Source organism: Polynucleobacter sp. AM-26B4 (assembly GCF_018882285.1).
Classification (GTDB): domain Bacteria; phylum Pseudomonadota; class Gammaproteobacteria; order Burkholderiales; family Burkholderiaceae; genus Polynucleobacter.
In genome coordinates this window covers 1-230,686 of the sequence record NZ_JACVOT010000001.1, presented here as the reverse complement: position 1 = coordinate 230,686, position 230,686 = coordinate 1, and the positions used below count along the sequence as shown (strand labels likewise).

Here is a 230,686-nt window from a genome sequence, read left to right as displayed (position 1 = left end):
GGGTCAAGGTGGTAAACCTGGCCAAGGCAAGCCAGGTCAAGGCGGTCGCTCAGGAGGTTTTGGGCAACGTCGTGATGAGGATAGTCAAGCTGGCGTGCACCACGGTAGTGCATTTGGCAGTGGCGCTGATAAACCTCGTTCTGGTCAAAAATTCGGAAAAAAAGGTCCAGGTCAGGGCGGTTCTCGCTCTGGTCAGGGTCAAAATCGCTCTCCAGGTGGCAAACCTGGGGGTAAATTTGGTAAAAAATTCTCAAAACCCAGTTAAATTACAAGAAAAGCTAGGGGATATCCCTTGGCAGGGTAGGCAAGTTCTTATATAATTCAATTGTTTAGTAGTTCCGGCTAAAGTTGCGTTCAACGTAGGTCGGGCATGTTCTTTTTGTTTAGGAATATGGGCTATATGCCCATTTTTTTTTGGTGAAAGAAAACGTAATAGTCGATGGCGAACGAACAAGTTTTGATTGCTGATGCTCTGAAGAGCCTAGGTTACCTACTCGTTGATATTGAGCGAGAAGGTCGTGGCTTATTGCGCGTCACGATTGAAAATGTTGATTATGAGCGCCCAATCGATATTACTGATTGTGAAAAAGTGAGTCGTCATCTGAATTACAGCTTGCCTGTAGATAACGTTAACTACGATCGATTGGAAGTTTCTTCACCAGGCTTGGATCGACCTGTGAAAACAGTTGCTGACCATATCCGATTCATGGGTTTGGAAGCAAACGTTAAATTACGCGTCGCACATGCTGGCCGAAAGAATTATGTAGGTGTTTTGCATGGCTTGATCAGTGGTGACGCTGATTCTGTTGATGCCAAGTTGGGTCTGTTAATTAAAAACACAGATGGCAGCGAGGCAATGTTTGAATTTACTCTGGCCGAGGTTGAAAAAACTCGGTTGGTTCCCGTAGTTGATTTCAAAGGAAGAAAATCATGAGTCGTGAAGTCCTCATGCTAGCTGACGCTTTAGCACGCGAGAAAAACGTTGAACGAGATATCGTATTCGAAGCACTTGAGATGGCCTTGGCCTCTGCAAGTAAGAAACGTTACGAAGAAGATGTGGATATTCGCGTTGCCATTGATCGCAACACTGGCGAATATGAAACATATCGTCGTTGGTTAGTTGTGCCTGATGAAGCAGGTCTGCAAGAGCCAGACAAAGAGATTCTTTCATTTGAAGCGAAAGAACAAATTGCTGACATTGAAATCGGTGATTTCATTGAAGAGCAAGTTGAGTCCGTTGCTTTTGGACGTATTGGCGCACAAACAGCTAAGCAAGTGATCTTGCAGCGTATTCGTGATGCTGAGCGTGAGCAGATTTTGAATGACTATTTAGAGCGTGGCGAAAACGTCATGACCGGCACAGTGAAGCGTGCTGATAAGAATGGTTTGATCATTGAATCTGGTCGTGTAGAAGCTTTATTGCGTCGCGATCAAATGATTCCAAAAGAAAACTTGCGCAGCGGTGATCGCGTGCGTGGTTTCATTTTGAAAGTAGATCGTGAAGCTCGCGGTCCTCAGATTGAACTATCAAGAACAGCCCCTGATTTCTTGATCAAGTTGTTTGAGAATGAGGTTCCTGAAATGGAGCAAGGTTTATTGGAGATCAAGGGCGCCGCTCGTGATCCTGGTATCCGTGCAAAGATCGCTGTTGTTGCACACGACAAGCGCATTGACCCAATTGGTACATGTGTAGGTGTGCGTGGCACACGCGTGACAGCGGTTCGTAATGAAGTTGCTGGCGAAGCAGTTGATATTGTTTTGTGGTCTGAAGATCCAGCGCAATTTGTGATCGGTGCCTTAGCGCCTGCTCAAGTTCAATCAATCATGGTGGACGAAGAGAAGCATGCGATGGATGTGGTGGTTGATGAGGAAAACTTGGCAATCGCTATTGGCCGCAGTGGTCAAAACGTGCGTTTGGCGAGTGAATTGACTGGATGGCACATCAACATCATGACTCCTGAAGAGTCTGCTCAGAAGACTGAAGAAGAATCAGAAAAAGTACGCGCCTTGTTCATGGATAAGTTGGACGTGGACCAAGAAGTTGCGGACATTTTGATTGAAGAAGGCTTCAATAGTTTGGAAGAAGTTGCATACGTGCCTTTGTCAGAAATGCTAGAAATTGATGCATTTGATGAAGATACGGTGAATGAATTGCGTACTCGCGCACGTGACTCGTTGTTAACGATGGAGTTGGCAAAAGAAGAGCGTGTTGAAGAGGTATCGCAAGATCTACGTAGCTTAGAAGGTATGACTACGAATCTTGTTGCCAAATTGGCAGAAGGTAATGTCCATACCCGTGATGACCTAGCGGAATTGGCTGTTGATGAGTTAGTTGAAATGACTGGCATCAACGAAGAAGACGCAAAAGCTCTCATTATGAAAGCTCGTGCACACTGGTTTAACTGATTCATAAGGGGTTCGCATGGCGACCACGACCGTAGAAGATTTGGCAAAAGAACTGAAGCGCACTCCAGCAGCATTGCTGGAGCAGCTTCAGGCTGCCGGAATTAATAAAACAGCAGCGGAAGATAAGCTGACTGAAAAAGATAAAACGAAATTGCTTGAGCATTTGCAAGTGGCTCATGGTTCGGATACTGCTGCACGCAAAAAAATTACTTTAACCAAGCGTGAAACTACTGAGATTCGCCAGGCAGACTCTGCTGGCAAAACTCGCACTGTTCAAGTCGAGGTTCGTAAGAAGCGCGTACTGGTCAAGCGTGATGAATCTGCTGCTGCAGAGCCAGCACCAGAGATTGAAAAGCCGGCAAAGGTTTCAGCAGAAGCTGCACCAGCCAGCATTTTGGATGATGCTGAGTTAGCAAAGCGTGAAGCTGAAGCCAAGCGTCAAGCCGAATTATTAGCTCGTCAAGAAGCTGATATGCAAGCTGAGATGGATCGCAAAGCTCGCGAAGAATCTGAAAAAGCTGCAGCAAAAACAAAAGCTGCAAAAGGTGATAAGAAAGAAAAAACAAGCGCTGAAGAAGATAAAGCCAAGGCTGAGAGCGAAGAAAAAGAAAAGGTAGCGGCCACTGCAGCTGCCAAAGTTCGTGATGATGAATTGGAAAGCATTCGTGTGCGTCGCGCCAAGGCTGAAGCTGAAGCCTTAGCAATTCGTGACATGATGAATGCCCCAGCCAGAGTTCTTAAGGCTGCCAAACCACCGGAAGAAGAAAAGAAGGGCACTCTTCACAAGCCAGTTAAGGCTGAGGGTGCAGATGATAAGAAGAAAGATAAAGTTAAACCAGGTGCGAAGACCATTAAATCAACTGAGTCATCATCGACTTGGCAAGAAGATGGTAAGAAGCGTGCTGGTGGATTAAAAACTCGCGGTGACACAACCGGTGGATCAGGTAACTGGCGCACGGGTGGTGGCAGAAGAAAAAATCAACAGCAAGCTTCTGATGTTCCAACTAACTTCGTAGCACCTACTGAGCCAGTTGTGAGAGATGTTCATATTCCAGAAACAATCACTGTTTCAGAATTGGCTCACAAGATGTCAGTAAAAGCCGCAGAAGTGATCAAGTTGCTGATGGGTATGGGCCAGATGGTCACCATCAACCAAGTTTTAGACCAAGACACAGCGATGATCATCGTTGAAGAAATGGGTCATAAAGCTTTTGCTGCTAAGTTAGATGAGCCAGACACAGATCTATCAACCGAAGCGCATGATGCTGAGTTAATCACAAGACCACCAGTGGTCACTGTGATGGGCCACGTTGACCACGGTAAAACATCTTTATTGGATTCTATTCGCCGTGCCAAGGTGGCATCAGGTGAAGCGGGTGGTATTACCCAGCACATTGGTGCTTATCACGTAGAAACTCCACGTGGCATGATCACATTCTTGGATACACCGGGTCACGAAGCCTTTACGGCGATGCGTGCCCGTGGTGCTCAAGCGACTGACATTGTTATTTTGGTGGTGGCTGCCGATGACGGCGTGATGCCGCAAACGAAAGAGGCGATTGCCCATGCTAAGGCTGCGGGCGTTCCATTGGTTGTTGCAATCAACAAAATTGATAAGCCAGATGCCAATCCCGATCGTGTGAAACAAGAATTGGTTGCTGAAAGCGTTGTGCCTGAAGAGTACGGTGGTGATTCACCGTTCATTCATGTGTCAGCTAAAACTGGCGCGGGTATTGATGAGCTTTTAGAAAACGTTTTACTACAAGCTGAAGTTCTCGAACTTAAAGCTCCTAAGGATGCAGCTGCCAAAGGTCTAGTGATTGAAGCTCGCCTTGATAAAGGTAAGGGACCAGTTGCAACTATCTTGGTTCAATCAGGTACTTTGCGTCGTGGCGACATGATCTTGGCGGGTTCATCTTTTGGTCGTGTTCGCGCCATGTTGGATGAAAACGGTAAGCCTTGTAATGAGGCTGGCCCATCAATCCCAGTTGAGATTCAAGGTCTATCAGAAGTCCCGGCAGCCGGGGAAGAGGTCATTGCAGTTGCTGATGAGCGCAAAGCTCGTGAAATCGCTTTGTTCCGTCAAGGTAAATTCCGTGATGTGAAGTTGGCGAAACAGCAGGCTGTGAAACTTGAAAGCATGTTTGAAAACATGGGTGAAGGCAGCGTTGAAGCCAAGAACTTGCCAATCATTATCAAGGCAGACGTTCAAGGTTCTCAAGAAGCTTTGTCACAGTCATTACAAAAGCTTTCAACAGCCGAGGTCAAGGTTGTGATTGTTCACGCAGCGGTTGGTGGCATCACTGAAACTGATATCAACTTAGCCGTAGCTTCTAAAGCTGTGGTGATTGGATTCAATTCTCGTGCTGATGCATTGGCTCGCAAGTTGGCTGAAGCCAATGGCGTAGATATTCGTTACTACAACATCATCTACGATGCTGTTGATGAAGTGAAAGCTGCGATGAGCGGTATGTTGACGCCAGAGAAGAAAGAAGAAATCACAGGCTTGGTTGAAATCCGTCAAGTGATCCAAGTATCTAAAGTTGGTTCTGTTGCTGGTTGTATGGTTCTTGAAGGTATCGTCAAGCGATCATCACGCGCACGTTTATTGCGCAACAACGTGGTAGTTTGGACTGGCGAATTGGATTCATTGAAGCGCTTCAAAGATGACGTCAAAGAGGTGAAGGGTGGTTTTGAGTGCGGTTTATCTCTCAAAAATCACAACGACATCCATGAGGGCGATCAACTAGAAATATTTGAAGTTACAGAAGTGGCAAGAACGCTTTAATAGCTTTAAATAAAAAAACATGCCAGTTAAAAATCATCGTAATCAACGAGTGGCCGACCAAATCCAAAGGGATTTGGCCGAGCTCATTCCGCGCGAGATTCGTGATCCCAAAGTTGGGTTGATTACCTTGCAGGCTGTTGAGTTAACGACTGACATGGCGCACGCAAAAATATTCTTCACAGTTCTTGGAGCTGAGCCGGAGAATGCTTTGGCTGCTTTGCGTGAAAAAGCTGGTTATTTACATTCATTGCTGTTCAAGCGTTTACATATTCACACAGTCCCGACCTTGCATTTTCATCATGATGAATCTGTGGCTCGTGGCGTTGAAATGTCACGTTTAATAGATCAAGCGCTGCGCGACGATAAGGCTTAATCATGCCCCAAGGTATTCACGGGGTGGTTCTTCTGGATAAGCCAGAAGGAATCAGCTCACAAACTGCAGTCACGATTGTCAAACGAGCATTTGATGCAGACAAGGCTGGACATACGGGCACTTTGGATCCTATGGCCACTGGTTTATTGCCGGTATGTTTGGGTGAAGCAACAAAATATTCGCAAGATTTGTTGGATGCAGATAAAACTTATTTAGCAACCATCAAGTTTGGTGAGAAAACCTCTACAGGTGATGCAGAGGGTGAAGTGATTGAAGTTAAAGAAGCTAATTTTGATGTGACTGATGCCTATCTTTTGCAAGAAAAATTAGCTGAAGTGGCGTTGAAGTTCACAGGTGAAATTGCACAGATTCCTCCGATGTATTCAGCCTTAAAGCGTGATGGTAAGCCTTTGTATGAATATGCCCGCGCAGGTGAGACATTGGAGCGAGAAGCAAGAATGATCACGATTCATTCATTGAAATGGGTGGATGTGTCATGGCCAGTGGCTCAATTAGAAGTTTCATGCAGCAAAGGAACGTATGTCAGAACCTTGGCTGAGGATATTGGTGATTATTTAGGCGCTGGTGCTCATTTGATTGGCTTGCGCCGAGAAAAGGTGGGCCATTTGAGTTTAGGTCATGGCGTTACCTTAGAAACCGTTAAAAATAATCATCAAGACAACAATATCAAGCCTGAGTATTTGCTGCCAGTGGATGCTCTCGTACAAGACCTCAACTCATTGGGGCTTACAAATGAAGAGGCAGATCGCTTGCGTCTTGGGCAAAGAGTCCCAGTCAGTAAAGCGGGTAGTAATGAAGAGTTAATGAGGATTTATCGCGGCACGATTGAATCTTGTAATTTTATGGGTACCGCAGACTGGCGCAAGGGTGTATTACACCCACGTCGTTTGATTGCCCAAGCAGCAGCAGTAACGAATTTAACCAATTGAAAAAAGTGAAAGCAGAACCATGAGTAATATTCGCGCCTTAAGAAACATCGCCATCATTGCCCACGTTGACCACGGTAAAACAACCTTGGTGGATCAACTACTTCGTCAATCAGGCACATTCCGTGACAACCAACAGGTTGCTGAACGTGTGATGGACTCAAATGATATTGAAAAAGAACGTGGCATCACGATCTTGTCTAAAAACTGTGCGGTTGAATATGAAGGTACTCATATCAATATCGTTGACACTCCAGGACACGCAGACTTCGGTGGTGAAGTTGAGCGCGTTCTATCGATGGTTGATGGTGTGTTGCTATTGGTTGATGCTGTTGAAGGCCCAATGCCACAAACACGTTTTGTGACAAAGAAAGCTTTGGCACTTGGCTTGAAGCCAATCGTGGTGGTTAACAAAGTGGACCGTCCAGGTGCACGTATTGATTACGTTGTGAATGCAACATTTGAACTATTTGATAAATTAGGTGCGACTGAAGAGCAGTTGGATTTCCCAGTTGTTTACGCATCTGGTTTGGCTGGTTACGCAGGTTTGACACCTGAAGTACGCGAAGGAACCATGGCTCCTTTGTTTGAAACAGTCTTGAAATATGTACCGATTCGTGACGAAGATCCAGACGGTCCTTTGCAATTCCAAATTTCCTCAATTGATTACAACAGCTATGTTGGAAAAATTGGTGTGGGTCGTATCAGCCGCGGTACTGTTAAAGCTGGCCAATCAGTTGTTTGCCAAAATGGTCCAGATGGCACACCATTCAATGGTCGTGTTAACCAAGTGCTTAAGTTCCAAGGTCTTGAGCGCGTTCAAGTTGAGCAAGCCGCTTCTGGCGATATCGTTTTGATCAACGGTATCGAAGATTTAGCGATTGGTACAACAGTGTGTGCACCAGACAAAGTTGATCCATTGCCGATGTTGAAGGTGGATGAGCCAACTCTAACCATGAACTTCATGGTTAACACCAGCCCATTGGCTGGACGTGAAGGTAAATTCATTACCAGCCGTCAGATTCGTGATCGTTTGCAACGCGAGCTAAAGTCAAACATGGCTTTGCGCGTGAGTGATACAGATGATGACACTGTATTTGAAGTTTCAGGCCGTGGTGAATTGCATTTAACTATTTTGATTGAAAACATGCGTCGTGAAGGTTACGAGCTTGCAGTTTCTCGTCCTCGCGTGGTTTTCCATGAAGAGAATGGCGTTAAAACTGAGCCATATGAAAACTTAACGGTGGACGTTGAAGACACTACTCAGGGTGGTGTGATGGAAGAATTGGGCAAACGTAAGGGTGAGTTGCAAGACATGGTGTCAGACGGCAAAGGCCGTACACGTCTTGAGTACAGAATCCCAGCGCGTGGCTTGATTGGTTTCCAAGGCGACTTCTTAACAATGACTCGCGGAACTGGTTTGATGAGTCATACATTTGATGCTTATGGCCCAATGAAAGAGGGCATGGTTGGTGAGCGTCACAATGGTGTGTTGATTTCTCAAGACGATGGTGAAGCAGTTGCTTACGCTTTGTGGAAATTGCAAGATCGCGGCCGCATGTTTGTGGTTCCTGGTGATGCACTTTACGAAGGTATGGTGATTGGTATTCACAGCCGTGATAATGACTTAATTGTGAATCCGATCAAAGGTAAGCAATTAACCAACGTGCGTGCCTCAGGTACTGATGAAGCTGTGCGTCTGGTGCCAGCGATTCAAATGTCTTTGGAGTATGCGGTTGAATTCATTGCAGAAGACGAGTTGGTTGAAGTGACTCCGAAGAGCATCCGTATCCGTAAGCGCTACTTGAAAGAGCATGAGCGTAAGAAGGCAAGTCGCGAAACAGCGGCTTAATGGAACGTCATTGAACCTAGGTAAGATCAATAAAGCCGCAACCATCAAGTTGCGGCTTTATGGTTTCTGAAATAGCAAAAAATACCAACTATCATGGACATTAAAAACGGCGTTGGCCCTAGTAAAGTATTTATTAAAAATACTGAAAAAGCCCATGTCTATCTAATTGATTTTTTAGTTGAAAAATTCCCTCAAATCCCAAAAGAAGAATGGGTTAAGAGAATGGATCAAGGCCTCGTTCTAGACGAGGAGGGCATCCCTCAATCCGCGAGCGATCAGTGTCGAACCAATACATTTATCTACTACTACCGAAGTATTGAAATAGAGGAATCGATTCCGTTTCAAGAGTTGATTGTTTATGAGGATGAACATTTACTCATTGCTGATAAACCTCATTTCTTACCCGTTACTCCAGCGGGACATTACTTACAAGAAACGCTACTCGTACGCCTAAAAAATAAAACAGGCATTAAAGACTTAACTCCGTTACATAGAATCGATCGAGAGACTGCAGGCTTGGTAGCATTCTCAAAAAAGGCAGAGGATCGTAATCTCTATCAAGTTTTATTCAGAGAGCGTCAAATTAAAAAGACTTATGAAGCGATTGCGCCTTATCAAGAACATCTGAAAGATCAGTTCCCAATCGAGCGCATGAGCAGAATTGAAGAGTCTGATATTTTTATTCAGATGCAAGAAGTTTCTGGAGAACCTAATTCAGACACGGTCATTCAGTTATTAGAAGTGAGAAAGCCGTGGGCCAGATATCAGCTCGAACTTGGTACTGGTAAGAAGCATCAATTAAGGGTTCATATGAATGCTTTAGGGATGCCGATCAAACACGACAAGATTTACCCGAACATCGTTACACAAACCAAAATGGGTAAAGACTTCTCAGAGCCTTTGCAGCTTTTAGCCAAGCAACTGAGTTTTAAGGATCCTGTGACACAGTTGGAACATGAGTTTCAGAGCTCGTTTGTACTTTCTCTATAAAATCACGTGATGTCGAATAACACCAAACGCATAGCCGTTGCCCCGATGATGGATTGGACTGACCGTCAGTGCCGCACATTCCATCGAAGCCTCACCAAAGAAGCTGTTCTTTATAGCGAAATGGTGACAACTGGTGCTTTGATCCATGGGGATGTTCCAAGACACCTTGATTTTGATGAAGTTCAGCACCCAGTTGTTTTGCAGTTAGGTGGCAGTGAGCCACAAGACTTGGCAACTTCAGCAAAATTGGCTCAGCAGTGGGGCTATGATGAAGTTGATTTGAACTGTGGCTGTCCTTCGGAAAGAGTGCAGCGTGGATCATTTGGCGCTTGCTTGATGGCTGAGCCAGACTTGGTGGCGGATTGTGTGAAGGCCATGGTTGATGCTGTTGATATGCCCATCACTGTGAAGCACCGCATTGGCTTGAATGAAATGAACGTTCAAGACAATCAAGCAGACTATCAATTCACTTTGGATTTCATTTGTAAAGTGGCTCAGGCAGGGGCTAGTCAGGTCACAATTCATGCCCGCAATGCGATTTTGAAAGGCCTTTCTCCAAAGGAGAATCGGACCGTTCCTCCACTGCGTTATGAGATTGCTAAACAATTGCGCCTAGATGCGCAAAAGCACTTTCCTCATTTAAAAGTTTTGCTGAATGGCGGCCTAGAAAATAATGGAGATATTGCGCGCTATTGGAATGATTTTGATGGATTCATGATTGGTAGGGCTGCCTATCACACGCCTGGAATGATGTTGGATTGGGATGAGATGTTGTCAACCGAAGGTCAGGCTTTTGGCCACTTCTTTGGAGTAGATCAATGGAACCGCATCACTGAAGAATTAATTGGTCAATGTACTCGTTGGCTTAAGCATTGTGAAGCCACCAAGCAAGTCTTCCATATGGCGGCCATTACCCGGCATATTCTGGGCTTGGCCCATGGCAAGGGTGGTTCAAAGCAATGGCGCAGGAAGTTGTCGGACTATCGTTTGTTGGGCGCAGTCAAGACGGAGCAGGACATTCGTGCCTTTTTTGAGGATGCCAATCGGGAGCTCAGAATGTATGTTGAACATGACGATCAGGACAGGTTATAATCTTAATTCTCTACGGTGGCTGTAGCTCAGTTGGTAGAGTCCAGGATTGTGATTCCTGTTGTCGTGGGTTCGAGCCCCATCAGCCACCCCAAAATCAAAAGGCCTCTTCAATACTGAAGAGGCCTTTGTTCTTATGGATTTTGATGGAAGTAAACCATTAAGGTAATAACAACTGTTGCAATTGATATTTGGCTCACAATTGATCTGTAGCTTAATTTATGAATTATTCGACTTTCAAGTGTTGCCATATCTTGAGTCAACTCTTTTCGTAAATCACTTAAGCCTGTCCATAAATTTGTAATGTGATGACGTAAGTCTTTGATTTCTTCGCGAACATCTTTGATTTCATTGCGCACTTCTTTAATGTCCATCTTTAATTCATTACGAACCTGATGTAACTCATCTTTAGTAGCTAAGTCTCGTTTGTCTTTTGTTAAATCATTCATTGCATGGCTGAGACTACAGGCCTGAGCGTTGTTAAAGCCATTGGCTTCAAAAGTCTCTTTGAGTTTTAGGGTGTCGATCATAGGGTCTCCTTTGTTGCTAAGGTAATAATTTATGTTATTTATAAGCAAATGACAAATCAACAAAAATGATGGTGACTAAGTTGTGAGGTTATTAAACGCTGAATACTGTTGCGTTCATGAGAAAATCTCTTTGTGAAAACTTTTTTTAACATCTTGGCCCATGGCTTTTTATGGATCTTGACGATCGTTCCTTATCGTTGGACGGTTGCTATTGGTCATGCCTTAGGATCAATCGCGCCTTTATTCTCAAAGTCTCGTGTCAAGATTGTGAACGCCAATCTAAAAGCTTGCTTTCCTAACTTAACGCAAGAAGAGAGAGATGTCTTGGCGAAGAAGCACTGGCGTTTATTAGGAAGAAGTTTTGCTGAACGTGGCCGTCTTTGGTTGGGCAGTGCTGAATCAATCAATCAATTTGTGACTGTGTATCCCGAAGTCGATATGAACGATGGCAAGCCGCGTTTGTATGTCAGCATGCACATGGCAGGCATTGAAGCTGGTTTGATTGCCATCACGATGCACCTTAAAAAAATCAAAGCAGCACCGGGCATTACTTTGTACGTCTTTATGAAAAACGATTACTTTGAGCCACGCATAAAAAAATGGCGCGAACGTTTTGGTGCAAAGATGTTACTCAGAGAAAGTCATGGTCGTGAGTTGATCCGTGAGGCACGCAAGGGCACTTTTGTGTGTTTGTCTCCAGACATGGATTTGGGTAGAAGGGATTCTGAGTTTGTCCCATTTTTTGGCGTATCAACCAACACAGTTTTGTCTGTTTCGAAAATGGCTAAGCTAGCAGGTGCTGAAGTATGTCCAATCTTCACGACCTTGCGCGCAGATCAATCAGGTTATGACTGTCATGTCGGCAAGCCTTGGCCAAACTTTCCAAGTGATGATCCTGTGGCCGACACAGTTCGCATGAATCAATATTTTGAAGAAGTGATCAAGCCAAGAATCCCAGAGTACTACTGGATACACAAGCGCTTTAAAAATAGACCTGAGGGTGAACCGTCTATTTATTGAAATTATTTAATTTGTTTTTAATAAATAGTTTCAAGATCTGATCAAAGGCCGCCTGGTCTGATCAAACCAACAGCAAGACCTTCAATCGTGATTTCGTGACGACGTGGGTCAACAATGATATTTTCAAAATCAGGATTTTCGGCAATCAATTCAATTTTGATTCCGTGAGGACCTTTAGATTGTGACCAACGCTTCACAGTCACTTCGTCATCGAGACGCGCCACAACCACTTCACCGTTTCTGGCTTCAGTAGTTTTCTTAACAGCCAAATAGTCGCCATCCAAAATTCCTGCGTCTCGCATACTCATGCCGCGAACTTGCAAAAGATAATCTGCGCCTTTATCAAACAAAGAAGGGTCGCAAGGAATTTGTTTTTGAATATGTTCAACTGCCAAAATAGGGGAGCCCGCAGCAACTCGCCCAATCAATGGCAAAGTGAGTTGTTGTAATGCAGCCAGTGGCAAATTCAGTTGCTTAGGTAGTTTGATACCACGTGATGTGCCCGGTGTTAACTCGACGTATCCCTTGCGAGCAAGGGCACGTAAATGCTCTTCAGCAGCATTTGCTGAAGCAAAGCCCAATCGGGTCGCAATTTCAGCACGTGTGGGTGGAAGACCACTTTTAGAAATAGCATCGGTGATCAAGCCAAGAATTTCTTCTTGGCGGGCTGTTAACTTCGGTTTTGCTGTAATTGCATCCATGCTGTGATTCTATACAGTGATTTCATAACTTGCAATACCCATTGATAATGTTTTTTATGAGTACGCAATATTTATTACTTTTGGGCACAGGCGGGACCATCGCAGGTTTGGCCATGGACACTCAAAAACCTCTTAACTACGTGGCCGGCCAGTTGCCGGTTGAGGGGCTTTTGGAGCAAGTCCAAGAAAGCCTTGAGTTTGGTGAGGTGCGCACTGTTCAGGTAGCTAACATTGACAGCAGAAATATGACCGAAGAGCTTTTGGTAAAGCTAGGTTGGGCTGTTAAGGCTGGGTTGGAGAATGATGAGGTTTCTGGGATTGTGATCACCCATGGCACTGATACCATGGAAGAAACAGGTGTTTTTCTACATGCCACCCTGGGTAAGCTGGCCAGTCACTATAAAAAAGCAGTGGTTTTGACTGGCGCCATGCTGCCAGCCAATGCTGACCACTCCGATGGTCAAACCAATTTAAAGTCAGCCTTGTACCTGGCCAAAGAGGCTCGTGGCCTCCAACAGTTCGGAATTTTGGCCGTGATGGCAGGAAAACCTTGCTTGGCAAGAGATTTGTCTAAACAGCATACGCATGCCCTGGATGCCCTGGTGGTCAATGCCCGTGAGTTAGATGGCCCGATTCATAAAAGGCAGGCAGATCTTCAGTTACCTGCCCAAGCATCATGGCCCTGGGTGGAGATTGTGACCAGTCATGCCGGTGCATCAGGTAAGTTGGTCGATATGTTGGTTGCTCAAGGAGTGCAAGGCATCGTGGTGGCAGGAACCGGGCAGGGCAGCGTCAATAAAGTCTTAGCTGATCAACTGATCCAGGCAGCTTTGAACGGTGTAGCAGTCATCAGGTCCTCAAGGGTGGGTGCTGGCGCTGTATTTTCTGAGATTCCAGAGCCTGATACGGCCTGGAACTGGTTATCTGCCAGGGATTTGAACCCCGCTAAGTCCAGAATTGCCCTCCAACTGGCACTTTTAGAGGCAAATTCCCGTAAAACTGACGATTGGCAGAGTATTTTTGCTACAATCTAAGGCTGTAGTTTTTTTACCTTGTCACACTGGTCAATTACCTAAACAGAGGTAGTTGAGACGCCCAGGTGACTTTTATCCATAAGGAGTAATTAATGCGTCATTACGAAATCGTTTTTATCGTCCATCCGGACCAAAGCGAGCAAGTACCTGCCATGGTTGAAAAGTACACAAGTACTATTACAACTCAAGGTGGCAAAGTTCACCGCGTTGAAGACTGGGGTCGTCGTCAGATGGCTTACATGATCGACAAACTTGCTAAAGCTCACTACGTTTGCATGAACATCGAGTGCGGTCAAACGACTCTTGATGAACTAGAGCACGGCTTTAAGTTCAACGATGCTGTATTGCGTCACTTGGTTATCAAGACAAAGAAAGCTGAAACAGAGCCTTCAATCATGATGAAGCAAGTTGAACGTGAAGAAGCTCGTAAAGCTCTTCAAGCAACGGAGGCGCCTGCTGCCTAATAGGCACTGAGCGGGTTTGGGTTGAATCATTTCATCCTAACAGCCGCCCTTGTCGCTCGGGAAGCTCTTAGATATACCCCTGCTGGAGTCCCTGTGATTGAATGCCTACTAGAACATAGTGGCGAAGTTCAAGAAGCAGGACATGCAAGGTTAATCAAAATGAGTCTTGAAGCGATGGCCATCGGAACAGTGCATCAAAAACTGGATCAGATGGAGTTGGGGAGGTTGGCTAGATTTGAGGGATTTTTAGCTCATAAAAGCCTGCGCAGTCAGCGACTCGTCTTTCATATCACGCATATTGAATTGTAAAAAGGAAACATCATGGCATTTGTAAAAAAAGGTGATGACCGCAAGAACAAGCGTCCAGCACAAAACCCATTATTTAAACGTAAGCGTTTTTGCCGCTTCACAGCTGCAAACGTTGACCAAATTGATTACAAAGATGTAGACACACTACGTGACTTCATCGGTGAAAACGGCAAGATCACTCCTGCTCGTTTGACTGGTACAAAAGCTTTGTATCAACGCCAATTAGAGACAGCCATCAAGCGCGCTCGTTTTTTAGCCTTGATGCCTTTCACTGACCAACATAAGAAATAATCAGGAGTCACTATGCAAATTATTCTCCTAGAAAAAGTAGCTAACCTCGGTAACTTGGGCGACGTTGTTCGCGTTAAAGATGGTTTCGCACGTAACTTTTTAATCCCACAACGCATGGCTCGCCGTGCTACAGCTGCAGCGATTGCTGAGTTTGAAACTAAGCGCGCTGAATTAGAGAAGCTAGCTGCTGAGAAATTAGCTGCTGCTCAAGCTGTTGGTGCAAAGTTGGGTGGTCTTGTTCTTGAAATCAGACAAAAAGCTGGTGTTGATGGCCGTTTGTTTGGTTCAGTAACAAACCATGACGTTGCTGACGCTTTGAAAGCCAAAGGTTTCACGATTGAGAAAGCTTCAGTTCGTATGCCTACAGGCCCATTGAAGATTGTTGGTGACCACCCGTTATCAGTTGCTGTTCACACAGACGTAGTTGTTGAAATTACTGTCCAAGTGATTGGCGAGCAAGCTTAATTCATCTTTAATTGTTTGATATCTCTCTGATATCATCAGTTCATGGTTGATTTAGCTGTACAAGCTTTAAAAGTACCTCCGCATTCCGTCGAGGCCGAGCAATCGGTACTCGGCGGTTTGCTTTTGGACAACTCCGCCTGGGATCGGGTGGGGGATATCCTCACGGAAAAAGATTTCTATCGTCCTGATCATGGGCTGATTTATCGAGTCATTGGCAAGTTGGCCAGTGAGGGCATGCCAGCAGACGTGATCACGGTCGCAGAGGCCATGAAAACTCAGGGTGGTGGCGAGTCGATTGGCATTGATTACCTCAATGCTTTGGCTCAATCAACGCCCAGCGCTTCAAATATTCGTGGTTACGCTGAAATTGTTCGTGACCGCAGCGTTCTGCGTCGCTTGATTCAAACTTCAGACCAAATTGCTGGTACTGCATTCACTCCTGAAGGTCGTTCAGTCAGAACTATCTTGGATGAGGCTGAATCCAGAATCTTGGCGATTGGCGAAGAGGGTAATCGCGGTAAAACAGATTATTTTGAAATTGCCCCATTGTTGACTGAAGTGGTGAGCCGCATTGATGAGCTGTATCACCGTCAGGGTTCAACGGATGTCACAGGTGTGGCAACCAGCTTCGTGGATTTAGATCGCCAAACCAGTGGCCTACAAAAGGGTGACTTGATCATTGTGGCCGGTCGTCCATCGATGGGTAAAACCAGTTTCGCGGTCAATATTGCTGAGAACGTTGCGCTCAAAGAAGGTCTGCCTGTATTGATTTTCTCTATGGAGATGGGCGCCTCACAGTTGGCTTCCCGTATTTTGGGTTCTGTGGGTCGTATCGACCAATCGCGCATGAGAACCGGTAAGTTATCTGAAGATGAATGGCCAAAGATCACTGAAGCCATTTCTCGTTTGAATGAAGCCAGCATCATGATTGATGAGACTGGTGCATTGAGCAGTCTTGAGCTTCGTGCCCGAGCCAGACGCATTGCCCGCAAGTGCGGCACACTGGGTTTGATCGTGGTTGACTACCTTCAATTGATGAGTGGTAACAGTGGTGGCGGCAGTTCTGAAAACCGTGCCACCGAAATTTCAGAAATATCCAGATCTCTAAAATCATTGGCCAAAGAATTGCAATGCCCAGTGATTGCTTTATCTCAGTTAAATCGTGGCCTAGAACAGCGTCCAAACAAACGCCCAATCATGTCTGATTTGCGTGAATCTGGTGCTATTGAGCAAGATGCCGACGTTATTTTGTTTATTTATCGTGATGAGGTTTATCACGCTGATACAACAACGGATAAGGGTATTGCTGAGATCATTTGCGCCAAGCAGCGTAATGGTCCAATTGGCACCGTGAAGCTCAGCTGGCAGGGTCAATTTACCAAGTTTGATAACTTGGCATTGGGTCAAGGCCAGTCCTCTGGCGGATACGAACCCTTCTAACTCTTTTTCTGGTTCGCCGAATCAAATAGACTAAAATGATGACACTTTTGTGTCATGTCATATAAGGATGTCTATGCTCGGTCGATTCATGCCTAAAGAAGAGAATTTCTTCGAGTTATTCAACGAACACATTGCGCTATGCGTTCAAGGGTCGAAAGACCTTTATAAGCTCATCAATGACTTACCAAATGCCCCAGAACATGCTCGTGCTATTCAGGCATCTGAGAAAAAAGCCGACAAAATTACCCACGAAACCATTGATTTGCTTCATAAGACCTTCATTACTCCATTGGATCGGGATGAAATCCATAAGTTGATTACCACGATGGATGATATTTTGGACTTGATGGAAGATGTAGCTGAAGTTATTCAGCTATACGATGTAACTCAAGTTACTCCAGAGGCTGTTGAATTAGCCCGAATTTGTGAAGCCTGTTGCGAAAGAGTTAATGCTGCAGTAACCAAGCTGCATGACATGAAAAACGCCAAGGATATTTTGCGAATTTCGACTGAAATTGACATGCTTGAGTCTGATGCTGACCGCGTGATGCGTGCTGCTTTGTCTCAGTTGTTCCGTGATGAAAATGATTTCAAACGCTTGATGAAACTCAAGGCAGTTTACGAATTATTGGAAACCATCACTGATAAATGTGAGGATGTGGCGAACATCCTTGAAGGCATCGTTCTGGAAAACGCGTAATGACTCCAGTGGAAATGAGTATTTGGGTTGTGGCCTTATTGGTGGGCTTGGCCTTGCTATTCGATTTTATGAATGGCTTCCATGATGCAGCCAATTCAATTGCAACAGTTGTATCGACTGGGGTTTTAAAGCCACAGCATGCAGTTGCTATGGCCGCATTTTTTAACTTTATTGCTATCTTGGTATTTCAGCTTAAAGTGGCTGCCACGGTCGGCAAGGGCACAATTGACCCATCGATTGTTGATCACTATGTGATTTTTGGGGCTTTGGTTGGCGCAATTGCCTGGAACATTATCACTTGGTGGGGCGGTATTCCTTCAAGCTCATCTCACGCTTTGATTGGTGGCTTGGTCGGTGCAGCATTGGCAAAGTCTGGTCCAACAGCATTAATCACTGCTGGCGTGCTTAAAACGGTTGCATTTATCTTGGTTTCTCCTTTGATGGGTTTTATATTGGGATCCTTGTTGATGCTCTTGTTCTCTTGGCTTTGTTTCAGAATGTCACCAGCCCACGTTGATCGCTGGTTCAGGAGATTGCAATTGGTCTCTGCATCAATGTACAGCTTGGGTCATGGCGGCAATGATGCTCAAAAAACCATCGGTATTATTTGGTTGCTGTTGTTAACTGGTGGATACATGTCAACAACCGATTCATCACCTCCAACTTGGGTGATCGTTTCTTGTTATGTGGCGATTGGTTTAGGTACTTTGTTTGGTGGCTGGCGCATTGTTAAAACCATGGGTCAAAAAATCACCAAGTTAAAACCATTTGGTGGATTCTGTGCTGAAACTGGCGGTGCTATGACCTTGTTCATGGCTGGCGCTTTAGGTATTCCAGTATCAACCACGCATACGATCACTGGAGCAATTGTTGGCGTAGGCTCTGCGCGTCGTATGTCATCTGTCCGTTGGGGATTGGCTGGTAGCATTGTTTGGGCTTGGGTTTTGACAATTCCAGCATCAGGCTTGATGGCTGCTGCTGCATGGTGGGTTGGCAAACAAATTCTCTAAGATTAAAACGCAAAGAAAATATCTCAACAAAAAAGCCTGATCATCGATCAGGCTTTTTTTATGAATGATGCTAATTATCTTTGTACGACTCGTCTGGCCTCGGTGTATCTGTTGGACCAATAAGACGATGTGATTTTTTCTAAGCGCACAGTGCCACCTTTTGAAGGGGCATGCACAAAACGTCCTTTACCCACATAAATACCAACATGTGAATGTGGACCGCCTTGGGTATTAAAAAATACCAAGTCACCTGGGGCGGGAGTTTTATTGCCCAAGGATTGACCAATTTTGCCAATTTCATCGGTGGTGCGAGGCATTTGTTTGTTGGCAGCATTCTTATAAACATAGCCAATCAAACCGCTGCAATCAAAACCGCTTTTAGGGGTGTTGCCACCATAGCGATAAGGGATGCCTACCAAGCCAATCGCAGCAATTGAAATATCCTCAAGGCCAGCGCTGACCTCTTGATCAAAATCAGGCAGCGATGAAAATCTCGGCAAGCTGGCGCACGCAGTCAAAATGCTGCAGCCACCAAATATCAATAAGCTTCTTTTACTTTGTTCAAAGCTCAATGAAAAAGAAGGCGAGAACTTCCTCGCCTTCTTAAGCCATGATTGATTAAAGAGCGTCTGCTGCATGATCCGCAAGACGTGAACGTTCTCCGCGTGCCAGAGTCACGTGACCGCTGTGACGCCAACCTTTGAAACGATCCACAACATAAGTCAGGCCTGATGAACCCTCTGTGAGGTAAGGTGTATCAATCTGAGCGATGTTACCCAAGCAAACGATTTTGGTTCCAGGACCTGCACGAGTCACCAAAGTCTTCATCTGTTTAGGAGTTAAGTTTTGTGCTTCATCAATGATCAAAAACTTGCTCACAAACGTGCGGCCACGCATGAAGTTCATACTCTTCACTTTGATTCTGGAGCGGATCAATTCTTGCGTTGCTGCTCGACCCCATTCGCCAGCGCCATCTTCATTGCGATGAAGCACTTCCAAGTTGTCATCAAAAGCGCCCATCCATGGCTGCATCTTTTCTTCTTCAGTGCCTGGTAAGAATCCAATGTCTTCGCCAACCGGAACTGTGGCACGGGTGATGATGATTTCGTTGTAGCGCTTGCTATCCAACACTTGCTCAAGGGCTGCAGCCAGAGCCAATAGAGTTTTACCTGTACCAGCTTGACCCAATAAAGTAACAAAATCAATATCAGGATTCATGAGCAAGTTCATCGCAAAATTTTGTTCGCGATTGCGTGCTGTGATGCTCCAAACATTGTTCTTTTGATGAGAAAAATCTCGCAAAGTTTGAAGAAGTGCAGTTCGTCCTTGTACTTCTCTGACTTGAGCATAAAAGGGAGTTCCGCCATCAGAGTTTTCCTGATAGACAAACTGATTGACCATCATGTGAGCAACCGTTGGACCAGTGACTCGATAGAACATCGTGCCTGATTTTGCATCGCTCCAGCTTTCCATGTCTTTGCCATGTTTTGGCCAAAAATCCACTGGCAACTGAAGTATTCCTGCGTACATCAAGTCACGGTCTTCAAGCACTTGGTCGTTGAAGTAATCTTCTGCTGGCAAACCTAAGGCGCGGGCCTTGATGCGCATATTGATATCTTTTGATACCAACACCACTTGTCGATCTTTGCGACTTTGTTGAAGCTCTCGCACAACACCCAGAATCATGTTGTCAGCTTTACCGGTGGGTAGGCCATCGGGCAGGGTGATGCTGTTGAGCTCGATTTGGAAATACAAGCTACCTGTGGCGTCTTTATTGCCTAATTTATTCAGAGGAATGCCTTCCTCTAAAACGCCGCTGGTATTTGCTACTAACTGATCGAGCGAGCGGCTCACAGTTCGGGCATTGCGAGCAACTTCACTCATGCCCTTTTTGTGGTTATCTAATTCTTCAAGCGTCATCATTGGCAGATAAACATCGTGCTCTTCGAAGCGGAAGAGGGCTGAGGGATCATGCATCAACACGTTTGTATCAAGAACAAACAAGCGAATGATGCCGTCATCAGGTATTTTTCTAACACGTGTTGAGCTCTTCGCTGTTGGCGCTGATGTTTTCTTGCTGGACTTACTCGGCGCACGCATTTTTTCAATGGCAATGTCTGCCAATGATTGAGAGTCATCGGTCTCTAGATCTAGACTGACAGAACTCTCGACTAATTCTGTTACTTCATCTACTTCTTCAATTTCAATTCTTTTTGGACGTTTCTTTAACTCTGCTTTTGGTTGACGGCTGATGTTTACTTTATCTGCTGCTTGTGTGGGGATTGGTGGCAGAGGCATTCCGGAGGTCTCCTAAAAAAGAAAAAACCGCCTACCTGGTGGTTGGGCGGTTGATAAGGTAAATGTATTTTTGTGCATCTAAGTGATAACTTATCCTAGTTTTTGTGACATTGCAATCATAAATCGATGGCAGCTTTCAAAACATCTTGAACGTGTCCTGGAATCTTAAGGCCGCGCCATTCGTGACGTAAAACGCCTTCCTCATCAATCAGGAATGTGCTGCGTTCGATGCCGCGAACTTGCTTGCCATACATGTTCTTCATTTTCATAACGCCGAACATTTGGCAAAGGGTTTCTTCGGTATCAGCCAACAACTCAAAAGGCAGTTCAATCTTTCTCTTGAAGTTCTCGTGTGACTTAAGGTTATCTCTTGAGATTCCGACGATCAAAGTATTGGCTTTGGTGAAATCATCAATCGCATCTCTGAACTCCATGGATTCAACCGTGCAACCAGGGGTTGAGTCTTTGGGATAGAAATACATGACCACTTTGCGACCCTGACAAGCGGTTGGAGTGAAAACCAGACCGCTGGTTGCTGGAATCTCAAAGTAGGGGATTGGTTTACCAAGTACTACGCTCATTAAGTCTCCAGTTTTATTATTTATGCTGCTTTTAAGCATATTTATATCAGACTTATTTAAAAAGTCGATTTTTTTACTCACTTTTCAATCAATAAAGCTGCTACAACTTTCCTGCCCTCAGCCATGAGCACGTTATAAGTGCGACAGGCAGCCTGTAAATCCATGGTCTCTAGACCAATATTGCGGGCAATCAAGGGGGCAATCAGGGCTGGTTGAGGGAAGCGAATCCGCTGGCCACTACCGAAAATAACCACCGCGGGCTCTAGCTTGGCAATTTGTTCAAAATCCTCGGTTTTGATGTCCTCAAAACGGGTGCAAGACCATTCAATTACTGGGCTTTCTGGGGATAAAAGCAAAGAATTTGTGTAACGCTGAGCGTTGATTTCGATGTAATCGGGGCCGTAGGCTGAAACCGTGTTCAGAGAGGGCTGCTTATCCGGTTGTAGTTTCACGTTAAATCGCCTCAGGCTCTGTCATAATTACAAAATTATAGATAAATTAAGACTTTATAGTATTCCTATTGGTTTCTAAGTGATTATTGTGAAAGAAATTAAAAAATCCTCCAAATTAAATAACGTTTGTTACGACATACGTGGACCCGTTCTTGAGCTCGCTCAACAGATGGAGGAAGAAGGCCAGAAAATTATCAAGTTGAATATTGGTAATGTGGGTGTTTTTGGCTTTGACCCTCCTGAAGAGATTCAGTTGGACATGATTCGCAATCTACCTAATTCAGCTGCTTACTCAGATTCCAAGGGAATTTTTTCAGCACGCAAAGCCATCATGCATTACTGCCAAGAAAAAGGCATTCAAGGCGTGACCCTGGATGACATTTATACGGGCAATGGCGTTTCAGAACTAATCGTTTTAGCCATGAATGCTTTGTTGAACGTTGGCGATGAAGTTTTGGTGCCAGCACCTGACTATCCTCTATGGACAGCAGCGGTCAGTCTTTCAGGCGGAACACCTAAGCATTACTTGTGTGATGAGGCTCAAGAGTGGTCTCCAGACATTGCTGATATCAAAGCAAAAATCACGCCTAAGACCAAAGCGATTGTGGTGATCAACCCAAACAATCCAACAGGTGCTTTGTATGGTGATGACGTTCTAAAACAGATCATTGCTTTGGCCCGTGAACATGGCTTGATTATTTTTGCTGATGAGATTTACGATAAGACTTTGTTCGATGGTGAAAAGCACACATCGATTGGTGCTTTATCAACTGATGTTGTGACTGTGACATTCAATGGCTTGTCTAAAAATTACCGTGCCTGTGGCTATCGCTCTGGCTGGATGGTGGTGTCAGGCGATAAAAGCGGCGCTAAAGATTACATCGAAGGCTTGAATATGCTTTCATCCATGCGCTTGTGCGCTAACGTCCCTGGTCAAAACGCTATTCAGACGGCATTGGGCGGATATCAAAGCATTGATGACTTGGTTGCAGAGGGCGGACGTTTGCGCCGTCAACGAGATCTTGCTTGGGAATTGGTCACAAAAATACCGGGCGTGACTTGCGTTAAACCAAAAGCAGCTTTGTATTTGTTCCCTAAGTTGGATTTTGAGATGTATCCAATCGAGAATGATCAAGAATTCATTGCAAACTTATTGCGCGAAGAAAAAGTTTTATTGGTGCAGGGCAGTGGCTTTAATTGGCCCAAGCCAGATCACTTCAGAATTGTTTTCTTGCCGCATGAAGATGTCTTGCGTGAGGCAATTGCAAGGCTTGCCAAGTTCTTGGAGCGTTATCGCCAAAAGTACGGCAAAAAGTAAGCCATTCTTTTGCAGATATCAGCAGTAAAAAATAAGCAGCACTAAATTTTATTTTCACCTTTAATTAAGTAAGAGTTTTTAGTTATGAAACCTATTCAAGTTGGCCTTCTAGGCATCGGTACTGTTGGCGGTGGTGTGTTCAATGTGCTTGAACGCAACCAAGAGGAAATCACCCGCCGCGCTGGTCGTGGTATCAAGATCCACACAGTTGCCGACCTCGATACCAAGCGCGCTGAAGAGTTGGTCAAAGGCCGCGCCAAAGTGGTGGGAGATGCCAAGCAAGTTGTGAATGACCCTGAAATTGACGTGGTGGTTGAGTTGATTGGTGGTTATGGCATCGCTAAAGAATTGGTTTTGGCAGCTATCAATAACGGCAAGCACGTGGTGACAGCAAACAAAGCACTATTGGCTGTGCATGGAAATGAGATTTTTGCTGCCGCTCAAGCCAAGGGCGTGACCGTTAACTTTGAAGCTGCTGTTGCTGGTGGTATTCCAATCATCAAGGCTTTGCGTGAAGGTTTGACGGCCAACCGGATTGAATGGATTGCCGGCATCATCAATGGCACGACTAATTTCATTTTGTCTGAGATGCGTGACAAAGGTTTGGACTTTGATGTTGTTCTAAAAGAAGCTCAACGCTTAGGTTATGCCGAGGCAGATCCTACTTTTGATATTGAAGGTGTTGATGCTGCTCACAAGGCCACCATCATGAGTGCGATTGCGTTTGGTATTCCGATGCAATTTGATAAGGCTCACGTAGAAGGTATCACCAAACTTTCAGCAATAGATATTAAATATGCTGAGCAATTGGGTTATCGCATCAAGCTATTGGGTATCACCAAAAAAACCAAAGACGGCATTGAGTTGCGTGTTCATCCAACCTTGATTCCAACAAAACGTTTGATTGCCAACGTTGAAGGTGCCATGAATGCAGTTCAGGTGATGGGTGATGCTGTCGGAACAACGCTGTATTACGGTAAGGGTGCTGGCGCAGAGCCAACGGCCTCTGCAGTGATTGCCGACTTGGTCGATGTGGCCCGTTTACAAACAGCTGATCCAGAACACCGTGTGCCACATTTGGCATTCCAACCTGGTTCAATGGTCAATACGACCATCATGCCAATGGGTGAAATTACAACGAGCTACTACTTGCGTTTGCGTGTTGCAGACGTCACAGGAGTCTTGGCTGACATCACCCGTATTTTGGCGGACAACAGCATTTCAATTGATGCCATGTTGCAACGTGAAGCAGGCGATGGTGAAAACCAAACCGATCTCATCATGTTGACACATGAGACCAAAGAGAAAAATATTTTGGCTGCTATTGCCAAGGTTGAGGCTCTGAAAACTGTTGAAGGTTCAGTCACAAAAATTCGTTTAGAAAACTTAAGTTAATTAAATTACGCAATGCACTACATTTCAACCCGTGGTCATAACGCCCATCAAACATTTTCAGAAATCCTTCTAGGTGGCTTGGCTGCTGATGGAGGTTTGTATTTGCCTGTTAAATACCCTCAGGTCACACCGGCACAGCTGGATGCTTGGCGAGGATTGTCTTACGCTGATTTAGCATTTGAAGTGTTAAGCCTCTATTGCGATGACATCCCTCAGGAAGACCTCAGAGCTCTGGTTAGAAAAACTTACACAGCTGAGGTTTATTGCAATGGCCGTGCTGATGATTCGGCAAAAGACGTTACACCGATTCATTGGTTGGGTGATGAGCAGGGTACTCGCTTTGGTTTGTTGAGTTTGTCGAATGGTCCAACGCTTGCATTCAAAGACATGGCCATGCAGTTGTTGGGTAACTTATTTGAGTACACCTTGAATAAGCAAGGTCAAGAATTGAATATCTTGGGTGCCACTTCAGGTGACACTGGCAGTGCTGCTGAGTACGCGATGCGCGGTAAAAAAGGTGTGCGCGTTTTCATGCTCTCACCAAAAGGAAAGATGAGTGCTTTCCAAGTGGCCCAGATGTATTCCTTGCAAGATGAAAATATTTACAACATTGCCATTGATGGTGTTTTTGATGATGCTCAAGACATTGTTAAAGCGGTTAGCAATGATCATGAATTCAAAGCCCGTCAAAAAATTGGCACGGTTAATTCAATCAATTGGGCCCGAGTGGTAGCTCAAGTTGTTTATTACTTCCAAGGTTATTTATTGGCCACCAAAAACAGCACAGAGAAGGTTTCATTCTGCGTGCCTTCAGGTAACTTCGGTAACGTTTGCGCTGGTCATATCGCACGCATGATGGGCTTGCCAATCGAAAAATTGGTTGTGGCTACTAATGAGAATGATGTTTTAGATGAATTCTTTAAAACAGGTGTTTACAGAGCACGTAAATCTGCTGAGACCTTCCACACCACCAGCCCGTCAATGGATATTTCAAAGGCAAGTAATTTTGAACGCTTTATCTACGACTTGATGGGTCGTGATGCTGTAAAAACTGCGCAAATGTTCAAGGATGTTGAAACCAAGGGTGGTTTTGATTTATCACAAGACCCTGCTTATAAAAACATTGCTCAATATGGCTTTGTTTCTGGCAAGAGCACGCACCTCAATCGTCTAGACACGATCAGAGACATTCATGCCAAGTACAAGGTTTTAATCGATACACACACAGCGGATGGCGTCAAAGTTGCCCGTGAAAATCTACAAAGCAATGTTCCTATGCTGGTTTTGGAAACAGCGCTGCCGATCAAGTTTGCCGAAACCATCGAAGAAGCGATTGGCCGAACACCTGATCGCCCAGCATCGTTCATTGGTATTGAGAATAAGCCTCAGCGTGTTGTTGATATGCCGGCAGATGTTCATCAAGTGAAAGACTTCGTTGCTGCCCACACGGGTTTGTGATTGATGAGCCAAATTCAGAGTCAACAAAACACTTCAGTGAAGGCCAACCCTGTGCCTGTGGTTGGTTTTGTTGCTTACTCTGGGACTGGCAAAACAACCTTGATCGAGAAGTTGATCGCATTTTTGACTGAGCGAGCCTACAAGGTTTCAGTCATCAAGCACACACATCATCACTTTGATATTGATAAACCAGGCAAAGACTCTTATCGCCATCGCGAAGCTGGTGCATCTGAGGTTCTGATGGTATCTGATCAACGTTGGGTACTGATGCATGAGCTAAGACAATCTGCTGAGCCGACCATGGAAGAGCAGTTGAGCAAGTTATCTCCATGTGATTTGGTTATCGTTGAAGGTTTCAAGGATGCCAAAATCCCTAAAATTGAGTTGTGGCGTCATGAGCACGATGAGTGCGTAGCTAATTCAGTTAAAGCCAATCAAGATAACTTTATTCAAGCCATTGCTTATCCAGGTGGTATCGATGCGATCAATAAGCCAGATCTAACAAGAGATATCCCAGTACTTGATTTGAATAATATTGAAGAAGTGGCACAGCAAGTCCTTTCAATCGCTGGTGTTTTAGCAAAATAAGCCTAAAACCATTAGACTAAGCCGATGACGCAAGCCATGAACAAACCCCCGATGAAAACTGCTGCTGAAGCCCTTGAGCACCTCTTGGCTCAAGCAAAGCCGAGCGCAGAAGTTGAAGTGGTCAATACTCAAGATGCTTTGGGCAGAATCTTGGCCACGGATATCCTAAGTCAAGTCGATGTTCCACCGATGAACAATACTCAGATGGATGGTTATGCCGTTCGTGTGGCTGATATTGAATCAGCCGGACAAAGTTTTAACGTTTCTCAACGCATTCCAGCCGGGCATGTTGGTACAGAGCTCAAGTCTGGCACGATCGCCAGAATTTTCACGGGTGCCACGATTCCACCTGGCGCAGATGCCGTGGTGATGCAGGAAGACTGCGTTGTGAGCGGTGATCAAATCACTATTCAAGAAGTGCCTCAGCAAGGTCAATGGATTCGCTTGCAAGGTGAAGATTTAAAAGCAGGGGGCGTGGCCTTGAGTAAGGGCACTTATCTCAGGGCTCAGGAGTTAGGTGTTGCTGCCTCTGCTGGATACCATCAGTTACCAGTGACCAAGAAAATCAAAGTAGCTGCTTTTTTTACTGGGGATGAATTAACTCTTCCGGGTCAGCCACTAAAGCCTGGCGCTATTTACAACTCCAACAGAGACACTCTCTTGGCATGTATTCGCTCTCTGGGTTGTGAAGCCACTGATTTAGGCATCGTGCCTGATACTTTAGAAGCTACCAGAGATGCTTTGCGTCGCGCCAGTAAGGACTATGATCTGATCATCACCTCTGGTGGTGTGTCAGTGGGTGAAGAAGATCACATCAAGCCAGCTGTGACTGCTGAAGGTCGTCTAGATATGTGGCAAATTGCCATCAAGCCAGGCAAGCCATTGGCATTCGGCGCGGTTAAAAAGCAGGGTGCAAATCATTTGGAAACTTGGTTCATGGGATTGCCTGGCAATCCAGTTTCTAGTTTTGTCACTTTCTTATTATTTGTTCGCCCCTTCATTACTAAGTTGCAGGGAAGAGCTCATGCAAATGCTCCTACGATCATGATGCGTGCAGATTTTGATTGGTCAAAGCCTGATCGTCGCAATGAATTTTTGCGTGTCCGCATCAATGCCCAGGGTGGCTTAGATTTATTCCCTAATCAAAGCTCAGGTGTTTTAACCAGCGCTTCATGGGCGGATGGTTTGGTAGATAACCCACCACTTCAAGCCATCAAGCGTGGTGATATGGTGAAGTACATGCCTTTTGCAGGAATGATTTAAGCTATCACTATGAAAATAACGATTAAATTCTTTGCTTCTTTGCGCGAGACCTTGAAAACATCAGAAGAGCAGTTCGATGTTCCTACCTCGGTGAAGACTTTGACGCAGTTACGCCATCATTTGATGAGCAGGGGTGAGTCATGGTCTGAGGCATTGGCTGAAGGTAAAGCGGTGCGCATGGCTTTGAATCATCAAATGGTGGAAGGTGACACAGCACTGATTAATCAGGCTGAGGTGGCTTTCTTCCCTCCAGTGACGGGCGGATAAACATGCCAGTTCGTATTCAAACTGAAGATTTTGATCTGTCACAAGAGATCAAACAATTAAGAGCTGGTGATGCACGGGTTGGCGCAGTTGCCACTTTTGTCGGCACAGTTCGTGATCGCAATGACGGTTCCGAAGTGGCTGCGATGACCTTGGAGCACTACCCAGGCATGACCGAAAAGTCTCTTGAGGAAATTATTGAAAAAGCCAAAGCTCGTTGGGATATTTTTGATGTATTGATCATTCATCGAGTGGGTCCTTTGAACATTGAAGATCAAATCGTTTTAACGGCAGTCACCAGTGCTCACCGTGGCGAAGCTTTTGCTGCCTGTGAATATGTCATGGACTACCTAAAGACTTTGGCGCCATTTTGGAAAAAAGAAGATACGCCTGAAGGAGCTCGCTGGGTGGATGCACGCCTGAGCGATGATGAAGCTCTGAAGAAGTGGCAGTAATAGCAATTCTTCTAAATACTCAAACAAACTACATCAAACGTTTGAATGGCGGCAAGCCCGCCATTATTTTTTTGCCATAAGGTTTGGTTTTCAATCGTTTATCTAAAACGATGATGGTGGCGTGATCTGTTTCAGTTCTGATGCCACGTCCCACCCATTGTTGTAACTTCAAAGCCACCGCAGGAACGCTGATTTCGTAAAAAGGATTGCCTTGATTCTTTTCCAGCCATTCTGATTTGGCTTCCTCAACCGGTGAATCAGGCGGAGCAAATGGTAATTTGGTGATCAAGACGGTCTCACATAATTTTCCAGGAAGATCCAAGCCTTCACCAAAACTTTGCATGCCAAACAAAATGCTGCGATGACCATCCTGGATGCGTGATTCATGCTGGCTGATTAATTTATTGCGAGGCATATCACCCTGCATCAAGACGTCTTGTAAAAAATCATCCGGCAAGTCATCGTGAACCTGTTTCATTTGCTTTTTTGATGTGAACAAAACCAAGGCGCCATGCTTCAAATCTTTTAGTTGTTTTGGTATTTCAGCAGACAGTTCATCCGTGTGGCCTTGAGCATTGGCGCTGGGACAGTTGATCATTTCTGGAACGATGAATGTGCCTTGCTCCTCGTAATTGAATGGTGATTCAGCTTCAAGCGTATTTGTCTTTGGGAACCAGTTCAAGCCAGTTTGCCCTAAGAAGTATTGAAAATCACCCATGGTTCTGAGGGTTGCTGAGGTCAAGACGGCCGCAGAACTCGTGGACCAAAGAGTCTGAGCTAAATTTTGAGCAGCGCTGATGGGGGAGGCGTGAAGTTTGAAATCAAAGGTAGAACCTAGGTCTTGCCACTCCACCCATTTGGCGATTGGCGGGTTGGCATCTGCTTGCATCAAATGCCAAGTGTTGGATAGATTCTCAGTTTTAGACTGATAACTGCCGATTTCTAAAATCGCAGGGCTGAATGAATCTTTATCGATGCTGTTATTTCTTTGATCGTTGAGTTGCTGCAAAATTTTACTGACCCGATTATTTAGCGCGATTGCCAGCGGCCCAATGGTTTCAGCATAACTTAAAAACTCAGGACTTAGTTCGCCATTTTTAAAGCGGTGAATGGCTTGCTCATGGGTCACAAAGTTAGCCAATCTCAATGAATTGATCATTTGCTTGGTGTGCATGATCAAATCTTCAACATACCCATGAACCTCTTCCACAGTTTTTCCTGAAGAGTCTGGCAAAAGAGCGTCTGCCCGCAAAACCGCTGCCATGATTTTTTCTAACCAACGAGTGCTAGCAATCAAGCCAACGGATGAAGCGAAGTGCTTGATACCTACTTGAGGAAGATTGTGGGCTTCATCAAAGATATAAAGCGTTTCTGATGGATCCGGAAGAATCTTTGAACCCGAGGCAATTGTTGAAATCACCAAATCATGATTGGCGATGATCACGTCTGCTTTGACCAGGTCACGTCTGGCATTGAAATAAGGGCACACATTGAAGCGTTGGCAGTGCCTGCCCAAGCATGAGCTTCTTTCTGCAGCAATTCTGGGCCACATGCTGTCGGTGATTTCTGGAGGGGCGGTGTCTTTGTCACCATTCCATGAACCATCATTTAAGCTAAGTAGGGCATCTGCAAAACTATCTTTATCTTGTTCTTTTGGTGGACCGTCCCAGTTGGCGTCTTCAAAAAGAGCGGTTTGTTTGGTTTTCCCACTGACTTGTTCCAAGCGGATATTGCACACATAACGACTGCGGCCTTTGGCCAAGGCATATTCAAACGAGATGGGTGATAGATCTGCCAAATTAGGCAAATCTTTTTGCATGAGCTGTTCTTGCAGTGCCACGGTACCAGTGCTGATGATCACGCGCTTGTTTAGCAACTTACTGAACACAATCGCTGGAATAAGGTAACCAAGCGTTTTACCCACGCCAGTTTTACCTTCAACCACCAAGATATTGTCACCATCTCTGACGTCTTTAGGGCTTTTAGCTTGACTCAAGGTTTGAGCAATGTGAGCAAACATTTGTTCTTGGCCCACTCGAGTCTTAAAGCCTGGCCAATTAGCTTGGACAGCTTGGTAAAACTCTTCGATCTTTTCCTGGATGTCCTTGAGGTTCTCGTTACTCACGCAAAAAATCCTGGTTTGAGGTTTTTAGGGAGCTTTTTGATCTGGCTTTCAGCCTTGGAAGCCTCAGAGCGGTTTTCAAATGCCTGCTGGGCGATCAATTTGACGGGACTTCTACCGCGGGTGTACTTGGCGCCGGTGCCATTGTTATGAGCGTTGATACGGTTCTCCAGGTCATTGGTGATGCCAGCGTAGTAGCTTCCATCAGAACATTCCAAGAGATATAAACACCATGACATCCCTCTATGATAAAGCCAGCAATTTATTTGATCTAAATCACTTGAAATTTAGGCTTATGTACCCACATACTGAACATAAATAATGGGAGATATCCATGAGACTAGATAAATTAACCAGTAAATTCCAAGAAGCTCTGGGCGAAGCCCAAAGCTTGGCTTTGAACGCTGATAACCAATACATTGAGTCTGAACATGTCCTTTTAGCGATGTTGCAGCAAGCTGACAGCACCGCTAAATCATTGATTAATCGAACCGGTGGTAATGCGCTGGCTTTGGAAAAGGCATGCCAAGCCTTGCTTGCTAAGTTACCTCAAGTGCAGGGCACTGGTGGCGATGTGCAAATTGGACGTTCTTTGGCAGCCCACTTGAACTTAACTGAAAAAGAAGCAACCAAGCGAGGCGACGATTTCATCGCAGGCGAACTTTTTTTATTGGTCTTAAGTGACGATAAGGGTGACCTTGGTAAAGCGATCAAGGCTGCTGGTATTACCCGTAAAACTTTAGAAGCTGCCATTGAGGCAGTTCGTGGAGGACAGTCTGTGAATAGTGCTGATGCTGAAAATCAACGTGAAGCTTTAAAAAAATACACCCTCGATTTAACTGAGCGTGCGCGCTTGGGTAAATTAGATCCTGTCATTGGTCGCGATGATGAAATTCGTCGTGCGATTCAAATTTTGCAACGCCGCACCAAGAACAATCCTGTATTGATTGGTGAACCAGGTGTTGGTAAGACAGCGATTGTTGAGGGCTTAGCCCAGAGAATCATTGATGGGGAAGTTCCTGAAACTTTAAAAAATAAACGCGTTCTAGTTTTAGATATGGCCTTGCTATTGGCGGGTGCTAAATATCGCGGGGAATTTGAAGAGCGTCTCAAAGCCGTTTTGAGTGATGTTGCTAAAGATGAAGGTCAGACGATTGTTTTCATCGATGAAATACACACCATGGTCGGCGCAGGTAAATCTGAAGGTGCCATGGATGCAGGCAATATGCTCAAGCCAGCCTTGGCTCGTGGAGAGTTGCATTGCATTGGCGCCACAACATTGGATGAGTACCGCAAATACATTGAGAAAGACGCAGCGTTAGAGCGTCGCTTCCAAAAAGTCATGGTTGGTGAGCCAAGTGTTGAAGACACGATTGCTATCTTGCGTGGCTTACAAGAAAAATACGAACTGCATCACGGTGTAGAAATCACAGACCCAGCGATTGTGGCTGCTGCTGAGTTATCTCATCGATACATCACCGATCGCTTCTTGCCAGATAAAGCGATTGATTTGATTGATGAGGCTGCATCTCGCATCAGAATGGAAATTGATTCAAAGCCAGAGGTCATGGATAAGTTAGATCGTCGCTTGATTCAATTGAAGATTGAGCGCGAGGCAGTGAAGAAAGAAAAAGACGAAGCTTCACAAAAGCGTCTAGCGCTGATTGAAGAAGAGATCAAGCGTTTGGGTAAAGAGTATGCAGACCTTGAAGAAATCTGGAAAGCAGAAAAGGGTGCTGCTCAGGGTACGGCTTCAATCAAAGAAGAGATTGATAAAGTTAAATCTGAAATCGTCAAATTACAACGTGATGGCAAATTAGAAAAAGTTGCTGAACTACAGTATGGCAAGTTACCAGAACTAGAAGGTAAATTGAAATCAGCTGCCGTCGCTGAGGCCAAGGGTTCTACTTCTAAACATAAATTGTTGCGCACTCAAGTGGGTGCAGAGGAAATCGCTGAGGTGGTCTCAAGAGCCACAGGTATTCCTGTATCAAAAATGATGCAAGGTGAGCGTGACAAGTTATTGCAAATGGAAGACTACTTGCACAATCGAGTGATTGGTCAAGAGGAGGCTATTACAGCGGTCTCTGATGCGATTCGACGCTCACGTGCTGGTCTCTCTGATGAAGGCAAGCCTTATGGCTCATTCTTATTCTTGGGTCCAACAGGTGTTGGTAAAACAGAGCTTTGCAAAGCGCTGGCCGAGTTCTTATTTGACAGTGATGAGCACTTGATTCGCATTGACATGAGTGAATTCATGGAAAAGCACAGCGTGGCTCGTTTGATTGGTGCACCTCCAGGATATGTGGGCTACGAAGAGGGTGGTTATTTAACTGAGCTCGTTCGTCGCAAGCCTTATAGCGTCATCTTATTGGATGAGGTTGAGAAGGCTCACCCAGATGTATTCAACGTCTTGTTGCAGGTCTTGGACGATGGTCGCATGACGGATGGACAAGGTCGCACTGTGGACTTTAAAAATACTGTGATCGTGATGACCAGCAATTTAGGTTCGCAAATGATCCAGTCGATGAGTGGTCAGCCACAAGAGAAACTCAAAGAAGCTGTGATGGGGGATGTGAAAGAACATTTCCGCCCTGAGTTTTTAAATCGTATTGATGAGATGGTTGTGTTCCATGGCTTAGACCAAAAGAACATTGCTGCGATTGCCAAGATTCAGTTGCAACGCTTGCGTGATCGTTTGGCGAAGATGGACATGTTGCTGGAAGTCAGTGACGCTGCTCTTGCGCGTGTATCTGAGGCCGGTTATGACCCAGTCTTTGGGGCAAGACCTCTGAAGAGAGCGATTCAACAATACATTGAAAACCCAGTGGCTCGATTGATTCTGGAAGGCAAGTTTGGTCCTAAAGCCATTGTTCCAGTGGACGTTGATAAAAATGGGGCATTCATGTTTGATCGGGTTGTCCATTGAGCTAACTCCAGGCGCTAAGCAAAATCTAGCAGCCTGATTCAATCAGTAGTAACATCGGCCAATGACTATTCGCAGAGACGCGGAGGTTATTGGCCTTGTCAGTGTGGCCCATGGCACCTCCCATTTTTATCACTTAATTCTTGCGCCATTATTCCCATGGTTGAAAGTTGAATTCGGCCTCAGTTACGCTGAGCTTGGATTCTTGATGACCATGTTCTTCATCGTCTCAACCATCATGCAAGCCGCTGCTGGTTTTTGGGTGGATCATTCAGGTCCTTTAAAAGTCCTTTTCTTCGGTGTTGCCATGCTGGCTATTTCAGCCATTGTGTTGTCGTTTTCAAGTGGCTATTGGAGCTTGTTATTTGGCGCTTGCTTAGCGGGCCTTGGTAACGGCGTGTTCCATCCGGCTGATTACACCTTGATCAACCGACGAGTTTCACCAGAGCGTGTCGCTCATGCTTATTCAATGCATGGGGTTTCAGGGGCTCTTGGTTGGGCTGCTTCTCCAGCAGTGCTGGTGGCTGTGACTACTTTCGCTGGTTGGCGCCAAGCCCTATTGGTTGCGTCAGCGATTGCCTTGGTGATGTTGGCAGTTCTCTACTGGAGACGTCATGTCTTGATGGGTTCACAGGAACAGCGTGATCTTGAAGAGACTGCCAGAAAAAATTCATCGGCACTGTCTTTTGATTATTTGAAGTTGCCAATGGTGTGGATGTGTTGGGGCTTTTTCTTTTTAAGTGCTTTGGCTTTGAGTGGTGTACAAAGTTTCGCACCAACGGCCATGCAGTTACTTTACGATTTGCCAATTGCATTGACCACCACGGCGTATTCATCCTATATGTTGGCCAGTGCTGGCGGGATGTTCCTTGGGGGATTTGTTGCAACACGTGCACGTTTTCCAGAGAGAGTCATCGCGATTGGTTTCATTTTAGGTAGTTCGATTTCAGTTCTGATTGCAATGACTGTGGTCTCAGGTTCGACCATGATGAGTTTGTTCACCGTGATGGGTTTCTGCGTTGGTATTGCTGGACCATCCAGAGACTTGATGATTCGCTCAGCGACTCCGAAAGAGGCTTCTGGTCGAGTCTTTGGTACTGTTTATTCAGGTCTGGATTCAGGCTTGGCGATTGGACCACTGATGTTTGGTTTATTGATGGACTGGAAGATGGTTCCAGGAGTCTTTATCTTGATTGCTGTATTTTTAATGATGGCCTTGCTCACTGCCTATCGAGTCGGCGAAAATAACCGGTCTGTAGAATTAAAAAACGCTTAAAGATATTTTCTGGAGAGAGCCATGAGTTTTGCCACCACTGATCTATGTGATGCTAATGAAGATTTGATTGCAACTGGAGTGTTGCGTGTTTGTGCACCGGGTTTTCGGGCATATGGTGGTTTGTCAAAGTTCAAGGGTCCAGCAGTCACTCTCAAGGTGTTTGAAGACAATACCTGGGTCAGAACCATCCTAGATGAACCTGGTCAGGGCAGGGTATTGGTCATCGATGGTGGTGGCTCCATGCGTTGTGCCTTGGTGGGCGGTAATTTAGGTGTTTTGGCAGAAAAAAATAACTGGGCAGGCATTCTGGTCAATGGCTGCGTGCGTGACACATTGGAGCTGGCCCAAGCCAAAGTGGGCATCAATGCGTTGGCCGTTCATCCTCAGAAAAGCGTCAAACGCAATGTGGGTGAGCGTGACCTGACCATTGATATGGCAGGCACAACGGTAAAGCCTGGCGACATGATTTATGTTGATCAAGATGGGGTATTGGTTGCAGATCAACCCCTTGATTAACTGATTTATGTAAATTTTCTAAGTGTTGCATGTCATTGCAACTGATGATTTAGCATTCCACAATATAAAATTAAATCCATAAGCCATTAATTTAATTAGGATATATATTCTTTGTCCTAGTCAAATTAATCCTTGCAATCTCCTTCACAAGTACATACACTCTTATATAAGACATAAGACACATTAATTGATAGCCAAATGTCTTATGGGCACATATTTTTGTTATTTAACGGGAGAGAAACATGTCAACACGTCAACAAGAAATCGATGCATTGCAAAAAGATTGGGATACAAACCCACGTTGGAAAGGTATCAAGCGCGGTTACACAGCAGCCGATGTAGTTCGTCTACGCGGTTCATTCCAGATTGAGCACACATTGGCTCGTCGTGGTGCTGAAAAACTATGGAACTTGGTGAACAACGAGCCTTACGTTAACTGTTTAGGTGCTTTGACTGGTGGTCAAGCAATGCAACAGGTTAAAGCTGGCGTGAAGGCAATTTATTTGTCAGGCTGGCAAGTTGCTGCTGATAACAACACATACTCATCTATGTATCCTGATCAATCTTTGTACCCAGTTGATTCAGTACCTAAGGTTGTTGAGCGTATCAACAATACTTTCCGTCGTGCTGATGAAATCCAGTACTCAAAAGGTATTGAAAAAGGTGACAAGGGTCACATTGATTGTTTCGCTCCTATCGTTGCTGATGCTGAAGCTGGTTTCGGTGGTGTATTGAACGCTTTTGAATTGATGAAAGCCATGATCAAAGCCGGTGCTGCTGGCGTTCACTGGGAAGACCAATTGGCTTCAGTGAAGAAGTGTGGTCACATGGGCGGTAAAGTGTTGGTTCCAACACAAGAAGCTTGTCAAAAGTTGATCGCTGCTCGTATGGCTGCTGACGTTTGTGGCGTACCAACATTGGTGATTGCTCGTACAGATGCTGAAGCTGCTGACTTGTTGACATCAGACTACGATGAAAACGATAAGCCATTCTTGACTGGTGAGCGCACTGCAGAAGGTTTCTACAAGACTAAGAAGGGTATCGATCAAGCGATTTCACGTGCGATTGCTTATGCTGAATACGCTGACTTGGTATGGTGTGAGACTGGTACACCTGATCTTGAATTTGCTCGCAAGTTTGCTGAAGCAGTTCATGCTAAGCACCCAGGCAAGATGTTGGCATACAACTGCTCACCATCATTCAACTGGAAGAAAAACTTGGACGACGCAACAATTGCTAAGTTCCAACGTGAGCTTGGTGCGATGGGTTACAAATATCAATTCATCACATTGGCTGGCATTCACTCTATGTGGTACAACATGTTTGACTTGGCTCAAGACTACGTTGCACGCGGTATGTCTGCTTATGTTGAGAAAGTTCAAGAGCCTGAGTTCGCAGCTCGTGATCGTGGTTACACATTCGTATCACACCAACAAGAGGTTGGTACTGGTTACTTCGACGAAGTGACAACAGTGATTCAAGGTGGCGCATCATCTGTAACAGCCTTGACTGGTTCTACAGAAGAAGAGCAGTTCCACTAAGCAAGTCATTGATTTGGGCGTATCCCGCCTGAGTTGATAGCCCGGCCAAAAGCCGGGCTTTTTTACATCATCAATTCTTGAATCTAAACTCTTTAGAGATTTGGTTTTTATGATTTATTGGGGTAATCCACTTGAGACTCCCAAGATGCTTGAATGAACGCTGGTAATTTTATGCATTCATCAAATACTTGTTGAATCTTTGTGAAGTTACTTAGATCACAGTTGCTTGCTTTGGCGTTCATGATCTGCGGAATCAAGCACACATCTGCCATGCTGACTTCATCACCAAGACAGAATTTTCCTTGGCGTGCTTGTGTTGATAATGTTTTTTCTATGCCAGCCAATCCATTTTCAAGCCAATGTTTGGTCCATGAGCTTTTCTGATCGTCACTGAGCTTTAATTCTTTGTGCAAGTATTTCATCACCCGCAAATTATTCAAAGGATGAATATCACAAGCGATGTCCATGCTCAAGGCTCTGACCCAGGCTCGCTCCTCAATATTCTTTGGTAACAAGGCAGGTGTTGGATGAGCTTCCTCTAAGAACTCAATGATGGCCAGTGATTGGCGCAGAACATGAGAGCCATGCTCTAGAACGGGGACCAGATCCTGGGGGTTTTTGGCTGAGTAGCTTGGCAAGTGCTGTTCGCCGCCTTGCTTTAAAAGATCAACAGGAATGACCTCATGGCTGAGGTTTTTGAGGTTGAGCGCAATTCTGACTCTAAAAGCCGCTGAGCTTCGCCAATAGCTAAATAATTTGATGTCCATGAGTCATTCATTGTTCAAGTTTTACTCAGTTTATATCTAGAAAAGGTTTTCGTCTTTTTCTGAATTAAGCGAAAATACCCCCATGAATACAAATTGTCCTTTGTGCACCTCTGATGGTGGTGAGTTAATCTGGAAAAATCACGAGTTACGTGTCATTTTGGCCAATGAGCCAGATTTACCTGGCTTTTGTCGCGTGGTTTGGAATGAGCACGTCGCTGAGATGAGTGATTTGAGTCTGGATCAGCGTGGACGTTTATTGCACATCATGTTCTTAATTGAAAAGACTATGCGAGATGTCATGCAGCCTGACAAAGTGAACCTCGCTGCTTTGGGGAACATGGTGCCTCATCTTCATTGGCACATCATCCCTAGATTCAAAGAAGATGTGTTCTTTCCAGGATCTGCTTGGTCTGAGAAACAAAGAGAAAGTAATGCTGCGCATCTTCAAAAACAGTTGGTCAAGGTGCCTGTGATGGTCAAGCGTTTGCAAGATCTCTTGGGTCACGCTCAAAGGTAAAAGCTTGTGATGAATCCACAAAAACGATTGGCTTTTTTTGAAGCACTGAAAAGCAATAATCCCAAGCCGACCACGGAACTTGAGTACACCACGCCTTTTGAATTGTTGGCGGCTGTTTTATTGTCAGCGCAAGCAACAGATGTGTCAGTTAATAAAGGTACCAGAGTTCTTTTTCCAGTAGCCAATACCCCTGAAGCAATTCATGCTCTTGGTGTTGATGGCTTGATACCTTACATTCAGCACATTGGATTATTCAAAACCAAAGCCAAACATTTGATAGAAACCTGTCGTCTCTTGATCGAGCGCCACGGTGGAGTGGTTCCTGAAGATAGGGAAGCTCTAGAAGCACTGCCAGGAGTTGGTAGAAAAACAGCGAACGTGATTTTGAACACAGCCTTTGGTCATCCAACCATGGCAGTTGATACGCACATCTTCAGAGTATCGAACAGAACTGGATTAGCTCCAGGCAAAGATGTCTTAGCAGTTGAGATGGCATTGTTAAAGCGAGTGCCCAAGGATTATTTGATTGATGCTCATCATTGGTTGATTTTGCATGGTCGCTACACTTGCAAAGCCAGAAGCCCTGATTGTGCAAAATGCATTGTTGAGCCATTATGCTCATTCAAAGAAAAGAATTTCTCCATATGAGTTTGTTTAATCCTAGCAAAGAAGAAGTCAGGCAATTTTTTTGTGAGGCCTGGGCCAAGCAACAGCGCTCTGGCATTCTCACGCCCATGGAATCAATCGCGGCTAGATGGATGGTGGAGCATCCTGAGTATCACGGCATCTTGAGTGATCTTGAATCTGCCAAAGAAGCTGAGTACACGCCTGAAAAAGGACAAACCAATCCTTTCTTACACCTATCCATGCACATGTCGATTACTGAGCAGGTGCAAATTGATCAGCCACCGGGTATTCGTGAAGCCAGTAAGCAATTGTCAATCAAATTAGATTCTGAACATGAGGCGCAGCACAGAATTATGGAATGTTTGGGACAAGTTCTTTGGAATGCTCAAAGAGATGGAACTCCACCAGACATGGTGGCTTATGTTGAAGCCATTAAAAAATTAGCTTAGTGTTGCCTGTCTAGCAATCCAGGTATTTAGCTAGATGACTGAAGCTTTTCTTGAGCTCTGGCCATAGCTGCTGCAATGATGGCGCGCTTGCGTTCAATCTCAGATTTTTCATCTTCAGTTTTCGCGCTTTCAAGATCAAGAGCCTTGGCTTTATTTTTAGCCTTGAGAGCCAGACGGCGAACATTGTCTAGTTCTTCGCGTTCCAATCTCTTTTCACGAGACTCATAACGATTTCTAGCTAGGTCAGCTAGCTCTTGACTCCAGGCATCCCAGCCAGTTGCTTTTCCAGTGACAGGAACCATGGTGATGCAATCAACTGGGCAGGGTGGAATGCACAGATCACATCCCGTGCACCATTCATCAATCACCACATGCATTTGCTTTGATGCTCCGACGATGGCATCAACCGGGCAAGCCTGAATGCAAAGCGTACAACCAATGCATGCCTTTGATTCAATCAGAGCAACTGAGCGAGGGCGCTCTTCACCATTGTGAGGATTGAGTTTTAAAACTTCTTTCTTGAGTATTTTTGCTAGACGTGCAATGCCTTCTTGTCCGCCAGGAGGGCACTGATTATGTGGAGCTTCGCCATTGGATATGGCATTGGCATAAGCCCTGCAATCAGGGTAGCCACATTTGGTGCATTGAGTTTGAGGAAGTGCGGCTAATAGACGATCCGATAGGTCATCAAGACCGTCTATGGCTTTATGCATTCTTTGAGGCTGATTTTTTGGAAGCTACTTTTTTAACAGCAGGTTTTTTGACCGCTCTTTGAACAACTGCTTTACTTCCCTTGATAGCGTGTTTGCGAATGAATTGTCCAACTTCTGGATAAACCATTTCGCGCCAACGACGACCAGAGAAAATACCGTAGTGACCAGCACCTTTGACTTCGAAGTGCTGTTTTTTACTATCAGGAATGTTTTTACATAAACCGTGAGCAGCTTTTGTTTGGCCGCTTCCAGAAATATCATCTAACTCGCCTTCGATGGTTAAGAGGGCGGTGCCTTTGATATCTTGAGGCTTGACCAGTTTGCCACCCACTACCCACTTACCAGTTGGTAGAGCATGGTCTTGGAAAACAGTTTTGATGGTGTCTAGATAATAGGCTGCATCCATGTCTAATACTGCGTTGTATTCATCATAGAACTTGATATGAGCTTGAGCATCTTGCTTATCGCCCTTGACCAAGTCCTGGAAATAATCCCAATGAGATTGAACGTGGCGATCTGGGTTCATCGCAACAAAACCAGTGTGCTGAAGGAAGCCAGGGTAAACACGACGTCCTGCGCCAGGATGTGGAGGAGGTACTGTGAACACCACATTGTTTTCAAACCATTCAAATGATTTGTTGGTGGCAGTTGAGTTCACCATGGTCGGGCTCTTGCGAGCATCAATCGGACCACCCATCATCGTCATGGTTCTTGGAGTTACTTCACCATTCGAAGCCATCAATGAGATAGCGCCTAATACCGGTACCGTTGGCTGACAAACGGATAAAACGTTCAAATCTTTTGCGCCAATTTCACGAATAAAGTCTTGAACGTAATGAACGTAGTCATCCAAAGAGAAGCTGCCGTCCTCAAGAGGAACCAAGCGAGCATCCACCCAATCAGTGATGTAAACCTTGTGATTTTGTAGCAAGGTACGAACTGTGTCGCGCAAAAGGGTGGAGTGGTGGCCTGATAAAGGTGCCACGATCAAGACCACGGGATCTTCCTTGAGTTTCTTAATGACATTCACGTCATCAGAAAAGCGTTTAAAACGAACTAACTTACAAAATGGTTTATCAACAACCGTGAATTCGTTGATGGCAACATTCTTACCGTGGGCCATCACCGTTTTAATTTTGAACTCTGGCTTCTCGTATTCCTTACCTAGGCGGTATAGAAGCTCATATCCTGCAGCGATTCTGGTTGCTGAAGGAAGTAATGAAAGTGGGTTGCTGGGATTAACAAAGGTCTTTGCGGTTGCTTGAGCCCATGCTGTCAAAGGTTGAAGCAAGGCTTTCTGGAACTCTTGATATTGATAAAGCATTAGTTAATCTCCCGAAATCTAAAAATGTCCAAAACGGAGTTAAGGACTGATGTGCCATTAGGCACTTTTTACATTAGCTAGATTATCCCTAAAAATATCGATTTGTGCAATGCAACATTTTGATGCTCTGAGCACCAAAATGTTGTCTAAGACATTGATTTTATTAGCTTATAAAACTGAGGCCATCGCCTTAGCCACGCCATCAATATTTTTGCTATTGAGGGCTGCAACGCAGATACGACCGGTAGAAACAGCGTAAATGCCGTATTCCTCACGTAGACGATCCACCTGATCTGATGTCAAACCAGAATAGGAGAACATGCCTCTTTGGTCATTAACGAAGCCAAAATCACGTTTTGCACCAGCTTGAGCCAATTTAGTGACCAAAGAATTGCGCATTAATTTGATGCGATCGCGCATTTCTGCCAATTCTTGCTCCCACATGGCGCGCAATTCTGGGGTGTTTAGGACGGTTGCAACCACCGTACCACCATGAATCGCCGGATTTGAGTAATTTGTACGAATCACACGCTTTAACTGTGACATCACGCGGGTTGACTCATCTTTACTCTCAGTGACGATGGATAGGGCACCAACGCGCTCACCGTACAAAGAGAAAGACTTGGAAAATGAGCTAGAAACAAAGAAACAAAGGCCAGAGTCGGCAAACAAACGAACTGCTGCGCCGTCTTGATCAATGTTATCGGCAAAGCCTTGATAAGCCATGTCCAAGAAAGGAATCAATTGCTTGGCTTTACAAATTTGCACAATTTGCTTCCATTGATCCACGGACATGTCAGCACCGGTTGGGTTGTGGCAGCAAGCGTGTAACAAAACCACTGATTTGGCTGGAAGAGCCTCTAAAGACTTCACCATGCCTGTAAAGTTCACGCCACGGGTCTCAGGGTCGTAATACGTGTAGTTTTGAACTGGGAAGCCAGCATTTTCAAAAATACCGCGGTGGTTTTCCCAGCTAGGATCGCTGATAGCCACCACTGCATTAGGTTCTAAGCGTTTGATGAAGTCAGCACCAATCTTTAATGCACCTGTGCCACCAACTGCTTGGGCAGTCACAACACGGCCAGAGGCCAAAATTGCAGAGTCTTTGCCAAACAAAAGGTTCTGTACCCCCTGGTTGTAGGCTGCAATGCCTTCAATGGCCAGGTAGCCACGGGCAGCTGATTTTTCCATCATGATCTTTTCTGCAGCTTGTACAGCACGCAACAATGGGATCTTTCCATCATCGGTGAAATACACGCCAACCCCAAGATTTACCTTGGTTGCACGGCTATCAGAGTTGTAGGCTTCATTGAGGCCAAGAATAGGGTCACGGGGGGCAAGTTCGACGTTTGAAAAGAGGCTCATAGTATGAAATATGTCAGAAAGTTCAAGCAAGCCTAGAATGATAGCCGAGATGCCAAAAAAGACAGAAAAAAAATCAGAAATTGACGCTTCGAGCCCAGCAGAAAACATCATTCGTTTTCCGGGTTCACCGTTCCTGCTTCATCAGCCATTTCCGCCGGCCGGAGATCAGCCGGAGGCCATTGCTCAGTTGGTGGAGGGGATTGAAGATGGTTTGATTTATCAAACTCTTTTGGGTGTCACTGGTTCAGGTAAGACCTACACTATGGCTAATACGATTGCACGCTTGGGTCGCCCAGCCATCATTTTTGCCCCTAATAAAACACTCGCCGCACAGCTTTATAGTGAGTTCAGAGAATTCTTTCCGCAAAATGCCGTTGAGTATTTTGTGAGTTACTACGACTATTACCAGCCTGAAGCTTATGTGCCAACCAGAGATCTTTTCATTGAAAAAGATTCTTCGATCAATGAGCACATTGAGCAAATGAGACTGTCAGCCACCAAGAGTCTTTTAGAAAGACGTGACACGATCATCGTTTCAACTGTTTCTGCCATTTACGGTATTGGTAATCCGGGCGATTACCATCAGATGGTTTTAACTGTCCGTCAGGGGGATAAGTTAACCCAACGCGACATCGTGACACGCTTGATCGCCATGCAGTACGAGCGCAATGACGTAGATTTTTCAAGGGGTACTTTCCGAGTTCGAGGCGATACCATCGACGTGTTCCCAGCGGAACACAATGAGCTGGCCGTGCGCATTGATTTATTTGATGACACGGTGGACAGTCTCCAATTTTTTGATCCATTGACCGGCAGAATTCGTCAACGCATTCCACGTTTCACAATCTATCCAGGTTCGCACTACGTGACCCCTCGTGAAACTGTCTTGCGTGCGATTGAAACCATCAAAGCAGAATTGCGTGAACGTTTAGATTTCTACGTCAAAGAAGGTAAGCTGGTCGAAGCTCAGCGATTAGAGCAACGCACACGTTTTGATCTTGAAATGTTGTCAGAGTTAGGTTTCTGTAAAGGCATTGAAAACTATTCAAGACACTTGTCGGGCGCCAAACCAGGCGAAGCACCACCGACATTGGTTGATTACTTGCCACCTGATGCCTTGATGTTCTTGGATGAGAGTCACGTTCTGATAGGTCAATTGAACGGCATGTACAACGGCGATAAGGCTCGTAAATCAACCTTGGTTGATTATGGCTTCCGCTTGCCATCAGCGATGGACAACCGACCCCTGAAGTTTGAAGAGTTTGAAAAGAAGATGAGACAAGTTATTTTTGTCTCAGCCACTCCAGCGGCCTATGAAGCACAGCATGCCGACAAAGTGGTCGAGCAGGTGGTCAGGCCGACCGGTCTTGTGGATCCTTTGATTGATGTTAGACCGGCATCCACTCAAGTGGATGATGTACTGAGCGAAATTCATGCGCGCATCAAAGTGGGTGAGCGTGTGTTGATCACGACTTTAACGAAACGCATGTCAGAGCAGTTGACTGATTTCATGTCAGATAACGGCATCAAAGTGCGTTATCTGCACTCTGATATTGATACCGTTGAACGCGTCGAAATATTAAGAGATTTACGTTTGGGTGTTTTTGACGTATTGATTGGTATCAACCTCTTGCGCGAGGGCTTGGATATTCCAGAAGTTTCTTTGGTGGCGATTTTGGATGCTGACAAGGAAGGTTTCTTGCGCTCAGAGAGAAGCTTGATTCAGACGATTGGTCGCGCAGCCAGAAACGTCAACGGCAAAGCCATTTTGTACGCTGACAAAATGACTGACTCAATGAAGAAGGCCATTGGAGAGACAGAACGTCGCAGAACCAAGCAAACCGAGTTCAATAAACTTCATGGCATTACTCCTAAGGGGGTTGTGAAGCGCATTAAAGATATCATTGATGGCGTTTATGACGTTGATGAGAAACGTCAAGAGCTAAAATACGAACAAGAAAAAGCTCACTATGAAGATATGAGCGAAAAACAATTGGCCAAAGAAATTAAACAGCTGGAAAAACTGATGGTTGATCACGCTAAAAATCTTGAATTTGAAAAAGCAGCACAAACAAGAGATCAACTTCTGAAGTTAAAGGCCATGGTTTTTGGTGCTGAGTTACACGACACAATTCAATTGAATGGAAATTAGGCATGTTTGGTTTTAAAGATTTTCGCCGTTTGTGGGCGCGCTGGAAAGAATCAAGAGATGCCTCGCAAGCATTAGATACTTTGTTGCTCGTGCCAGATGACACTACCGACTTGGCTGACCGCAATCGCTGGGTGGTTGAGTTAGCGTATTGGTTGCGTCGCACGGAAAAATCAACAAAAAATAAACCGGCTCCTATTCCAGAGGGTCATCCAGAGCATGCGCGCTTAAGATCATTTTTAAAAATCCTTGAGCAAAGACCAGATGTCAAATTAAAGGTTGCCAAGTTAATCCGCAGTGTTTTGCGAGATAACGATGCACTTTCATTGCTTTGTGACACAGGGGTTGCTACAAAGCCTAGTTTTTGGGGAGAGATCACTGAGCGTTTGCGCAATCATTTGATTTCACCGCCACCGAACAAACCAGAACTCACAGTTTTATTTGCTCTTGGCTTTGTTGGCCCACATGATGCTTCTTGGGTTCATGATCTAGATGATGATTTGTTGCGCTCACTCCATGACTTGACTCATTACCAAGAAGATAACTCTGGCATCAACACCATGTTCAAAGACATGGCTGAAGCCATCATGATCTTGATCAGTTATATCAGTTCTGCTGGGTTGAGTTATTCAGTTAGATCAAGACTGCGTGGTGTGAGTGGTCAGGATTCACCTTTTTATCGCTTAGGTAAATTGGCTGAGAACATTCTTAAGGCTGAGCCTCGCTTAAGTGATGCTACATATCAAGCCACACTCAAAGAGTTCCAAGATGTATTGAATGCTTGTTACATTGCGTGCGATGATGTTTATGCTCATCTTGATGAGAATGGCGTTTCAGTGGAAACAGTTTTTCAAGTTGAGACCATGCGTTTGCGTCTCTCAAGAGTTGAAAAATTACTGGAGGCTTGGCTTCATCGTGATCAAGTGCAATTGTTTGCCAAGATAACGGCTGATTTGATCCTCACTGTTCAGGGCCATCGAAGCATCAAGCGCCTCGCAGAGCAAACATTTGCATTGCTATCAAGAAAAATGGTCGAGCGCAGTGCGGAAACGGGCGATCATTACATCGCTGGTAGTCGCAAAGAATATTTTTCAATGCTCAAAAAGTCACTGGGTGGTGGCGCCATTATTTCGGGCACAGTTTATTTGAAGTTTTTAATCACCAATCTTGGTTTGGTTCGTTTCTTTGAAAATATTCTTTTAACCGCTAACTACGCCATTAGCTTTTTATTGATTCAATTTGCTAACTTCACTTTGGCAACCAAGCAACCCGCTATGACGGCTCCAGCTTTGGCGCAGTTATTAGACGACGTCAAAAGTAAAGAAGGCCTAGATCGTTTTGTTGATCGAGCCATGGCTTTGATGAGATCTCAGGCAGCTTCTATTTTTGGTAACTTGGCCATGGTGGTTCCTGTGGTGATTGCTATCCAGGTGTGCATCATCTTATTGATGGGTCACCCAACCATGAACCCAAGCAAGGCCACTCATATTTTCGATACTGTTTCACCATTCAGTGCGGCATTTTTATTTGCCGCTTTCACGGGCGTGCTTTTATGGCTCTCCAGTGTGATTGCTGGTCTGATAGATAACTGGTTTGTTTTGCATCGTATACAAGATGTGATTCGTTACAACCGCAGAATCACCATGGTGTTTGGCGACATCAGAGCTGCAAGGTGGGGGCAGTGGTGGAGAGACAATATTTCAATTGTTGCGGCTAACGTTTCCTTGGGCTTTTTGCTGATTTACGGACCAACCTTTTTAGGTTTCTTAGGGATTGGCATGGAAATCCGACACATCACGCTTTCTGCTGGGCAGTTTGCAGCAGCTGCCACGGCTCTTGGGTGGAAAACATTCATGATGTCTGGCTTCTGGTTGGGTATTTTTGGTGTTTTATTGATTGGTGCCTTCAATGTCTTGGTCAGCTTCTCTTTGGCTTTCAATATGGCTTTGAGATCAAGAGATCTGCCTACTTTGGATAGAAGGCGCCTCTATGTGGCTGTTAGACGCCGAATCAAGTCTGACTTCAAGTCACTGCTTCTTCCGCCTAAGTAATTGATTTTTATTGTTTATTTATCAATAGGGTGGGCTTTATTTAGTACTTGAGCAGTTTAATTGGGTATCTGATAAACTTGAGCACAAGAGTCAGGTATTAAACGTTTCAACAACCCAATATTGATGAGGTAAGAGATGAGACTAACAACCAAAGGACGTTTCGCTGTCACTGCAATGATTGATTTAGCCCTGCGCGAATCTCATGGACCAGTAACACTTGCCGGTATTAGCCAAAGACAACATATTTCATTGTCTTATTTAGAGCAGTTATTTGGAAAATTAAGACGCTTTGACATTGTTGAAAGTACACGTGGACCAGGGGGCGGTTACACCTTGGCGCGCAGAGCTGATCAAGTCACAGTGGCTGACATCATCATTGCTGTTGATGAGCCATTGGATGCGACACAGTGTGGTGGCAAAGGTAATTGCCGTGGTGAAGATGCCGGTCATGGCCGTTGTATGACTCATGACTTGTGGACCAGTTTGAATCAAAAGATGGTTGAGTATTTGAGCTCAGTGTCATTGGCTGATTTGGTCAAGCAACAAGAAGGCAGAGTTCGCGTTGGTGAGATCCGTGAGAGCAAGATAAAAATTGAAGCTCCAAGAGCCTCTAAGACGTCTGCTGCAAGCGCCAAGAAAGAAGTTGAAGCCAAGAAAAAGCCTTTGGCAAATTCAGTGTTCACTTTTGCCCAGCAAATTAATTGATATTAGATGCAGTCACAGAATAAATAAAAAGATATTGAGATAAAAGGAAACAAACATGTCATCACCTAAACCAGTACCTATGTTTAGTCCAGAGCACTTCCCAATTTACATGGACTACTCAGCCACAACACCAATCGACCCAAGAGTGGTCGATGTGATGATTCCTTATCTTCGCGAACAGTTCGGTAACCCAGCATCACGCAGTCATGCTTATGGTTGGAGTGCTGAAGAAGCTGTTGAGAATGCTCGCGCAGAAGTTGCAAAATTGGTAGGTGCAGATCCGAGAGAAATCGTGTGGACCAGTGGCGCTACTGAAAGTAATAACTTGGCTATCAAGGGTGCAGCTCACTTCTACAAAGAAAAAGGCAAGCACATCATCACAGTTAAAACAGAACACAAGGCAGTGTTAGATACTTGTCGTGAGTTAGAGCGTGAAGGGTATGAAGTTACTTACCTTGATGTGTTGCCAAATGGTTTGATTGATTTTGAAAAATTCAAAGCGGCTGTTCGCCCTGACACCATCGTTGTTTCTGTGATGTTTGTAAATAATGAAATTGGTGTGATTCAAGACATTGCCAAGATCGGTGAGTTCTGTCGCGAGAAGGGCATTGTGTTTCACGTAGATGCAGCCCAGGCCACAGGCAAGGTTGCGATTGATTTGCAAACCCTCAAAGTTGACTTGATGAGCTTTTGTGCTCACAAAACATACGGACCAAAGGGCGTGGGTGCTTTATTTGTGCGCCGTAAACCACGTATTCGTATCGAAGCTCAAATGCATGGTGGTGGTCATGAGCGCGGCATGCGTTCAGGTACTTTACCTACGCATCAATTGGTTGGTATGGGCGAATGCTTCCGCATTGCTCGTGAAGAAATGGCCACTGAAAACGAACGCATTCGTATGCTAAGAGATCGTTTGTGGAATGGCTTGAACCAAATCGAAGAGGTGTACCTCAACGGTGACATGGATCAGCGCATTCCTCATAACTTGAACATCAGCTTTAACTATGTTGAAGGTGAGTCAATGATCATGGCCTTGAAAGACATCGCTGTGTCATCAGGCTCTGCATGTACTTCAGCATCATTGGAGCCATCTTATGTATTGAGATCATTGGGTCGCAATGATGAATTGGCGCACAGCTCAATTCGCTTCACGATCGGACGCTTTACAACAGTAGAAGATGTTGATTTCACCATTGAATTGGTCAAAGGCAAAATCGCAAAATTGAGAGATTTGTCACCGTTATGGGAAATGTACAAAGATGGCATTGATCTAAACACGATCCAATGGGCTGCACATTAATTTTTATTGATTAATTAATAGTATTTAAAAGATAACTGAGAAAGTAACTGAGGAAATAAAATGGCATACAGTGAAAAAGTAATTGAGCATTATGAAAACCCACGCAACGTTGGATCATTTGAAAAAGGTGATGATCACGTTGGTACAGGTATGGTTGGTGCGCCAGCTTGCGGCGACGTGATGAAACTACAAATCCGCGTGAATGACCAAGGCATCATTGAAGATGCTAAGTTCAAAACTTATGGTTGTGGTTCAGCGATTGCCTCATCTTCTTTGGTAACAGAGTGGGTGAAAGGTAAGACTTTGGATCAAGCGCTTGAAATCAAGAACGCTGCCATTGCTGAAGAGTTGGCTTTGCCACCAGTAAAAATTCACTGCTCTATCTTGGCTGAAGACGCCATCAAAGCAGCGGTGGCTGACTACAAAGAAAAGCACGCTAAATAATCATGGCCATTACTCTGACAGAGAAAGCTGCTAAGCACATCACGCGTTATATCGAGCGTCGTGGCAAAGGCGTTGGCTTGCGTCTTGGGGTGAGAACAACGGGTTGTTCAGGGCTGGCTTATCAACTTGAATATGTTGATGAAATCCTGCCTGAAGACACTATGTTTGAATCTCTAGGGGTCAAAGTGTATGTTGATCCTAAGAGTTTGGCTTATTTGGATGGCACAGAGCTTGATTATGTGCGCGAAGGCCTGAACGAGGGATTTAAGTTCCAAAATCCTAATGTAAAAGATGAGTGTGGTTGTGGCGAATCTTTCAGGGTTTGATGATTACTTTGTCTTATTTCAGCTAAAGCCACAATTTAAGATTGATAGGCAGGCTTTGGAGTCTGCTTATTTAACTGTGCAACAGAAGGTTCATCCTGATATGCACGCTCAGGCCAGTGATTCTGATAAACGCGTCTCGATGCAGTTATCAGCTTTGGCGAACTCAGCCTACCGAACGCTCATGAACCCCATTCAAAGGGGTTTGTACATGTGTTCAAGAAATGGGGTTGATCCTCAGTTAGAAACAAATACTGCGATGCCTGCTCAATTTTTGATGCAGCAGATGGAATGGCGAGAGACTTTGGATGATGTCAGAGATCAGCCCTCTAAATTGGATGAGTTGTACAAAGAAGTAGAACAAACAAGAGTGAATTTATTAAAAGAAGTAGAGCTTGCAATTGATGAGGCCAATGATTTTGACTTGGCAGCAAAGCAATTACGAGCTTTATTGTTCATTGATAAATTCGGTGCAGAACTAGAAGACGCAATATCAGCATAAAAAATAATTAAAAATATGGCCTTATTACAAATTGCCGAACCTGGTCAATCACTTGCTCCTCATCAGCGCCGCATCGCTGTTGGTATAGATTTAGGAACTACCAATTCTTTGGTCGCTGCCATGAAAAATGCTTTGCCTGAGGTTTTAGCTGATGAGCAGGGAAGAAAGTTGTTGCCTTCTGTGATTCGTTACTTGCCTGGCGGTACAACTCAAGCAGGGTATCAAGCTTTACAAAACGCCAATGGCGATCCAAAAAACACCATTATTTCTGTGAAGCGTTTCATGGGCAGGGGTCTTAGTGACATTCAGCATGCTCAAACCATGCCTTATGAGTTTGTTGATGCTCCTGGCATGCTCAAGATTAAAACAGTCTCTGGCGAAAAAAGCCCGGTTGAAGTTTCTGCAGAAATTCTAGCCAGATTACGTCAACGCGCTGAAGACTCTTTTGATGATGAAATCGTTGGTGCTGTGATCACGGTACCAGCTTACTTTGATGATGCTCAACGTCAAGCCACCAAAGATGCGGCTAAATTGGCGGGCATTGAGGTTTTGCGACTCTTGAATGAGCCAACAGCTGCTGCTATTGCATACGGCTTAGATAACGCCTCCGAAGGCTTGTATGCTGTGTATGACTTGGGTGGTGGAACATTTGATATTTCGATTTTGCGTTTAAGCAAAGGTGTTTTTGAGGTGCTATCCACAGGTGGAGATTCTGCCTTGGGTGGCGATGACTTCGATCATCGTTTGTATTGCTGGGTTTTAGAGCAGGCAAAGTTACAGTTACTGTCCGATAAGGACACTCGCTTATTACTCACGGCATCCAAAGAAGTTAAAGAGCAGTTGAGTAAAAATCCATTGGCGCGCGTGCATGCGACTCTGAGTGATGGCACAGCGATTAACGTTGGCATCAGTCAGGCTCAGTTCTTTGAGTTAACTCAACACTTGGTTAACAAAACTTTAATGGCTGCTAAGAAGGCTCTTAGAGACGCTGGCTTGACTGCAGAAGAAATCAAGGGTGTGGTCATGGTTGGTGGTGCCACTCGCATGCCTCATGTTCAAAGAGCAGTTGGTGAGTTATTTGGTCAGACACCATTGACTAATTTAGATCCCGATCAAGTGGTGGCCATGGGTGCTGCGATGCAGGCCGATTTATTGGCAGGCAATCAGCAAAAAGGCGATGAGTGGTTGCTCTTGGATGTGATTCCACTTTCTTTAGGTGTTGAAACTATGGGTGGTTTGGTTGAAAAAATCATTCCACGCAATACCCCGATTCCAGTAGCAAGAGCTCAAGATTTCACGACCTTCAGAGATGGTCAGACGGCATTGGCTGTTCACGTCTTACAGGGTGAGCGCGAGGTCGTTGATCACTGCCGATCATTGGCTAAATTTGAACTCAGAGATATTCCTCCGATGGCTGCAGGTGCTGTCAGAATTCGGGTCACGTATCAGGTGGATGCAGATGGCTTGTTATCTGTGACTGCCAGAGAGCAACATTCAGGCGTTGAGGCTAACATCAATGTGAAGCCTTCTTATGGTCTTTCTGATGTGGACATCACCACCATGCTTCAAGACGGCTTTAGTCATGCTGCTGATGATGTGCAAGACAGAGCCCTCAGAGAAGAGTTGGTCGATGCAAAGCGTTTAATTGAAGCGGTCGATGCAGCTTTGGCGGAAGATCAGCATTTGCTTGATGAAGATGAGCTAGACATTATCAACCGCAAGTTAAAAGCGCTTAAAGAGTTAATTGCTTCAGCAAAAGACACTCAGGTCTTGAGACGTTCAGTTGAATCATTGTCAAAAGCAACTGATGATTTTGCTGCTCGTAGAATGAATGAAAGTATCAAAAAAGCTTTGTCCGGTAAAAAGATAGAAGAAATTTAATAGGAATTAAAAATGCCACAAATTGTTGTTCTTCCTCATGCTGATTATTGTCCTGAAGGTGCTGTGCTTGAGGCTTCTCCTGGTGCCACTATTTGTGAGGCATTATTAGAAAATGATATTGAAATCGAGCATGCATGTGAGATGTCATGTGCTTGTACAACTTGTCATGTGATTGTGCGTGAAGGTATGGCCAGCTTGAACCCATCCGATGAGGCTGAAGATGATTTGCTCGATCGAGCCTGGGGCTTATGTCCTCAATCACGCTTATCTTGCCAAGCAGTGGTTGCTCAGCAAAACTTGGTCATTGAGATACCTAAGTACTCAATCAACCATGCCAAAGAAAATCATTGATCTTCCGTATAAGAGATTGAAGTAAAGATAAGTCGAAGCAACAGATGTAAAAAAAGGGACCCTTGGGTCCCTTTTTGATTTCGCATCTTTTATTTAATCTTCTTTTCTCAAGTGTGGGAAAAGAATCACGTCTCTGATGTTTGGCGAGTCAGTGATCAACATCATCAAGCGATCGATACCAATGCCACAGCCACCAGTTGGAGGCATACCGTACTCTAAGGCGCGAATGAAGTCCGCATCAAAGTACATCGCTTCTTCGTCACCAGCTTCTTTTTGAGCAACTTGCGCATGAAAACGAGCGGCTTGATCTTCTGCATCATTTAACTCAGAGAAGCCATTGGCAATCTCACGGCCAGTGATGAATAACTCAAAGCGCTCTGTGATGCCTGGTCTCGTGTCAGATTCTCTGGCCAATGGGCTGACTTCAATAGGGTAGTCAATGATGTACGTTGGTTCCCATAGATGTTCTTCAGCAGTTGCTTCAAACAAAGCCAATTGAAGAGCTCCAAGACCAGCATTTTTAAGAGTTGGTCCATTGATGTCTTCACCAGATTTTTTAAGTTCTTGACGGACAAATTCTTTATCTTCCAATTGAGCCGCGGTGTACTGTTTTTTCGATAAAGGAGCGTACTTAAGAATTGCTTCAGCAATGGTTAAGCGTTGGAATGGCTTTGATAAATCCAAGGGCTTACCTTGGTAAGTCAAATTCGCAGTGCCCTGAGCATCAATCGCTGCTGCTCTGATGAGTTCTTCGGTGAAGGTCATGAGCCATTTGTAATCTGTGTAGGCTGCATAGAACTCCATCATCGTGAATTCTGGGTTGTGTCGTGGGCTGACACCCTCATTGCGGAAGTTTCTGTTAACTTCAAAAACGCGTTCAAAACCACCAACCACCAAACGCTTCAAATAAAGCTCTGGAGCTATGCGCAGATACATTTCCATATCTAGGGCATTGTGATGGGTGATGAATGGTTTTGCAGCTGCGCCACCTGGGATTGGGTGAAGCATCGGTGTTTCAACTTCCATGAATCCCGCATCTTGCATGTGATGACGTATTGAAGACATCGCTTTGCTGCGAGCCAAGAAGGTTTGACGTGTTTCTGGAGAAACAATCAAATCAACATAGCGTTGACGGTATTTCATTTCCTGATCTGAAAGACCGTGGAATTTATCAGGAAGAGGGCGCAATGATTTTGATAAAAGACGTAAATCTTTTACTAGGATTGATAGTTCACCTTTGTTGGTTTTGAAGATGACGCCTTCAGCAGCGATGAAGTCACCCATGTCCCAATGCTTGAAGGCATTGTGCGCATCAGCACTTGCATCAGCATCATTGATGTAAAACTGAATTTGACCCGTGCGATCTTGAACGGTCGCAAAGCTTGCTTTACCCATCACACGCTTGAGCATCATTCGACCAGCCACTTTGACCGTGATGTTTTTTTCAGCAAGCTGCTCTTTGCTTATTTCACCATAGTGCTCGTGTAAGTCGGCAGCATGATGTGTGGGTACAAAATCGTTGGGGAATGCCACACCATTTTTGCGCAATTGAGCTAATTTTTCGCGACGTTCTGCAATGATGTGATTTTCATCGACGATGGGCGTTTGTTCTTCTTGACTCATGATGTTTTCGCTAACAATTGAATGGTGATTAAATAATGGTGATGGTTAAACGCCTTGCTTTAAGCTGGCTTCAATGAATGGATCTAAGTCGCCGTCTAAAACTTTTTGCGTATTGGATATTTCTACGTTGGTTCGAAGATCTTTGATACGACTTTGATCTAGAACATACGATCTGATCTGGTGACCCCAGCCCACATCGCTCTTGGTGGCTTCTAGCTTGTCTTGCTCTGCCTGGCGTTTACGTAACTCATGTTCGTAAAGGCGAGACTTCAACATAGACATGGCTTCAGCACGGTTTTTATGTTGGCTTCGATCGTTTTGACACTGCACCACAATGCCGGTTGGTACGTGAGTCAAGCGAACCGCTGAGTCTGTTTTGTTGATGTGCTGTCCACCAGCGCCAGAGGCACGGTAGGTATCCGTACGAATATCAGCTGGATTGATGTCAATCTCAATAGAGTCATCAACTTCAGGGTAAACGAACACACTCGTGAATGAAGTATGACGTCCATTAGCTGAGTCAAAAGGTGATTTGCGCACCAGGCGATGCACGCCAGTCTCTGTTCTTAAATGGCCGTAAGCGTATTCACCATCAATTTTGATTGTGGCGCTTTTAATACCAGCCACATCGCCGTCAGAAACTTCCAGGACTTCAGCTTTAAAGCCTTTGCGCTCACAGTAACGAAGGTATTGGCGCAATAACATGCTGGCCCAGTCGCAAGCCTCAGTTCCGCCAGCACCTGATTGAATATCAATGAAGCATGAGCTCGGATCCATTGGATTGCTGAACATGCGTCGGAACTCAAGTCCTTCGACTTGCTGGCGCATGCCATCGGTATCAGTTTGAATCGATAGGATTGTTTCGAAGTCACCTTCCTCTTTTGCCATTTCAAATAACTCTTGGCTTGAGGTGATGTTGTCCGTCAGAAAATTAATAGTGCCTACGACACCATCTAAAAGTTTTTTTTCTTTACCCAGGGCTTGGGCTTGCTTAGGATCATCCCAAATTTTGGGATCTTCAAGGGTTTGATTAACTTCGACTAAACGTTCTGCTTTGTTGTCGACGTCAAAGATACCTCCGAAGCTCAATCGTACGAGTACGCAGGTCTTCGAGGGTGTTACTGATGAGATTTAATTGTTCGGCTTCCATGGTCGGCAATTATAAAGGGTCATCGAGAGCTTCTATGTGTAATTGAGCTCTGGCAACACCCTGATAATGGTCCGTAACGACTCGATAGGCCAATTTGGCTGGGTTTGGCAGGGTCGCATTTCTGGAAAACCAAATGCCGTTGAAGGCTTTTGGATGGCTTGAACCATTGGAATTAATGGCTTTTAACTGAACTCTGAGGTGTTTTTCTTGAATCAGGGTTTGAGTCAATACTTCAAACTCGCCCACAAATACTGGGGCCGGGAATCCTTGACCCCAAACTTCATTAGCAAGAATGGTGCCAAGCTCTGGGTCAATGAATTCTGGATCGAGTCTGCCATCGTGAGCCAGTTGTCGTTGGAGTACTTCTGGGGTCATCAAGCTTTGAGCCACTTCTTCAAAGCAAGCTTTAAATTCCTCAAAAGAATCTTCTTCAATCGTCAATCCTGCAGCCATGGCATGGCCGCCAAACTTCAAAATAAGATTCGGATGCTTTTTAGAAACCAAATCCAAGGCATCTCTCAAATGAAATCCTTGTATCGATCTTCCTGAGCCTTTAAGAACTGCTTGTCCAGATTCTTCACCTGGAGCAAAAATCAGGGTGGGGCGGTGGAATTTTTCTTTTAATCTTGATGCAACGATGCCAATCACGCCTTGATGCCATGTTTCATTGGCCATGCATAAAGTGGCCTGGTCACCAACTTGTATATCTACTAAGCTGGCCAAAGCAGTTTCTTGCATACCCGCTTCAATGGTTCGACGTTCACGATTCATGCGATCAAGTTCGTGCGCTAATCTCAATGCATCCTCTGGCGAGTCTGAAAGCAAACATTGGATGCCCAATGACATGTCAGCCAATCTGCCAGCAGCATTCAGGCGAGGACCCAAGGTGAATCCAAGGTCAAATGAGCTCGCACGATTGGGATCTTTTCCGGCAGCTATATATAGAGCCCGAATACCTGCTTGCATTTGCCCACTTTTAATTCTCTTGATGCCGTTGGCAACCAAAATACGGTTATTTCTATCCAGAGATGCAACATCCGCAACAGTGCCAAGTGCTACTAAATCTAAAAGATTTTCTAGGCGTGGTTGAGTTTCTGCCGAGAACGCTCCTCGAGCACGAAACTCAGCGCGCAATGCAATCAATAAATAAAACATCACACCAACCCCGGCGAGTGCTTTACTAGGGAAAGTGCAATCAGGTTGATTGGGATTCACAATCCAAGCGGCTTTTGGTAATTGATCGGCAGGTAAGTGATGATCTGTGACCAATACTTCAATACCCAATTGCTGGGCTCTTTCAACGCCGGCAACGCTGGCGATGCCGTTATCAACGGTGATCAAAATGTCTGGTTTTTCAGAAAGGCTGGCAACTAGATCTACGACCTCTGGTGTCAAGCCATACCCCAAGGTGAAGCGATTAGGAACAAAGTAATCAATATTGATGTTCCAAGGTGCACCAAGAGCTTTTAAACCTTTGAGGCCGACGGCGCACGCAGTTGCTCCATCGCAATCATAGTCAGCCACAATCAGTAATTTTTTACCTGCCTCTATTGCATCAGCCAAGTATTTCGCTGCTGATTCACAATTTTTAAGCTGTGCAGGTGGGATCAGGTTTTTAAGTTCGAGTAAAAGTTCTTCTGGTTTTTCAACGCCTCGAGCAGCAAACAATTTTGCCAATACTGGATGAGTACCACTTTGCTCAAGCCAAGCGGCACTTTTTTCTGAATATTGGCGCTCTTTGAATTGAATGGTCATGAGCGAAGCATATCCTGAAGTGATCCGACGACTGGTTTTTTCCAAAGGGCAAAACCTTTTTTAGGCAGCTGTTCAATGGTGATCGTTCGAGATCTTTCTTGGCCTTCTGGAAAGTCAATCAATTCAATTGCTTTGATTTGATGATTGATCAAGGCTTCATTTGCCTTTTGCCAAACAGTGCTCAACTCCGGATCAGAGGCTGATAGCAATGAGATCGTGTCAGCCAAACTCAATTCATTCAGTGAAGTGGTGTGAGGCTTGTTCAGGTGAGATGCTAGCAAGTTCAGGCATCCATCAGAACTGTGCCAGTGCTTGGCCTGTAAGAGCCTCTCATTTGGTTCAATGTCAGCCAGTTTGCCATTGCCGCTGATCCACACAGAGTTGATGCTGAGCATGCCTTCAGCTTGTCTTGCTTCATTGACTGGGTGGTTGAACCAAATCATCTGAATCTCGTTTTGCCATTTGCGCCATTGTCGAGCGACACCTTCTTGGCTTGTATCGGATGGCATCCAATGATCAATGTTGCGACCCTCTGCTTGAGCAGTACTGACGGTTGATAAATTTTGAAGTGCAGGCGATTCAATGAACCATTTATGAGGCTTGCTTCGATGAGTGATAGAACTCATTTCCGCAAAAATATCTTTCACTGATTCAAATAGAGCATCAGCCTCTGATGCTTTGATATCTAATATTTGAGTGCTCGTTAAAACCAAGTGATCTCTGGCTGCATGAATATGAATAGGCTCAATGCGAGCAATGCATGTATTTGGGTTAACGGTTACGCCTTGCGATTGGAGTTCCAATGGCGCACTGGCAGTCTGCTTACCCAGTAAAAACTTCTCATAGGGCAGGCCACGATCAAAATATTCTTGATCTTGGCTGTCGGCAATAACGAGGGTGTATTTCATAACCTTGATTTTAGGTGGCATTTAGACCTTCTGTCCAAGAGCAAGCTAAACTCTTTCATATGAATATTTGGCCGATTGAACTCGAAATCGCATGGCGCTATACCAACGCCAGGAGAAAAGGCGGAAAAAACAAGGAAACAGGCTCTAAAGACGGGTTTTTGTCATTTATATCGTCTGTATCAATGTTGGGTATTGCCTTGGGAGTGGCGGCTCTGATTGTGGTTCTATCGGTTATGAACGGCTTCCAAAAGGAAGTTCGTGATCGGATGCTGTCTGTTTTATCTCATGTGGAGATCCATGCTCCGACAGGATTGGGTGACTGGCAGCCTTTATTGGCCAAAGTTCAAGAAAATAAACGCGTGACAGGTGCTGCACCGATGATCATGTCTCAAGCATTGATCAGTCGAAGTGATGTGATGCGCGGAGTGGCACTTCGAGGCATTGACCCTGAATTAGAGGGCAAGGTATCTGATATTCCAAAACACTTTATTCAAGGGCAAATCAGTGCTTTAAAGCCTGGTGAATTTGGTTTGGCCTTAGGTGCGGAGTTAGCTGGAATCTTAGGTGTGCAATTGGGTGACCGCATCACCATCATGGTTCCTGAAGGGGATATTAATCCCGCAGGTATGACACCTCGGATGAGGGCCTTTAAGTTGATTGGCATCATCGATAGCGGCCATTATGAATTTGATAGCACTTTGGCTGTGGTTCACTGGAAAGATGCTGCCGCATTATTGCGATTGGATGGCCCGTCAGGTTTGCGTCTGAAATTAGATGATATGCAGCAAGCCGCAAAGGTGGCAGACCAACTTTCTGTGCAGCTGCCTGGTTTGTGGGTCAAAGATTGGACAAGACAAAATAAAAATTGGTTTGCAGCTGTACAAACTGAAAAACGCATGATGTTCATCATTCTTACCTTGATCATTGCAGTGGCCGCGTTTAACTTGGTCTCTACACTGGTGATGACAGTGACTGATAAGCGTGGTGACATCGCCATTCTTCGCACCATGGGTGCCAGTGCTGGAATGATTCAAAGAATTTTCTTTGCTCAAGGCTTCATGATTGGTGCCATCGGCACTTTGGGTGGAATCATTTTGGGCTTGCTGATTTCATTGAACATCGATGTGATTGTGCCTAGCTTGGAAGCAATCTTCCGTGTTCAATTTTTACCTCGTGACATTTACTTTATTTCTAGTCTGCCTTCCGATGTGCGAAGCAGTGATGTGATCACCGTGGGTTTGATGGCATTCATCCTTTCTCTTTTGGCAACGCTTTATCCAAGTTGGAGAGCAGCCAAAATTCAACCGGCTCAGGCCTTGCGTTATGAGTGAGGGACTGAATATGAATATGTCTTTAGTTGCTAAAAACATTTCCAAAACTTATGGAGAGGGTGACTTGGCTGTGCAAGTCCTCCATGACATCAGTTTGGAGCTTGCGGTTGGCGAAAAGTTAGCCATTGTTGGAGCCTCGGGATCTGGCAAGAGTACTTTATTGCATCTTTTAGGTGGCTTGGACCATGCCAGTCAAGGTGAGGTCATCTTGGCAGGACAGTCTTTGACTCGTCTTTCTGAGGCTGAGCTGAATAAGTTGCGCAATCAACATTTGGGATTCATATACCAATTCCATCATCTTTTGGCTGAGTTCAGCGCTTTGGATAACGTGGCCATGCCATTGCGTATCAGAGGCATTGATAACGATGAAGCCAGAGCTGTGGCCAAAGAGATGCTCACAAAAGTAGGTTTGTCTCATCGGATGGATCACCGTCCAGCCGCTCTATCGGGTGGTGAGCGTCAGCGTGTAGCCGTTGCTAGAGCTTTGGTGACCAAGCCAAGCTGTGTTTTGGCAGATGAACCTACCGGAAACTTAGATGCTGAAACAGCTGACACTGTTTTTGATTTAATGTTAGATGTTGCCAAAAGTCAGGGCACAGCATTTGTGATTGTGACCCATGATCCATTGCGTGCAGCAAGATGTGATCGTGTTTTACGTTTGGATCATGGCGTATTGAAAGCTCATTAACGTGGCCTTGTGTTTAGATACCCATTGCCATCTTGATGCCGATGAGTTTGGTCATGATCGTGATGCAGTGATTCATCGTGCAGCGCAATCAGGAGTCAACGGCGTGTTGTTACCAGCCGTGCGCGCAAAAGATCATTTGTCTGTAAAAAATCTGACTCATCAAGCTGCTCAATTGATGCCTGCAAGCTGTTACACACTGGGCATTCATCCAATCTTCACACCCGAGGCAAAAGAATCAGATTTAGAAGTTTTAAGACACTCAGTGATTGAAGCGTTGGACGATCCTCGGTTTGTTGGAATCGGAGAAATTGGCTTGGATTATTTTTTGCCTGATTTAGATGCCAACCATCAGGCATTCTTTTTTGAGAAGCAACTCGATCTTGCTGAAGAATTTAATCTTCCAGTGATTTTGCATGTGCGCCGCTCTCAAGATGCCATTTTAAAAGCTTTGAAACCGAGAAAGATCATCGGTGGCATCGCGCATGCATTCAATGGCAGCTTTCAGCAAGCTGAGCATTTCATCAAGTTAAATTTTGTGGTGGGTTTTGGGGGAGCAATGACATTCCCCAGAGCTTTACAAATTCGACGCTTGGCTAAAGATTTGCCTTTTGAAAGTATCGTCCTCGAAACTGATGCGCCAGATATTCCGCCTGCTTGGTTGGCAAAACAAGTAAGCCATCGTAATGAGCCTGCAGAGTTGCCGCAAATTTCCTCAATTCTTGCAGAAATTCGTTCCACATCCATCAGTCAAACACAGACCATCTGTGCCAACAACGCCTTGCGCGTGATTCCTCGCTGGGCAACATTGCTTGCTCAGTTGCCTCTCTCTAAAGACTAGATAACTTGCGCTTTTTATTAACGGCATTCATTGCCGGGGAATCTCTTTTACTTTTTTTGCCGCAGTTGCCCAAAAGCGATGTGTGGATGAAGCTCGGTCTATTCATAGTTTGTTTACTGATCTCGATCTATCTGATCAGTTATTTAAAGATGACTGCTATGCCCAAACTAAGACTTTGTTTATGCGCGCTTGCTCTGTTTTTATTGGGATTTTCTTGGTCTGCTTATTTGACTCATACACGATTGAGCAATGATTTACCGCCAGAGTTAGAGGGTGTCCCATTGTTGGTGACTGGAGTGGTTGATGGCTTACCTCACCAAGGTGATCAGTCCTTGAGATTTTCATTAAAAGTGGAAGAGGCGATTCATGAAGATGAATCAATCAACATTGATCTAAAAGAATTTCCTAATCGACTCTCCTTGGGCTGGTATCCAGGTTGGCGGGGAGAGGGAGTCTTGCCAGATATTCAACCTGGCCAGCGCTGGCGTTTACCAGTCGTTCTTAAAAGAGCTCATGGCCTCATGAATCCGCATGGATTTGATTTTGAGCGTTGGATGTTTCAACAAGATTTAGGTGCCACTGGTTCTGTGAAGGCATCTGCAAAAGGTTTGCCAAGGTCCTGGAAGCCGAGTCTCTTAGATGACTTCCATTTGAGCTTTACAACATTTGTTGAATTAACTCGTTGGCATTTGCGTGAGCGTATCAAGCGATCAGCACCTGAAGAAGCTCCTTATGTTGGAGTATTAATTGCTCTGGTGATGGGTGAACAAAATGCAATTCCTCAAGATGATTGGCGTGTCTTCAATGCAACTGGCATTGGTCACTTGATTTCTATTTCTGGTTTACACGTCACGATGTTGGCTGGTATGGGTGCTGCCTTGGCCAATCGTTTGTGGCGTCGTCGCTCATTGCCCATGTTGTGCGCGACTCAAAAAGTATCAGCATTGAGTGGTTTCTTGGTTGCTCTGATTTATACCTGGCTGGCAGGTTTTCAGATTCCTGCTCAAAGAACCATGTACATGGTCGGGGTGGTGGCTGTCGCTTTGTGGACGGGCCGAATCACGCGAGCATTTGATATTTGGTGGTGGGCTTTATTCGTGGTTTTGTTCTTAGATCCTTGGGCGGCCTATACGCCGGGATTCTGGCTATCATTTGGCGCTGTGGCTGCGATTTTGTTTGCCATGCCTGGCCAAGACGGCATGTCTGAATATGGTTACAGCCGATCACAAAAATGGTGGCAGTCATTCAAAGAGGCTACTCGGGTGCAAGCCGTTGTCACGATTGCTTTATTACCTTTAACTCTTTATTGGTTTTCGCAGTTCTCTGTGGTTTCTCCTTTGGCGAATGCATTCGCTATTCCATTGGTGAGTTTTATTGTTACGCCGTTTGCCATGTTGGGTGCTGTATTGCCTTCGCCCATCAGTGATGGATGTTTATGGATCGCACATTCATGCATGGAATTGGTGGCTTGGTTTTTAAAACCAATGTCATCATGGTTTTGGTCTGTTGCTTATTTACCGCAACCAAGCCTTTTATTTTTTGTGATTTCTACAGCAGGAATCATTTATGCGATCAGGCCCGGTCCATTGGCATTGACTTATAAAAGTCGACTGATGGGGTTGTGCTGTTGCTTGCCTTTACTTTGGCCGAAGTTTCCCGATGTGGCTGTTGGAGACTTCAAGGTCACAGTTTTAGATATTGGACAGGGCACTGCTGTTTTAGTTGAAACGAACAGCAAACGTTTGCTTTATGACACTGGCCCAAAAACATCCCCTCAGTCAGATGCTGGAGAAAGAAACGTTTTGCCATTCTTGAGGGGTGAGGGTATTTCATTCATCGATCGAATGGTCATCAGTCATAAAGACACTGATCATGTTGGCGGCGCCTTGAGTCTGATGAAAAGCATCACCTTTGGTGATTTATTGGGAACCTTGCCGGAATGGCATTTCTTAGTTGATAAGGTCAAGAATTCTCAGATACCAGCTTTGCCATGCCAAGCGGGTCAAAGCTGGCGTTGGGATGGCGTCCTATTCAAGGTTTGGCATCCAGGCCCTGAGATGACATTTGCCAGCGTGCACCATTCTGGGAAGCCCAATGCACTAAGTTGTGTCATTGAGGTAAGCAATGGGCATTACTCATTTTGGTTAACGGGGGATGTTGAGCGAGGGGGTGAGGCAATCATCGCCAATGAATATAAGCCTTCCAATGGATTGGCATCTATTTTGCTTATACCGCACCATGGTAGTGCTACTTCTTCTTCTGAAATATTTCTTGATGCGATCAAGCCGCAATGGGCAGTTGCTCAGGCTGGATATCGGAATCGGTACCGCCACCCCAATAAGAAAGTGGTGGAGAGATACGTTGAGCGTGAAATTCCAATTCTTGAAACTGTTCACACAGGCGCTCAAATCTGGGAATTTAAAGGAAAGCACTGGTCTAGAAAGGATTGGCGTGAATCGCAACGTCGATCATGGCATCAATAGTGATTCATTTAGAAGTTGGAGTAAAGCAATATGGTGAAAGAAAAAGAACATAAATTACCTTTTGATGAAATGTCACTGGATGGTGTTCAAAGAAATTTTAAGGATGCTCAATTCTCCAGGACTCACTACCAGCAATTTTCACAATGGTTGAGTGGGCAGGGCGATCAATATCTGCAAGCCAGACGTGAAGAGGCAGATTTGATGTTTCGTCGTGTTGGTATCACTTTTGCAGTCTATGGCGAAAGTGCTGGCACTGAAAGAACCATTCCTTTTGATATTGTCCCTAGAATCTTTCCGGCTTCAGAGTGGAGTCGAATGGAAGCTGGTTTGCGTCAGCGCGTGACGGCTTTGAATATGTTTTTACATGATGTTTACCATGAGCAACACATTTTAAAAGCAGGGGTGATACCAAAAGAGCAGGTATTGAACAATGCTCAATACAGGCCAGAGATGGTGGGTGTGCATGTGCCCATGAATATTTATGCGCACATTGCTGGCATTGATATTGTGAGGGCCACTCATGGAGAAAATGTTGGTGAGCTTTTTGTTTTAGAAGATAACTTGCGAGTTCCTTCTGGTGTTTCTTACATGCTAGAAAACCGTAAGATGATGATGCGCCTGTTCCCTGAGTTATTTGCCCAGCATCGAGTAGCCCCAGTCGCTCACTATCCAGATTTACTATTGGACACCTTGCGTCAGGCAGCACCCGATCACAACAGCAACCCAACCGTGGTAGTGCTGACTCCAGGCATGTACAACTCAGCATATTTTGAGCATGCATTTTTGGCTCAGCAAATGGGCGTTGAATTGGTTGAAGGTAAGGATCTTTTTGTACAAAAAGAAATCCTCTACATGAGAACCACCCAAGGGCCTAAAAAAGTAGATGTGATCTATCGTCGAGTCGATGATGACTTTTTGGATCCAGAAGTCTTCAGAGCAGATTCTTCTTTGGGTGTCTATGGTTTATTAAGAGCCTATAAGGCGGGCAACGTTGCTATTTGTAATGCGATTGGCACGGGGGTTGCTGACGATAAATCTATCTACCCTTATGTGCCCGACATGATTCGCTTTTACTTGGACGAAGAACCCTTGCTTTCAAATGTCCCAACTTACATGTGTCGTAAACCATCTGAGCTGAGCTATGTATTGGAGAACATGGCAGATTTGGTTGTGAAGGAAGTTCATGGGGCAGGTGGTTATGGAATGCTGGTTGGACCTGCTTCAACAAAAGCTGAAATCGCTGACTTCAAAGACAAAGTAAAGGCAAATCCTCATGGATATATCGCTCAACCAACATTGGCGCTGTCGACATGTCCCACCTATGTTGAATCAGGTATAGCGCCTCGTCATATTGATTTAAGACCTTTTGTCTTGTCTGGAAAAGAAGTTCGGATGGCACCAGGTGGGTTGACCAGAGTAGCTCTTAAAGAAGGTTCATTGGTCGTCAATTCATCGCAAGGTGGCGGCACCAAAGACACCTGGGTTTTGGAACATTAAAAATAAAAAGGAGATAGTCAATGTTATCTAGAACAGCCGATCATCTTTATTGGATGTCACGTTACACAGAAAGAGCAGAAAACACTGCTCGGATGTTGGACGTCAACTATCAGATGTCTCTATTGCCTCAATCAGCCGAAGTTGCAGAACAAGCCTGGAGATCTTTATTGGAGATTTCAGAGTTGACCGCATCTTTTGATGCTAACTATGTATTGATGTCACCCAGCGATGTGATTCGCTTCATGGTGAGTGACATGAATAATCCATCCTCGATCATGTGCTGTCTGCAAGCTGCCCGTGAAAATGCAAGAGTGGTCAGAGGGTCGATGACCACTGAATTATGGGAAACAATCAATACCACGTGGTTGGATGCGCAAAAGATGATGCGTGAAGGCATTTTGGATAAAGCACCATCCGAGTTTTTTGAATGGGTGAAGTTTCGCTCCCACCAAACCAGGGGGGTTCAGCACGGCACGATGATTCGTGATGAGGTATTTCATTTCATTCGTTTGGGCACGTTCCTTGAGAGAGCAGACAACACCGCCCGTTTACTTGATGTGAAATCACTGACTGCTGAAAACATGCGCGACCAGGGTCATGACTCTGTCGATGACTTCTACTATTGGGCTGCGATATTGAGATCTGTGTCGGCATTTGAAATTTATCGAAAAGTTTATCGAGATGTCATCACGCCTGATCGCGTTGCTGAGCTATTGGTCCTGCGCTCTGATATGCCAAGATCTTTGTCAGCCTGTATGGGGGAGGTCGTGGACTTATTGACCAAGCTTAAAAATTCACAATCGAGCAAGACAATTACTCAAGCCAGAAATTTGATGGCGGAATTAAGAGACTCTCGGATTGATGAAATCTTAGATCAAGGCTTGCATTCATTTCTCACCAATTTCTTGGAGCGCGTGAACGCTGTTGGCAGCGGCATCAGTCGGGATTTTTTATTGCCAATGGACGAGTTGGCAGCTTAATGAGCGTGTCATTCTGAGATTTGATTTATTAAATTAATAACTAAAAGGTTTTATGACGTATTGCATTGCGATTAGATTGGACGAGGGGCTTGTTTTTTTATCTGACAGCAGGACGAACGCTGGAGTGGATGCGGTTTCTAGCTTTAGAAAAATGGCTATCTTCAAAAAAGATGGCGATCGTGTGATGGTCTTGATGTCTGCTGGCAATTTGGCCATTACTCAGGCAGTCAGACATTATCTGAATCACCCCGAAGATGATGGCCCCAGCATTTGGAATGCCTCAACGATGTTTGAAGCAGCACAGGTCTTGGGTGACATTGTTCGCAAGGTGCGGGACAGGGATGCTGAAGAGTTACAAAAATCAGGCATTGAATTTAATATTCATTTGATTTTTGGGGGTCAAATCAAGGGGCAGCCACATTCTATTTATCAGGTTTATGCCGCTGGAAACTTTATCGAAGCAACGGTTGAGACACCTTATTTCCAAATTGGCGAAGCGAAGTATGGCAAACCAATCCTGGATCGTGTAATCACTCAAGAAACACCTTTGAAGGAAGCTGCAAAGTGTGCATTGATTTCTATGGACTCAACCATCAAATCAAATATCTCTGTAGGATTGCCTCTGGATTTGCTTATTTATCCAAAAGACGATTTAAAAACCGACCACCTCTTGGTCATTGATGAAAAAAACGAATATTTCAAAATGATTCATGAAACTTGGGGAAAAAGACTGCGTCAAATCTTCTCGGAAATTGAAGACCCAGTCTGGTAAAGGCTCTCTGGCATAAAAATAACCTTCAGGATGAAATTTCGAGCATTCTTTCTGGGTATCGCTATAATTGCGTATTACCCACTAAGCATATTCGATGACTAAATTCATCTTTGTTACTGGTGGTGTGGTTTCTTCCCTCGGGAAGGGTATCGCAGCCGCCTCCTTAGCCGCCATTCTTGAATCGCGCGGCCTAAAAGTCACCCTCTTAAAATTAGATCCATATATCAACGTTGACCCTGGCACGATGAGTCCTTTCCAGCACGGAGAAGTATTCGTGACGGAAGATGGCGCTGAAACAGACCTTGATTTAGGCCACTATGAGAGATTTGTCTCTGCCAAGATGCGCAAGAGCAATAACTTCACAACTGGCCAGATTTACGAGTCTGTGATCCGTAAAGAGCGCCGTGGCGAATATCTAGGTAAGACTGTTCAGGTGATTCCGCACATCACTAATGAAATTCAAAGTTTTGTTGAGCGTGGCGCTAAAGCCAGCCATGATGGCCATGCAGATGTCGCTATTTGCGAAATTGGCGGCACGGTCGGCGACATTGAATCTTTACCATTCTTAGAGGCTGCTCGCCAAATGAGCTTGAGATTGCCTCAGGGTGATACTGCCTTTGTGCATTTGACCTTGGTACCTTACATTGCAAGTGCAGGAGAGTTGAAAACCAAGCCGACCCAGCACTCAGTTCAAAAGTTAAGAGAAATCGGCATCATGCCAACAGCATTGTTATGTCGTGCTGATCGCCCGATTCCTGAAGATGAGAGAGCCAAGATTTCTTTGTTTGCGAATATGCGCGAACAAGCAGTGATCTCAGTTTGGGATGTTGATACGATTTACAAAATTCCACAAATGCTGCATGAGCAGGGTTTGGACGAGTTGATTTGTCATGAATTACGCATCGATGCTAAGCCTGCTAATTTATCTGTTTGGAATGGTTTGGTTCACAGCCTAGAAAATCCAAAGCATGAAGTAACGATTGGCATGGTTGGTAAGTATGTGGACTTAACAGAGTCTTATAAGTCATTGATTGAGGCCTTGCGTCACGCTGGTATTCACAATGAAACCAAGGTCGGTATTCGTTATATCGACTCTGAGAATTTAGATGGTGGCGATGTTTCAAGCCTTGCTGGTTTAGATGCCATCTTGGTCCCTGGTGGTTTTGGTAAGAGGGGTACTGAAGGAAAGATTGCAGCCATCAAGCACGCTCGTGAGAACAAGATTCCTTACCTTGGCATTTGTTTAGGTATGCAGTTGGCCGTGATTGAGTTTGCTCGTCATGTGGCTGGCTTGAAGGGTGCTAACAGTACGGAATTTGAACCTAATGGACCTCATCCAGTCGTGGCATTGATCACAGAATGGATGGATCGCGAAGGTCGTGTTGAAAAGCGTGATGAAGCTTCAGATCTAGGCGGTACGATGCGCTTAGGATCACAGCGCTGCCCAGTTAAAGCAAATACCTTGGCTGAAAAGATTTATGGCTCAGAAGTTAATGAGCGTCATCGCCATCGTTTTGAAGTGAATAATGTGTACGTGCCTAAATTAGAGGCTGCCGGCATGATTATTTCTGCAAGAACTCCTAATGAGTCATTGCCAGAAATGATGGAATTGCCAAACAGCATGCACCCATGGTTCTTTGGTGTGCAGTTCCATCCTGAGTTCACATCGACTCCAAGAGATGGCCACCCATTGTTCTCTGCATTCATTAAAGCAGCCTTAAACCAAAAGGGTATTGCAGTTTGATCTGCACAGTATTAAGGAATTAAGGAGTTAGCCATGAAACTATGCGATTTTGAAATTGGTCTTGATAAGCGTTTCTTTTTAATCGCTGGCACTTGCGTGATTGAATCTGAGCAAATGGCGATGGACACAGCTGGTCAGTTAAAAGAAATCACAAGTGCTTTAGGCATTCCATTCATTTACAAATCATCTTTTGATAAAGCCAATCGATCTTCAGGAACTTCATTCCGTGGTCTTGGTATGGAAAAAGGTCTTGAGATTCTTGCCAAAGTTAAAAAAGAAATTGGCGTGAACATTTTGACTGATATTCATGAAGTTGATGAGATCAAACCTGTGGCTGCGGTTGTTGATGTATTGCAAACGCCAGCGTTTTTGTGTCGTCAGACTGATTTCATTCGTGCTTGCGCTCAAAGTGGCAAGCCAGTCAATATCAAAAAAGGCCAATTCTTGGCCCCAGGCGACATGAAGAACGTTATTGATAAAGCCAGAGCTGCTGCTAAAGAAGTTGGTTTGTCAGAAGATATGTTCATGGCATGCGAGCGCGGTGCGTCTTTTGGATATAACAATTTAGTGTCTGATATGCGCAGCCTTGCCATCATGCGCGAAACCAATGCTCCAATTGTTTTTGATGCCACTCACTCTGTACAGTTACCAGGCGGTCAAGGTACCAGCAGTGGTGGTCAACGTGAGATGGTTCCCGTATTGGCTAGAGCAGCTGTAGCAGTTGGTGTGAGCGGGTTGTTCATGGAAACTCACCCAAATCCTGCTAAAGCGCTATCAGATGGACCGAATGCAGTGCCATTGAACCGCATGAAAGAATTACTCGCCACTTTGGTGGCTTTGGATGACGTTGTTAAAAATGGCAACGTTTACTTAGAAAAAGATTTCAAATAATTTGTTAAGGGAAAAGTCATGAGTGCAATCGTTGACATCATTGGACGTGAAATATTAGATTCAAGAGGTAATCCTACTGTTGAGTGTGATGTATTGCTTGAGTCTGGAGTGATGGGCCGTGCTGCGGTACCTTCAGGAGCATCAACTGGTTCACGTGAAGCTGTTGAGTTGCGTGATGATGAGCCTGGTCGCTACCTTGGAAAGGGCGTTTTAAAAGCCGTTGAAAATATCAATACTGAAATCGCTGAAGCAGTGATGGGTCTTGATGCAAGTGAGCAGGCCTTCCTTGATCGCACTTTGATTGATTTGGACGGTACTGACAATAAATCACGTTTAGGCGCTAACGCAACGTTGGCTGTTTCTATGGCTGTTGCCCGTGCAGCGGCTGAAGAAGCAGGTTTGCCTTTGTACAGATATTTTGGTGGTTCAGGTGCTATGCAATTGCCAGTGCCAATGATGAACATTGTGAACGGTGGTTCACACGCTAACAACAGTTTAGATATTCAAGAATTCATGATCGTGCCTGTGAGTATGACGAGCTTTCGTGAAGCCGTGCGTTGTGGCGCAGAGGTCTTTCATGCTTTAAAGAAAATCATTCATGACCAAGGCATGTCTACATCTGTTGGTGATGAGGGTGGTTTTGCACCTAACTTCAAGAGCAATGAAGAGTGTTTGAACACGATTCTTCAGGCGATTGAAAAAGCTGGTTACAAACCAGGTGAAGATGTTTTGTTGGCTTTGGATTGTGCGGCCAGTGAATTCTATAAAGACGGTAAATACGACTTATCTGGTGAAGGTCTGCAACTGACTTCAGTAGAGTTTGCTAACTACCTTGCCAACTTGGTTGATAAATATCCTATTGTTTCAATTGAAGACGGTATGCACGAGGGTGACTGGGAAGGTTGGGCAATCTTGACTGAGAAGTTAGGCAAGAAGATCCAATTGGTGGGTGACGATCTATTTGTAACCAACACCAAGATCCTTAAAGAAGGTATTGAGAAGAACATTGCCAATTCAATTTTGATCAAAGTGAACCAAATTGGTACTTTGACAGAAACTTTTGCAGCGATTGAAATGGCTAAGCGTGCTGGTTACACAGCTGTGATCTCTCATCGTTCAGGTGAGACAGAAGACAGTACGATTGCTGATATCGCGGTTGGTACAAATGCAGGTCAAATCAAAACTGGTTCATTGTCACGTTCCGATCGTATTGCCAAGTACAACCAGTTAATTCGTATTGAAGAAGACTTGGGGGATATTGCAACGTATCCTGGTAAGTCAACTTTCTATAACTTGCGCAAGTAATTTTAGAAACCCACACCAGAAAAGAGAGACCAGATGCGCATCGTTGTTTACGGCATGTTGGCTCTCTTGGTGATCATTCAGTACCCATTGTGGTTAGGTAAGGGCGGTTGGCTAAGGGTTTATGAGCTTGACCGCCAAGTATCTAAACAAATGGAAAAGAATGATGCACTTGCAGCACGCAATGCCAAGCTGTCAGGTGAAGTCAAAGACCTCAAAGATGGAACCAAAGCGATTGAAGAGCGTGCTCGCGCAGAGCATGGCATGAGCAAAGAGGGTGAGGTCTTTGTGCAGGTCGTTCCTGGAAAGAAACCTGCCAATGATGCTACTTCTGATGAGGCTGCAAAAGCCAAGTAATTTTTGTTAATGCTTTGAACTTGGAGCTTGTTTCACTGCATCAACAATCGTGGGGCTGGCAAAGATCTGTTTGCAATCAACGGCGTCAAAAATATAAATCTGACCACAGAAATCACAATTGGTTTCAACGGCATCTTTTTCTAAAAGAATGCTGTTCACTTCTTCTTCACCAAGCATTTTGAGCATATCAGCGACCTTGATGCGAGAGCAGTGGCATCCAAACTTAATCGGTCTTTCATCAAAACTTCTCACTCCATGATGTGCTGATTCATCAAGGTACAGGCGATTCATCAATACCTTGGGTTCAAGACTCAAGAGTTCTTCATTGGTGACCGTGTCTGAGAGCATCTGAAGTCTCGACCAACCTTCAGCAGCCATCTCGTCATCCATTTTTAGTTGACCACCCATATTGGGTAATCTCTGGAGCAATAAGCCTCCACAAGAATCTTCATCGCTGGCTAGCCATAAACGGGTCTCTAACTGCTCAGAGTCGCGCATATAGAGAGTGATGGCTTGGGCAATACTTGTGACTGGTTCGCCATGATCGCTCAAAGCCACGATGCCTTGATAAGGATTCTGTCCTGGTTTGCGATCAGCGGGATCCAATGTGATCACCAGTCGACCTTGACCATCGGGATTAATCAAATCTGACAAGTTGGCATCATCAGGCAGGGTGGATAGATCAATGTCCTCGTTTAACTTCGCGGTTGCTCGAATCACCAAATGTTCATTGCACTCTAAAACCAATAAACGAACTGCGCCATTGCCTTGGGCTTGAATGATCATGCTGCCATTGAATTTGAGTGTTCCACATAACAGAACACCTGCTGCCACCAAGTCACCCAGAAGCTTTTTGACGGCTGGCGGGTAGTCTTTGCGGGCCAAAATGGCTTGCCAAGAATCTCTGATGTTGACGATTTCACCGCGCACAGGCGCACCATCAAAAACAAAGACTTGGAGAGAATCTGGGGAGTATTTATCTGTCATAACGTATATTGTAGAAACTTTATGAAATGACGCACTGTGTTTTCAAATAAACATCCATTTTTGACCGCTTTATCCCTTGCCTTGGGCTCTGCCATTGCCTTGGGTTTGGCGCGCTTCTCTTATGGGCTTCTATTGCCTGTGATGAGAGAGGATTTGGACTGGTCATACTTGGTCGCTGGCACCATGAACACAGCCAATGCCCTGGGTTACTTCATTGGAGCCCTCAGTTCTCCAGCCATGATGAGGCGCATGTCCGTGCATCATTTCTTCATATCCTCTGCAATCATCACTGGTGTCTTTTTGTTTCTTTCTGGCTGTACTGATCAAACCAGCTTACTTTTTATCTATCGCGTGATTGCTGGGATTGCCAGCGCCTGGATCTTTGTCGCAGGTGGCGTTCTGATTTCTCAATTAGGCACCATCCATGCCAATAAATCAGGTTTGATGTTGGGTATTTTCTATGCAGGACCTGGTCTTGGGATTGTTTTATCAAGTGTCATCCTGCCATTCTTTAATGATTGGGGCGTAAAAATATCCTGGGATCATTCTTGGCAGTTGTCTTGGTATGCCTTGGGTATTTTGTGTCTGATATTTACTCTGATATTGGTTAAACCAATCAGCTCGATCCCCGCGATTCCTCCAAAACCAAGTGGAGATTCTGGTACACCTCTTAAATCGTATGTCCCAGCATTGATGGGCTATTTTATGTTTGGCGTGGGCTATATTGGTTACATGACTTTTGTGGTCGCATTGCTCAAGCAATTGGGTCTAAGTAGTAGCACTCTCAATATCTTTTATGCCATCTTAGGATTTTCTGTCATGGCATCTTCTCGTTTGTGGGCTCAGATGTTGGATCGCTTCAAAGGTGGACAATCGCTGGCTATCTTAAACACGCTCCTTGGCATAGCCAGTTTGATTCCTGCTTTGATTGCGATCTATGAGATTCCTTTGAGCAATCTGATCTTATTGAGTATCTTTGGGTCAGGTGTTTTGTTCGGGGCAGTTTTTCTTTCTGCAGTTGCATCAACCACAGCCTTTGTGAAACACAATATGCCGTCCTCTGATTGGGTCGGTGGTATCACGGCTTTCACCAGTATCTTTGCTGCCGGCCAAATCATTGGCCCAACCATCGCAGGCTGGATTTCTGATGGGCAGGGTGGTTTGGCGCGAGGATTGCTTTTCTCCGGCTTGGCTCTTCTTCTTGGGGGATTGATCGCAACAAGACAGAAGCCATTGAGCAATTCTGCTGAAAAATAAGCCTTTTATCTCGCCAATGAGATAATCATGTTTATGACAGTTAGAACACGATTTGCACCAAGCCCAACGGGCTTTATTCACCTAGGTAACCTTCGAAGCGCTTTGTATCCGTGGGCTTTTGCTCGCAAGATGAAAGGCGACTTCATTTTGCGTATTGAAGATACAGATCAAGAGCGCTCAAGCCAAGAGGCTGTTGATGTGATCATCGAAGGCATGAGTTGGTTGGGTCTTGATATAGATGAAGGCCCCATTTATCAAATGCAACGCATGGAGCGCTATCGCGAAGTCATTGCGCAAATGCTCAAAGATGGTTTGGCTTACCCTTGCTATATGAGTGAGGAAGAACTCAATGCCTTGCGTGAGCAGCAAATGGCCAATAAAGAGAAGCCACGCTATAACGGTTTTTGGCGTCCTGATGCCGGCAAGCAATTGCCAACACCTCCAGCAGATATCAAACCGGTGATTCGTTTTAAAAACCCCATCGGTGGCAGCGTTGTTTGGGAGGATGCGGTCAAGGGTCGCATTGAAATCAGCAATGATGAGTTAGATGATTTGGTCATTGCCCGTCCTGATGGCACTCCAACTTATAACTTCTGCGTGGTTGTTGATGACTTAGATATGAAGATCACTCACGTAATTCGTGGTGATGATCACGTCAACAACACGCCAAGACAAATTAACATTCTTCAAGCGCTTGGCGGATCATTGCCAATCTATGCTCACTTGCCAACCGTGTTAAACGATCAAGGCGAGAAAATGAGTAAACGTAATGGCGCCATGAGCGTGCGTGATTACGAGCGTGATGGTTATATGCCTGAAGCTGTTCTTAATTATTTGGCACGTCTTGGTTGGTCTCATGGGGATGCAGAGGTATTCACCAAAGAACAGTTCGTTGAATGGTTTGATTTAGACCATTTGGGTAAATCACCAGCTCAACACAATCCTGAAAAATTACTTTGGTTGAATCATCAGTACATTCAGCAGGCTGATGCTGCTGATTTGGCCAAGCGAGCATTGCCGTTTGTTGAGAAATTAGGCATTAAAACCGACTCCGGCCCTGATTTTGTAGGTGTGGTCAATATCCTCAAAGATCGGGCAAACACCCTGATTGAGTTGGCTGAAGGCGCTAGGTTGTTCTATATGGACAGACCTGATCATTCCGCAGCTGATCGACAAGCCAATATCCCTGAATCTGTCCATCCAGTCATCAGCGATCTGATTGCTGAGCTAGAAGCAGGGGATGGCTCAAAAGCAGCCGTTTCTGGGGCATTTAAAGCCGTTTTGGCCAAGCATGGCCTAAAAATGCCAGCTTTGGCCATGCCAGTCCGTTACGCCATGTTTGCCACGACTCAAACCCCAGCTATTGATGCTGTTATCTCTTTGATTGGTATAGAAGAAACAAAACAGCGCTTGCAAAGCGGGATAAAAATAGGCTAGAATTACGGTCTTGATTGCTTGAGCTTACTTTTTTAAGATCATCTAATTAAGGGGCTATAGCTCAGCTGGGAGAGCGCTTGCATGGCATGCAAGAGGTCAGCGGTTCGATCCCGCTTAGCTCCACCAGTAAGCTTAGATCGAAATGTAGTTAAGTAGTGAAATTGCAGTACCGTAAGTCCAGGGTCCCCATCGTCTAGAGGCCTAGGACACCACCCTTTCACGGTGGGTACCGGGGTTCGAATCCCCGTGGGGACGCCAAGTTTTTGGAGCGGTAGTTCAGTTGGTTAGAATACCGGCCTGTCACGCCGGGGGTCGCGGGTTCGAGTCCCGTCCGCTCCGCCAACAAAAAAGCCCTTGTTTTTAAACAAGGGCTTTTTTTATTTCTTCCATCTATTAATTTCCTGTACTACTCAAACCGATTACTTGCCACTGCTACTTCTTCTGGCAAATTGACCTGGTTTTTGAGTATTCATCTTGCGATGAGTTTTCTTTGGGGCGGTGATGGTTGAGTCTGATAGTTTGACTTGACCACTGCGCTTGGTTTGATTGGCGCCTCTTGGAGAGGCAGCATTGTGTCTTGCTTGACCATGTCTTTGAGGAGCTTGCTGACTTCTTAGCTGGATAGGTTGAGCCACTGCGTTTGGATCTGGCTCAAAACCAGGAACAACTTCTCTTGGTAAACTTTGCTTGATCAAGCGCTCAATATCTTTGAGCATTTCAAATTCATCAACGCAAACCAGCGATACAGCAACACCATTAGAACCAGCTCTGCCAGTTCGACCAATTCGGTGAACATAATCTTCAGGCACATTCGGTAGGTCGTAATTGACCACGTGCGGCAATTGGTCAATATCAATGCCGCGCGCAGCAATGTCGGTTGCTACCAAAGTGATGATCTTGCCAGCTTTAAAGTCTGCCAATGCTTTGGTTCTTGCGGTTTGACTCTTATTGCCGTGGATGGCCATGGCGCTGATGCCATTATTTTCTAATTGCAGGACCAATTTGTTGGCGCCATGCTTGGTGCGCGTGAAAACCAAGACTTGCTTCCAGTCATTAGACTTGATGAGATGGGCTAGCAGTGGGTGCTTGTTGCCGCGATCCACTGGGTGCATCAATTGTGTGATGGCTTCATTGGTGCTGTTGCTTCTTGCTACTTCAATCAATGAAGGTGAGTTCAGTAAATCATTAGCAAGTGCTTTGATCTCCGTAGAGAAGGTGGCAGAAAACAATAAGTTCTGACGTTGCTTTGGAAGTGCAGCAAGGATCTTCTTGATGTCTCGTAAAAATCCCATATCCAACATTCTGTCGGCTTCATCCAGAATCAATATCTCCACGTGCTGTAAAGAAATGGCGCCTTGACCCATTAGGTCTAAAAGACGTCCTGGCGTTGCCACCAAAATATCTAAACCAGCTTGAATAGATTTGATTTGAGGATTTGCTCCAACGCCACCAAAAATAACAGCAGATTTGAGCTGCGTGTATTTGCCATAAGTCTGAACAGATGCATGCACTTGTGCAGCGAGTTCGCGAGTGGGTGTGAGTATCAAACCGCGCACCTGACGTCGACGACTGGTTTGATTAACTGGAGAAGTTAATAGGCGCTGTAATACTGGTAGCGTGAAGCCTGCAGTTTTACCGGTGCCAGTTTGAGCAGCTGCTAATAAATCTCCACCATTCAGAATGGCTGGGATTGATTGAGCTTGAATAGGAGTTGGCGTTGTATAGCCATGTTCGTTAATTGCTTTAAGGATAAGTTCAGATAAACCAAGATCTTTGAATTGCATAGGTACCAATAGAGTGATGACCTGTGCTCAGCAAAAAGTAATTTTTGGAAGGTCAATGAATGAACTGCTTGAGAAGAAATGTAGAGCGCAGTTATGAATGCTTACTGCTGGTATTTTAGTTCATTGCGCCTTGAATGTCCTATTTATCTTCACTTTGGGGTGATCTCATCAGTTAAAATGGCATATTCATTGGATATTCACTGATTATTTCTGGTGAACCATGAAAATCTCAATTAACAACCCAGCAGTAGCTGGTATGACTGCTGAAAAATGATCACCTTAAACAATGTATCACTGCGTCGTGGCGCCAAATTATTGCTTGATAAAGCAACGGTCACGCTCAATCCTGGGGAGAAAGTTGGTTTGGTAGGGCGCAATGGCGCTGGCAAATCAACTTTGTTTGCGCTCTTAAATGGTACCTTGCATGAGGATGGCGGCGACTTTTCTATTCCTAAAGTATGGCGCATGGCCCAGGTGGCTCAAAACATGCCAGAAACTGAAGAGTCTGCCACTGACTTTGTGATTGCTGGTGATACTCGCCTGATTGAATTAAGACAAGCGCTTGAGGCTGCAGAAGCAGCTGAAGATGGCATGGCCATGGCTCATGCTCACGTTGACTTGGCAGATGCTGGGGAACATGACGCAACATCGAGAGCGCAGGCCCTGATTCTTGGTTTGGGTTTCAAGGTCAGTGAACTTGATCAACCCGTTAATAGTTTTTCTGGTGGTTGGCGCATGCGCTTGCAATTGGCACGTGCATTGATGTGCCCATCCGACTTGTTGTTGCTTGATGAGCCAACCAATCACTTGGACTTAGATGCTTTGGTTTGGTTGGAAGCATGGTTAAAGCGTTATGCAGGCACGATGATTGTGATTTCTCATGACCGAGAGTTTTTAGATGCAGTGACCAATGTTACTTTACATATTGAGCATGCCAAACTGAACCGTTACGGTGGTAACTACAGTTCGTTTGAGCTCATGCGCGCTCAACAATTAGAGTTGCAGCAAGCATCCTTCTCAAAGCAACAAGAGAAAATTGCCCACCTACAAAAGTTCATCACACGTTTCAAAGCTAAAGCAAGTAAAGCCAAGCAAGCGCAGAGTAGAGTCAAAGCCCTTGAGCGCATGGAAAAAATTGCTCCTGTGTTGGCTGATGCAGAGTTCACTTTTGAATTCAAAGAGCCACAAAATTTACCGAACCCCATGTTGGCCATCAGCGATGCAAGCTTTGGTTACAAAGTGGATGGTGTCAATAAAGTCATTATTAAAGACGTTAATAAATCAGTTTTAGCTGGACAAAGGATTGGTATCTTGGGAGCAAACGGTCAAGGTAAATCCACCTTGGTTAAAACCATTGCCAGAACCATGCCTCAGCTTGCAGGCACAGTGACTGAAGGTAAGGGTTTGAACATTGGTTACTTTGCTCAGCAAGAGTTGGATGTTTTAAGGTCTGATGACAATCCTTTAGAGCACATGATTCGCTTAGCAAAAGATTTGGGTCCCAATTCAGCGGAATCAGGACGTGAGCAAGATTTACGTAATTTCTTAGGCACGTTTAACTTTGCTGGTGATATGGTCAAGCAAGCAGTAGGAACCATGAGTGGTGGTGAGAAAGCTCGATTGGTGTTGGCGATGATTGTTTGGCAGCGACCTAACTTACTTTTGCTGGATGAGCCAACCAATCACTTAGATCTTGCAACGCGTGAAGCTTTATCAATGGCTTTGAATGAATTTGAAGGCACCGTGATGTTGGTCAGCCATGATCGCGCTTTGCTAAGAGCTGTTTGTGATGAATTCTGGTTAGTTGGTCGCGGAGAAATCAAGCCATTTGATGGTGACTTGGATGACTACCAACGCTACTTGCTTGAAGAGTCTAAGAGGCTGAGAGAAGAAGCCAAGGTAGAAGAGGCCAAAATTGTTTCTGAAGTTGCTAAGCCAACTGTCAGTATTGAAGTCACACCAGAGAAAAAGCCGGTCGCACAAACCAGTGAGCAAAGAAAACTAGAATCTGCGAAACGACAAGAAATCAATGCTCGCACCAAGCCTTTGAAAAAACAAATCGATCAAGCTGAAAAATCAATGGCTCAGCTTCAGTCAGAAAAAACAGGATTAGAAGCAAAGCTACTAGAACCGATTTCTCCAAGTGAGATTGCAGAGATAGGTAAAAAGCTCAAAGTGATCAACGATGAGTTAACGAATCTTGAAGAAAAATGGTTAGGCTGGACTTCTGAGATTGAAGCCATCGAATCTCAAGTTTAGAAAAACTTGGTATACCTTAAAAAGACGCGATGTTTATCTTCAAGCGTGGCGTTATTATCGATGTCTTGACCGTACTGTAGTGTCAAGCGACCAAAAGAATACTGACCAATCGCACTTAATTGATAGCGATGTGACTTGATTGAATTATTTTGGGCAGCACCTTTAAAAACAGTTTCACCGCCTTCACTATAAAAATAGGCAGCAGAAAAACTGTGGTGCTTGTTCAAGTGATAAAGCAAACCTGTTTGAGCACTGTATAAGGCTTTTTGCTCCAAGTTACCCAATTGATTAGCTAAAGAGCGGCTCGCATCATTCTTTCCAAACCACAAGGTATCGAATGCACTCATCCAGTCCAGATCAGGAGCAACCCTGGTTTGATAGGCAATTTGACCGGCCCATCGGTAGCGATTCTCACCCATATTGATGGCTCGATCGCTTGAGTAGCTTCCAGTCGGGCTGATCAAATAACCAGCAGCCCCCACAAAAGTCTTAGATGCTCTATCAACATATGGCCAGTAGGCAAAGACCAGTGTGGTGTCAATCATGCCGTTATCAGCAGGATATGGAGCAAGAGCTCCTGTGGGTTCATTTTTACCGGTGCCCGTATGGAGATAAAACAAAGCGGGTTGGTGATTCAGTTCAAAGGCTTGGGTATAACGAAACTGAACTTGGTTTTGATCCATTTTTGCATTGCTCGCGCCAACCCGTTCTGCATTCATATAAGAAAGTTGAACACTGCGTAAACCAGGGGGTGGGGCAGTTGCATCGCCAGGCTGAAGATCGATTGCCCAAGAAGACATAGAAAAACCAGTTGCCACCAGAAATGTGGCAATTGAGGTGAGTTTTGGTTTTTTGTCTAATAAATTCATCTTGGCTGTAAATCTTCGTGATGACACATTTTATACTTTTTTGTAAGTAAGGCAGTCGATGTCATCCTATTCACTGATCAATCGTTAAAGGAAGAGAGGCATCGTTTATGATGACACTATTAGCGCCTGTTTTTGCGCCATTGCTTTGATAAAGGATTGATATGCATCGTGATTTTAAAAAAATTAGCATCATTGGTTTATTTGCCGCCACATTGGTGGGTTGCGCATCAACCCCGGTGGGCCCAAGTTTGGTCATCATGCCTGCTCCTGGCAAGCCATTTGAAATCTTCCAAAAAGATGATCAAGAGTGCCGTACCTATGCTCAGAATTCACTCAATACAACAGCAGATGAAATTGCCGCTAAAAATACTGCTAAAACAGCCATCATTGGTGCCGCAGTTGGTGCTGTTGCAGGCGCAATGGCCGATGGCGGTAGCTCTAGAAATGTGGGTACTGGTGCTGCTGTAGGTTTATTAGGTGGAGCAGCGATGGGTGCTACTGGTGGCAATGAGTCAGCCAAAGAAGTACAACGTCGTTATGACATCGCTTACCAACAGTGCATGTATTCAAAAGGTCATCAAGTGCCTGGTTACTCAATTCAAAAGCCTGTTGAAGCTACACCTAAAAAATAACATTTCATCAATATTTATTTAATAGGTAAATCGAGAGAGAGTTAAACCTCTACTGGAGGATGCTCTCTTTCAAATCTCTTGGCAGTTCTCTTGAACAAAGTGATTAAGAAGGTCGCAGCAATAGCCAAGCTCAAGCTATTCGCAAACCAAAAGCCTTGAGCTCCTTGAAGAATCTCAGGGACATTGCCAGTCAAGTTAAATCCTAAAATATATCCACCGCCAAGTCCAACGCCCCACAATGAGATTGCGTAAATCCACATTGGCCAAAAAGCCACGCGGTAGCCTCTCAGAATAAAAGCAGAAGTAACTTGAAGAGCATCAAAGATTTGATAGAAGGCGATGAACAAAAACAGTGGTATCGCCATTGATCGAACATCAGCAGATGGAGCGTACAAGTCAAGTAAGGGGTATCTAAAAATCCAAACCAACAAACCAACAAAGACACACAAAGTTGTTGTGAAGATCAATGATGACCAACCAATCTCTTTTGCCAGAGTTGGTTTATCGGCACCCAGTGATTGAGCTACCAAAGTAGATGTTGCAATCGACAGTGACAAAGGCAACATGTATAAAACCGTGCCCAAGTTGGCCACAATTTGATGGCCTGCCAATGGAACTGTTCCCAGTTTAGCGATGAACAAGGCCATGAAGGCAAATGATGTCACCTCAATCAAGTAACTTAAACCAATCGGTAAACCCAATTTGAGCAAAGTGGCAATTCTGTGTAAATTTGGTTGGCTGAACTTTTCATACACCCCGAATACTTGATAAAAATTTCCTCGATAAACAATCACCAGCATCATCAAGAACCAAAGCCAGTTGATGATCACAGTTGCCAGAGCGCAACCAGGACCACCCATGGCATCAACACCAAAGCCACCATAAATCAACCAAGCATTGAGAGGAATCTTTAAAAACAAACCACCGATCTGTAACCAGGTGACCACCGCTGGTTTGGAAATGGCATTGTGAAACGCCACCAGCACTCGCATCGCTAAACTGGCTGGTAAACCCCAGGCCACAATTTGCAAATACAAAATGGCTTTTGCTTCTACTTCTGGGCTGGCATTCGCAATAGATAAAAAAACACCAGGGTTCATCAAAATCAACATGCCAAAAATACTGAGACCAAGTGACAGCCACCAGCCTTGACGAACTTCTTCGCCAATCTCAGAGAATCTTTTGGCACCAAATAACTGACCAGCTATCGGAGCCAGCGCTGAAATAACACCTGTCAAACCAACATAAATACTGATAAAAATCGATCCTGCCATCGCCAGTGCAGCTAAGTCATCGGTAGAGTATCTGGCCACCATGGCGGTATCCATCACTCCAAAGGCGATTACTGCTAATTGGCCAACCAATAAAGGGCCAGCTAAAGAGAGTAAGCGGGGGATGTCTCGCTTGAGATTACTGAGCATGACTCAGTACTTTATAAAGCCTCAGTCTTTCATTTCGATCGCTCACTCGACGATCTTCCCAAATCAACTCAAGGCTCTTATCCAATTGTTTTGCTTTCTTTCTGGCTTCACCTGGTTGATTGCTGATCCATAGGTCACAATTGACATCATCCTTGAACTTCAGTTTTGTGAAATAAACAAATGAGGCTAACTGCCCATTACCAAGATGAGTTGAGTTGATGCAAACTGATTGAGATGGCACCACTTGCACTAAACGTTGCGCGACATCACGATATGTTTTTGCGTAATTGATTGTAGGTAGCCAGAGTGTCATCAGTAACACCCAAGTTAAAGTTGTACCAGCTGCAGATATGACCACTGCTCGCCAAATAACTTTTGGTGCTCTAGATGTTCGCCACTTAACAACGCTCACCCACAACCCTGTGACCACGATGGCTGCAAGCAATGCTAGCCAACTGAATTCTGGAACAAAGCCAGGGACTTTCTTAGCAATATTTCTTGCAAGACCTGCGGGCATGTTGGTTGTCATCGCAAACCACATGACCCAAATGAAGGCGCCAACTAATGTGAATGTGAGTAATGCAAACCAATCAATGAAACTGATCACGCTGCGTTTAATAATAGGAAGACTAAAACATGCCCAAATAACCAATGGAGGGATGATCAACAGCAAAGATTGTTCACTGAGAGCTTTGAGATGAGTTTGATAAACCAACACTGCGATCACAATGCCCAGCGGTAATGCCATGTTCGGATTGCGTATGCCACCCAATGGATTATTGGCACCTTTGCGCCAAAACCAAATACTCCATAAGGCTAAGGGCCAAATAGGCCAGGCATAGAGCGGTAAGTTTCTGGCTAAAAAGCCCGATGACTTGGCTGAAAGAAATGGTTGAATGGCGTCATTGCTCCACCAAGCTTGCCAAGCAGCTTGCATTTGACCGGTGCTTAAATCAGACATCCACCATAAGAGTGGCCAAACACTGATACCCAATAATGCTATCAACCAAGTGCTGGCAAGCCATTTTGGGTGCGGTTTGACTTCGCAAATAATCAAAGAAATAATCAAACCAATAAAAATTAAAACAAACAGCCAAAGTGATGCAGACAAGGCAATCACTGCCAAACCAAGGCCTGTCCATGCACCGCCTTGCAGAGGTTTATCTAAACCTCTGACCATGCCGTAAATAACTATCGAGATACCTAACAATTGAGCTAAGGCTGGGGTTGTCTCATGGGCGCGCATGGCTAAACCAATACAGGCCAAGAAAATCATGAGGGCGCTGTCAGCCAGGGTTCTGCCATAGTCTCTTGGTTCAGGTTGACCACCTAAAGCAAATGCCGTTGGTTGAACTTCAGGACGACGCCCTAATAAATAAGAAGCGTTCCAGATAGCCATGCAGCTCAAGAAAAAACATCCAGCAGAATAGAGCCCTGCAGCGTTTGTAGGCCCCATCACTGGGCCAAGTAAACCAATCAAGCTGGCGCCTAACCAATAGGGCAGTGGACCTGCCAGGATCTCAGTTCTGCCATCAATGTGAGGCAGTAGCCAATCTAGCCATGAACCATTGGCCAAAGTCCACATCGCCCCAAAACCAGCAGCATCATCATTTTTCCAAGGGTCACGACCAAAGATACCTAAAAATCCATAGATGGCCGTGATCAACACCAAAACAAAGCGAGGCAATGTTGATGTGGCAGCAGCGGTTAATCGAATGGATCTCATGAGGCTTAAATTTTGACCTGATTAGTCGAGAATGAAAAGCTTATATGTAAAAAAGGCAGCGTGAGCTGCCTTTTAAGATTTCTTTGGTAAAGCTGAAATTCTTAGGCAGTTGTTTTGCCTGTTGCTTTTGTACCAAATTTCTGACGGAACTTCTCAACACGACCAGCTGTGTCCATGATCTTCTGAGTGCCAGTGTAGAAAGGGTGTGACTCTGAAGAAGTCTCAATCTTAGCCAATGGATACTCTTTGCCATCTTCCCATTTGATTGTTTCTTTGGTGTTGATAGTAGAGCGTGTTTTGAAGCTGAAGTTGTTTGATACGTCTAGGAAAACAACTTCTTTGTAATCTGGGTGAATGCCTGGTTTCATTTAAATAGTCCTTTAGCCTGGTAGCCGCCCATCGAATAATGGGTACTTGCCTGAATTAAAACGAGAATTGTAGCAAAAAATACTAGATATGGGCTTGTTTTGGGTAAAACTGACTGGAAAACCATGATTTAAGCCAGTTTTTACCTCAATTTAGCCCCCGCGACGCATCAATTCAAAGAATTCAGCGTTATTTTTAGTGGATTTGAGTTTATCCACGATGAAGTTCATCGCTTCAATATCATCCATGTCAGAGATCAGCTTACGTAGAACCCAGATCTTCTGAAGAATTTCAGGCTTGATCAAGAGTTCTTCACGACGAGTACCTGACTTATTCAAGTTGATTGCTGGGTAAACGCGGCGTTCTGCAAGACGGCGTTCCAAATGAACTTCCATATTGCCAGTGCCTTTGAACTCTTCATAAATCAAGTCGTCCATGCGGCTGCCCGTTTCAATCAAGGCTGTTGCAATGATGGTCAAAGAACCGCCTTCTTCAATATTTCTGGCTGCACCAAAGAAACGCTTAGGTCTTTGTAGAGCATTCGCATCCACACCACCGGATAAAACTTTGCCTGATGAAGGCACAACCGTGTTGTAAGCGCGGGCCAAACGAGTGATTGAGTCTAATAGGATGATCACATCACGCTTCATTTCAACCAAGCGCTTGGCTTTTTCAATCACCATTTCTGCTACTTGTACGTGGCGCACGGCTGGTTCATCAAAAGTAGAGGCAACAACCTCACCTTTAACAGAACGTTGCATCTCAGTCACTTCCTCTGGACGCTCGTCGACCAATAAAACGATCAAAACTGCATCTGGGTGATTCGCTGAAATAGCGTGAGCAATGTGCTGCATCATCACTGTCTTACCAGACTTAGGTGAGGCAACTAATAAGGCACGTTGACCAAAACCAATCGGTGAAATCATGTCAATGATTCGACCTGTCAAATTCTCTTCAGCTTTGATGTCGCGCTCAAGCAACATCGGGCGATCTGGGTGAAGAGGAGTTAAGTTTTCGAACATGATGCGGTTTTTAAGCGCCTCAGGAACAATGCCATTGATCTTGTCTACTTTGACCAAAGCAAAGTAGCGTTCACCTTCCTTAGGTGTTCTAACTTCACCCTCTACAGCATCACCGGTGTGTAAGTTAAAGCGGCGAATCTGCGCTGGAGAGATATAAATATCATCTGTGGAAGCCATGTAAGAGGCTTCAGGCGAGCGAAGGAAGCCAAAGCCATCAGGTAGAACCTCTAAAACGCCATCACCGAAGATGGTCTCACCACCTTTGGCACGTTTTTTTAGAATTGCAAACATCAACTCTTGCTTGCGCATGCGCTGAGTGTTTTCAATTTCTAGGCCAGTGGCCATTTCAAGAAGGGCTGATACGTGTAGTGCTTTAAGTTCGGTGAGATGCATGTGTTTGGAGTTAGGCTAAGGCCTCAAAGAAAGAACAGGATTTTGGAATGTTTGATCAGAACAGGACGTTCTGTCAGTTGTTGGAAGGATTCTACACCCTAAATTCAAAAATGAGCAAATTAAGTGCTTAAAAGGAATGAGGAGCTCTTTAGGTGAGCCCCTCAGATATCAATATTTAGATATGGCTATCCAAAAATGCAGTCAACTGAGACTTAGACAAAGCGCCTACTTTTTGAGCAGCTACTGTGCCATTTTTGAACAAAATCAAAGTTGGGATGCCGCGGATACCAAACTGAGCTGGAATACCCTGGTTTTCATCAACGTTCATTTTTGCAATTTGAACCTTATCTCCATACTCTTTGGCAACTTCTTCAAGAATTGGGCCAATCATTTTGCAAGGACCGCACCATTCAGCCCAAAAGTCGAGCAATACTGGCTTATCAGACTTCATCACATCTTGATCAAAAGATGCATCACTTACGTATTTAATAGCGTCACTCATAAGAGTCCTTTGGAATTAATTGTTTTATTTATGATTGGTTGTAAAACTCGTTTTTTTGATAATTCACCAATAACAAGCAATATATTATCAATAAGTGCTTCTTTGTGCATACTTCTACTTCAATGCCATATTTCAAACACCACCTTTTGACTCCCGATGAGCAGGTATTAAATACCCTGGCTGATCTCGTTTGGACGGTGGCCAAGGAAGAGCAGCGCAGTCCAATGGTAATTTTGAGTACTTCTGGCCCTGCGTATTCCTTGAGACAAGCTCTTGAAAAGCGTCGACCATCTGGCTTGCCTTCAAATTTAGTCTTTCTACCCCGAGTGCTGGGTTTGGCTCAATGGTTAAAAGAAACACCTGGCTTAAAAAATGAAGGTGTGCAGAAAACAGATCTTGAGCGTTGGTATGAGGTCTACCGAGCGCTGAGCGATAGACCTCAATTGAGTTCACTCTTGATGGATAGCTCTGATTCGTCTAAGTGGTCTTTGGCCAAAAAAATCATCGAAGTGTGCGACTTACTATCCGATGCCACTTTGGAAGTTTTTGATGAAGTGCTGGAGTCTGCTCTGAGTGATGCTATTGCAGAGGTGTATCAAGGAGCATCCAAACAGGTGGTTGAGGTGGAGGCTCGGATTGTCTTGGCATTTTGGGAAAATTTAAGCAGCGCCCAAGATCCAGTCGTCAGACAGCGGCGAGCCATGGGCTTGAGGATTGCTGAAATAAAGAATTTAAATGGTGTTGCTCAGCAGACCAACAGCCACTCTCCAATCATTTTCATTCAAACAGCGCAAGCCAGTCCTGGATTTGAAAAAGCACTAGAGCAAGTTTGGCAAGCTCATGCATCAGTCACTGCATTTCACCATTGTTCTTTGGATTATTCAAAAGTTGCACTTTGGCCTGAGTGCCTGAGTGATATAGATGACTCCAAAGAAGTGATTGAATTAAATCGTCAAGATTTTTTTAAACCAAATCAAAAAACTTCCACAGGTGATCGCCATATTTTTAAAGCGCTTGGTTTCGAAGATGCCGCTTGGCAGGGCGCTGGTGCTATAGAGAAATTTTTACAAGATGGTTGCCAACACATCGCATTGATTGCGCAAGATCGTTTGGTTGCTCGTCGCATGAGAGCCTTGCTCGCAAGATTTGGTGATGGTTTATCGGTCCATGATGAAACCGGTTGGAAACTATCAACCACCAGGGCAGCCGCATCAGTGATGTCGTGGATGGACGTGGTTCGTCATCCAGCAGGCCCATCTTCTGTTGAGTTGATGGATTTTCTAAAAAATCCTTATATTGATTGGTCGGCTTTTGATATTGAGCATGATCAAGTGTCTGATTGCTTAACCTTCCTTGAGCAACGCTTGATTCAAGCTGATGTCAGAGGATCTTGGTCTGGATTTATCTTAGCGCTAGACTCTGATAATGATGAAACCAATGCTTTGATTAACATCATTCGGAAGCTTAAAAACCAAAGCAACCGCTGGCAAGCTGCATCTAACTCTTGTCTTGCTTGGCTAGATTTACTTGAACAAGATTTGATCGATTTGGGCATGTCTGCACGATTGGCCCAAGATATTGCTGGTCAGCAGTTGTTGGCGTCTTTATCTCCAATGAGACTGTTGCACCATCATCCGATGAAACAGGTGGAGTGGCTATCCTTATTAAGTTCAATGCTTGAAGATGCCAGTTACATTGAGAGTAATCCAAGGCAAAGTGCCAGCATCACCATCTTGCCTCTCAGTGCTACACGCTTAAGAAGATTTGACGCTTGGGTCATGGTGGGGTGTGATGACACTCAGTTACCTTCATTGTCAGATAGCCCAATGTTTTTATCGGCTCAATTGAGAAAGCTTCTCGGCTGTAAAACTCAAGAAGCTGAATTCATTCAGCAAGCGATGGATTTATCTCAACTGATGATCTCTCATCAACATTGGCGGATGATTTGGCAGTCGCTTGGAAGCACTGGTGAGCCAAGGCAGCCATCGCCATGGTTGCAAAGACTCTATGTCAACCATGCAGAGCTATTAAAAGATAGACTCGAAGTGTTGCCTACCTCTTATGAGGTAATGCCAATTGGCCAGCCAAAACCAAGTTTGCCCAATGACTTTGTCAAACCAGCAAGCATCAGCCCAAGTGCTTATCGAGCGTTAAGAGAATGTCCTTATCGTTATTACGTGACCAGGTTATTGGGTCTCAAAGAGAGAAGTGGATTAGATGCTGAGGTTGATCTAAGTCTGGTCGGAAAGACACTGCACGCAGCTTTGTATGATTTTTATCATGGTCTAAAAACTCAAGCACTTGAAACAGACAATATTTACGAGCGTACCAAGTTATTAAAGCAACGCTTATATGCCATCTCTCATAAACATTTCAAACCATTGCTTGAGGTTGATGGGCGATGGTTGGCTGCTTGGATCGAGTGGGAGACTTTGATTCCGTCTTGGATTGATTGGCATATTCAACGTGAGCAATCTGGATGGGTGTTCCATGATGGCGAAAAGCAGGTCGGTTTTGATTTACAGACACGTTTTGGTGACATTCGTGTTTCTGGATTTGTTGATCGTTTAGATATTCACCCGCAAGAAGGCGTTGAAGTCATTGATTACAAATTCAGTAGCAAGAATTCAATCACCAAAAAGAAAAACAACCTACAAGATGATCCTCAATTAGTCATTTATGCCAAAGCTGTGAATGGTCATGACATGGTGAATCGTCAGCCCGCAACAATTGCTTCGTGGGTTTCTGTCAAAGAAGATGAGGCACGGGTTGAGGTTGATGATTTGCAAAACCAAATGAATGAGCTCCCCGCACAAATGATTTCTGACATTGAGTCTCTGTGGGGTGGCTCACCCATGGCCGCAAGTGCTCCCGACAGTATCTGTCAGTATTGCCAAGCTCGAGGCATCTGTCGCAAGGGGATGTGGTCATGATTGATCAGTTGATTCTTGATTCATGCGATCCTGATCAATCGGTGGTTGTGGAAGCTTGCGCTGGCAGTGGCAAAACATGGCTATTGGTATCTCGCATCATTCGACTTTTACTCGCTGGCGCAAAGCCCAGTGAAATTCTTGCAATTACTTTCACCCGAAAAGCAGCACAAGAAATGCGCGGCCGTCTCGATCAAGTACTTTTGCAGTTTGCTAATTGCCCAGAGGATGAATTAATTCAAGAGTTGATGGCGCGAGGTTTATCTGCTGAAAACGCCAAATTGGCATTGCCCAAAGCAAGATCCTTGTTCGAAGATGTTTTATCCGATCCCCGTCCTTTGAATGTTGAAACATTCCATGGTTGGTTCAGCAGTCTTTTGCGTGGCTCACCACTGGGTTCTGGAGTTCCTCAGGGGCTGAAGCTTCGAGATGATTTTAAAAGGTTGCAAGACGAGTGCTTAGAGGATTGGTGGACGAATTTGCCATCGAGCAGCAATGTTGCTGTGCGCGCGTCATATGAGCTGCTCGTCAAAGAGCTGAAAGCCAATAATGCGAACGATCTGTTGATTGGCTCAAAAGGGTTCTTAACCGTTAAAGCAGAGTGGTGGAGTTATATAGAGCACTGCAAAAAGCAGGGCACAAATCCCATGCAAGCAATCAGTGATCACTCTGATTGGTTGGCAATCCAAGATCCTCTCAAAGTCATGTTGGATGATTCACAAGCGCTGATGAATTTGATGAGTTTGGCCAGTCATTTAAAAAATGGTGGATCGAATGATCAAAAATATGCCAAGGCTATTGATGAGGCTCTGAAAAAACAGGCGCATGGTTTTTCAGTAGAGGATGTGGCTGCAGCTTTAAGGCCGGCCTTCCTGACTGCTGAATATGCGCCGTTGGCAAAGTTATCGGCTTCTGATGCAGTGAAAAAATCCCTCAAGCAATTGACCGATGCCCAAAACATAGAACAACAAATCAATAGCACCCGGCAGAACTGGGCTCAAGCCATGTATGACCATTATTGTTGGGATGCCGATCGTCGAGCTCACTCAATTCATCAAGCGTGGATCACAATTGGTGTGGATATGTTGAAACACTATCAGGCTAAAAAAGAAGTCATGCGTGTGCAAGACTTTTCAGATTTGGAAGCCTACACCGCAAAATTAATGCTCAAATCAGATGTGGCTAATTATTTGCAAGCCAGACTCGATGCCAAGTACAAGCATTTGCTCGTTGATGAGTTTCAAGACACCAATCCCTTGCAATGGCAAATCCTCCTGTCTTGGTTGAATGCCTATGGTGAAGATGAGAACAGACCCTCTGTATTTTTAGTTGGTGATCCAAAGCAATCTATTTATCGTTTTAGGCGAGCAGACGTCCGTTTGTTTGGTGAAGCTAAAGATTATCTAAATAAACAGTTCAAGGCCAAAGTTCACTTCTTTAACAAGACCAGGCGCAATAGCCCAGCAGTGATCAATGTGGTGAATGCTGTTTTTGCTTTGCCAGATGTGCCCAAGAATTATCCATTTCAATCTCAAGAGCGAAACCCAAGTGCTAAAAATAGTTATGGCCCAGGGGAGGTTTGGTGTTTGCCTTTGATAGGTTCGCCCGAAATCAAGCAAGAGCAATCAAGAAATGCCCTTGAGCATCCGTTCATTGATGTCAGCAAGCAAACAAAAGTTCAGCAAAGTTTTGACGAAGCATTGCAAGTTGCTCAGTTAATTCAAAAAATCAAACAAGAAAAAAATGCCAACTGGGGAGACTTCCTGATTTTATTGAGGTCAAGAACTCATTTGGCTCAAATTGAAAAGGCTTTCAGAATTTCCGGCATTCCTTGTGACAGCCCAAGGCAAGGGGGGTTGCTCAAGACCCTTGAGGCTGAAGACATGGTGGCTTTGTTATCGGTTTTAATAACGCCGAGTGATGACCTGTCGTTGGCCCAGGTATTGCGTTCACCCATTTATGGCTTGTCTGATTCAGATTTGCTGGCTTTGATGGTTGCTAAACAGTCTCAAGAGATTCATTCTCTTTGGCAATTAATTTCATTGCCTGAGCATCCGCACCATCATATTTATTCAGATATAGCTGCCTGGGCGGAGTTGGCTAAAAAATTACCGGTTCATGATTTACTAGACCATATTTATAGTCAAGGCCAAATTCGTCTGAGATATGCGCGCTCAGCACCTATGTTGCAGCGAGATCAAGTGCTGTCAAACTTAGATGCCTTTTTATCTTTGGCGCTCAATCTCGATGGCGGTCGTTACCCAAGTTTGTCTCGGTTCATCAATGAGCTTAAAAAAATCAAACGTGGTGCTGAAGAAGAAAGCCCGGATGAGGGTGAGTCATCTGGTGAAGATGAGGCTGATGAGAGCTCAGAGACGTCTGAGAAGCGCGTCAAAATCTTGACCATACATGCTGCCAAGGGTCTCGAATCCCGCTTTGTATTTTTGATGAACACCAACACAAATAAGTCTGCCAGAGATAACGTAGGTGTCTTGATGAGTTGGTTGCCTGGTAACGATGCTCCTGATCACATCTCTCCAACTTTTTCAGCTAAGCCAAAAGATCCAGCACGAGAATTTCTACGTGAACAAGAAGAACAAATTTCTCAAATAGAAAATTGGAATCTTCTTTATGTTGCTTTGACCAGGGCAAAAGAGGCTGTTTACATATCAGGTTCTGCCAATAAAGGTGACTCTAAGAGTGAGACTGCGATTGCTAAAAATAGTTGGTATGACCGAATGGTTAGGGCGGACGTTCAAGAGTTGCCTGAAGCATCAGAGTTGCCCGTTAAAGTAGTTGATCAAACTTTGATGTCTGCAAAAACTGATATCGAGCCCTCATTTGCTGATTTCAATGTTTTATGGCGAGGCAAGCCAAATACCAATATCCGCTTTGATGAGGAATTGGTGAGTGTTGAGCAGCAAGACATGATTGATTTGGGTGTGGCTTTCCATGCTGTGATGGAGCATGTGATGCGTGCTGGCATCACAGATTCTTCTGGCATGCCAAGCACAGAAGAAATGGTTGCCTGGCTCAACCTCAGTCCTGAGGTTGCCGCTGAATCAAGGCGTTGTGCTTTGAATGTGTTGAATTCAGTTAAAACCAAACATTTTTTCTTTGATCCAGCGATTCAAGCTTCATGGGAAGAGTTGGATATTGCTGACTCAAATGGAAGATTACTCAGAATTGACCGCTTGATTGAGTTGCCAAACGAACTGATTATCTTGGACTACAAGTTATCGATTCCAGCGCCAACGAGCGAGTTGTTTGCTAAATACGATGCTCAAATGAGTACTTACAGAGAATGTGTGGCTCAATTGCGACCAGATAAGCCGGTAAAAAGTTATTTATTGGGAGCAAATGGCGATGTTTTGGAGATGAGTTCTACTCAATGAAAATATTTTTGACCCAAAAATCCTTGATTAAACAAGTTAGTAGGTGGACGAGCCTGACCCTCGGCACTGGCAGTACTTGGCTTTGGCTGCTTCGTTCCCGACCTGACCAGGTTACCAAGCCACCATGCGAGGAGGCCCGTCCTCTGACATTCTACTGCCTTCTACTTGTAGAATGACAATATGACTGCATTAGCTTTAGCCCGAAAGTGGCGCCCAAGAGATTTCTCAACCTTAGTTGGCCAAGAACACGTGGTCAAAGCTTTGACCCATGCGCTTGATCAGCAGCGTTTACACCATGCTTGGTTATTCACAGGCACAAGGGGAGTTGGTAAAACAACCATTTCTCGTATTTTGGCCAAGGCCCTGAATTGCACGGGAGCGGATGGTCAAGGTCAAATGACTTCTCAGCCTTGTGGCAAGTGTCCAGCTTGTACAGAAATTGATGCTGGACGTTATGTTGATTACATAGAAATGGACGCGGCGAGTAATCGTGGTGTTGATGATATGGCCCAATTACTTGAGAAGGCCATGTACGCTCCAAGCAGTGCACGTTTCAAGGTCTACATGATTGACGAGGTCCACATGCTCACCGGTCATGCATTCAATGCAATGCTTAAAACTTTGGAAGAGCCACCGCCTCACGTTAAATTCATCTTAGCAACCACTGATCCACAAAAGATTCCTGTGACAGTTTTATCGCGTTGCTTGCAATTCAATTTAAAACAAATGCCGGTCCCTTCAATTGTTGAGCATTTGGAAAAAATTCTAGAGTCTGAGCAGGTGAAGTCAGAGATTGGTGCATTGCGTATTTTGGCCAAAGCTGCTCAAGGATCGATGCGTGATGCTCTATCTTTGACTGATCAAGCGATTGCCTATGCAGCCGGACCAGTAAGTGAATCTGCGGTCCGTGCCATGTTAGGTACTTTGGACGAAACATACTTGATCCAAATTTTGGATGCATTGAGAACTGGTGACGGTGGTGCTTTGATCGCTATTGCGGATGAGATGGCTGCTAGAAGCTCATCCTTTTCTCTTGCTCTTCAAGATCTAGCCTCTTTGTTGCAGAAAATTGCCGTGGGTCAAACAGTTCCATCAGCAGTCTTGGACGACTGGCCAGAAGCAACTGAAGTTCGGCGTTTGGCATCACAATTTAATAAAGAAGATATTCAGTTGTACTACCAAATTGCTATTACCAGCCGCCCAGATCTTTCTTTGGCACCGGATGAGCAAACTGGTTTCACAATGACACTTCTTAGAATGCTTGCTTTTAAACCTGGTGACGGATCTGGCTCAGCTAAATCAAGTCAATCTAATCAAACACCAAGAGCAGGTGGCACTTCGATCAGTTCTGCTGCTAAAGCGGCTGCAGCACCTAAGGTGGTTGCAACATCAGTGACTCAAGCGCCATCAGCACAAGTTGCACCAGCAGCTCCAGTTGCCTCAGTACCTCAATCAACAGCTCCAAAATCATCTCCTGTGACTTACAACTCTGAAGATCCAGATTGGCAGTCATGGATGAAAGCTTTGCCAGTCAGAGGCTTGTTACAACAGTTGGCATTTCAAACAGAACTGCAAAGCTGGAATGAGCAGGGTGATTCAGTCAAAGCAACTGTGATCGTCGGAATGCCTCAGCTGGCGAGCAAAGAAAATGTCTTGCGTTTGCAAGAAGCCTTGTCTAGTCACCTCGGAAAATCAGTCACGATTTTGATTGAAGCAGGCAAAGCCAATCACTCAATCGCAGCGGTAGAGGCAAAGATCAAGCAAGAAAAACAAGAGGGGGCGGAAGAGTCGATTGCCAACGATGATTTTGTGAAAACGATTCAAGCTGAATTTGGTGCCACGGTTGTCCCTGGCAGCATTCGCCCCATTCAATAATTACTCATAAAACCAAATATTCATTCGGAGAAATAAAGCATGATGAAAGGTAATATTGCTGGCTTGATGAAGCAGGCTCAGCAGATGCAAGAAAACATGAAGCGCGCTCAAGCTGAGCTTGAGGCTCTTGAGGTGATTGGTCAGGCCGCTGGTGGTTCTGTCAAAGTAACAATGACAGGTAAGCATGCATTGAAGCGTGTTGAGATTGCTGACAGTGCCATGGATGACAAAGAGATGCTTGAAGATTTATTGGTGACTGCTTATGCAGATGCTTATCGTCAAATTGAGCAGATATCCAGTCAAAAAATGTCTGGTGCGACGGCTGGTATGCCAATGCCACCAGGCTTTAAGTTACCGTTTTGAGATTGTTAGCGAATAGTCACAATGTCAGAAAATAGATCTCCTGATCAAGCTCAAGACGCTCTGCAACGGATGGTGCAAGCTTTGAGAGCTTTGCCAGGTGTTGGCCCTAAGTCTGCCCAACGAATGGCCTTTCATTTGTTGCAGCATGATCGAAATGGCGCGGCAGTGTTAGGGCAAAGTTTGCTTGATGCAGTGAACCATATTCAGCATTGTTCATCGTGTAACACTTTTTCAGAGCTAAATATTTGTGGCACTTGCTCTGATGAGCGACGTGACCCAAGTATTTTGTGTGTGGTTGAAACACCCGCGGATCAATTGATGGTTGAACAAACCCTGACTTATAAAGGTTTGTATTTTGTTTTGATGGGAAGACTTTCTCCATTGGACGGCTTAGGCCCTAATGAAATTCATTTGGATCGCTTGATTGAGCGTGTAGAGAAAAGTCCAGTTCCTGTCAAAGAAGTTGTGTTGGCCACTAACTTCACCAGTGAAGGTGAGGCGACGGCCCACTACATCGGTGAAATCATGAAGGTGCGTGATATCAAAGTATCAAGAATTGCCAGAGGTGTTCCAGTGGGTGGTGAGCTTGAGTATGTTGATGCCAGCACCTTAGCAAGAGCGATGATGGATCGTCGCTCAGTCAGTTAATTTTTAGGATTTCATGCACATTCTGATCGCAAACGATGATGGTTATCTGGCTCCTGGTTTATTAGCCTTGGTGAATGCACTGCGCCCTTTGGGCAAGATCACGGTGATTGCTCCCGAGCAAAATCACAGTGGCGCATCTAATTCGCTGACATTGTCTCGACCGCTCACTGTTAATCGCATGGCTGGTGGCGATAGAGATAACTTTTTGTATGTGAACGGCACACCAACTGATTGTGTTCACATTGCACTCACTGGCTTATTAGATTCAAAACCTGATTTGGTGGTCTCCGGCATCAATCAAGGTGAGAACATGGGTGAAGATGTACTTTATTCAGGCACAGTGGCGGCTGCTATTGAAGGCGTGATGTTTGGTATTCCAGCGATAGCTTTTTCTCAAGTAGCCAAAGGTTGGGCAAGACTTGATGATGCTGCCCAAATAGCTAGAGATATCGTGATGCAACAGATCAACTCTCCCGTGGATGGTGTTTTGAATGCTGGTGAAAAGCCCACATTGCTGAACGTCAATATTCCTAACCTACCGTATGAATCTCTCAAGTCATGGCGAGTGACCAGATTGGGTAACAGACATCATTCGCAAAATGTCATCATGCAGAACAATCCGCGTGGCGAACCTATTTATTGGATCGGACCTCCTGGTGATGCAAGAGATGCCACTGAGGGAACCGATTTTCATGCTATCAATCAAGGACAGGTATCTATCACTCCTTTGCAGTTGGATTTATCCCATCTCAAAACTCGTGAAAAAATGATTCAGTCTCAGTGGCAAAAAAATTAATTTAATAGGGTGGCTGTGGTTAAAAAAGATCCCATGTTCGATAAGGCTCGCCTTCAGCTAGCAGAAAAAGTTGCTGCCAGTGGTGTGCGCAATCGTCAGGTATTGGAGGCGATTGCAACCGTGCCACGTCATGCATTCATTGACCATGCTCTTGATGCAAGAGCCTATGAAGATTCAGCATTGCCGATTGGCCATCAACAAACAATTTCTAAGCCATCGGTGGTAGCGCGCATGGTTGAGCTACTCTTGCGCCCTAAAAAAGACCTTGGTAAGGTCCTGGAAATTGGCACAGGTTGTGGCTACCAAGCTGCAATTTTAAGTTTGGTGGCCCAAGAGGTTTATTCGATTGAGCGAATCAAGCCCTTGCATGAGCAAGCCAGAGCAAAACTAAGACCTTTTAGAATTCCTAATTTACGCTTGGTCTATGGTGATGGCATCAGAGGCTTGCCGCAAGCCGCTCCATTTGATGGCATCATCCTGGCCGCGGCTGGTTTAGGCATCCCAGATCCATTATTAGATCAACTCGCCATTGGTGGCCGATTGGTGGCGCCAGTCGCTAAAAATGAAGAAGAACAGCAGTTGGTAGTGGTTGAACGAGTCAGTTCACAGCGTTACCAAAGAACAGTTCTTGAAGAAGTATTTTTTGTGCCTTTACAATCAGGTATTGTGTAATTTAATCGCTATTTAATTGCGTCATTGACTGCTGTGAGCTTATGAATTTTCCTCGTTTATTGATTGTTTCTTTGGCAATTTCGACTGTTGTATTTCAGTCTGGTTGCGCCACGCGTTCGACACCTGCGCCAGTTGTTGATCGTTCTGGTGGTAAGGGTGCCAGCCTCGAACCAGTTCAAGCAGGGTTTTATCGCATCAAACGTGGCGATACCTTATTGAGAATTGCCTTGGATCATGGTCAATCACACCGTGATATTGCAGAGTGGAACAACATTGCTGACATGAATCAAATTGAAGTTGATCAAGTCATTCGTGTGGCGCCATCTGCCAAAGCCATGACTTCTAAAGTAGAAGTGAAGCAAGAAAAGCCTAGTGCCGCTAAAGATGTTGTCAAGCCATCAGACAAAATGAAAGATGAGAAGCTTGCCAAGAACGAAGCCAAGGCAGATAAGTCAAATAACGAGCCTGCAGCTGATGCTGGCATCAAGCTTTCTTGGCCATCAAAAGGCAATGTCATCGATCGCTTTGATGAAGGCAAAAACAAAGGTATTGGCATTTCAGGCAAGTCAGGCGACCCGATTCAAGCTGCTGCAGATGGCAAAGTTGTTTATGCCGGTAACAGTTTGAGAGGCTACGGCAATTTATTGATTGTGAAGCATGACAACACTTATTTAACTGCCTATGCTCATAACAAAACCCTTCTTGTAAAAGAAGGTGACACCGTGAAGAAGGCTCAAAAAATTGCTGAGATGGGCAATACCGATGCTGATCAAGTGAAATTACATTTTGAAGTTCGCAAGCACGGCAAGCCTGTTGATCCAATGTCTTATCTTCCTTGAGTATGACCAAATCATTAGACTCAGATAACAGCTCATTCAATGACTTTTCTGAGCTAACTGATTTAAACAGTCAAGAGCTGGACGCGGATGAATTAAAAGAAGTTTTAGCCGCCGAATTGTCTGCGGACCTCGTGCAACGCTATTTGCAGCAAATCTCTAGCAAGCCTTTATTTACTCCCGAAGAAGAGCTCAAGGTGGCTACTCAGGCCAAGGCCGGTGATTTTTTAGCTAGACAAGCCATGATTGAGCATAACTTGCGTTTGGTGGTGAGCATTGCCAAAACGTATATGCACCGCGGTTTACCTTTACCTGATTTGATTGAGGAGGGTAATTTAGGGCTGATGCACGCTTTAGATAAGTTTGAGCCACAACGAGGCTTTAGATTTTCAACATACGCCACCTGGTGGATCAGGCAAAGTGTCGAAAAAGCTTTGATGAATCAGGTTAGGACTGTTCGTCTGCCGGTTCATGTCATTCGAGAAATCAATCAAGTACTAAGAGCCACCCGTTTTTTAGAGCAAGCTTTGGGGGCTGAAGGCAGAGCACCAGACCTTGAAGACATTGCCAGTTTGACGGGTAAATCAGTCGAAGATGTTGCGGATGCTCTGGCATTAGCTGAGCACACCACTTCTTTGGACGCTCCTCGAGATTTGGATCCGGGGTCTAGTTTGCTTGATTTTATTTCTGATGACCGCAGTGCAGCCCCTGATCAAGAAGTAGAGAAATCTCAACTCGAAGAGATGTTGAGAAATTGGCTTAAAAATTTAAAAGAAGATCAGCGCATGGTCATCATCAGACGTTATGGGCTGGATAATCAAGAGCCAGCGACTTTAGAAGGTCTTGCGAAAGAGTTGGGTTTATCCAAAGAGCGCATTCGTCAAATTCAGCAAGAATCTTTGATTAAACTCAAGAAACATTTATCGAGTCATGGCTTGGACAAGGGCTCGGTACTTGATGATTGATTTATCTATCTAACCAATAAAAAGAAAGATATTTTTCATGGCAGGCGTATTAGTTTTTGATATTGAAACCATTCCAGATGCTGCTGGCATCCGCCGTTTGGAAAATATTCCTGATTCCGTCTCGGATGAAGAGGTGGTGAATCAGGCGCTGGCTCTTCGAAAAGAAAAGACCGGCGGTGAATTCATGCCATTGCACTTGCATAAAGTGGTGGCGATTTCTTGTGTCATTCGCCGCACCACCAAAGATGGTGCACCTCAATTCAAGGTGGGCAGTCTTGGCGATGCTGGCAGCTCTGAAAAAGAAATCATCCAAGCCTTCTTCGATTTGATTGAAAAATACACACCTCAACTGGTTTCTTGGAACGGTAGTGGCTTTGACTTACCTGTGTTGCATTACCGCGCTCTATTGAATGGCGTGGTTTCTTCTAGGTATTGGGAGATGGGCGAGAGCGGCGATAGCGATAGCAGGGACTTTAAGTGGAATAACTACATCAGTCGCTATCACATGCGCCACATTGATTTGATGGATTTGCTGGCAAAGTTTTCTGGCCGTGCCAACGCACCTCTAGACGCTTTGGCGAAGCTCTGTGGTTTCCCTGGAAAGATGGGCATGGATGGTGGCCAGGTTTGGCAGGGATTTTTAGATGGCAAGATCAAAGAAATTCGCGATTATTGTGAAACTGATGTTGTGAATACTTATTTGGTCTATTGTCGTTTTCAAAGAATGCGTGGCGGTGTTTCTCCTGAGGAATACAACGAGGAGATTCAGTTTGTTAAAAATGAATTACTCAAAGAGTCTAAAACTCCCAATGGCGCTTTTTGGCAAGAGTACTTGAATAACTTTTCTACAGATTCAAAAGACAGCCTGTGACCAGAGTCATTGTTGAATCCTTGAACCTTGAAGCGCAAGGTGTTGCCAGACCATTGGATGAAAATGGCGCGCCTGGTAAGGTCGTGTTCATTGATGGAGCTTTGCCCAGAGAAGATGTTGAATTTCAATCTTATAAAGTAAAAAGTAAATTTGAGTTAGCCAAGCTCACCCATATTTATAAAACCTCATCAAGTCGTGTCATACCAAAGTGCCCCTCTTTTAATGAGTGCGGTGGTTGTTCGATGCAGCATTTGGATGCCAGAGCACAACTGGCGATGAAGCAAAGAGTTCTAGAAGATAACTTGAAGTATTTGGGTCGCGTGCGCCCAGAAGTTATTTTGCGACCGATATCTGGCCCCACTTGGGAGTATCGCTATCGTGGCCGTTTATCGATATTCAAGATTCCTAAAGGCCGAGTGCTGGTCGGCTTTCATCAGAAAAAAGGCAGTCGCATCACTGACATGTTGTCTTGCGATATTTTGCCGATTCATGTATCCAATTTATTACCTCGTTGGCGAGAGCTGATTGCTCAGCTATCAATTCCTGGAGACTTGGCGCAACTTGAGTTTGCGATTGGTGAAGGTAAGAGGCCGGGTTCTTTAACAACTGCTTTTGTTCTAAGGCACCTAGAACCATTGAGTGCTGAAGATCAGCAAATGCTAATTACTTTTGCGCAAATCCACGACATTGATATGTGGTTGCAACCAGCCGGCCTTGACAGTGCTCATCCACTGCATCCTGCAGATAGTTATCTTTGCTATAGGCTTCCAGAGTTTGATATTGAAATGCCCTTCAAGCCAACTGACTTCACTCAGGTGAATCATCAAGTGAACAGGGTGCTGGTCAGTAAAGCAATTCAATTGCTCGACCCTCAAGCACAAGAGAGAGTAATTGATTTATTTTGTGGCATTGGTAATTTCACATTACCCCTGGCCAGAAGAGCGGCTGAAGTTTTTGGTATTGAAGGTAGTGATGAGTTAACAAAACGAGCCAAAGAAAATGCCATCCACAATCATTTAGGTGAGCGAGTTAACTTTGCTTGTAGTAATTTATTTGAGGTGACTCCGGAAGTTATTGAGTCATGGGGTAAGGCTGATAAATGGTTGATTGATCCACCGCGAGACGGCGCAATGGCTTTGGCTACAGCACTGGCCATGATGGCTAATTCAGAAAATGCTGAAGTAAAAGATTATTTGCCTAAGAGGATTGTTTACGTTTCTTGTAATCCTGCCACTTTGGCCAGAGATGTCGGCATTTTGGTCGGGCAGGCAGGTTATCGATTGAAAGCGGCTGGTGTGATCAATATGTTCCCGCATACTTCTCACATTGAATCGATCGCTGTTTTTGAGCGTTAACTTGTTTGTTACAAATAACAAGTTATAAAAAAAGGCCAGCATTGCTGGCCTTTTCATTTGGTCGGGTGGGTTACTCGCGGTCACCACCAAAAATGCCCAACAACGCTAGCAAGTTGCTAAATACGTTGTAAACACTTAGGTAGATACTCAAAGTTGCCACCACATAGTTTGTCTCCCCACCATTGATCACGCGCTGAACATCCACCAAGATGAATGCTGAGAAGATCGCAATCGCTACCACGCTGATTGTGAGCATCAAAGCAGGCATTTGAAGCCAAATGTTAGCCACTGAAGCAAGAATCAACAAAATCACGCCAATGAACAACCATTTGCCAAGACCTTGTGACAAGTCTTTCTTGACGGTACCAGCCAAGCTTGCCATACCAGCAAAAATCACGGCTGTGCCACCAAAGGCTGTCATGATCAAGCTTGCGCCGTTGCTAAATCCTAGGATTGAGCCAATCAAGCGTGAGAGCATCAGACCCATGAAGAATGTAAAGCCTAGCAATAGAACGACGCCTAGACCAGAGTCTTTGTTCTTTTCAATTGCCCAGAAAAAACCGAATGCGATCGCAAAAAACGCGATCAAGCCAATAAAAGGGCTTCCAGCAAAGAGTGAAAATCCTGTCGCAACACCAATCCATGCGCCTAATACTGTAGGCACCATTGATAACGCTAAAAGTGCGTAGGTGTTACGTAACACCCGGTTGCGGACCTGAACGCTGGATGTAGCGCCGCTATTTCCAAAACCATAAGTGTTTAAATCGCTCATTGATACTCCTTTATGTATAAACATGACTCGTCCACCACTGGACTCGTGCAATAAGTATAGCCATTTCCCATGAAATTCAAGGGGGAATTCGATTGTTGATAGAGGAATAGGGGTGTTTTTGTGCTTTTTTGCTGTTTCAGCCCTATTTGTGCCACATGATTTCAGGACTTTTCCTTAAAAATCAACGCTTTTAGCTAATTCCCCTTCGGGAATTCCCTCATGAACACTGTATAATTTGGGGTTTTTAATCTATCTATCAATGGAGTTTATTCATGGCAATTGAGCGCACCCTATCTATTATCAAACCTGATGCAGTAGCGAAAAACGTTATTGGTCAAATTTACGCTCGTTTTGAGTCTGCTGGCTTGAAAGTTGTTGCTGCCAAGATGGCCCATCTTTCACGTCAAGAAGCTGAGCAGTTCTATGGTGTTCACAAAGAGCGTCCTTTCTTCAAAGACTTGGTTGATTTCATGATTTCAGGCCCAGTGATGATTCAAGCATTGCAAGGTGAAAACGCGATTGCTAAGAACCGTGAATTGATGGGTGCAACAGATCCTAAGAAGGCTGACAAAGGTACGATTCGTGCTGACTTTGCAGACAGCATTGATGCTAACGCGGTACACGGTTCAGACGCTCCTGAAACAGCTGCGGTTGAAATTGCATTTTTCTTCCCAGGCATGCAAGTTTTCTCACGTTAATTCATCCCATTGATTGACTCACGCATCAACTTACTGAACTTTGATCCTGAGGGAATGAGCGATTACATCGCGTCCCTCCAGGAGAAACCGTTTCGTGCTCAACAGTTGATGCGCTGGGTTCATCAGCGCGGTGAGGCTGATATTGCTCAAATGAGCGACTTGGCCAAAACCTTCAGAGCCACGCTCGCTGAAAAAGCTTGCGTTTCAGCTCTCCCAGTTATCAGCGATCAGCAAGCATCAGATGGCACCCGTAAATGGTTGCTAGACGTTGCTGATGGCAATGCAGTTGAAATGGTTTACATCCCTGAGGATGATCGAGGAACCTTGTGCATCTCTTCTCAGGCAGGCTGTGCGGTGAACTGTAGTTTTTGCTCTACAGGCAAGCAGGGCTTCTCAAGAAATCTCACACTCGGTGAAATCATTGGTCAGTTATGGATGGCCGAGCACACTTTGCGCAAAGAACCTGGCGCAATCAAACGGATTGATAGTTACGACGGTACGCCACTGGATGAACACGAAGGCCGGGTTATCTCCAACGTGGTGATGATGGGCATGGGCGAGCCTTTGCTCAACTATGAACCCGTGGTTGGTGCGATGCGTCTGATGTTAAGTGATAACGCTTATGGTTTATCTCGTCGCCGCGTGACTTTATCAACATCAGGTGTTGTTCCCATGATGGATCGATTGGCGAATGACTTGCCCGTGGCGCTGGCTGTTTCATTGCATGCGCCCAACGACGCACTGCGTGATGAGTTGGTGCCTATCAATAAAAAATATCCGTTAAAAGAACTGATGGCAGCTTGTATGCGCTACTTGCCATTTGCCCCGCGAGATTTTTTAACATTTGAATATTGCATGTTGGATGGTGTGAATGATTCTGATCAACATGCAAAAGAGTTGGTTGAGTTGCTCAAGAAGATTCCTTGCAAATTGAATTTGATTCCATTCAATCCTTTCCCTGATTCTGGCTTGAAGAAATCAAGTCCTGCACGAGTGCAAGATTTTGCCAAGCGCCTCATGGATGCTGGAATCATCACCACTGTGCGTAAAACGCGCGGTGACGATATTGCTGCGGCCTGCGGTCAATTGGCTGGCGATGTCAAAGACCGTACCAATGTAAAACAAAGAATGCAGGTGGTTAAGTTTGATAAGGGAGTCACTCGCTCATGAGTTCGAATCCGACTTCACCAATAAAAAGAAGAGTTAGTCAGCAGTCAATCATTGAATGGGCTGGTCAAGTTGTGACGGTGGGTGGGGATGCGCCTGTGCGTGTTCAATCAATGACGAATACCGACACTGCTGATGTTATTGCCACCGCGATTCAGGTGAAAGAGTTGGCCAGAGCTGGCTCTGAAATTGTTCGTATCACTGTCGATACTCCAGCAGCGGCTGCAGCTGTTCCTGCTATTCGTGAGCAACTCGACAAAATGGATGTTTATGTTCCGTTAGTGGGTGACTTTCATTACAACGGTCATACACTTTTAAAAGATTACCCTGACTGTGCGCAAGCTTTGTCAAAGTACCGAATCAATCCAGGTAATGTGGGGCAAGGTGCTAAGCGAGATGTGCAGTTCTCACAAATGATTGAAATGGCTTGTCAATACAACAAGCCGATCCGCATTGGAGTGAACTGGGGCAGTCTTGATCAAGACTTGTTGGCAAAGCTGTTGGATCAAAATGCGGCTAGTGCAACGCCTAAAGAGTTGAACCAAGTGATGGCTGAGGCTTTGATTCAGTCTGCTTTGCAATCTGCGCAAAGAGCCCAAGAATTAGGTTTACCAAGTAATCAAATCACTTTGTCTTGTAAGGTGAGCAATGTCCAGGATTTAATTTCTGTCTACCGAGACCTTGCTGTGCGCTGTGACTATCCATTGCATTTAGGTCTCACTGAGGCAGGTATTGGTAGCAAAGGAATCGTGGCTTCAACCGCTGCTCTTTCAGTGTTGTTACAAGAAGGCATTGGTGACACGATTCGCATTTCTTTAACGCCTGAGCCAGGAGCGCCTAGAGAGAATGAAGTGATTGTGGCTCAAGAGATTTTGCAAACGATGGGCTTGCGTCATTTCACGCCGATGGTGATTGCTTGCCCAGGGTGTGGCCGCACCACCAGTACTTATTTCCAAGAATTAGCCTCACGTATTCAATCGTACCTACGCCATCAAATGCCGATCTGGAAGAAAAATCATCCGGGTGTTGAGTCCATGAACGTGGCGGTGATGGGTTGTATCGTTAATGGCCCGGGCGAGAGTAAGCACGCCAACATCGGAATTTCATTGCCTGGTACTGGAGAGTCTCCAGCAGCCCCTGTGTTTGTTGATGGCGTCAAAGTTAAAACTTTGCGTGGTGACAAGATTGCGGAAGAGTTTCAATTGATTGTTGATGAATATGTCAAAAATACATATCAGAACAAAGTGAGTGGATAAGCATATGAGCCAAGAAAATAATCAAGAAAAAGGCCAAGAAAAACAAGTGAGCCAGAATAAACAAAACAAAATCACTGGTGTGCGTGGCATGAATGACATGCTTCCAGCCGAAGCACCACTCTGGGCTCATTTAGAGCAGTCCATCCAGAGTTTGGTGAGAGCTTATGGTTATCAACAAATTCGCACACCCATCGTTGAGCAAACAGCTCTCTTTAAACGTGGCATTGGTGAAGTCACTGACATTGTTGAAAAAGAAATGTACTCCTTTGAAGATGGTCTCAATGGTGAGCAGTTAACCCTTAGACCCGAAGGAACCGCGGCGGCTGTGCGAGCTGTGATTGAGCACAACATGCTTTATGAAGGTCCTAAGCGTCTTTGGTACACGGGCCCGATGTTCAGGCATGAGCGTCCACAGCGTGGCCGTTACAGACAGTTTCATCAGTTAGGAATCGAAGCCCTTGGTTTTACTGGTCCTGATATTGATGCTGAAATTATTTTGATGTGCCAGCGCTTATGGGATGACTTAGGTCTTTCAGGCATTAAGCTTGAGTTGAATTCTCTTGGACAGGCCAGTGAGCGTGCAGCGCACCGCGATGCTTTGGTTGAACATTTTAAAAAGCATGAATCTGAGCTCGATGAAGATTCAAAGCGACGCTTGGTTTCAAATCCGTTGCGCATTCTTGATAGCAAGAATCCTGCGATGAAAGCAATCGTTGAGTCAGCTCCGCAAATCTTGAATTATTTGGGTGAGGAATCTCTCAAGCATTTTGAGGGTGTGCAAAAGTTACTAAAAGCGAATAATTTACCGTTCAAGATTAATCCTCGTTTGGTCCGAGGTTTGGATTACTACAACTTGACTGTCTTTGAGTGGGTCACCACCGAGTTGGGTTCGCAAGGAACTGTGGCAGGTGGCGGTCGCTATGATCCCTTGATTGCTCAAATGGGTGGTAAAGCTGCTCCTGCATGTGGCTGGGCCATGGGCATGGAGCGCGTGATTGAATTAATGAAAGAGCAGGGCTTGACCAGTGATTTAGAAGCAGGATGCGATATCTATGTATTGCACCAGGCTGGTGAAACATTGGAACCAGCTTTTATCATGGCTGAACGTCTGCGCAGTGCTGGTCTAGAGGTCATCTTGCACTGCTCCCCAGATGGTGAGGCTGCGAGCTTTAAATCACAAATGAAAAAAGCAGATGCCAGCGGTGCTGCATATGCGATTATTATTGGACCTGATGAGTTGGCCGCCAATCAAGTTCAGTTAAAAGATTTGCGTCGCGATGGGCAACAAATCACGGTCTCAATGGATAATTTGGTTGATGAAGTCATCAATCAATTAGTCAGTACTTCAGAATAAGAGAGTAACTATGCATTTCAATCTAGAAGAACAAGAACAATTAGCCGAGTTAAAGGCTTGGTGGAAGCAATACGGCAAGTGGTTAATTGCAATACTCATCCTTATTTTGCTGACTTACACCTCATTCACAGCTTGGAATTGGTGGCAAAACCGGTCTTCTCTTGCTGCAAGCAAGCTTTACGACACTTTATTGGTCTCTGCTCAAAAGCAAGATGTGCCAGGAGTCCTAAGAGCTACCAAAGATTTACAAGATCAATATTCTTCAACCAGTTACGCCGGCATGGCTGGATTGGTTGCGGCTCAAATCGCTAATAGTTCAGGCGATATGGGTGCTGCTGAGCAACAGTTGCGTTGGACCATGTCTAAAGCTTCTTCAGATGCTCACCGTGATGTTGCCAGAGCGCGCTTGGTTTCTTTATTGATTGATAAGCCTGATTTTGCTGATGCTGAAAAAGTGGCCAGTGCGTCGGTATCAAAAGCTTTTGAGCCATTGTTGCTTGAGAGACGTGGTGATGTTCAGTTGGCTCAACAGAAAACGGTTGAAGCCCGTCAGTTTTATCAGCAAGCTTGGGACAAGTTGGCCAAGAACCCTGATACTGCAGATGAAGCAAAACGTTTATTGAAAGTTAAATTAGATGCTGTCGGAGGTCGTTAATGACTAAATCTTTATCTAAACTTGTATGGGCTTTTTTAGCCATCAGTTTTTTGGCCTCATGCTCTAGTGTTAAAAAGCGTGAGCCTGCTTCACTGACCAAAGTTGATGACAAAATTTCTGTTGCCTCTGTTTGGTCTGCAAGCGTTGGTAAATCTGATACGTTTGTGATGCGACCTGTTTTGGCTGGAGATTATTTGTATACCTCCGCTGGCAATGGCACTATTTCAAAGATTGAAGTTTTGACTGGTAAAGCTGCATGGCAGGTAAAAGCACCTTCAGATATTTCATCTGGTCCTGGCAGTGATGGCAATGTAGTTGTGGTTGGTTCTACTAAGGGCCTTGTATACGCCTATGACTCAACTGGTCAAAAAATTTGGGAAGAAAAAGTTGGTAGCGAAGTTTTAACCGAGCCGCTCGTATTGAGTGGTGTTGCGGTGATTCGTACCATTGATAATCGCTTCATTGGCTTGGATGCAAAAACAGGTAAGCGTCGCTGGTCTTATGTGCGCCCTCAAACAGCATTAGCACTCAGAAATAGTTTCCCTATGGTCCCAGTGGCGGCTGATGCATTTGTGACTGGTTTTTCTGGTGGCAAGATCGGTGTGATCGGTTTGTCTTCAGGTAGTCTTTTATGGGAAGCCTCTTTGTCTTATCCGAAGGGCTTCTCAGAGATCGAGCGCATGACGGATGTTTCAGCTAGACCAACTGTGTTGGGTCGTCGCATATGCGCAGTGGCCTTTCAGGGAAGAATCGCTTGTGGAGATATGAACACTGGCAATTTAACTTGGGCTAAAGATTTCTCAAGTCATACAGGCACTGCTCAATCACAAGAACTAGTTTTTGCTGCTGACGAAAAGTCTCATGTTGTTGCATACAGAGCCGCTGATGGTGTTGAAGTTTGGCGTAATGAGACCATGACTTGGCGTGATGTTGGTGAGCCTTTAGCAGTTGGCCGTGTGGTGGCGATGGGTGACAAGCAAGGTTACCTTCATTTCTTGGAACAAAGCAGTGGTCAGGCAATAGCCAGAGTAAGAGTGGATAGCAGTGGCATCAGTGCAGCTCCTATTGTTGCTAATGGATTGTTGATCATTCAAACTCGCGGCGGCACTTTATCTGCCTATCGCCCTAATTAAAAACAGATCTGTCTGAGTTGGGCTTTGATTAAAAATCAATCCTGACTCACTCAGAGACTTAAAGAACTTATGAAACCAGTTATTGCCATTGTTGGCAGACCAAACGTTGGTAAATCAACACTATTTAATCGCTTGACGCGTTCGCGTGATGCATTGGTAGCTGATTTTTCTGGCTTAACTCGAGATCGACATTACGGTAATGGTCGTGTGGGTGAGCGTGAGTTCATTTGTATCGACACTGGTGGTTTTGAGCCAGTTGCTAAGACAGGTATCTTAGCAGAGATGGCCAAACAAACCAAGCAAGCAGTGGTTGAAGCCGATGTGGTGATTTTTTTGGTGGATGCTCGTTTGGGTATGGCACCTCAAGACCGAGTCATTGCAGACTTTTTACGCAAGACGGGTCGCCCAGTCATTTTGGCGGTCAATAAAGCTGAGGGCATGGCTCACGCCACAGTCACAGCAGATTTCTATGAATTAGGTTTGGGCGAGCCTGTGGCTATTTCATCAGCGCATGGTGATGGTGTTCGCTACATGATTGACGATGCACTGGATGAATTGGGTTTGCCTGATGAGCCTGAAGAAGATGATCGAACTGATAAGCCGATGCGGATTGCCGTGGTGGGTCGACCAAACGTTGGTAAATCCACATTCATCAATACCTTGATTGGTGAAGAGCGTGTGATTGCATTTGATATGCCCGGTACAACCCGAGATGCGATTGATGTTCCGTTTACCCGCAACGGTAAACCTTACGTGATGATCGATACGGCTGGTCTTCGCAAACGCGGCAAAGTATTTGAAGCAATCGAAAAATTCTCAGTGGTTAAAACTTTGCAGGCGATTGCTGATGCCAATGTGGTGATTTTGATGTTGGATGCTCAACAAGATATTTCTGAGCAAGATGCTCATATCGCTGGCTTTATTGTTGATGCAGGCAGAGCATTGGTGTTGGCAGTGAATAAGTGGGATGGCATGGATGATTATCAAAAAGAACGTGCCAGAACAGACATTGCTAGAAAACTGCGTTTCTTAGACTTTGCCAACGTTCACCCAATTTCAGCCATCAAAGGTTTCGGTATCAAAGAATTGTTCAAAGACGTGGATGCTGCGTACGGGGCTGCGATGTCTAAATTGCCGACTCCAAAGCTGACCCGTATTTTGGAAGAAGCGGTTGAATTTCAGCAACCCAAGCGTGTTGGCATGTCTCGTCCGAAGATGCGCTATGCGCACCAAGGTGGTTCAAACCCTCCGATTGTGGTGATTCACGGTAATGCCTTAAGTGGTGTGACTGACAGCTATCGCCGTTATCTGGAAGGTCGCTTCAGGGAAGCCTTCAAGTTGCGCGGCACCCCTTTGAGGCTTGAGTTCAGAACCGGTCAAAACCCTTTTGTTGACTCGGATAAAGGTAAGAAAAAGAAGTGAAAAACACTTTTTATATAGCTTAGTTAAACTAAGGGCTAATCAACTAATAACCACGATTAACTGAGACTAGATTTTTAGAGTAAGACTCCAAACAACCAATAAGAAAGAAGGAGCAGGCATGAACAATAATAAAGGCCAACTTTTGCAAGACCCATTTTTAAACGCGCTGCGCAAAGAGCACATTCCCGTTTCTATTTACTTGGTAAATGGTATTAAATTGCAGGGAAATGTTGAATCATTTGACCAGTACGTCATCCTTTTGCGAAACACTGTGACTCAAATGGTATACAAACATGCCATTTCAACAGTGGTTCCTGCTAGAGCTGTGGAGTTCCGTGCGGATGAGGGCACTCCAGACGCTTAACTCCTTATGCAAGCAGTTAAAGCAGCCCTCATTGGGATAGATCCAGGCGGTAAACCTGACTTTGCAGACAGTATGGCGGAGTTGGGCCTGCTTGCATCCAGTGCAGGATCACAGCCTGTCATGACCATGATTGCCAAGCGCGCAAAACCAGACCCAGCCCTTTACATGGGTTCGGGCAAAGCCACAGAATTAAGAGAGCAAATGGAGGCCAATGAAGTTGAGTTGGCGATTTTCAATCACGCTCTTTCACCAGTTCAGCAGCGTAATTTAGAGCGTCATTTGCAATGCCATGTGATCGATCGAACTGGTTTGATCTTAGATATTTTTGCGCAAAGAGCTAAGAGTCATGTGGGTAAGACTCAGGTGCAGCTGGCCAATGTTCGTTATCAAGTTTCAAGACTGGTCAAGGCTTGGAGTCACTTGGAGCGCCAAAAGGGTGGTATTGGTATGCGCGGTGGCCCTGGTGAGACCCAGATGGAATTAGACCGAAGGATGCTTGAAAACAAAGCCAAGCGCTTACAAGCTGAATTGGAGAAATTGCAAAAGCAACAGGCCACTCAGCGACGCTCAAGAGAAAAGGGCGGTGTTTTTTCAGTTTCTTTGGTTGGATATACCAATGCTGGTAAATCAACTTTGTTCAATGCTTTGACCAAGGCCGGCACATATGCCGCAGACCAATTGTTCGCAACATTGGATACCACCTCAAGAAGGGTCTATTTGCCCGAGATTGGCAATGCGGTGATTTCTGATACGGTTGGGTTTATTCGTGATCTGCCCCATCAGTTGGTGGAGGCTTTCAGGGCTACTTTGGATGAAACTGTCAGGGCTGATTTGTTGCTCCACGTGGTCGATGCATCGAGCTTTGATCGCGAGCAACAAATGATTGAAGTCGATAAGGTTTTGACTGAAATTGGTGCCAACGAAACCCCTCAGCTGATTGTGGTTAATAAAATTGATCAAGTCCCTGCTTTAATGGAGCGAGGACCCGTTATTCGCTATGACAGAAGTGGCAAGGTGGCAGCCATTTATATATCTGCAAAAGAGGGTATTGGCCTAGATTTGATGCGTCAAACATTGGCTGATTTCGCAAGGAACACTGATAGAATGAAGGCTCCTGTAGATGAGGTTCCTTCAGTAGCAGAATTAAGTTCACAGGCCCCAGTTAAACGCTGGGAATCGTTAGATGTTTTTCATACTCGTACAGGAATGTATTCTCCCTTCGATGCGTAAATTACTACAAATATTCTCTGTTAATGATCCCGGTTGGGGCAATAACCATCAGTCAGGCCCAGATCGTGGCCGTGATGAAAAGGACGCGACACCTCCTCGTCAGGAGGAGAGACCTCGTCAACCTCAAAAACAAGATGGCCCACCAGATTTAGATCAATTGTGGACAGACTTTAATAATCGTTTGAATAATTTATTCAAAGGTAAAGGCCAAGGCGGCGGTAATAATCAGCCACCATCATCCAAAGGTACTGGCGGTGACGGCATGAAGTCAGGTATTGGCGCTGGAGTTGTGGTGTTGGTTGCTGTGGTGGTTTGGGTATTCAGTGGCTTTTTCATGATTCAAGAAGGTCAAACTGGTGTGGTTTTACATTTCGGTAAATACAGTCACACCACGCGCCCTGGTATTAACTGGCGCATGCCTTGGCCGGTTCAAACTCATGAAGTGGTGAACCTGTCATCTATTCGTTCAGTTGAAGTGGGTAGAGCAAATCTAATCAAAGCATCAAATCTCAAAGACTCTTCAATGTTGACTGAAGACGAAAACATCATTGATGTGAAATTTGCTGTGCAATATCGTTTAAAAGATGCGTCTGAGTATTTGTTCAATAACAAAGACCCAGATGCTGCCGTTGTTCAGTCTGCTGAAACTGCCGTGCGTGAGATTGTCGGTAAGAGCAAGATGGACAATGTCTTGTATGAGAATCGCGAAAAGCTCGCGATTGATTTGAATGCATCTATCCAGAAAATTCTAGATAGTTACAAGGCTGGTATTTTTATCACCAGCGTGACTGTTCAAAACGTACAGCCGCCTGAGCAAGTTCAGGCAGCATTTGATGACGCTGTAAAAGCTGGTCAAGACCGTGAGCGTTTGAAAAATGAAGGTCAGGCTTATGCGAATGACATTATTCCGAAGGCTCGTGGTGCCGCTGATCGTTTGATGCAAGAAGCTGAGGGTTATAAAGCCAAAGTGACTGCAACGGCAGAGGGTGACGCTACACGTTTCAAGTTGATTCAAGTTGAATACGCCAGAGCTCCACAGGTGACTCGTGAGCGTATGTACATCGACGCGATGCAAGAAATTTATAACAACGTGACCAAGGTCATGGTGGATCAACGTTCAAGCAATGGTAGCTTGCTGTACTTGCCGCTTGATAAGTTGATTCAGCAAGTAGGACCGAATACTGCACCGTTACCGTTGCAGACTTCAAACACCATGGCAAATACACCTGCTAATACTTCATCTCCTAACCCTAACTCACCAATTGTGAATCCTCCCGCAGCTCCTGCTGGAAGAGATACCTCTGGTTTGCGTAGTCGTGAACGATAGGAGATCAATAAAATGATGAATCGAATTTTCCCAATTATTGCTGGTCTCTTTATTTTAATCGGCCTCTTGTCATCAACCATTTTTGTTGTTGACCAACGTCAGTACGCAGCAGTGTTTGCTTTTGGTGAACTAAAGCGCGTGGTTGAAGAACCTGGTTTGCAATTCAAGTTGCCGCCGCCATTCCAAAGCGTACAATTTTTTGAGCGCCGCATCTTGACCATTGACACGCCGGATGCTGAGCGTTTCATCACGGCTGAAAAGAAAAACCTATTGGTTGATTCTTTTGTGAAGTGGCGCATTGTTGAGCCGCGTAAATTCTTCATTAGTTTCAGAGGTGATGAGCGCATGGCTCAAGATCGTTTGAATCAGTTGGTCAAATCAGCTTTGAACGAAGAATTCACCAAGCGCACTGTTCGTGAATTGATTTCTGAGCAGCGCGAGCAAGTGATGCAAAACATTCGTAAGAAAGTGGCTGAAGAAGCTGCTGATATTGGTATTGAAATTGTGGATGTGCGTTTAAAGAGAATCGATTTGTTGGCGGAAATCAGTGAATCAGTTTTCCGTCGAATGGAAGCAGAGCGCAAGCGTGTTGCTAACGAATTGCGTTCAACTGGTTCTGCTGAGTCTGAAAAAATCAGAGCTGATGCCGAGCGTCAACGTGACATTATTTTGTCTAAAGCTTACCGTGATGCTCAAAAAATCAAGGGTCAAGGCGACGCACGAGCCACCGCGCTTTATGGTGAAGCATTTAACCGTGACCCTCAATTTGCCCAGTTTTATAGAAGTCTTGAGGCTTACCGCAGCAGCTTTAAAACCAAGCAGGACTTGATGGTCATGGATCCAAGTTCTGAGTTTTTGAAATTCATGAAGAGCAGCAGACCGCAGTCTTCAAATTCTAATGCGGTGGCCAAATAATGAATCGTTGGTTATTGCCTGAAAACATCGCTGATATCTTGCCTTCTGAGGCAAGAAAGATTGAAGATTTACGTCGTATTCTTTTAGACCGTTTCCAGGCCTACGGCTATGAATTGGTCATGCCTCCGATGTTGGAGTACTTGGATTCATTGTTGACTGGTTCAGGTCAGGACCTAAATTTGAAAACCTTTAAATTGGTTGATCAGATTTCAGGCAGAACCTTGGGTTTGCGTGCAGATATGACCCCGCAGGTTGCCCGAATCGACGCACATCTCCTCAACCGCCAAGGCGTTACTCGTCTTTGCTACGCCGGATCGATTCTTCACACCCGAGCAGCTGCTGGCTCAAGTTCTAGAGAGCAGTTGCAGTTAGGCGCAGAGATCTATGGTCACGCTGGTTGGGAAGCCGATCTTGAGATTCAGGCTTTATTAAATGACGTCCTTAATTTGAGTCAGGTTGGTGAAATCACCCTAGACATGTCTCACGCTGGCCTTTTGACCGCTATTTTGGGTGATTTTTCACCTAAGTCAGAGTCTTTAGATGCTCTTTACTCTGCTTTGCAGACCAAAGACTTGCCGGGTTTGAATCTAGTTCTTCAAGAATGGCCATCTGAGGTTAAATCAGCTGTTTTGGCTTTGGCTAATTTAAGTGGTTCACCGAAAAAGGTCTTGGAGCTGGCTCGTCAAAATTTACCTAAAACTGCTGCAGTTAAAGCAGCTTTGGATGAGTTAGAGCGTCTTTGCTCAGCTGTTGCAGATTTGCCAAATAGCCCACAATTGAATTTGGACCTCTCAGATTTGAAGGGTTACCAGTATCACAGCGGGGTGATGTTTGCCGCCTATGTTGAAGGTTTACCAGTCGCGATTGCTCGTGGCGGTCGTTATGACATGGTGGGCAAGGCATTTGGTCGCTCACGTCCAGCCACAGGTTTTTCATTAGATATCATGACGTTAGCTCGTATTTCTAAGAAGGACTCTAGAAAAACTGCGATTTTAGCTCCCTGGTCCAATGATCAAACATTGAGCCAAGAGATCGCTCAATTACGCTCACAAGGTCAAGTTGTGATCCAGTTACTGCCTGGTCATGAACAAGATGGGGATGAGTTTCATTGCGATCGAGAGTTAGTGAATCAAAAAGGTGCTTGGGTCGTTAAGACAAGAGCGTAAAATGCTCGTTTGCACAATTTCTAATTAATTTTTTCTTGGTTCCTATGTCTGCACAGAAATCTAGCGGTAAATCCGGTCGTAACGTTGTTGTGATTGGCACCCAATGGGGTGATGAGGGTAAAGGTAAGATTGTTGACTGGTTAACAGACCATGCTGAAGGTGTGGTTCGCTTCCAAGGTGGTCACAACGCTGGTCACACGCTGATCATCAATGGCCAAAAGACCATTTTGCGTTTAATTCCATCTGGAATCATGCGCCCAGGCGTGACTTGCTACATCGGTAACGGTGTGGTTTTGTCTCCTGAAGCTCTCTTTAAAGAAATTGGTGAGCTTGAAGCTGCTGGCGTTGATGTGCGTTCACGCTTGAAGATTTCTGAAGCAACCACCTTGATTTTGCCGTACCACGTTGCCATTGATCATGCGCGCGAAGCTAAGCGCGGTAATGCAAAGATTGGTACAACCGGTCGTGGCATTGGTCCAGCTTATGAAGATAAAGTGGCGCGTCGCGCTCTCAGGGTTCAAGATTTGTTCTTCCCTGAATCTTTTGCTGAGAAACTAAAAGAAAACCTCGAATATCATAATTTTGTATTAACTCAGTACTTCAAGGCGCCTGCTTTGGACTTTGCTGAAGTTAGAGACAGCATGTTGAGCTACGCTGATCAGTTGCGCCCATTGGTGGCTGATGTTTCAAGCGACTTGGATGCGGTTCAAAAAGCCGGTAAAAACTTGCTATTCGAAGGTGCGCAGGGCGCATTGTTAGATATCGACCACGGTACTTACCCATTTGTGACATCTTCAAACTGTGTGGCTGGTAACGCCGCTGCTGGTTCAGGCGTTGGTCCAGGCAGTTTGCATTATGTGCTTGGCATTACCAAAGCTTATTGCACTCGCGTAGGATCAGGTCCTTTCCCAAGCGAACTATATGATCACGCCAATCCTAAGGCTCAAGACCCAATTGGTTTGCGTTTGGCTGAAGTTGGTAAAGAGTTTGGCTCTGTGACTGGCCGTCCACGTAGAACTGGTTGGTTAGACGCTGCAGCCTTGAAGCGTTCTATTCAGATCAGTGGTGTGACAGGTCTTTGCATGACCAAGTTAGACGTTTTAGACGGTCTAAAAGAGTTGCGCCTGTGCGTAGGTTACAAGCTAGATGGCAAGACTTTGGACGTTCTGCCACGAGGCTCTGATGCGGTCGCTAGATGTGAGCCAATTTATGAGACTTTCCCTGGTTGGTCTGAGACAACCGTGGGTATCCAAAAGTGGGATGAGTTACCAAAAGCAGCTCAAACTTACCTCAAGAGAGTTGAAGAAGTGGCCTGCGTTCCTATTGCCATGGTTTCAACCGGTCCAGACCGGAATGAAACGATCTTGCTTCAACACCCCTTTGAGGCTTGATCAACCATCGGTATCCAGACAAAACGGCGCTCAAAGCGCCGTTTTTCTTTGTTGACAGAAGAATTTCTATGATAGTTTTGATAAATTATTATGAATTGACACATTCTTATAAGACAATGGGGTATGACTAAAAAAAGTACTAAAGGGACATTGGCTCTATCTGAGTCAAAAGCAAAAAATCTCCCAGAAAAGCAAGGCACGGTGCAAGGTCACCGAGACGGATTTGGATTTGTTATTCCTGATGATGGCGGTGAAGATATCTTTTTAAATGAGCGCGAGATGTCGCGTGTGATGCATCACGACAAAGTGATCGTCAGAGTTTCTGGGCTAGATCGACGTGGTCGCCCTGAAGGCCAAATCAGTGAAGTGCTCATGCATGCCAATCAATTTGTGATTGGCCGTTTATTGAATGAAAACGGCGTTTTAATTTGTGCGCCTGAAGATAAAAGAATTGGTCACGACATTCTGATTCCACCTAAAGGGCAGGGTAACGCCAAATTAGGTCAAGTGGTTTCTGTTGAGATCATCGATTACCCAGACAGTTATCGTCAAGCAGTGGGTCGAGTGGTTGAGGTCCTCGGTGAGATTGATGATCCTGGGATGGAAATCGAAATCGCTGTGCGCAAGTACGGTGTGCCACATTTATTTTCTCCTGCAGCTGCCAAAGAAGCTGAGGCACTGCCTGATGAAATAAGAGATGAGGATCTCGAGGGTCGCATTGACCTACGTGATATTCCTCTGGTGACGATTGACGGTGAAGATGCTCGTGACTTTGATGATGCGGTTTATTGTGAGCCAGTCACTTGGGGCAAAGAAAAAGCATGGCGCTTGATTGTTGCAATCGCCGACGTTTCTCACTATGTCAAACCAGGCCATCCTCTAGACACCGATGCCATCAGTCGTGCCACCTCTGTTTATTTTCCGCGCAGAGTCATACCGATGCTGCCAGAAAAAATATCCAATGGTCTTTGTTCTCTAAAACCTGAAGTTGATCGCTTGTGCATGGTCTGTGATGCGGTGATTGACGTTCATGGTGAGGTACAGGCTTATCAGTTCTATCCAGCGGTGATGCATTCAGCGCAGCGCTTCACTTACAACACTGTCTGGGAAATTTTAAGTAATTCAAATGGCCCAGAGGCTGCAAGATTCAAACACCTAAAAAAGAATCTTGATCGTCTTTACAGTCTTTATAAAGTTTTGCGTGCTGCACGTGACAAACGTGGTGCGATTGATTTTGAAACGACTGAAACCCAAATCATCAGTAATGCCTTGGGTAAGATTGAGCGTATTGAGCCAAGGGTTCGCAATGAAGCTCATCGAATCATTGAAGAGTGTATGTTGTCAGCCAACGTCTGTGCTGCAGACTTCTTAGATAAGAACGGACACGCCGCATTGTTCCGTGTTCACGCTGAACCTTCCGTTGAAAAGTTATTAACTCTGAAGCAAGTATTGAGAACGGCTGGATTAAATTTAGGTGGCTCGGATAAACCAAGACCCAAAGACTTTGCCAAATTGATTGAAGAGATCAAACCTAGACCTGATGCAAGCATGCTTCAATCTGTGGTGTTGAGATCAATGCAACAAGCGGTGTACCAACCTGATAACTATGGGCACTTTGGTTTGGCGTACCCAGCCTATGCTCACTTCACCAGCCCAATTCGCCGCTACCCAGACTTGTTAGTTCATCGCGCCATCAAAGCTATTTTGGCGAAGAAAACTTATTCACCAAGCATTCCGTCAGATGTGGTCTTGAACTTGGCCATGCCTAAGAGCGGCCCTGGTCGAGTCAATGCAGCGAATGCCAAGAAGTCTCACGAAGAAGGCAAATTAAAGCCAGCGGCTAAAACAGCCCGAGGTTCTAAAGCCAAGCAAGAGGCATCAACTGCCATGGCAGCTTGGGCTCAATTAGGTGTTCATTGCTCTTCAAATGAGCGTCGTGCGGATGAAGCTTCACGAGATGTTGAGGCATGGTTGAAGTGTTACTACATGCGCGACCATCTTGGTCAGGAGTACGCTGGTACGATCACAGGTGTTGCAACATTTGGTTTATTCGTGCAATTAGAAAGCCTCTTCGTTGAAGGCATGATTCATATCAGCGAGCTTGGTGGCGACTACTACCAATACGATGAAGCCAGACAAGAGTTGCGTGGCGAACGCACAGGTATTCGTTACAGATTAACTGATCGCGTTCATGTTTTGGTCAGCCGAGTTGACTTAGATGCCAGAAGAATCGAGTTCAGCTTGGTCAAGCCAAACAGTGATCGAAATGGTGTTGCTGGCGTTGGAGCCAGTGATCGTTTCTCACAAGTTGATCAAGGTCGAGGTAATAAATCTAGCCGACACCCTGGTGCAAAAAAATCTTCAGGAAGATCTCACTCTAGTTCAAGAGCTAATCCCAACTCAAGTGCAACTCAGGCAGGTGTGAGAGGCTCTCGCGGAGCCTCTGCTGAATCTTCTGGTGGTTTATCATCACCACCCGCTAAGTCAGCAGGTGCAGCGAAAAAGAAAACCACTGCAGCCAAGGCTGGTAAAAAACCAAAAAAAGCAAGTAATGCCAAATCAAAAGGGCATGAGCTAAGTATTCGTAAAGGCCGTCGTTAATGTCAGATAGAGATTCAAAAAAAGACCAATCGCCAAGGCAGCAAGGTGGCGATGGTAAGCAAATGATTTTAGGTTTTCATGCCGTGATAGCAAGACTGCGTCAAGACCCTGAGTCATTGAGAACAGTTTATGTTGATCCTGCAAGACGTGATCGCAGGATGCAAGATTTCATTAAATCGGCTGAACCGATTTTAGGAAGACGCTTGCACCAAGCTGATACAGAACGTTTAAGAACCCTGGCCGGTAATGATCGTCATCAAGGTGTGGTGGCTTTTGCAGACACGATTTCTAAAGTTCAAACTTTGGATGAGCTATTGGACGCTCTGAGTGGCCCAGCACTTTTATTGATTTTGGATGGCGTGACTGATCCTCATAATCTTGGAGCATGTCTTCGAGTGGCGGATGGTGCAGGTGTTGATGCTGTGATCGTGCCTAAAGATCGCTCAGCACATTTGAATGCTACCGTGAGTAAAGTGGCCAGTGGTGCTGCTGAGACCATGCCTTTGATTGCTGTGACCAATTTGGCCAGAACCATGCGCGAGCTTCAAGAGGCGGGCGTATGGCTGATTGGAACAGATGATCAGACTGAAAAAACGCTCTATGACATGGATTTCACAGGCCCAGTGGCTTTGGTGATGGGTGCTGAAGGTGAAGGCATGCGAAGACTGACCAGAGAAACTTGTGATGCCCTTGTCAAAATACCGATGATGGGTGGCGTAGAAAGTTTGAACGTTTCTGTTGCCAGCGGCGTCGCTTTGTATGAGGCTCGCCGACAGAGAATGCTTAAAGCCTAAAAGCCAATCTCTTAACTGGCGAGTACCTTTTCTAATTTTTCAATATCAGCGCAGAATAAACGGATGCCTTCAGATAGTTTTTCTGTGGCCATGGCGTCTTGATTCAATTGGTAGCGGAATGATGCTTCATCAGCCTTGATGACATTTAATTGCAGGGCTTTAGCAGCTTCTTTAGCAGCCTGAAGCGTCAATGCAGGAGTCAGTGATGCAGAGTTGGCTTGTAATTCAGCGAGCAGTTCTGGGCTGATGGTCAATAAATCACAACCGGCTAAATGAGTGATTTGACCAATATTTCTGAAGCTTGCACCCATGACTTCAGTCGGGATATCAAAGCTCTTGTAGTAGTTGTAGATACTCTTCACAGACACAACGCCTGGATCATTGGCGCCCCCATGAACTTCATCCTGCCACTGCGCACCTAAAGACTTTTTGTGCCAATCAGTGATGCGTCCAACAAAGGGAGAAATTAGCTGAGCTTTTGCATCGGCGCAGGCCACTGCCTGAATCAAGCTAAACAAGAGGGTCATATTGCAAGCGATACCTTCGGCTTGAAGAGTTTTTGCGGCTTGTATACCTTCCCAAGTACTGGCTATTTTGATGAGCACTCGTTTTTTAGAAATGCCATTGGCCTCATAGGCTGCGATGATTTCTCGGGCCTTTTTAACCGTAGCTGCTGTATCAAACGACAAACGTGCGTCCACTTCAGTGGAGACGCGGCCCGGAACGATTTTTAATATTTCAATACCAAAAGCGACCAGTAGGGCATCGATCACTTTATCAACTGGTTTGCCTTTGTTTTTAGCTTTGACATCGGCGATCAAAGATTGATAGCTTGGAAGTTGGGCTGCTTTTAGAATCAGCGATGGGTTGGTGGTGGCGTCTTGAGGCAAAAAAGCTTGCATGCGCTCAAAGTCACCCGTATCTGCAACCACGGTCGTATATTGTTTTAATTGTTCAAGTAATGTGCTCATGGTCTTATTTTAGAATGCTTCTCGAATAATGCTGTAAATTAACTCTAATTAATCATATAAACAGGTTTACATGTATACCCAAGATCAACTCAAGGCAATGGTAGCGGAAGCCGCCAAGGATGAAGTCCTAAAAAATATGGCCCCAGGCGGTATTTTAGGAGTTGGTACGGGATCTACGGCTAATTTGTTTATTGATGCGATTGCGCCACATCAGAGTCACTTTGCTGGAGTTGTCTCCAGTTCACAAGCGAGTACAGAGCGCTTGCAGAAGCATGGCTTTAAGGTCTTGGATAGTAATTCTGTTCAAAGTCTACCGATGTACGTTGATGGTGCTGATGAGATTGATCCTCATGGCCACATGCTCAAAGGTGGTGGTGGCGCCTTGACCCGTGAAAAAATCGTGGCTCAACTGGCTCAATCATTCATTTGTATTTGTGATGGCAGTAAGCAAGTCGATGTGATGGGTAAGTTTCCCTTGCCTGTAGAAATTATTCCAATGGCTCGTGCTCAAGTGGCACGTGAGTTAGAAAAATTAGGTGGTGTGGTAACACTCAGAAAAGTGAAGGGAGCTGATTCAGTTTATGTCACTGATAACCAAGGGTGGATTCTGGATGTTGCCGGCTTATCAATCAAGGACCCTGTTGGCCTTGAGTCTCAAATCAATCAGATACCTGGCGTTGTTTGTAATGGATTGTTTGCCAGAAGAAAAGCCAATGTTCTTTTAATTGGTGAGGCTGCTGGGGTGCGCCGTCAGACGTATTAATGTCTAAACGCTTCAATAAAAAAAGGACGCTGAGGCGTCCTTTTTGCTAAATAGATTCTTGAGGAATCTTTACTTGTTCTCTGGCACGTAGCCTTGAACACCATCAGCACCATCACCATAAAAGTATTTCTCAACTTGCTTGAGTAAATATTGACGAGCACGAGTATCTGCCATATTGAGGCGATTCTCATTGATCAACATGGTTTGATGCTTCAGCCAACCAGCCCAAGCTTCTTTAGAAACCTCTTGCCATAACTTCTTACCTAAATCGCCTGGCATTGGTGCGAAATCTAAACCTTCAGCTTCTTTGTTTAACTTAATGCAATGAATCATGCGAGCCATCTTTTACCTCTTTAACTAATAAATTATTTGTATCAAATGTTTTTAATCAAGACCATTGATTTGCGTTCCCAGTTGTAGAGTTCTTTACGCTCTGCTGGGAGATCATCAACGCTGGCTCTGACAAAGCCACGTTTTAAGAACCAGTGCTCGGTTCTCGTCGTCAAAACGAATAGTTTTTTTAGTCCTGCCGCTTTGGCTCTGGCTTCGATGCGTTTGAGCAATCTCTCTCCATCCCCTGATTCTTGAGCTTGAGGATCAACGGCCAAGCAAGATAGCTCACCCAAGCCATTCGAGTAGGGGAAAAGTGCAGCGCAACCGAATAAAACGCGGTCATGCTCAATCACTGAGAAGTGAGTGATGTCGCGTTCAATCGTGTCGCGACCACGTGCCACCAAAATACCTTCGTCTTCTAGCGGCTCAATCAATTGCAAAATACCGCCGACGTCATCCAAATTGGCTTCACGCAAATGTTCGATATCAGATGCTGCAATCATGGTGCTGATACCGTCATGCGTGAATAATTCTTCGAGCAGAGCGCCATCACGATCATGCGGCAATAGGTGAACACGACTCACGCCAGATTTGATGGCACGAATGGCGTTTTGTAATAGCACCTTCAGATCTGCATCAGCCAAGGTCAAACCGCTGATGTGATCTTCTAGCTGACGCAATGAGAACTCTTTGATCAGTTCACCTTCAAGATCGGTGATGCCGTTGTATTCGGTCAAGAAAATCAACTTATCAGCTTTGACTGCCATCGCAGTGGCTGTGGCCACATCTTCGTAGGCAATATTGAAGGCTTGACCTGTTGGAGAGAATCCGAGAGGTGACATCAAAACAATTTTGTTGTTTGCTAATGAGTGGGCAATGGATTCTGAATCCACTTTGCGCACTAAACCTGTGTGCATGAAATCGACGCCATCAACAATGCCCACTGGTCTAGCAATGATGAAATTGCCGGAAATCACAGAAATACGTGATCCGGCCATCGGAGTATTGGGTAAACCCTGGCTAAACGCAGCTTCAATGTCTAGGCGTAATTCGCCAGAAGCTTCTTTGGCGCACTCAAGGGCCGCAGGATCGGTGATCCTGTATCCGCTCATGGCACCTGTGCCATAACGGCTGCTAACTTTTCTTAAATCAAGCTGTTCTTGTACCTGAGGGCGTGAACCATGGACCAAGACAATTCTCATGCCCATGGCATGAAGCATGGCCACATCCTGGATCAAGGCCTCTAATCCACCTTTTTGAACCAATTCACCCGCAAACCCGATAACAAAGGTTTTGCCGCGAAAACTATGGATGTAGGGAGCCACATCACGTAGCCACGCAACGAAGGGAAAATTATTTTGTACTTGATTTGTAGGCATAGTGGAAAATTATATGGTGCAACCAGAAAAAATAACCAAACTTTTAAAAATTGAGTTTCCCGAAAGCTTACCTGTCTATGGGCAGAGGGAGAAAATCACTCATGCTTTAGAGCAGAACCAGGTAATCATTGTGTGCGGAGAAACCGGTTCTGGCAAGACCACGCAGTTGCCAAAGATCTGTTTGGCCATGGGGCGCGGTCGGGCGAATGGTACTGGTCAGTTGATTGGGCATACCCAGCCACGGCGCATTGCAGCCACTTCCACAGCCAAACGCATTGCTCAAGAGCTGGGAAGCCCTATTGGCGAAGATGTGGGCTACCAGGTGCGTTTTTCAGACAAAACCTCCGCCACAGCCTCAGTCAAACTCATGACGGACGGCATTTTATTGGCTGAAACTCAACGAGACCCGCTATTAAAGGCTTATGACACCATCATCATTGACGAGGCTCATGAGCGCAGCTTGAACATTGATTTTCTGTTGGGCTATTTAAGACAGCTATTGCCCAAGCGTCCGGACTTGAAGGTGATTGTTACCTCGGCAACGATTGATGCCCAGCGTTTTGCTGAACATTTCGGCTCAAAAGAGCGCCCAGCCCCCGTGATTGAAGTCAGTGGTCGTTTGTTCCCGGTGGAACTTCGTTACAGACCATTGCTGGAGGCTGGTAAAAAAGACCCCAAAGAAATCCCAGAAGCGGTGTTAGATGCCATCTCGGACCTGTGGCGGGATGGCCCTCATTCTGCGGGCGATATTTTGGTGTTCCTTCCAGGTGAACGCGAAATCCGAGATTGCGCTGAAGCTATCCGTAAAGACCACGTCCTGAACCAGCGCTTTCGCCCCGATGTTCTGAGCTTATTCGCTAGACAGTCAGTCGCTGAGCAAGAGAGAGTTTTCCAAGGTGAGGGTGGCCGACGGATTGTCTTGGCCACCAACGTCGCTGAAACATCATTGACCGTGCCAGGGATTCGCTTTGTGATTGATGCAGGCTTGGCAAGGGTCAAGCGCTATTCTTATCGCAACAAGGTTGAGCAACTCCAAGTGGAGCCCATTTCTCAAGCGGCAGCCAATCAACGGGCCGGTCGATGCGGTCGTGTTTCTGATGGTATTTGTGTTCGTTTGTACGACGAGGCTGATTTCAATGCTCGTCCAAAATTCACCGACCCTGAAATTCTAAGAAGTTCACTCGCTGCGGTGATTCTTCGGATGCGCGCCTTAAAACTTCCAAAAATCCAAGAGTTTCCATTTCTTGAGGCTCCTTTGGGGCGAGCCATTGCCGATGGTGTTCAGCTATTAGAAGAGTTGGGTGCCATGGAGTCTGATGGACCAAGGCAGGGTGCATTGACACCGATTGGTAAGCAATTAGCCGCCTTGCCTTTAGATCCAAGAGTGGGTCGTATGCTTTTGGCTGCAAAAGAGCATCAAGCGCTCAGAGAGGTCTTGATCATTGCTACGGCCATGGCTACACAAGATCCAAGGGATCGTCCCATGGAGTATGCCCAAGCAGCGGACACCGCTCATAAGGTCTTTGCCGACGAAAGATCTGAATTCTTATCATTTGTTAAGTTGTGGGATTGGTATCAGCAGGCACTCGTTAACAAACAAAGCAATCGACAATTAGAAAATCTATGCAAGACTCATTTCATCTCGCCAAGAAGAATGCGTGAGTGGCGTGACATCCATGGACAGTTACACCGTTTATTGATTGAACAGGGTTGGAAAGAAAATCAAACGCCTGCCACCTTTGAACAGATACATCTCTCTTTGCTCACGGGGTTGCTTGGCAATATTGCTAAGAAAGCCGACGATGAAAAACATGGTCCAGGTATTTATGAAGGTGCACGCGGCATCAAACTCAATATTTGGCCAGGATCAACGATTGGTAAAAAAGCAGGCGCATGGATCTTGGCTTCAGAACTGGTTGAGACCAGTCGACTCTTTGCAAGAACCATTGCGAAGATTGAGCCACAGTGGGTAGAAAAAGTTGCCAGTCATCGCATTCAGAGATCTTGGAGTGATCCATTTTGGGATGCTCGCCAAGGTGAGGTCATGGCACATGAGCGCGGCACGCTTTATGGCTTACCCATCTATCACGGTAGAAAAATACGTTTCTCACCAAAAGATCCCTTAGAGGCTCGTCACATCTTTATCCAAAGAGCTTTGGTAGAAGCTGATTTATTTGGACAGGCTGAAGCTGCTCAGGCGCAAAAGCAAGGCGGAGCTATTGGGGCTTTCTTTTGGCATAACTTGAGCCTTATTAAACAAATCGAAGCACTCGAGCACCGCTCTCGTCGTCAAGATGTCTTGGTAGATGATCAGTTGTTGTTCGCCTTTTATGATCAGCAGTTGCCTAAAACTGTTTTTTGCAAAGCGACTCTTGAAGCATGGCTCAAAGAAGACGCTAAGAATGGTATATCTCTCAAACTAGATAAATCAGATTTGATGAGGCATGAAGCTGCAGGGGTGACTTTGGATCGTTACCCCAAAACCTTGAAAATGGCGGGTACTGAGTTGCAGCTGAGTTATCACTTTGAACCTGGCAGTCCGAAAGATGGTGTGACGATGGTGATTCCTTTGACTTTGCTCAATCAAATTGATCAACGTCGTTGTGAATGGCTGGTTCCTGGTTTGGCCACAGAAAAAACTCAACTCTATCTCAAATCATTGCCGCAAAAATTGCGTCGTTACTGTGTACCTTTACCGGACTATGCCAAGAAATTTGTTGAGCGCACCTCAGAGAAAAATACTTTTGGTGATGGTGATTATTTAGATGCCTTGATTGCTGATATTCGTGAGCAAACTCAAGTTCAAGTTCAGAGAGCTGATTTCAGACCTGAGAACTTACCACTGCATTGTTTTATGAACTTCCGCTTGGTGGATGAGTATGGGCGTCAGATTGACTTGGAGCGCAACCTGGCTAAATTGAGGGCAGAGCATTCTCAGGCAGCCAGAGAGGTCTTCCAAGAAGTTGCTGCGAGTGCTGTTGATCAGTTGCTGACTGAATCAAAGAATGCTGGTTCTGAAATCCCATCATCGTCTGTTCAAAGCACAAAGAAATCAAGTACCCAAGCTGCATTGTCTCAAACAGACAATATCAAGGATTGGTCTTTTGGCGTTCTTCCGGAAATGTTGGAGATTAAACGCGGTAAACAAAGTTTGTATGGTTACCCAGCATTGCTTGATCAGCAAACGCATTGTGACATCGAGGTTTTTGATGACCCGGAGGTTGCAAGAAAAGCGCACCTCCAGGGACTAAGAAGATTGTTCGCGCTGCCCATGCGAGAGACCATCAAGGCTCTGCATAAGCAGTTGCCTGGCGCAAGAGATTTAGGACTTCTCTTTATGAATATCGGCAATGCTGAAGACTTGATCACGCAAGTGATTGACTTGGCTATTGAGAGATCATGTTTGATGGAGCCCTTACCAACAAATGCCGATGAGTTTAAGCAACGACTTGATCTGGGTAAACCAAAGTTGGCCTTGATTGCCCAAGAAATTGGCCGACATGCTTTGAGCGCGCTTCAGGCTCACGCTGACTTACAAAAACGCATGTCTCAGTTAAAGGCTTTGTCTGCGAATGCTCATTCCGATGTATCAACTCAAATTCAACAATTGATTCACCCTAGGTTTGTCAGTCAAACTCCTTATGAATACTTGGTTCATTTGCCACGCTATCTCAAAGCAGCTTCGATGCGCATTGATAAGATCAGACTCAATCCATCAAGAGATGCTCAGCTTCAACAACAATGGCAATCATTGCAACAACCTTGGATGAAGCTTCTTGCTGCACAAAAGGCGTATGGGTCATCTATAGATCCACGTTTGAATGATTTCAGGTGGCAGTTAGAAGAGTTGAGGGTGGCTTTGTATGCCCAAGAGCTCAAGACTCCAACTCCGATGTCCTCAAAGCGTCTACAGAAAATCTTAGACAGTCTTAAGAAGTAATCTTCTTTCCTTTTGGTATTTTGGGTCTTAAAATCCCAAAATGCCTAAATCATTCAATTTAAAACCCATTCTTCCTTATTTTTTAGCTTTGGCATTCTTGATGCCTGGGCTAACGGTTCATGCTGCAGAATCTGTCAAGCGCACAGCGATTGTCCTCAACTCAGGTGAGGCCAGCGTTAGTCTGATTGATATGGATAAACGAGCCGTCTATAAAACCTTTCCGATTGGAAAAGAGCCTCATCATTTGATGATCACTCCAGATCAAAAATCAGTGTTAGTGGCAAATGCTGCTGGTGATGATGTGGTTTTTTTAGATCCAAAGACTGGTGATATTCAATCACGCCTGCCTAACATTGTGGATCCGTATCACATCGGCTACTCACCCAATAAGAAGTGGTTTGTTGCCGCAGGTAACCGATTGGACAGAGTAGATATTTACGCTGCCAAAAACCAAGAATTGAAATTGGTGAAAATTGTTAAAGCAGCCAAGACGCCAAGTCACATCGCATTTACAAATGACAGCAAACTAACCTTTGTGACCTTGCAAGACTCAAATGAGCTGATCGCGATTGATTTGGCCACTCAAGAAATAGTTTGGAGAATGCCAATTGGAAAAATGCCGGCTGGTGTTTGGATGACCCCGGGGGACAAGCATCTGTTGATTGGTTTAACTGGCTCTGACTTAGTGCAAGTGGTTGATTGGAAGCAGCAGAAGATTATCAAAGAAATTAAAACTGGCAAAGGTGCGCACAACTTTAGACCTTTGGGCGATAAGCGCCATATCTTTTTAACAAACCGTGTTGACTCAACCATCAGTATCATTGATATGGATAAGTTGGAGAAGGTTGCTGACATCAAAGGTTTGCCATCTGGCCCAGACTGTATGGATGTCACAGCGGATGGCAAAGAGTTGTGGGTGACATTTAGATTTGCCAAGAAAGTTGGCATCATCGATATCGCCAGCCGCAAACTGGTCACAACGATTCCTGTGGGGAAAAGTCCTCACGGTATTTTCTTTCACTCGAATGCTGCTTGGGAGTAGGGCTTGAGCTTGATCACCAGTCATTGCACTCAGTTGAAAAAAATAGCGCTTGTCTTGTTATTTTCAACCAGTGCTCATGCATCGACTTGTGAAAAGCCTATTTATCTAACTTTTGACACTGGCAACATGGATGTTGCTGAATATGTCGCTGGGGTATTAAAAAAACATGATGTTAAAGCCACATTTTTTTTGGCCAACGAAAAAACCAAGCGTGGTGATTATTCTCTAGATGACTCATGGTCTGAGTTTTGGAAATCATTGAAAAAAGATGGCCATGCTTTTGGTAATCACACTTACCACCATACTTATTTTGTGAAAGATGCTGAAAATAACTCTGCCAAGATAAGACCTCAATTTGGTCCTCACGCAGGTAAAACCATCACGACCAGTCAAAGCGCTTTATGCAGTGAATTGCAGTTGGTGAATGATCGTTTTCAAAAAATAACGGGTTCTCCATTGAATAAAATTTGGCGAGCTCCTGGCGGAAAAGTATCGCCAAATTACATTGAGATGGGCCATAGTTGTGGTTATACCCATGTTGGGTGGTCAGAAGCTGGTTTTTTGGGTGATGAATTAAGTTCTGAGAAATTCTCAAATCAACATCTTTTAGATAAGGCCTTGAAGTCTCTAAGACCAGGAGATATTGCCATGGCTCATCTGGGGATATGGTCCAGGAAGGACCCCTGGGCCCCAGTAGTTTTAGAGCCTCTGATCGTCGGCTTGAAGAAAAAAGGCTATTGCTTTGACACTATTCTAGGGATTCAGCAGCACCGGCAAATTTCTAGAATAATGAGGCCATGAACACCTTATTTACCTGGTATGCCAGCATCCAAGAGTGGTTGATGCAAGAGTTGGTCTTGCCCATCCTCTATGCGCTGGGTGGTATGGGTTTTGCCGACGATGCTATCGGCGGACTTGATTGGTTTTTATTGGGGGTTATTCAGGTTCTATTGATTGCCTTGGTGCTTCGCCCCCTTGAGAGTTTTTGGCCTGCAGAAATCAAAGGTGCTAATCAGCAAAAATCATCAAAAGCTGTTTGGTCAGATGTTGTGTACACATTAGTACATCGTCTAGGTATTTTTAAATTGGCCTTGTTTTTACTTTTCTCGGGCTTATTTTTTTGGTTTGATGCGCAGTTACATGATCTTCGCTTTATTCAACTCAATGTTGAGACATGGATTCCACAAATCACATCGATTCCTTGGGTCAGCTTCATTATCTATTTGATCATTTTAGATTTTGCTGAATACGTTTATCACCGAGCATCACATCGTTTCAATTGGTGGTGGCAATTGCACGCTTTGCATCACAGTCAGAAAAACATGACGGTTTGGAGTGATAACCGTAATCATGTGATGGACGATTTGATGCATTCAGCTGTGTTTGCTTTTATTGCTTTATTGATAGGTGTTGAACCAATTCAGTTCTTGTGGTTAGTAGCCACCAGTCAGTTGATTCAAAGTTGGCAACATGGCAATTTAAAGTTTGATCACGGTTGGTTCAAATATGTATTAATTTCACCGCAATTCCATCGTTATCACCATGCGATTGGCTTGGGTCATGAGGCGCTTGGTAAACCTGGAGTTTTAGGCGGCTGTAATTTTGGAGTTCTATTTCCTTGGTGGGACATGTTGTTCAAAACAGCTATCTTTTCAAAAGAAATTCATCCAACGGGCGTTAGAAATTTAGAAGTGTCTGAAAATCTGGTGACTCACCAATGGCAAGGCTTAAAGCATTCATGGCGAGAGCTCAAGAAGATTTTTTGATGATTCATCAGCAAATAAATAAATAAAGGTTTTTGTGCTCAGAGCTCTTGGTTTATCAATGATTGGCTTAATGCATCCAAAGATGCTCTGGTTAAGCTTGCGTCCATTTTTGTTTGTCAGCATTGCGTGGGGCATTTTATTTTTCTTTATTTGGGAGCCCACCCTAGAAATCATCAGAGTGTTTATCACCACCTCATTTCTCACTGCATGGATTGCTGATGTGATGTCAGCAACCGGCTGGGACGAAATCCGAGCCGTGATGGCACCCTTGTTGTTGGTCATGGTTTTAATTCCATTGATCACAATTTCTCTTTTGGTCTTTGTTGCCTTTACATCTATCCCTGCAGTCATCAAGCATCTTTCAAAGCAGGCGCATTATCAATCTTTACATCAAGTCAATGCAGGGGGAGTGTGGGGAAGCATTGTTTATGCATTGATATCGATCTTCATTTGTTTTTTCTTGTTATTGATCACATTGCCCATTTGGTGGATTCCACCGATGGTGGCAATCTTGCCTCCATTGCTTTGGGGTTGGCTGACCATGAGGTTGATGAGCTATGACGTTCTCGCTTTGCATGCAAGTGCCGAGGAGAGGGACGCGTTGATTGCTGAGCACCGGTGGCGTCTGTTGGGTATGGGTATTATTTCTGGAATGTTAGGGGCTGTGCCCACATTCTTTTGGGCAACATCTGCAATCGCCTATATATTTTTTCCGATTGTTTCTTTCTTTGCTTTGTGGATTTATTCTTTGGTTTTTATTTTTTCGGCATTATGGTTTGCTCACTATTTATTGAATGCATTGCGTGAATATCGAATGATTAATGGAGTTGTATTAAATGACGCATAAAAAATTCCGGCTCATCGTTGTCGGCGATGAAATTCTCTCTGGTAAGAGACAAGACAAGCACATGTCAAAAATGATTGAGCTCCTCAATGAAAGAGGGCTATCGCTTCATCAAGTTGAATATGTGGGTGATGACCGTGAGGCAATCACAGCAGTATTGAAAAAGAGTTTTGCAACCGATGATGTGGTTTTTAGTACAGGCGGTATTGGATCTACTCCAGACGATCACACCAGGCAGTGCGCGGCAGCAGCTTTGAATGTACCTTTGGCTTTGCATCCTGAAGCTAAAGAATTGATCACTCAGCGAATCAACACCATGGCTGAGGGCGATACTGAGAAAGCCAAGCTTTCTAATCCAGACAATGTTTTGCGCATGAAGATGGGTGAGTTTCCCGTCGGCAGTGAAATCATTCCAAATTCATACAATCTGATTCCTGGGTTCAGGATTAAAGAGCATCATTTTTTGCCTGGCTTTCCAGTCATGGCTGCGCCCATGATGGCCTGGGTATTGGATGAACTTTATGCAGATTTGTTTCATTTAACTGATTTTGTTGAGAAGAGCTTCATCATTCCATTGGGTATGGAGGCAAGCTTGACCACCTTGATGGAGCAAATTGAGGCCACGCACAGTGGCGTTAAAGTCTTTAGCCTTCCTTCAGTGGGTGACCCTCGCAAGGGCGGGGTTTTTGCCAAGCGTCATATTGAACTAGGCCTCAAGGGCTCTTTGTCTGAAGTTGAGAAAGCTTTTCCCTTTCTGAAGGAAGGTGTTTTAAAATTAGGCTTCGAAATTCATGAATTGCCCCAAGCTGGTGATTAATGGGGTATTTGCCTGAAATTAGTGCATTTATGCACCAAAAAAGGGCATTTGAATAATCTGCAGAGGGTTTATTGACCTAAAATGCTGATAAGTAAATGAGGCATGTCTTTTGGCATGCTTTGTGCATAGTTTTGTAATAAGCGGGTTGCATCTTTCATGAAGGGGGATGTGACCGATTTGAGATCGTACCAACAGGAGATTTGCATGACAACGAAGACCGTCGCTGATGTAATGAAGCTTGCGAAAGAGAAAGAAGTTACTTTTGTTGACTTCCGTTTTACAGATACCAAAGGTAAAGAGCAGCACGTTTCAGTGCCAGTGTCTCACTTTGATGAAGATAAATTTGAGAGTGGTCATGCATTTGACGGCTCTTCAATTGCTGGTTGGAAAGGTATTGAAGCATCAGACATGTTGTTGATGCCAGATCCAGTAACAGCTTATATCGACCCATTCTATGAAGAGCCAACATTGGTTCTTTCATGTGACGTGATTGAGCCATCAGATGGCAAAGGCTACGACCGTGACCCACGTTCTATCGCTAAACGCGCAGAAGCTTATTTAAAGAGCACTGGTATTGGTGATACAGCTTTCTTTGGTCCAGAGCCAGAGTTCTTCGTTTTTGACAGCGTAACTTGGGGCAACGACATGCAAGGTTGTTTCTTCAAAGTTGAATCTGAAGAAGCTCCTTGGTCATCAGCAAAAGCTTTTGAGCATGGCAACACAGGCCACCGTCCAGGTAAAAAGGGTGGTTACTTCCCAGTAGCTCCTGTTGATACATTCCAAGACATGCGTTCTGAAATGTGTTTGATTTTGGAATCTCTTGGTATTCCTGTTGAAGTTCACCACCACGAAGTGGCTGGTCAAGGTCAAAACGAACTTGGCACAAGATTTAGCACATTGGTTCAACGTGCTGACTGGACAATCCTACAAAAGTACGTGATTCAAAACGTAGCTCACGCTTATGGCAAAACTGCGACATTCATGCCTAAGCCAATCGTTGGTGACAACGGTTCAGGTATGCACGTTCACCAGTCTATCTGGAAAGATGGTCAAAACTTGTTCGCTGGCAATGGCTATGCAGGCTTGTCAGACTTAGCTTTGTACTACATCGGCGGTATCATCAAGCACGCACGTGCATTGAACGCGATCACTAATCCAGGTACAAACTCATACAAGCGTTTGGTTCCAGGTTTCGAAGCTCCAGTTAAGTTGGCTTATTCAGCACGTAACCGTTCTGCTTCAATCCGTATTCCACACGTGGCAAATCCAAAAGGTCGTCGTATCGAAACTCGTTTCCCAGACCCATTGGCTAACCCATACTTGTGCTTCTCAGCATTGATGATGGCTGGTTTAGATGGTATCCAGAACAAGATTCATCCAGGTGAAGCTGCTGACAAGAACTTGTATGACTTGCCACCAGAAGAAGATGCAAAGATCCCAACAGTATGTAACAGCTTGGATCAGGCATTGGATGCATTGAATGCTGACCGTGAGTTCTTGACTCGTGGTGGTGTATTCACAAACTCAATGTTAGATGCGTACATCGACTTGAAGATGGAAGAAGTTACTCGCTTCCGTATGGCTGCTCACCCAGTCGAGTTCGATATGTACTACTCACTCTAATCGAGAGACTAGAGAAGGTAGAGCGCAGGTATGTTGCGCAAACCAAGCAAAGAAGGGGCAGCAGTAGCTGCCCTTTTTTCTCCTCACAGCGTTTGGGATGAGTTTCCAAACGCCATTCTGATTGTTGATTACAGCCAACAGATGGTGGTTTATGCCAACCCAGTTGCAGAAGTGAGTCTTGATCTTTCTAGCAAATTGCTAGAAGGAATGAGTTTGCATGATTTGTTTGGGCATAACCCAGAGCTTTTTCAAATGCTTGAGGCCATCAAGACTGAAGAGGTTGCGTCCCAGCGCCAAGATTTGATCTTGAATTCAGGGCCGGCGCGTGCCGATCATGACCCCATCAATGCCCATGTAGTGGTTGGGGCACTCAACCATCCTGATTTACTCCTGATTGAATGGTTTCCCTTGGAGCAGCAATTGCGCAGTGAGCGCGATGATCGTTTGGTCCAGCAGGTCGAGGCCAATAAAGCATTGATGCGTAACTTGGCTCATGAGATCAAAAATCCTTTGGGTGGAATCAGGGGGGCAGCACAACTGTTGGAATATGAATTGCCTGATAAGACCCTGCATGAATACACGCAGGTGATTATCAAAGAGTCTGATCGACTTCAAAGTTTGGTTGATCGCTTGTTGGCTCCGCACAGGAAGGCTCATATTGATGACTTCCTCAATATTCATGAAGTACTTGAGCGAGTCAGGAGCTTGGTGCTTGCTGAATTTCCAAACGGTTTAAAAATCAAGAGAAATTACGACATCAGTCTGCCTGATCTTTTGGGTGACAAAGAAGCATTGATTCAAGCCGTGTTGAACGTCGTTCATAACGCAGCTCAAGCCCTCAGAACCAGGATCGAGCAGGGGGATGCTGAGATAGAACTGACCACCAGGGTGGTACGCAATGTCACTATTAGCAAGCAACGTTACAAACTGGCATTAGATTTGCATGTAATTGATAACGGACCTGGCATACCTGATGAAATCAAGGACAAAATCTTCTTTCCTTTGGTCTCAGGTAAAGAGGGTGGCAGTGGTTTGGGTCTGACTTTGGCGCAAACCTATGTGCAACAGAATTATGGTTTTATCGGTTGTACCAGCAAGCCTGGAACAACTGACTTTCAAATGCAATTACCTTTCCGCTTAAAAACGGAAGGGAAACAATAAGAATCGGATGTCGATATGAAGCCTGTTTGGATTGTGGATGATGATCAATCAATACGTTGGGTGTTGGAAAAAGCATTGCAACGCGAGAACATGCCTTATCGAAGCTTCACCAATCCTCAAGATGTTTTAGATGCTTTTGATAACAAAGAAGAGCCACAGGTTTTAATTTCTGATATTCGTATGCCGCGAGGCAATGGTATTGATTTGCTGCAGCAGGTCAAAGCAGAGCACCCACATGTGCCTGTGATCATCATGACAGCGTATTCTGATCTTGATTCGGCAGTTTCATCTTTTCAAGGTGGCGCATTTGAATACATCACCAAGCCATTCGACATTGCTAAATCAGTTGAATTAATCCGTCGTGCAGTCGATGAGAGTTTGAGATTGCAGAATCAAACACAAGAAGGCTCAGTGCGCATGCAAGAAACCACTGAGATTCTTGGTCAAGCTCCTGCAATGCAGGATGTTTTCAGAGTCATTGGACGCTTATCTCAATCCAATGTCACAGTCCTCATCACAGGTGAATCTGGTACTGGTAAAGAGTTGGTAGCAAGGGCTTTGCATAAACACAGCCCAAGAGCAGGCGGCCCGTTCATCGCATTAAATACAGCAGCAATACCCAAAGATTTACTAGAGTCTGAATTATTTGGTCATGAAAGAGGTGCCTTCACAGGGGCTCAAACCATGCGACGTGGTCGTTTTGAGCAAGCTGAAGGCGGTACCTTATTTTTAGATGAAATCGGTGACATGCCATTTGATTTGCAGACACGTTTACTGCGTGTCTTGTCGGATGGACATTTCTATAGAGTGGGCGGTCATGATTCTCTTAAATCAAATGTGCGCGTGATTGCTGCCACTCATCAAAACTTAGAATCACGTGTTGCTGAAGGTTTGTTCAGAGAAGACTTGTTCCATCGTTTGAACGTGATTCGTTTGCGCTTGCCATCCTTAAGAGAGCGCAAGGAAGACATTCCTTTGTTAGCTCGTCACTTTATGCAGACCTCTGCAAAGGCTTTGAGCATGGAGCCTAAGCGCTTATCAGATGATGCTTTACAAGCAATTGCTCAATTACCATTCCCTGGCAATGTGAGACAGCTAGAAAATTTATGTCACTGGTTAACTGTGATGGCGCCAGCTCAGGTGATTGGTGCTCAAGATTTGCCGCCCGATGCGATTGAGATTGGGGCTGATTTGCCAGAAGGTGTTGCCACTGAAATATTGGCCAAAATTAAAACATCCAATCCTGGAGATTGGGAATCTGGTCTCGCTTTATTGGCTAAGCAACTTTTACAAGAGGGTGGCCGAGATGTTTTCAATATCTTGGAGACCAAATTTGAAAAAGCAGTCTTAACCGCAGCATTGGAAGTTACACGGGGTCGTCGCGTTGAGGCTGCAGAGCGTTTAGGGATTGGTAGAAATACGATCACCAGAAAACTCCAAGAACTTGGCATCGATACCTAAATTATTCGACCAACTTGATAGCGTTCATAATAGAACGATTATTGTGAACTGAACCTATTTATGTCTGCTATTCGTCTTGCTACTTGGAATGTCAATTCCATCAAAGTTCGTCTACCTCATCTTTTACAGTGGTTAGCTGCACAAGATGCCATGAAAGCACCCATAGATGCTCTCTGCCTTCAAGAACTCAAACTCACAGAAGATAAGTTTCCGTTTGCAGAGTTAGAAGCAGCCGGCTATTACTCTTTGGTGGCAGGACAAAAAACTTATAACGGTGTGGCCATTCTTTTACGAAAATCATCTTTGGCTGCAATAGCTCAAGATGTGCAAACTGCATTTTTATCGCCTGTTAAAAATAATCCTAAATTTGCCGATGAGCAACAGCGCTTACTCGCGGCCACAGTGGCTTTTAATGGCAGAGCCCCGATCAGAATCATTTCGGCTTATTTCCCTAATGGCCAGGCACCAGGTACTGAAAAGTTCGCCTATAAGCTTGATTGGTTGGCTGGACTTCATGATTGGCTCAGTGAAGAGATGGAAGAGCATTCAAGGATTGCATTATTGGGTGACTACAACATTGCTCCTGAGGATCAGGACGTCCATGATCCTAAAGCATGGGAAGGCCAAAATTTAGTATCCCAAGATGAGAGAGATGCTTTCTCAGGCCTCATTGAAATGGGGTTTTACGATAGCTATCGTCTTTTTGAGCAGGCACCCAAAAGCTTTAGTTGGTGGGACTATCGAATGATGGGCTTTAGAAGAAACGCAGGTGTTCGCATTGACCACATTCTTTTAACAGAAGCATTGAAAAATGACTGCATCGCGAGCTCCATTGATAAAACTCCCAGAGCTTGGGAGCAGCCATCTGATCACGCTCCTGTGATTACGACCTTAAGCTAAACCACCATGCCTTAAAAGAGCATCAATTTCTGGCTCTCGGCCCCTGAATGCTTTGAATGATTCAGCAGCGGAGCGACTACCGCCAACTTCAAGAATTTCTTGTCGATAGCGTTCACCTGTGGCCTCATCCAAAATGCTGCCAGTTTTCTTGGCTGCTTCTTCAAATGCCGCGTATGCATCTGCAGACAGTACTTCGGCCCATTTATAACTGTAGTAGCCAGCTGAATAGCCGCCTGCAAATATATGGCTGAATGTATTAGGCCATCTTGATAAATCAGACTGCTTGATCACATGAACTTGATCATTGATTTGTCTGGACAGTTGCAAGATATCTTCAGGTTTGGCTGCATGAGCATCAAAACTAGAGTGAAGGCGCCAGTCAGTCAAAGAAAATACCAACTGTCTTAAAGTGCCCATGCCGTTTTGGAAGTTCTTTGCAGCAATCATTTTTTCATAGAGAGATTTTGGCAATGTTTCGCCAGTCTCTACATGAGACGTCATCTTTTCTAAAACTTCCCATTCCCAGCAAAAGTTTTCCATGAACTGACTAGGTAATTCAACCGCATCCCATTCAACGCCATTGATGCCTGAAACACCCAAAGATCCAACTTGGGTCAACATGTGATGCAAGCCGTGGCCACACTCATGGAACATGGTGATCACATCATCATGGCTGATGGTGGGTTGTTTTGTAACACCATTAACTGTCACAGGAGCAGGGAAGTTACACACCAAATAAGCCACCGGTGTTTGAACTGTGCCATCAGGAAGGTTTCTTCGACCTCTGGCATCATCCATCCATGCGCCACCACGTTTGCCTGGTCTTGCATAAGGGTCTAGATAAAAATTAGCCAGTAGTTTTCCAGTTTTACTCAAGACTTTGAATGATTGGACATCTGCATGCCAAACCGGTAAGGAATCTTTTTCAATTTTTACGCCAAACAAGGTTTGCACAAGAGCAAATAAACCATCAAGAACCTTTGGCAAAGGGAAGTATTGTTTGACTTCGTTTTCAGAAAAAGCGTAACGGACTTGTTTGAGCTTTTCTGAGGCATATGCCATGTCCCATGGCTCAAGGTTTGATATACCTAAATGATCTTTAGCGAAAAGCTGAAGTTCTTCCCAATCTTTTTGACCGTGAGCTTGAGCTTTCTTGGCAAAGTCAGTTAAAAATTGGTCAACTTCTACTACTGTTTTTGCCATTTTTGGAGCAAGACTCAGAGCAGCAAAATTTGCAAAACCGAGCATTTTGGCTTCTTCATCTTTTAGACGAAGTTGGGTGAGCATATTGTTCGTGTTGTCCCACTCTGCTTTGCCGCTACCAAACTTTTCAGATAACTCTGAGGCTCTCGTAACGTAGGCTTCGTAAAGTTTTTTTCTGAGCGTTCTGTTTTCAGAAAATTGCATGACTGGAAAATATGATGGGAAGTGCAGGGTGAACGCCCAACCAGTCAACTCCTTGGACTCGGCTGTTTGTTTGGCTGCAGCAACCGCATCTTCAGGTAGGCCAGCCAAATCCTTTTCATCAGTGATCACATGCACAAAATGGTCTGTTGCATCCAGGACATGATCAGAAAATTCTTTTGATAACTGTGCTTGTTGATCTTGAATTTCAGCAAAGCGGATCTTTTGCTCATCTGATAACTCGGCACCACCCAAACGAAAATCTCTTAGCGAGTTATCAATGACCTTGCGTTGAGCGCGATCGAGTGAAGAGAACTCAGCTGATTGGCTCAAGGCCTTATATTTTTTGTACAACTCTAAATTTTGGCCAAGGTTTGTCCAAAAGGCAGTGACCTCTGGCAACATTTCTGCATGCGCTTTTCTGAACTCTGGGGTGTCAGCGACACTGTTCAAATGACTGATCACACCCCAAGCGCGCCCTAAATTTTCAGTCGCATCTTCCAGTGGCTCCACTAAGTCGAGCCAAGTCGCAGGAGTGGATGTTTGTAAAGACACATCAACCGCTTTTTGGGCTTCAGAGAGTAGTTTCTCAATAGCTGGTTTGATATCAACAGCCTTGATTGAGCTGTACTCTGGAAGGTTTTTACCAAAGGCGAGTAAGGGATTGAGTATTGGATTATTCATACCCAATATTATGTCCTGAAATTGAAATAAGTTCAGGTTAAAAAAGGCTGACGCCCAAAGGGTCTTTAAGCTTTGACTCTTTCGGCAGCCTCAAGCGTGTTCAGCAAAAGCATCGTGATGGTCATAGGTCCAACCCCGCCTGGAACAGGGGTGATTGCGCTCGCAACATACTTCACTTCGTCAAAGTCTACGTCGCCACAAAGCTTGCCATCTGGCAGGCGATTGATGCCTACGTCGATGACCACGGCGCCACTTTTGACCATGTTGGCGGTGATCATTTTTGGTTTGCCTGTGGCCACCACCAAGATATCTGCTTCTTTGGTGTGAGCCGTTAAGTCTTTGGTCTTGCTATTACAAATGGTGACGGTTGCCCCAGCTTGCAAGAGCAACATTGCCATTGGTTTGCCAACAATATTGGAGGCGCCAATCACCACAGCTCTTGCACCTCTAATAGGGTAGTCAATGCTCTCTAGCATTTTCATGCAACCATAAGGTGTGCAAGGTCTGAATAGGGGCGCGCCAATCATCAATGCACCAGCATTTGCAACGTGGAAGCCATCCACATCTTTTTCAGGAGCAATGGCTTCGATGACTCGGTGACTATCAATGTGTTTTGGCAATGGCAACTGAACCAAAATGCCATGAATATTCTTGTCTTGATTTAATTCATTGATGCGGCTTAGAAGTGCAGCTTCGCTCAAATCAGCAGGGTGTCTTTCCAATATGGAATACATACCAACATCTTCACAGGCTTTTACTTTATTCCTAACGTAAACCTGGCTGGCTGGATCCTCACCCACCAATAAAACCGCTAACCCAGGCTTAACGCCTTTGGCCGTCAAAATAGCTGTTTTAGCAGCAATTTCTAATCTGATTTTCTTGGCAAGCGCGTTGCCGTCAATGATTTGTGCAGGCATATTATTTATTGGATTCAGATAGGGCAAGTCTTAGGAGGTCTGCAACGGTGTTCACGTTGAGTTTTTCCATGATGTTGGCGCGGTGTGCCTCAACTGTTTTGATTGAAATATTCAAGTCATCTGCAATTTGTTTGTTGAGTCGACCGGCAACAATTCTTTCCAAAACCTGTTTTTCTCTTCCGGTCAATTTACTCAAAAGATTTTGATTGTTCTTTTGGGTGTCGGCTTTTGCATAATCGATTCTGGCTCTGGCCAGCATCTTTTCAACCAATACTTTTAATTCAGATTCCTTGAATGGTTTTTCAATGAAATCTACTGCACCTTTTTTCATGGTTGAAACAGCCATTGAAACATCGCCGTGTCCGGTGATGAAAGAGATTGGCATAGGAATGCCTTCGGCCAAAAGACGCTCTTGGAGCTCAAGACCAGACATACCTGGCATGCGCACATCCAGAATTAAACAAGAAACTGTTTCTTTTTGATCTCCCTGCAGGGCTTGCAGAAACCTTTCCGCACTTGGCTGGCATTTAACTGAATAGCCATTGCTTTCCAATAGCCATGTCAATGAATCTCTCACAGCTTCGTCGTCATCAACGACATAAACGATTTCAGTTTTGTTGTTCATATGCTTATTTATCCAAGGGAAGTAGTATTGTAAAGGTGCAGCCAAGACCAGGTTGATCTTTTTCTGGAACATTGTTTTCTGCCCATAGGCGGCCATGATGAGATTCAATGATGGAGCGGCAAATGTTCAAACCCATGCCCATGCCATCATGCTTGGTGCTAAAGAAGGGTTCATAGAGTCTTTCTAGAGCATCTTCAGGAATACCGGGCCCCTGATCCATGACACGTATCCGCAGCATGGCTGGTGAAACTGATTCATCAATATCAACCAAAAGATTGATCAACTTTGAAGAATTCATTTTGTTGGGGATATTTTTAATGGCATCAATCGCATTTTTCAATAGATTCACCAGGACCTGCTGAATCAAAATAGGATCTAAAAAGACTTTGGGTAAGTTATCGGCAAAAGAGATGCTAATTTGAACGCCATAACGTTGTGCTTCAATTTCAGCCAGTCCAACTGAATCCTCAACAATGGTTGCCACATTGACAAGCACACTCTGAGGTTGACTTCTTTTCACGAAGCCCCTGATACGTTGAATAATTGTGCCTGCACGATGAGCTTGATTGGTTGCTTTTTCAATCGCAGGCAAAATATCTTTTTCGATGTCGATGTTTTGTGAAGATTTCAATCTATTGGCTATGCCTGTGCAATAGTTTGAAATCGCTGCGAGCGGTTGATTCAATTCGTGTGCCAAAGAAGAGGCCATTTCACCCATGGTGGTTAAACGGCTTGAAAACTGAAGCTTCTCTTCTTGTTCTCTGGTTTGATCTTCAGCTTTTTTTCTGGCGGTGATGTCGGTTGCGATGATCAGTTGAGCTAAGTGACCATCGACCCAAGAGATGTAACGTCGTCTTACTTCATACCAAAGTTTGGTTTGATTGATTTGAATTTCTCTGAAATCAGACTGTGTAGGTGTTAAAGCGGATGCTGGAAGTCCAGCAAAGCCATCCACGCTATCGATGTCCAATGCTCCCATGTCTTCTGGGTTGATTTCATGGCCCGCTAAGTCAAGGTGGGCTTTTGTTGTATTGCCAAAAGTCTCTCGGTAATACTTATTGGCAAACAAGAGTTCCCCACTTTGCAGTGAAATAACTGACACTGCAGCATCAAGACTTTCAAGTACTGTGGTGAAGCGTTCTTGAGCCAAGGCCAATTCTTGTCGGGCCTTGATAGGTTCTGATATATCAACAATTGAACTGATCCAACCAGATTGCTCACCTTTTTCATCAATCAATGGTGAAACAAAAGTTCTTGAACTAATTTTGACGCCATTCTTTTTTTGTAAGACCGCTTCAAAACCAGCCTTTGGTGAATTACCCTTTAAAGCAACAGCCATCTTCTGAGTTAGCTCAGGAACTAATTCGGAAGGCCAAAAAGGAAAGGGTGGTGACATGCCAATCAGCTCATGTCGTGTCCAGCCAGTCATTTCGCAAAAGGCTGGATTCACATAAGTGATCTTTCCTTGCATGTCATGGGCTCTCATCCCAATCGTGATTGATTCTTCCATGGCGCGTCTGAAATTGGTTTCAGTCTGCAAATCTTTTTGTATCGAATAACGTTTAGATGTTTGTTTCCATACAGACCACAAGCTCCATAAAACGAAGCTGCTCAAGCCAATCACCAGCCAAAGCAATGTGCGATAGGTTAGGTTTGTGGGGGGTGGGTATGTGCTGACATGCAAAGTCAGTGGAATGGGTGTTTTATCCAAACTCACACTGTGCTCAAGAGATCTTGAGCTGGCTCGTTTTGGATTTGAGCTAACCAACTCTTTGCCTGAACTGTCTACTAGTGCAAAACGATAGAGCCCATTCAATTCGCTGGGGACCATGTGCTGCAGAATTCTCTTTCCTGAATAAAGAGTAGCAATACCACCAGTCACTGCACCATTCTGAATGATCGGGGTTACATGCCAAAACACATATTGTCTGTCTGTATTGGAAGTTTCATTTTCGGCAGGATGAAAGCCCAGCATTCTTCCGTAAGTGGCTTTATTAGATTCTGCTGCCTCAGAAAAAATGGCATTTAATTCTGTATCGAGCACAGATTTAATCGAGGTTCTTTCTGACCACTTGGAATAGCTCGGGTTATTCGGCAGAGTGGCGATGCGATTTTGTCTGCTATCTAACCAACGCAGTTGCAAAATTTCAGGGCTGTCCTGGATTAACTTAGTTGATAGCTTTAAGAATGACTCTGGGTACTGAGATCTGGTTGCAGAATTGCTGATCTCACGACTCAATTCTAGGATGGCATCTTCATTCGCAGCAAACCGTAGCAATATCCTTTGTTTAGCAAAGGCGGTTTCTCGATAGAGCGTGTACTGCTGCTGATTTTTATCTTGGTAATTGAGTGTCCAAAGAATCAACCCCATTGCGCACGTAAAAAGCACAATGGCCAATACTGGTATGTACAAGAATGTGTAAGACCTTGCCCTTTGCTTGAGGGTTTTTGATCGGTACTTCTTGATGGCTTGACCAAGATATTGATGAATAACTGTTTTCAAATGAATACTTATTTACTTAGGGAAAACCATGCAATCTTAGAGTGTAATTCGGGACGATACTGAATCTCTGTTTTTTTTCACTTTTTAGGGCTTATTGCCACGCAACATAATTCCATATAGTGATAAATAACTTCGTTATATGAAATATTGCTTGCTCCGGCACACTGGCGTTTTTAGAATTTGAGCAAGACAAAAAGGGCTCAGCCCTATTAATAGAGCAAAGTTACCAGGAGACAAGCATGGCTGATCTACCAAATCAACAAAAGGGGGCTAATGGCTCTCAGGATATTGATCCAATTGAAACCAAAGAATGGATTGATGCCCTGAATGGTGTCATTCAACAAGAGGGTGTCGATCGCGCTGCATTCTTGATTGATGAGCAGATATCTCATGCTCGTGTGAGTGGTGTTGTTCAGCCGTTTCATGCTGAGACGCCTTACATCAATACGATTCCTGTAGAACAGCAAGCCAAGCTTCCTGGTGATCAAGAGATTGAGCACAAGATTCGCTCTTACACACGATGGAATGCGATGGCGATGGTGTTAAAGGCCAACAAAGATACAAACGTTGGTGGACATATCTCATCATTCCAATCAGCGGCTACCTTATACGATGTGGGTTTCAATCACTTCTGGCACGCTCCTTCAGATAACCATGGTGGTGATTTGGTGTTTGTGCAGGGTCACGTTGCCACTGGTGTGTATGCCCGAGCATATATGTTGGGGCGTTTAACCGAAGAAAATTTAAATAACTTCCGTCAAGAAGTTGATGGCAAAGGTATTTCAAGCTATCCGCATCCTTGGTTGATGCCGGACTTTTGGCAGTTCCCTACAGTATCTATGGGCTTGGGCCCAATCATGGCTATTTACCAAGCCCGCTTCATGAAGTATTTACAAGACCGTGGCATGGCTCAAACCGAGGGAAGAAAAGTTTGGGCCTTCTTGGGTGATGGTGAAACCGATGAACCTGAGTCATTGGGTGCCATTGGTATGGCCGGTAGAGAAAACTTAGACAACCTCTGTTTTGTGATCAACTGTAATTTGCAACGTTTAGATGGTCCAGTTCGCGGTAACGGAAAAATCATCCAAGAGCTTGAATCTGAATTCAGGGGTGCTGGTTGGAATGTGATCAAGCTCATCTGGGGTACTCATTGGGATGCTTTGTTTGCCCGAGATAAAAAGGGTATTTTGATGAAACGTCTTGGTGAGATCGTGGACGGTGAGTACCAGACCATGAAAGCCAAGAGTGGTGCCTACGTTAGAAAGATTGTTTTCAATACACCTGAATTAGAAGCTTTGGTTGCTGACTGGAGTGATGAAGATGTTTGGAATCTGAATCGTGGTGGACACGATCCCCATAAAGTTTATGCAGCATTCCACGCAGCAGCGAATCATAAGAATCAACCCACCGTTATTTTGGCCAAGACCATCAAAGGTTACGGCATGGGTGGCTCAGGTCAGGGCATGAACATCGCTCACCAAGCCAAAAAAATGAACATTGAGGACATCAAAGCCTTCAGAGATCAATTCAAAATCCCAGTTCCTGATGACAAGTTAGAAGAATTGCCTTTGGTGAAATTTGAAGAGGGCAGTCCTGAGTTGAATTACATGCGTGAACGTCGCATGGAGTTGGGTGGTTATCTACCTCAGCGCAGAGCCAAAGCAGAAAGCTTGGAAGTGCCAAAGCTTGAAGTATTCGCACCATTGCTTGAAGCCACTGTTGAAGGTCGTGAGATTTCAACCACCATGGCTTTCGTTCGTATGTTGAACATGGTTGTGAAAGATAAGACCATCGGTAAGCGTGTGGTGCCGATTGTTCCTGATGAATCTAGAACCTTCGGTATGGAAGGCATGTTCCGTCAATTAGGTATTTGGAACCAATTGGGTCAGCTTTACACACCGCAAGATCATGATCAGTTGATGTTCTATAAAGAAGACAAGCACGGTCAAATTTTGCAAGAAGGTATCAATGAAGCTGGTGCGATGTGTGATTGGATTGCTGCAGCCACATCCTATTCAACCCACGGCGTACCAATGTTGCCGTTCTATATTTTCTATTCAATGTTTGGCTTCCAGCGCATCGGCGATTTGGCTTGGGCTGCTGGTGATATGCGCAGTCGCGGTTTCTTATTAGGCGGTACTGCTGGTAGAACCACATTGAACGGTGAAGGTTTGCAGCACGAAGATGGCCACAGTCATTTATGGAGCGGCGCGATTCCAAACTGTATCAGCTATGACCCAACCTTTGCTTTTGAATTGGCTGTGATTATTCAAGATGGTATGCGTCGCATGATGACCAATCAAGACGATGTTTATTACTACATCACTTTGATGAATGAGAACTATGCTCACCCAGCGATGCCTAAGGGTGCTGAAAATGACATCTTGAAGGGTATGTATCGCTTAACAAGTGTTGGAGATGCCAAAGCCAAACTAAAAGTTCAGCTCTTGGGTAGCGGCACCATCTTCCGTGAAGTGATTGAAGCTGCCAACATGTTGCGTGATGATTGGGGCGTCGCTTCTGATATTTGGGGTTGCCCAAGCTTCACAGAATTGGGTCGTGACTGGAATGCTGTATCACGTCAAAACATGTTGAACCCAACTGACAAACCTGTTCTCTCGCACGTTGAGAAAATGTTGAAAGACACCACTGGTCCAGTCGTTGTTGCAACAGACTATGTGCGTTTATTCCCAGAGCAAATCAGACCAGCTATTCAGAATATCGGTAAGAGATACACCGTATTGGGCACAGATGGTTATGGTCGCTCTGATACGCGTGAGAAGCTTCGTCACTTCTTTGAAGTGGATCGTCGCTGGGTAACCGTTGCTGCGCTCAAGACTTTGGCTGATGAAGGTCAAATTGATCACAAGAAGGTCGCAGAAGCCATCAAGAAGTACGGTCTTGATCCTAAAAAACCAAACCCAATGACTGTGTGAGGAAACTAAGATGAGCCAAGTGATAGAAATCAAAGTTCCTGATATTGGAGATTATGACGGCGTGCCGGTGATCGAAGTTCATGTGAAACCTGGTGACGTGATTGAAAAAGAGCAATCTTTGGTGACCTTGGAATCAGATAAGGCCACCATGGATGTGCCTTCTTCTCATTCTGGTGTGGTCAAAGAAGTAAAGGTAAAAGTTGGCGACAACATTTCTGAAGGTCATGTGGTGATCCTTTTAGAAGAATCAGGTTCCGCATCAACTAAGGCTGCCCCAGTAGCTGCGCCTGCAGCAACTGCTCCAGTTGCGCCACAAAAAGCAGCGGCACCTGCAGCCGCCCCAGCACCAGTCGCAGCTTCTGGTGGTTTGGTGAACGTTAATGTTCCTGATATTGGCGATTACAAAGGCGTGCCAGTGATTGAAGTTCATGTAAAGCCTGGTGACGTTGTAGAAAAAGAACAATCTTTGGTAACTTTAGAATCAGATAAAGCCACCATGGATGTTCCTTCTTCGCACGCTGGTGTGGTGAAGGAAGTGAAAGTAAAAGTGGGCGATAGCATCTCGGAAGGTGATTTGGTGGTGATTCTAGAATCTTCATCAGCAGGTGCTTCAGCAGTTGCAGCACCAACTAAAGCTCCAAGTGCGGCTCCTGCAGCAGCTCCTCAAGCAAGCAATCCAGCACCTGTTCAGAGTGCGCCTCAAGCATCAGCGCCTCGCACTGAATCTGTTCCAGCAACCGGTGCAATCAGTCATGCAAGTCCATCTGTTCGTAAATACGCCAGAGAACTTGGCGTTGACGTGACCAAGGTGATTGGTACTTCAGCAAAAGGCAGAATTTCTCAAGAAGACGTTCAGGCCTATGTGAAAAACATCATGACTGGACAAGCGGCATCTCCAGCGGGTGCTCCAGTAGCAGCCTCTGGTGGCTTGAATTTATTGCCGTGGCCAAAAATTGATTTCAGTAAATTTGGCGAAACAGAAACCAAGCCTTTATCTCGCATTCAGAAATTATCTGCTGCCAATTTGTCTCGCAACTGGGTCATGATTCCAGCCGTGACATATCACGAGGATGCAGACATCACTGACTTAGAAGCATTCCGTGTGATGACAAATAAGGACAATGAAAAGCAAGGTATCAAAGTCACCATGTTGGCCTTCTTGATCAAAGCTGCTGTTAATGCATTGAAGAAGTATCCAGAATTTAACAGTTCATTGGATGGCGATAACTTGGTGATGAAGAAATACTTCCACATTGCCTTTGCCGCGGATACACCAAATGGTTTGGTGGTGCCGGTCGTAAAGAATGCTGATAAAAAAGGTATTTTTGAAATCGCTAAAGAAACTGGTGAGTTGGCCAAGCTTGCGCGTGAGGGCAAGTTGAAGCCTGATCAAATGCAGGGCGCTTCATTCACGATCTCTTCTTTGGGCGGTATTGGTGGAACTTACTTTGCACCAATCATCAACGCACCAGAGGTGGCTATTTTGGGTGTAAACAAAGCTAGCATGAAGCCTGTTTGGGATGGTAAACAGTTTGTACCAAAATTAATTTGTCCATTGTCACTCACTGCAGACCATCGCGTGATTGATGGTGCCTTAGCGACAAGATTCAACGTGTATTTGGCTGAATTATTAGCTGATTTCCGTCGTGTTGTTCTTTAAGGAATATTGATATGCCTACAGTAGAAATCAAAGTTCCTGATATTGGTGATTTTCATGATGTGCCTGTGATTGAAGTTTTGGTCAAACCAGGTGATCAGGTTGAAAAAGAGCAAGCACTATTGGTGTTGGAGTCTGATAAGGCCACCATGGAAGTGCCGAGTGAGCAAGCTGGCAAAATTGTTTCTATCAGCGTCAAGGTTGGTGACAAGATCAATCAAGGCATGGTCATTGCTACCCTCGATGTGGCTACCGATGCTGCTAAACCAGCAGCATCAGCACCACCAATCAAAGAGGCAGCTCCAAAAACTGAAGCTCCGAAATTAAGTGCTCCTGCACCAGGTTCATACGCTGGAAAAGTTGACCATGAATGCGACATGCTGGTCTTGGGAGCTGGTCCTGGTGGTTACAGTGCCGCTTTCAGAAGCGCTGACTTGGGGATGAACACGATCATCGTTGAGCGTTATGCAACCCTGGGTGGTGTTTGCTTGAACGTGGGTTGTATTCCATCAAAAGCTTTGTTGCACACAGCTGCCATCATGGATGAAGTTAAAGCCATGGCAGCACATGGTATTTCATACGGTGCACCGAAGATTGAAATTGATAAATTACGGGCTCATAAAGAAACCGTGATTGGTAAGTTAACGGGCGGTCTTGCTGGTATGGCCAAAGCTCGTAAGGTTAAAACAGTGCGTGGTATTGGTCGATTCTTAGATGCATATCACGTTGAGGTAGAAGTCACTGAAGGTGATTCGAAGAAAACCAATGGTCAAAAAGAAGTGATTCGTTTTCAAAAGGCGATCATTGCTGCCGGCAGTCAAGCGGTGATGTTGCCTTTCTTGCCCAAGGATCCAAGAATCGTTGATAGTACTGGCGCATTAAAGCTTGAAAAGGTGCCTAAGAGAATGTTGGTGATTGGTGGCGGCATCATCGGTTTAGAGATGGCGACTGTCTACAGCACCTTGGGCAGCAAAATTGACATTGCTGAAATGTTAGATGGTTTGATGGCTGGTGCAGATCGTGATTTGGAAAAGGTATGGGAGAAAGTCAACGCCCCACGTTTTGACAACATCATGTTGAAAACACGCGCCAGTAAAGCGGAAGCAAAACCAGACGGTATCCATGTGACCTTCGAAGGTGAAAAGGCGCCAGCTACTCCTCAGGTATACGACTTGGTATTGGTAGCGGTTGGCCGAACTCCAAATGGTAAGAAGTTAGATGCTGATAAAGCTGGCGTGGCGGTTGATGAGCGTGGCTTTATTCCAGTTGATAAGCAATTGCGCACGAATGTGAATCATATTTTTGCAATTGGCGACTTGGTTGGTCAACCTATGTTGGCTCATAAAGCGGTTCATGAAGCTCACGTTGCTGCAGAAGTTGCGGCAGGGCATAAGGCTTTCTTTGATGCCAAGCAAATTCCATCTGTGGCTTACACCGATCCAGAGGTGGCATGGGCTGGACTCACTGAAGAACAATGTAAAGCTCAAGGCATTGCTTATGAAAAAGGTTTGTTCCCATGGGCAGCCAGTGGTCGAGCCATTGCCAATGGTCGTGATGAAGGTTTTACAAAGTTATTATTTGATAAAGAAACTCATCGCATCATTGGTGGCGGCATTGTTGGTACCCATGCTGGTGATTTGATTGGTGAGGTTTGCTTGGCTATCGAGATGGGTGCTGATGCGGTTGATATTGGTAAAACAATTCATCCACATCCAACGCTTGGTGAATCTGTTGGTATGGCTGCTGAAGTGGCGCATGGCACTTGCACTGATTTGCCACCAACCAAGAAAAAATAGTTAGCTGTCGGCGTTAAGTCTCACAGCCTCCATGCATAAAAAAACCCCCGCACGAGGCGGGGGTTAAAAGGTACTTGTAGATTAGATCTAACTGGGTACCGAGGAGACAACTGTTACTACTTCAATTCTTTACATGCCATTATGATGATTCAAATGGCTTGCATCTTGCTTACTTCTTGCCGCGAGCAGCTTTAACAGCTGTATTAGCTGCAGCATTGAAGTTGTTTTGAGCTAAATCCACCGCTTGCTTGATAGATTTTTGTGTTGTTTCATAAGCATTGTTTGCTGCAGCCATGGCTTGTTTGATCGCCTGAATCGTAGCTTCTGAACCAGCTGGAGCATTCTTTGAAAGCTCTTCAACCATGCCGTTCATGTTGCCGCTGCTTTTCTTCAACTGTGACTCTGCAACAGACGTGAATGTTGTTTGAGTTTCGTTAGCAATGTTGTAAAGATGACGGCTGTAAGACATGATCTTTTCCGCTAAAGGCTGAACCATGCCAGCTTGCATAGCCATCAATTGCTGTGCATCACGCACTGAAAGTGCTTGCTTAGCGTTTTGTACGTTCTCAGTCATTGCAGTCTTTGCTACTGCCATGTTCAATTCAACTAGTTTTTCAACGCCTTCAAAGGCTTTGTTCGTTAAATTCAACAATGTTTCCAAGTTAGCTTTGTTTGCTGCTGCGATTTGTTCTGGGGTTAATGTCATGATTTCTCCAAGTAAATTAAAGGGTGAACAATAAATGTTGCACTGCACAAAATGAAGTATATGTCTTAATTCCCCTAAGTCAAGCCCACATTGTGAAAAAAAGGCAAAATCAGGGGGTGAAAGCCTTTTATACCGACCATTTTGTCCTCCCACTCCCTGCTGGACACCGCTTCCCGATGCAAAAGTATCGTTTATTAAGGGATCAGGTGGCTTCATTCCAAGGTTTAGAGCTAAAAGAGCCAGCACCCGCAAGCTATGAAGATTTGTTAAGAGTCCATGAAAAAGGCTATATTGACCGGGTCATTCTGGGCCAATTAAGTCCTGCAGAAATCAGAGAAATTGGTTTTCCATGGAGTGAACCCATGGTTGAAAGGTCCAAAAGGTCTGCAGGAGCCACCATTCAAGCATGCATGAGTGCCATCGAAGATGGGGTATCAGTCAATTTAGCTGGTGGAACACATCATGCGTATTCAGATAAAGGTAGTGGCTTTTGTGTCTTCAATGATGCTGCTGTTGCCTCAAAATATTTGCAGAGCCTGAACAAGATGAACGTTGCCATCATTGATCTCGATGTTCATCAGGGCAATGGTACCGCAGCTATTTTGGGAAAAGACACCACTTGTTACACATTGTCTTTGCATGGGGAAAAGAATTTCCCCTTCAGAAAAGAATCTAGTCATCTGGATGTTGGTTTAACTGATGGATGTTCCGATGATGAATATTTGCTTCATCTGGCTCATGCATTGAATCAGATGGAGTCTGAATTCAAACCAGATATGCTGATTTATTTGGCTGGGGCTGATCCTCATGAAGGGGATCGATTGGGGCGTTTGAAATTAAGTCTTCAAGGCCTATGTCTGCGAGATCAAATGGTTTTGGACTTTGCTAAAACTCATGATCTACCAATCGCCATCGCGATGGCAGGAGGATATGGCATCAATATTGAAACAACGGTTGAAGTGCATGCTCAAACCGTACAATTAGCTCTTCAACTATTCAAAGAATTAAAGGTCAAACAATAAATGAGCAATTCATGGATTCGATATTTAACGCCATGGATTGCGCCAATTTTTGTGATCATCTGGAGCACGGGTTTCATCATTGCTCGTTATGGCATGCCTCATGCTGAGCCAATGACATTTCTGAGCATGCGCTTTTTAGGTGTGCTGATTTGTATGATCCCAATTGTGCTGCTTTGGAAAGCCCCTTGGCCAAGACAGTCACAAATCATCCACATTGCGATTGCCGGCATACTCCTGCAAGCCGGTTATTTAGGTGGCGTATGGGCTGCTGTTCGTGAAGGAATGTCTGCAGGACTAACAGCCTTGATAGTGGGGCTTCAACCAATTCTGACCGCCTTATTGGCATCTTGGGTGGCTGAAAGAGTGCGACCTGTACAGTGGCTTGGCTTGGTGATCGGATTATTGGGAGTTGGTTTGGTTGTTTGGGCCAAGATTGTCATGATTGGCTTCAGTGATTTAAGTTTCATATTCATTATCATTGCTTTGATATCAATCACAGCAGGTACTCTCTATCAAAAGAAGTATTGCCCTCAGTTTGATTTGCGCACCGGCTCGGTGATTCAATTTGCTGCTTCAGCAGTCGTTTGTGTGCCACTCATGATGATGTTTGAAACCAGGGAAATTGCTTGGGTTCCAGAATTGATATTTTCTTTATTGTGGGCCATATTTGCGTTATCGATAGGCGCCAGTTCTCTGTTATTTGTGATGATTCGACATGGAGCAGCGACCAAGGTCACCAGTTTGATGTATTTGACCCCTCCCACCACAGCATTGATGGCCTGGTTCTTATTCAATGAGCCAATCACTTGGGCAATTGGCCTTGGGATAGCTTTGACCATGGGGGCTGTTTTAATGGTCAATAAAGCCTCATCAGGCAAGTAATACCTTATCATGTCATTTATTCACTAAAACTAACTAATTAAATAGCTTAGAAGAGACTGATGATATTGAGAAGTAATTTGTTGCGTAAATTGATGGTTGGATTATTGAGCAGTTCTTTGTTGCTTGGAGCACAAGTGTCTTTTGCTCAAAGTACAAGCAATAAACAAACAACCCAGCAGGCGGCCAAGAAAAAGGTAGCCCCCAAAACTCAAAAACAAGTTAGAACCTCGACCACCCGAGCTAAATCAACAAAAGCTCCTGATGAAAAGCGCCCATCATTTGCTGCTGCCATGGGCTTGCGTGGTAATCAGGATGACCTCAATTTAAAATCAAGCGTGGCATTGATCGTTGATCGTCAAACACATGAAGTGTTGTTTGAGAAAAATGCTCATGCAGCATTGCCAATTGCATCTATCACCAAATTAATGACATCCCTAGTTGTGCTTGAAGCGCAACTGCCCTTGGATGAAACAATCGTGATTGAGCAATCCGATGTGAATGCTTATCCTGGCCGCACTCGCTCCAGAGTCACCCAGGGAGCTAAGATGTCGCGCGAGCAAGCGATGCTTTTGTCTTTGATGTCTTCTGAGAACCGAGCATCACAGGCCTTGGGCAGAAATTTTCCTGGTGGCATACCAGCCTTTGTTGATGCAATGAATGCCAAGGCAAAGTTACTCGGCATGAGTCAATCTAAGTTTGCAGACCCAACAGGTTTATCCAGTGACAATGTTTCAAGTCCAGAAGATCTGACTCGTTTGGTTGAGGCGGCTTATCAATACAAAGTCATTAGAGAGTTCTCAACCAGACCTGACTACAGCATCATGATTGGCAAGCGTGAACAAAAGTTTGTTAATACCAATCGTTTGGTCAGAGCCAGCGATATGGACATTGGATTACAGAAGACTGGCTATATCTCTGCTGCTGGCCGTTGTTTGGTGATGCAAGCCAAAGTTGTTGGTCGTGATGTGGTGATGGTATTCCTAGATTCTGTTGGCACACAATCTCGTTTTGCTGATGCAGTCCGCGTTAGAGAATGGTTGGAAGCCAATCCAAATCCTGAATCAATCAGAAAACTTTAAGTGGATTGAATTAAGAAGACTTAAGGCTTGGTTTGTAGCCCAAGCTTTTTGAGATCTGCATCGCAGTATCTTTGAGTGACTTGAGCCACTCATCTTGCATCCGCTCAGTGGGTGCTGATAAAGATAGACCGGCAACTAATTTGCCTGTGTCATCCAAAATGGCTGCAGCCATGCAGCTCACACCCAACTCGAGTTCTTCATCGTCTCTGGCATGGCCAAGGCTTTTCACTAAATCCAATTCTTTTTCTAACTGTGTCAAATCGCTGATGCTGTTTTGCGTATGACCATTCAAGCCAGTTTTGCTCACATAATTCTTTAGCTTCACCGAGTCATCATCGGCCAAAAACAGTTTGCCGACTGAAGTTAAATGGAGTGGGGCTCTGCCGCCAATGGCGCGAACCACTTGCATACCTGATCTCTCACTGTAGGCGCGATCAATGTAAACAATTTCATCACCTTGGCGGACAGACAAATTGACTGTTTGGCCGGTGAGCTTGTGCAATGCTCTCATTGGCAATTGAGCAGCATCTCTGACTGAAAGTCGTGCTTTGACCAAGTTACCTAATTCAAGGAGTTTGAGTCCTAAACGATAAGTACCACTGTCTGCACGCTCAACTAAGCGGCAGGCAACCATATCATTCAAAATTCGATGGGCAGTTGAGGGGTGCAAATCAGTCAGCTCAGACAGTCTTTTCAGACTCTGGGCTTCATCACTATCTGCGAGGGCATCCAGAAGACTCATCATGCGGTCCAAAACCTGGATAGCTGTTCTGCTTGTCATGTTGCCATTTTAGCCCTAAATACGCCAAATTGCACATTATGAAAAGAGAGGCTTAAAAACCACCTTTTAAGGCCTTGGCACAGTCAGCAACCAGCTTAGGGCCCTTATAAATCAAGCCACTGTAGAGCTGAACCAGGCTGGCACCGGCATTGATCTTGTCTTTGGCATCCTGGCCAGACATAATGCCGCCGACACCAATGATCGGTAGTTGACCCTGAAGGCTGCGGTGCAGCTCTTGAATCACATGATCGGAAGAACCTTTGACTGGTGCCCCGGAAAGACCACCCGCTTCATTACCAAACGGTAAGTGCGCCACTGAATCACGGGCAATGGTGGTGTTGGTCGCAATCACGGCATCAATCTTATTTTTGATCAGCAATTCTGCGATGGTCTGAATCTGCTCTAAATCTAAATCAGGAGCAATTTTTAGGAACAAGGGCACTTCTTTCTTGTGTAAATCGCTCAGTACCTTTTTTTCTTCGGCAATGGCGCTAAGCAATGAACTTAATTCATCGGCACCTTGTAACTGTCTTAAATTCTTGGTGTTGGGTGATGAGATATTGACCGTGATATACGAAGCGATGTCGTAGACCTTTCTCATGCAAATAAGATAGTCATCAGCAGCTGATTCAATCGGGGTCGTGGCATTTTTACCAATATTCAAGCCAAGGATGCCGCCACTTTGCCAAAAATCAGATTGTTTGACTCGTGCCACGCATGCATCAACCCCATCATTGTTAAAACCCATGCGGTTAATCAAGCCAGACACTTCTGGCAAGCGAAACATTCTTGGTAATGGATTGCCAGCTTGTGCTTTGGGTGTCACAGTGCCAATCTCAATAAAACCAAAACCTAAATCAGCCAAAGCATCAATGTGTTTACCGTCTTTATCTAAGCCAGCTGCCAGACCAACGGGGTTAGGTATTTTTAAGCCACAAAAAATTCGCTCATCACGGGCAATCTTTTCTTGCGACAAAAACCCCAAGCCAAGTGCATGGACTTTATCAAGAGTGTTCAAAGTCAAGTTATGCGCACGTTCCGCGTCCATGGCAAATAAACAAGGCTTGACGATAGGGTAGAGATTCATCAGTGTTGGATCTTTAGGTTATTAATGGCGTTGCCACACATCATCGACCAATATTTCTAATGGTTCGAACTGTGCTTTATAAGACATTTTAGGGCTTTCTTTGATGTAGTACCCCAAGTACAAATAAGGCAGCTGAAGTTTCTTGGTTTGTTCAATTTGCCACATGATGGCGAAAGTTCCATAACTGGCACTTTCATTGCTGGTATCAAAGAAGGTGTACACGGAAGATAAACCACTTTGAACCACGTCAATGATGCTCACAATTCTTAACTTACCTGGCTCTTCACCATCAGGACCATCCCTGAACTCAATCAATCGACTATTCACCTTGCTTTGCAGTAAAAACTGTTTGTATTGATCTTGATCGTCACCATCCATACCGCCGTGAAGATGGCGATCATGTTGATATGACATATAAAGATCGTAGTGTTCTTGGAAAAATTCCAAATGACCAATTTTTACTTCAAGATTTTGATGTTTTTTAAATGCACGCTGCTGGTATCGCTTTGGTTTGAAGCGTTCAATGTCAACACGACAAGCGATACACGCCTTGCAGCCATCACAGTAAGGCCGATAAGTGTATAAACCACTGCGACGAAAACCGCTGGCGACTAATTCACCATAAACATCAGCATGGATCAAATGTGTTGGGGTTGCTACTTGAGAACGAGCTTGATGATGCGCCAAGTAACTGCACTCATAGGGAGCAGTTGCATAGAACTGAAGGGTGGTGAAAGGGAGTTCTTTTAATTTACTCATGCCGGTTGGCTTAGCCAATGTTGCAAAACACTCTTATTAAAACTCCAAATGGGATTAATTGCAGTAGTTTTCGCATGCACATGGTTTAAAAATTCATCCCGCGGAATGGGAGTTCCGCCCATTGAGCTTAAATGAGCTGTTTCCTGCTGACAGTCAATCATCTCGATGTCTTGGGCAATCGCCCAGGCACAGAGGCTGGCCAAGGCAATTTTTGAAGCACCTGTTTTTTTAGAAAACATTGATTCACCAAAAACCATTTTCCCCAAATTAACGCAATACAAACCGCCAACCCGTTGCCCTTGATGAAAAACTTCAATACTGTGCGCATGTCCTTGCTCGTGTATTTGGCCATAAGCGTGCATGATCGCGTGTGTGATCCATGTGCCATCTTGACCTGGTCTTGCTTGCGTTGCACAAGACAGAATGGTCGCATGAAAATCTTCATCGACCTTTACTTCCCAGTCTTGGTCCATCAGGACATTTTTAATTTCTTTTTTGAAATTTCTACTGACTTTGAAATTTTTGGGTCTAAGCACCATTCTGGGATTAGGTGACCACCACAAAATAGGTTGTCCATCGGAGTACCACGGAAAAATACCTTGGTGATAAGCGCGCAACAATTGTTCAGCGCTGATATCCTCGCTGATGGCTAATAAGCCAGGAACTTCTGGATCCGGATCGGCATCACTCCAAGGTGATGGAAAAGGATCATTCGGTTGGAGCCAAGACAAACCCATATTGATCAATGTTTCCGATCAATGCGTTCATCGTAGCCAACATCATCCAGATGAGTCGCGATCTTATCTACCTCATTGAGACGACCCAATTTTTTATCCTGAAAATACCACTCGAGTGTTTTTCGAACTGTTGGAAATGCCAAGTCATTCCAAGGAATATCTTTTTCGGAGAATAATTCAACTGCTAAGCTTTCAACGCCAGCCTGATATTTTGGCTCCATGAGTTTTGCTAAATAGAACAAATGAACCTGTTCCACGTGGGTGACATTCAATAAAGAAAACAAAGGGCCGATTTCAACACTTGCACCTGCTTCTTCAAGCGTTTCTCGCTTAGCGCCATCCTCGGTACTTTCCCCGACCTCCAAGAATCCTGCTGGCAAGGTCCAGTAACCAAGTCTTGGTTGTATGGCTCTTTTACACAAAAGGACTTTATCTTGCCAAACTGGAATGGTGCCAACCACATTGCGAGGATTTTCATAATGGATGGTTTTACATCCTGAACAAACATGCCTCTCACGTGTGTCATCCACGGGAGTTTGCAAGATCACGGTTGAACCGCATTTTGGGCAATATTTCATTGCATCATTATCGTTTAAATTATGGTTTTCACGATACCGCGCAAGGCATTGGTAAAAATCACTTCTTCGGCATTCAAGACGTCGGAGCGAGTGATATTTTGTTCAACCGCTTGATATTTTGAATCCTTCAAAACGATGGATCTCATCACGCCTGGTAAACATCCTGATGCAAGTGGTGGGGTTAGCCATCGACCATCTTTTTTAATAAAGACATTTGATCTACCGCCTTCAGTCACAAAGCCTTGTTCGTTAATGAATAAAGCATCAAAGGCACCTAATTTCTCAGCTGCCAGCCACGCTTGGTCATAGAGCTTGCGGCGCGTCACCTTGTGACGTAATAAACAATCAGAGGAAGACATGGTTGTGTTATCTGTCAAAAGATCATTGGCCCAAAGAACGGGGCTTGGCTCAAGATTCTGAATCACAGCTGTTTTTACGCTGAGCAGTCCTTCTGCTGACAAATCTAAGCGAAGTCTGTAAATTGATTGCACATCCAGTTGTGAACAAGCATCTTGTATCAAACAAGCAGCCTTATTAGAATCAAATTCAATCTTTAAATCACAAGCAGATTTGGAGATTCGATCAAGGTGCATGTCAAGGTGGCAAGCTTGTCCTTGTTCTATGCGAATCGTTTCAAATAATCCAATGGGTTCTGACTGATTTTCTAAAGCATATAAAAATCCAGCTTTGGTTTGGCACTCATGCCATTCGTCAGCGCTTTCAGAATCAATGGTGATGCCACCACCGACACCCATTTGAAAACTTTGATCTTTTGCAAGCTCTAAGGTTCTGATAACAACGCTCATCCCAAGATCACCCAGTCCAGCTTCTGAGCTTGGATCAAACCAGGCAATAGCTCCACAGTAAAGATTCCTTGGTTCTGACTCTAATGCCTGAATCAACTCCATCGTTCTCTTCTTGGGGGCTCCTGTGACAGAACCACAAGGAAAAATAGCTTGAAGTAATTCTTTGAGTCTTAAATTATCTTTGGATATCGAGCTAATGGTTGATGTCATTTGTAAAACATCACCATGCTGTTGAACTTCAAATAAATTTGGCACCTTGACTGAGCCTGGCATGGATATTTTGCTTAAATCATTGCGCAGTAAATCAACAATCATGACATTCTCAGCACGATTTTTTACATCGTCATGAAGTTCTTCAGAGCTGCTCTCGCCAACCTTTGCGGTGCCTTTCATGGGCTTAGTCATCAAGGAGCCGTTTGATTTTTGTAAAAACCACTCCGGAGAGCAAGAAAGAACCCAGCCGTATGAATGATCTATGTAAGCACCAAAAGGGCCTGGTTGTTTTTGCCTGAGTATTTCGTAGGCTTTAAGCGGTGAGCCATTCAATTGGCCATTGATTCTATAGGTGTGATTGACTTGGTATGTATCGCCAGCCTTGATCCATTCCTGAATCTGAGAAATATCTTCTTCAAATCTTTTTTGAGTAATGCTGGTTGTAACGCTCTGAATCACTGGCTCATTGACTACCTGATTATTTTGAGCTTTCAGCCATTGATTCACTTGTTCTTTACTGAGCTTTTGAACATCTTTAAAAACCCAAGCTTGCACCCAAGGTGTTTTAGATAATTTTGGCGTTAAGCCTAAAAGGTGTTCACCAAGCTCATAACTGAAACAAGTGACAACATACTGTTGGTCATGGATGGCTTGTTCAATCTCTTCAAGTGCTGCATCAAGATTGCTAGCGCTGGTGGCTTGTATTATCTTTAACGGAGAGTGATATAGCCTGCTACTTGGATTATTGCTTGAGCTTTGAGCATCATCGAGCAAGATGGTGCATGAGAGACGCTCAAAGTCAGCCATCTATTACTTGCCTATAACTTTGGCACTGTTGATCACGATGGTTGTGCTTGGCACATCAGAAAAAGGACGCTTGCTGGTGGTGCTCACAGCTTTGATTTTGTCGATTGTTTCCGTACCCTTGATCACCATACCAAACACAGCATAGCCATGACCATCTGGGCGAGGGTAATCTAAGTTCTTATTGTTCACCACGTTCACAAAAAACTGTGCGGTTGCAGAATCAGGCACATTGGTTCTTGCCATCGCAATTGAGTACACCACATTATTCAAACCATTATTGGACTCAAGTGGAATTGGGGCTTTGGTAGGTTTCTGTTGCATGTCAGGAGTAAAGCCACCGCCTTGCACCATGAAGTTGTTGATCACGCGATGAAAAATCGTACCGTTATAAAAACCACTGTTCACATAGCCTAAAAAATTCTCAACCGTCTTTGGTGCTTTTTCTGGATTGAGTTCAACAATAAAGTCACCCATCGTTGTTTTGAATTCAACTTTAGGACCTGCAAAGCTAAGCGTTGATGCAGTAACAAGAAGGGCAGCTAATAGTTTTTTCATGGGATAAGTCACTTATGTTGGAAAGTCTAAGTATGCCAAAGATATAGAAATAAGATAAAACCAGTGCTAATTCTATTAAGCAAAGTAAGTTATTGGATTTTTATCAAAATCTGGTAATCGCATTAAGTCCAACCATCCAATTTCGACCTGGAGCAGGCTCGAACGGAGTTGAATTGCCCACAATCACTGACCCTATGTATTTCTTATCCGTCAGGTTATTGAGTTGGCCATAACCTGTCAGTGTCATTGAATTGATATCAACTCTGTGAGCAAGTCTGAGGTTATAGAGTGAATAGCCACCAGCTTTAAGACTTTCTGCATTTGTATCTCGGCTGTGATTCGCACCAGCTGTGATCAATTCAAATGTTGCTAGAGTACCCATGACCTGACGATATTTGTTGCGCTGGAAATCAGTTCCTGACCATTGAATACTGGAATAAGCCATGCCATTGGGAATACCTGGTATTTTATTTCCAGCATTTACCGTGCTTGACCCATAAGTAAAGTTTTCATTGAATTTGGCATCGATTAAAGTACCTGTAATGTTTAACTTCATTGAAGAGCTAAACTGATTTTGGTAGGAAAGTTCTAAGCCTGATCGAGTGGTGCCACCTGGAGAGTTCGTGTAGGCAGTTTTACTGCCGCTTGATCCGTAAGTAATGATTTCATCAGAAGTTTGAACATAAAAAGCAGCCAAATCTAAACGACTACGATTATTTGGAACCCACTTTAATCCCATTTCATAGTGATTGCTGTGTGAAGCTTTCAGTGCTGTATTAAATGTGTTGTTATAGCTTAGGTCATAACTCATTTCAGCAAGAGTAGGTGTTTCCAGACCTCGGCCGTAGTTGGCATAAATATTCATATGCTCTGAGGCGTGATAAGTAACACCAATTACCGGGTTGATGGCATTAAATGTAACTTCGCCCAAAGAGGCGGGTGTTCCGGCAAGGTTGGTACTTGCAAGCTTTACCTTTGTAGTTCTTGCGCCACCTAAGATTGACCACTTCTCAGATAAAAACATATTTCCTTGAGCGTAGAAATCTGTGTTTTGTGCTGTACGTTCTTCATTTCTTGTATTTGAATTTAATTTTTCAGCATTATTTGAAGTAGCATCTCCAGCCTGACTAATTTCTGTTGATTTGTCGAAATCAAATCCAGCAACCCACAAAGTATTCTTGCCTAGTAAATTTGTCTTTGATGAATAGCTAAGCCCCAGACCATAGTAATCTCTATTCAAGCCAACCCATGATGGTGAGCCAACTGTAAAGTTATTGAAATGTGTCATCTCACGATTGCCGCCATAAGCGCGACCACTGACTTTTGAAACCCCATCAATGGCATGAGTAAGCACTGTGCCTACTTGATTCTGTTTGATGATTTTTCTTTGATTTTCTACTCTTGAAGATTTTTCTGGCGTAGTAATTGCATCTGATTGACTCAGGCCAGCAGGGTCGTTGCCATAGGGCATATCAAAGATGTTAGCAATGAAATCAAGCTTGGTTTGATCATTGTGTTGGTAGGTTAACTTACCGTTGAATTGATTTCTTTCGGCTTGGCTATTTTGTCTAAAGCCATCAGTTTTAAATGTGCTGTAATCCGCCACCAATCCAAACTTACCAACTTTGTCTGCATACTGCCAGTCGGTTCTATTTGTGCCGTAAGAGCCTGTATGACCTTGAACCAAAAGCTCTGGATGATCCGGCGCCTCGCGGGTAAATGTTTGAATCACGCCACCTGCTGAATTGCCATATAGTTGTGCAAGCGGACCTCTGAGAACCTCAATTCGCTCTGTAGAGGTAAGGCTCACTGTTGCACTTTGGCCTTGACCGTCAGGGATCGTTGCTGGAATACCGTCAGCAATGATCCGAATACCTCTAACGCCAAACGTTGTTCTTGCTCCAAACCCTCTGATTGAAATTTGTAAATCTTGTGCATAGTTTTGACGATTAAGAGCAACAACTCCAGGAATCCTGTTCAGTGATTCGGACATATTGACCTGAGGGCCGGCATCTTCAATGACCTCTCTAGAAACTGCTTGAAGAGAAGCTGGAGCATCAAAGCTTTTTTGTTCTTGCCTGTTACTAGAAACCACAACGTCATCTAATAATCTTTCTGTTGCAAGTGTTAAAGCACTTGGTGAAAAGAGTAGGGTTGCAATAGAAACAGAAAGATATTTATTTGCCATAAGGACTTATTAATAAAACTTATTTAAGGGTGATGGTGAATTTTGCCAGCATTACCGACTTGGCATCAGTTACATCATGCTGTGGGTCATCATATCAAGGCCTTAAACTTTGAAACTTTCGGCTTTAATCTATTTTTGCGTGTTCCAGAAGCTAAAAAGCCTTCTTGCTCAATGAACAAGAAGGCTTAAATTTGGTTGCGGGGATAGGATTTGAACCTATGACCTTCGGGTTATGAGCCCGACGAGCTGCCAGACTGCTCCACCCCGCGTCTGAATAATGAAACTATATCAGGTTAAACCCTAAATAGCAAGGAGAACCTGGGTTTCTATCCAGTAATCCCATGTCTTTTAAAGAAAAAATTAGACTAATTGGCTTATTTCTCATATTTGTTATGTGAAAATCCGCACATGCAAAAACATCTGACTTATGCCCAATTAGTCGCTCCTGGCATTTACTGTGTTGACACTGGATTTGTAAGAGAGCAGTTTGATGCCAGCTATATGGTTATTGATGGTGATGAAGTTGCTTTCATCGACGTTGGCACCAATTACTCCATTCCCAGATTTTTAACGAGCCTCGATGAGCTTGGCTTAAAGCCCCAACAGGTCAAATACATTGTTTTGACTCATGTTCATCTTGATCATGCTGGTGGTGCGGGTGAAATGATGCGAGTTTGTGATCAAGCTCAATTACTTGTTCACCCCCGCGGTGCTAGACACATGATTGACCCAAGTGCTCTTCGTGCTGGAGCCGTGGGTGTTTATGGTGAAGAAATCGTTGAGCAGTCTTATGGCCAATTATTGCCAGTAGATGCCTCAAGAGTGATTGAGGTTGGGGAAGGTCATCAAATCCATTTGGGCAGCAGAGCACTCCATTGTTTAGATACACCTGGTCATGCCAAGCACCACATCGCGATTTGGGATCCGATCAGTCGCGGTGTTTTCACAGGCGATACGTTCGGTCTTTCATACAGAGAGTTTGATACTGAAGAAGGTGCCTTCATCATGCCGACCACAACTCCGATTCAGTTTGATCCTGAGGCACTCAAAGACTCAGTTATGCGGATTTCTGCTCTGAACCCTGATTGTCTTTTCCCGACCCATTTCAGTCGAATCAATGGAGTTGAGCGCTTAAAAGGTCTTTTTTTAAAACAATTGGATGAAATTGTTGTTTTAGCGAAACAATTAAAAAATGATTCAAATCGACATACTCTGCTGAAGAATGGAATGGCCAAGATTCATATAAATCATTTAAAAACAATGAATTGCAAACTTACCGCTGCTGAAATCACTGAATTTCTTAAGATTGATTTAGAACTCAATGCGTTGGGAATTGGCCATTGGCTGGATAAATCATCGAGTGGGCTTAATTAATGTTGCATCGCAATATGGTCGGCATATAATAAAAACATCATTTATCAGGGGGTGACCGGTGTCCATCAGTAATCCGGAAAATTCACAAACATCTTTACTGAAGCCAGTTGAGCTTCACGGTCAAGATGGTCATCAAAAAGCAAGCACGGCAACCTTAGCGATTGCAGCCATTGGCGTTGTTTTTGGTGATATTGGAACAAGCCCTTTATATGCGTTAAAAGAATCATTCAGCCCTAGTCACGGGATTCCATTCAGCGAAATGGCAATTTTCGGCATCATTTCAATGATGTTTTGGACAATCTTGCTAGTTGTAACTTTTAAGTATGTGCACTTTGTGATGCGTGCAGATAACAAGGGTGAGGGTGGTGTTTTGTCTTTGATGGCATTGGCACTTCGATCACTTCAGTCTGGAAGTCAATCATATTTAACAGTGATGATGTTAGGCATGTTTGGTGCTTGCATGCTTTACGGTGAATCAGTCATTACTCCTGCGATTTCCGTTCTCTCAGCGGTGGAAGGTTTGGAGATTGCCACCCCAGAAATGAAACGCTTTGTGATTCCAATCACTATCACCATCTTAGTTGCGCTTTTTGTGATTCAAAAATATGGTACGGCCGCTGTTGGAAAACTATTTGGCCCCATCACGATTGCATGGTTTGTTTCATTGGCTGCTTTGGGAGTCTATAACGTCATCAAGGCGCCAGAAATCTTTAACGCAATCAATCCAATCTACGCAATCAATTTTATTTCCGAACATACCTTGATGGCCTACATCGTGATGGGCTCTGTAGTTCTTGTGGTCACTGGTGTTGAAGCTCTCTATTTAGACATGGGGCACTTCGGTAGAAAACCTATTCGCTACGCTTGGTTGTTTTTAGTATTGCCAAGTTTGCTCTTAAATTATTTTGGTCAAGGTGCTTTGTTGTTATCAAACCCTGAGGCTATCAAAAACCCTTTTTACTTGATGGTGCCTGAATGGGCTTTGTGGCCCATGGTTGGTTTAGCCACTGCTGCCACAGTGATTGCATCTCAGGCAGTTATTTCAGGTGCATTTTCCTTGGCAAACCAAGCCATTTTGTTGGGATTCTTACCTCGCATGGGTATTCGCCACACCTCAGATAATGAAAGAGGTCAAATTTATATCCCTGTGGTGAACTGGTCACTCTTGATCATGGTACTTTTCACAGTAATCGAATTCAGAGAGTCAGGTAATTTGGCGGCGGCTTACGGGATATCAGTCACGACGACCATGTTGATCACCACCATTCTTTTGGCGATTGTGATGCGTCGTGAATGGCGCTTGAATCCAATTGTGATTGTTTGTTTGATCACAGCTTTCTTGATCATTGATTTGGCATTTTGGACCGCCACCTTAATTAAGTTAAAAGATGGTGGTTGGTACCCATTATTGATTGGTGTCATTTGTTTTACTTGTCTCATGACTTGGTACAAGGGCAGAAAACTACTGCGCGATCGCATTGTTAATGAATCGATTCCTTTGGAACCATTTGTTGCTGGACTATTGGCTCATCCGCCTCATCGAGTTGAAGGCACAGGCATCTTTTTAACTGCCCACATCGATTACGTTCCGGTGGCGATGCTGCACAACCTCAAACACAATCGCGTCTTACATGAACGCGTTTTCTTTTTGAAGTTGAGTATTTGGGATGTGCCTTATGTGAATGATGATGAGCGTTTAACGCTCAAAGACATGGGCGGACAAGTTTATTTGGTGCGTTCTGTGCATGGTTTCAAAGAAACACCAGACATCAATAAAGTATTGGCACTGATTGAAGCTCAATACCAGTTGAAGTTTGATTTGATGGAAACTTCCTTCTTCTTGGCTCGCGATACCGTTGTTTCTTCAAAATTGCCTGGTATGGCTTTGTGGCGTCAAAGACTCTTTGCTTGGATGTTCCAAAATGCCGCAAAACCGTCAGACTTCTTCCAAATCCCTACAAATAGGGTGGTAGAGCTTGGCGCCAAGATAGAAATTTAAGTTTTTTAGGCATAAAACACTAATGGCTTTATCCTTAAGGTTATGAGCTATTACAGAATTTCACTCGGCGTCTTTTTCACCTCATTGTCTTTGCTGACAACGATGACGTTTGCCGGTCCAACAGAGGTCGCTGAGCTTGCAGAAATCGAAAAGATTCAAGCTAACCTTAATCTGCAAAAAGATTGGGCTAAATACCGCTTAGAGAAAAAACAGCATGATTGTTACGACAAATTTTTCACGACCCGTTGTCTTGAAAAAGCTCGTTTAGAACATCGTCAAGAAATCAAAGAAATACGTTCTCAAGAAATACCGATGCGTGAAAGAGAGCGAGTTCTCAAATCTATCATCAAAGATGAACAAGATGAGCAAAGAATCAAGGATCGCAATGATCCTGCCAAGGCAAAGAAGCGTGCTGATAACGTCAAAGATTACGAGCAAAAGCAATTAGACCAAGTCAAACGTGAAGAAGATCTTGTGAAGAAACGTGCTGATTCTGAAAAGCGTGCTCAAGAAAATAAAAAGGCCAACCCGCTCTGATGGCAAAGATTAAATCTGTTTACGTTTGTCAGGCTTGTGGAGGTCTATCAGCAAAATGGCAGGGCCAATGCCCTAACTGTGAAGCTTGGAATTCCATGGAAGAAACCGTGGAAGACAAGCCTTCAACTAATCGCTTTCAAAGCTTGGCTAAAGCTGCACCAAAACAAAAACTATCCGTCATAGAAGCCGAGGATTTACCGCGCATCAGCACGGGTGTTGATGAGTTTGATCGGGTATTGGGCGGTGGTTTAGTCACCGGCGGTGTTGCATTGATTGGTGGTGACCCAGGTATTGGTAAATCCACTTTGCTTTTGCAAGCACTTGCTGCAATGAGCGCACGAGGTGACTCCGTTCTTTATATCAGCGGTGAGGAATCTGGTGCGCAGATTGCTTTAAGAGCAAAGCGCTTGGGGATACAAGCCCCTGATTTAGAAGTGTTGGCAGAAATTCAGTTAGAGAAATTACTCGCCACCATTGAATCAGCAAGACCCACGGTGGTGGTTGTTGATTCGATACAAACCGTTTATTCAGAAGCTTTGAGTTCAGCGCCTGGTTCAGTGGCTCAGGTCAAAGAATGCGCAGCCCAACTGACTCGCTTAGCTAAAACAACTGGTGTGTGCATGATCATGGTGGGTCATGTGACCAAAGAAGGTAATTTGGCAGGCCCGAGAGTCTTAGAGCATATCGTTGACACAGTTTTGTATTTTGAAGGCGATACGCACTCATCCTTTAGGTTGGTTCGTGCCTTTAAAAACCGTTTTGGTGCTGTGAATGAATTAGGTGTTTTTGCCATGACCGATAAAGGTCTTAAAGGTGTGGCGAATCCATCAGCTTTGTTTTTGTCGCAGCATGATCAAATTGTTCCTGGTTCGTGTGTGTTGGTGACGCAAGAGGGTAGTCGACCATTGTTGGTTGAGATTCAAGCATTAGTAGATGCCGCTCATGTTCCAAATCCACGAAGATTGGCTTTGGGTTTAGAGCAACATCGTTTGGCCATGCTCTTGGCGGTTTTACATCGTCATGCTGGCATTGCTTGCTTTGATCAAGATGTTTTCTTGAATGCGGTGGGTGGTGTGAAAATCACTGAACCAGCAGCTGACTTAGCAGTTTTATTAGCGATCCAGTCATCCATGAAAAATAAAGCATTGCCCAAGAATTTAATTGTCTTTGGTGAGGTTGGGTTGGCAGGAGAAATCAGACCCTGCCCAAGAGGTCAGGAGCGCCTCAAAGAGGCTGCTAAATTAGGCTTTAAGCAAGCCATCGTTCCAAAGGCCAATGCCCCTAAAACAAACATCCCTGGATTAACTATTTTTGCTGTTGATCGAATTGATCAGGCCATTCAAGCCGCCAGAAATCTCGAATAACGAACTTATTCTTGTAAATTAAAGGTCTTCTGCTTGAATCAGTAAAACCTGATCATCACCGGCTGAAACTTCTAACCATGTCACTGGGATCTCAGGAAACGCATCGGAAAAGTTTTTAGCTTCATTGCCAATCTCAAGCACCAAAGCACCCTCAGGTTTTAAATAATCTTTAGCGTTCGCAATGATTTTTCGAACGATGTCCATGCCATCAGCTCCACCTGCCAAAGAAATTTCTGGTTCAGCATGATATTCAGCTGGAAGATTGGCCATGGAGGTTGCATTCACATACGGTGGATTGCAAATGATCAAATCAAATAAATTTTCTTCATTGGGTGAGGGCAGCGATTCAAATAAATCACCTTGGTGAATCTCAATTTGTTCACTGAGATTGTGGCGATCAATATTCTTAGCTGCTAATGACAATGCCTGCATGCTGATATCTGATCCGGACACTTCTACATCTGGGCAAGATAGAGCCATCAAAATCGCCAATGAACCATTGCCAGTACAAAGATCTAAAACTTTGGCGCTTGGAGGTAACCAAGGCTCCAAGTGACCATCCACAATTAATTCTGCAATGAATGAGCGCGGCACGATGCTGCGCTCATCACAATAAAATGGAATACCCATCAACCAGGCTTCACCCAAGATGTAGGCCAAAGGTTTGCGAGTTCTGATGCGCTCAAGTGCCCAGGCATCGATCTGAGCTAGAACGTCTAACGTGATTGGGGTATCGAGAGCTTCTGCAGCATCTTCGGGTGGAAAACCCAAGGCTGTAGAGATGATCCAAAGTGCTTCGCTTTGTGCATCAATCGCGCCATGACCGTAACTTAAGCCAGCAAGATCTAATTTCTCGGTCAGCTGTTGCCAACAAACTTCTAAAGTTAAATCAGTGCTCATATATGTGTTGAATAAGTTAAAGCTTTAGACAATTAACTTTTCTAAAACACCTTTGTAAATATTTTTAAGTGGCTCTATGTCTGCGAGCTCAACACGTTCGTTGATTTGATGGATGGTTGCATTGCGCGGTCCAAACTCAACTACTTGTGGACAGATCTTTGCAATGAAGCGAGCATCACTGGTGCCGCCAGTTGTAGAAAGCTCTGCCGTTACATTGGTTTCAGCCAGAATCGATGCTTGCATGGCTTTAGATAAGTCGCCTGGTTGCGTCAAAAATGGTTCGCCACTGAGATTCCATTCAATCGTGAAGTTCAGTTGATGCTTTTTCAGGATCGCCTCAAGTTTCTCTTTTAGTTTGTCCGCTGTATTTTCAGTTGAGAAACGGAAATTAAAATCAATTACCACCTCACCAGGAATCACATTGGTGGCGCCTGTTCCGGCATGGATGTTAGAAACTTGCCATGCAGTCGGTTGAAAATAAGCATTGCCTTGATCCCATGTCACTCCAGCAAGTTCAGCAAGAGCAGGGGCCATGAGGTGAATCGGATTTTTTGCTAAATGAGGATAGGCAATGTGACCTTGAACACCGATCACTTTTAACTTGCCAGACAAAGAACCCCGGCGACCATTTTTGATCGTGTCGCCTAATTGATCAACTGAGGTTGGCTCACCAACCACACAGTAATCAAGACGTTCACCGCGTTTCTTTAATTCATTACAAACAATCACAGTGCCATCATGCGCCGGACCTTCTTCATCGCTGGTCAACAAAAAGGCAATCGAGCCTTTGTGATCAGGGTGCTGTGCAATAAACTCTTCAGTCGCAACCACAAAAGCAGCCAATGAGGTCTTCATGTCCGCAGCACCGCGGCCATATAAAAAACCATCTTGCTGCGTTGGTTGAAATGGATTTGAAGACCATTTATCAAGCGGACCCGTTGGCACCACATCGGTATGACCAGCAAAACTCAACAGAGAACCTGATTTGCCCAGGCTGCCTCTTTTAACGGCCCATAGATTGGTCACTCTGAAGTGATCGGGACCGCTCATCATGGTTTCGCATTCAAAACCAATCGCTTTGAGTCGATCAGCAATCAGGTCTTGGCAGCCACCATCGGCAGGAGTTACTGAATTCTGAGAAATCAGTTGTTCTGTTAGTGCTAAGGTTGAGTTTGTAGTCACAGATAATCTTTAATGAGTTAGCTTAGTCTCTTAAGAGATCGTTAATGGCTGTTTTGGCTCTGGTTTGAGCATCTACCTTCTTAACGATGATGGCTGCATAGAGGCTGTATTTACCGCATGCTGATGGCAATGAGCCAGGAACAACCACTGAGCCAGCTGGTACGCGGCCATAGTGAACTTCCCCGGTTTCGCGATCATAAATCTTGGTACTCTGACCAATGTAAACGCCCATCGATAAAACAGCGTTTTCTTCAATCACAACGCCTTCAACCACTTCAGAACGTGCGCCAATGAAGCAGTTATCTTCAATGATCACTGGACCTGCTTGAACTGGCTCTAGAACGCCACCAATACCAACACCGCCTGAAAGGTGAACATTCTTACCAATTTGGGCACATGAACCGACTGTGGCCCATGTATCAACCATTGAGCCCTCATCCACATAAGCACCAATATTGACGTATGAAGGCATTAAAACCACATTTTTGCCAATAAATGAACCGCGACGAGCCGTTGCAGGTGGAACTACACGGAAGCCGCCTTTGGCAAAGTCTTCAGCTGTGTAATTCGCAAATTTAGTTGGAACTTTGTCGTAAAACTGTGGAAAGCCATTGGTGCCACTAGCTGACATAACCTGGTTGTCTTCTAGGCGGAAAGAGATCAAAACAGCCTTTTTAACCCATTGATTCACATTCCACTTACCCACAGACTGACGCTCAGCAACGCGAATAGAGCCGTCATTTAAGCCTGCTAATACGGTAGCCACTGCCTCGCGAACCTCTTTTGGGGCTGCTGAAGGTGATAGGCTGGCACGATCTTCCCAGGCTTGATCAATGATGTTCTGTAGCGTTGCCATAAACTCTTTTTCCTTTAAAAATAACAAGTAATAAGCCTAGATTATATCTGTCGACTTCAGGAAGTGCTCTTTCTATCCCTACCTTGGTATCATCACAATGATTCCATTAAAAGAAGTTAGCCGTGCGACTTAAATCTATCAAACTTTCAGGGTTCAAATCCTTCGTAGACCCCACTCATTTCGAGCTTCCAGGCCAATTAATTGGCGTTGTGGGCCCCAACGGTTGTGGTAAATCCAACATCATTGACGCTGTGCGTTGGGTTCTGGGCGAATCCCGGGCCAGCGAACTGCGTGGCGAATCCATGCAGGACGTTATTTTTAATGGCTCTGGTCAAAGAAAACCGGCTGGTCGATCAAGTGTTGAGCTGATTTTTGATAACACCGATGGTCGTGCTGCTGGCCAATGGAGCACTTTTGCTGAATTGTCAGTCAAGCGTGTTTTGACCCGAGATGGAGCTTCTAGCTACTACATCAACAATCAGACAGTCAGACGTAAAGATATTCATGACATGTTTATGGGCACTGGTTTAGGTCCTCGCGCTTACGCGATCATCGGCCAGGGCATGATTTCTAGAATCATTGAAGCCAAGCCAGAAGAGTTGCGTATTTTCTTGGAAGAGGCTGCTGGTGTGTCTAAGTACAAAGAGCGTCGCAAAGAAACTGAATCTCGTTTGGAAGACACCAGAGAAAACTTGACGCGTGTAGAAGATATCTTGCGTGAGTTAACGCAAAACCTTACCAAGCTAGAAGGTCAAGCTCAAGTTGCCGAAAAATACAAAGACCTGAATACTCAGATGACACAGCAACAACAATTGTTGTGGTTGGTTCGACAGACTGAGGCCGGTAAAGAGCAAGAGCGTCACGCGAATGCGATCAGAGATGCTCAAGTTCAACTAGAAGAACAAACAGCCAAGTTGCGTCATGCAGAGGCTGAATTAGAAGAATTAAGAAGCTCTCATTACGCATCGCAAGATTTGGTATCAACCGCTCAAGGTGAGCTTTATGAAGTGAATGCTGAAGTGGGTAAGCTTGAGAATGAGATTCGTTACGTTCAAGAATCACGCGCGCGCCTCCAGCAACAGATTTCAGATTTACAAGCGCAGTTATCTCGTTGGTCTTCACAAGAAGTCGCCGCTGCCGATGCCTTACGTCAAACCAATATTGATTTAGAGGCTGCTCGCGAAAATGAAGAGCGTTTCCTAGAGGCTCTTCACCAAGTTCAAGAGAAGTTACCAGCACACGAAGTAACTTATTTAGAAACACAAAAAGCTTTGGATCAAGCTCGTGAAGCTGTGTCTTCAACTGATCAGCGTTTAGCAAGTTTGGCTGAAAGAGTTTTGGCTGCTGGTCGTCAATTAGATCAACTGCATCAACGTCAAGAGCGCTTACAGGCTGATTTATCAAGTTTGGTCAAGCCTGATGCTGAAGCTCTAAGTCTGGCCACTGATCGCCAAACCATGGCTCAGCGCAAGGCTGATGAAGCACAAGAAGTTTCTGAAGCGGCCAATGTGAGCGTTCCAGAAGCTGATGCGACAAGACAAAAGGCTCAGCAGGCACTGCAAGAATCTTCTGCAGCATTGAGTCAAACGCAGGCTCGCTTGAGTGCTTTGCAAGCTTTACAAGAAAAAGTTCAAGCCCAAGCCAAGGTTGGTCCATGGCTAGAGCAAAAGGGTCTCAATAAAAAACAACGTTTATGGCAAGATTTGCAAGTTGAAAAGGGATGGGAAACCGCTCTTGAAGCTGTCTTGCGCGAGCGTGTCACCGCTTTACAAGCAAGTGATTTGAATGAGGCTGTTCGTCTCGCACAAGATGCGCCGCCATCTCGTTTGGCTTTCTATTCTGGTAACGGTGTTTCTAATTCAGATTCAAGCATTAATGGTTTGACCAGTTTGATGAGCCGTGTTCAGGTCAAAGACTCAGGCATCAAAGCTGTGATCCAAGAGTGGTTGGGCAATGTATATATTGCAGATAGCTTAGATGATGCGATGCGTCGTCGTGAACAACTACCTCAAGGTGGTGTTCTTTTGGTTAAAGAGGGCCATATTGTTAGTCGCGTGAGTTTGCAGTTGTATGCTGAGGATTCAGAGCAGGCTGGTTTATTGGCACGTGGCCAAGAAATTGAAAACTTAGATTTGCAATTAAAAGCTCAGCAATTGATTCTTGATGAAGCACAGAGTGAAGCTAACAGAGCGCAGTCTGCTTATCATCAAGCTCATCAGCTAGCGCAGCAAGCTCGCCAATCGGCTGAGCAAGCGGTGAGAGAAGCTCACAACTTAGAAGTTGAGCGTTTGCAACTGGCTCAGGCTGATGAAAAATACAGAAGCAGAGCAGAGCAAATCAATCTTGAACTTAATGAGCTCACTCAGCAATCTACTGAACTTCAGTCGATCAGAGATGAGGGTCAGGGCGAGTTAGATCGTGTTCAAGATGAAAAAGGTGTGCACGGTGATAGTTTGACGACTGCACAAGATGCTTATCAAGCAGCACAACATGCTCTTGAGCAAGCCCGTGAAGCCTTGCGTTTGTCTGAGCGTGAAGCCAGTGAAGCATCTTTCAATACAAGAACCTTGGTTCAAAGAATCAGTGATCTGACGCGTGATCAACAATCTGCACAACAACAAGTGGGCGACATCCAAGTGAGCTTGGGTAATTCTCAAGAAGAGTTGCATGGTTTGTCTGATGAGGCTGCCCAAGACGCATTGCAAAACTTATTGATTCAAAGAAGTGCACGTGAAGCGGCATTGGCGAATGCCAGAACAGAAATGGATGCCATTTCCCATCGTTTGCGTGAAGGTGATGAAGGTCGCTTGACGATTGAGCGCAGTTTGCAACCTTTGCGTGATAAAGCGATGGAGCTTCAGCTCAAAGAGCAGGCTGCTCGTTTGAACGTTGAGCAATTTGCAACCATGCTGATGGATGCAGAAGCCAATGTTGAAGAATTACAAGCGCGCTTAACGTCTGATATGAAAGTCAGCACTTTGCAGTCTGAAGTGAACAAGCTTAACCAAGAAATTCAAGGTTTGGGTCCTGTGAACATGGCGGCTCTTGAAGAGTTGGCCAGTGCGCAAGAGCGTAAGACATTCTTGGATGCTCAGTCAGCTGACTTGAATGAAGCGATCAATACATTGACAGACGCTATTTCAAAAATTGATGCTGAAACTCGTGAATTATTGCAAGGCACCTTTGATCAGGTGAACGAACACTTTGCAAAACTATTCCCAGACTTATTTGGTGGTGGTAACGCCAAATTGGTGATGACTGGTGAAGAGATTTTGGACTCTGGTGTTCAAGTGATGGCTCAACCACCAGGCAAGAAGAACTCAACCATTCATTTGTTGTCAGGAGGCGAAAAAGCTTTGACAGCGATTGCTTTGGTCTTCTCATTGTTCCAATTGAACCCAGCACCGTTCTGTTTGCTTGACGAGGTTGATGCGCCATTAGATGATGCGAACACAGGTCGTTATGCAGACATGGTTGCAAGAATGTCTAAAAATACTCAATTCGTATTTATTTCTCACAACAAGATCACCATGGAAATCGCTAGCCAATTGATTGGTGTCACGATGCAAGAGCAGGGTGTTTCTAGAATTGTTGCTGTTGACTTAGAGGCTGCGGCAACGATGGTGGAGGCTGCTTAATGGTTTGGTTCACTGAACTTGCCACATCCTTAGGGTTGTCGGATCTTCAGTTATCCCTGGGACTGATTGGTTTCAGCTTATTGGTCCTGGTCATGATTTATAACGCGATGCGTATACGCAAGCTTGATAAGAATGAATCAATGGATGAGTCTAGCGAGTCCTCTGAACCAAGCTTTTCAGCAGTCGACGCAGCGCTGAATAAATCTGAGCCAAGTCTTGGTGGTGTTGCAAGCCCAGCGTTTGCTCAGCCTATATTGGCAAAAATTGATCCACTGATTGATTGTGTTGCCACATTGCGCTTGCCAGAGCCAATCACTGGCCAAGAAATTTTGAGTCAGTTGTCTGACTGGCCGAAAAATACCCAATTTACTTGGATGCATGAAGGTTTGAGTACCGATGGTGTTTGGCAATCAATCACCCCAGAGCAAAGCTTCACAGAACTTCAATTGGCCATTCAGTTAGCCAATAGATCTGGCCCGATTGGCATGGTGGATTTATCAGACTTTGTCTCAAAAGCTCAGTTGCTATCCAACGCCTTAGATGCCGAGTTAGATTTAGCCCCACACAACGACATCATTGAGTCTGCTAAGACCTTGGATGAGTTTGCAGCAAGGTGTGACATTCAGTTAGGTATCACGGTTGTTCCTAAAGATGGTTTATGGAGCTTGATGACAATTCAGAATGTTGCAAACAAAGCAGGATTCTTGTTATCACGCGATGGTCGTGAATATCAGCGCGTTGTTTCAGACATGGTCATCTACAAGCTGATCGCTGATCAAGCCAATTTCTTGCGCGATGATTTAAGTCAGTCAAATGTTCAATATGTGACATTACTGTTAAACCTACCTCACGTATCTCATGAGATGACACCATTTCAATTCATGCTTGATGATGCAAAACTATTGGCTGAAGCACTCAATGGGCATTTGGTAGATGATGCTGGGAGGCCATTGGTAGATGAAGCTATCCATGCCATCAAGGAACAGCTTGAAGAGATTTATCAGGCGATGATGGTTCAGGGTATTCCTGCAGGTTCTGCTGCTGCAAGCAGACTCTATTCCTAGGTTCTTATGGCTGATTCGGCCCGATATGCCTGGCTGAAAGACGAGTTGGCAAGCTTAGATCATGCCTACTACGTTCTTGATGACCCAAAACTTCCTGATGTTGAATACGACAAGCTCTATCGCGAGTTATTGTCGATCGAGCAGGAGCATCCTGATTGGATAACTTCTGATTCACCATCACAGCGAGTGAGTGGGCAAGCAAGCGATCTTTTTTCTGAAGTCAAACATGTGGTTCCGATGCTTTCATTGAATAATGCATTGGAAGACAAAGAGGCTGAGGCTTTTGATAAGCGTTGTCGTGAGGGATTAAATTTAAGTGCTATTGAATATGCTGCTGAACTGAAATTTGATGGTTTGGCGATATCTTTGCGTTATGAAAATGGTCTTTTGACGCAAGCTGCCACGCGCGGTGATGGCTACAGTGGTGAAGATGTCACGGCCAACATCCGAACAATCAAAGCGATTCCTCTAAAGCTAAAAGGTAATGCACATCCAAAAGTTTTGGATGTGAGAGGCGAAGTTTTCATGAGCCATAAAGACTTTGAGAGTTTGAATCAAGCGGCTATTAATAAATCTGAGAAAACATTCGCTAATCCAAGAAATGCTGCGGCCGGAAGTCTGCGTCAATTAGATCCTAGAATCACAGCCCAACGTACCTTGTCTTTTTATGCCTACGGCATCGGTCAATGTGAGCCATCAAGCTTTTTACCTAAAACACATTCTGAATTATTAGATCTCTATGCATCTTGGGGTTTGCCTGTTTGCGAACATCGCGCAGTCGTGCAATCAATTGATGGCTTGATGGGGTTTTACCAATCGATTGGTGCTTTGCGTGATCAATTGCCTTATGACATTGACGGAGTGGTTTACAAAGTTAACTCAAGAGAACTGCAAGAGGATTTAGGTTTTGTTTCAAGAGCTCCTAGATTTGCAGTGGCTCACAAATACCCAGCCCAAGAGGCTCTGACCACTGTCTTGGGTATTGATGTCCAAGTGGGCCGAACTGGGGCCATCACACCAGTAGCCAGACTTTCACCGGTGGTGGTTGGCGGTGTGACTGTGACCAATGCTACTTTGCATAATGAAGATGAGGTTCGTCGCAAAGATGTTCACATTGGCGATACCGTGGTGGTTCGTCGAGCAGGTGATGTGATCCCTGAAGTTGTTTCAGCCATCAAGGAGAAGCGCCCATCTTCAGCAATCGCTTTTGTGATGCCCACATCTTGCCCGATTTGTGGCTCTCATATAGAGAAACCAGAAGAAGAAGCTGTTGCAAGATGCAGTGGTGGTTTGTTTTGTCCTGCCCAGCGTAAACAAGCGCTTTTACACTTTGCTCATCGCAGAGCCATGGACATTGATGGCCTAGGTGAAAAAATCGTTGATCAGTTGGTCGATCAATCCATTGTGAGAACGCCTGCTGATTTATATCGTTTAGGATTGATGTCTTTGGCTAATTTAGATCGAATGGGTGAAAAGTCTGCTGAGAACTTGCTACAGGCAATTGAAAAATCCAGAAAAAATACTTTGGCCAGATTTATTTTTGCTCTAGGTATACGTCACGTCGGTGAGAGCACAGCCAAAGATTTAGCTAAACATTTTGGGCAGATTGATAAGCTCATGGTGGCCAATGAAGAAGAATTGCTTCAGGTCAATGATGTCGGTCCCGTAGTCGCAAAATCATTGCTCAGTTTCTTTAGTGAATCTCATAATAGAGAGGTTGTTGAGCAATTATTGGCATCTGGCATTGAGCTTGAGGTAGAAACCTCAACGATCAACCCAGAATTGCTTGGTAAAACATTTGTTTTGACCGGAACATTACCCACCATGTCGCGTGATGAAGCAAAAGCTCTGTTAGAAAAGGCTGGAGCAAAAGTGGCAGGATCCGTGTCTGCCAAAACACATTATGTGGTTGCTGGTGCTGATGCTGGAAGCAAGCTTGAGAAAGCTCAAGAGTTAGGTGTCGCTGTGATTGATGAAGCTCAGATGATGCAACTTTTACAGCTTTAGTGAATTAAACTGCTAAAGCGTCCAAGATCTCTGTTTCAAGTTGGACTTGTATTTTTGAATCTTTGGATAGGTTATGACCATCCAATAAAAATACGTCCTCGATGCGCTCACCCAGTGTGTTGATTCTGGCGGTGTGAAGCGAAATATGGTGCTCAGCCAAAATTTTGGCTATGGCGTAAAGGAGCCCAGTTCTGTCATTGGCAGATACGGATAAGACATAGTATTGACCGCGCTCATCAGCCCTGAGGCTCACGCGAGGTTGAATGGGGAAGCTTCTTGATTGTCTTGATAGGCGACCCTTGCTAGGATTTGGCAGTGGAGCGCTTTGTTGAAGCATCGCAGCCAAGTCATGCTCAACCAGTTGAATGATGTCTCGATAGTGACCGCCTTCACGCAACATATTCGTCCCAGAAATTTGGAAGGTATCTAAAGCATAGCCATGCTGTGTTGTATGAATCTTGGCATCTAAAATTGAAAAACCTTGTTGATCAAAGTAGGCGCAAATCCTAGCAAATAGATCCACTTGATCCTTCACATAGACTCCAACCTGTAAACCTTCACCAATTTGCGATAGGCGAGCTCTAACAATTGGCTCAGGGTGGTTCACGCGGCCATGCAAATGTTTGGTGAGCCAGGCGATATCACTGGGCTCATGTCTTAAAAAGAAAGAGATATCTAATTGCTTCCAGAGATTCTCATGAGCATCTGCTTGAAGACCAAACAGGCGAAGCATTTGTTTGGCTTCTGACTGATTTTGCTCTAACTCAGAGCTGAGATCGTGTTGCTCGCCACCTAAAATTCTCAAGGTAAGCTTGTACAAGTCTTCTAGCAATTTGCCTTTCCAGGCATTCCAAACTTTAGGACTTGTTCCTCTGACATCAGCAACAGTTAATAAGTAAAGTGCTGTTAATCGTCTCTCAGTTTTTACTTTTTTGGCAAAAGCTTTGATGACATCTGGGTCGCTGATATCTTGTTTTTGTGCCACTTGACTCATGGTCAAGTGTTCAGCAACCAACCATACCAATATATCAGTGTCTTCTTTATTCAAGCCATGTTGTTTTGCAAATAAGCGCGCATCTTTTTTACCAAGGTCCGAGTGGTCGCCACCACGGCCCTTGGCTATGTCATGGAACAAAGCAGCTAGGATCAAAAGCCATGGCTTGTCATATTTGGCTGCAAGCTGACTGCAGAATGGGAATTCATGTGTGTGCTCCACAATCCAAAAGCGTCGCACATTGCGAAGTACCATCAAGATGTGTTGATCGACTGTGTACACATGAAACAAATCATGTTGCATCTGTCCGACGATTTTTCTAAAGGCAGGTAGATAACGACCCAAGACACTGGTTTGGTTCATCAAGCGGAATGCATTTGTCACGCCGCGAGGTTGGCGCACAATCTCCATGAAATATTCTCGGTTTTCTGCTTGCTTGCGCCATTCAGCATTCATAAGATTTCTGGCGTTATACAAACCTCTGAGTATTTGAGCTGAAAATCCTTTAACACCAGGTGTTTTTGTGTAAAGCAAAAATGCCCGTAAAATTTGATTGGGATGCTTTTCAAATAAGTTTGGATCCAAGATGTCGAGCAATCCTTGCTTCTCAACAAAATGCTCCGATACTGGTCTGGTGATTCTCGATTCTTTAGGGAAAAGAATCGCCTCAATATTTTGTATCAGAATTTCATTGAGTTGGGTCACCGCTTTCGCAGCCCAGTAATACTGCTTCATGATCTTTTCGCTGGCACGTGTGCCATTCTCTGAAGTCAAACCAAATGATTCAGCCAACTGAGTTTGTAGATCAAACACCAAAACATCTTGACGTCTCTTAGCAACCAAGTGCAATTGAGTGCGCAAGGTTTGTAATAGTTTTAGATTTTTATTGATTTCTAATGATTCACGCTTGGTCAAAAGACCTTTTTTATGTAAATCGGAAAAGCTATTTCCCAGCTTGGCAGCTTTGGTCATCCAGAGAATCACTTGTAAATCTCTTAATCCACCGGGGCTCTCTTTGCAGTTGGGTTCTAAGGAATAGGGTGTGTCGTTGTATTTGTGATGTCGCTGACGCAGTTCTGATAACTTCGCTTGATAAAACGCCTTGGCATCCATCGCTGCATCAAATTGCACCAAGAATCGACGGTAGAGTTTTTTATCCCCGCCCACAAGACGAGACTCAAGAAGTGCAGTTCTAACTGTGATGTCTGCTGCGGCTTCTTGCAAACACTCTTCGATATTACGAACTGATGAACCAATCTCAATGCCCAGATCCCAGCAGCGAGTAATGAAGCTTTCTACTCTTGGAGTAGCGATAGCCAGTTCATCAGCACTGAGCTTTTCCGAGAGAAGTACGAGTATGTCAACATCAGAGTATGGGTATTGCTCAGCGCGCCCAAATCCACCCACGGCCACAAGAGCTGCATAGTCGTCTAAACCATTTTCTTGCCAGGCCAACATTAATTGCTGATCGATTAGCTGGCAGATGTCCTTGGTTAACTTATGGACGTTTAAATCCTTTTTGAACTCTTCAAAGCGAGCCTCGCGACGAGTTTTAAGAGTTGCAAGGGTGTCCATGTCTTGCTTGATTTACGGTCTGAACTTGAGATTGCTAACACACGCTGGTGGCGGAGGGCTGCCTGCTGAATAGGTCAACACCTCAACGCCCGTTGGAGTAACCAAGCATGTGTGCTCCCACTGAGCGGACAAGCTACGATCTTTGGTTTTAACCGTCCATTGATCAGGCATGGTTCTGATATCTCTTTTGCCGGCATTGATCATGGGTTCAATCGTAAAGGTCATACCCTCATGCAGTTGCTCACCCAAACCTGGTTTGCCGTAATGCACTATTTGAGGTTCATCATGGAACACTTGTCCAATGCCGTGACCGCAATACTCTCTGACCACTGAGTAACCTGCATTTTCTGCATGAGTTTGGATCGCGTAGCCAATATCACCCAAAGTACAACCTGGTTTGACTTGAGCAATGCCCAGCCACATGCACTCATAAGTGATTTGTGAGAGTCTTTTGGCCAAAATTGAAGGTTCGCCAATCGAAAACATTCGGCTGGTATCGCCATAGTAACCAGTGGGGGTGATCACGGTGATATCAAGGTTGACCACGTCGCCGTCTTTGAGTATCCGGTCGCCTGGGATTCCATGGCAAATAACGTCATTGACCGAGGTGCAGATGGATTTTGGGAAGGGTGGATAGCCTGGAGGCTGGTAATTTAGGGGTGCTGGGACTGTTTTTTGAATATTGACCATGTAATCGTGGCAAATCTGGTCCAGCTCACCAGTGGTAACGCCTGCCTTGATAAATGGGGTCACATGGTCCAGTACCTCGCTGGCCAAGCGACCAGCTTCACGCATACCAGCGATGAACTCTTGAGAAGTGGGTTTTTTAGTTTCAGTCAACATACCCCGATTATCCAGCATAAATTCATTGTTTTCATGGCTCTAATACGATTTTTAGGGTAGAATACGCACACTGTTTCAGATGGTCTGGAGCAGAATCACGAACCAAGCCGTCCAGGGTGGCACTTTTTAGTGCAGTCAGGACTTGGTTCTAGACACAACCCTTAGGAGATTTACATGTCAGTGACTATGCGTCAAATGCTAGAAGCCGGTTGCCATTTTGGGCACCAAACTCGCTTCTGGTCACCAAAGATGGCCCCTTATATTTTCGGTCATCGCAACAAAATTCATATTATTAACCTCGAAAAAACACTTCCAATGTTCTTGGAAGCGCAAAAGTTCGTGCGTCAAGTAGCTTCAAACCGCGGCACTATTTTGTTCGTTGGTACAAAGCGCCAATCAAAAGAGATCATTGCTGAAGAAGCAACTCGTGCTGGCATGCCTTACGTTGATGCTCGCTGGTTGGGCGGTACATTGACTAACTTTAAAACTGTTAAAGGTTCTATCAAGCGTCTTAAAGACATGACTGCTGCTCGCGAAAATGGCGATTGGGAGCGTTTGTCTAAGAAGGAAGCTTTGACAACCAGCCGTGATATCGAGAAATTAGAGAAATCATTGGGCGGTATTCAAGATATGGCTGGTACACCTGATGCGATTTTCGTGGTGGACGTTGGTTACCACAAGATTGCTTTAACTGAAGCCAAGAAATTAGGTATTCCAGTGATTGCTGTGGTTGATACAAACCACTCACCTGAAGGTGTTGATTACATCATCCCAGGTAACGACGACTCAAGCAAAGCGGTTGCTTTGTATGTTCGTGCGATGGCTGATGCTATTTTGGAAGGCAAAGCAAACGCAGTGAACCAAGTGTTAGAAGCTGTTAAAGGCGACGCTGACGAGTTCGTTGAAGAAGGAAAGGGCGAGTAATGGCTGCAATTTCTGCTGCAATGGTTGGCGAACTACGCGCCAAAACTGATGCTCCAATGATGGAGTGCAAAAAAGCTTTGACTGAAGCTGATGGTGATATGGCTAAAGCAGAAGAAATTCTGCGTGTAAAACTTGGAAGCAAAGCTGGTAAAGCTGCTTCACGTGTTACAGCTGAAGGTGTTATCACTGCGTTCATCAACGGCACAACTGGCGCGTTGCTAGAAGTTAACTGCGAAACAGACTTTGTTTCTAAGAATGATGACTTCTTGGCATTGAGCAATGCTTGTGCTCAATTAGTTGCTGAAAAGAATCCAGCTGATGTGGCTGCTTTATCTGCTTTGCCATACTCTGGTAAGACAGTTGAAGAAGTTCGCGCTGAATTGATCGGTCGTATCGGTGAAAACATGTCATTGCGTCGTTTCACACGTTTTTCAGGTGAGAACAAGTTAGTGTCTTACTTGCACGGTACACGCATTGGTGTGATGGTTGAATACACTGGTGACGATACTGCTGCCAAAGACGTTGCTATGCACATTGCTGCGATGAAGCCGATCGCTTTGTCTTCTGCAGATGTGCCGGCTGACAAGATTGCTACAGAGAAGAGTGTTGCTGAACTTAAGGCTGCTGAATCAGGCAAGCCAGCAGAAATCATCGCTAAGATGGTTGAGGGCTCAGTTCAGAAGTACTTGAAAGAAGTTTCTTTGTTGAATCAAACTTTTGTTAAAAACGACAAACAAACTGTAGAGCAAATGTTGAAGGCTGCTAACACAACCATCAAGAGCTTTACGATGTATGTTGTAGGTGAAGGTATTGAAAAGCGTCAAGATGACTTTGCTGCTGAAGTTGCTGCTCAGGTAGCTGCTGCAAAAGCCACGGCCTAAGTAGTTCTTGTAGTTCAAAAAGGCACGGGGCTAAAACCTTCGTGCCTTTTATACTTTTGTAACTTGATGAATGCTAAATAAAGAGAGAGACTGACCATGCCAGCTTATAAAAAAGTTTTGCTCAAACTATCAGGTGAAGCCTTAATGGGCGATGACTCTTACGGTATCAATCCAGGCACCATTGATGCCATGGTCGCTGATGTCGCTGAGGTGGTGCAAACCGGTATTCAGTTAGCCATCGTGATTGGTGGCGGTAATATCTTTAGAGGTGTGGCTGGTGGTGCGGCCGGTATGGACCGCGCAACCGCTGACTACATGGGCATGTTGGCAACCATGATGAACGCGTTGGCATTGCAAGATGCATTGCGCCAAAAGGGTGTGGAAGCCCGTGTTCAATCAGCTTTAAGAATGGATCAGGTTGTAGAGCCCTACATTCGCCCTAAAGCCATTCGTCATATGGAAGAGGGCAAGGTGGTGATTTTTGCTGCTGGAACTGGTAACCCATTCTTCACCACTGATACTGCCGCTGCTTTGCGTGGCGCAGAAATGGGTGTTGAAGTTGTTTTGAAAGCAACCAAGGTAGATGGTATTTACACCAGCGATCCGAAGAAAGATCCTACAGCCACTCGTTACGACACCATCACTTTTGATGAAGCCATCATCAAAAACCTACAGGTCATGGATGCCACAGCATTTGCCTTGTGTCGCGATAGAAAATTACCCATCAAAGTTTTTTCAATCCTCAAGCCTGGCGCACTGAAACGCGTTGTGATGGGTGATAGTGAAGGTACTTTGGTACACGTTTAAAAGGAAACATCATGTCTGCTAATGAAATTAAAAAAAATACAGAACAAAAGATGACCAAATCGATTGAGTCATTGAAATCGAATTTGCAAAAAATCAGAACTGGTCGTGCTCATCCAGGTATCTTGGAGCAGATCAACGTTGATTACTATGGCAATCCAACACCATTGGCTCAAGTAGCTAACCTAGGTTTGGCGGATGCCAGAACCTTGACCGTTCAGCCTTGGGAAAAGAACATGATGGGCGCAGTAGAAAAAGCCATTCGTGAATCTGACTTGGGGCTTAATCCTGCCACTCAAGGCAATATCATTCGTGTGCCAATGCCTGCATTGACTGAAGAGCGCCGCAAAGAATTGACCAAAGTGGTCAAGGGTGAAGGCGAAGATTCAAAAATTGCTGTGCGCAATCTAAGACGTGATGCAAATGAATCATTGAAGAAGCTAGCGAAAGATAAAGAGATCTCAGAAGATGATGAGCGTCGCTCGCAAGATGAAGTTCAAAAAATGACCGATCGTTTTGTTGCTGAGATTGACAAGATCATTTCTGATAAAGAAAAAGAGATCATGACCGTTTAAGCCAAGCTTAAATAGTCTCTTTATGGTCAAAAAAACCAATCCCTCACACATCAGCACAACTTTGGCTGTGCCTGATGTGGCGAGTATTCCCAAACACCTAGCCATCATCATGGATGGCAACGGTCGATGGGCGACCAAACGTTTTTTACCAAGGGTTGCAGGGCACTCACAAGGACTGAACACTGTTAGAGAGATCGTCAAAGAATGTGGTGATCTAGGTGTTGAATATTTGACTCTTTTTGCCTTTAGTTCTGAAAACTGGCGCAGACCTGCTGAAGAAGTTGGTTTTTTAATGAAGTTATTCTTAACTGCATTAGAAAAAGAAGTTTCTCGTCTTGATAAGAACAATGTGCGCTTAAGAGTGGTGGGTGATCTCACCAAGTTTGATGAGCAGATCCAAGAGCGAGTCGTGCAAGCAGAAGAAAAAACTGCTCACAACACGGGCCTTAATCTCACCATCGCTGCTAACTACGGTGGTCGCTGGGACATGTTGCAAGCGGTATCAGCTTGCTTGAAAGCAAATCCGGGCCTTACTCCTGAGGGAGTGACTGAAGCTTTATTAACACCTCATTTATCCATGTCGTATGCACCTGAACCTGATTTGTTCATCAGAACGGGCGGCGAACAAAGAATCAGTAACTTTTTACTTTGGCAGTTAGCTTATACAGAGCTTTACTTCACAGATTTGCTGTGGCCTGATTTTGATGCCAAGGCGCTTCAAGCATCTTTTGCTTGGTATCGAGAGCGTGAGCGACGTTTTGGGCGCACCAGTGCTCAAGTCATTGAAGCGGAAAAATAGAACAGCATGCTTAAAACCAGAGTCATTACAGCAATCGTACTTTTAGGTATTTTTTTACCAGTGCTCTGGTTTGCACCCCTGATTTATTTGGGCGCATTGATTGCTATCGTTATCACTTTGGCTGCATGGGAGTGGTGGAGATTGCTCTTCCCAAATAATCAGCGCAGGGCATTTTCATACGCAGGTTTGTGTTTGCTCAATTTAGTTGCTTGGTTAATGTATGCCGACATTGAAGCCGTCAAAATTCTTTTGTGGTTGACTTTGGGCTTTTGGTTGCTGGTGGTGCCATTCATCATGAAGCAATCACTTCAATTGAATCTTGTTTCTTGGCGCTGGCCTTTGGCCGCGATTGGCTTATTCATCCTGCCGGCCTGTTGGTTTGCGCTGATGCATTTGCGTGCAGTGAGTATGACCCTGTTCTTATCAGTGCTTGTTTTGGTTTGGGCTGCTGACATCGGCGCATATTTTGCGGGTAAAGCATTTGGTAAACACAAGCTGGCCAAGAATTTAAGCCCTGGCAAATCTATTGAAGGTGCTTTGGGTGGTTATTTATTGGTGATGGTGCTCGGCATTCTGGGAGCCACTTTATTTGCAGATCATCCTTACACCCAAGGCAACTTCTTTGCTTTGATTCAATCCTCTTGGGGATGGTCAGGAATGATTCTTGTGACGGCACTGTGTGTTGCAATGAGTATTCAGGGTGACTTGTTTGAGTCACAAATGAAGCGTGTTGCTGGAGTCAAAGATAGCAGTGCGTTGTTGCCTGGTCATGGTGGTTTTTTAGATCGCATTGATGCTCTTTTGCCAGTCTTGCCATTAGCAGGGCTGATCATTTTGATGGCGAGCTAAGCATGAGACATATTTGCGTCCTTGGTTCAACCGGATCAATTGGAGTGAGTACTCTGGATGTGATTCGTGCCCATCCAGAATTATTCAAAGTTGAATCTTTAACAGCCCATTCAAATATCGAATTACTCGCAAAGCAATGTGAAGAATTCAAGCCAACAATGGTGGTCGTTGGCTCTGCAGATGCTGCAAATCGTTTGAATGGTCAATTGAAAACTATGGGCCTGCACATCACTGTTGAGCATGGCGCAGAGGCCTTGGTCGCTGCGTCAACACTGACCTCGGTTGATACGGTGATGGCAGCCATTGTTGGAGCAGCAGGTTTGCTACCAACCATTGAAGCGGCTAAATTAGGTAAGCGGATTTTATTGGCCAATAAAGAAGCTTTGGTGATGGCGGGTGATCTTTTCATGTCGGCAGTTGCTAGCAGTAGTGCTGAGCTGCTGCCTATAGACAGTGAGCACAACGCGATTTATCAATGTTTGCCTGATGCTAATACTTCTAATGGAGGCTCTCGAGGTAAATATGCATCCTTGGGCGTTAAAGAGATTTTATTGACCGCCTCAGGTGGCCCATTCAGAAATCATTCTTTGGATCAGTTGAAGAATGTCACACCCGATCAGGCTTGTGCCCATCCTAACTGGGTCATGGGACGAAAAATTTCAGTCGATTCAGCGACGATGATGAACAAAGGTCTTGAAGTGATTGAGGCTCATCATTTATTTGGATTGCCTGCGGAACAAATCAAGGTCTTGATACATCCTCAAAGCGTGGTTCATTCGATGGTCAGATACATTGATGGATCTGTGATTGCACAGCTTGGACAGCCCGATATGAAAACGCCGATTGCTTATGGCTTGGGTTGGCCTTCAAGGATTGATGCTGGAGTGAAAGAATTGGATTTCACATCGGCTCATGACTTGAGTTTTGAGCCCGTTGATTTGCATCGTTTCCCTTGTTTGTCTCTGAGTTATCAAGCCCTGGCTTCTGGTGGCTTGGCGCCAACCATTTTGAATGCTGCCAATGAAGTTGCAGTTGATTCTTTCTTGAATCATGGGATTCGATTCACACAGATTCCAGAGCTGGTTGAGCGTGTTTTAAATCAAACGCAGGTCAGTGGGGCGATGAGCCTGGAGGGTATATTTGAAGCTGACAAAGTTGCTCGTGAGCATGCTCAAACAATGGTCAAAGGATTGAACGCATGACAGTGATTTGGAGTTTATTGGCATTTTTAGTGGCATTGGGTCTATTGGTCAGCTTTCATGAATATGGCCATTACAGTGCTGCCAAAATGTGCGGTGTCAAAGTATTGAGATTTTCTGTTGGTTTTGGAAAAACCATTTGGACTTATCAAAAATCACCGGATTCTACCGAGTGGGCATTGAGCAGTTTGCCCTTGGGTGGTTACGTCAAAATGGATGAAGAGTCCTTCAGAAGTCAAAAACTGTGGAAAAGGTCCTTCATTGTGGCTGCTGGCCCTTTGGCCAATTTCATTCTCGCCATAGTCTTTTTGACGATTTTATTTGCTTCAGGCGTTCCTCAAATACCTTCTAAATTAGTCGAACCTGACAAAGCCAGTGTGGCTTATGAAGCGGGTATATACGCTGGCGACACGGTGGTTGGCTGGAAATCTGAGGGGGATGACTCTTTTAGACCTATTGCAAGCTGGAATCAGCTGAGATGGCGCTTGATGGATGCCGTGACAAGCTCAGAGGGGTTTGTTGTGAAGGTCAAAACTCCCCAAGGAGTTGAGCAAGATGTTGTTTTTAAAACAGAAAAAATGCCGATTTTGACCCCAGATGCTGATCCATTGGCAAAATTAGGCATCAAACCAGATGTGAGTGAGCCCATTGGTATTTTTGAGCTCAAATTAGGCATTTTTGAGGCCATTGGTGTGGCAAGTGAGAGGGTTTGGGATATCAGCGCTATTTCTGTGCGGATGTTGGTGGGGATATTCACTGGTGAATCGTCGATCAAACAGATTGGCGGGCCTCTGAGCATTGCTGATATGGCGGGTAAAACAGCTCAAGTTGGCTGGCAGTCCTATGTAGGCTTTTTGGCGATGATCAGTATCAGCCTAGGAATCCTGAATTTGATCCCATTACCCATGCTAGATGGTGGTCAGCTACTGTATGATGGATGGGAATTGTTGTCTGGTAAGCGGGTTTCAGATGGCGTTCAAAATGTATTGCAAAGAGTTGGTATGGGTAGCCTCCTGTTTTTGACTATATTGGCTTTGTTTAACGATATTTCTAGATTGTTTTTACGTTGAAAATACATAATAAATTTATTAAGACCCCTTTGGCTGCAATCGCAGTTAGTTTGCTTTCAGCCCCTTTGATGGCTGCTGATCCATTTGTGGTGAAAGATATTCGCGTTGAAGGTTTGCAACGCGTCGAACCAGGCACGGTTTTTAGTTATTTGCCGGTGAGAGTTGGCGAAACTTTCACTGATGACAAGGGCGCTGATGCGATCCGCGCACTTTATAACACTGGATTTTTTAAAGATGTGAAAGTCGAGTCTGATGGCCAAGTATTGGTTGTCCGAGTTGAAGAGCGACCAGCAGTTTCACAGCTAGAGTTCACAGGCATTAAAGAGTTTGATAAGGATGCTCTGAAGAAGTCTCTTAAAGCCGTTGGTGTTGCAGAAGCTCGTTACTACGACAAAGCATTGATCGATAAAGCTGAGCAAGAACTCAAGCGTCAATATATTTCTCGCGGTTACTACGCTGCAGAAGTGATTACCACTGTGACACCTGTTGAGCGAAATAGAGTAGCCATCCTGTTCAACGTTGATGAGGGTCAAGTATCAAAGATTCTTCAGATCAATATTGTGGGCAATTCTGCATTCAAGGAAAAAGACCTTCGTGAAGAAATGCAGTTATCAACACCTAATTGGTTGTCTTGGTACACCAAGAATGATTTGTATTCGAAACAAAAGTTAACGGCCGACTTGGAAGCAATTCGTTCTTTCTATTTGAACCGTGGTTACTTAGAGTTTGTGATTGAGTCGACACAAGTTTCAATCACGCCAGATAAAAAAGGTATTTACCTCAACATCAACATCAGAGAAGGTCAACAATACAAAGTTGCCTCAGTGAAGTTAGCTGGTGAGTTGTTGGGCAAAGATGAAGAGTTGACCAAGCTGGTTAACTTAAAAGTGGGCGATGTGTTCTCATCAGCCAAGTTGACTGAGAGCACAAAAGCCATTGCTGATAAGTTGGGTGCCTATGGTTATGCCTTTGCTGCAATCAACCCACAACCTAATTTGCAAAAAGACAAGCAGGTTGTTGATCTTGCTTTGATCGTTGATCCAGGTAAGCGCACTTATGTTCGCAAGATCAATATTTCAGGCAATAACAAAACGCGTGATGAAGTGATTCGTCGTGAGATGCGCCAGCTAGAGAGCTCATGGTTTGACAGTGAAAAGCTCAAGCTTTCAAAAGACCGTATCAATCGCCTTGGTTATTTCACAGACGTCGAAGTGAATACTGAAGATATTCCAGGTACGTCTGATCAAGTAGACGTTGGTATCAAAGTAGCAGAAAAACCAACAGGTTCATTGAGCCTAGGTGCAGGTTTCTCATCAACTGATAAGTTGATTTTGACCGCAGGTATTTCACAAGAAAATGCTTTTGGTACAGGAACAAGCATTGGTTTGAATATCAACACAGGTAAAACCAACCGAACTTTGGCTATTTCAAACTACGACCCATATTTCACTGAAGATGGCATCAGCCGTTTCACTGAGTTGTACACCAGAACCTCACGTCCTTTGTATTACACAGGTGATACCGAGTACAAGATTGTTTCAACAGGTGGTAGCTTTAAGTTAGGTGTGCCGTATTCTGAGGTTGATCGCGTGTTCTTCGGCTTGGGTATTGAGCAGTTGAACATGGAAACATCGATTAACACACCAACGAGCTACCAAAATTATGTTGCTGCTTATGGTAAGAGCAATATGAACGTGCCGTTCACCATTGGTTGGTCAAGAGATGCAAGGGACAGTGCACTGATTCCATCTCGCGGCACATACCAACAAACGAATTTTGAGTGGGGCACACCTGTAGCTGATTTACAGTACTACAGAGCTTACTACCAGCACCAGTATTTCTGGCCATTGTTCAAGGGCAATATCCTGTCCTTTAACGGCGAGATTGGTTATGGCGACACCTACAGTAATAAACCATTCCCAGTAACCAAGAATTACTTCGTGGGCGGTATTGGTTCTGTGAGGGGTTATGAGCCAGGTTCTCTAGGCCCTACAAATACCAACTCTAATGGCACTGTGACACCGATTGGTGGAGCGTCTAAATTAGTGGGTAATATCGAATATACTTTCCCAATTCCTGGATCAGGTGTGGATAAAACCTTGCGCTTATTCAGCTTCTTTGATGCTGGTAACGTTTATGCGGATACACCAGACTTCTCTGGCTTGAGAACATCGTATGGTTTTGGTTTGTCTTGGATCTCACCATTGGGACCGTTAAAATTCAGTTATGGTTTCCCATTGAGCAAGAAACCAGAAGATCGTTTGCAGCGTTTCCAATTCCAAATTGGTACCGCGTTTTAATACTTGAAGGATGTATTTATGAATCGTTTTGCTAAAAAGTTCGTTCAATCAACTGTGATTTCAGGTTTGGCGTTGAGTTTATTTTCTGCCTCAGCAATCGCTGCCGATGAAAAGGATTTCAGCGGTCGTATTGGCGTTGTTAATTCTGAGCGAATTTTTAAAGATTCCAATATGGCTAAAGCCAGCCAAACTAAATTGCAAAGCGAGTTTGCTAAGCGTGAAAAAGATTTGCGTGACGATGCTCAAAAAATTAAAACAGCCGCAGAGCGTTTAGATAAAGATGCTGCTGTGATGTCTGATACGGATCGTGTGCGTCGTCAACGTGAATTGGCTGATGCTGACCGCGAATTGCAACGTAAACAAAGAGAATTCACAGAAGATGTGAATCAAAGAAGTTTTGAAGAGCGTTCAAAAATTGCTCAAAAAGCCAATCAGGCTCTTAAGACTGTTGCAGAACAACGCAAGTTGGATTTGATTGTTCAAGAGGCTGCTTACGTTAATCCTAAGATTGATGTCACAGAAGACGTCATCAAAGCACTCAATAACTTACGTTAATTATTAAGAGCTTCATATGCCATCGATTGCTGAGTTAGCCGAACGCTATTCGGCTCGCTTAGCGGGCAAGGGAGATCAGCTCGTCTCGAGCTTGGCGCCTCTGACACAAGCCAATCAGTCTCAACTGGCTTTTCTTGCAAACCCTCTGTATCGCAACGATGCCCTTAATAGTCAAGCCGCTGGTTTGATTGTTTCTGAAGCTGATCATGAGTTCTTGCAAGAGCACTCAGCAGATAAAAATCGCACTTACTTGATCACAAAAAATCCATACGCATTATTTGCAAGGATTGCTCAAGAGTTTGCAAAATTAACTGCTCCAACATATTTACCTGGTATTCATCCAAGTGCAGTGATTGAGGCTGGTGCAACAGTTGCGCCTTCTGCTCACATTGGACCGCTTTGCCATGTGGCCAAGGGTGCTAAGGTTGGTGAGAGATCGGTTCTGGTTTCACAAGTTCATGTTGGGCCCAATGTCACTATCGGCACAGATGCCTTGATTTATTCCAACGTTTCAATTTACCAAGATTGTCAATTGGGTGATCGAAATATCATCCACAGTGGCACAGTGATTGGTTCAGATGGCTTTGGTTTTGCTCCTGATCTTGCGGCCGGTGAGTGGGTCAAAGTGCCTCAAACGGGTCGAGTGGTCATTGGTCATGATGTAGAAATTGGATCAAATACATCCGTTGATCGTGGGGCATTGGCAGACACTCGTATTGATGATGGTTGCAAGATTGATAATTTGGTGCAAATTGCGCATAACGTGCATGTGGGCGCTTTATCAGTGATTGCAGGCAATACAGCCGTGGCTGGCAGCGTGACCATTGGCAAAATGTGCATGATTGGTGGGTCCAGCAGTATTGCGGGGCATTTGAACATCGCTGACCGAAGCACCATATCTGGTGGCACTACCATCATTCGTTCGATTGATGAGCCGGGCCAGCACTTCACCAGTATTTTCCCGATGCTGCCTCACGCTGATTGGGAAAAGAATGCTGCTATTTTGCGCGGCTTAGATAAAATGCGTCAAAAGATCAAAGATTTAGAAAAGCAAATTCAAAATATCACTGCAGACAAGAAATAAACGTAAAAAGAGAAAAGGCCATTCATGAGCGAGCTAGTTAATTTTGATATCAACCAAATCTTGAAGATGCTTCCGCATCGCTACCCATTTTTATTGGTTGATCGTGTGCTTGAGTTAGAGGCTGGTCAGCGTGTCAAAGCATTAAAAAACGTCACCATGAACGAACCTCATTTCACGGGCCACTTCCCAGAATTTCCAGTAATGCCAGGTGTTTTGATTCTTGAAGCTTTGGCTCAAACGGCAGCCTTACTCACATTTGGTCAAGATTCAGTGGATGACTCAGTTTATTTCTTTGTTGGCATTGATAATGCCCGCTTTAAGAGACCAGTGACACCAGGTGATCAATTGATTTTGAATGCATCGATTGAAAGATTCAAAGGCGGTATTTGGAAATTTAAAACATTTGCCACCGTCAATGATGTAGTGGTGACTGAAGCTGATTTGATGTGCACCATTCGTAAAAAGGAAGCCTAAGATGGCTTTGATTCACCCTAGCGCAATCATCGATCCAAAAGCAGAAATTGCTGAGGATGTTGAGATTGGCCCTTATGCCGTGATTGGTCCGAATGTCACCATTGGGCGCAAAACACAAATTGGTGCTCACACAGTTGTTGAGGGGCATACAAGCATTGGTATTGAAAACAGAATCGGACACTTTGCATCTGTGGGTGGTGCACCTCAGGATATGAAATACCGCGGTGAACCAACCAAGTTAGTGATTGGCGATCGTAATTTGATTCGTGAATTCACAACATTGCACACTGGCACTATTCAAGATCAAGGTATCACCAAAATTGGTAATGACAATTGGATCATGGCTTATGTTCATATTGCACATGATTGCGTGGTTGGAAATAATACGATCTTCTCAAATAATGCACAAATTGCTGGTCACGTTCATGTGGATGATTGGGCTATCTTAGGTGGTATGTGTGGTGTTCATCAGTTCGTTCGCATTGGTGAGCACTCAATGATTGGTGGGGCCTCTAAGTTAGTACAAGATTTACCACCATACGTGATTGCGTCTGGTGCTGTTGCTGAACCTCATGGTTTAAATGCTGAAGGTTTGAAACGCCGTGGTTTTAGTCCGGAGTCGATCACTGCCTTAAGACAAGCTTATAAATTGTTATACAAGCAAAACCTGAGTTTTGAAGAGGCTAAAAAAGCCATTGCAGACTTGGCGGCAGAAAAACAATCAACAGAAGCTGAGACGGCAGAGAAACTAAGAATATTCCATGACTTTATCGCCGCTTCACAGCGCGGCATTGCCCGCTAATCATTTGATAGAAGACGCATATCTTGCATGTGTGGCTGGAGAGCCATCAGGGGATATGCTTGCTGCAAGTGTTCTGCAAGCAATTCAAGAATCTTCAGATTTAGCAGGGCTTAAGACTCGTGGCATTGGCGGACCAAAAATGGTGGCAACTGGTTTTGAAGCCCTATGGCCGATGGAGACTTTGGCTGTACGTGGCTACGTTGAAGCCATCAAGCAATTGCCCGCCATTCTTTCAGTCAGAAACGCTTTGATCAAGGAGTTAAGCTTGCATCCGCCCAAAGCATTTTTGGGCATTGATGCACCAGACTTTAATTTGGGTGTGGAAAAGAAGCTCAAGGCCGCAGGCATTCCAACGATTCATTTCATCAGCCCATCTATTTGGGCTTGGCGTGGTGGGCGCATCAAGGGCATCAAAGAGTCTGTAGACCACATGCTGTGCATCTTTCCATTTGAAAAAGCCATTTATGAAAAGGCTGGCATCAATGCAACTTATGTAGGTCATCCATTGGCTTCGAGCATTCCGATGGTGCCTGATTCAGCAGGCGCTAAAGAAAAATTAAATATTCAGACAGGCAATGCTTTGGTGGCAGTCTTACCAGGCAGTCGTCAATCCGAAATCAATTTGATTGGCCCTGGATTCTTTGACGCCATTGCGCAGATGTTCAATCAATACAAGCAGGGAATTGAGTTTGTTGTTCCAATTACAACTCCTGCCTTAAAGCCGGCCATTCAGGCCATGGCTGATAAGTTATTGCAACAACACCCAAATATCACTCTGCATTTATTGGATGGCCAAGCCAGTTTGGCATTAGAAGCTGCTGATGTTGTTTTAATAGCCAGTGGTACTGCAACACTAGAGGCAGCTCTTTGGAAGAAACCCATGGTGATTTCTTATAAGGTTCCAGCTATCACCGCATGGATCATGAAGCGTCAGGCTTATTTACCTTATGTAGGATTGCCAAATATCTTGGCACAAGAGTTCATTGTTCCTGAGTTGTTACAAGAGGAAGCCACACCACAAGCCTTGGCTGCAGCTACATTGAATTGGTTAGATAAACCAAATGAAGTGGCGCTTTTAAAAGAGCGTTTTACTGAAATGCATCAATCCTTGCTCATGCCAACGGGGGCTTTGGTAGCCAAGGTCATAGCGGAAGTCATCAATGTCTGATTGGAATGCACCCAACCCGCTCTATGAGTGGACGTGTGGGGTGGATGAAGCAGGCCGCGGACCTTTGGCTGGCTCTGTGGTTGCTGCAGCAGTGGTGCTTGATCCTAGCAAACCAATCGCTGGATTAAAAGATTCAAAAAAGCTCACAGCCAAAGTTCGAGATGAGTTGTATGACATCATCATCAGAGATTCAAAAGCCTGGTGCATCGCAGAAGCAAGTGCTATAGAAATTGATTCAATCAATATTTTGCAAGCCACGATGCTGGCCATGAAGCGCGCCATTGAAGGCCTAGAAAAAACATTGGGGCGTTTACCAGATAGGGCATTGATTGATGGCAACCGCTGCCCAAAAGTGAATATTTCTATGGAAGCGATTGTTAAAGGTGATAGCAAGGTGGCGGCTATTTCAGCAGCATCGATTTTGGCCAAGGTCACCAGAGATCGAGACATGCAAGCGTTGCATGAGGCTTATCCTGTATATGGCTTTAATCAGCACATGGGGTATCCAACACCTGTTCATCTTGAGTCTTTAAAGCTTCATGGACCATGCCCTCAGCATCGTAAAACATTTGGTCCGGTCAGATTGGTGATTGAAACCAAAGGCAACTTAGGGGAAACTAAGCTCCTATGAGAGATCCAAAACATTTAAGCTCTGTCGATAACCCATTAATCAAAAGACTGAAGGTCTTGCTTGAGGGGGGCGCTAAAGCCAATAAAACTAGACAAGAACTTAATCTGGCCGTATTGGAGGGGGTGCATTTAGCGCAAGCTTGGTTGGGATCTGAGGATTTAGTGGAGTTATTCACAACCGAGGCAGGTCTTCAGCAAGCAGAAATTGCTGCTGTGATTGACATGCAATTGGCTGTTGTACCCAACACTGATCTTTATATCCTGGACGATGCTTTATGGAAGAAGATTTCTGATTTAGAAAATGGCCCGCCGATCATGGCATGCGTCAGAATTCCGAAACATGACTTTCCTGTGAAGCAAAGCCAGGATGTTTTGATTTTGGATGGCGTTCAAGACGCAGGCAATGTTGGTTCTATGATGAGAACAGCAGCTGCGGCGGGCTTAAGTTATGTGGTCTGTTTAAAAGGGACTGCACAAGCTTGGTCACCAAAAGTTTTAAGAGCTGCGATGGGCGCTCATCGTCATTTAAAAATTTTCGAAGCCTGGTCTTTGAATATGGTCCGCGAAAAGATTAAATTACCTTTGATAGCAACAAGTTTGATATCGGATCAAGATCTTTACGATTTAGGGGATGAATTACTCGACCCCCACGCGTGGGTCTTTGGTAATGAGGGTGCTGGGGTTGACCCAGAACTCTTGGCCATTTCAAGATCAGTGTTGATTCCTCAGGACCCTTGCATTGAATCTCTGAATGTTGGTGCAGCAGCGGCTGTTTGTTTATTTGAAATGCGCAGAGTTCGCCGAGAACTTAAATAAAGATCGATGATTGTTAAGTGACTAAGAAATAAATTTTAGTAATTACTTCGATCTGGATTAATTTCTTGCAAGATAGTCGTGGCAATTTCTTCGATTGATTTATTGGTGGTAGACAGCCAGGGAATTGCTAGTTTGCGCATCATGGCTTCAGCAGAGCTAACTTCATAACGACAGTTTTCTATCTTGGCGTAATTACTTCCTGGTCTTCGCTCATTTCTGATTTCAGATAGGCGCATCGGATCAATCGTTAGGCCAAATAATTTTTTGCGGAACGGCATTAAATCAGGTGGCATCTGATTTCTTTCGAAATCATCTGGTATCAATGGATAGTTGGCTGATTTAAGCCCGTATTGCATTGCCAAATAGAGGCTGGTCGGCGTTTTTCCACTGCGAGACACTCCAACCAAAATAACATCGGCATCAGCCAAATTCTGATTGGATTGACCATCGTCATGCGCCAGAGAAAAATTAATGGCTTCAATTCTGTTTTTATAAGATTCAGTATCGGCGTTATTGTGAAAGCGCCCAATCGCATGGGTCGATTTAACCCCAAGCGCTTGTTCGAGCGGCACAATAAAAGTTTGGAACATGTCCATCATCACACAATTGGCTTCAGAGACAATCGCATTGACTTCTGAGTCAACCAATGTTGTAAATACGATTGGTTCAAGACCAGAAGACTTGGCGTAATCATTGATTTCTCGAACAGCCTGATGTGCTTTATCAACGGTGTTGATAAAAGGCATTCTGACTTGTCTAAAAGGTAACTCAAACTGCGCCAAAATTGATTGGCTAAATGTCTCGGCAGTGATGCCAGTGCCGTCAGAAACGATGAAAACAATGCGTGGTTTTGAGCTCATAATTTTTTGATGAAAGTAATGTGCAAAGGATACAATAGAACCATTGAACTTGCGGCAGTTTTGGCCTTTGCCATCAGCCGCTTGCACGACCGGTTTCCCATTACTTAGAGAGTTGTTATGTCCAATCCAAACCATGCAAATGCATACGTTTTACCCTTTGAGGAACTGCGCATGTCTGACGTTGAGTCAGTCGGCGGTAAGAATGCTTCATTAGGCGAGATGATTTCTCAGCTCAATGCTTCTGGCGTTAGAGTACCAACAGGTTTTGCGACGACCGCTTTGGCATTCAGAGATTTTCTTGTCCACAACAAACTAACAGAGCGTATCAATGATCGTTTAGATAAGTTGAATGTGGATGATGTGAAGGCCTTGGCAGTCGCTGGCGCAGAGATTCGTTCATGGGTTGAAGAGGCTCCGTTCCAAGATCGTCTAGAACAAGAAATCCGTCAAGCGTTCAAAACTTTGGATGCTGATGGCAAAGGTTCTTTTGCGGTTCGTTCTTCAGCAACTGCTGAAGATTTGCCAGACGCTTCATTTGCTGGACAACAAGAGTCATTTTTAAACGTTGTTGGTATCGAAGACGTTTTACATCGCATCCGTGAAGTATTTGCATCTTTATACAACGATCGAGCAATTTCTTATCGTGTTCACAAGGGTTTTGCTCACGCTGAAGTAGCTTTGTCAGCCGGTATTCAGCGCATGGTTCGTTCTGACAAGGCGTCGTCTGGAGTGATGTTCACTTTGGATACCGAGTCTGGCTTCCAAGACGCTGTGTTCATCACATCTAGTTACGGTTTGGGTGAAACAGTGGTGCAGGGCGCAGTGAACCCTGATGAGTTTTATGTGTTCAAGCCCACCTTGGCTGCTGGCAAGTACGCCATCATTCGCCGCAGTTTGGGTTCTAAATTAATTCAGATGCAATTCACAGCTCCAGGCGAACCTGGTCGTGTGAAAACAGTCGATGTCCCTCTTGAGCAGCGCAATCGTTATTCCATCACGGATGATGATGTGGCTGAGTTGGCCAAATACGCCATGATCATTGAGAAGCACTATGAGCGCCCAATGGATATTGAGTGGGGCAAGGATGGTATTGACGGCAAGATCTATATCTTGCAAGCACGTCCTGAGACGGTGAAGAGCCAGGCTCAAGGCAAAGTTGAAATGCGTTACAAGCTCAAAGGTCACTCCACAGTTTTAACCACTGGTCGTGCGATTGGTCAGAAGATTGGTACAGGCACGGTTCGCGTTGTGAAAGACGCCAGTGAAATGGATCGCGTTCAACCAGGTGATGTATTGGTTGCCGATATGACAGACCCTAACTGGGAGCCTGTGATGAAGAGAGCTGCTGCGATTGTGACAAATCGTGGCGGTCGCACTTGTCACGCCGCGATCATTGCTCGTGAGTTAGGTGTTCCTGCTGTGGTTGGTTGCGCAGATGCCACCATGGTTCTAAAAGATGGTGCGGTGGTCACAGTGTCATGTGCCGAAGGTGATGAGGGCCGTATTTATGACGGTCCGATTGAAACCGAAGTGACTGAAGTGAGCCGTGGTGCTTTGCCTGAGATTCCAGTCAAAATCATGATGAACGTGGGCAATCCACAATTGGCATTTGATTTCTGCCAGATTCCTAACGGCGGTGTCGGTTTGGCTCGTTTAGAGTTCATCATCAATAACAACATTGGTGTTCATCCAAAAGCCATTTTGGAGTACCCGAACATTGATTTGGATTTGAAGAAAGCTGTTGAGAGCGTTGCTCGCGGTCATGCAAGCCCTAAAGCATTCTATGTTGATAAGTTAGCTGAAGGTATTGCAACAATTGCTGCTGCTTTCTATCCAAAGCCAGTGATTGTTCGCATGTCTGACTTCAAGTCAAACGAGTATAAGAAGTTGATTGGTGGATCACGTTACGAGCCGGATGAAGAAAATCCAATGCTTGGTTTCCGTGGTGCGTCTCGCTACATCTCAGAAGATTTCGCTGAAGCGTTTGCGATGGAATGTGAAGCCATGAAGCGTGTTCGTAATGACATGGGTTTGACCAACGTTGAAATCATGATCCCATTTGTGAGAACCGTGAAGCAAGCTGAGAAGGTGATTGGTCTTTTAGGTCAACATGGTTTGAAGCGTGGCGAGAATGGTTTGCGCGTCATCATGATGTGTGAGATTCCATCCAATGCAATTTTGGCCGAAGAATTCTTGGAACATTTTGATGGCTTCTCAATTGGTTCAAACGACTTGACTCAATTGACCCTCGGCTTAGATCGTGACTCAGGCATGGAGCTTTTGGCAATTGATTTTGATGAGCGAGATCCAGCAGTTGAGTTCTTGGTTGCCAGAGCCATTGAAACCTGTCGTGCCAAGGGCAAGTACATTGGTATCTGCGGTCAAGGTCCTTCAGATCATCCAGACTTTGCACAGTGGTTGATGAACAAGGGCATCACTTCAATTTCATTGAACCCTGACAGCGTTGTTGATACTTGGACTTTGCTTGCTAAGAAATGATTGAGTCAGTTTTTGACTTAATTTAGACCAAAGAAAAAGCGGACTGTGATCAGTCCGCAATCTTAGAGCCCGAACGCATGATTCGGGCTTTTTCTATTTGCCAGTCTCGATCTTTTGATGCGTCACGTTTGTCGTGTTGTTTTTTGCCTCGGCCTAGACCAATTTCACATTTCACTCGACCTTTTGAGAAGTGAAGGTTGATTGGTACCAAGGTATAACCTTTTTGTTCAACTTTACCGATGAGTTTTTTGATTTCAATGGCATTGAGCAAAAGCTTGCGAGTTCTACCTGGATCAGCTAAAACATGAGTCGAAGCGGAAATCAAAGGGCTGATGTGGCAGCCAATCAAATAGATCTCAGCATTGCGAATCACAACATAAGCCTCTTTGATTTGGGCGCGACCTTCCCGGATGGCTTTTACTTCCCATCCTTGTAAGACCATGCCTGCCTCAAATCGTTCTTCAATAAAATAATCGAAGAAAGCTTTTTTGTTGTCTATGATGCTCATATATTTATATCGTTAGAATACGAGATTATGGCAGACGTATTTAAGACAGTACTCATTGGGCACTCGGCAGAGAGAATGTATAACTTGGTGATTGATGTGGCCAAGTATCAAGAGTTTCTTCCGTGGTGCGGTGGAGTTGAGATCTATGAGCAAACAGAAGAAATTCTGGATGCAAAAATACACATCAAATTTAAAGGTTTGGATCAGTTCTTTCACACCAGAAATACCAATGTCAGACCAAATTCAATCGATATGAGCTTCGTGGATGGCCCTTTTAAGAAGTTTCATGGCAATTGGCGCTTTACCCCTCTAAAAGAGAATGCTTGCAAGATTGAGTTCCAACTACATTATGAGTTTGAGAGTCTCTTGCTCGAAAAGATCATTGGGCCTGTTTTTGGCATCATTGCTGGCACTTTTGTCGACGGCTTTGTGAAGCGTGCTGACCAAGTATATGGGGCTGCTTGATGCCAATTTTGGGCTTATTGTTGTGTGATAGTCGCTCAGGTGAGCCTGTTTTGAAAGAGGTTCAGGTGACTTTTTCCCCTGATCAGCCAGTGACTGTTGGACAGGCCCTGATTCAGCTGAAGATCGCATCCTCGCCAAAAGACCCTGAAATTGCCAGAAAAGGGTGTTTTGGGGTCTTTGGTAAACGCAAGGATTGGGATAGTCCTATTTACGAGGGGGATCGCTTGGAGCTATACAGCCCGCTGTTGATTGACCCAATGGCAGCAAGGCGTAAAAAGGCTCATCAGAATCAAGATGCCAAATTGCAGGCCAAAGCCGCAGACCGAAAAGGGCGTTTTTTGAGCAAATAATCATAAAACCTCTATAATTCGCTTTTGCGCATAGGGGTTTTGCATGAGGCTCATCCAAAAAGCACTCACATTTGACGACGTGCTTCTCGTTCCCGCTTATTCAGCGGTTCTTCCACGTGATACTCAGTTGGGTACTCAACTGACACGCGATATTTCGATCAACATTCCTTTGGTATCAGCTGCCATGGACACTGTCACAGAAGGCCGTTTAGCCATTGTGATGGCCCAAGAGGGTGGTGTTGGCATCATTCATAAGAACTTAACGCCTGCTGAGCAAGCTCGTGAAGTTGCCAAGGTCAAGCGTTACGAATCAGGTGTTTTAAGAGATCCGATCACCATTTCACCAGAGATGACTGTTCGTGATGTGATTCATCTGTCAAAAGAACACGGTTTTTCAGGCTTCCCGGTTTTACAGGGCAAGAAAGTTGTTGGCATCATCACCAACCGTGACTTGCGCTTCGAAGAAGATTTAGACGCCAAAGTCAGCGAAAAAATGACACCGAAAGATCGTTTGGTCACCATCAAAGAAGGTTCTCCTCCAGAGGAAGCCAAGCGTTTGATGAACAAACATCGTTTAGAGCGAGTTTTGGTTGTTGACGACAATTTTGAATTGCGCGGTTTGGTCACTGTCAAAGATATTCTAAAAGCCAAAGAACATCCATTGGCGAGTAAAGATGGTCGTGGTCAATTGATTGCTGGTGCCGCTGTCGGTGTAGGCCCAGACAATGATGAGCGCATTGAGCTCTTGGCTAAGGCTGGAGTCGACGTGATCGTGGTTGATACTGCTCACGGCCACAGTCAAGGCGTTTTAGATCGCGTTAAATGGGTTAAAAAGAACTATCCTCAGATCCAAGTGATTGGCGGCAATATTGCCACTGGTGAAGCTGCTAAAGCATTGGTGGCTCACGGTGCTGATGGTGTCAAGGTCGGTATTGGCCCTGGCTCAATTTGTACGACTCGTATTGTTGCGGGCGTGGGTGTGCCTCAGATCACTGCGGTTGTGAATGTTTCAGAAGCCTTAAAGGGCACCGGAGTTCCATTGATTGCTGATGGTGGTATCCGTTACTCAGGTGATATTTCTAAAGCTTTGGCTGCAGGTGCTCATTGCGTGATGATGGGTGGTATGTTTGCTGGTACTGAAGAAGCGCCAGGCGAGGTTTTCTTGTACCAAGGTCGCTCATACAAGAGCTATCGTGGCATGGGTTCTGTAGGCGCTATGAAAGATGGTGCAGCAGATCGTTACTTCCAAGAAGACAACAGTGCCAACGTAGATAAACTCGTTCCTGAAGGCATTGAAGGGCGCGTTCCTTATAAAGGTAGCGTGTTAGCGATTGTTCATCAGTTAACCGGTGGTATTCGTTCTTCGATGGGTTACTGTGGTTGCAAGACGATTGCTGAATTGCATGAAAAAGCAGGATTCGTTGAGATCACTTCAGCCGGTATGCGTGAGTCTCACGTTCATGACGTGCAAATCACCAAAGAAGCACCTAACTACCATATCGACTAATTAGCCACTTAGGATTACTGTGCACGACAAGATTTTAATTTTGGACTTTGGGTCCCAAGTGACCCAATTGATTGCAAGACGAGTGCGTGATTCACGCGTTTATTCTGAAATCCATCCGTACGATGTAGATCCAAGCTTCATTGAAAAGTTCGTCAAAGAACAAGGTTGCAAAGGCATTATTTTGTCTGGTGGCCCAAGTTCTGTGACAGAAGGTGATACACCTCGTGCCCCAGAAATTGTCTTCAATCTTGGCGTACCAGTCTTGGGTATTTGTTATGGCATGCAAACCATGGCGGCTCAGTTGGGTGGCAAAGTTGCCTCAGCAGAGTCCCTAGGTAAATCTCGTGAATTTGGTTACGCTGAAGTGCGTGCCCGTGGCCACACAAAATTATTAGAAAACATTCAGGACTTCACAACACCAGAAGGTCATGGCATGTTGAAGGTGTGGATGAGTCATGGTGATTCTGTGACTGAGTTACCAGCAGGCTTTAAGTTAATGGCATCTACAGACTCATGTCCTATTGCTGGCATGGCTGATGAAGACCGTCGCTTTTATGCTGTTCAATTCCACCCAGAAGTAACCCACACTATTTTAGGCACAGCGATCATTGAGCGCTTTGTGCATCAGATTTGTGCCTGCGGTACCGATTGGGTGATGGGTGATTACATCGCTGAAGCTGTTGAAAGTATTCGCAAACAGGTTGGTAGTGATGAAGTGATTCTAGGTTTATCTGGTGGTGTTGATTCAAGTGTTGCTGCCGCTCTGATTCATCGTGCGATTGGGCAACAGCTGACGTGTGTATTCGTTGATCATGGTTTGCTTCGTTTGAACGAAGGCAAGATGGTCATGGACATGTTTGCTAAGAATTTGGGCGTGAAGGTGATCCATGTGGATGCGACTGCTCAGTTCATGGGCAAGTTAGCCGGTGTTTCTGATCCCGAAGCCAAGCGCAAAATCATCGGTAAAGAATTTGTTGAAGTTTTCCAAGTTGAATCAGGCAAGATCAAGAATGCAAAATGGTTGGCTCAAGGCACCATTTATCCTGATGTGATTGAGTCAGCGGGCAAAGGTAAGAAGGGCGCTCATACCATCAAGAGTCACCACAACGTGGGTGGCTTACCTGATGACATGAAGCTTTCATTGCTAGAACCTTTGCGTGAACTGTTCAAAGATGAGGTTCGTGCTTTGGGCGTTGCATTAGGCCTACCTCCAGAGATGGTCTATCGCCATCCTTTCCCAGGTCCTGGTTTGGGCGTGCGTATTTTGGGCGAAGTTAAAAAAGACTTTGCCGATTTATTGCGTAGAGCCGATGCAATTTTTATTGAAGAGCTGCGCTCAACCATTGATGAAAACAGCGGCAAGTCTTGGTATGACTTAACCAGCCAAGCGTTTGCAGTGTTCTTGCCAGTAAAGTCAGTGGGCGTGATGGGTGATGGTAGAACGTATGAGTATGTTGTGGCATTGCGTGCTGTTCAAACTCAAGACTTCATGACTGCTCATTGGGCGCATTTGCCGCATGACTTATTGGGACGCGTGTCCAATCGAATCATCAATGAAGTGCGCGGTATCAATCGCGTGGTGTACGACATCAGCGGCAAGCCACCAGCAACAATCGAGTGGGAATAACAGGGAATCATTTCCCTGATTTTGGCATGAGGGTTCTCAGTCTCATTCCACCCATGACGCAATTAAATACGCCGTATCCTTCTACGGCCTATATCACTGGTTTTTTACGTTCTCACGGTATCGATGCAAGACAGGATGATTTAGCACTGTCTTTGGTACTCAGCTTTTTCTCCAAACATGGCTTGGCAGAGGTTCATGAAGCAGCTCTGTCTATTCCTGAAGAAAATCGCAGTGCAACGATTAATTTTTTCCTAGATTATTTCGAAAATTATCAAAGCAGCATTGAACCCACCATCAAATATTTGCAGGGTGGTGATAGTACTTTGAGTCATCGCATCAACAGTCGTTCATTTTTACCAGAAGGCCCAAGATTTCAAGCTTTGGATTCTTATGACGATGATGGTTCAGGCGATTCTCTTTCTTGGGCATTCGGTGCCTTAGGTGCTGAAGATAGAGCAAGACATTTGGCCACGCTTTATTTGAATGATTTATCAGATGTCTTGCGTGATGCCGTCGATGATCGCTTTGAGTTTGTCCGGTACGCTGAATCATTAGCTGGTAGTCAGCCAAGTTTTGACCCATTAGCCAATGCTTTGCAAGCAAAGCCAACCTTGATGGATGAGCATTTGAGATCTTTGACCACCGAGCAAATTGAAAAGCACGCGCCGAATCTGGTGTTGCTTTCTGTGCCTTTCCCGGGATCGGTTTATGCAGCCTTGAGAATTGCTCAAGTGATCAAAGAAAAATATCCATCGATCAAAATCGCTTTGGGTGGTGGCTATGTCAACACGGAATTGCGAGAGTTAACAGAAGCAAGAGTCTTTGATTATGTTGATTTCATCACCTTAGATTCTGGCGAACGTCCTTTATTAGCCTTGATTGAACACTTGAATGGCAAACGTGGCATCAATCGTTTGGTTAGAACTTTTGTCCGTAATGAGAGCGGGCAGGTTCAATACATTCAGTGGGCCGAACCTGATGTGCCTTTTGAAGAGGTTGGTACAGCCACTTGGGATGGCTTGCCTTTAGGGTCTTATTTATCACTCTTGGACATGCTCAATCCAATGCATCGTTTATGGAGTGATGGCCGTTGGAATAAATTAACAGTAGCCCATGGTTGCTATTGGAAAAAATGCAGCTTTTGTGATGTCAGTCTTGATTACATCTCTCGCTATGAAACTGCATCAGCATCATTGCTGGTAGATCGCATTGAACAAATTGTGGCTGAAACAGGGCAAACAGGTTTTCATTTTGTGGATGAGGCGGCACCACCAAAGATACTAAAAGCTTTGGCGGAAGAGTTGATTCGACGCAAGGTGGTGATTTCTTGGTGGGGCAATATTCGTTTTGAAAAAACCTTTACGCCAGAGCTGGCTGAGTTATTAGCTGAAAGTGGCTGTATAGCGATGTCAGGTGGCTTGGAAGTTGCCTCTGATCGCTTATTGGCTTTGATGGAAAAAGGTGTGACTGTTGAACAGGTGGCAAGGGTCACCAAGAGCTTCTCTGATGTTGGCATCTTGGTTCATGCCTATTTGATGCATGGCTTTCCAACTCAAACTGTTCAAGAAACAGTTGATTCATTGGAGTATGTGCGTCAGCTATTTGAGAACGGCTGCATCCAGAGCGGCTTCTTCCATCGATTCACCTGCACGGTACATTCACCGGTTGGTAAAAATCCTGAGGCCTATGGCATTAAGCTAATTCCGCTGCCAGAGATCACTTTTGCGAAAAACGATATTGGCTTCATAGATCCAACGGGTGCTGATCATGATGCCTTAGGGCAGGGCTTGAAGAAGGCCATTTATAACTACATGCATGGTGTTGGCTTTGAAGCAGACATCAGAAGCTGGTTTGATTTGCAAGAGCCTGTCCCTAAGAGCACTGTTTCAAGGCAATTTATTGCCAAAGCTTTACAACTCTGACCCCCAGATATTCTTTACAATATGCAATATTGCAAAACCTTTAGGATTGAATGACTTACAGTGTTAAAGAGATCTTTTTGACGCTTCAGGGCGAAGGTGCTCACGCTGGTCGTGCGGCAGTGTTTTGTCGTTTTAGCGGATGTAATCTCTGGTCTGGTCGTGAAGAAGATCGCACTTCGGCTGTTTGCCAATTTTGCGATACCGATTTTGTTGGCACGGATGGTGAAGGTGGAGGTAAGTTTGAATCTGCAGAGCTCTTAGCCAAAGCCATTGATCAAATGTGGGGTTTGGGTGACCCGCATCATAAGTATGTTGTTTTCACAGGTGGCGAGCCATTGCTCCAATTAGATGATGTTTTAATCCAAGCTCTTCATGCTCAAGGCTTTAAGATTGCCATTGAAACCAATGGCACGATCAGAGTACCTGCCGGCATTGATTGGGTTTGTGTGAGCCCTAAGCATGATGCAGACTTGGTTCAGGTGCAAGGCGATGAACTTAAATTGGTCATCCCTCAAGCTGGACATGCAGGGCAGCTGCCTCAATTATTGGCTCGTTTTGAAAAGATGTCTTTTAAGCATCATTTTTTACAGGCTCTGGATGGTCCAAATAAAGAAGCCAATACTGAATTAGCCATTAAAATCTGTCAGTCACGCCCTTTATGGCGTTTAAGCACTCAAACACACAAGTTATTAGGTATTCGCTAGGCAAGCGCGATCATGAATAAGAAAATTGAAATCACCCGTAAATTAGAGTTCGACGCTGGTCATCGCATACCGCACCATGATGGCCATTGTCGTCATATTCACGGGCACCGTTATGTGATTGAAGTCACTTTGATGGGCAATGTATTGAATCATCAAGGTCACGGTGATGATGGCATGGTTTTGGATTTTGGCGATATCAAAAAAATCACCAATGAAGCCATTGTTCAACAGTGGGACCATGCCTTTTTGGTAGCCAAAGAGGATGTGGCTTTGGTTAATTTTTTGGCCACCATTCCCGGACATAAAACCGTTGTTTTGAACTCCATCCCAACGGTTGAAAATTTGGCCCAAAAAGCATTTGCGACTTTAGATCCGATTTTTAAAGATAGATTTGGCGGTCGTTTGAATCTCAGTCGTTTGCGTTTATACGAAACTCCTAACTGCTGGGCAGATGTTCATGCCTAATGAGCAAGATGCAGAGTTCATGAAGATGGCTCTGATGCAAGCTCATCTTGCGCGCGACGCTGGCGAGGTTCCGGTAGGGGCTGTTCTTGTAGCAAACCAGCAAGTGATTGCCACTGGCCATAATCAGCCCATCGTTCATCATGATCCCAGTGCCCACGCTGAGATTGTGACTTTGAAAGCTGCTGGTGCGGCCTTAAGTAATTACAGATTGCCTGAAACAACCCTTTACGTTACCTTGGAGCCTTGCATGATGTGTTGTGGTGCCATCATGCATGCCAGGGTCTCTCGATTAGTTTATGGTGCATCTGATGCTAAAACAGGTTGTGTGCACAGTGTCATGAAGCTGTTTGACAATACCCAGCTAAATCACCATACAATGGTTGAAGGTGGTGTGTTGGCAGACGAATGCGCCCAAGTATTGAAAGACTTTTTTAAAGAACGCAGAGCTAATGCTTGATTAAAAAATTCAATAAATAAATTTAGATAGATAAATACGTTTTATGAAACTTCACCTCATTGCTCCTTCAGGCTCATTGCCAGACCCTCAGGTTTTGGCCAATGGTGAGGCTTGGTTCAAAAAGCAGGGCATTGAGGTTAAAAATCTTGCATGCGGTAACAGACAATTTCAGCGATTTGCTGGAACTGATCAAGAGCGTTTAGATGAGATCAATCAGTTAGCAAATCTTTCACCTGATCATGTGGCGATGTCTTTGCGTGGCGGCTATGGATTAAGTCGCTTGCTAAATCGAATCGATTGGCAGGGAATCGCCAAGCAAGTCAAACAAGGTTTAAAAATTGTTGGTCATAGTGACTTCACAGCTTTTAACTTAGGCTTGTTTGCCAAAACTGGGACTCCTAGTTTTGCTGGTCCGATGTTCAGCTATGATTTTTGTGGTGATGTATCTGATCTGACCTGGAAACATTTCCAAGATGCCATGACCAAGTCATCCATTGAGATTGAAGTGGTCAGCCCGCAAGTCATGTCCTCATCTATTGGTATCACTGCTGATGATAAAGCTGTTCTTTGGGGTGGCAATCTCACGATGTTGACCTCACTATTGGGCACAGGGTTCTTTCCGTCCATAGATCAAGTCAGGGGTGGAATTCTGTTTATCGAAGACGTGAATGAACATCCGTACAGGATTGAGCGCATGCTCCATCAACTGATTGATGCTGGTTATTTGGGCCAACAAAAAGCTATATTGATGGGTGATGTTTCATCCTATCGCTTGAGTGATGTTGATCGTGGCTATGACCTCAATGCAGCGATTGACTCCATCAGGCAGCGATTGGGGCAGCAAACACCGATACTGACTGGCTTGGCCTTTGGGCATTGTCCTGATAAGCTAACTCTGCCAGTAGGTCGATATGCCAGCCTCTCAGCCTCATCAGATGCTTTTATTTTGAAGGCAAATTGCGCCTGATTCAGCGCTTGCAGTAGATTCTCGGCTTGACCCTCATGGATTGGTTAAAATAGATGACTTTGGTCCTCTCACACTTTTACAGGCTAATAACGTGCTTTCAGCAGCAAATATCACCATGCAGTTCGGGGCGAAGCCCTTATTTGAAAACATTTCAGTCAAATTTGGTGGCGGTAATCGCTATGGTTTGATCGGTGCGAATGGTTGTGGCAAGTCCACATTCATGAAGATCCTTGGTTCAGATCTTGAACCCTCAGCCGGTAACGTTTCTTTAGAGCCAAATATTCGTTTGGGTAAGTTGCGCCAGGACCAGTTTGCCTATGAAGATAAGCGTGTGTTGGATGTGGTGATGATGGGCCATGAAGACATGTGGAATGCAGCGGCTGAGCGTGATGCGCTTTACGCCAATCCAGATGCCACAGATGAAGATTACATGCGTGCAGCAGAATTAGAAACTAAGTTTGCTGAGTACGGTGGTTACACAGCGGAAGCCAGAGCAGGGGAGTTGCTTTTAGGTATTGGTATTCCGACTGAGCAACACAATGGCCCGATGAGTGAAGTGGCTCCTGGTTGGAAGTTGCGTGTACTTTTGGCCCAAGCCTTGTTCTCTGATCCGGATGTGTTGTTGCTTGATGAGCCAACCAACAACTTGGACATTCACTCGATTCATTGGTTAGAAGATATTCTGAATGCCAGAAATAGCACGATGATCATCATTTCTCACGATCGTCACTTTTTGAACGCTGTTTGTTCACATATGGCCGACATGGACTTCGGTACATTGACGGTCTATCCAGGCAATTACGATTCATACATGTTGGCTTCAATGCAAGCCAGAAGCCAGCAGTTAGCGAATAACGCCAAGGCCAAAGAGAAGATTGAAGAGCTTCAAGCGTTCGTGCGCCGCTTCTCTGCGAATGCTTCTAAAGCACGTCAAGCAACCTCTCGCCAACGTCAGTTAGAGAAAATTGAAGTGGCTGAAATCAAACCATCTTCTCGTCAGAATCCATTCATTCGTTTTGAGTTTGAAAAGAAATTACACAACATCGTTGTTGAATGTGATGCTTTAAGCAAAACTTATGAACGCAATATTTTCAAAAACTTCAAGTTGATGATTCGCCCTGGCGAAAAAGTTGCCATCATTGGTGAAAACGGCGCTGGTAAAACAACTTTATTGAAATCAATTTTGAGTGAAAAGTTTGGCGGTATCGCAGTTGATGCTGGCACTGTGAAGTGGTCAGAAAATGCTGATGTGGGTTATATGCCTCAAGATACCAGCGAGTGCTTCCCACAAGACATGACTTTGTTGGAATGGATGGGGCAGTGGGGTAAGCCAGGTGATGATGATCAAATCATCAGGGGCACATTGGGCCGCTTGCTGTTCTCTGGTAATGACATTGGTAAGTCAGTGCGTGTGATTTCTGGTGGTGAAAAAGGGCGCATGATCTGGGGCAAACTCATGCTTCAGAAGCACAACATCTTAGCGATGGACGAGCCTACTAACCACATGGACATGGAATCGATTGAAAGCTTGCAAACATCATTAGAAAAGTATGATGGCACTGTGATCTTTGTTTCTCATGACCGTGAATTCATCACAGGTTTGGCAACAAGAATTTTAGAAATCAGAACAGATGGAACGGTGGCAGACTTTGAGGGCTCTTATGAAGAGTACTTGGCGAGCCAATCAATCGAAGGTTAATCTTTTCTGACGAAGCGCATGGCAGTGGCTTCATGAGTGATGCGGGTCCAAGTGGCCTGCTTTTCTTCTGGAGTCATAAAAACCCAGTTACAAACTTCAAGAGCAGTTCTTCCGCAACCTTGGCAGACTTCATCAAACAAAGTTGAGCAAATGCCAATGCAAGGAGAGTCCAGATTATCTGGATTAATTGCTAAGGGCACAGCAGGGCTTGAATCAGGATTGTTTGAGTTTGTCATTGGGTTTTACATTTAACTGCCGTATTTATAACGCTTGGCATTGAAGAATTTCATTTCCTCTTGTCCAAGCACCAGTTTTAGGAATAAAACTGATAGCAGATAGTTCGGCCTTACCTGAGCAGTTTAGATCAAAATAACTGATCGGACCTAAACTGCCACAGAAGTTGTAGTTCTGTTGATTTACCTTCATCGATGAACCTTCTAAAATCATCGTGAGTGGTTTTTCATCTGGATTACTTGGGTCTTTTTTGCAGTGCCAAGTAACGTAATCATTTCTATCGCAGGCTGTGATGGCCAGTGATACAAGAAGATAAATAGGTAATTTTTTTAAAAACATGTCCACGAATATAGCTCAATCTCATACAACCCGTGAATCTTGGCTTCAGGCGGCCGTTCATTCCCTGGAACCGATTTTTTCAAAAGCTGGTTTTGCGATTCCACCAGTCAAAGTCTCTTGTGGTTGGCCAGCTTCTAGTAGCCCAAGAACAACGCTTGGTCAGTGTTGGCCAAAAGAGCGTTCAGGCGATATGGTCAATGAGATTTTTGTTTCACCAAAACTAGAAGACCCTGTAGAAGTTTTAGATACCTTGGTTCATGAGCTATGTCATGCGGTGGATGATTGTCACAGTGGTCACGGTGAAGACTTTAAAGAAATCGCTCATTGCGTGGGTCTTGAAGGTCCGGCAAGAAGTGCACATGCCACTGAAGAATTGACAGTGCGTTTGATGATGATTGCAGAAAGACTAGGGCAGTACCCACACAAAGCAATCGTTTTCCCACCGCCAAGAGCAAACAATACTCAGAAGGCCAAAGCCAAATGCGGGCAGTGTGGTTATGAGGTGAGCTTACTCAAGAAATGGGCCAGCATGGGTGCGCCCATCTGTCCTAAAGACAATATCCGAATGGAAGAAGTTGTCACAGACTTGATTTCTGAAACTCCAGAAGAAGAGTTTGCTCGCAAAGAGAAAGAAAAAGAGATCAAGCGTGCTGTTTGCTAGTGCAAACAGGCCTGTAAATTAGCGCTGGATTAATTCAATCTTATAGCCATCTGGGTCTTGCACAAAGGCAATCAATGTATTGCCGCCTTTGACTGGGCCAGCTTCACGAGTGACATTGCCACCAGCTACTTTGATGTCTTCACAGGTCTTATAGATATCTTTAACGCCAATGGCAATATGGCCATAGGCAGTGCCCATCTCATAATTGCTAACACCGTGGTTGTAAGTGAGTTCTATTTCAGTCTGTCCTGAGATATTGCCTTGTTCGTAGCCTACGAATGCCAATGAATAATCCATGCCAGGGCGCTCGGTTGTTCTTAATAAGTTCATGCCCATCACTTCGGTATAGAACTTGATTGATCGCTGGAGATCACCAACTCGAAGCATGGTGTGTAGTAATTGCATGGTTATTCTTTCTTTGTTGTGTAGCTTAAGTTCTTATATTTTTAAAGTCGTATTTAAATATACCAGCGCAAACTTGGTGCTGATCCTCTTTGGAACCAAACAATGGCATTTTGTTCGAAATGACGGGCTAATTGATCCGCCTCACCAAGTTCAATGCCCACCACTAATAGGCTCTTTTCCTTCCAAGCGCCCTTTGAATCTCCGCCTTGACCAAAGTAATAGGGTAGTTGTATTTCCAGAATGAGAGTTTCTAGCTCCTTCATCCGTGACTCATTCTCTTGCTCATCAATGCGCTGCCCGTTTGGATTACTCGCCGTGATGAAGCATGCAGATGACCTTTCATGCTTGGTCATTAGTTCTTCTATTTGTTGATTGGATTCATCAATCCTAAAACCAAGCTCAATATCCTGACCTGACACACTGGGGACTAAGACTGAGTAGTGGGCTTTTTGATAGATTTCCTGGAAATTCATCTTCTATTTCTTAGACTCATATTTCTTGTTTAACATAATAATGATTATGCGAATAAATGATAAAGCTGGTAAAGATACCCTAAACACCATAACCATTAAATATGGCCTATTTGACTTGAGACTTGTATGGCTTCTTATAGAGCTTTAGCCATCTGGACTTAAGGCCCTCAGCAATTTCACTCTGGTTATGTTGTTCCGCAAAATCAATCGCTGTCATCTTCACATTGTTCATCTTGGATAAGTCAGCATCACGCTCTAGCAATAACTTCACTACTTGAATATGACCGCCACGAGCAGCCATCATCAATGGAGTTGTCCGGTTTGGGCTTTCTGGATCCACATAGGCGTTCTTATCCAATAAATAAGCCACAATCTTTAAATGTCCATTGGTGGCTGCGTAATGCAAGGCTGACCAACCAGGCTTATTGATTTCAACCTGGCGTTTTTCAACCAAATAACGAACCAATTCCTCAGACCCTGTGTAAGAAGCAAGCATCACAGGTGTTTCACCAGCTAAATTGGGTCTTTCTAGGTCAATTGACGGCGTATCAATGAGTAATTTGGCCACATCCAGGGACTTTTCATTGATCGCGATGGTCAATGCTGAATTACCTTTGTCGTCCATGGCATTTGGGCTCATGCCGCTGGCCAAGGCTTTTTTAACTGCTTTCGCATCATTGAACTTCACATCACGCAAAAAACTGTCTACTTGATACTGCTGAGCTTGCGGCAATGTAGAACCAGGCGTTTGAGCATGAGCTAAGGAACCAGCCAATGAAATTACCGATATAAAACAGCATGTTGCAATATTTTTATACATTCAGGTTTAACTTTATTTAGATGTAAACAGTATAAATAAGGGCTTCAAAAGTACTTTAAATAGGTGCTTTAAAGAGTGTTTTGAAGTTATGGGTGGTGACTCTTGCAAGCTCTTCCACAGTGACGCCCTTCAAGTTCGCCACGAACTCCGCTACATGAGAGACCCAAGTTGGTTCATTGGTTTTACCTCTGTGCGGTATTGGAGCCAAATATGGTGAATCTGTTTCGATCAAAATTCTCTCTAAAGGAACTTGTTTACATGTTTCTTGAAGATCTTTGGCGCTCTTAAAAGTCACAATGCCTGAAAAAGAGATGTAAAACCCAAGCTCCATGGCTGCTTGTGCAACCTCCCAGCTTTCAGTAAAGCAATGCATCACCCCTGCTACTTTGCTAGCACCCTCTTCTTTCAGAATCTTGATGGTGTCTTCAGAAGCAGAGCGTGTGTGAATGATCAAAGGTTTATTGACCTTTAAAGCAGCGCGTATGTGCGTGCGAAAGCGATCTCTTTGCCATTCCATCTCTGCATAGGTTTTGTCGCCCATTCGATAATAATCAAGGCCGGTTTCACCAATGGCCAAGATCTTAGGGTGCTGAGCCAATTCAACCAATTGTTCTACTGTGGGTTCTGGAGTGTCTTCGTAATCTGGATGGGTCCCAACCGTGGCGAATAAATGGTCATGGGCTTCCGCCAAAGCCAAGACATTTGGAAAGTCAGGCATGTCTACGGAGATGCACAAAGCATTTTGTACTTTGGCTTCTTTCATGCGCGCCAAAATATTGGGCAAGTCTTCCTTGAATTCTGGGAAGTCTAGGTGGCAATGAGAATCAACAAACATAAATTGAGAGCTTCCAGTTAATCTTTAAATATTTCTTGATAACGAATCAAGAGTGCTTCAATTTGAACTCGATTCGCCAATGCGTGCAGCTCATGGCGTCTGGCATTCAACAAGATCTTCCAATAATCTGACAGCTTATGACTTCTAGCGGTTTTAGAACATTGTTCTAGGGATGACCTCCTAGATGGGTAATAACGTATTTGACCTGCATTTTGTTGACTCATTAAATCAGCCGTCCAGCGTTCCAAAGTCACTAACAACTCAGACATTGGGGCTTTGTGAATCACTTCTGCCGTTTGCAGCCAATTGATTTGAGATCCCTCGCCCAAAGCTTTGAGTAGTGGCTCAGCAATATCTTGTGCTGACTCCCCTGCTCCAGATAAACCCAGTAAGCGATCACGGGCATCCATGACCGCTCCACCCGCTTCACTCAATACTTTTTCAATCTCAGCTTGACTGGCTTTGATGCCTGCAGCTGCCAACTGTGTTGCTAACCAAGGCAAAGATACTTCTGCTGAAGGTCTTCCTAAAGCCAGCAATCGACAACGAGAACGAATCGTTGGCATGATGCGATCTAATCGATCGCTGACCAAGATAAACAAGGTACTCTCAGGGGGTTCTTCAAGAGTCTTTAATAGAGTATTGGCAGAAACTGGGTTCAGTGTTTCAACTGGGTTGATCAGGACCACTCTTTGGATGCCTCGATGCGGTGAGGTTGTAATGCCTTCCAAAGCGTCTCTGATTTGCTCAACTTTGATCACTGAGCTGGCTTTTTTATCCGCTTTCTCAGAATCGTCTTCTACCTTTTTCCTGCCTTTTTTGGGTTTTTCATCCAGACCATCGTCCCCTGCCATCTCTTCATTAGGCAATAAATGGGCTTGGCTCTCTGGAACAATCCCCAAAAAGTCAGGGTGATTGCCTGTATCAAACCAATGACAAGCTTCACACTGACAGCAAGGTTTTGTCGCTTGACTGGTTTCGCAGATCAAAGCTTTGGCCAAATGAAGGGCAAAGTCCATCTTGCCAATCCCGGTTTGTCCGTGCAACAGGATGGCATGAGGCATGTTGGCCAGATTCAATTCAGACCATGCTTGCTCGAACCAAGGATGAAGGGATTGCTTCATAGGCAATGTTTATATGGGGCGTTATAGTTAAAATTAATGATAAATATATCTATATTAATCATATATTTGAAATGGCTTCTTGAAGTATCTTCCAGATAACCTCTTTGCTTTGACTGGCATCAATCAAATGAAATCTGGCTGCATCATCTTGGGCGCGACGCAAGTATTCAAGTCTGACCTTCTCAAAAAAATCAGTATTCAATTGTTCAAACTTGTCTGGATCGCGAGCAGCACTGCGACGAGATTCTGCAGTTTCACTTGGCAGGTCAAATAAGAAAGTCAGATCCGGTTGCAGAACATAACGCTTCCCCGCCCCATCTCCAGAATCATTGTTAGCCAAACGCATCTGAACCCATACTTCAAGTTCATACAACTTGGCCAAATCCAAGCCTCGACCCCCACCTTGGTAAGCAAAACTGGCATCGGTAAAACGGTCAGAAATCAAAATCTTTCCCTCAGCCAAGGCAGGTTCAATCACCGTGGCCAAATGCTCCCTACGGGCGGCAAACATCAGCAAAGCCTCAGTTTCAAGATGCATGGGGTGATGCAAGAGAATCTCTCGCAGCTTTTCACCTAAAGCAGTACCGCCCGGCTCACGGGTCAGAACAATCTCATGCTTGGGGTATTTTTTAACCAACTCATCGGCAAATGCCTGAATGTGGGTACTTTTTCCAGCCCCATCAATGCCTTCAAAGGAAATGAATAAGCCTGGCGCATTGTTGGATTGAGTGAAAAGAGACATGGGCAAATAGGGTCTGATCGTGAGGATGGTTGACTGGTCGATTACTTTTTTAACTGATACTTTCTAACAGCTTCATTATGCGCTACCAGGGTCTCTGAAAATGCGCTTCTGCCATCCCCCTTGGAAACAAAGTAAATGGCTTTTGAGCTGCTTGGCTGAGCTGCGACTATTAAAGAGTTTTTGCCCGGCATTGCAATCGGGGTGGGCGGTAAACCATAGCGTGTATAAGAATTGTACGGACCGTCTTTTAAGAGGTCTTTTTTTCTGAGGTTGCCATCAAAGGATGAGCCCAAGCCATAAATGATGGTGGGATCAGTTTGCAGCTTCATGCCTATTTTCATGCGGTTATTGAATACGGCTGACACCAAACCACGATCATCCGGGTGGCCAGTCTCTTTTTCGATGATTGAGGCCAACTTCAAAAGATCATAAGGTGACTTTACGGGTGAGCCCTCATGGCGCTTGCTCCAAGCATCATTCAAATGATCTTGCATGGCTCGGTATGCCTTTTGGTAGATTGATGTATCGGTATCACCGGGCTCATACACATATGTATTTGGGAAAAACAAACCCTCAGGATGAGCTTCTTTGGCCTCAAGCTTACTCAGCAGCTGTTTGCTTGACCAAGCCTTGGCCTCCTTTTTTAGTTCAGGCTGGGCATCAATGGCTGCCTTGAATTGCGCAAAGGTCCACCCTTCAACCAATGTCACGCCAAGTTTGACGCTATCTCCCCTGGCCATTTGAGCAAGGACAGATGCCAAGCTAGCGCCCTTAGGGAAGTCATAAACGCCGGCCTTCAAATTTTTTGCCAAGAAAAGAGATCTGGCCACCAATTGAACACGCCAAACAGATACATCAAGACCTTGGGCGGCCATTTGATTGGCAACGCTGGTCACATTGGATTTGGGCTTAATTTTGACTCTGACAACATCCTGAGTGGTGCTTTGCAGGGCACTATTTGGAACTGCAGGCGCCATGAAAGCCACATAAGAAATCATAAGCACAAGGACCAAACCACCTATCAGGGTTAGCTTGAGTAAAAACTTAATAAAATTAGGTATATAAACAAAGTTCATAGAGCTATATGATAAAAGCTTATTGATGACGACAACTAAAAAACCCTAATATGGCGCACACCAGTAATAACAACTCAAATACCTGCTTCACACCACTCAAAGACTGGTCTTGTATCAGTGTGATTGGGCCGGACGCTGTGGATTTTTTACAAAATCAACTCACCAACAGTGTTAAATCCATAGCGAATACTCCAGCAGCTTCAATCGCTACCCCTCATCAACAAAATCGCTTTGCTGGTTATTGTTCTGCCAAGGGTCGTTTGATGGCGAGTTTTTGGATCACTCGCCAAGATACTTCTGTGGGCGACGCGAATGTTGAAGCTACAGAATCACAGCCCGCTTTTTATTTATTCATCTCAAAAGACTTGGCAGCTACTTTGGCCAAACGCTTGAGCATGTTTGTCTTGCGCTCGAAGGTCAAGGTACTTGATTTAACAGAATCAATTGATATCTATGGTTACGCTGCAGAAACGAATGAGTCCAAGGATGATCTAGCCAAAATGGTTGGTATGTCAGGGATCATCACTGCTGAACTACCGGCCGTTAGCATCAACCAAGTACAAACCAAACGATACCTTTTGGCTGTACCGAAAACTCAGGCCATGGGGGATGTTCAAGATGCAGCTCTTCAAGCCTGGAATTGGCTAGAGATCCAAAGTGCCATCCCAAGAATCACTCAAGCAACCTTTGAGCAATTTGTGCCACAAATGATCAATATGGAATCTTTGAAGGGTATTGATTTTCAGAAAGGCTGTTACCCAGGTCAAGAAGTTGTGGCCAGAAGCCAGTACCGCGGCACGATCAAACGTCGCTTGCAAGTAGCTCATCTGAACCATTCTGAGGCGATTTTGCCAGGCGCTGAAATTTTCGACAGTGATGATCCATCTCAACCCTGCGGTATGGTTGTTTTGGCAGCGCTTCATCCTTTGGTCAATGACCGCATGGATGTCCAGGTGGAGTGCAAATTAGAAGCGCTTCAGTCCGGGTCTGTGCATTTAGGTTCAGCCACTGGTCCTGCCCTGAGCTTCGCAGCATTGCCCTATCCTTTGATTGAGATATAAGTTAAAGCGATAGCATGTGTTTAGTTCTGACCTCATGGCAATCGCACCCAGACTACCCTTTGGTGGTCTTAGCCAATCGCGATGAGTTTTATGAACGAGCCACAGATGCCATGCATTGGTGGCAAGATCATCCTCATATTTTGGCTGGGCGAGATCTTGCTGATGTCAAAGGACAAGCCGGTACCTGGATGGGCTTCAGTAAAACAGGTCGATTTGCAGCGCTTACCAATGTTCGAGCGCCCAGTGAAAAAAATCCTGATACTCCAACCCGCGGAGAAATCACCGCCAGCTTTTTAAAAAGTGATCAAGCCCCTGCCCAGTTCATCACATCTCAAGGCCCGAGCTTTGCTCGTTACAACGGCTTTAATTTGCTTGCAACGGACTTATCAAAAGAAACGCCTTCTTTGGTTTGGTTCAGCAACCGAGTGCAAATGGGTCAATCTTTGCGCCCCAGAAAAACCATGAACCCTCAAGCACTGACGCCTGGCATTTATGGTTTATCCAATGGCATGCTTGATACACCTTGGCCAAAGGTTCAACACCGCGTGGGTGCCTTTGCTCAATTATTAGCGATGGACACAGGGCAATTTAAACGCGCTGAACACTATTTGCGCATTATGGAAGACATGACCCAAGCTCAGGATGAGTACTTACCTCAAACCGGGGTTTCTTATGAATGGGAAAAAGTACTGTCTTCAGCCTTCATCAGAACCCCTAACTACGGCACACGATCCAGTTCATTGATTCGAGTGCGCAAAGATGGTCACTTTGAAGTGATAGAAAAGCGTTTCGACGCTGATAAAGAGATTGGCACCCAACAATTTGAGGGGCGCCTTGAAAACTTTTTAAGCACCCGGGTTTAGTGACTCACGCTAAATCAATGCCCTGCACCAACTGATAGCCGTATTTATAGAGCGCCTTGATGGTCACACCTTCAGCACCAGCTTCTGCCATCTTTTTACGTAAACGCACAATCTGAACTTCTAAAGTAGCTTTTGGCGTATTGGATGTATTGCTGCTGACTTGATTAAGTAACGATTCAAAATCCAAACGCTGCTGATCTGCTTGCAGCAAGGCTAACAAAATGTCCAAATCGATCTTACTCAAAGAAACGGTTTGAGACCCTTTCAAAGTGGCATTTTTCTCATTCAAGATCAAGTTGCCACCAAGATCTTTGTATCTCAAAATACGTTTAGACAAGCTAGAGACTGCCGCCTGCAATTCAGTGATAGCAATCGGCTTAGGCAGATAAATATCAGCGCCCGCTTCATACCCTTGGATCTTATCCATCTCAGAGGATCTGGCAGTGATCATGATGATGAAGGTATCGGGATAACTTTCTTTGATTCTCTTAGCAATGCTGAGGCCATCCTCGCCAGGAAGATTCAAATCCAAAATCAATAGTTCAAAAATGGTTTTGCTTGATGCCGCATCAAGCTCATAAGCATCACGAAATCCTTGTGCGAGATAACCCTTCTCCAACAGGGCATCAAGCAACATTTCACGGAGCACATCGTGGTCTTCAACCACGGCGATATTTATTTTGGAAGGCATAAGATGAATTTTACCCAACCACTCTTCGGTTGATAGGTGATTGAACCATTCAGCATCTCCGCTAGGGCTTTCACTAAGTAAAGACCAAGCCCAGACCCACTGATATGGTGGGCGTTTGAACTGCGATAAAACTTATCAAAGACCACATCACTGGCAGGCATCCCGGCAATATTGGGCAAATTACTGATGGTCATGATGACTTGTTCGTCACTTTTTTTGAATTCAATCGAAATGACGCTTTCCTCTTTTGAATACTTCAAAGCGTTTTCAATCAAATTACCTAGAATGATTTGAACCAAAAATGAATCAGACTGAATTTTTAAATCAGACGGCATGTCTAACTCAAAACGATGGGCCTGCTCTCCTAATAATGACTGAAGCAACTCACCAAGGTTCACCTCTGTTTTTTGTATCTCATAAGACCCCTGATCCAAGCGACTCATTTGCACGGAACGATCAATGATTTGATTTAAGTCGGTGATGGCTTTATTGGCATGCGATTCATAGCGATTGTTTTTCAAACCTGAATCAACTGCCAACTTGATGACCGCCAAAGGTGTTTTTAACTCATGAGACAACATGGCCATGAACTTCGACTGTCGTTCATTCTCTGCTCGCTGGGAAGCAATTTCTTGATTAGAAATCAAGGCACGCTTCTCTAATTCAATCAACTGTCTCTCTTGATAGCGCAAATCAGACACAAGCAAAATGAACATCAAAATTGAAAATGCAAAGCCATTGAGCAGGCTGGCATACAGACTGATCTCAACGCCATTGATCAAGCCCAAAGGAGGTGCTACAGCAAATAAAATACTGAACACCAAAGCAGAGTAAACAAAAGCTACCGCCGGCCCATTTGGGATCTTTGGCTTCTTCACGTAAATAAACAATGCCACATAAGCAAAAATCAAGGTGCATGGCATCATCAATAGCAAAGATGAAGACAATGCAAATTGACGGTCATAGAACAAATAAATTGCATACAAAGATAAATACAGAACAGTCACAAAATTGAAGGTGCGATTAATAATTTTTTGATTTAGTAAATTTTTAAGCAAGCTGCGATGGAATAAAACGCCCGTGAAAATATGGGTGATTACAAAAATGCCGAATAACAAGTCCATGACCAAGGGATGATTAGGCAAAATGAAACGCGGCATATAGCCAGTGAATGAGCTCACGTAAATCAATTCGGCAAATTCAAAAAGGGCAAAGAGGCGCCAATGGATTTGCTTGCTCAACCAACCAATCGTGGTTGAAATCAACATCAAAATAATCAATGAGCCAAAATAAATCCCCAGTAAAGTGTCTCGTCGACCCTCAAGTTGAGAGAAATGCTTTTGTGTCACAACTTCCAAACTCATCAAACTGGTGCTGGTGGTTTGAAGTCTTAAGTAAAAGACATCCTCAGCCTGTGGGTGAAGATTAAAACTCAGGGCTGTGTTTTGGTTGTCTCGATCAGCAAAGGGATAGCGATCGCCCGTGCTTGAACTCACCCACCGCTGCCCCACTCGTTGATACAAAGTCACATCATCCAAATACGTTGGCAAGATCCGCAAGACCAAATCCTCTTTATTTGGTATGGCTCGCTTAACTTCTGAAGCTGCTTTCTTATATGAGACTTTGATCCAAATGGGGTGCTTGGAATAGCCTTTGGCTAATAGATGCTGAAATGGCTCAAAAGGTGATTGCGTGACCTGCTCGATCACCGCTTGACCTGATTGATCAATCCAATGAGCTTGGCTCTGGATAAGGTTGATGCCCTGAATGGCTGATGCATGCCAGCTGATCAAGCCAAGCCATACCAGGGCAACGAATTTACTCAAACGCATTATTTTTCTTCTTTGGAAGCTCGTTTTGATGGCAATTCTTTAAAGTACTTGAAAGTGGCGCTGCCCATACAGCAGATACGATCACGTTCATCGTAGAGCTTGGCTTCTACAAACGCCATGGTCGGTGTTGCATGAACTGTTTTGGCTGCTACTCGCACAATGCCCTGAGCAGCTTGCATGAAATTAGCCTTCAATTCGATGGTGACCACACCGCGACCAGCCTCATCAGAAGCTCTGGCAGCGACAGCCATGCCCACATCCATCAAGGTCAATAAAACACCGCCATGGGCCACTTCCCAACTATTGTTGTGCTCAGGCTTTAAGGACAGCAGCACTTCGCCCTCACCTAGTTCTGCGCGCAGACAGCGCACACCCAGTAGTTTTAAGAAGGGAACATCCAGTTCCACGCCCAGCTCTTTGAGTTGTTTTTGATCCATGCCCATATATTAATCGGGGTTATCCAGGGCTTACAGATCTTTTCTGCAAATATTTCAAAAGCTACCTAGAATGAGGCATTAGAAAAAATAACACTTATGTCCTTTCATTTACCTGCCAGTGACTCTTTAGCCCTGGTTCAAAACCTCCAACCAACCCCTATTCCAGACCCATATTGGGTTGGTTTCTCTGAGAGTGTTGCCAAGAGTCTTGGTTTGCCTACCCAAGACGGTTTACCAAAGGATTCAGCTTGGCTTCAAGTTTTGGCCGGTAATCAAACGCAGGTTGGCCAGTATGCCTTTAGTCCCTATGCCACTGCCTACAGTGGCCATCAGTTTGGAGTTTGGGCTGGTCAATTGGGCGATGGTCGCGCGATCTACCTGGGCGATGTGAATGGCCAAGAGCTTCAGTTAAAAGGGGCTGGCAAAACAGCTTATTCAAGAATGGGCGATGGCCGAGCCGTTTTGCGCTCATCCATCCGAGAGTTTTTATGCAGTGAAGCCATGCACGCTTTGGGCGTACCAACTTCACGCGCTTTGGCGGTGGTTGGTTCAGACATGCCCGTGTTTCGTGAGACCAGAGAAACCGCGGCTGTTTGTGCACGAGTAGCGCCCAGCTTTTTACGCATTGGCCACATTGAGCACTATGGCCAGAATCACATGCATGAAGAATTGCGCCTGACCCTCAATCATTTGATTGAGCATCACTACCCGGATTACGCTAACAGTCCCACGCCCTATTTGAGTATCTTAGAACAGATAGCATTGCGTACGGCTCGCATGGTCGCCCAATGGCAATCCTTGGGCTTTTGTCATGGAGTTCTTAATACAGACAACACCAGTTTGTTGGGTCTGACATTGGACTATGGTCCCTTCGGATTTTTAGATACTTTTCAGATAGATCACATTTGTAATCACTCTGATCACGGTGGTCGTTATGCTTATCACCGCCAAGCCGAAGTCTTGCATTGGAATCTATATTGTTTGGCCAGCGCCATGCTCGAGACCTTACAAGAAGAACTGCAGTCAGCATTGGGCCTAGACCATGAGGCGTCGATTGAAAAAATCAAAGATACCTTGGATCATTACAACCGTGAGTACGCCAACCATTGGCAAAGCTTGTTCAGGCAAAAATTAGGTTTAAGCATCCAACATCAAGAAGACGTGGCTTTACTCGAAGAACTCTTGCAAGGACTGCATCACAATCAACTTGATTACACCCTGTTCTTTAGAAATCTTTCTGAAGGCCAAGATGCACCAAAATCATTAGAGACTTGGAATAAGAAATACCAGGAGCGCTTGAGCCTTGAAAAGCAATCAGTGGACCAACGCTTAGAACAGATGTGCCGCATCAATCCCAAGTATGTTTTGCGTAATCATTTGGCGCAAAACGCGATTGAATTGGCACAAAAGAAAGATTTCTCTGAAGTTGCGCGTTTATTGAAGATTCTAGAAAACCCCTATGAATCTCAAGCTGTGTCTGAAGACTACGCCATGGGCCCTCCTCCTGAATTAGCCCATGTGGCCATCAGTTGTTCTTCATAGGATTTTCAACGCTTTCCGCACATTACTTCTCTGACAATCACTCGTACAATCAAGCCATGAAGAAAACTGATCAAGAGTACCAAGCCACACTCAGTGACATTGAGTACCGCGTCACACGCCAAGCAGCCACAGAACATCCTTTCAGTGGTCGTTATTGGGATCATTGGGATGCTGGAAAGTATGAGTGTGTTTGCTGTGGCACACCTTTGTTTGCCTCAGATACCAAGTTTGATGCTGGTTGTGGTTGGCCCAGTTACTTTCAGCCTCTAGAAGCAGATGTGATTGCAGAACACAAGGACATGACGCATGGCATGATCCGCACGGAAGTCCGCTGTAAGAACTGTGACGCTCATTTAGGGCATGTGTTCGAGGACGGTCCTGCCCCAACTGGATTAAGGTACTGCATCAACTCAGCTTCGTTAAAATTCAAGGATGAGGCTTGATCAGGGTTTCCTGACTCGTCGCACCTTTAGAAATGATTCTTAGAATTAATAGTTGAAAAGTGATTTATGAAATTTTTATTTGATTTACTGCCGGTTATTTTGTTTTTCGTCGCATTCAAGATGGCGGACATTTATGTCGCCACTGCTGTGGCCATCATTGCCACGATTGCTCAAATTGGCTGGTTAGGTTTGAAATACCGCAAAGTTGAACCCATGCAATGGGCCAGCTTGGGTCTGATTGTGGTCTTTGGTGGTTTAACCATCGGTTTGCAAGACAAAACCTTCATTCAATGGAAGCCAACCATTTTGTATTGGTTGTTTGCAGTGGGTCTCTGGGCCAGCGTGACTTTCTGGAACAAGAATTTGATTCAGGTCGCCATGGGCAAACAAATACGCTTCAAGCCTGAAGCTGATCAACAACTTTGGCCTCAATTGAATGTGGCTTGGAGTTTGTTCTTTTTGTTCATGGGTTTACTGAACTTATATGTGGCTTATCAATTTGATGAAGCCACTTGGGTGAACTTTAAGTTATTCGGCGGCATGGGTCTTTTGTTTGCCTTTGTGGTGGCCCAAGGCTTTTGGTTGAATAAGTTCATTGATCATGAGGAAGCTTGAGCCATGAGCACTTCTAGCTCTGGTAGCCGCAATGGCCGTATCGAGAAATATGAGCTTGCACTCAAGCAAGCCTTACCGATTGATTCATTAAAGATTGAAGATGAAAGCCATTTGCATGCTGGTCATGTGGGCGCTCAAGGAGGTGCTGGACATTACCGCATCTTCATCAAGACCCCTGCCTTCAACGGTTTGACCCGGGTGCAGCAACATCGCCTCGTGTATGATGCTTTATCGGCTTGGATGCCAGATGAGATCCATGCTTTAGCGATTGTGATTCAGTAGTTATGTAGTAATTAATTGGCTTTTTTAACTTATTCAGAATATCTAAAACATCATGAAGAAATTACTCCCAACTTTGGCCCTTTCAATGGCTGCCACCATGACCTTCACTGGCGCTTTGAGCACTCCTGCTTTCGCACAAAATGCGGCTGTTGTAAATGGCAAAGCCATTCCAAAAGCAAAGTTAGATAAATTGATTGCTAATTCTGGTCAAGGAACCAATCCAGAGTTGCGTGAGCGTGCACGCGATATGTTGATCACCCGTGAGTTGATCAATCAAGAAGCCATCAAACGTGGCTTATTGACGAATGACAACATCCAAGAACAGTTAGAACAAGCTCGCTTGAATATCTTGGTGGGTGCGGTATTTGAAGATTACATCGCCCGTGATGGCGTATCTGATGCTGAACTAAAAGCTTCTTACGATCAGATCAAGACCCAATTTGAAGGTACTGAATACAGAGTTCGCCATATTTTGGTTGAAAAAGAAGCTGATGCCAAAGCCTTGATCGTAAAAATCAAAGCCGGTGAAAAGTTTGAAGATTTGGCCAAAGCCAGCTCTAAAGATCCTGGTTCTGCCGTGAACGGTGGCGACTTGGATTGGATGACGCCACAAGCCTTGGTACCAGAGTTTTCTAAAGCGATGGTGGCTTTGCAAAAGGGCCAGATGACTGAGAAACCTGTGAAGTCACAATTTGGCTTCCATGTGATTCGTGTAGATGATATCCGCCAAGCCAAAGTTCCTGATATGGCTGAACTAAAGCCTCAATTGATTCAGATGATGAGTCAAGATCAAAATTGGCAACGCACCAAGTTTGATGAAATGCTCAAAAGACTTAAAACTAAAGCAAAGATTCAATAAGCCCCAGGCTATACAGTTATTTAGTTAAAGCCCTACTACCGTAATAAAAAAGTACAAAGCCATCTTTTTAAAATAAGATGGCTTTTTTACTTGAATCATTTGAAAGAAGTTTGTCATGAGCTTGCACCGTCAATTACAAGAATTAGCTGCTAATAACAAAAGTATCAAAGTCGGTTTGATTGGTGCTGGCAAATTTGGTTCAATGTATTTATCGCAGATACCAACAACACCAGGCGTGCAATTGGTGGGCATCGCCGATTTATCTCCTGCAGGCGTTAAAAAGAATCTGGAGCGCGTGGGTTGGCAAGATGAACAATCCAACGCAAGATCTTTAGATGATGCAATCAAGACAGGCCAAACTCATATTTCTGAAGACTGGCAAGCATTGGTGTCTCATCCTGCCATTAATGTGATTGTTGAATGCACGGGACATCCAATTGCTGCGGTTGATCATTGCCTATTAGCCTTTGCCAACGGTAAGCATGTTGTGAACGTGACCGTTGAAGCTGATGCGTTTTGTGGTCCTTTATTGGCCCAGAAAGCCAAAGAAGCTGGGGTTGTTTATTCATTAGCGTTTGGTGATCAACCAGCTTTGATCTGTGACTTGGTCGATTGGGCCAGAACCTGTGGCTTCCCGGTGGTGGCTGCTGGTCGTGGGCATAAATGGTTGCCGCATTTTTCAGAATCCACTCCAGAAACTGTTTGGGGTAATTATGGTTTAACACCTGAGCAAGCCAGTCGTGGTGGTCTCAATCCAAAGATGTTCAATAGTTTCCTGGATGGCTCAAAGCCATCGATTGAAAGCACGGCTGTGGCCAATGCCACAGGACTATCAGTGCCTAGTAATGGCCTGCTCTACCCACCTGCAAGCGTTGAAGATATTCCATTTGTCACACGTCCGATTTCTGAAGGTGGCGTGCTCGAGAAAAAAGGCATGGTGGAAGTGATCTCTTCATTAGAAGCCAATGGCAGAAAAATCCCTTATGACATCCGCATGGGTGTTTGGGTCACTGTTGAAGCAGAAACCGATTACATCAAGAATTGCTTTGAAGAATACAACGCGCACACTGATCCAAGTGGCAGGTATTTCACTTTGTACAAGCGTTGGCATTTGATTGGTTTAGAAGTAGGTATATCAGTGGCCAGCGTTGCCTTGCGCAAAGAAGCCACGGGTGTGGCTCATTGTTGGAATGCCGATGTGGTCGCCACCGCTAAACGTGATCTCAAACCTGGTGAACTATTGGATGGCGAAGGTGGTTATACCGTTTGGGGCAAGCTGTTGCCAGCAACCAAGTCTGTAGCGATGGGCGGTCTTCCCTTAGGCTTGGCTCATGACATCAAGGTTGTTCGCCCAGTCAAAAAAGGTCAATCACTATGTTGGGATGATGTGGCGGTGGATACCAATACCCACGCTTATAAGATCAGACAAGAGTTAGAAACGAAGTTCAAGTAACACTTTTACTTGAGCTTAAAAATCAATAGTGATTAAGTTCAGCTAGAGCTCGTATCTAGAAAATCGCCTTCTTCTAGACCAAGATAACGCCCTACTTTTTTTGCCACTTGTACTTTGTGATGGGCAGAAAAGAAATTAGAGGTCTCGCCATTTTCTAATTGAATGATGTGCTTAGCGACCAAGGCACATTCTTTTGCCAACTCAGCTTCAGTGAGATTTTTTTCAGTACGGGCTTTTTTTAGACTATCACCATCGATGATTGGTAATGGCTGAGTGTGTTGTGGCAGGAGCATTTTATTTTTTGAATGGATATGTGATTTGGCTCAATAAGTCTTTGGCTTCAGTGACTTCTTCAATTTGTCCAGTGTTTTCAATTTTCTTGACCATGAGCCCCAAGATTTCAGCACCATGTTCAATGCCTAGTAAGCCATAGTGAATATCACCTTTGACCTTGGATGTTTCATGGAGTTCGCATTTTTCACGGGCATAGATGTTTCCATCGACTTGGCCGTTAACCAGCACTCGATGTGCTCTAACATCACCATGAACCAAACCAGTGTGACCAATCGCAACAGTGGCTTGATTATCTAGAGGTGATTCAATTGATCCTTCGATCGTTCCATCCAATCGAATGCTTTTATTCACCACCATGCGACCTTCAATTCTGGTGGCAGAACCAATCAATGTATCAAAGGACTCTAAAGAGTCCGATGAATTCATTTTTTTTGTTTTATTGAATAGCCCCAAAATTTGTCCTCGATACCATCATTTTTAATGAAGTATCAACAATGTAGGGCTTTGTAGGATTTTTAGCAATTAGCTATAGAGTCAATTAAATCAATAGCTTATGACGCTATGCAGCAAGCTTATAGTTATTAGAATTAAATGAGACATAACAGAAGCAAAACTTGCGAATCACTTCTTACTAGCCGGCACACTCACAAAAGACATCTTGGTCACGCCATTGGCTTGAGCAATGGCCATGATCTCTGCGACACGACCATAAGGAACTGCTTTATCAGCACTCACCTGAAGCTGAAACTGAGGCGTCGATGACTTGTCCTTTAAAAGCTGACCCAGATCCCTATCGGATACTTGCTGCCCCTCCAGAGAAATTTGCCCATTAGCTTCAACGATGAGTTGAGCATTCTTAGCATTATCTTGTTGAGATACCGCCTGAGTTTTAGGTAAATTGACCTTCATAGACTGGGGCACAATCATGGGTGCCGTCACAATGAAGATGATTAGTAGAACCAACATCACGTCCACCAAGGGCGTGACGTTCAGTTCAGCCATCATTGCATCATCAGAACCGTTTTTTGTTTGCATGAGTGCCTCTATTTTTTATTAGATGATTCACGAGTGGCGAGTCTTAAAAAATCTTCAGTAAAGCCATCTAACTCGGTAACCCAAATCTTCATTTTGCGTAGAAAGTAGTTATAGAACAAAACAGCTGGCAAAGCGGCTGCAATACCAATCGCAGTAGCAATCAAGGCTTCACCAATTGGACCAGCCACAACGTCAATACTGGCTTGACCTGTGGCGCTGATGGTTTGCATGGCATTCATAATGCCCCAAACTGTTCCGAATAAACCTATGAACGGTGCTGTTGAACCGATTGAAGCCAATTCAGCTAGACCACGTTCGTGACGACGTAAGATTCTTTGAATTTCTTGACGCATTGGTCGATCTAGCACTTCTTGTACATCGCCAGCAAATTTAAGACTACCAGGATTACTGATGTATTCATTGAATTCTTTGAATCCTAGCTTAGCTAATGCGGCCACATCACCTTGATGTTCGAACGTAACTGCTTCACCCGCTTTCCAATCTTTTGCAGACCAAAATGACTGGGTAAAGTTAGTTGTCTCAAGAGCAACTTTTTTAAGTTGTTTGATTTTGATGATGGCAATCGACCAAGTGGCAATTGACAATGCAACCAATATGGCTAAAACAGAATGAACAATGAATGAGTCCATGATTTCCTTTTTTACTTTTAACGATTTTTTAAACTGAATGTGATTGGAATGCGAACTGCCTGGGTCACAATGACCCCATCTTTTCTTGCTGGAGTGAATCTCCATTTCTTCACGGTTTCCAAAGCTGATTTATCGAGCATTTCATTGCCACTACTTTCAAGTATTTGCACTGAGCCAGACTGGCCATTCGGCAATACCTCAGCGATCAAAATCACTTTACCTTCCGCCCTTAATCTAAATGCCAATGGCGGATAAGGTGGCTTGGGATTTTGCAAATAAGAAGCTTTGTAATCAGCATCGACAGTTGGGGCTGATGCTGGACCACCTGATGCACTAGCTACAGGTGGAGGTGCCGCACTGGTTGTTTGTGGCTGTGATTTAGTAACAGGACTTGCGGGATCTTGAGCCAGCGGCTGAGCAGCTTCCTTCGGAGGGGTTTTAGGTGCTGCTGGAGGTGTTGGCTTTGCCACATTGGCTGGACCACTAGAAGCTGCGGGTGCAGCCCCAATCTCAATTGTGATGTCAGGCTTTTTAATCACTTTAAAACTAGGTAAACCAAAGATAGCAATCAAGAAAACAAAGGCGTGAATACCAACCACCACACCAAGAATTCTTTGGACATCCTTATTCTTAATGGAAAAAGAAATAACTGCCCCACCATTCCCTAAATGGTTAATTGAACTAGTTGATAAAGCATATGACATATATAAATTATAGGTAATTTACTTATGCTGAATATAAGTATTAGCCATTAAATTGGTAACTTACAGTTATCGTCCGTCTTGACATCACATTTCGCAGCATCACCGGCATCTTCCATGTTTCCAACATCAACGGATCCAACAACTCCATCATTTAAATCAAGATCTGAAGGTCTGTCAGATAAACTGTTTTTAATATTAGCAAGAAGATTAAAGCTAGAAGTATCTGTAGCTACAGGTCGCTCATAGGCTACAGGTTGAGTGCTAGATTTGAACTCACCATTACCCTGCCCCAACAAACCTGTAATTGATCCACCAGGAGTGTCATCCCTAACAATTAGAGAGCCACTTCGTGCATAGACGCCGCCATCACTGACTGGAGGGGCAATGTTGAATACCACATTACCAGTATCGCTTGTAATAAACATTGTCTGATTAGCAGTCCCATCGCCAAGAACTAAAGAGCTTGCAGAATGCGTCTGATTACCAGTTGTTGCAATCGTATCTTGAATCATCAATGTTCCTGAACGACGGAATGGATCAGGATCAACCTCAACCTTACCAGCAATATCTATTGGATTTCTCACGCCAATCAATGTCTCAACACTTAAAAGCTTCTTAGCTCCACCAACAATATCTTGATAATCTACAAATGGCTTAGGATCATTAGCACTTGGCAAACTATTTGAAATGGCTTTTGAAATCAATGTATGACGACCCTCAACAGCATCATCCACAGTCGATGCGAAGGTAATGGATGGGTCTAAAGAAATCAAACTTCTTGTTAAACCATTAGTTCCGTTATCACCAACGATGACAGCCGATCCATAACGCTGCGATCCAGCAGTCAGAATATCCGCATTGATGCGAATAGTACCTAATAGATTTACTGGATAGAACTCACGGATTACTGGGGAAGTCTCGCTAACTTTTGGCAACTGATTAATCTTTAAGTCATAGAAATACTCGTCATTAGGGCCAAACTTTTTACTCAAATAAGCATTAGCAGAAGTAATAGATTCCAAATCACCACCAATATTCTGATTAATTGTTACGTCTGGAGCGTCAACATACAAAGAAATCTTCTTGGTCTCATCGTTATCAACAGCTTTTACTTGGCCATTGAAGTTAATCAAGCCATTTGTTGAACCGATTCTTCTGACCTTCACTACCTCTGTACCACTAATAAATGTCTCTGGTGCAGAGTACGTATTCTTTAAATTATCAAAAAGTGTTCTTACAGAGAAAATGTCAATTGCTTCATCAACGCCACCATGAATGCTGACTGAGCCATTGTATGTTTGAGATCCGGTGGTGAATACATCGCTCATCAAATTAATGGCGCCATTCACAGTCAAATTACCAGATAAGGTAATGCCTGGCTGAATGGTCAAGTAGCCGCCATTGACATTCAAAGTGCCTGAACCCAATCCAGTTGAGCTTGCAACAACTAATTTTGATGTTCCAGCCACATAAGTACCACCAGTAAATTCGTTGTTACCAGAGAGTGTTAATACACCCACGTTGCTATGAGAAATTGAACCCGTTCCAGATACATTGCTATTAAATGTGAAATCGTTAGCGCCATTAAAGATGATCGAACCATTGTTGACAATATTGCTGTCAACCTGACCAACCAAGGCGCTATCAAAAATCACATTTTTACCAGCGCCGATATTCACTGTTCGAACGTTATTACCATCAGGCAAAGCACCATTGGTCCAATTACTTGAGTTAGACCATCGGCCGTCATTATTATCCCCAACCCATGAAACTGAATCTAGCTGAGTAATTGTTCCGATATTGTTCACAAAGCGGCCATTACTTTGTTGAGTTTGACTATCAATTGGTAATGTGTAGTTTTTGGCATCAAGACCACTCAATGAGACATCAATCGTCACAGATTTATTAACACCAACGTTCTTATTAGCAAATAAACCTGTGGCTGATATTGCCACTTGATCACCAGCTCTAACCTGTGACTGAGCTCTGTTCACATCAATGATTGAATCATTATTGATGTTTGTTGTGCCGTCATAGACCTTAGTCACGCTTTGGATACCCAATGAAGATGCTGAGATCTCTTTTGGCTTGATAGTCAATGAACCAACCAAGGTCAACGCTCTGAAGTTATTACCAAAAGTAGTCACATCTGTTGACGTTAGGTTATAACCACCGACTGAGAGACTTCCAGCGCTACTATAGTCAGTTGCGCTCGCCTGAACTCCAATAGTAAATGCAGCAAAGCTCGCTGAAGAACCATTTGGCACATCTGAAATAGTGATTGGACCGCCATTATTCGTGGTTGGTCCTGAACATGAGCTTGAACCAGTGCAATTTATAACAGCTCTACCACTAGACAAGTATTGAGCAGTGATATTGTAGGCCGGTGTATCACCATACGTAGTTGCTTGAGATTGCGATACTTTCACCAACAAGGTTTGTGCTGGAACAATGGTGTAATCACCATTTCTACGTGAAATACTGTAGTTTCCTAAAGCAAGATTATTTTCAGTATTGGATGTGATGCTAGGAACTAAAACGCCTGTATATGTTCCAGCATCATTGACTGTGGCATTGGACCTCTGAATAGTAAGCGTACTACCTAGGGTTCCAAAGCTCTCACCACCCACAAAGCCATTGATGATGGCACCACCGAAATTACTTGAATCAGCCTGGCCATATAAACGAGCATCATTAACAGCTTGTACAGTTAATGGTGCCTGGGTAATGTTGCTGTTACTACTGCTTGCAATCAAGCCATTGGTGCGGTTGATGACGTAGTTGTTACCATTATTGCCATCATTGATAGTCACCTCAGTCACATTAACCAACTTACCTGTACCAACGTTCTTATCATTTCCAGCGAAGATGATAGTGGCATTGGTAACCTGATCACCACCGACCAAGTTTTGAGACATGCGGCACAAGTCGCTCATGCAATTGCCCTGAGCGTCTCTTGCATTACCTGAAGTTACTGTGTAAGTGTAGCCACCGTCATAGACTTTATTAATGGTTGGGGCTGTGAAATCCACCACCCTTGGTGTCACACTTACTTTTGTATCGCCAACAGCTAAGCTCTCATAGTTACTTAATGAGCTATTGTTTCCATTTGAGATTGTTAAGCCAACCACGTTTGCCAATGCCTGCTCAGTTTGAACATGCTTGGACTGCATAGTTGCGTTACCAGTGACCACAAATGTTTCATTATTTTCGCCAGTAACAGTTAAGTTTGCAGCCTCAAATTCAATTTGTCCGTTATACGCTTTGCTACCAACTACACGTAAGCGAGCTTTATTGATGGTCAAGTTATTGGCTGCGTAGGTAATATCATAGTTAGATGCCTTTGACCCTAATCCCAGAGCGATGGCATATTGACCAACATTATTGCCAGCGGCACGAGTCATTGTTCCGGTGATATCAGCCAAGCTGTCATTTACAGCAACTGTGGCTAAGCTTCCCGATGTTATGGTTGCCGTGAACGTTGGATCATTAGAGCCATAGGTCTTTGCTTTTGCATCAACTGCAAGACTGATTGGTCTTGGTGTGATTGCAAAGTTATTTGAAACTAAGGTGATGTCATAGTTGGTGTTATTGAGAGTGCCTTGAGTGATGGCATAAGTTGAGCCAACATTCTCACCACTTGCTCTGGAAAGTGCACCACTAAATGTATCGTTATTGAATAATCCGCGACCAGATCCATTTGCCTCAACAGCATATGTTAATACTGGGTCAGCATCGCCATAAATCTTAGTCTGACCTGATGTTGCAGTGATATTAATCGGACGAGCTGTGATGCTCAAGCTACCAGACACATAAGTAATGTCATAGTTGCTAGCCAAGAAGCCATCCGTACCGGTGGCTGATGTAGCAACTACCTCACTAGCGTTTGTACCTACGGCACGAGTCGTGCTAGCAGCGTAACCATTGGCGCTGGTCAAAGTCACAG

At 44.7% G+C, this 230,686-nt stretch carries 206 protein-coding genes, 5 tRNA genes, 1 other RNA gene and 2 pseudogenes (1 of these 214 cut by a window edge); 146 read left to right on the top strand and 68 right to left on the bottom strand.

Annotated features, from left to right (window positions below; all coding sequences use genetic code 11):
• The 10 genes from ICE88_RS01070 to ICE88_RS01025 all read left to right on the top strand — a co-directional run.
• Nucleotides 1-265 carry the end of a pseudouridine synthase gene (locus ICE88_RS01070; protein ID WP_255535151.1) on the top strand. Its footprint begins 1,625 nt before the window's first position, so the window shows 265 of its 1,890 coding nt (coding positions 1,626-1,890); its start codon lies beyond the left edge, outside the window; its stop codon occupies nucleotides 263-265.
• 174 nt (nucleotides 266-439) lie between these two features.
• Nucleotides 440-934, top strand: coding sequence for a ribosome maturation factor RimP (gene rimP, locus ICE88_RS01065; RefSeq protein WP_216248527.1), 495 nt, complete (start codon nucleotides 440-442; stop codon nucleotides 932-934).
• A complete protein-coding gene (gene nusA, locus ICE88_RS01060; RefSeq protein ID WP_215291505.1) occupies nucleotides 931-2,406 on the top strand; it encodes a transcription termination factor NusA in 1,476 nt (491 codons plus the stop codon). Before rimP ends, nusA begins: the two co-directional genes overlap by 4 nt.
• A gap of 16 nt (nucleotides 2,407-2,422) precedes the next feature.
• Nucleotides 2,423-5,194: a translation initiation factor IF-2 gene (gene infB / locus ICE88_RS01055; protein ID WP_216248525.1), complete on the top strand. Its 2,772-nt coding sequence runs from the start codon at nucleotides 2,423-2,425 to the stop codon at nucleotides 5,192-5,194.
• A gap of 19 nt (nucleotides 5,195-5,213) precedes the next feature.
• A complete protein-coding gene (gene rbfA, locus ICE88_RS01050) occupies nucleotides 5,214-5,567 on the top strand; it encodes a 30S ribosome-binding factor RbfA (protein ID WP_089516499.1) in 354 nt (117 codons plus the stop codon).
• 2 nt (nucleotides 5,568-5,569) lie between these two features.
• Nucleotides 5,570-6,517 carry a tRNA pseudouridine(55) synthase TruB gene (gene truB / locus ICE88_RS01045; RefSeq protein ID WP_216248524.1) on the top strand — a complete coding sequence of 316 codons (948 nt, stop codon included), beginning with the start codon at nucleotides 5,570-5,572 and terminating at the stop codon, nucleotides 6,515-6,517.
• 19 nt (nucleotides 6,518-6,536) lie between these two features.
• Nucleotides 6,537-8,366 (top strand): translational GTPase TypA, encoded by a 1,830-nt coding sequence (gene typA / locus ICE88_RS01040; protein ID WP_216862192.1) that lies wholly within the window; start codon nucleotides 6,537-6,539, stop codon nucleotides 8,364-8,366.
• A 93-nt stretch (nucleotides 8,367-8,459) separates the two neighbouring features.
• A complete protein-coding gene (locus ICE88_RS01035; protein WP_216248522.1) occupies nucleotides 8,460-9,356 on the top strand; it encodes a pseudouridine synthase in 897 nt (298 codons plus the stop codon).
• Between the two features lie 9 nt (nucleotides 9,357-9,365).
• Entirely contained in the window at nucleotides 9,366-10,448 is a 1,083-nt protein-coding gene (dusA, locus tag ICE88_RS01030) for a tRNA dihydrouridine(20/20a) synthase DusA (RefSeq protein ID WP_216248520.1), read from the top strand.
• 15 nt (nucleotides 10,449-10,463) lie between these two features.
• Nucleotides 10,464-10,539: transfer RNA gene (locus tag ICE88_RS01025), tRNA-His, on the top strand.
• 40 nt (nucleotides 10,540-10,579) lie between these two features.
• Here ICE88_RS01025 and ICE88_RS01020 read toward each other — a convergent pair.
• Complete coding sequence (locus ICE88_RS01020) at nucleotides 10,580-10,975, bottom strand: coiled-coil domain-containing protein (RefSeq protein WP_216248518.1); 396 nt, start codon at nucleotides 10,973-10,975, stop codon at nucleotides 10,580-10,582.
• A 132-nt stretch (nucleotides 10,976-11,107) separates the two neighbouring features.
• Between ICE88_RS01020 and ICE88_RS01015 the strand changes: the two genes are divergently transcribed.
• Nucleotides 11,108-11,995 (top strand): lipid A biosynthesis acyltransferase, encoded by an 888-nt coding sequence (locus ICE88_RS01015; protein ID WP_216248516.1) that lies wholly within the window; start codon nucleotides 11,108-11,110, stop codon nucleotides 11,993-11,995.
• A gap of 41 nt (nucleotides 11,996-12,036) precedes the next feature.
• Here ICE88_RS01015 and lexA read toward each other — a convergent pair whose 3' ends face one another.
• The gene (gene lexA / locus ICE88_RS01010; RefSeq protein WP_216248514.1) at nucleotides 12,037-12,696 is read right to left on the bottom strand and encodes a transcriptional repressor LexA; all 660 of its coding nucleotides are present in this window, start codon (nucleotides 12,694-12,696) and stop codon (nucleotides 12,037-12,039) included.
• Between the two features lie 56 nt (nucleotides 12,697-12,752).
• Here lexA and ICE88_RS01005 point away from each other — a divergent pair, with 56 nt between their 5' ends.
• The 8 genes from ICE88_RS01005 to ICE88_RS00970 all read left to right on the top strand — a co-directional run bounded on the left by ICE88_RS01005 (nucleotide 12,753) and on the right by ICE88_RS00970 (nucleotide 18,409).
• Complete coding sequence (locus ICE88_RS01005) at nucleotides 12,753-13,730, top strand: asparaginase (protein ID WP_216248512.1); 978 nt, start codon at nucleotides 12,753-12,755, stop codon at nucleotides 13,728-13,730.
• Nucleotides 13,731-13,822: 92 nt separating this feature from the next.
• Nucleotides 13,823-14,194, top strand: coding sequence for a 30S ribosomal protein S6 (rpsF, locus tag ICE88_RS01000; RefSeq protein WP_089516507.1), 372 nt, complete (start codon nucleotides 13,823-13,825; stop codon nucleotides 14,192-14,194).
• A gap of 21 nt (nucleotides 14,195-14,215) precedes the next feature.
• Nucleotides 14,216-14,503 carry a primosomal replication protein N gene (priB, locus tag ICE88_RS00995; protein WP_216248510.1) on the top strand — a complete coding sequence of 96 codons (288 nt, stop codon included), beginning with the start codon at nucleotides 14,216-14,218 and terminating at the stop codon, nucleotides 14,501-14,503.
• A gap of 12 nt (nucleotides 14,504-14,515) precedes the next feature.
• Nucleotides 14,516-14,794, top strand: a complete 279-nt coding sequence (rpsR, locus tag ICE88_RS00990; RefSeq protein ID WP_088812045.1) for a 30S ribosomal protein S18 — start codon at nucleotides 14,516-14,518, stop codon at nucleotides 14,792-14,794.
• Nucleotides 14,795-14,806: 12 nt separating this feature from the next.
• Nucleotides 14,807-15,259 (top strand): 50S ribosomal protein L9, encoded by a 453-nt coding sequence (rplI, locus tag ICE88_RS00985; protein WP_089516509.1) that lies wholly within the window; start codon nucleotides 14,807-14,809, stop codon nucleotides 15,257-15,259.
• 42 nt (nucleotides 15,260-15,301) lie between these two features.
• Nucleotides 15,302-16,699, top strand: a complete 1,398-nt coding sequence (dnaB, locus tag ICE88_RS00980) for a replicative DNA helicase (protein WP_215291528.1) — start codon at nucleotides 15,302-15,304, stop codon at nucleotides 16,697-16,699.
• A gap of 73 nt (nucleotides 16,700-16,772) precedes the next feature.
• A complete protein-coding gene (locus ICE88_RS00975; protein ID WP_216248507.1) occupies nucleotides 16,773-17,399 on the top strand; it encodes a DUF47 domain-containing protein in 627 nt (208 codons plus the stop codon).
• The gene (locus ICE88_RS00970; RefSeq protein ID WP_216248506.1) at nucleotides 17,399-18,409 is read left to right on the top strand and encodes an inorganic phosphate transporter; all 1,011 of its coding nucleotides are present in this window, start codon (nucleotides 17,399-17,401) and stop codon (nucleotides 18,407-18,409) included. The genes ICE88_RS00975 and ICE88_RS00970 overlap by 1 nt, the downstream gene beginning before the upstream one ends.
• A 74-nt stretch (nucleotides 18,410-18,483) precedes the next feature.
• On the opposite strand, the gene ICE88_RS00965 is transcribed toward ICE88_RS00970, so the two are convergent.
• The 4 genes from ICE88_RS00965 to ICE88_RS00950 form a co-directional block, all read right to left on the bottom strand.
• Complete coding sequence (locus ICE88_RS00965) at nucleotides 18,484-18,981, bottom strand: C40 family peptidase (RefSeq protein WP_370624411.1); 498 nt, start codon at nucleotides 18,979-18,981, stop codon at nucleotides 18,484-18,486.
• A 46-nt stretch (nucleotides 18,982-19,027) separates the two neighbouring features.
• Complete coding sequence (locus ICE88_RS00960; protein ID WP_216248502.1) at nucleotides 19,028-20,707, bottom strand: PhoH family protein; 1,680 nt, start codon at nucleotides 20,705-20,707, stop codon at nucleotides 19,028-19,030.
• A 116-nt stretch (nucleotides 20,708-20,823) separates the two neighbouring features.
• A complete protein-coding gene (locus ICE88_RS00955) occupies nucleotides 20,824-21,288 on the bottom strand; it encodes a peroxiredoxin (RefSeq protein ID WP_216248501.1) in 465 nt (154 codons plus the stop codon).
• 77 nt (nucleotides 21,289-21,365) lie between these two features.
• On the bottom strand, nucleotides 21,366-21,740 hold the full coding sequence (locus ICE88_RS00950) for an MTH938/NDUFAF3 family protein (RefSeq protein WP_216248500.1): 375 nt from the start codon (nucleotides 21,738-21,740) through the stop codon (nucleotides 21,366-21,368).
• 88 nt (nucleotides 21,741-21,828) lie between these two features.
• Between ICE88_RS00950 and ICE88_RS00945 the strand changes: the two genes are divergently transcribed.
• The 7 genes from ICE88_RS00945 to moaE all read left to right on the top strand — a co-directional run bounded on the left by ICE88_RS00945 (nucleotide 21,829) and on the right by moaE (nucleotide 28,481).
• Nucleotides 21,829-23,058, top strand: coding sequence for an aminotransferase class I/II-fold pyridoxal phosphate-dependent enzyme (locus tag ICE88_RS00945; RefSeq protein ID WP_216248499.1), 1,230 nt, complete (start codon nucleotides 21,829-21,831; stop codon nucleotides 23,056-23,058).
• Nucleotides 23,059-23,142: 84 nt separating this feature from the next.
• A complete protein-coding gene (locus ICE88_RS00940) occupies nucleotides 23,143-24,453 on the top strand; it encodes a homoserine dehydrogenase (protein WP_216248498.1) in 1,311 nt (436 codons plus the stop codon).
• Between the two features lie 12 nt (nucleotides 24,454-24,465).
• Complete coding sequence (thrC, locus tag ICE88_RS00935; protein ID WP_216248497.1) at nucleotides 24,466-25,911, top strand: threonine synthase; 1,446 nt, start codon at nucleotides 24,466-24,468, stop codon at nucleotides 25,909-25,911.
• 3 nt (nucleotides 25,912-25,914) lie between these two features.
• Nucleotides 25,915-26,499, top strand: coding sequence for a molybdopterin-guanine dinucleotide biosynthesis protein B (gene mobB, locus ICE88_RS00930; RefSeq protein WP_216248496.1), 585 nt, complete (start codon nucleotides 25,915-25,917; stop codon nucleotides 26,497-26,499).
• Between the two features lie 24 nt (nucleotides 26,500-26,523).
• Nucleotides 26,524-27,762, top strand: a complete 1,239-nt coding sequence (gene glp, locus ICE88_RS00925) for a gephyrin-like molybdotransferase Glp (RefSeq protein WP_255535149.1) — start codon at nucleotides 26,524-26,526, stop codon at nucleotides 27,760-27,762.
• Between the two features lie 9 nt (nucleotides 27,763-27,771).
• On the top strand, nucleotides 27,772-28,029 hold the full coding sequence (gene moaD, locus ICE88_RS00920; RefSeq protein WP_216248494.1) for a molybdopterin converting factor subunit 1: 258 nt from the start codon (nucleotides 27,772-27,774) through the stop codon (nucleotides 28,027-28,029).
• Between the two features lie 2 nt (nucleotides 28,030-28,031).
• Nucleotides 28,032-28,481 carry a molybdopterin synthase catalytic subunit MoaE gene (moaE, locus tag ICE88_RS00915; RefSeq protein ID WP_216248492.1) on the top strand — a complete coding sequence of 150 codons (450 nt, stop codon included), beginning with the start codon at nucleotides 28,032-28,034 and terminating at the stop codon, nucleotides 28,479-28,481.
• A 28-nt stretch (nucleotides 28,482-28,509) separates the two neighbouring features.
• On the opposite strand, the gene dinG is transcribed toward moaE, so the two are convergent.
• Nucleotides 28,510-30,606 carry an ATP-dependent DNA helicase DinG gene (gene dinG, locus ICE88_RS00910; RefSeq protein ID WP_216248490.1) on the bottom strand — a complete coding sequence of 699 codons (2,097 nt, stop codon included), beginning with the start codon at nucleotides 30,604-30,606 and terminating at the stop codon, nucleotides 28,510-28,512.
• Complete coding sequence (locus ICE88_RS00905; RefSeq protein ID WP_089516520.1) at nucleotides 30,603-30,842, bottom strand: GIY-YIG nuclease family protein; 240 nt, start codon at nucleotides 30,840-30,842, stop codon at nucleotides 30,603-30,605. The genes dinG and ICE88_RS00905 overlap by 4 nt, the downstream gene beginning before the upstream one ends.
• Nucleotides 30,843-30,937: 95 nt before the next feature.
• On the opposite strand from ICE88_RS00905, the gene clpB reads away from it, so the two are divergent.
• The 4 genes from clpB (at nucleotide 30,938) to aceA (ending at nucleotide 36,862) form a co-directional block, all read left to right on the top strand.
• Entirely contained in the window at nucleotides 30,938-33,532 is a 2,595-nt protein-coding gene (gene clpB, locus ICE88_RS00900; RefSeq protein WP_216248488.1) for an ATP-dependent chaperone ClpB, read from the top strand.
• Nucleotides 33,533-33,593: 61 nt separating this feature from the next.
• Nucleotides 33,594-34,805, top strand: coding sequence for an MFS transporter (locus ICE88_RS00895; protein ID WP_216248486.1), 1,212 nt, complete (start codon nucleotides 33,594-33,596; stop codon nucleotides 34,803-34,805).
• Between the two features lie 21 nt (nucleotides 34,806-34,826).
• Complete coding sequence (gene rraA, locus ICE88_RS00890) at nucleotides 34,827-35,321, top strand: ribonuclease E activity regulator RraA (protein ID WP_216248483.1); 495 nt, start codon at nucleotides 34,827-34,829, stop codon at nucleotides 35,319-35,321.
• Between the two features lie 242 nt (nucleotides 35,322-35,563).
• Complete coding sequence (gene aceA / locus ICE88_RS00885; RefSeq protein WP_215291555.1) at nucleotides 35,564-36,862, top strand: isocitrate lyase; 1,299 nt, start codon at nucleotides 35,564-35,566, stop codon at nucleotides 36,860-36,862.
• Between the two features lie 107 nt (nucleotides 36,863-36,969).
• Here aceA and maiA read toward each other — a convergent pair whose 3' ends face one another.
• A complete protein-coding gene (maiA, locus tag ICE88_RS00880; RefSeq protein WP_216251688.1) occupies nucleotides 36,970-37,623 on the bottom strand; it encodes a maleylacetoacetate isomerase in 654 nt (217 codons plus the stop codon).
• A gap of 88 nt (nucleotides 37,624-37,711) precedes the next feature.
• Between maiA and ICE88_RS00875 the strand changes: the two genes are divergently transcribed.
• Genes ICE88_RS00875 through ICE88_RS00865 form a run of 3 tightly spaced genes read left to right on the top strand, consistent with a single transcriptional unit; the run spans nucleotide 37,712 to nucleotide 39,222 of the window.
• Nucleotides 37,712-38,146 carry an HIT family protein gene (locus ICE88_RS00875; protein ID WP_216248481.1) on the top strand — a complete coding sequence of 145 codons (435 nt, stop codon included), beginning with the start codon at nucleotides 37,712-37,714 and terminating at the stop codon, nucleotides 38,144-38,146.
• A gap of 9 nt (nucleotides 38,147-38,155) precedes the next feature.
• Nucleotides 38,156-38,794: an endonuclease III gene (gene nth, locus ICE88_RS00870; RefSeq protein WP_215291558.1), complete on the top strand. Its 639-nt coding sequence runs from the start codon at nucleotides 38,156-38,158 to the stop codon at nucleotides 38,792-38,794.
• A gap of 2 nt (nucleotides 38,795-38,796) precedes the next feature.
• Nucleotides 38,797-39,222, top strand: a complete 426-nt coding sequence (locus tag ICE88_RS00865; RefSeq protein ID WP_216251685.1) for a DUF1841 family protein — start codon at nucleotides 38,797-38,799, stop codon at nucleotides 39,220-39,222.
• Between the two features lie 26 nt (nucleotides 39,223-39,248).
• Here ICE88_RS00865 and rsxB read toward each other — a convergent pair whose 3' ends face one another.
• The 3 genes from rsxB to ICE88_RS00850 form a co-directional block, all read right to left on the bottom strand.
• Nucleotides 39,249-39,935 (bottom strand): electron transport complex subunit RsxB, encoded by a 687-nt coding sequence (gene rsxB, locus ICE88_RS00860; protein ID WP_216248479.1) that lies wholly within the window; start codon nucleotides 39,933-39,935, stop codon nucleotides 39,249-39,251.
• Entirely contained in the window at nucleotides 39,928-41,259 is a 1,332-nt protein-coding gene (locus tag ICE88_RS00855) for a polyhydroxyalkanoate depolymerase (protein WP_216248477.1), read from the bottom strand. The genes rsxB and ICE88_RS00855 overlap by 8 nt, the downstream gene beginning before the upstream one ends.
• 168 nt (nucleotides 41,260-41,427) lie before the next feature.
• Nucleotides 41,428-42,624, bottom strand: a complete 1,197-nt coding sequence (locus ICE88_RS00850) for an amino acid aminotransferase (RefSeq protein ID WP_216248475.1) — start codon at nucleotides 42,622-42,624, stop codon at nucleotides 41,428-41,430.
• A gap of 49 nt (nucleotides 42,625-42,673) precedes the next feature.
• Between ICE88_RS00850 and uvrB the strand changes: the two genes are divergently transcribed.
• The 9 genes from uvrB (at nucleotide 42,674) to fdx (ending at nucleotide 52,330) form a co-directional block, all read left to right on the top strand.
• Nucleotides 42,674-44,776, top strand: a complete 2,103-nt coding sequence (uvrB, locus tag ICE88_RS00845) for an excinuclease ABC subunit UvrB (RefSeq protein ID WP_255535148.1) — start codon at nucleotides 42,674-42,676, stop codon at nucleotides 44,774-44,776.
• Between the two features lie 2 nt (nucleotides 44,777-44,778).
• A complete protein-coding gene (locus tag ICE88_RS00840; protein WP_216248471.1) occupies nucleotides 44,779-46,824 on the top strand; it encodes a site-specific recombinase in 2,046 nt (681 codons plus the stop codon).
• 135 nt (nucleotides 46,825-46,959) lie between these two features.
• Nucleotides 46,960-47,529 carry a Fe-S cluster assembly transcription factor gene (locus ICE88_RS00835; protein ID WP_216248469.1) on the top strand — a complete coding sequence of 190 codons (570 nt, stop codon included), beginning with the start codon at nucleotides 46,960-46,962 and terminating at the stop codon, nucleotides 47,527-47,529.
• A 79-nt stretch (nucleotides 47,530-47,608) separates the two neighbouring features.
• The gene (locus tag ICE88_RS00830) at nucleotides 47,609-48,829 is read left to right on the top strand and encodes an IscS subfamily cysteine desulfurase (protein WP_216251682.1); all 1,221 of its coding nucleotides are present in this window, start codon (nucleotides 47,609-47,611) and stop codon (nucleotides 48,827-48,829) included.
• A gap of 60 nt (nucleotides 48,830-48,889) precedes the next feature.
• Nucleotides 48,890-49,273 (top strand): Fe-S cluster assembly scaffold IscU, encoded by a 384-nt coding sequence (gene iscU / locus ICE88_RS00825; protein ID WP_215291571.1) that lies wholly within the window; start codon nucleotides 48,890-48,892, stop codon nucleotides 49,271-49,273.
• A gap of 2 nt (nucleotides 49,274-49,275) precedes the next feature.
• Complete coding sequence (iscA, locus tag ICE88_RS00820) at nucleotides 49,276-49,599, top strand: iron-sulfur cluster assembly protein IscA (RefSeq protein ID WP_215291573.1); 324 nt, start codon at nucleotides 49,276-49,278, stop codon at nucleotides 49,597-49,599.
• Nucleotides 49,565-50,098, top strand: coding sequence for a Fe-S protein assembly co-chaperone HscB (hscB, locus tag ICE88_RS00815; protein ID WP_216248467.1), 534 nt, complete (start codon nucleotides 49,565-49,567; stop codon nucleotides 50,096-50,098). The genes iscA and hscB overlap by 35 nt, the downstream gene beginning before the upstream one ends.
• 15 nt (nucleotides 50,099-50,113) lie before the next feature.
• Nucleotides 50,114-51,979: a Fe-S protein assembly chaperone HscA gene (gene hscA / locus ICE88_RS00810; RefSeq protein WP_216248465.1), complete on the top strand. Its 1,866-nt coding sequence runs from the start codon at nucleotides 50,114-50,116 to the stop codon at nucleotides 51,977-51,979.
• A gap of 12 nt (nucleotides 51,980-51,991) precedes the next feature.
• A complete protein-coding gene (gene fdx / locus ICE88_RS00805; protein WP_215291579.1) occupies nucleotides 51,992-52,330 on the top strand; it encodes an ISC system 2Fe-2S type ferredoxin in 339 nt (112 codons plus the stop codon).
• Nucleotides 52,331-52,423: 93 nt separating this feature from the next.
• On the opposite strand, the gene lysS is transcribed toward fdx, so the two are convergent.
• The 4 genes from lysS to ICE88_RS00785 all read right to left on the bottom strand — a co-directional run bounded on the left by lysS (nucleotide 52,424) and on the right by ICE88_RS00785 (nucleotide 57,766).
• Nucleotides 52,424-53,953, bottom strand: a complete 1,530-nt coding sequence (lysS, locus tag ICE88_RS00800) for a lysine--tRNA ligase (protein WP_216248463.1) — start codon at nucleotides 53,951-53,953, stop codon at nucleotides 52,424-52,426.
• Nucleotides 53,954-53,998: 45 nt separating this feature from the next.
• A protein-coding gene (prfB, locus tag ICE88_RS00795; RefSeq protein ID WP_143744033.1) for a peptide chain release factor 2 occupies nucleotides 53,999-55,103 on the bottom strand; the annotation gives its coding sequence in 2 pieces (ribosomal slippage) (nucleotides 53,999-55,021 and nucleotides 55,023-55,103; 1,104 coding nt in all).
• Between the two features lie 9 nt (nucleotides 55,104-55,112).
• Nucleotides 55,113-56,858, bottom strand: a complete 1,746-nt coding sequence (gene recJ / locus ICE88_RS00790; RefSeq protein WP_216248454.1) for a single-stranded-DNA-specific exonuclease RecJ — start codon at nucleotides 56,856-56,858, stop codon at nucleotides 55,113-55,115.
• Nucleotides 56,855-57,766 carry a hypothetical protein gene (locus tag ICE88_RS00785; RefSeq protein WP_216248452.1) on the bottom strand — a complete coding sequence of 304 codons (912 nt, stop codon included), beginning with the start codon at nucleotides 57,764-57,766 and terminating at the stop codon, nucleotides 56,855-56,857. Before ICE88_RS00785 ends, recJ begins: the two co-directional genes overlap by 4 nt.
• A 59-nt stretch (nucleotides 57,767-57,825) precedes the next feature.
• On the opposite strand from ICE88_RS00785, the gene ICE88_RS00780 reads away from it, so the two are divergent.
• The 11 genes and pseudogenes from ICE88_RS00780 to ftsB all read left to right on the top strand — a co-directional run bounded on the left by ICE88_RS00780 (nucleotide 57,826) and on the right by ftsB (nucleotide 70,649).
• Nucleotides 57,826-59,097: a lipoprotein-releasing ABC transporter permease subunit gene (locus ICE88_RS00780; protein WP_216248450.1), complete on the top strand. Its 1,272-nt coding sequence runs from the start codon at nucleotides 57,826-57,828 to the stop codon at nucleotides 59,095-59,097.
• A gap of 10 nt (nucleotides 59,098-59,107) precedes the next feature.
• Nucleotides 59,108-59,785: a lipoprotein-releasing ABC transporter ATP-binding protein LolD gene (lolD, locus tag ICE88_RS00775; protein WP_255535147.1), complete on the top strand. Its 678-nt coding sequence runs from the start codon at nucleotides 59,108-59,110 to the stop codon at nucleotides 59,783-59,785.
• Between the two features lie 7 nt (nucleotides 59,786-59,792).
• The gene (locus ICE88_RS00770) at nucleotides 59,793-60,623 is read left to right on the top strand and encodes a TatD family hydrolase (RefSeq protein ID WP_216251679.1); all 831 of its coding nucleotides are present in this window, start codon (nucleotides 59,793-59,795) and stop codon (nucleotides 60,621-60,623) included.
• 86 nt (nucleotides 60,624-60,709) lie between these two features.
• Nucleotides 60,710-63,106: a DNA internalization-related competence protein ComEC/Rec2 gene (locus ICE88_RS00765; protein ID WP_255535287.1), complete on the top strand. Its 2,397-nt coding sequence runs from the start codon at nucleotides 60,710-60,712 to the stop codon at nucleotides 63,104-63,106.
• A 69-nt stretch (nucleotides 63,107-63,175) separates the two neighbouring features.
• Nucleotides 63,176-64,603: a circularly permuted type 2 ATP-grasp protein gene (locus ICE88_RS00760; RefSeq protein WP_255535286.1), complete on the top strand. Its 1,428-nt coding sequence runs from the start codon at nucleotides 63,176-63,178 to the stop codon at nucleotides 64,601-64,603.
• Between the two features lie 20 nt (nucleotides 64,604-64,623).
• Nucleotides 64,624-65,583, top strand: a complete 960-nt coding sequence (locus ICE88_RS00755) for an alpha-E domain-containing protein (RefSeq protein WP_216248442.1) — start codon at nucleotides 64,624-64,626, stop codon at nucleotides 65,581-65,583.
• A gap of 52 nt (nucleotides 65,584-65,635) precedes the next feature.
• Nucleotides 65,636-66,352: pseudogene (locus tag ICE88_RS00750) on the top strand (peptidase); the annotation flags it as partial.
• 97 nt (nucleotides 66,353-66,449) lie between these two features.
• Nucleotides 66,450-68,099, top strand: a complete 1,650-nt coding sequence (locus tag ICE88_RS00745) for a CTP synthase (protein ID WP_216248438.1) — start codon at nucleotides 66,450-66,452, stop codon at nucleotides 68,097-68,099.
• A 33-nt stretch (nucleotides 68,100-68,132) separates the two neighbouring features.
• Nucleotides 68,133-68,990, top strand: a complete 858-nt coding sequence (kdsA, locus tag ICE88_RS00740) for a 3-deoxy-8-phosphooctulonate synthase (RefSeq protein WP_089516548.1) — start codon at nucleotides 68,133-68,135, stop codon at nucleotides 68,988-68,990.
• Nucleotides 68,991-69,008: 18 nt separating this feature from the next.
• On the top strand, nucleotides 69,009-70,295 hold the full coding sequence (gene eno / locus ICE88_RS00735; RefSeq protein ID WP_089516549.1) for a phosphopyruvate hydratase: 1,287 nt from the start codon (nucleotides 69,009-69,011) through the stop codon (nucleotides 70,293-70,295).
• Nucleotides 70,296-70,328: 33 nt separating this feature from the next.
• Nucleotides 70,329-70,649 carry a cell division protein FtsB gene (ftsB, locus tag ICE88_RS00730; protein ID WP_216248436.1) on the top strand — a complete coding sequence of 107 codons (321 nt, stop codon included), beginning with the start codon at nucleotides 70,329-70,331 and terminating at the stop codon, nucleotides 70,647-70,649.
• A gap of 6 nt (nucleotides 70,650-70,655) precedes the next feature.
• On the opposite strand, the gene ICE88_RS00725 is transcribed toward ftsB, so the two are convergent.
• Complete coding sequence (locus ICE88_RS00725; protein WP_216248433.1) at nucleotides 70,656-71,636, bottom strand: Hsp33 family molecular chaperone HslO; 981 nt, start codon at nucleotides 71,634-71,636, stop codon at nucleotides 70,656-70,658.
• A gap of 36 nt (nucleotides 71,637-71,672) precedes the next feature.
• Between ICE88_RS00725 and ICE88_RS00720 the strand changes: the two genes are divergently transcribed.
• From ICE88_RS00720 to ICE88_RS00700, 5 genes are all read left to right on the top strand, one after another.
• A complete protein-coding gene (locus ICE88_RS00720) occupies nucleotides 71,673-72,893 on the top strand; it encodes a YbfB/YjiJ family MFS transporter (RefSeq protein WP_216248431.1) in 1,221 nt (406 codons plus the stop codon).
• 27 nt (nucleotides 72,894-72,920) lie between these two features.
• Nucleotides 72,921-74,330: a glutamate--tRNA ligase gene (gltX, locus tag ICE88_RS00715; protein ID WP_216248429.1), complete on the top strand. Its 1,410-nt coding sequence runs from the start codon at nucleotides 72,921-72,923 to the stop codon at nucleotides 74,328-74,330.
• Nucleotides 74,331-74,380: 50 nt separating this feature from the next.
• Nucleotides 74,381-74,456, top strand: a tRNA-Ala gene (locus ICE88_RS00710).
• A gap of 56 nt (nucleotides 74,457-74,512) precedes the next feature.
• A tRNA-Glu gene (locus ICE88_RS00705) sits at nucleotides 74,513-74,588 on the top strand.
• A gap of 7 nt (nucleotides 74,589-74,595) precedes the next feature.
• Nucleotides 74,596-74,672 (top strand) — tRNA-Asp (locus tag ICE88_RS00700).
• Between the two features lie 77 nt (nucleotides 74,673-74,749).
• Here ICE88_RS00700 and ICE88_RS00695 read toward each other — a convergent pair.
• Entirely contained in the window at nucleotides 74,750-76,114 is a 1,365-nt protein-coding gene (locus ICE88_RS00695) for a DEAD/DEAH box helicase (RefSeq protein WP_216248427.1), read from the bottom strand.
• Between the two features lie 270 nt (nucleotides 76,115-76,384).
• Here ICE88_RS00695 and ICE88_RS00690 point away from each other — a divergent pair, with 270 nt between their 5' ends.
• Nucleotides 76,385-78,373 carry an ABC-F family ATP-binding cassette domain-containing protein gene (locus tag ICE88_RS00690; protein ID WP_216248425.1) on the top strand — a complete coding sequence of 663 codons (1,989 nt, stop codon included), beginning with the start codon at nucleotides 76,385-76,387 and terminating at the stop codon, nucleotides 78,371-78,373.
• On the opposite strand, the gene ICE88_RS00685 is transcribed toward ICE88_RS00690, so the two are convergent.
• Nucleotides 78,370-79,242, bottom strand: coding sequence for a transporter (locus ICE88_RS00685; protein ID WP_216248423.1), 873 nt, complete (start codon nucleotides 79,240-79,242; stop codon nucleotides 78,370-78,372). The genes ICE88_RS00690 and ICE88_RS00685 overlap by 4 nt on opposite strands.
• Before the next feature lie 161 nt (nucleotides 79,243-79,403).
• On the opposite strand from ICE88_RS00685, the gene ICE88_RS00680 reads away from it, so the two are divergent.
• Nucleotides 79,404-79,874, top strand: a complete 471-nt coding sequence (locus tag ICE88_RS00680) for a glycine zipper family protein (RefSeq protein ID WP_216248420.1) — start codon at nucleotides 79,404-79,406, stop codon at nucleotides 79,872-79,874.
• 41 nt (nucleotides 79,875-79,915) lie between these two features.
• On the opposite strand, the gene ICE88_RS00675 is transcribed toward ICE88_RS00680, so the two are convergent.
• From ICE88_RS00675 to trxA, 5 genes are all read right to left on the bottom strand, one after another.
• Nucleotides 79,916-81,295 (bottom strand): MATE family efflux transporter, encoded by a 1,380-nt coding sequence (locus tag ICE88_RS00675; protein WP_216248410.1) that lies wholly within the window; start codon nucleotides 81,293-81,295, stop codon nucleotides 79,916-79,918.
• On the bottom strand, nucleotides 81,285-83,021 hold the full coding sequence (locus ICE88_RS00670; RefSeq protein ID WP_216248408.1) for a glycosyltransferase family 39 protein: 1,737 nt from the start codon (nucleotides 83,019-83,021) through the stop codon (nucleotides 81,285-81,287). The genes ICE88_RS00675 and ICE88_RS00670 overlap by 11 nt, the downstream gene beginning before the upstream one ends.
• Before the next feature lie 101 nt (nucleotides 83,022-83,122).
• Nucleotides 83,123-83,389, bottom strand: a complete 267-nt coding sequence (locus ICE88_RS00665; protein WP_216248406.1) for a type B 50S ribosomal protein L31 — start codon at nucleotides 83,387-83,389, stop codon at nucleotides 83,123-83,125.
• 150 nt (nucleotides 83,390-83,539) lie between these two features.
• Complete coding sequence (gene rho, locus ICE88_RS00660) at nucleotides 83,540-84,802, bottom strand: transcription termination factor Rho (protein WP_215291620.1); 1,263 nt, start codon at nucleotides 84,800-84,802, stop codon at nucleotides 83,540-83,542.
• 175 nt (nucleotides 84,803-84,977) lie between these two features.
• On the bottom strand, nucleotides 84,978-85,304 hold the full coding sequence (trxA, locus tag ICE88_RS00655; protein WP_089516562.1) for a thioredoxin TrxA: 327 nt from the start codon (nucleotides 85,302-85,304) through the stop codon (nucleotides 84,978-84,980).
• A 104-nt stretch (nucleotides 85,305-85,408) separates the two neighbouring features.
• Between trxA and ICE88_RS08615 the strand changes: the two genes are divergently transcribed.
• The gene (locus tag ICE88_RS08615) at nucleotides 85,409-88,237 is read left to right on the top strand and encodes a PD-(D/E)XK nuclease family protein (protein ID WP_216248404.1); all 2,829 of its coding nucleotides are present in this window, start codon (nucleotides 85,409-85,411) and stop codon (nucleotides 88,235-88,237) included.
• Nucleotides 88,234-91,629, top strand: a complete 3,396-nt coding sequence (locus ICE88_RS00645) for an exodeoxyribonuclease V subunit beta (RefSeq protein ID WP_216248403.1) — start codon at nucleotides 88,234-88,236, stop codon at nucleotides 91,627-91,629. The genes ICE88_RS08615 and ICE88_RS00645 overlap by 4 nt, the downstream gene beginning before the upstream one ends.
• Nucleotides 91,630-91,672: 43 nt before the next feature.
• Here ICE88_RS00645 and ffs read toward each other — a convergent pair.
• An RNA gene (ffs, locus tag ICE88_RS00640) (signal recognition particle sRNA small type) lies at nucleotides 91,673-91,770 on the bottom strand.
• Nucleotides 91,771-91,809: 39 nt separating this feature from the next.
• On the opposite strand from ffs, the gene dnaX reads away from it, so the two are divergent.
• The 9 genes and pseudogenes from dnaX to rlmD all read left to right on the top strand — a co-directional run bounded on the left by dnaX (nucleotide 91,810) and on the right by rlmD (nucleotide 100,010).
• Nucleotides 91,810-93,504 (top strand): DNA polymerase III subunit gamma/tau, encoded by a 1,695-nt coding sequence (dnaX, locus tag ICE88_RS00635; RefSeq protein ID WP_216248401.1) that lies wholly within the window; start codon nucleotides 91,810-91,812, stop codon nucleotides 93,502-93,504.
• A 39-nt stretch (nucleotides 93,505-93,543) separates the two neighbouring features.
• Nucleotides 93,544-93,867: a YbaB/EbfC family nucleoid-associated protein gene (locus ICE88_RS00630; protein WP_089516566.1), complete on the top strand. Its 324-nt coding sequence runs from the start codon at nucleotides 93,544-93,546 to the stop codon at nucleotides 93,865-93,867.
• A gap of 21 nt (nucleotides 93,868-93,888) precedes the next feature.
• Complete coding sequence (gene recR, locus ICE88_RS00625; protein ID WP_216248400.1) at nucleotides 93,889-94,515, top strand: recombination mediator RecR; 627 nt, start codon at nucleotides 93,889-93,891, stop codon at nucleotides 94,513-94,515.
• A gap of 13 nt (nucleotides 94,516-94,528) precedes the next feature.
• Nucleotides 94,529-95,311 carry a 5'/3'-nucleotidase SurE gene (surE, locus tag ICE88_RS00620; protein ID WP_216248399.1) on the top strand — a complete coding sequence of 261 codons (783 nt, stop codon included), beginning with the start codon at nucleotides 94,529-94,531 and terminating at the stop codon, nucleotides 95,309-95,311.
• A gap of 39 nt (nucleotides 95,312-95,350) precedes the next feature.
• Nucleotides 95,351-95,983 (top strand): annotated as a pseudogene (locus tag ICE88_RS00615) (protein-L-isoaspartate(D-aspartate) O-methyltransferase); the annotation flags it as partial.
• 41 nt (nucleotides 95,984-96,024) lie between these two features.
• The gene (locus ICE88_RS00610) at nucleotides 96,025-96,822 is read left to right on the top strand and encodes a peptidoglycan DD-metalloendopeptidase family protein (protein WP_216248397.1); all 798 of its coding nucleotides are present in this window, start codon (nucleotides 96,025-96,027) and stop codon (nucleotides 96,820-96,822) included.
• A gap of 2 nt (nucleotides 96,823-96,824) precedes the next feature.
• Nucleotides 96,825-97,784, top strand: a complete 960-nt coding sequence (gene rpoS, locus ICE88_RS00605) for an RNA polymerase sigma factor RpoS (protein WP_216248396.1) — start codon at nucleotides 96,825-96,827, stop codon at nucleotides 97,782-97,784.
• Between the two features lie 37 nt (nucleotides 97,785-97,821).
• Nucleotides 97,822-98,655, top strand: coding sequence for a 3'-5' exonuclease (locus tag ICE88_RS00600; protein WP_216248395.1), 834 nt, complete (start codon nucleotides 97,822-97,824; stop codon nucleotides 98,653-98,655).
• Nucleotides 98,652-100,010, top strand: coding sequence for a 23S rRNA (uracil(1939)-C(5))-methyltransferase RlmD (rlmD, locus tag ICE88_RS00595; protein WP_216248394.1), 1,359 nt, complete (start codon nucleotides 98,652-98,654; stop codon nucleotides 100,008-100,010). The genes ICE88_RS00600 and rlmD overlap by 4 nt, the downstream gene beginning before the upstream one ends.
• Nucleotides 100,011-100,080: 70 nt before the next feature.
• Here the strand turns inward: rlmD and ICE88_RS00590 are convergent, their stop codons facing one another.
• Nucleotides 100,081-100,782 (bottom strand): Bax inhibitor-1 family protein, encoded by a 702-nt coding sequence (locus tag ICE88_RS00590; RefSeq protein WP_215291681.1) that lies wholly within the window; start codon nucleotides 100,780-100,782, stop codon nucleotides 100,081-100,083.
• Between the two features lie 272 nt (nucleotides 100,783-101,054).
• On the opposite strand from ICE88_RS00590, the gene ndk reads away from it, so the two are divergent.
• The 15 genes from ndk to rlmB all read left to right on the top strand — a co-directional run bounded on the left by ndk (nucleotide 101,055) and on the right by rlmB (nucleotide 118,255).
• Complete coding sequence (ndk, locus tag ICE88_RS00585; protein WP_089516575.1) at nucleotides 101,055-101,480, top strand: nucleoside-diphosphate kinase; 426 nt, start codon at nucleotides 101,055-101,057, stop codon at nucleotides 101,478-101,480.
• Between the two features lie 12 nt (nucleotides 101,481-101,492).
• On the top strand, nucleotides 101,493-102,650 hold the full coding sequence (gene rlmN, locus ICE88_RS00580) for a 23S rRNA (adenine(2503)-C(2))-methyltransferase RlmN (RefSeq protein WP_216251676.1): 1,158 nt from the start codon (nucleotides 101,493-101,495) through the stop codon (nucleotides 102,648-102,650).
• A complete protein-coding gene (ispG, locus tag ICE88_RS00575) occupies nucleotides 102,647-103,903 on the top strand; it encodes a flavodoxin-dependent (E)-4-hydroxy-3-methylbut-2-enyl-diphosphate synthase (RefSeq protein ID WP_216248393.1) in 1,257 nt (418 codons plus the stop codon). The genes rlmN and ispG overlap by 4 nt, the downstream gene beginning before the upstream one ends.
• Before the next feature lie 88 nt (nucleotides 103,904-103,991).
• Nucleotides 103,992-105,257 (top strand): histidine--tRNA ligase, encoded by a 1,266-nt coding sequence (gene hisS / locus ICE88_RS00570; protein WP_255535282.1) that lies wholly within the window; start codon nucleotides 103,992-103,994, stop codon nucleotides 105,255-105,257.
• A 10-nt stretch (nucleotides 105,258-105,267) separates the two neighbouring features.
• Nucleotides 105,268-105,912 carry a tetratricopeptide repeat protein gene (locus ICE88_RS00565; protein ID WP_216248390.1) on the top strand — a complete coding sequence of 215 codons (645 nt, stop codon included), beginning with the start codon at nucleotides 105,268-105,270 and terminating at the stop codon, nucleotides 105,910-105,912.
• Nucleotides 105,912-107,045: an outer membrane protein assembly factor BamB gene (gene bamB / locus ICE88_RS00560; RefSeq protein WP_216248389.1), complete on the top strand. Its 1,134-nt coding sequence runs from the start codon at nucleotides 105,912-105,914 to the stop codon at nucleotides 107,043-107,045. Before ICE88_RS00565 ends, bamB begins: the two co-directional genes overlap by 1 nt.
• Nucleotides 107,046-107,114: 69 nt before the next feature.
• Nucleotides 107,115-108,467, top strand: coding sequence for a ribosome biogenesis GTPase Der (der, locus tag ICE88_RS00555; protein WP_216248387.1), 1,353 nt, complete (start codon nucleotides 107,115-107,117; stop codon nucleotides 108,465-108,467).
• Between the two features lie 118 nt (nucleotides 108,468-108,585).
• Nucleotides 108,586-108,831 carry an RNA chaperone Hfq gene (gene hfq, locus ICE88_RS00550; protein ID WP_215291693.1) on the top strand — a complete coding sequence of 82 codons (246 nt, stop codon included), beginning with the start codon at nucleotides 108,586-108,588 and terminating at the stop codon, nucleotides 108,829-108,831.
• A 6-nt stretch (nucleotides 108,832-108,837) separates the two neighbouring features.
• Nucleotides 108,838-110,061 (top strand): GTPase HflX, encoded by a 1,224-nt coding sequence (gene hflX / locus ICE88_RS00545; RefSeq protein ID WP_216248385.1) that lies wholly within the window; start codon nucleotides 108,838-108,840, stop codon nucleotides 110,059-110,061.
• Nucleotides 110,054-111,388 (top strand): FtsH protease activity modulator HflK, encoded by a 1,335-nt coding sequence (gene hflK / locus ICE88_RS00540; RefSeq protein WP_255535143.1) that lies wholly within the window; start codon nucleotides 110,054-110,056, stop codon nucleotides 111,386-111,388. Before hflX ends, hflK begins: the two co-directional genes overlap by 8 nt.
• 15 nt (nucleotides 111,389-111,403) lie before the next feature.
• Nucleotides 111,404-112,303, top strand: coding sequence for a protease modulator HflC (gene hflC, locus ICE88_RS00535; protein WP_216248381.1), 900 nt, complete (start codon nucleotides 111,404-111,406; stop codon nucleotides 112,301-112,303).
• The gene (locus ICE88_RS00530) at nucleotides 112,303-113,469 is read left to right on the top strand and encodes an ATP phosphoribosyltransferase regulatory subunit (protein WP_216248379.1); all 1,167 of its coding nucleotides are present in this window, start codon (nucleotides 112,303-112,305) and stop codon (nucleotides 113,467-113,469) included. Before hflC ends, ICE88_RS00530 begins: the two co-directional genes overlap by 1 nt.
• 44 nt (nucleotides 113,470-113,513) lie before the next feature.
• Nucleotides 113,514-114,860, top strand: a complete 1,347-nt coding sequence (locus tag ICE88_RS00525) for an adenylosuccinate synthase (protein ID WP_216248378.1) — start codon at nucleotides 113,514-113,516, stop codon at nucleotides 114,858-114,860.
• Nucleotides 114,861-114,983: 123 nt separating this feature from the next.
• A complete protein-coding gene (rnr, locus tag ICE88_RS00520) occupies nucleotides 114,984-117,461 on the top strand; it encodes a ribonuclease R (protein ID WP_216248376.1) in 2,478 nt (825 codons plus the stop codon).
• Nucleotides 117,462-117,523: 62 nt separating this feature from the next.
• Nucleotides 117,524-118,255: a 23S rRNA (guanosine(2251)-2'-O)-methyltransferase RlmB gene (gene rlmB, locus ICE88_RS00515; RefSeq protein WP_370624440.1), complete on the top strand. Its 732-nt coding sequence runs from the start codon at nucleotides 117,524-117,526 to the stop codon at nucleotides 118,253-118,255.
• Between the two features lie 11 nt (nucleotides 118,256-118,266).
• On the opposite strand, the gene tal is transcribed toward rlmB, so the two are convergent.
• Nucleotides 118,267-119,226 (bottom strand): transaldolase, encoded by a 960-nt coding sequence (gene tal / locus ICE88_RS00510; protein WP_216248371.1) that lies wholly within the window; start codon nucleotides 119,224-119,226, stop codon nucleotides 118,267-118,269.
• Between the two features lie 70 nt (nucleotides 119,227-119,296).
• On the opposite strand from tal, the gene rpiA reads away from it, so the two are divergent.
• Nucleotides 119,297-119,989 carry a ribose-5-phosphate isomerase RpiA gene (gene rpiA, locus ICE88_RS00505; RefSeq protein ID WP_216248370.1) on the top strand — a complete coding sequence of 231 codons (693 nt, stop codon included), beginning with the start codon at nucleotides 119,297-119,299 and terminating at the stop codon, nucleotides 119,987-119,989.
• 69 nt (nucleotides 119,990-120,058) lie between these two features.
• On the opposite strand, the gene ICE88_RS00500 is transcribed toward rpiA, so the two are convergent.
• Nucleotides 120,059-120,331 (bottom strand): oxidative damage protection protein, encoded by a 273-nt coding sequence (locus tag ICE88_RS00500; RefSeq protein WP_215291712.1) that lies wholly within the window; start codon nucleotides 120,329-120,331, stop codon nucleotides 120,059-120,061.
• Nucleotides 120,332-120,363: 32 nt separating this feature from the next.
• A complete protein-coding gene (gene argA, locus ICE88_RS00495) occupies nucleotides 120,364-121,701 on the bottom strand; it encodes an amino-acid N-acetyltransferase (RefSeq protein WP_216248369.1) in 1,338 nt (445 codons plus the stop codon).
• A gap of 13 nt (nucleotides 121,702-121,714) precedes the next feature.
• On the opposite strand from argA, the gene hrpA reads away from it, so the two are divergent.
• The 10 genes from hrpA (at nucleotide 121,715) to xth (ending at nucleotide 135,255) form a co-directional block, all read left to right on the top strand.
• On the top strand, nucleotides 121,715-125,641 hold the full coding sequence (gene hrpA, locus ICE88_RS00490; RefSeq protein ID WP_216248368.1) for an ATP-dependent RNA helicase HrpA: 3,927 nt from the start codon (nucleotides 121,715-121,717) through the stop codon (nucleotides 125,639-125,641).
• 100 nt (nucleotides 125,642-125,741) lie between these two features.
• Complete coding sequence (locus tag ICE88_RS00485; protein WP_216251673.1) at nucleotides 125,742-126,683, top strand: cytochrome D1 domain-containing protein; 942 nt, start codon at nucleotides 125,742-125,744, stop codon at nucleotides 126,681-126,683.
• Nucleotides 126,684-126,686: 3 nt separating this feature from the next.
• On the top strand, nucleotides 126,687-127,484 hold the full coding sequence (locus tag ICE88_RS00480) for a polysaccharide deacetylase family protein (RefSeq protein WP_216248367.1): 798 nt from the start codon (nucleotides 126,687-126,689) through the stop codon (nucleotides 127,482-127,484).
• The gene (locus tag ICE88_RS00475; RefSeq protein WP_216248366.1) at nucleotides 127,481-128,449 is read left to right on the top strand and encodes a sterol desaturase family protein; all 969 of its coding nucleotides are present in this window, start codon (nucleotides 127,481-127,483) and stop codon (nucleotides 128,447-128,449) included. Before ICE88_RS00480 ends, ICE88_RS00475 begins: the two co-directional genes overlap by 4 nt.
• Nucleotides 128,450-128,507: 58 nt before the next feature.
• Nucleotides 128,508-129,296, top strand: a complete 789-nt coding sequence (locus ICE88_RS00470) for an EI24 domain-containing protein (protein WP_216248365.1) — start codon at nucleotides 128,508-128,510, stop codon at nucleotides 129,294-129,296.
• Nucleotides 129,286-130,110 carry a molybdopterin-binding protein gene (locus tag ICE88_RS00465; RefSeq protein ID WP_216248363.1) on the top strand — a complete coding sequence of 275 codons (825 nt, stop codon included), beginning with the start codon at nucleotides 129,286-129,288 and terminating at the stop codon, nucleotides 130,108-130,110. Before ICE88_RS00470 ends, ICE88_RS00465 begins: the two co-directional genes overlap by 11 nt.
• 204 nt (nucleotides 130,111-130,314) lie before the next feature.
• Nucleotides 130,315-131,733, top strand: coding sequence for a type I glutamate--ammonia ligase (gene glnA, locus ICE88_RS00460; RefSeq protein WP_216248361.1), 1,419 nt, complete (start codon nucleotides 130,315-130,317; stop codon nucleotides 131,731-131,733).
• A 30-nt stretch (nucleotides 131,734-131,763) separates the two neighbouring features.
• Nucleotides 131,764-132,894, top strand: coding sequence for a nitrogen regulation protein NR(II) (glnL, locus tag ICE88_RS00455; protein WP_216248359.1), 1,131 nt, complete (start codon nucleotides 131,764-131,766; stop codon nucleotides 132,892-132,894).
• A 15-nt stretch (nucleotides 132,895-132,909) separates the two neighbouring features.
• Nucleotides 132,910-134,355, top strand: a complete 1,446-nt coding sequence (gene ntrC, locus ICE88_RS00450) for a nitrogen regulation protein NR(I) (protein WP_216248357.1) — start codon at nucleotides 132,910-132,912, stop codon at nucleotides 134,353-134,355.
• Between the two features lie 69 nt (nucleotides 134,356-134,424).
• On the top strand, nucleotides 134,425-135,255 hold the full coding sequence (gene xth, locus ICE88_RS00445; protein ID WP_216251670.1) for an exodeoxyribonuclease III: 831 nt from the start codon (nucleotides 134,425-134,427) through the stop codon (nucleotides 135,253-135,255).
• On the opposite strand, the gene ICE88_RS00440 is transcribed toward xth, so the two are convergent.
• The 4 genes from ICE88_RS00440 to ICE88_RS00425 all read right to left on the bottom strand — a co-directional run bounded on the left by ICE88_RS00440 (nucleotide 135,247) and on the right by ICE88_RS00425 (nucleotide 141,388).
• Nucleotides 135,247-137,343 (bottom strand): M3 family metallopeptidase, encoded by a 2,097-nt coding sequence (locus ICE88_RS00440; RefSeq protein ID WP_216248354.1) that lies wholly within the window; start codon nucleotides 137,341-137,343, stop codon nucleotides 135,247-135,249. The two genes, xth and ICE88_RS00440, sit on opposite strands and share 9 nt — an antisense overlap.
• Nucleotides 137,344-137,408: 65 nt before the next feature.
• On the bottom strand, nucleotides 137,409-138,260 hold the full coding sequence (gene folD, locus ICE88_RS00435; protein ID WP_216248352.1) for a bifunctional methylenetetrahydrofolate dehydrogenase/methenyltetrahydrofolate cyclohydrolase FolD: 852 nt from the start codon (nucleotides 138,258-138,260) through the stop codon (nucleotides 137,409-137,411).
• Nucleotide 138,261: 1 nt separating this feature from the next.
• Complete coding sequence (locus ICE88_RS00430; protein ID WP_216248341.1) at nucleotides 138,262-138,885, bottom strand: response regulator transcription factor; 624 nt, start codon at nucleotides 138,883-138,885, stop codon at nucleotides 138,262-138,264.
• A 4-nt stretch (nucleotides 138,886-138,889) separates the two neighbouring features.
• Nucleotides 138,890-141,388 (bottom strand): PAS domain-containing sensor histidine kinase, encoded by a 2,499-nt coding sequence (locus tag ICE88_RS00425; protein ID WP_216248339.1) that lies wholly within the window; start codon nucleotides 141,386-141,388, stop codon nucleotides 138,890-138,892.
• 239 nt (nucleotides 141,389-141,627) lie between these two features.
• Between ICE88_RS00425 and aceE the strand changes: the two genes are divergently transcribed.
• Genes aceE through lpdA form a run of 3 tightly spaced genes read left to right on the top strand, consistent with a single transcriptional unit; the run spans nucleotide 141,628 to nucleotide 147,777 of the window.
• Nucleotides 141,628-144,324, top strand: a complete 2,697-nt coding sequence (gene aceE, locus ICE88_RS00420) for a pyruvate dehydrogenase (acetyl-transferring), homodimeric type (RefSeq protein WP_216248337.1) — start codon at nucleotides 141,628-141,630, stop codon at nucleotides 144,322-144,324.
• A gap of 10 nt (nucleotides 144,325-144,334) precedes the next feature.
• Nucleotides 144,335-145,984 (top strand): dihydrolipoyllysine-residue acetyltransferase, encoded by a 1,650-nt coding sequence (aceF, locus tag ICE88_RS00415; protein ID WP_216248335.1) that lies wholly within the window; start codon nucleotides 144,335-144,337, stop codon nucleotides 145,982-145,984.
• Between the two features lie 11 nt (nucleotides 145,985-145,995).
• Entirely contained in the window at nucleotides 145,996-147,777 is a 1,782-nt protein-coding gene (gene lpdA / locus ICE88_RS00410) for a dihydrolipoyl dehydrogenase (protein ID WP_216248333.1), read from the top strand.
• A 169-nt stretch (nucleotides 147,778-147,946) separates the two neighbouring features.
• Here the strand turns inward: lpdA and ICE88_RS00405 are convergent, their stop codons facing one another.
• Nucleotides 147,947-148,483 carry a phasin family protein gene (locus ICE88_RS00405; protein WP_216248331.1) on the bottom strand — a complete coding sequence of 179 codons (537 nt, stop codon included), beginning with the start codon at nucleotides 148,481-148,483 and terminating at the stop codon, nucleotides 147,947-147,949.
• Nucleotides 148,484-148,659: 176 nt separating this feature from the next.
• On the opposite strand from ICE88_RS00405, the gene ICE88_RS00400 reads away from it, so the two are divergent.
• The 3 genes from ICE88_RS00400 to ICE88_RS00390 are packed head-to-tail and all read left to right on the top strand — an operon-like array spanning nucleotide 148,660 to nucleotide 151,466.
• Nucleotides 148,660-149,505, top strand: coding sequence for a histone deacetylase (locus ICE88_RS00400; protein ID WP_216248329.1), 846 nt, complete (start codon nucleotides 148,660-148,662; stop codon nucleotides 149,503-149,505).
• Entirely contained in the window at nucleotides 149,506-150,387 is an 882-nt protein-coding gene (locus ICE88_RS00395) for a DMT family transporter (RefSeq protein ID WP_216248327.1), read from the top strand.
• 59 nt (nucleotides 150,388-150,446) lie between these two features.
• Nucleotides 150,447-151,466, top strand: coding sequence for a serine hydrolase (locus ICE88_RS00390; protein ID WP_216248324.1), 1,020 nt, complete (start codon nucleotides 150,447-150,449; stop codon nucleotides 151,464-151,466).
• Nucleotides 151,467-151,476: 10 nt separating this feature from the next.
• Here the strand turns inward: ICE88_RS00390 and ICE88_RS00385 are convergent, their stop codons facing one another.
• The 9 genes from ICE88_RS00385 to ICE88_RS00345 form a co-directional block, all read right to left on the bottom strand.
• Nucleotides 151,477-152,247, bottom strand: a complete 771-nt coding sequence (locus ICE88_RS00385) for an IclR family transcriptional regulator (RefSeq protein WP_216248322.1) — start codon at nucleotides 152,245-152,247, stop codon at nucleotides 151,477-151,479.
• A 52-nt stretch (nucleotides 152,248-152,299) separates the two neighbouring features.
• The gene (locus tag ICE88_RS00380; protein WP_216248321.1) at nucleotides 152,300-153,334 is read right to left on the bottom strand and encodes a quinone-dependent dihydroorotate dehydrogenase; all 1,035 of its coding nucleotides are present in this window, start codon (nucleotides 153,332-153,334) and stop codon (nucleotides 152,300-152,302) included.
• Nucleotides 153,335-153,355: 21 nt separating this feature from the next.
• Nucleotides 153,356-154,093 carry an arginyltransferase gene (locus ICE88_RS00375; RefSeq protein WP_216248318.1) on the bottom strand — a complete coding sequence of 246 codons (738 nt, stop codon included), beginning with the start codon at nucleotides 154,091-154,093 and terminating at the stop codon, nucleotides 153,356-153,358.
• Nucleotides 154,090-154,830 carry a leucyl/phenylalanyl-tRNA--protein transferase gene (gene aat / locus ICE88_RS00370; protein WP_216248317.1) on the bottom strand — a complete coding sequence of 247 codons (741 nt, stop codon included), beginning with the start codon at nucleotides 154,828-154,830 and terminating at the stop codon, nucleotides 154,090-154,092. The genes ICE88_RS00375 and aat overlap by 4 nt, the downstream gene beginning before the upstream one ends.
• Before the next feature lie 5 nt (nucleotides 154,831-154,835).
• Nucleotides 154,836-155,408: an NUDIX hydrolase gene (locus ICE88_RS00365; RefSeq protein WP_216248315.1), complete on the bottom strand. Its 573-nt coding sequence runs from the start codon at nucleotides 155,406-155,408 to the stop codon at nucleotides 154,836-154,838.
• 14 nt (nucleotides 155,409-155,422) lie between these two features.
• Nucleotides 155,423-157,234, bottom strand: coding sequence for a bifunctional chorismate-binding protein/class IV aminotransferase (locus ICE88_RS00360; protein WP_216248313.1), 1,812 nt, complete (start codon nucleotides 157,232-157,234; stop codon nucleotides 155,423-155,425).
• Nucleotides 157,235-157,237: 3 nt separating this feature from the next.
• Nucleotides 157,238-157,789 carry a peptidylprolyl isomerase gene (locus ICE88_RS00355; RefSeq protein ID WP_216248311.1) on the bottom strand — a complete coding sequence of 184 codons (552 nt, stop codon included), beginning with the start codon at nucleotides 157,787-157,789 and terminating at the stop codon, nucleotides 157,238-157,240.
• A 103-nt stretch (nucleotides 157,790-157,892) separates the two neighbouring features.
• Nucleotides 157,893-159,977, bottom strand: coding sequence for a TonB-dependent receptor (locus tag ICE88_RS00350; protein ID WP_216248301.1), 2,085 nt, complete (start codon nucleotides 159,975-159,977; stop codon nucleotides 157,893-157,895).
• A gap of 192 nt (nucleotides 159,978-160,169) precedes the next feature.
• Nucleotides 160,170-160,246, bottom strand: a tRNA-Met gene (locus tag ICE88_RS00345).
• A gap of 139 nt (nucleotides 160,247-160,385) precedes the next feature.
• Here ICE88_RS00345 and ICE88_RS00340 point away from each other — a divergent pair.
• From ICE88_RS00340 to radA, 4 genes are all read left to right on the top strand, one after another.
• Nucleotides 160,386-161,351 carry an MBL fold metallo-hydrolase gene (locus ICE88_RS00340; protein WP_216248299.1) on the top strand — a complete coding sequence of 322 codons (966 nt, stop codon included), beginning with the start codon at nucleotides 160,386-160,388 and terminating at the stop codon, nucleotides 161,349-161,351.
• A gap of 97 nt (nucleotides 161,352-161,448) precedes the next feature.
• Nucleotides 161,449-163,350, top strand: coding sequence for a potassium transporter Kup (locus tag ICE88_RS00335; RefSeq protein WP_216862219.1), 1,902 nt, complete (start codon nucleotides 161,449-161,451; stop codon nucleotides 163,348-163,350).
• 42 nt (nucleotides 163,351-163,392) lie between these two features.
• A complete protein-coding gene (locus tag ICE88_RS00330; RefSeq protein ID WP_216248295.1) occupies nucleotides 163,393-163,887 on the top strand; it encodes a hypothetical protein in 495 nt (164 codons plus the stop codon).
• The gene (gene radA / locus ICE88_RS00325) at nucleotides 163,887-165,251 is read left to right on the top strand and encodes a DNA repair protein RadA (protein ID WP_089516619.1); all 1,365 of its coding nucleotides are present in this window, start codon (nucleotides 163,887-163,889) and stop codon (nucleotides 165,249-165,251) included. Before ICE88_RS00330 ends, radA begins: the two co-directional genes overlap by 1 nt.
• An 18-nt stretch (nucleotides 165,252-165,269) precedes the next feature.
• Here the strand turns inward: radA and prmB are convergent, their stop codons facing one another.
• Genes prmB through dapD form a run of 3 tightly spaced genes read right to left on the bottom strand, consistent with a single transcriptional unit; the run spans nucleotide 165,270 to nucleotide 168,189 of the window.
• Nucleotides 165,270-166,151, bottom strand: coding sequence for a 50S ribosomal protein L3 N(5)-glutamine methyltransferase (gene prmB / locus ICE88_RS00320; protein ID WP_216248293.1), 882 nt, complete (start codon nucleotides 166,149-166,151; stop codon nucleotides 165,270-165,272).
• 24 nt (nucleotides 166,152-166,175) lie between these two features.
• Nucleotides 166,176-167,333, bottom strand: coding sequence for a succinyl-diaminopimelate desuccinylase (gene dapE, locus ICE88_RS00315; RefSeq protein WP_216248291.1), 1,158 nt, complete (start codon nucleotides 167,331-167,333; stop codon nucleotides 166,176-166,178).
• 22 nt (nucleotides 167,334-167,355) lie between these two features.
• Complete coding sequence (dapD, locus tag ICE88_RS00310) at nucleotides 167,356-168,189, bottom strand: 2,3,4,5-tetrahydropyridine-2,6-dicarboxylate N-succinyltransferase (protein ID WP_216248289.1); 834 nt, start codon at nucleotides 168,187-168,189, stop codon at nucleotides 167,356-167,358.
• Nucleotides 168,190-168,311: 122 nt separating this feature from the next.
• Here dapD and smc point away from each other — a divergent pair, with 122 nt between their 5' ends.
• The 3 genes from smc to ligA are packed head-to-tail and all read left to right on the top strand — an operon-like array spanning nucleotide 168,312 to nucleotide 174,898.
• Nucleotides 168,312-171,827, top strand: coding sequence for a chromosome segregation protein SMC (gene smc / locus ICE88_RS00305; protein ID WP_216248287.1), 3,516 nt, complete (start codon nucleotides 168,312-168,314; stop codon nucleotides 171,825-171,827).
• The gene (locus ICE88_RS00300; protein ID WP_216248285.1) at nucleotides 171,827-172,891 is read left to right on the top strand and encodes a cell division protein ZipA C-terminal FtsZ-binding domain-containing protein; all 1,065 of its coding nucleotides are present in this window, start codon (nucleotides 171,827-171,829) and stop codon (nucleotides 172,889-172,891) included. The genes smc and ICE88_RS00300 overlap by 1 nt, the downstream gene beginning before the upstream one ends.
• 6 nt (nucleotides 172,892-172,897) lie before the next feature.
• A complete protein-coding gene (ligA, locus tag ICE88_RS00295) occupies nucleotides 172,898-174,898 on the top strand; it encodes an NAD-dependent DNA ligase LigA (protein WP_216248284.1) in 2,001 nt (666 codons plus the stop codon).
• A 4-nt stretch (nucleotides 174,899-174,902) separates the two neighbouring features.
• Here ligA and ICE88_RS00290 read toward each other — a convergent pair whose 3' ends face one another.
• Nucleotides 174,903-177,467 (bottom strand): [protein-PII] uridylyltransferase, encoded by a 2,565-nt coding sequence (locus ICE88_RS00290; RefSeq protein WP_216248282.1) that lies wholly within the window; start codon nucleotides 177,465-177,467, stop codon nucleotides 174,903-174,905.
• A gap of 12 nt (nucleotides 177,468-177,479) precedes the next feature.
• Entirely contained in the window at nucleotides 177,480-178,310 is an 831-nt protein-coding gene (gene map / locus ICE88_RS00285; protein ID WP_216248281.1) for a type I methionyl aminopeptidase, read from the bottom strand.
• A 174-nt stretch (nucleotides 178,311-178,484) separates the two neighbouring features.
• Here map and rpsB point away from each other — a divergent pair, with 174 nt between their 5' ends.
• The 16 genes from rpsB (at nucleotide 178,485) to ICE88_RS00205 (ending at nucleotide 193,240) form a co-directional block, all read left to right on the top strand.
• Entirely contained in the window at nucleotides 178,485-179,234 is a 750-nt protein-coding gene (gene rpsB / locus ICE88_RS00280; RefSeq protein ID WP_215291782.1) for a 30S ribosomal protein S2, read from the top strand.
• On the top strand, nucleotides 179,234-180,115 hold the full coding sequence (gene tsf, locus ICE88_RS00275; protein WP_216248279.1) for a translation elongation factor Ts: 882 nt from the start codon (nucleotides 179,234-179,236) through the stop codon (nucleotides 180,113-180,115). Before rpsB ends, tsf begins: the two co-directional genes overlap by 1 nt.
• Nucleotides 180,116-180,211: 96 nt before the next feature.
• Nucleotides 180,212-180,922 (top strand): UMP kinase, encoded by a 711-nt coding sequence (gene pyrH, locus ICE88_RS00270; RefSeq protein WP_089516630.1) that lies wholly within the window; start codon nucleotides 180,212-180,214, stop codon nucleotides 180,920-180,922.
• Nucleotides 180,923-180,933: 11 nt separating this feature from the next.
• Nucleotides 180,934-181,494 carry a ribosome recycling factor gene (frr, locus tag ICE88_RS00265; RefSeq protein WP_089516631.1) on the top strand — a complete coding sequence of 187 codons (561 nt, stop codon included), beginning with the start codon at nucleotides 180,934-180,936 and terminating at the stop codon, nucleotides 181,492-181,494.
• Between the two features lie 22 nt (nucleotides 181,495-181,516).
• Nucleotides 181,517-182,293 (top strand): isoprenyl transferase, encoded by a 777-nt coding sequence (locus tag ICE88_RS00260; protein ID WP_216248277.1) that lies wholly within the window; start codon nucleotides 181,517-181,519, stop codon nucleotides 182,291-182,293.
• Between the two features lie 6 nt (nucleotides 182,294-182,299).
• Nucleotides 182,300-183,142, top strand: coding sequence for a phosphatidate cytidylyltransferase (locus ICE88_RS00255; RefSeq protein WP_216248268.1), 843 nt, complete (start codon nucleotides 182,300-182,302; stop codon nucleotides 183,140-183,142).
• 2 nt (nucleotides 183,143-183,144) lie between these two features.
• Entirely contained in the window at nucleotides 183,145-184,344 is a 1,200-nt protein-coding gene (gene ispC / locus ICE88_RS00250; protein WP_216248266.1) for a 1-deoxy-D-xylulose-5-phosphate reductoisomerase, read from the top strand.
• Nucleotides 184,341-185,411 carry an RIP metalloprotease gene (locus tag ICE88_RS00245; RefSeq protein ID WP_216248264.1) on the top strand — a complete coding sequence of 357 codons (1,071 nt, stop codon included), beginning with the start codon at nucleotides 184,341-184,343 and terminating at the stop codon, nucleotides 185,409-185,411. Before ispC ends, ICE88_RS00245 begins: the two co-directional genes overlap by 4 nt.
• Before the next feature lie 2 nt (nucleotides 185,412-185,413).
• Entirely contained in the window at nucleotides 185,414-187,711 is a 2,298-nt protein-coding gene (gene bamA, locus ICE88_RS00240; RefSeq protein ID WP_370624439.1) for an outer membrane protein assembly factor BamA, read from the top strand.
• 18 nt (nucleotides 187,712-187,729) lie between these two features.
• Nucleotides 187,730-188,266: an OmpH family outer membrane protein gene (locus ICE88_RS00235; protein ID WP_216248262.1), complete on the top strand. Its 537-nt coding sequence runs from the start codon at nucleotides 187,730-187,732 to the stop codon at nucleotides 188,264-188,266.
• A 16-nt stretch (nucleotides 188,267-188,282) separates the two neighbouring features.
• Complete coding sequence (lpxD, locus tag ICE88_RS00230) at nucleotides 188,283-189,350, top strand: UDP-3-O-(3-hydroxymyristoyl)glucosamine N-acyltransferase (RefSeq protein ID WP_216248260.1); 1,068 nt, start codon at nucleotides 188,283-188,285, stop codon at nucleotides 189,348-189,350.
• Between the two features lie 24 nt (nucleotides 189,351-189,374).
• Entirely contained in the window at nucleotides 189,375-189,824 is a 450-nt protein-coding gene (gene fabZ / locus ICE88_RS00225) for a 3-hydroxyacyl-ACP dehydratase FabZ (protein ID WP_089516638.1), read from the top strand.
• Nucleotide 189,825: 1 nt separating this feature from the next.
• The gene (gene lpxA / locus ICE88_RS00220; RefSeq protein WP_216248252.1) at nucleotides 189,826-190,626 is read left to right on the top strand and encodes an acyl-ACP--UDP-N-acetylglucosamine O-acyltransferase; all 801 of its coding nucleotides are present in this window, start codon (nucleotides 189,826-189,828) and stop codon (nucleotides 190,624-190,626) included.
• Entirely contained in the window at nucleotides 190,586-191,794 is a 1,209-nt protein-coding gene (lpxB, locus tag ICE88_RS00215) for a lipid-A-disaccharide synthase (protein WP_216248250.1), read from the top strand. Before lpxA ends, lpxB begins: the two co-directional genes overlap by 41 nt.
• Nucleotides 191,787-192,425 carry a ribonuclease HII gene (rnhB, locus tag ICE88_RS00210; RefSeq protein WP_216248248.1) on the top strand — a complete coding sequence of 213 codons (639 nt, stop codon included), beginning with the start codon at nucleotides 191,787-191,789 and terminating at the stop codon, nucleotides 192,423-192,425. The genes lpxB and rnhB overlap by 8 nt, the downstream gene beginning before the upstream one ends.
• Nucleotides 192,422-193,240 (top strand): RNA methyltransferase, encoded by an 819-nt coding sequence (locus ICE88_RS00205; RefSeq protein ID WP_216248247.1) that lies wholly within the window; start codon nucleotides 192,422-192,424, stop codon nucleotides 193,238-193,240. The genes rnhB and ICE88_RS00205 overlap by 4 nt, the downstream gene beginning before the upstream one ends.
• A 35-nt stretch (nucleotides 193,241-193,275) precedes the next feature.
• On the opposite strand, the gene ICE88_RS00200 is transcribed toward ICE88_RS00205, so the two are convergent.
• The gene (locus ICE88_RS00200; protein ID WP_216248245.1) at nucleotides 193,276-194,100 is read right to left on the bottom strand and encodes a pyruvate, water dikinase regulatory protein; all 825 of its coding nucleotides are present in this window, start codon (nucleotides 194,098-194,100) and stop codon (nucleotides 193,276-193,278) included.
• A gap of 117 nt (nucleotides 194,101-194,217) precedes the next feature.
• Between ICE88_RS00200 and ppsA the strand changes: the two genes are divergently transcribed.
• A complete protein-coding gene (gene ppsA / locus ICE88_RS00195) occupies nucleotides 194,218-196,599 on the top strand; it encodes a phosphoenolpyruvate synthase (RefSeq protein WP_216248243.1) in 2,382 nt (793 codons plus the stop codon).
• Between the two features lie 49 nt (nucleotides 196,600-196,648).
• Here the strand turns inward: ppsA and smpB are convergent, their stop codons facing one another.
• The gene (gene smpB / locus ICE88_RS00190) at nucleotides 196,649-197,107 is read right to left on the bottom strand and encodes an SsrA-binding protein SmpB (RefSeq protein ID WP_216248241.1); all 459 of its coding nucleotides are present in this window, start codon (nucleotides 197,105-197,107) and stop codon (nucleotides 196,649-196,651) included.
• A gap of 27 nt (nucleotides 197,108-197,134) precedes the next feature.
• Between smpB and ICE88_RS00185 the strand changes: the two genes are divergently transcribed.
• From ICE88_RS00185 to ICE88_RS00140, 10 genes are all read left to right on the top strand, one after another.
• Nucleotides 197,135-197,572, top strand: coding sequence for a type II toxin-antitoxin system RatA family toxin (locus ICE88_RS00185; RefSeq protein ID WP_216248239.1), 438 nt, complete (start codon nucleotides 197,135-197,137; stop codon nucleotides 197,570-197,572).
• Entirely contained in the window at nucleotides 197,572-197,922 is a 351-nt protein-coding gene (locus tag ICE88_RS00180) for an RnfH family protein (protein WP_216248237.1), read from the top strand. Before ICE88_RS00185 ends, ICE88_RS00180 begins: the two co-directional genes overlap by 1 nt.
• 43 nt (nucleotides 197,923-197,965) lie before the next feature.
• Nucleotides 197,966-199,429: an IMP dehydrogenase gene (gene guaB, locus ICE88_RS00175; protein ID WP_216248236.1), complete on the top strand. Its 1,464-nt coding sequence runs from the start codon at nucleotides 197,966-197,968 to the stop codon at nucleotides 199,427-199,429.
• Between the two features lie 19 nt (nucleotides 199,430-199,448).
• Nucleotides 199,449-201,056, top strand: coding sequence for a glutamine-hydrolyzing GMP synthase (gene guaA, locus ICE88_RS00170; RefSeq protein ID WP_216248235.1), 1,608 nt, complete (start codon nucleotides 199,449-199,451; stop codon nucleotides 201,054-201,056).
• A gap of 53 nt (nucleotides 201,057-201,109) precedes the next feature.
• On the top strand, nucleotides 201,110-202,978 hold the full coding sequence (locus tag ICE88_RS00165; protein WP_255535138.1) for a radical SAM protein: 1,869 nt from the start codon (nucleotides 201,110-201,112) through the stop codon (nucleotides 202,976-202,978).
• A gap of 50 nt (nucleotides 202,979-203,028) precedes the next feature.
• Nucleotides 203,029-203,682, top strand: coding sequence for a 7-carboxy-7-deazaguanine synthase (queE, locus tag ICE88_RS00160; protein WP_216248233.1), 654 nt, complete (start codon nucleotides 203,029-203,031; stop codon nucleotides 203,680-203,682).
• A 12-nt stretch (nucleotides 203,683-203,694) separates the two neighbouring features.
• Nucleotides 203,695-204,147: a 6-carboxytetrahydropterin synthase QueD gene (gene queD, locus ICE88_RS00155; protein ID WP_216248232.1), complete on the top strand. Its 453-nt coding sequence runs from the start codon at nucleotides 203,695-203,697 to the stop codon at nucleotides 204,145-204,147.
• A complete protein-coding gene (gene tadA, locus ICE88_RS00150; RefSeq protein ID WP_216248230.1) occupies nucleotides 204,140-204,604 on the top strand; it encodes a tRNA adenosine(34) deaminase TadA in 465 nt (154 codons plus the stop codon). The genes queD and tadA overlap by 8 nt, the downstream gene beginning before the upstream one ends.
• Before the next feature lie 43 nt (nucleotides 204,605-204,647).
• Nucleotides 204,648-205,571: an LD-carboxypeptidase gene (locus tag ICE88_RS00145; protein WP_216248229.1), complete on the top strand. Its 924-nt coding sequence runs from the start codon at nucleotides 204,648-204,650 to the stop codon at nucleotides 205,569-205,571.
• 91 nt (nucleotides 205,572-205,662) lie between these two features.
• Nucleotides 205,663-207,270: an ABC-F family ATPase gene (locus ICE88_RS00140; protein WP_216248228.1), complete on the top strand. Its 1,608-nt coding sequence runs from the start codon at nucleotides 205,663-205,665 to the stop codon at nucleotides 207,268-207,270.
• Here the strand turns inward: ICE88_RS00140 and ICE88_RS00135 are convergent.
• Together ICE88_RS00135 and ICE88_RS00130 are read right to left on the bottom strand one after the other, a co-directional pair.
• Nucleotides 207,267-207,506 carry a DUF1289 domain-containing protein gene (locus ICE88_RS00135; RefSeq protein ID WP_216248227.1) on the bottom strand — a complete coding sequence of 80 codons (240 nt, stop codon included), beginning with the start codon at nucleotides 207,504-207,506 and terminating at the stop codon, nucleotides 207,267-207,269. The two genes, ICE88_RS00140 and ICE88_RS00135, sit on opposite strands and share 4 nt — an antisense overlap.
• Before the next feature lie 25 nt (nucleotides 207,507-207,531).
• On the bottom strand, nucleotides 207,532-207,843 hold the full coding sequence (locus ICE88_RS00130; protein ID WP_216248226.1) for a hypothetical protein: 312 nt from the start codon (nucleotides 207,841-207,843) through the stop codon (nucleotides 207,532-207,534).
• Here ICE88_RS00130 and ICE88_RS00125 point away from each other — a divergent pair.
• Entirely contained in the window at nucleotides 207,842-208,504 is a 663-nt protein-coding gene (locus ICE88_RS00125; protein WP_216248225.1) for a SprT-like domain-containing protein, read from the top strand. The genes ICE88_RS00130 and ICE88_RS00125 overlap by 2 nt on opposite strands.
• 18 nt (nucleotides 208,505-208,522) lie before the next feature.
• Here the strand turns inward: ICE88_RS00125 and gloA are convergent, their stop codons facing one another.
• From gloA to mltG, 7 genes are all read right to left on the bottom strand, one after another.
• On the bottom strand, nucleotides 208,523-208,909 hold the full coding sequence (gene gloA, locus ICE88_RS00120) for a lactoylglutathione lyase (RefSeq protein WP_216248224.1): 387 nt from the start codon (nucleotides 208,907-208,909) through the stop codon (nucleotides 208,523-208,525).
• 53 nt (nucleotides 208,910-208,962) lie between these two features.
• Nucleotides 208,963-209,382, bottom strand: a complete 420-nt coding sequence (locus ICE88_RS00115) for a DUF3293 domain-containing protein (RefSeq protein WP_216248223.1) — start codon at nucleotides 209,380-209,382, stop codon at nucleotides 208,963-208,965.
• 106 nt (nucleotides 209,383-209,488) lie between these two features.
• Nucleotides 209,489-210,157 (bottom strand): ankyrin repeat domain-containing protein, encoded by a 669-nt coding sequence (locus tag ICE88_RS00110; RefSeq protein WP_255535137.1) that lies wholly within the window; start codon nucleotides 210,155-210,157, stop codon nucleotides 209,489-209,491.
• Between the two features lie 100 nt (nucleotides 210,158-210,257).
• Nucleotides 210,258-211,037: a TatD family hydrolase gene (locus ICE88_RS00105; RefSeq protein ID WP_216248219.1), complete on the bottom strand. Its 780-nt coding sequence runs from the start codon at nucleotides 211,035-211,037 to the stop codon at nucleotides 210,258-210,260.
• Between the two features lie 17 nt (nucleotides 211,038-211,054).
• Nucleotides 211,055-212,161: a DNA polymerase III subunit delta' gene (gene holB / locus ICE88_RS00100; RefSeq protein WP_216248218.1), complete on the bottom strand. Its 1,107-nt coding sequence runs from the start codon at nucleotides 212,159-212,161 to the stop codon at nucleotides 211,055-211,057.
• Nucleotides 212,162-212,219: 58 nt separating this feature from the next.
• The gene (gene tmk, locus ICE88_RS00095; RefSeq protein WP_216248216.1) at nucleotides 212,220-212,903 is read right to left on the bottom strand and encodes a dTMP kinase; all 684 of its coding nucleotides are present in this window, start codon (nucleotides 212,901-212,903) and stop codon (nucleotides 212,220-212,222) included.
• Nucleotides 212,904-212,944: 41 nt separating this feature from the next.
• On the bottom strand, nucleotides 212,945-213,979 hold the full coding sequence (gene mltG / locus ICE88_RS00090) for an endolytic transglycosylase MltG (protein WP_216248213.1): 1,035 nt from the start codon (nucleotides 213,977-213,979) through the stop codon (nucleotides 212,945-212,947).
• A gap of 50 nt (nucleotides 213,980-214,029) precedes the next feature.
• Between mltG and ICE88_RS00085 the strand changes: the two genes are divergently transcribed.
• Both ICE88_RS00085 and ICE88_RS00080 read left to right on the top strand, forming a co-directional pair.
• Complete coding sequence (locus ICE88_RS00085; RefSeq protein WP_216248211.1) at nucleotides 214,030-215,040, top strand: folate-binding protein YgfZ; 1,011 nt, start codon at nucleotides 214,030-214,032, stop codon at nucleotides 215,038-215,040.
• Nucleotides 215,041-215,054: 14 nt separating this feature from the next.
• Nucleotides 215,055-215,903: an NRDE family protein gene (locus ICE88_RS00080; protein ID WP_216248209.1), complete on the top strand. Its 849-nt coding sequence runs from the start codon at nucleotides 215,055-215,057 to the stop codon at nucleotides 215,901-215,903.
• Nucleotides 215,904-215,907: 4 nt separating this feature from the next.
• Here ICE88_RS00080 and ICE88_RS00075 read toward each other — a convergent pair whose 3' ends face one another.
• The 3 genes from ICE88_RS00075 to ICE88_RS00065 are packed head-to-tail and all read right to left on the bottom strand — an operon-like array spanning nucleotide 215,908 to nucleotide 218,863.
• Complete coding sequence (locus tag ICE88_RS00075; RefSeq protein WP_216248206.1) at nucleotides 215,908-216,594, bottom strand: response regulator transcription factor; 687 nt, start codon at nucleotides 216,592-216,594, stop codon at nucleotides 215,908-215,910.
• Nucleotides 216,579-218,426, bottom strand: a complete 1,848-nt coding sequence (locus tag ICE88_RS00070; RefSeq protein WP_216248204.1) for a sensor histidine kinase — start codon at nucleotides 218,424-218,426, stop codon at nucleotides 216,579-216,581. The genes ICE88_RS00075 and ICE88_RS00070 overlap by 16 nt, the downstream gene beginning before the upstream one ends.
• Nucleotides 218,426-218,863: a PaaI family thioesterase gene (locus ICE88_RS00065; protein WP_216248202.1), complete on the bottom strand. Its 438-nt coding sequence runs from the start codon at nucleotides 218,861-218,863 to the stop codon at nucleotides 218,426-218,428. Before ICE88_RS00065 ends, ICE88_RS00070 begins: the two co-directional genes overlap by 1 nt.
• Nucleotides 218,864-218,959: 96 nt before the next feature.
• On the opposite strand from ICE88_RS00065, the gene ICE88_RS00060 reads away from it, so the two are divergent.
• From ICE88_RS00060 to ICE88_RS00035, 6 genes are all read left to right on the top strand, one after another.
• Nucleotides 218,960-220,405: a YdiU family protein gene (locus ICE88_RS00060; protein ID WP_216248200.1), complete on the top strand. Its 1,446-nt coding sequence runs from the start codon at nucleotides 218,960-218,962 to the stop codon at nucleotides 220,403-220,405.
• Between the two features lie 56 nt (nucleotides 220,406-220,461).
• Nucleotides 220,462-220,848 (top strand): peptide-methionine (R)-S-oxide reductase MsrB, encoded by a 387-nt coding sequence (gene msrB, locus ICE88_RS00055; RefSeq protein WP_216248197.1) that lies wholly within the window; start codon nucleotides 220,462-220,464, stop codon nucleotides 220,846-220,848.
• Between the two features lie 66 nt (nucleotides 220,849-220,914).
• Entirely contained in the window at nucleotides 220,915-221,463 is a 549-nt protein-coding gene (locus tag ICE88_RS00050; protein WP_216248195.1) for a septation protein A, read from the top strand.
• Nucleotides 221,464-221,466: 3 nt separating this feature from the next.
• Nucleotides 221,467-221,745 (top strand): BolA family transcriptional regulator, encoded by a 279-nt coding sequence (locus ICE88_RS00045; protein WP_216248194.1) that lies wholly within the window; start codon nucleotides 221,467-221,469, stop codon nucleotides 221,743-221,745.
• A 52-nt stretch (nucleotides 221,746-221,797) separates the two neighbouring features.
• Nucleotides 221,798-222,604, top strand: a complete 807-nt coding sequence (locus ICE88_RS00040; protein WP_216248192.1) for a peptidylprolyl isomerase — start codon at nucleotides 221,798-221,800, stop codon at nucleotides 222,602-222,604.
• 115 nt (nucleotides 222,605-222,719) lie between these two features.
• Nucleotides 222,720-224,057 (top strand): NAD(P)H-dependent oxidoreductase, encoded by a 1,338-nt coding sequence (locus tag ICE88_RS00035; protein WP_216248189.1) that lies wholly within the window; start codon nucleotides 222,720-222,722, stop codon nucleotides 224,055-224,057.
• Between the two features lie 38 nt (nucleotides 224,058-224,095).
• On the opposite strand, the gene ICE88_RS00030 is transcribed toward ICE88_RS00035, so the two are convergent.
• The 6 genes from ICE88_RS00030 to ICE88_RS00005 all read right to left on the bottom strand — a co-directional run.
• Nucleotides 224,096-224,350 (bottom strand): RodZ family helix-turn-helix domain-containing protein, encoded by a 255-nt coding sequence (locus ICE88_RS00030; protein ID WP_216248187.1) that lies wholly within the window; start codon nucleotides 224,348-224,350, stop codon nucleotides 224,096-224,098.
• 1 nt (nucleotide 224,351) lies between these two features.
• Complete coding sequence (locus ICE88_RS00025; protein WP_216248185.1) at nucleotides 224,352-224,777, bottom strand: polymer-forming cytoskeletal protein; 426 nt, start codon at nucleotides 224,775-224,777, stop codon at nucleotides 224,352-224,354.
• A 195-nt stretch (nucleotides 224,778-224,972) separates the two neighbouring features.
• On the bottom strand, nucleotides 224,973-225,386 hold the full coding sequence (locus ICE88_RS00020; protein ID WP_216248183.1) for a biopolymer transporter ExbD: 414 nt from the start codon (nucleotides 225,384-225,386) through the stop codon (nucleotides 224,973-224,975).
• 8 nt (nucleotides 225,387-225,394) lie between these two features.
• On the bottom strand, nucleotides 225,395-226,036 hold the full coding sequence (locus ICE88_RS00015) for a MotA/TolQ/ExbB proton channel family protein (protein WP_216248180.1): 642 nt from the start codon (nucleotides 226,034-226,036) through the stop codon (nucleotides 225,395-225,397).
• A gap of 17 nt (nucleotides 226,037-226,053) precedes the next feature.
• A complete protein-coding gene (locus ICE88_RS00010) occupies nucleotides 226,054-226,740 on the bottom strand; it encodes an energy transducer TonB (protein ID WP_216248179.1) in 687 nt (228 codons plus the stop codon).
• A gap of 47 nt (nucleotides 226,741-226,787) precedes the next feature.
• A partial coding sequence (locus tag ICE88_RS00005; protein ID WP_216248177.1) for an S-layer family protein occupies nucleotides 226,788-230,686 on the bottom strand: 3,899 nt, incomplete at its 5' end.

Bases quoted from the DNA above. Each gene is read 5' to 3' on its own strand.
- ICE88_RS00385 (WP_216248322.1), bottom strand. From the start codon at position 152,247: ATGACAAGCAGAACAGCTATCCAGGTTTTGGACCGCATGATGAGTCTT.
- rraA (WP_216248483.1), top strand. From the start codon at position 34,827: ATGAGTTTTGCCACCACTGATCTATGTGATGCTAATGAAGATTTGATT.
- recR (WP_216248400.1), top strand. From the start codon at position 93,889: ATGTCAGAAAATAGATCTCCTGATCAAGCTCAAGACGCTCTGCAACGG.
- msrB (WP_216248197.1), top strand. From the start codon at position 220,462: ATGAAGAAAACTGATCAAGAGTACCAAGCCACACTCAGTGACATTGAG.
- ICE88_RS00300 (WP_216248285.1), top strand. From the start codon at position 171,827: ATGGTTTGGTTCACTGAACTTGCCACATCCTTAGGGTTGTCGGATCTT.
- ICE88_RS00115 (WP_216248223.1), bottom strand. From the start codon at position 209,382: ATGAATTTCCAGGAAATCTATCAAAAAGCCCACTACTCAGTCTTAGTC.
- ICE88_RS00680 (WP_216248420.1), top strand. From the start codon at position 79,404: ATGCATCGTGATTTTAAAAAAATTAGCATCATTGGTTTATTTGCCGCC.
- ICE88_RS00440 (WP_216248354.1), bottom strand. From the start codon at position 137,343: ATGAATAATCCAATACTCAATCCCTTACTCGCCTTTGGTAAAAACCTT.
- ICE88_RS00400 (WP_216248329.1), top strand. From the start codon at position 148,660: ATGCAAAAGTATCGTTTATTAAGGGATCAGGTGGCTTCATTCCAAGGT.
- glnA (WP_216248361.1), top strand. From the start codon at position 130,315: ATGACAACGAAGACCGTCGCTGATGTAATGAAGCTTGCGAAAGAGAAA.
- mobB (WP_216248496.1), top strand. From the start codon at position 25,915: ATGAGCCAAATTCAGAGTCAACAAAACACTTCAGTGAAGGCCAACCCT.
- ICE88_RS00465 (WP_216248363.1), top strand. From the start codon at position 129,286: ATGACGCATAAAAAATTCCGGCTCATCGTTGTCGGCGATGAAATTCTC.
- ispC (WP_216248266.1), top strand. From the start codon at position 183,145: ATGAGACATATTTGCGTCCTTGGTTCAACCGGATCAATTGGAGTGAGT.
- surE (WP_216248399.1), top strand. From the start codon at position 94,529: ATGCACATTCTGATCGCAAACGATGATGGTTATCTGGCTCCTGGTTTA.
- hscA (WP_216248465.1), top strand. From the start codon at position 50,114: ATGGCCTTATTACAAATTGCCGAACCTGGTCAATCACTTGCTCCTCAT.
- gloA (WP_216248224.1), bottom strand. From the start codon at position 208,909: ATGCAATTACTACACACCATGCTTCGAGTTGGTGATCTCCAGCGATCA.
- ICE88_RS00970 (WP_216248506.1), top strand. From the start codon at position 17,399: ATGACTCCAGTGGAAATGAGTATTTGGGTTGTGGCCTTATTGGTGGGC.
- ICE88_RS00060 (WP_216248200.1), top strand. From the start codon at position 218,960: ATGTCCTTTCATTTACCTGCCAGTGACTCTTTAGCCCTGGTTCAAAAC.
- ICE88_RS00390 (WP_216248324.1), top strand. From the start codon at position 150,447: ATGATATTGAGAAGTAATTTGTTGCGTAAATTGATGGTTGGATTATTG.
- rbfA (WP_089516499.1), top strand. From the start codon at position 5,214: ATGCCAGTTAAAAATCATCGTAATCAACGAGTGGCCGACCAAATCCAA.
- map (WP_216248281.1), bottom strand. From the start codon at position 178,310: ATGTTGACTGAAACTAAAAAACCCACTTCTCAAGAGTTCATCGCTGGT.
- lolD (WP_255535147.1), top strand. From the start codon at position 59,108: ATGAATATGTCTTTAGTTGCTAAAAACATTTCCAAAACTTATGGAGAG.
- ICE88_RS00200 (WP_216248245.1), bottom strand. From the start codon at position 194,100: ATGAGCTCAAAACCACGCATTGTTTTCATCGTTTCTGACGGCACTGGC.
- ICE88_RS00975 (WP_216248507.1), top strand. From the start codon at position 16,773: ATGCTCGGTCGATTCATGCCTAAAGAAGAGAATTTCTTCGAGTTATTC.
- ICE88_RS00755 (WP_216248442.1), top strand. From the start codon at position 64,624: ATGTTATCTAGAACAGCCGATCATCTTTATTGGATGTCACGTTACACA.
- ICE88_RS00785 (WP_216248452.1), bottom strand. From the start codon at position 57,766: ATGAAATACACCCTCGTTATTGCCGACAGCCAAGATCAAGAATATTTT.
- hscB (WP_216248467.1), top strand. From the start codon at position 49,565: ATGAGTGTGGTTGTGGCGAATCTTTCAGGGTTTGATGATTACTTTGTC.
- queE (WP_216248233.1), top strand. From the start codon at position 203,029: ATGACTTACAGTGTTAAAGAGATCTTTTTGACGCTTCAGGGCGAAGGT.
- rpiA (WP_216248370.1), top strand. From the start codon at position 119,297: ATGTATACCCAAGATCAACTCAAGGCAATGGTAGCGGAAGCCGCCAAG.
- pyrH (WP_089516630.1), top strand. From the start codon at position 180,212: ATGCCAGCTTATAAAAAAGTTTTGCTCAAACTATCAGGTGAAGCCTTA.
- ntrC (WP_216248357.1), top strand. From the start codon at position 132,910: ATGAAGCCTGTTTGGATTGTGGATGATGATCAATCAATACGTTGGGTG.
- rlmB (WP_370624440.1), top strand. From the start codon at position 117,524: ATGATTTTAGGTTTTCATGCCGTGATAGCAAGACTGCGTCAAGACCCT.
- recJ (WP_216248454.1), bottom strand. From the start codon at position 56,858: ATGACCATTCAATTCAAAGAGCGCCAATATTCAGAAAAAAGTGCCGCT.
- rnr (WP_216248376.1), top strand. From the start codon at position 114,984: ATGACTAAAAAAAGTACTAAAGGGACATTGGCTCTATCTGAGTCAAAA.
- ICE88_RS00665 (WP_216248406.1), bottom strand. From the start codon at position 83,389: ATGAAACCAGGCATTCACCCAGATTACAAAGAAGTTGTTTTCCTAGAC.
- lpxA (WP_216248252.1), top strand. From the start codon at position 189,826: ATGGCTTTGATTCACCCTAGCGCAATCATCGATCCAAAAGCAGAAATT.
- ispG (WP_216248393.1), top strand. From the start codon at position 102,647: ATGAGTTCGAATCCGACTTCACCAATAAAAAGAAGAGTTAGTCAGCAG.
- ICE88_RS00205 (WP_216248247.1), top strand. From the start codon at position 192,422: ATGAGAGATCCAAAACATTTAAGCTCTGTCGATAACCCATTAATCAAA.
- lpxD (WP_216248260.1), top strand. From the start codon at position 188,283: ATGCCATCGATTGCTGAGTTAGCCGAACGCTATTCGGCTCGCTTAGCG.
- rpsB (WP_215291782.1), top strand. From the start codon at position 178,485: ATGTCAGTGACTATGCGTCAAATGCTAGAAGCCGGTTGCCATTTTGGG.
- hflK (WP_255535143.1), top strand. From the start codon at position 110,054: ATGCGTAAATTACTACAAATATTCTCTGTTAATGATCCCGGTTGGGGC.
- ICE88_RS00765 (WP_255535287.1), top strand. From the start codon at position 60,710: ATGAAGCTCGGTCTATTCATAGTTTGTTTACTGATCTCGATCTATCTG.
- ICE88_RS00135 (WP_216248227.1), bottom strand. From the start codon at position 207,506: ATGACAAACTCAAACAATCCTGATTCAAGCCCTGCTGTGCCCTTAGCA.
- ICE88_RS00030 (WP_216248187.1), bottom strand. From the start codon at position 224,350: ATGCTCCTGCCACAACACACTCAGCCATTACCAATCATCGATGGTGAT.
- queD (WP_216248232.1), top strand. From the start codon at position 203,695: ATGAATAAGAAAATTGAAATCACCCGTAAATTAGAGTTCGACGCTGGT.
- gltX (WP_216248429.1), top strand. From the start codon at position 72,921: ATGTTTATGACAGTTAGAACACGATTTGCACCAAGCCCAACGGGCTTT.
- infB (WP_216248525.1), top strand. From the start codon at position 2,423: ATGGCGACCACGACCGTAGAAGATTTGGCAAAAGAACTGAAGCGCACT.
- typA (WP_216862192.1), top strand. From the start codon at position 6,537: ATGAGTAATATTCGCGCCTTAAGAAACATCGCCATCATTGCCCACGTT.
- ICE88_RS00960 (WP_216248502.1), bottom strand. From the start codon at position 20,707: ATGCCTCTGCCACCAATCCCCACACAAGCAGCAGATAAAGTAAACATC.
- ICE88_RS00365 (WP_216248315.1), bottom strand. From the start codon at position 155,408: ATGAAATATTGCCCAAAATGCGGTTCAACCGTGATCTTGCAAACTCCC.
- prmB (WP_216248293.1), bottom strand. From the start codon at position 166,151: ATGAGCACTGATTTAACTTTAGAAGTTTGTTGGCAACAGCTGACCGAG.
- smpB (WP_216248241.1), bottom strand. From the start codon at position 197,107: ATGAGCATCATAGACAACAAAAAAGCTTTCTTCGATTATTTTATTGAA.
- hrpA (WP_216248368.1), top strand. From the start codon at position 121,715: ATGGTGCAACCAGAAAAAATAACCAAACTTTTAAAAATTGAGTTTCCC.
- ICE88_RS00855 (WP_216248477.1), bottom strand. From the start codon at position 41,259: ATGCTTTATCAATATCAAGAGTTCCAGAAAGCCTTGCTTCAACCTTTG.
- glp (WP_255535149.1), top strand. From the start codon at position 26,524: ATGACGCAAGCCATGAACAAACCCCCGATGAAAACTGCTGCTGAAGCC.
- thrC (WP_216248497.1), top strand. From the start codon at position 24,466: ATGCACTACATTTCAACCCGTGGTCATAACGCCCATCAAACATTTTCA.
- ICE88_RS00180 (WP_216248237.1), top strand. From the start codon at position 197,572: ATGCCAATTTTGGGCTTATTGTTGTGTGATAGTCGCTCAGGTGAGCCT.
- rpsF (WP_089516507.1), top strand. From the start codon at position 13,823: ATGCGTCATTACGAAATCGTTTTTATCGTCCATCCGGACCAAAGCGAG.
- fdx (WP_215291579.1), top strand. From the start codon at position 51,992: ATGCCACAAATTGTTGTTCTTCCTCATGCTGATTATTGTCCTGAAGGT.
- ICE88_RS00565 (WP_216248390.1), top strand. From the start codon at position 105,268: ATGCATTTCAATCTAGAAGAACAAGAACAATTAGCCGAGTTAAAGGCT.
- rpsR (WP_088812045.1), top strand. From the start codon at position 14,516: ATGGCATTTGTAAAAAAAGGTGATGACCGCAAGAACAAGCGTCCAGCA.
- ICE88_RS00475 (WP_216248366.1), top strand. From the start codon at position 127,481: ATGAACACCTTATTTACCTGGTATGCCAGCATCCAAGAGTGGTTGATG.
- ICE88_RS00405 (WP_216248331.1), bottom strand. From the start codon at position 148,483: ATGACATTAACCCCAGAACAAATCGCAGCAGCAAACAAAGCTAACTTG.
- radA (WP_089516619.1), top strand. From the start codon at position 163,887: ATGGCAAAGATTAAATCTGTTTACGTTTGTCAGGCTTGTGGAGGTCTA.
- ICE88_RS00745 (WP_216248438.1), top strand. From the start codon at position 66,450: ATGACTAAATTCATCTTTGTTACTGGTGGTGTGGTTTCTTCCCTCGGG.
- ICE88_RS00255 (WP_216248268.1), top strand. From the start codon at position 182,300: ATGCTTAAAACCAGAGTCATTACAGCAATCGTACTTTTAGGTATTTTT.
- ICE88_RS00020 (WP_216248183.1), bottom strand. From the start codon at position 225,386: ATGCAAACAAAAAACGGTTCTGATGATGCAATGATGGCTGAACTGAAC.
- ICE88_RS00025 (WP_216248185.1), bottom strand. From the start codon at position 224,777: ATGAATTCATCGGACTCTTTAGAGTCCTTTGATACATTGATTGGTTCT.
- frr (WP_089516631.1), top strand. From the start codon at position 180,934: ATGTCTGCTAATGAAATTAAAAAAAATACAGAACAAAAGATGACCAAA.
- ICE88_RS00075 (WP_216248206.1), bottom strand. From the start codon at position 216,594: ATGCCTTCCAAAATAAATATCGCCGTGGTTGAAGACCACGATGTGCTC.
- ICE88_RS00470 (WP_216248365.1), top strand. From the start codon at position 128,508: ATGATTGGCTTAATGCATCCAAAGATGCTCTGGTTAAGCTTGCGTCCA.
- ICE88_RS00010 (WP_216248179.1), bottom strand. From the start codon at position 226,740: ATGTCATATGCTTTATCAACTAGTTCAATTAACCATTTAGGGAATGGT.
- ICE88_RS00260 (WP_216248277.1), top strand. From the start codon at position 181,517: ATGGTCAAAAAAACCAATCCCTCACACATCAGCACAACTTTGGCTGTG.
- ICE88_RS01020 (WP_216248518.1), bottom strand. From the start codon at position 10,975: ATGATCGACACCCTAAAACTCAAAGAGACTTTTGAAGCCAATGGCTTT.
- rnhB (WP_216248248.1), top strand. From the start codon at position 191,787: ATGTCTGATTGGAATGCACCCAACCCGCTCTATGAGTGGACGTGTGGG.
- ICE88_RS00690 (WP_216248425.1), top strand. From the start codon at position 76,385: ATGATCACCTTAAACAATGTATCACTGCGTCGTGGCGCCAAATTATTG.
- dusA (WP_216248520.1), top strand. From the start codon at position 9,366: ATGTCGAATAACACCAAACGCATAGCCGTTGCCCCGATGATGGATTGG.
- iscU (WP_215291571.1), top strand. From the start codon at position 48,890: ATGGCATACAGTGAAAAAGTAATTGAGCATTATGAAAACCCACGCAAC.
- ICE88_RS01035 (WP_216248522.1), top strand. From the start codon at position 8,460: ATGGACATTAAAAACGGCGTTGGCCCTAGTAAAGTATTTATTAAAAAT.
- lpdA (WP_216248333.1), top strand. From the start codon at position 145,996: ATGCCTACAGTAGAAATCAAAGTTCCTGATATTGGTGATTTTCATGAT.
- ICE88_RS00395 (WP_216248327.1), top strand. From the start codon at position 149,506: ATGAGCAATTCATGGATTCGATATTTAACGCCATGGATTGCGCCAATT.
- lysS (WP_216248463.1), bottom strand. From the start codon at position 53,953: ATGAGTCAAGAAGAACAAACGCCCATCGTCGATGAAAATCACATCATT.
- aceA (WP_215291555.1), top strand. From the start codon at position 35,564: ATGTCAACACGTCAACAAGAAATCGATGCATTGCAAAAAGATTGGGAT.
- folD (WP_216248352.1), bottom strand. From the start codon at position 138,260: ATGCCTGCACAAATCATTGACGGCAACGCGCTTGCCAAGAAAATCAGA.
- argA (WP_216248369.1), bottom strand. From the start codon at position 121,701: ATGCCTACAAATCAAGTACAAAATAATTTTCCCTTCGTTGCGTGGCTA.
- ICE88_RS00670 (WP_216248408.1), bottom strand. From the start codon at position 83,021: ATGAGATCCATTCGATTAACCGCTGCTGCCACATCAACATTGCCTCGC.
- ICE88_RS00760 (WP_255535286.1), top strand. From the start codon at position 63,176: ATGTCACTGGATGGTGTTCAAAGAAATTTTAAGGATGCTCAATTCTCC.
- tadA (WP_216248230.1), top strand. From the start codon at position 204,140: ATGCCTAATGAGCAAGATGCAGAGTTCATGAAGATGGCTCTGATGCAA.
- nusA (WP_215291505.1), top strand. From the start codon at position 931: ATGAGTCGTGAAGTCCTCATGCTAGCTGACGCTTTAGCACGCGAGAAA.
- fabZ (WP_089516638.1), top strand. From the start codon at position 189,375: ATGAGCGAGCTAGTTAATTTTGATATCAACCAAATCTTGAAGATGCTT.
- ICE88_RS00040 (WP_216248192.1), top strand. From the start codon at position 221,798: ATGAAGAAATTACTCCCAACTTTGGCCCTTTCAATGGCTGCCACCATG.
- ICE88_RS00130 (WP_216248226.1), bottom strand. From the start codon at position 207,843: ATGTTTTTAAAAAAATTACCTATTTATCTTCTTGTATCACTGGCCATC.
- ICE88_RS00355 (WP_216248311.1), bottom strand. From the start codon at position 157,789: ATGAAAAAACTATTAGCTGCCCTTCTTGTTACTGCATCAACGCTTAGC.
- ICE88_RS00015 (WP_216248180.1), bottom strand. From the start codon at position 226,036: ATGGACTCATTCATTGTTCATTCTGTTTTAGCCATATTGGTTGCATTG.
- truB (WP_216248524.1), top strand. From the start codon at position 5,570: ATGCCCCAAGGTATTCACGGGGTGGTTCTTCTGGATAAGCCAGAAGGA.
- ICE88_RS00610 (WP_216248397.1), top strand. From the start codon at position 96,025: ATGAATTTTCCTCGTTTATTGATTGTTTCTTTGGCAATTTCGACTGTT.
- uvrB (WP_255535148.1), top strand. From the start codon at position 42,674: ATGCCAAAAAAGACAGAAAAAAAATCAGAAATTGACGCTTCGAGCCCA.
- aat (WP_216248317.1), bottom strand. From the start codon at position 154,830: ATGGGTTTGTCTTGGCTCCAACCGAATGATCCTTTTCCATCACCTTGG.
- rpoS (WP_216248396.1), top strand. From the start codon at position 96,825: ATGACCAAATCATTAGACTCAGATAACAGCTCATTCAATGACTTTTCT.
- nth (WP_215291558.1), top strand. From the start codon at position 38,156: ATGAATCCACAAAAACGATTGGCTTTTTTTGAAGCACTGAAAAGCAAT.
- lpxB (WP_216248250.1), top strand. From the start codon at position 190,586: ATGACTTTATCGCCGCTTCACAGCGCGGCATTGCCCGCTAATCATTTG.
- ICE88_RS00165 (WP_255535138.1), top strand. From the start codon at position 201,110: ATGACGCAATTAAATACGCCGTATCCTTCTACGGCCTATATCACTGGT.
- ICE88_RS00360 (WP_216248313.1), bottom strand. From the start codon at position 157,234: ATGGCTGACTTTGAGCGTCTCTCATGCACCATCTTGCTCGATGATGCT.
- mltG (WP_216248213.1), bottom strand. From the start codon at position 213,979: ATGAACTTTGTTTATATACCTAATTTTATTAAGTTTTTACTCAAGCTA.
- ICE88_RS00375 (WP_216248318.1), bottom strand. From the start codon at position 154,093: ATGAGTAAATTAAAAGAACTCCCTTTCACCACCCTTCAGTTCTATGCA.
- dnaX (WP_216248401.1), top strand. From the start codon at position 91,810: ATGACTGCATTAGCTTTAGCCCGAAAGTGGCGCCCAAGAGATTTCTCA.
- glnL (WP_216248359.1), top strand. From the start codon at position 131,764: ATGTTGCGCAAACCAAGCAAAGAAGGGGCAGCAGTAGCTGCCCTTTTT.
- ICE88_RS00525 (WP_216248378.1), top strand. From the start codon at position 113,514: ATGTCTGCACAGAAATCTAGCGGTAAATCCGGTCGTAACGTTGTTGTG.
- ppsA (WP_216248243.1), top strand. From the start codon at position 194,218: ATGTCCAATCCAAACCATGCAAATGCATACGTTTTACCCTTTGAGGAA.
- rho (WP_215291620.1), bottom strand. From the start codon at position 84,802: ATGCATCTCACCGAACTTAAAGCACTACACGTATCAGCCCTTCTTGAA.
- aceE (WP_216248337.1), top strand. From the start codon at position 141,628: ATGGCTGATCTACCAAATCAACAAAAGGGGGCTAATGGCTCTCAGGAT.
- ICE88_RS00065 (WP_216248202.1), bottom strand. From the start codon at position 218,863: ATGGATCAAAAACAACTCAAAGAGCTGGGCGTGGAACTGGATGTTCCC.
- ICE88_RS01005 (WP_216248512.1), top strand. From the start codon at position 12,753: ATGAGTACGCAATATTTATTACTTTTGGGCACAGGCGGGACCATCGCA.
- aceF (WP_216248335.1), top strand. From the start codon at position 144,335: ATGAGCCAAGTGATAGAAATCAAAGTTCCTGATATTGGAGATTATGAC.
- ICE88_RS00245 (WP_216248264.1), top strand. From the start codon at position 184,341: ATGACAGTGATTTGGAGTTTATTGGCATTTTTAGTGGCATTGGGTCTA.
- rplI (WP_089516509.1), top strand. From the start codon at position 14,807: ATGCAAATTATTCTCCTAGAAAAAGTAGCTAACCTCGGTAACTTGGGC.
- ICE88_RS00125 (WP_216248225.1), top strand. From the start codon at position 207,842: ATGTCCACGAATATAGCTCAATCTCATACAACCCGTGAATCTTGGCTT.
- ftsB (WP_216248436.1), top strand. From the start codon at position 70,329: ATGCGCATCGTTGTTTACGGCATGTTGGCTCTCTTGGTGATCATTCAG.
- ICE88_RS00145 (WP_216248229.1), top strand. From the start codon at position 204,648: ATGAAACTTCACCTCATTGCTCCTTCAGGCTCATTGCCAGACCCTCAG.
- lexA (WP_216248514.1), bottom strand. From the start codon at position 12,696: ATGGATGCAATTACAGCAAAACCGAAGTTAACAGCCCGCCAAGAAGAA.
- ICE88_RS00070 (WP_216248204.1), bottom strand. From the start codon at position 218,426: ATGCGTTTGAGTAAATTCGTTGCCCTGGTATGGCTTGGCTTGATCAGC.
- moaD (WP_216248494.1), top strand. From the start codon at position 27,772: ATGAAAATAACGATTAAATTCTTTGCTTCTTTGCGCGAGACCTTGAAA.
- ICE88_RS00725 (WP_216248433.1), bottom strand. From the start codon at position 71,636: ATGACAGATAAATACTCCCCAGATTCTCTCCAAGTCTTTGTTTTTGAT.
- tal (WP_216248371.1), bottom strand. From the start codon at position 119,226: ATGAGCACATTACTTGAACAATTAAAACAATATACGACCGTGGTTGCA.
- kdsA (WP_089516548.1), top strand. From the start codon at position 68,133: ATGAAACTATGCGATTTTGAAATTGGTCTTGATAAGCGTTTCTTTTTA.
- hflX (WP_216248385.1), top strand. From the start codon at position 108,838: ATGCAAGCAGTTAAAGCAGCCCTCATTGGGATAGATCCAGGCGGTAAA.
- holB (WP_216248218.1), bottom strand. From the start codon at position 212,161: ATGAAGCAATCCCTTCATCCTTGGTTCGAGCAAGCATGGTCTGAATTG.
- ICE88_RS00830 (WP_216251682.1), top strand. From the start codon at position 47,609: ATGTTTAGTCCAGAGCACTTCCCAATTTACATGGACTACTCAGCCACA.
- ICE88_RS00955 (WP_216248501.1), bottom strand. From the start codon at position 21,288: ATGAGCGTAGTACTTGGTAAACCAATCCCCTACTTTGAGATTCCAGCA.
- ICE88_RS00630 (WP_089516566.1), top strand. From the start codon at position 93,544: ATGATGAAAGGTAATATTGCTGGCTTGATGAAGCAGGCTCAGCAGATG.
- ICE88_RS00840 (WP_216248471.1), top strand. From the start codon at position 44,779: ATGTTTGGTTTTAAAGATTTTCGCCGTTTGTGGGCGCGCTGGAAAGAA.
- ICE88_RS00600 (WP_216248395.1), top strand. From the start codon at position 97,822: ATGGCAGGCGTATTAGTTTTTGATATTGAAACCATTCCAGATGCTGCT.
- ICE88_RS00330 (WP_216248295.1), top strand. From the start codon at position 163,393: ATGAGCTATTACAGAATTTCACTCGGCGTCTTTTTCACCTCATTGTCT.
- ICE88_RS00350 (WP_216248301.1), bottom strand. From the start codon at position 159,977: ATGGCAAATAAATATCTTTCTGTTTCTATTGCAACCCTACTCTTTTCA.
- ligA (WP_216248284.1), top strand. From the start codon at position 172,898: ATGGCTGATTCGGCCCGATATGCCTGGCTGAAAGACGAGTTGGCAAGC.
- ndk (WP_089516575.1), top strand. From the start codon at position 101,055: ATGGCAATTGAGCGCACCCTATCTATTATCAAACCTGATGCAGTAGCG.
- bamB (WP_216248389.1), top strand. From the start codon at position 105,912: ATGACTAAATCTTTATCTAAACTTGTATGGGCTTTTTTAGCCATCAGT.
- ICE88_RS00235 (WP_216248262.1), top strand. From the start codon at position 187,730: ATGAATCGTTTTGCTAAAAAGTTCGTTCAATCAACTGTGATTTCAGGT.
- ICE88_RS00500 (WP_215291712.1), bottom strand. From the start codon at position 120,331: ATGGCTCGCATGATTCATTGCATTAAGTTAAACAAAGAAGCTGAAGGT.
- hisS (WP_255535282.1), top strand. From the start codon at position 103,992: ATGAATGACATGCTTCCAGCCGAAGCACCACTCTGGGCTCATTTAGAG.
- ICE88_RS00050 (WP_216248195.1), top strand. From the start codon at position 220,915: ATGAAATTTTTATTTGATTTACTGCCGGTTATTTTGTTTTTCGTCGCA.
- tsf (WP_216248279.1), top strand. From the start codon at position 179,234: ATGGCTGCAATTTCTGCTGCAATGGTTGGCGAACTACGCGCCAAAACT.
- ICE88_RS00105 (WP_216248219.1), bottom strand. From the start codon at position 211,037: ATGTTTGTTGATTCTCATTGCCACCTAGACTTCCCAGAATTCAAGGAA.
- ICE88_RS00675 (WP_216248410.1), bottom strand. From the start codon at position 81,295: ATGCTCAGTAATCTCAAGCGAGACATCCCCCGCTTACTCTCTTTAGCT.
- ICE88_RS00780 (WP_216248450.1), top strand. From the start codon at position 57,826: ATGAATATTTGGCCGATTGAACTCGAAATCGCATGGCGCTATACCAAC.
- iscA (WP_215291573.1), top strand. From the start codon at position 49,276: ATGGCCATTACTCTGACAGAGAAAGCTGCTAAGCACATCACGCGTTAT.
- ICE88_RS00380 (WP_216248321.1), bottom strand. From the start codon at position 153,334: ATGAATCTCTACCCTATCGTCAAGCCTTGTTTATTTGCCATGGACGCG.
- ICE88_RS00485 (WP_216251673.1), top strand. From the start codon at position 125,742: ATGCCTGGGCTAACGGTTCATGCTGCAGAATCTGTCAAGCGCACAGCG.
- dnaB (WP_215291528.1), top strand. From the start codon at position 15,302: ATGGTTGATTTAGCTGTACAAGCTTTAAAAGTACCTCCGCATTCCGTC.
- moaE (WP_216248492.1), top strand. From the start codon at position 28,032: ATGCCAGTTCGTATTCAAACTGAAGATTTTGATCTGTCACAAGAGATC.
- ICE88_RS00835 (WP_216248469.1), top strand. From the start codon at position 46,960: ATGAGACTAACAACCAAAGGACGTTTCGCTGTCACTGCAATGATTGAT.
- ICE88_RS00940 (WP_216248498.1), top strand. From the start codon at position 23,143: ATGAAACCTATTCAAGTTGGCCTTCTAGGCATCGGTACTGTTGGCGGT.
- guaB (WP_216248236.1), top strand. From the start codon at position 197,966: ATGAGGCTCATCCAAAAAGCACTCACATTTGACGACGTGCTTCTCGTT.
- ICE88_RS00590 (WP_215291681.1), bottom strand. From the start codon at position 100,782: ATGAGCGATTTAAACACTTATGGTTTTGGAAATAGCGGCGCTACATCC.
- ICE88_RS00185 (WP_216248239.1), top strand. From the start codon at position 197,135: ATGGCAGACGTATTTAAGACAGTACTCATTGGGCACTCGGCAGAGAGA.
- ICE88_RS00685 (WP_216248423.1), bottom strand. From the start codon at position 79,242: ATGAATTTATTAGACAAAAAACCAAAACTCACCTCAATTGCCACATTT.
- ICE88_RS00695 (WP_216248427.1), bottom strand. From the start codon at position 76,114: ATGCAATTCAAAGATCTTGGTTTATCTGAACTTATCCTTAAAGCAATT.
- ICE88_RS00905 (WP_089516520.1), bottom strand. From the start codon at position 30,842: ATGTCATGGTGTTTATATCTCTTGGAATGTTCTGATGGAAGCTACTAC.
- hflC (WP_216248381.1), top strand. From the start codon at position 111,404: ATGAATCGAATTTTCCCAATTATTGCTGGTCTCTTTATTTTAATCGGC.
- tmk (WP_216248216.1), bottom strand. From the start codon at position 212,903: ATGTCTCTTTTCACTCAATCCAACAATGCGCCAGGCTTATTCATTTCC.
- clpB (WP_216248488.1), top strand. From the start codon at position 30,938: ATGAGACTAGATAAATTAACCAGTAAATTCCAAGAAGCTCTGGGCGAA.
- ICE88_RS00430 (WP_216248341.1), bottom strand. From the start codon at position 138,885: ATGAACAACAAAACTGAAATCGTTTATGTCGTTGATGACGACGAAGCT.
- dapD (WP_216248289.1), bottom strand. From the start codon at position 168,189: ATGGCAACGCTACAGAACATCATTGATCAAGCCTGGGAAGATCGTGCC.
- ICE88_RS00035 (WP_216248189.1), top strand. From the start codon at position 222,720: ATGAGCTTGCACCGTCAATTACAAGAATTAGCTGCTAATAACAAAAGT.
- ICE88_RS00080 (WP_216248209.1), top strand. From the start codon at position 215,055: ATGTGTTTAGTTCTGACCTCATGGCAATCGCACCCAGACTACCCTTTG.
- ICE88_RS00645 (WP_216248403.1), top strand. From the start codon at position 88,234: ATGATTGATCAGTTGATTCTTGATTCATGCGATCCTGATCAATCGGTG.
- ICE88_RS00085 (WP_216248211.1), top strand. From the start codon at position 214,030: ATGGCGCACACCAGTAATAACAACTCAAATACCTGCTTCACACCACTC.
- ICE88_RS00530 (WP_216248379.1), top strand. From the start codon at position 112,303: ATGAATCGTTGGTTATTGCCTGAAAACATCGCTGATATCTTGCCTTCT.
- ICE88_RS00340 (WP_216248299.1), top strand. From the start codon at position 160,386: ATGCAAAAACATCTGACTTATGCCCAATTAGTCGCTCCTGGCATTTAC.
- ICE88_RS00895 (WP_216248486.1), top strand. From the start codon at position 33,594: ATGACTATTCGCAGAGACGCGGAGGTTATTGGCCTTGTCAGTGTGGCC.
- ICE88_RS00850 (WP_216248475.1), bottom strand. From the start codon at position 42,624: ATGAGCCTCTTTTCAAACGTCGAACTTGCCCCCCGTGACCCTATTCTT.
- der (WP_216248387.1), top strand. From the start codon at position 107,115: ATGAAACCAGTTATTGCCATTGTTGGCAGACCAAACGTTGGTAAATCA.
- rsxB (WP_216248479.1), bottom strand. From the start codon at position 39,935: ATGCATAAAGCCATAGACGGTCTTGATGACCTATCGGATCGTCTATTA.
- rimP (WP_216248527.1), top strand. From the start codon at position 440: ATGGCGAACGAACAAGTTTTGATTGCTGATGCTCTGAAGAGCCTAGGT.
- ICE88_RS00290 (WP_216248282.1), bottom strand. From the start codon at position 177,467: ATGGACACCCTTGCAACTCTTAAAACTCGTCGCGAGGCTCGCTTTGAA.
- trxA (WP_089516562.1), bottom strand. From the start codon at position 85,304: ATGAGTGACGCTATTAAATACGTAAGTGATGCATCTTTTGATCAAGAT.
- hfq (WP_215291693.1), top strand. From the start codon at position 108,586: ATGAACAATAATAAAGGCCAACTTTTGCAAGACCCATTTTTAAACGCG.
- eno (WP_089516549.1), top strand. From the start codon at position 69,009: ATGAGTGCAATCGTTGACATCATTGGACGTGAAATATTAGATTCAAGA.
- ICE88_RS00875 (WP_216248481.1), top strand. From the start codon at position 37,712: ATGAATACAAATTGTCCTTTGTGCACCTCTGATGGTGGTGAGTTAATC.
- ICE88_RS00045 (WP_216248194.1), top strand. From the start codon at position 221,467: ATGAGCACTTCTAGCTCTGGTAGCCGCAATGGCCGTATCGAGAAATAT.